The 230,686-nt window shown below is 41.3% G+C and carries 152 protein-coding genes, 4 pseudogenes and 2 CRISPR repeat arrays (2 of these 158 running past the window's edge); of the genes and pseudogenes, 137 read left to right on the top strand and 19 right to left on the bottom strand.

What is annotated here, in order from left to right; genetic code table 11:
* The 18 genes from QR40_RS07780 to cas2 all read left to right on the top strand — a co-directional run.
* Positions 1 to 1,445 carry the 3' portion of an ABC transporter ATP-binding protein gene (locus tag QR40_RS07780; protein ID WP_027293190.1) on the top strand. It extends 100 nt beyond the left edge of the window, so only the last 1,445 of its 1,545 coding nucleotides appear in the window; the start codon falls outside the window, past its left edge; it ends in the stop codon at positions 1,443 to 1,445.
* Complete coding sequence (locus QR40_RS07785) at positions 1,442 to 2,524, top strand: ABC transporter permease (protein ID WP_027293191.1); 1,083 nt, start codon at positions 1,442 to 1,444, stop codon at positions 2,522 to 2,524. Before QR40_RS07780 ends, QR40_RS07785 begins: the two co-directional genes overlap by 4 nt.
* Positions 2,521 to 3,429 (top strand): ABC transporter permease, encoded by a 909-nt coding sequence (locus QR40_RS07790; protein WP_044294232.1) that lies wholly within the window; start codon positions 2,521 to 2,523, stop codon positions 3,427 to 3,429. The genes QR40_RS07785 and QR40_RS07790 overlap by 4 nt, the downstream gene beginning before the upstream one ends.
* 18 nt (positions 3,430 to 3,447) lie before the next feature.
* A complete protein-coding gene (locus QR40_RS07795) occupies positions 3,448 to 4,062 on the top strand; it encodes a cysteine hydrolase family protein (RefSeq protein WP_330373690.1) in 615 nt (204 codons plus the stop codon).
* Between the two features lie 3 nt (positions 4,063 to 4,065).
* Entirely contained in the window at positions 4,066 to 5,016 is a 951-nt protein-coding gene (locus tag QR40_RS07800; RefSeq protein WP_044294233.1) for a carbohydrate kinase family protein, read from the top strand.
* Positions 5,017 to 5,103: 87 nt separating this feature from the next.
* The gene (locus QR40_RS07805; RefSeq protein ID WP_027293195.1) at positions 5,104 to 5,874 is read left to right on the top strand and encodes a nucleoside phosphorylase; all 771 of its coding nucleotides are present in this window, start codon (positions 5,104 to 5,106) and stop codon (positions 5,872 to 5,874) included.
* A gap of 21 nt (positions 5,875 to 5,895) precedes the next feature.
* Positions 5,896 to 6,693, top strand: coding sequence for a BtpA/SgcQ family protein (locus QR40_RS07810; RefSeq protein ID WP_027293196.1), 798 nt, complete (start codon positions 5,896 to 5,898; stop codon positions 6,691 to 6,693).
* A 126-nt stretch (positions 6,694 to 6,819) separates the two neighbouring features.
* Positions 6,820 to 7,968, top strand: coding sequence for an iron-containing alcohol dehydrogenase (locus QR40_RS07815; RefSeq protein ID WP_044294234.1), 1,149 nt, complete (start codon positions 6,820 to 6,822; stop codon positions 7,966 to 7,968).
* A 4-nt stretch (positions 7,969 to 7,972) separates the two neighbouring features.
* A complete protein-coding gene (locus tag QR40_RS07820; protein WP_044294235.1) occupies positions 7,973 to 8,686 on the top strand; it encodes a tryptophan synthase subunit alpha in 714 nt (237 codons plus the stop codon).
* A gap of 77 nt (positions 8,687 to 8,763) precedes the next feature.
* Complete coding sequence (locus tag QR40_RS30555) at positions 8,764 to 9,228, top strand: VOC family protein (protein ID WP_044289238.1); 465 nt, start codon at positions 8,764 to 8,766, stop codon at positions 9,226 to 9,228.
* A 763-nt stretch (positions 9,229 to 9,991) separates the two neighbouring features.
* A CRISPR array of direct repeats spans positions 9,992 to 11,979; the repeat unit is 30 nt; unit sequence GATTAATATCAATATAGGATATATTGAAAC.
* Between the two features lie 318 nt (positions 11,980 to 12,297).
* Positions 12,298 to 12,990 (top strand): CRISPR-associated endoribonuclease Cas6, encoded by a 693-nt coding sequence (gene cas6 / locus QR40_RS07830; protein ID WP_027293199.1) that lies wholly within the window; start codon positions 12,298 to 12,300, stop codon positions 12,988 to 12,990.
* 20 nt (positions 12,991 to 13,010) lie between these two features.
* Positions 13,011 to 14,795 (top strand): hypothetical protein, encoded by a 1,785-nt coding sequence (locus QR40_RS07835; protein ID WP_044294236.1) that lies wholly within the window; start codon positions 13,011 to 13,013, stop codon positions 14,793 to 14,795.
* On the top strand, positions 14,792 to 15,739 hold the full coding sequence (locus QR40_RS07840; RefSeq protein ID WP_330373693.1) for a type I CRISPR-associated protein Cas7: 948 nt from the start codon (positions 14,792 to 14,794) through the stop codon (positions 15,737 to 15,739). Before QR40_RS07835 ends, QR40_RS07840 begins: the two co-directional genes overlap by 4 nt.
* A 1-nt stretch (position 15,740) precedes the next feature.
* The gene (gene cas5b / locus QR40_RS07845) at positions 15,741 to 16,445 is read left to right on the top strand and encodes a type I-B CRISPR-associated protein Cas5b (RefSeq protein ID WP_044294237.1); all 705 of its coding nucleotides are present in this window, start codon (positions 15,741 to 15,743) and stop codon (positions 16,443 to 16,445) included.
* A 187-nt stretch (positions 16,446 to 16,632) separates the two neighbouring features.
* Positions 16,633 to 19,176, top strand: a complete 2,544-nt coding sequence (locus QR40_RS07850) for a CRISPR-associated helicase/endonuclease Cas3 (RefSeq protein WP_044294238.1) — start codon at positions 16,633 to 16,635, stop codon at positions 19,174 to 19,176.
* 18 nt (positions 19,177 to 19,194) lie between these two features.
* Entirely contained in the window at positions 19,195 to 19,686 is a 492-nt protein-coding gene (locus tag QR40_RS07855; RefSeq protein WP_044294239.1) for a CRISPR-associated protein Cas4, read from the top strand.
* Between the two features lie 59 nt (positions 19,687 to 19,745).
* Positions 19,746 to 20,744, top strand: a complete 999-nt coding sequence (cas1b, locus tag QR40_RS07860; RefSeq protein WP_044294240.1) for a type I-B CRISPR-associated endonuclease Cas1b — start codon at positions 19,746 to 19,748, stop codon at positions 20,742 to 20,744.
* On the top strand, positions 20,744 to 21,034 hold the full coding sequence (gene cas2, locus QR40_RS07865) for a CRISPR-associated endonuclease Cas2 (RefSeq protein WP_027293206.1): 291 nt from the start codon (positions 20,744 to 20,746) through the stop codon (positions 21,032 to 21,034). The genes cas1b and cas2 overlap by 1 nt, the downstream gene beginning before the upstream one ends.
* A gap of 176 nt (positions 21,035 to 21,210) precedes the next feature.
* Positions 21,211 to 22,150: a CRISPR direct-repeat array (repeat unit 30 nt; unit sequence GATTAATAGTAATATAGGATGTATTGAAAC).
* Positions 22,151 to 22,290: 140 nt separating this feature from the next.
* Here cas2 and QR40_RS07870 read toward each other — a convergent pair.
* The 3 genes from QR40_RS07870 to QR40_RS29640 form a co-directional block, all read right to left on the bottom strand.
* Positions 22,291 to 22,872, bottom strand: coding sequence for a 4Fe-4S binding protein (locus QR40_RS07870; protein ID WP_044294241.1), 582 nt, complete (start codon positions 22,870 to 22,872; stop codon positions 22,291 to 22,293).
* A complete protein-coding gene (locus tag QR40_RS07875) occupies positions 22,869 to 23,072 on the bottom strand; it encodes a 4Fe-4S binding protein (RefSeq protein WP_044294242.1) in 204 nt (67 codons plus the stop codon). The genes QR40_RS07870 and QR40_RS07875 overlap by 4 nt, the downstream gene beginning before the upstream one ends.
* A gap of 122 nt (positions 23,073 to 23,194) precedes the next feature.
* Positions 23,195 to 23,803 (bottom strand): response regulator, encoded by a 609-nt coding sequence (locus tag QR40_RS29640; protein ID WP_052430745.1) that lies wholly within the window; start codon positions 23,801 to 23,803, stop codon positions 23,195 to 23,197.
* 390 nt (positions 23,804 to 24,193) lie between these two features.
* Between QR40_RS29640 and QR40_RS07885 the strand changes: the two genes are divergently transcribed.
* The 14 genes from QR40_RS07885 to QR40_RS07945 all read left to right on the top strand — a co-directional run bounded on the left by QR40_RS07885 (position 24,194) and on the right by QR40_RS07945 (position 46,922).
* Positions 24,194 to 32,779, top strand: a complete 8,586-nt coding sequence (locus tag QR40_RS07885) for a GDSL-type esterase/lipase family protein (RefSeq protein WP_081998820.1) — start codon at positions 24,194 to 24,196, stop codon at positions 32,777 to 32,779.
* A 268-nt stretch (positions 32,780 to 33,047) separates the two neighbouring features.
* Entirely contained in the window at positions 33,048 to 33,656 is a 609-nt protein-coding gene (locus tag QR40_RS07890; RefSeq protein ID WP_044294244.1) for a DUF1062 domain-containing protein, read from the top strand.
* A gap of 178 nt (positions 33,657 to 33,834) precedes the next feature.
* Positions 33,835 to 34,368 (top strand): RNA polymerase sigma factor, encoded by a 534-nt coding sequence (locus QR40_RS07895; protein WP_081820182.1) that lies wholly within the window; start codon positions 33,835 to 33,837, stop codon positions 34,366 to 34,368.
* Positions 34,343 to 35,761, top strand: coding sequence for a DUF4179 domain-containing protein (locus QR40_RS07900; protein WP_044294245.1), 1,419 nt, complete (start codon positions 34,343 to 34,345; stop codon positions 35,759 to 35,761). Before QR40_RS07895 ends, QR40_RS07900 begins: the two co-directional genes overlap by 26 nt.
* A 128-nt stretch (positions 35,762 to 35,889) precedes the next feature.
* Entirely contained in the window at positions 35,890 to 37,197 is a 1,308-nt protein-coding gene (gene guaA, locus QR40_RS07905) for a glutamine-hydrolyzing GMP synthase (protein WP_044294246.1), read from the top strand.
* Positions 37,198 to 37,516: 319 nt separating this feature from the next.
* On the top strand, positions 37,517 to 38,206 hold the full coding sequence (locus QR40_RS07910) for a response regulator transcription factor (RefSeq protein ID WP_044294247.1): 690 nt from the start codon (positions 37,517 to 37,519) through the stop codon (positions 38,204 to 38,206).
* On the top strand, positions 38,203 to 39,234 hold the full coding sequence (locus QR40_RS07915) for a sensor histidine kinase (RefSeq protein ID WP_044294248.1): 1,032 nt from the start codon (positions 38,203 to 38,205) through the stop codon (positions 39,232 to 39,234). Before QR40_RS07910 ends, QR40_RS07915 begins: the two co-directional genes overlap by 4 nt.
* A 184-nt stretch (positions 39,235 to 39,418) precedes the next feature.
* Positions 39,419 to 40,084: an ABC transporter ATP-binding protein gene (locus tag QR40_RS07920; RefSeq protein ID WP_044294249.1), complete on the top strand. Its 666-nt coding sequence runs from the start codon at positions 39,419 to 39,421 to the stop codon at positions 40,082 to 40,084.
* A 13-nt stretch (positions 40,085 to 40,097) separates the two neighbouring features.
* The gene (locus QR40_RS07925) at positions 40,098 to 42,503 is read left to right on the top strand and encodes an ABC transporter permease (protein WP_044294250.1); all 2,406 of its coding nucleotides are present in this window, start codon (positions 40,098 to 40,100) and stop codon (positions 42,501 to 42,503) included.
* A gap of 272 nt (positions 42,504 to 42,775) precedes the next feature.
* A complete protein-coding gene (locus QR40_RS07930) occupies positions 42,776 to 43,342 on the top strand; it encodes a 5S rRNA E-loop-binding protein (RefSeq protein ID WP_027293227.1) in 567 nt (188 codons plus the stop codon).
* 92 nt (positions 43,343 to 43,434) lie between these two features.
* Entirely contained in the window at positions 43,435 to 44,205 is a 771-nt protein-coding gene (locus QR40_RS07935; protein WP_027293228.1) for a hypothetical protein, read from the top strand.
* Between the two features lie 2 nt (positions 44,206 to 44,207).
* Positions 44,208 to 44,327, top strand: a complete 120-nt coding sequence (locus QR40_RS33555; protein WP_394910438.1) for a DUF6783 domain-containing protein — start codon at positions 44,208 to 44,210, stop codon at positions 44,325 to 44,327.
* A gap of 205 nt (positions 44,328 to 44,532) precedes the next feature.
* Complete coding sequence (locus tag QR40_RS07940) at positions 44,533 to 45,912, top strand: MATE family efflux transporter (protein WP_044294251.1); 1,380 nt, start codon at positions 44,533 to 44,535, stop codon at positions 45,910 to 45,912.
* Between the two features lie 167 nt (positions 45,913 to 46,079).
* The gene (locus tag QR40_RS07945) at positions 46,080 to 46,922 is read left to right on the top strand and encodes a pentapeptide repeat-containing protein (RefSeq protein ID WP_044294252.1); all 843 of its coding nucleotides are present in this window, start codon (positions 46,080 to 46,082) and stop codon (positions 46,920 to 46,922) included.
* A gap of 7 nt (positions 46,923 to 46,929) precedes the next feature.
* On the opposite strand, the gene QR40_RS07950 is transcribed toward QR40_RS07945, so the two are convergent.
* Together QR40_RS07950 and QR40_RS07955 are read right to left on the bottom strand one after the other, a co-directional pair.
* Positions 46,930 to 47,880, bottom strand: coding sequence for a putative ABC transporter permease (locus QR40_RS07950; RefSeq protein WP_044294253.1), 951 nt, complete (start codon positions 47,878 to 47,880; stop codon positions 46,930 to 46,932).
* A 260-nt stretch (positions 47,881 to 48,140) separates the two neighbouring features.
* Positions 48,141 to 49,088 (bottom strand): LysR family transcriptional regulator, encoded by a 948-nt coding sequence (locus tag QR40_RS07955; protein WP_044294255.1) that lies wholly within the window; start codon positions 49,086 to 49,088, stop codon positions 48,141 to 48,143.
* Between the two features lie 164 nt (positions 49,089 to 49,252).
* Here QR40_RS07955 and QR40_RS07960 point away from each other — a divergent pair, with 164 nt between their 5' ends.
* Positions 49,253 to 50,710 (top strand): aspartate ammonia-lyase, encoded by a 1,458-nt coding sequence (locus QR40_RS07960; protein ID WP_044289245.1) that lies wholly within the window; start codon positions 49,253 to 49,255, stop codon positions 50,708 to 50,710.
* Between the two features lie 142 nt (positions 50,711 to 50,852).
* On the opposite strand, the gene QR40_RS07965 is transcribed toward QR40_RS07960, so the two are convergent.
* On the bottom strand, positions 50,853 to 51,536 hold the full coding sequence (locus QR40_RS07965; protein WP_027293233.1) for a FadR/GntR family transcriptional regulator: 684 nt from the start codon (positions 51,534 to 51,536) through the stop codon (positions 50,853 to 50,855).
* A gap of 266 nt (positions 51,537 to 51,802) precedes the next feature.
* Here QR40_RS07965 and ilvD point away from each other — a divergent pair, with 266 nt between their 5' ends.
* From ilvD to QR40_RS08020, 10 genes are all read left to right on the top strand, one after another.
* Positions 51,803 to 53,521 (top strand): dihydroxy-acid dehydratase, encoded by a 1,719-nt coding sequence (gene ilvD, locus QR40_RS07970; protein WP_044294256.1) that lies wholly within the window; start codon positions 51,803 to 51,805, stop codon positions 53,519 to 53,521.
* 200 nt (positions 53,522 to 53,721) lie between these two features.
* Positions 53,722 to 54,060 (top strand): PadR family transcriptional regulator, encoded by a 339-nt coding sequence (locus tag QR40_RS07975; RefSeq protein ID WP_027293235.1) that lies wholly within the window; start codon positions 53,722 to 53,724, stop codon positions 54,058 to 54,060.
* Positions 54,038 to 54,601 carry a DUF2812 domain-containing protein gene (locus QR40_RS07980; protein WP_027293236.1) on the top strand — a complete coding sequence of 188 codons (564 nt, stop codon included), beginning with the start codon at positions 54,038 to 54,040 and terminating at the stop codon, positions 54,599 to 54,601. The genes QR40_RS07975 and QR40_RS07980 overlap by 23 nt, the downstream gene beginning before the upstream one ends.
* A gap of 205 nt (positions 54,602 to 54,806) precedes the next feature.
* Entirely contained in the window at positions 54,807 to 55,364 is a 558-nt protein-coding gene (locus QR40_RS07985) for a DUF3877 family protein (RefSeq protein ID WP_044294257.1), read from the top strand.
* A gap of 222 nt (positions 55,365 to 55,586) precedes the next feature.
* Positions 55,587 to 56,603, top strand: coding sequence for a rhodanese-like domain-containing protein (locus tag QR40_RS32210; protein WP_242858468.1), 1,017 nt, complete (start codon positions 55,587 to 55,589; stop codon positions 56,601 to 56,603).
* Positions 56,604 to 56,637: 34 nt separating this feature from the next.
* On the top strand, positions 56,638 to 58,002 hold the full coding sequence (locus QR40_RS08000; protein ID WP_044294258.1) for an FAD-dependent oxidoreductase: 1,365 nt from the start codon (positions 56,638 to 56,640) through the stop codon (positions 58,000 to 58,002).
* A 196-nt stretch (positions 58,003 to 58,198) separates the two neighbouring features.
* A complete protein-coding gene (locus tag QR40_RS08005; protein ID WP_027293239.1) occupies positions 58,199 to 58,573 on the top strand; it encodes a GntR family transcriptional regulator in 375 nt (124 codons plus the stop codon).
* A 5-nt stretch (positions 58,574 to 58,578) separates the two neighbouring features.
* A complete protein-coding gene (locus QR40_RS08010) occupies positions 58,579 to 59,436 on the top strand; it encodes an ABC transporter ATP-binding protein (protein ID WP_044294259.1) in 858 nt (285 codons plus the stop codon).
* Positions 59,433 to 60,092, top strand: a complete 660-nt coding sequence (locus QR40_RS08015; protein ID WP_027293241.1) for an ABC-2 transporter permease — start codon at positions 59,433 to 59,435, stop codon at positions 60,090 to 60,092. The genes QR40_RS08010 and QR40_RS08015 overlap by 4 nt, the downstream gene beginning before the upstream one ends.
* A 57-nt stretch (positions 60,093 to 60,149) precedes the next feature.
* Positions 60,150 to 60,353: a hypothetical protein gene (locus QR40_RS08020; protein ID WP_027293242.1), complete on the top strand. Its 204-nt coding sequence runs from the start codon at positions 60,150 to 60,152 to the stop codon at positions 60,351 to 60,353.
* 69 nt (positions 60,354 to 60,422) lie between these two features.
* On the opposite strand, the gene QR40_RS08025 is transcribed toward QR40_RS08020, so the two are convergent.
* From QR40_RS08025 to QR40_RS08035, 3 genes are all read right to left on the bottom strand, one after another.
* Positions 60,423 to 60,977, bottom strand: coding sequence for a manganese efflux pump MntP (locus QR40_RS08025; protein WP_027293243.1), 555 nt, complete (start codon positions 60,975 to 60,977; stop codon positions 60,423 to 60,425).
* Between the two features lie 529 nt (positions 60,978 to 61,506).
* Positions 61,507 to 62,520, bottom strand: coding sequence for an IS3 family transposase (locus QR40_RS08030; RefSeq protein ID WP_044294260.1), 1,014 nt, complete (start codon positions 62,518 to 62,520; stop codon positions 61,507 to 61,509).
* Between the two features lie 11 nt (positions 62,521 to 62,531).
* Entirely contained in the window at positions 62,532 to 62,951 is a 420-nt protein-coding gene (locus QR40_RS08035; RefSeq protein WP_044294261.1) for an HTH domain-containing protein, read from the bottom strand.
* Positions 62,952 to 63,225: 274 nt separating this feature from the next.
* Here QR40_RS08035 and QR40_RS08040 point away from each other — a divergent pair, with 274 nt between their 5' ends.
* The 18 genes from QR40_RS08040 to QR40_RS08125 all read left to right on the top strand — a co-directional run bounded on the left by QR40_RS08040 (position 63,226) and on the right by QR40_RS08125 (position 92,180).
* Entirely contained in the window at positions 63,226 to 63,618 is a 393-nt protein-coding gene (locus QR40_RS08040; protein WP_044294262.1) for an MATE family efflux transporter, read from the top strand.
* A gap of 497 nt (positions 63,619 to 64,115) precedes the next feature.
* Complete coding sequence (locus QR40_RS08045; RefSeq protein WP_027292206.1) at positions 64,116 to 65,285, top strand: galactose ABC transporter substrate-binding protein; 1,170 nt, start codon at positions 64,116 to 64,118, stop codon at positions 65,283 to 65,285.
* A 78-nt stretch (positions 65,286 to 65,363) separates the two neighbouring features.
* Positions 65,364 to 66,872, top strand: coding sequence for a sugar ABC transporter ATP-binding protein (locus QR40_RS08050; protein WP_027292205.1), 1,509 nt, complete (start codon positions 65,364 to 65,366; stop codon positions 66,870 to 66,872).
* An 11-nt stretch (positions 66,873 to 66,883) separates the two neighbouring features.
* On the top strand, positions 66,884 to 67,870 hold the full coding sequence (locus QR40_RS08055) for a galactose/methyl galactoside ABC transporter permease MglC (protein WP_027292204.1): 987 nt from the start codon (positions 66,884 to 66,886) through the stop codon (positions 67,868 to 67,870).
* Between the two features lie 90 nt (positions 67,871 to 67,960).
* A complete protein-coding gene (locus QR40_RS08060; RefSeq protein ID WP_044294263.1) occupies positions 67,961 to 68,185 on the top strand; it encodes a hypothetical protein in 225 nt (74 codons plus the stop codon).
* Positions 68,186 to 68,190: 5 nt separating this feature from the next.
* Positions 68,191 to 69,786: a response regulator transcription factor gene (locus QR40_RS08065; protein ID WP_027292202.1), complete on the top strand. Its 1,596-nt coding sequence runs from the start codon at positions 68,191 to 68,193 to the stop codon at positions 69,784 to 69,786.
* Positions 69,776 to 71,566, top strand: coding sequence for a sensor histidine kinase (locus tag QR40_RS08070; protein WP_027292201.1), 1,791 nt, complete (start codon positions 69,776 to 69,778; stop codon positions 71,564 to 71,566). Before QR40_RS08065 ends, QR40_RS08070 begins: the two co-directional genes overlap by 11 nt.
* Positions 71,567 to 71,579: 13 nt before the next feature.
* Entirely contained in the window at positions 71,580 to 72,527 is a 948-nt protein-coding gene (locus QR40_RS08075; RefSeq protein ID WP_044294264.1) for a substrate-binding domain-containing protein, read from the top strand.
* A 15-nt stretch (positions 72,528 to 72,542) separates the two neighbouring features.
* Positions 72,543 to 73,613, top strand: coding sequence for a galactose ABC transporter substrate-binding protein (locus QR40_RS08080; protein WP_027292199.1), 1,071 nt, complete (start codon positions 72,543 to 72,545; stop codon positions 73,611 to 73,613).
* Between the two features lie 149 nt (positions 73,614 to 73,762).
* The gene (locus QR40_RS08085; RefSeq protein WP_027292198.1) at positions 73,763 to 74,851 is read left to right on the top strand and encodes a TRAP transporter substrate-binding protein; all 1,089 of its coding nucleotides are present in this window, start codon (positions 73,763 to 73,765) and stop codon (positions 74,849 to 74,851) included.
* Between the two features lie 94 nt (positions 74,852 to 74,945).
* Positions 74,946 to 75,482: a TRAP transporter small permease gene (locus tag QR40_RS08090; protein WP_027292197.1), complete on the top strand. Its 537-nt coding sequence runs from the start codon at positions 74,946 to 74,948 to the stop codon at positions 75,480 to 75,482.
* Positions 75,469 to 76,761 (top strand): TRAP transporter large permease, encoded by a 1,293-nt coding sequence (locus QR40_RS08095; protein WP_027292196.1) that lies wholly within the window; start codon positions 75,469 to 75,471, stop codon positions 76,759 to 76,761. Before QR40_RS08090 ends, QR40_RS08095 begins: the two co-directional genes overlap by 14 nt.
* Positions 76,762 to 76,845: 84 nt before the next feature.
* Positions 76,846 to 77,319: a YcxB family protein gene (locus QR40_RS08100; protein WP_027292195.1), complete on the top strand. Its 474-nt coding sequence runs from the start codon at positions 76,846 to 76,848 to the stop codon at positions 77,317 to 77,319.
* Positions 77,316 to 78,809 (top strand): sensor histidine kinase, encoded by a 1,494-nt coding sequence (locus QR40_RS08105; RefSeq protein ID WP_027292194.1) that lies wholly within the window; start codon positions 77,316 to 77,318, stop codon positions 78,807 to 78,809. Before QR40_RS08100 ends, QR40_RS08105 begins: the two co-directional genes overlap by 4 nt.
* Positions 78,810 to 78,822: 13 nt before the next feature.
* Positions 78,823 to 79,647 carry a response regulator transcription factor gene (locus tag QR40_RS08110; RefSeq protein WP_027292193.1) on the top strand — a complete coding sequence of 275 codons (825 nt, stop codon included), beginning with the start codon at positions 78,823 to 78,825 and terminating at the stop codon, positions 79,645 to 79,647.
* Positions 79,648 to 79,736: 89 nt separating this feature from the next.
* Positions 79,737 to 80,696, top strand: coding sequence for a TRAP transporter substrate-binding protein (locus QR40_RS08115; RefSeq protein WP_044289033.1), 960 nt, complete (start codon positions 79,737 to 79,739; stop codon positions 80,694 to 80,696).
* Between the two features lie 407 nt (positions 80,697 to 81,103).
* Positions 81,104 to 87,124 carry an NPCBM/NEW2 domain-containing protein gene (locus QR40_RS29645; RefSeq protein WP_160295783.1) on the top strand — a complete coding sequence of 2,007 codons (6,021 nt, stop codon included), beginning with the start codon at positions 81,104 to 81,106 and terminating at the stop codon, positions 87,122 to 87,124.
* A gap of 112 nt (positions 87,125 to 87,236) precedes the next feature.
* Positions 87,237 to 92,180 carry a LamG-like jellyroll fold domain-containing protein gene (locus QR40_RS08125; protein ID WP_044294266.1) on the top strand — a complete coding sequence of 1,648 codons (4,944 nt, stop codon included), beginning with the start codon at positions 87,237 to 87,239 and terminating at the stop codon, positions 92,178 to 92,180.
* A gap of 274 nt (positions 92,181 to 92,454) precedes the next feature.
* Here the strand turns inward: QR40_RS08125 and QR40_RS08130 are convergent, their stop codons facing one another.
* The gene (locus QR40_RS08130; protein WP_044294267.1) at positions 92,455 to 93,375 is read right to left on the bottom strand and encodes a LysR family transcriptional regulator; all 921 of its coding nucleotides are present in this window, start codon (positions 93,373 to 93,375) and stop codon (positions 92,455 to 92,457) included.
* Between the two features lie 262 nt (positions 93,376 to 93,637).
* On the opposite strand from QR40_RS08130, the gene QR40_RS08135 reads away from it, so the two are divergent.
* The 19 genes from QR40_RS08135 (at position 93,638) to QR40_RS08225 (ending at position 116,882) form a co-directional block, all read left to right on the top strand.
* The gene (locus QR40_RS08135; protein ID WP_044294268.1) at positions 93,638 to 95,131 is read left to right on the top strand and encodes a HAMP domain-containing sensor histidine kinase; all 1,494 of its coding nucleotides are present in this window, start codon (positions 93,638 to 93,640) and stop codon (positions 95,129 to 95,131) included.
* Complete coding sequence (locus QR40_RS08140) at positions 95,132 to 95,827, top strand: response regulator transcription factor (RefSeq protein WP_027292184.1); 696 nt, start codon at positions 95,132 to 95,134, stop codon at positions 95,825 to 95,827.
* Positions 95,828 to 95,923: 96 nt separating this feature from the next.
* Positions 95,924 to 96,331: a MerR family transcriptional regulator gene (locus QR40_RS08145; protein ID WP_044294269.1), complete on the top strand. Its 408-nt coding sequence runs from the start codon at positions 95,924 to 95,926 to the stop codon at positions 96,329 to 96,331.
* A 15-nt stretch (positions 96,332 to 96,346) separates the two neighbouring features.
* The gene (locus QR40_RS08150; protein WP_027292182.1) at positions 96,347 to 96,898 is read left to right on the top strand and encodes a flavin reductase family protein; all 552 of its coding nucleotides are present in this window, start codon (positions 96,347 to 96,349) and stop codon (positions 96,896 to 96,898) included.
* Between the two features lie 139 nt (positions 96,899 to 97,037).
* Complete coding sequence (locus QR40_RS08155; protein WP_044294270.1) at positions 97,038 to 98,210, top strand: iron-containing alcohol dehydrogenase; 1,173 nt, start codon at positions 97,038 to 97,040, stop codon at positions 98,208 to 98,210.
* Positions 98,211 to 98,542: 332 nt separating this feature from the next.
* The gene (locus tag QR40_RS08160) at positions 98,543 to 99,247 is read left to right on the top strand and encodes a LytR/AlgR family response regulator transcription factor (protein WP_044288849.1); all 705 of its coding nucleotides are present in this window, start codon (positions 98,543 to 98,545) and stop codon (positions 99,245 to 99,247) included.
* A 1-nt stretch (position 99,248) separates the two neighbouring features.
* The gene (locus QR40_RS29650; RefSeq protein WP_052430747.1) at positions 99,249 to 100,571 is read left to right on the top strand and encodes an ATP-binding protein; all 1,323 of its coding nucleotides are present in this window, start codon (positions 99,249 to 99,251) and stop codon (positions 100,569 to 100,571) included.
* A 127-nt stretch (positions 100,572 to 100,698) separates the two neighbouring features.
* Positions 100,699 to 103,731 (top strand): glycoside hydrolase family 3 N-terminal domain-containing protein, encoded by a 3,033-nt coding sequence (locus QR40_RS08170; protein WP_044294271.1) that lies wholly within the window; start codon positions 100,699 to 100,701, stop codon positions 103,729 to 103,731.
* Positions 103,732 to 103,807: 76 nt separating this feature from the next.
* Positions 103,808 to 106,246, top strand: coding sequence for a glycoside hydrolase family 3 C-terminal domain-containing protein (locus tag QR40_RS08175; protein ID WP_044294273.1), 2,439 nt, complete (start codon positions 103,808 to 103,810; stop codon positions 106,244 to 106,246).
* A complete protein-coding gene (locus QR40_RS08180; protein WP_044294274.1) occupies positions 106,243 to 106,851 on the top strand; it encodes a hypothetical protein in 609 nt (202 codons plus the stop codon). The genes QR40_RS08175 and QR40_RS08180 overlap by 4 nt, the downstream gene beginning before the upstream one ends.
* Positions 106,852 to 107,054: 203 nt before the next feature.
* On the top strand, positions 107,055 to 108,149 hold the full coding sequence (locus QR40_RS08185) for a linear amide C-N hydrolase (protein ID WP_044294275.1): 1,095 nt from the start codon (positions 107,055 to 107,057) through the stop codon (positions 108,147 to 108,149).
* 15 nt (positions 108,150 to 108,164) lie between these two features.
* Positions 108,165 to 109,550 (top strand): phenylacetate--CoA ligase family protein, encoded by a 1,386-nt coding sequence (locus QR40_RS08190; protein ID WP_044294276.1) that lies wholly within the window; start codon positions 108,165 to 108,167, stop codon positions 109,548 to 109,550.
* A complete protein-coding gene (locus QR40_RS08195) occupies positions 109,525 to 110,286 on the top strand; it encodes an ABC transporter ATP-binding protein (RefSeq protein WP_044294277.1) in 762 nt (253 codons plus the stop codon). The genes QR40_RS08190 and QR40_RS08195 overlap by 26 nt, the downstream gene beginning before the upstream one ends.
* A gap of 11 nt (positions 110,287 to 110,297) precedes the next feature.
* Positions 110,298 to 112,646: an ABC transporter permease gene (locus QR40_RS08200; RefSeq protein WP_044294278.1), complete on the top strand. Its 2,349-nt coding sequence runs from the start codon at positions 110,298 to 110,300 to the stop codon at positions 112,644 to 112,646.
* Positions 112,647 to 112,761: 115 nt separating this feature from the next.
* Entirely contained in the window at positions 112,762 to 113,394 is a 633-nt protein-coding gene (locus tag QR40_RS08205) for a cyclophilin-like fold protein (RefSeq protein WP_044294280.1), read from the top strand.
* Positions 113,395 to 113,454: 60 nt separating this feature from the next.
* Positions 113,455 to 114,321: a DUF3737 family protein gene (locus tag QR40_RS08210; RefSeq protein WP_044294283.1), complete on the top strand. Its 867-nt coding sequence runs from the start codon at positions 113,455 to 113,457 to the stop codon at positions 114,319 to 114,321.
* Between the two features lie 61 nt (positions 114,322 to 114,382).
* Positions 114,383 to 114,940 carry a cyclophilin-like fold protein gene (locus QR40_RS08215; RefSeq protein ID WP_044294284.1) on the top strand — a complete coding sequence of 186 codons (558 nt, stop codon included), beginning with the start codon at positions 114,383 to 114,385 and terminating at the stop codon, positions 114,938 to 114,940.
* Positions 114,941 to 114,985: 45 nt separating this feature from the next.
* Positions 114,986 to 115,600, top strand: a complete 615-nt coding sequence (locus QR40_RS08220) for a LysE family translocator (protein WP_027292170.1) — start codon at positions 114,986 to 114,988, stop codon at positions 115,598 to 115,600.
* A 103-nt stretch (positions 115,601 to 115,703) separates the two neighbouring features.
* On the top strand, positions 115,704 to 116,882 hold the full coding sequence (locus QR40_RS08225) for a MalY/PatB family protein (RefSeq protein WP_044294286.1): 1,179 nt from the start codon (positions 115,704 to 115,706) through the stop codon (positions 116,880 to 116,882).
* 24 nt (positions 116,883 to 116,906) lie between these two features.
* On the opposite strand, the gene QR40_RS08230 is transcribed toward QR40_RS08225, so the two are convergent.
* Both QR40_RS08230 and QR40_RS08235 read right to left on the bottom strand, forming a co-directional pair.
* Complete coding sequence (locus tag QR40_RS08230) at positions 116,907 to 118,439, bottom strand: helix-turn-helix domain-containing protein (protein ID WP_044294288.1); 1,533 nt, start codon at positions 118,437 to 118,439, stop codon at positions 116,907 to 116,909.
* Positions 118,426 to 120,219, bottom strand: coding sequence for a cache domain-containing sensor histidine kinase (locus tag QR40_RS08235; protein ID WP_160295784.1), 1,794 nt, complete (start codon positions 120,217 to 120,219; stop codon positions 118,426 to 118,428). The genes QR40_RS08230 and QR40_RS08235 overlap by 14 nt, the downstream gene beginning before the upstream one ends.
* 224 nt (positions 120,220 to 120,443) lie before the next feature.
* Between QR40_RS08235 and QR40_RS08240 the strand changes: the two genes are divergently transcribed.
* The 3 genes from QR40_RS08240 (at position 120,444) to QR40_RS08250 (ending at position 123,607) form a co-directional block, all read left to right on the top strand.
* A complete protein-coding gene (locus QR40_RS08240; protein ID WP_044294290.1) occupies positions 120,444 to 121,826 on the top strand; it encodes an ABC transporter substrate-binding protein in 1,383 nt (460 codons plus the stop codon).
* An 85-nt stretch (positions 121,827 to 121,911) separates the two neighbouring features.
* Positions 121,912 to 122,781 (top strand): carbohydrate ABC transporter permease, encoded by an 870-nt coding sequence (locus QR40_RS08245; protein ID WP_044294291.1) that lies wholly within the window; start codon positions 121,912 to 121,914, stop codon positions 122,779 to 122,781.
* Position 122,782: 1 nt separating this feature from the next.
* The gene (locus QR40_RS08250) at positions 122,783 to 123,607 is read left to right on the top strand and encodes a carbohydrate ABC transporter permease (RefSeq protein WP_044294292.1); all 825 of its coding nucleotides are present in this window, start codon (positions 122,783 to 122,785) and stop codon (positions 123,605 to 123,607) included.
* 46 nt (positions 123,608 to 123,653) lie between these two features.
* Here the strand turns inward: QR40_RS08250 and QR40_RS08255 are convergent.
* Positions 123,654 to 124,433 (bottom strand): annotated as a pseudogene (locus QR40_RS08255) (IS110 family transposase); the annotation flags it as partial.
* Positions 124,434 to 124,730: 297 nt separating this feature from the next.
* Here QR40_RS08255 and QR40_RS08260 point away from each other — a divergent pair.
* The 7 genes and pseudogenes from QR40_RS08260 (at position 124,731) to QR40_RS08285 (ending at position 143,049) form a co-directional block, all read left to right on the top strand.
* Positions 124,731 to 129,356 (top strand): discoidin domain-containing protein, encoded by a 4,626-nt coding sequence (locus QR40_RS08260; protein ID WP_160295785.1) that lies wholly within the window; start codon positions 124,731 to 124,733, stop codon positions 129,354 to 129,356.
* Between the two features lie 59 nt (positions 129,357 to 129,415).
* A complete protein-coding gene (locus QR40_RS08265; RefSeq protein ID WP_044294294.1) occupies positions 129,416 to 135,316 on the top strand; it encodes a LamG-like jellyroll fold domain-containing protein in 5,901 nt (1,966 codons plus the stop codon).
* A 312-nt stretch (positions 135,317 to 135,628) separates the two neighbouring features.
* Positions 135,629 to 137,026, top strand: a complete 1,398-nt coding sequence (locus tag QR40_RS08270) for an MFS transporter (RefSeq protein ID WP_044294295.1) — start codon at positions 135,629 to 135,631, stop codon at positions 137,024 to 137,026.
* Between the two features lie 19 nt (positions 137,027 to 137,045).
* The gene (locus tag QR40_RS08275) at positions 137,046 to 139,808 is read left to right on the top strand and encodes an alpha-L-rhamnosidase (RefSeq protein WP_044294296.1); all 2,763 of its coding nucleotides are present in this window, start codon (positions 137,046 to 137,048) and stop codon (positions 139,806 to 139,808) included.
* A 77-nt stretch (positions 139,809 to 139,885) separates the two neighbouring features.
* Positions 139,886 to 140,389: pseudogene (locus QR40_RS33050) on the top strand (MBL fold metallo-hydrolase); the annotation flags it as partial.
* Between the two features lie 252 nt (positions 140,390 to 140,641).
* Positions 140,642 to 142,069 carry a glycoside hydrolase family 1 protein gene (locus QR40_RS33055; RefSeq protein ID WP_027292160.1) on the top strand — a complete coding sequence of 476 codons (1,428 nt, stop codon included), beginning with the start codon at positions 140,642 to 140,644 and terminating at the stop codon, positions 142,067 to 142,069.
* Positions 142,066 to 143,049 carry an ROK family protein gene (locus QR40_RS08285; protein ID WP_052377617.1) on the top strand — a complete coding sequence of 328 codons (984 nt, stop codon included), beginning with the start codon at positions 142,066 to 142,068 and terminating at the stop codon, positions 143,047 to 143,049. The genes QR40_RS33055 and QR40_RS08285 overlap by 4 nt, the downstream gene beginning before the upstream one ends.
* A 164-nt stretch (positions 143,050 to 143,213) precedes the next feature.
* Here QR40_RS08285 and QR40_RS08290 read toward each other — a convergent pair whose 3' ends face one another.
* Both QR40_RS08290 and QR40_RS08295 read right to left on the bottom strand, forming a co-directional pair.
* The gene (locus QR40_RS08290; RefSeq protein WP_044294297.1) at positions 143,214 to 144,425 is read right to left on the bottom strand and encodes a helix-turn-helix domain-containing protein; all 1,212 of its coding nucleotides are present in this window, start codon (positions 144,423 to 144,425) and stop codon (positions 143,214 to 143,216) included.
* A 45-nt stretch (positions 144,426 to 144,470) separates the two neighbouring features.
* Positions 144,471 to 144,710, bottom strand: a complete 240-nt coding sequence (locus QR40_RS08295) for a hypothetical protein (RefSeq protein ID WP_044288845.1) — start codon at positions 144,708 to 144,710, stop codon at positions 144,471 to 144,473.
* A gap of 237 nt (positions 144,711 to 144,947) precedes the next feature.
* Between QR40_RS08295 and QR40_RS08300 the strand changes: the two genes are divergently transcribed.
* The 16 genes from QR40_RS08300 to QR40_RS08375 all read left to right on the top strand — a co-directional run bounded on the left by QR40_RS08300 (position 144,948) and on the right by QR40_RS08375 (position 168,618).
* Positions 144,948 to 146,264 (top strand): glycoside hydrolase family 1 protein, encoded by a 1,317-nt coding sequence (locus QR40_RS08300; RefSeq protein ID WP_330373699.1) that lies wholly within the window; start codon positions 144,948 to 144,950, stop codon positions 146,262 to 146,264.
* A gap of 25 nt (positions 146,265 to 146,289) precedes the next feature.
* Positions 146,290 to 147,765 (top strand): MFS transporter, encoded by a 1,476-nt coding sequence (locus QR40_RS08305; protein WP_044294299.1) that lies wholly within the window; start codon positions 146,290 to 146,292, stop codon positions 147,763 to 147,765.
* A 23-nt stretch (positions 147,766 to 147,788) separates the two neighbouring features.
* A complete protein-coding gene (locus QR40_RS08310) occupies positions 147,789 to 150,320 on the top strand; it encodes a family 78 glycoside hydrolase catalytic domain (RefSeq protein WP_044294300.1) in 2,532 nt (843 codons plus the stop codon).
* A 15-nt stretch (positions 150,321 to 150,335) separates the two neighbouring features.
* A complete protein-coding gene (locus QR40_RS08315; RefSeq protein WP_044294301.1) occupies positions 150,336 to 152,576 on the top strand; it encodes a glycoside hydrolase family 2 protein in 2,241 nt (746 codons plus the stop codon).
* A gap of 13 nt (positions 152,577 to 152,589) precedes the next feature.
* Positions 152,590 to 153,453, top strand: a complete 864-nt coding sequence (locus QR40_RS08320; RefSeq protein WP_044294302.1) for a sugar phosphate isomerase/epimerase family protein — start codon at positions 152,590 to 152,592, stop codon at positions 153,451 to 153,453.
* Between the two features lie 95 nt (positions 153,454 to 153,548).
* A complete protein-coding gene (locus QR40_RS08325) occupies positions 153,549 to 155,123 on the top strand; it encodes a hypothetical protein (RefSeq protein ID WP_052430748.1) in 1,575 nt (524 codons plus the stop codon).
* Positions 155,124 to 155,364: 241 nt separating this feature from the next.
* On the top strand, positions 155,365 to 156,306 hold the full coding sequence (locus QR40_RS08330; protein WP_044288843.1) for an ABC transporter permease: 942 nt from the start codon (positions 155,365 to 155,367) through the stop codon (positions 156,304 to 156,306).
* A complete protein-coding gene (locus QR40_RS08335; protein WP_044294304.1) occupies positions 156,306 to 157,199 on the top strand; it encodes a carbohydrate ABC transporter permease in 894 nt (297 codons plus the stop codon). Before QR40_RS08330 ends, QR40_RS08335 begins: the two co-directional genes overlap by 1 nt.
* Before the next feature lie 215 nt (positions 157,200 to 157,414).
* Positions 157,415 to 159,034 carry a type 2 periplasmic-binding domain-containing protein gene (locus QR40_RS08340; protein ID WP_044294305.1) on the top strand — a complete coding sequence of 540 codons (1,620 nt, stop codon included), beginning with the start codon at positions 157,415 to 157,417 and terminating at the stop codon, positions 159,032 to 159,034.
* Between the two features lie 128 nt (positions 159,035 to 159,162).
* Positions 159,163 to 160,605 carry a family 43 glycosylhydrolase gene (locus QR40_RS08345; RefSeq protein ID WP_044294307.1) on the top strand — a complete coding sequence of 481 codons (1,443 nt, stop codon included), beginning with the start codon at positions 159,163 to 159,165 and terminating at the stop codon, positions 160,603 to 160,605.
* 36 nt (positions 160,606 to 160,641) lie between these two features.
* Entirely contained in the window at positions 160,642 to 162,429 is a 1,788-nt protein-coding gene (locus tag QR40_RS08350) for a sensor histidine kinase (RefSeq protein ID WP_160295786.1), read from the top strand.
* A 16-nt stretch (positions 162,430 to 162,445) separates the two neighbouring features.
* Positions 162,446 to 163,996: a response regulator gene (locus tag QR40_RS08355; protein ID WP_044294308.1), complete on the top strand. Its 1,551-nt coding sequence runs from the start codon at positions 162,446 to 162,448 to the stop codon at positions 163,994 to 163,996.
* Between the two features lie 43 nt (positions 163,997 to 164,039).
* A complete protein-coding gene (locus QR40_RS08360; protein ID WP_081998830.1) occupies positions 164,040 to 166,742 on the top strand; it encodes a glycosyl hydrolase family 2 protein in 2,703 nt (900 codons plus the stop codon).
* A 25-nt stretch (positions 166,743 to 166,767) separates the two neighbouring features.
* Complete coding sequence (locus QR40_RS08365) at positions 166,768 to 168,105, top strand: glycoside hydrolase family 1 protein (RefSeq protein WP_044294309.1); 1,338 nt, start codon at positions 166,768 to 166,770, stop codon at positions 168,103 to 168,105.
* Complete coding sequence (locus QR40_RS08370) at positions 168,086 to 168,337, top strand: hypothetical protein (protein WP_044294310.1); 252 nt, start codon at positions 168,086 to 168,088, stop codon at positions 168,335 to 168,337. Before QR40_RS08365 ends, QR40_RS08370 begins: the two co-directional genes overlap by 20 nt.
* Before the next feature lie 35 nt (positions 168,338 to 168,372).
* The gene (locus tag QR40_RS08375) at positions 168,373 to 168,618 is read left to right on the top strand and encodes a hypothetical protein (protein WP_044294311.1); all 246 of its coding nucleotides are present in this window, start codon (positions 168,373 to 168,375) and stop codon (positions 168,616 to 168,618) included.
* Positions 168,619 to 168,773: 155 nt separating this feature from the next.
* Here QR40_RS08375 and QR40_RS08380 read toward each other — a convergent pair whose 3' ends face one another.
* Positions 168,774 to 170,315 carry a response regulator gene (locus QR40_RS08380; RefSeq protein WP_160295787.1) on the bottom strand — a complete coding sequence of 514 codons (1,542 nt, stop codon included), beginning with the start codon at positions 170,313 to 170,315 and terminating at the stop codon, positions 168,774 to 168,776.
* Entirely contained in the window at positions 170,290 to 172,032 is a 1,743-nt protein-coding gene (locus QR40_RS08385) for a sensor histidine kinase (protein ID WP_044294314.1), read from the bottom strand. The genes QR40_RS08380 and QR40_RS08385 overlap by 26 nt, the downstream gene beginning before the upstream one ends.
* A 356-nt stretch (positions 172,033 to 172,388) precedes the next feature.
* On the opposite strand from QR40_RS08385, the gene QR40_RS08390 reads away from it, so the two are divergent.
* From QR40_RS08390 to QR40_RS08440, 11 genes are all read left to right on the top strand, one after another.
* On the top strand, positions 172,389 to 173,705 hold the full coding sequence (locus QR40_RS08390; RefSeq protein ID WP_044294315.1) for an ABC transporter substrate-binding protein: 1,317 nt from the start codon (positions 172,389 to 172,391) through the stop codon (positions 173,703 to 173,705).
* Positions 173,706 to 173,768: 63 nt separating this feature from the next.
* Positions 173,769 to 174,674, top strand: a complete 906-nt coding sequence (locus tag QR40_RS08395) for a carbohydrate ABC transporter permease (RefSeq protein WP_044294316.1) — start codon at positions 173,769 to 173,771, stop codon at positions 174,672 to 174,674.
* Positions 174,655 to 175,494 carry a carbohydrate ABC transporter permease gene (locus QR40_RS08400; protein ID WP_052430750.1) on the top strand — a complete coding sequence of 280 codons (840 nt, stop codon included), beginning with the start codon at positions 174,655 to 174,657 and terminating at the stop codon, positions 175,492 to 175,494. Before QR40_RS08395 ends, QR40_RS08400 begins: the two co-directional genes overlap by 20 nt.
* Positions 175,495 to 175,504: 10 nt before the next feature.
* Entirely contained in the window at positions 175,505 to 178,039 is a 2,535-nt protein-coding gene (locus QR40_RS08405; protein WP_044294318.1) for a glycoside hydrolase family 2 protein, read from the top strand.
* The gene (locus tag QR40_RS08410; RefSeq protein WP_044294319.1) at positions 178,036 to 178,215 is read left to right on the top strand and encodes a hypothetical protein; all 180 of its coding nucleotides are present in this window, start codon (positions 178,036 to 178,038) and stop codon (positions 178,213 to 178,215) included. Before QR40_RS08405 ends, QR40_RS08410 begins: the two co-directional genes overlap by 4 nt.
* A 375-nt stretch (positions 178,216 to 178,590) precedes the next feature.
* Positions 178,591 to 179,256 carry an NUDIX hydrolase gene (locus tag QR40_RS08415; protein ID WP_044294320.1) on the top strand — a complete coding sequence of 222 codons (666 nt, stop codon included), beginning with the start codon at positions 178,591 to 178,593 and terminating at the stop codon, positions 179,254 to 179,256.
* A gap of 63 nt (positions 179,257 to 179,319) precedes the next feature.
* On the top strand, positions 179,320 to 180,327 hold the full coding sequence (locus QR40_RS08420) for a J domain-containing protein (RefSeq protein ID WP_044294321.1): 1,008 nt from the start codon (positions 179,320 to 179,322) through the stop codon (positions 180,325 to 180,327).
* Between the two features lie 22 nt (positions 180,328 to 180,349).
* Positions 180,350 to 181,267 (top strand): hypothetical protein, encoded by a 918-nt coding sequence (locus QR40_RS08425; RefSeq protein WP_044294445.1) that lies wholly within the window; start codon positions 180,350 to 180,352, stop codon positions 181,265 to 181,267.
* 21 nt (positions 181,268 to 181,288) lie between these two features.
* On the top strand, positions 181,289 to 182,473 hold the full coding sequence (locus tag QR40_RS08430; protein ID WP_052430751.1) for an adenylosuccinate synthetase: 1,185 nt from the start codon (positions 181,289 to 181,291) through the stop codon (positions 182,471 to 182,473).
* 504 nt (positions 182,474 to 182,977) lie between these two features.
* The gene (locus tag QR40_RS08435) at positions 182,978 to 191,464 is read left to right on the top strand and encodes an InlB B-repeat-containing protein (protein ID WP_152614180.1); all 8,487 of its coding nucleotides are present in this window, start codon (positions 182,978 to 182,980) and stop codon (positions 191,462 to 191,464) included.
* A 396-nt stretch (positions 191,465 to 191,860) separates the two neighbouring features.
* The gene (locus tag QR40_RS08440; protein ID WP_027292134.1) at positions 191,861 to 193,243 is read left to right on the top strand and encodes an ABC transporter substrate-binding protein; all 1,383 of its coding nucleotides are present in this window, start codon (positions 191,861 to 191,863) and stop codon (positions 193,241 to 193,243) included.
* Here the strand turns inward: QR40_RS08440 and QR40_RS33560 are convergent.
* A pseudogene (locus tag QR40_RS33560) lies at positions 193,173 to 193,334 on the bottom strand (DUF6783 domain-containing protein); the annotation flags it as partial. The gene QR40_RS08440 and the pseudogene QR40_RS33560 overlap by 71 nt on opposite strands.
* Here QR40_RS33560 and QR40_RS33565 point away from each other — a divergent pair.
* The 4 genes and pseudogenes from QR40_RS33565 to QR40_RS08455 form a co-directional block, all read left to right on the top strand.
* Positions 193,311 to 193,427 (top strand): annotated as a pseudogene (locus QR40_RS33565) (DUF6783 domain-containing protein); the annotation flags it as partial. The pseudogenes QR40_RS33560 and QR40_RS33565 sit on opposite strands and share 24 nt — an antisense overlap.
* Before the next feature lie 65 nt (positions 193,428 to 193,492).
* Positions 193,493 to 194,398 carry a carbohydrate ABC transporter permease gene (locus tag QR40_RS08445; RefSeq protein WP_052377613.1) on the top strand — a complete coding sequence of 302 codons (906 nt, stop codon included), beginning with the start codon at positions 193,493 to 193,495 and terminating at the stop codon, positions 194,396 to 194,398.
* 6 nt (positions 194,399 to 194,404) lie between these two features.
* Positions 194,405 to 195,256 carry a carbohydrate ABC transporter permease gene (locus QR40_RS08450; protein WP_027292132.1) on the top strand — a complete coding sequence of 284 codons (852 nt, stop codon included), beginning with the start codon at positions 194,405 to 194,407 and terminating at the stop codon, positions 195,254 to 195,256.
* A gap of 12 nt (positions 195,257 to 195,268) precedes the next feature.
* Positions 195,269 to 197,653: a glycoside hydrolase family 95 protein gene (locus tag QR40_RS08455; protein WP_052430752.1), complete on the top strand. Its 2,385-nt coding sequence runs from the start codon at positions 195,269 to 195,271 to the stop codon at positions 197,651 to 197,653.
* Between the two features lie 91 nt (positions 197,654 to 197,744).
* Here the strand turns inward: QR40_RS08455 and QR40_RS08460 are convergent, their stop codons facing one another.
* Positions 197,745 to 198,764 carry a LacI family DNA-binding transcriptional regulator gene (locus tag QR40_RS08460; protein ID WP_027292130.1) on the bottom strand — a complete coding sequence of 340 codons (1,020 nt, stop codon included), beginning with the start codon at positions 198,762 to 198,764 and terminating at the stop codon, positions 197,745 to 197,747.
* A 390-nt stretch (positions 198,765 to 199,154) separates the two neighbouring features.
* Between QR40_RS08460 and QR40_RS08465 the strand changes: the two genes are divergently transcribed.
* The 16 genes from QR40_RS08465 to QR40_RS08540 all read left to right on the top strand — a co-directional run.
* Positions 199,155 to 200,924: a sensor histidine kinase gene (locus QR40_RS08465; protein WP_044294324.1), complete on the top strand. Its 1,770-nt coding sequence runs from the start codon at positions 199,155 to 199,157 to the stop codon at positions 200,922 to 200,924.
* On the top strand, positions 200,921 to 202,393 hold the full coding sequence (locus tag QR40_RS08470; RefSeq protein WP_044294326.1) for a response regulator transcription factor: 1,473 nt from the start codon (positions 200,921 to 200,923) through the stop codon (positions 202,391 to 202,393). Before QR40_RS08465 ends, QR40_RS08470 begins: the two co-directional genes overlap by 4 nt.
* A 140-nt stretch (positions 202,394 to 202,533) precedes the next feature.
* Positions 202,534 to 203,922, top strand: coding sequence for an ABC transporter substrate-binding protein (locus tag QR40_RS29655; protein ID WP_052430753.1), 1,389 nt, complete (start codon positions 202,534 to 202,536; stop codon positions 203,920 to 203,922).
* Positions 203,923 to 204,018: 96 nt separating this feature from the next.
* Complete coding sequence (locus tag QR40_RS08480) at positions 204,019 to 204,903, top strand: carbohydrate ABC transporter permease (protein ID WP_027292126.1); 885 nt, start codon at positions 204,019 to 204,021, stop codon at positions 204,901 to 204,903.
* Positions 204,903 to 205,730, top strand: a complete 828-nt coding sequence (locus QR40_RS08485) for a carbohydrate ABC transporter permease (RefSeq protein WP_027292125.1) — start codon at positions 204,903 to 204,905, stop codon at positions 205,728 to 205,730. The genes QR40_RS08480 and QR40_RS08485 overlap by 1 nt, the downstream gene beginning before the upstream one ends.
* Before the next feature lie 15 nt (positions 205,731 to 205,745).
* The gene (locus QR40_RS08490; RefSeq protein WP_152614181.1) at positions 205,746 to 208,445 is read left to right on the top strand and encodes a family 78 glycoside hydrolase catalytic domain; all 2,700 of its coding nucleotides are present in this window, start codon (positions 205,746 to 205,748) and stop codon (positions 208,443 to 208,445) included.
* A 354-nt stretch (positions 208,446 to 208,799) separates the two neighbouring features.
* A complete protein-coding gene (locus QR40_RS08495; RefSeq protein WP_044294329.1) occupies positions 208,800 to 212,768 on the top strand; it encodes a diguanylate cyclase domain-containing protein in 3,969 nt (1,322 codons plus the stop codon).
* Between the two features lie 206 nt (positions 212,769 to 212,974).
* Positions 212,975 to 220,447, top strand: a complete 7,473-nt coding sequence (locus QR40_RS08500) for a LamG-like jellyroll fold domain-containing protein (RefSeq protein ID WP_044294331.1) — start codon at positions 212,975 to 212,977, stop codon at positions 220,445 to 220,447.
* Between the two features lie 224 nt (positions 220,448 to 220,671).
* A complete protein-coding gene (locus QR40_RS08505) occupies positions 220,672 to 222,117 on the top strand; it encodes an ABC transporter substrate-binding protein (protein ID WP_044294333.1) in 1,446 nt (481 codons plus the stop codon).
* A 79-nt stretch (positions 222,118 to 222,196) separates the two neighbouring features.
* Positions 222,197 to 223,069 (top strand): carbohydrate ABC transporter permease, encoded by an 873-nt coding sequence (locus tag QR40_RS08510; protein ID WP_027292121.1) that lies wholly within the window; start codon positions 222,197 to 222,199, stop codon positions 223,067 to 223,069.
* 10 nt (positions 223,070 to 223,079) lie between these two features.
* A complete protein-coding gene (locus QR40_RS08515; protein WP_027292120.1) occupies positions 223,080 to 223,910 on the top strand; it encodes a carbohydrate ABC transporter permease in 831 nt (276 codons plus the stop codon).
* 14 nt (positions 223,911 to 223,924) lie between these two features.
* Positions 223,925 to 225,190, top strand: a complete 1,266-nt coding sequence (locus tag QR40_RS08520) for a Gfo/Idh/MocA family protein (RefSeq protein ID WP_044294334.1) — start codon at positions 223,925 to 223,927, stop codon at positions 225,188 to 225,190.
* A gap of 168 nt (positions 225,191 to 225,358) precedes the next feature.
* Positions 225,359 to 227,128 (top strand): sensor histidine kinase, encoded by a 1,770-nt coding sequence (locus QR40_RS08525; protein ID WP_044294336.1) that lies wholly within the window; start codon positions 225,359 to 225,361, stop codon positions 227,126 to 227,128.
* On the top strand, positions 227,125 to 228,651 hold the full coding sequence (locus QR40_RS08530) for a response regulator transcription factor (protein ID WP_044294339.1): 1,527 nt from the start codon (positions 227,125 to 227,127) through the stop codon (positions 228,649 to 228,651). The genes QR40_RS08525 and QR40_RS08530 overlap by 4 nt, the downstream gene beginning before the upstream one ends.
* A gap of 166 nt (positions 228,652 to 228,817) precedes the next feature.
* Positions 228,818 to 230,515, top strand: coding sequence for a sensor histidine kinase (locus tag QR40_RS08535; protein WP_152614182.1), 1,698 nt, complete (start codon positions 228,818 to 228,820; stop codon positions 230,513 to 230,515).
* On the top strand, positions 230,508 to 230,686 hold the 5' end (the start) of the coding sequence (locus QR40_RS08540; RefSeq protein WP_044294341.1) for a response regulator. Its footprint extends 1,363 nt past the window's final position; the window shows 179 of its 1,542 coding nt (coding positions 1-179); its start codon is at positions 230,508 to 230,510; its stop codon lies beyond the right edge, outside the window. Before QR40_RS08535 ends, QR40_RS08540 begins: the two co-directional genes overlap by 8 nt.

Genomic DNA, 230,686 nt, shown 5'->3' on the forward strand with positions numbered 1-230,686 from the left:
TCGTAGGGGAGAATGGTGCCGGGAAATCAACCCTGATGAATATGCTCTACGGTGCACTCCGGCCTTCCAGCGGGAAGATCCTAATAGACGGACAGGATGTTAATTTTAAAAATCCCACCGATGCCATAGGTCACGGTATCGGCATGGTGCACCAGCATTTTAAGCTGGTGCCAAGCCTGACCGTCTATGAAAATATTTTGCTTGGAAGTGAAATCAATAAGAAGTGGAAAGGGAGAAAAAGCCCGTTTATTGATCGTAACACAGAGATTGCAAAAGTAAAGGAATTAATTGAGGAATATCATTTCCAGATTGACCCGCTGGAAAAGGTAGAAAATCTTTCGGTAGGACTGTGCCAGCAGGTTGAAATACTGAAGATGCTGTACAGGAATGTCCGGATACTGATTTTGGATGAGCCTACCGCTGTGCTTACTCCTCAGGAAGTAGACCGTCTGATGGAAAATTTAAAAGAGCTTCGGAAAAATGGAAAAACCATTATTGTTATTACCCATAAATTAAGAGAAGTCATGGAGCTGAGCGACAGTGTCACCGTCATCAAGCAGGGGAAAGTAATTGGGAATGTGAAAACGGCTGATACCAATGAACAGGAGCTGGCGCAGATGATGGTAGGCAGAGATGTTGTTTTAACCGTCAGCAATGAAAATGCCGCTCCCTGCAGCTGCGAAACGGCATACTGTGTCAAAGACCTGTGTACCACAAATGCAGAACAAAAAGAAATTCTTCACAATATTAATTTAGAAGTACATAAAGGGGAAATTTTAGGAATTGCCGGAGTAGAGGGAAACGGACAAAGTGAGCTGATAAAGGTTCTTACCGGGCTTATGGCGTCTACAAAAGGAAGTGTGCGTTTATGTGAAATGGATGTGACCAATGCCTGGCCGGACGAACTTCGCAAAAAGGGTCTGGGCATCATTCCGGAAGACCGTTATGCGCAGGGATTGTGCCGGGATATGAGTATCGGGGAAAACTGTATCGCCGGATACTTTGGAAACCATGGAGTCTGTAAATGCGGTGTGCTGCGTGGTAAAGAGATCACGCGCCTGACCGGAGAATATATCGAAAAGTACGATATCCGTGTAGCCGATCCGGAGGGAGAGATCTCCCAGCTTTCCGGAGGGAATGCACAAAAGGTAATCATAGCCCGGGAATTTGAGAATCATCCGAAAGTGATTATTGCCTGCCAGCCAACCAGAGGGGTGGATATTGGTTCCATTGAGTTTATTCACACCCAGCTGCTCAAATTTAGGAATGAAGGAAATTCGGTACTTCTTATTTCCAGTGAGCTTTCCGAAATTATGAGTCTCTCAGACAGGATTGCCGTTATGTACAAAGGAGAAATCATAGGAGTTGCATCACCGGATGTGCCTGTGGAGAAAATCGGTCTGCTGATGGCAGGTGCAAAACCGGATGAGGGGAGAACAGCATGAATAAAAGAGAGAAAAAAATATCTATATTTCCCAAGATTGTAAATACACTTTTACCTGTTCTGCTGGCATTTGGCATCGGCGGCGTGATCATTGCAGCAATTGGAGAAAATCCATTTGAAGTCTATGGAATCATGCTTGGAAAATCACTGTTTACAGCAAAGGGATTCAGTAATACGCTGCATTATGCTTCCCCGTTGATTCTCACGGGACTGGCAATTGCGATTACCTTTAAAGCAAATATATTTAACATGGGTGTGGAAGGACAGCTCCTTTTGGGCGGATTCTTTTCCGGAATTGCAGGTGCAATGATTTCCATAGGAAGCCCGTTTTGGCACAAAGTAATCTGTATGCTGGTGGGAATGCTTTTCGGTGTTCTATTTGCCCTGATACCCGCATTGCTAAAAGCATATTTTCATGTAGATGAAATGGTTGTAACACTGACCTTAAACTATGCGATGATTAAAATTCTGGAGTATTTGTCTTCAGGTCCATTCCGGGAAGACGGGGCTGGGTATGTTTGTACACCCACCATTAAGGAAACAGCCATGTTTTCCAGGCTTGGGGATTCCAAGATGACTCTGTTTTTCTTTATTGCTCTGGCGGTGCTGCTTGTCATGGCATTTGTCATGAAGAAAACAAAGCTTGGATACGAAGTCACGGCAATTGGAAAGAATCCGGAGTTTTCAGAAGCATCCGGTATACGTGTCCGTAAAAAAATTATTATCCTCATGTGTCTGAGCGGTGCCCTTGCCGGTCTTGCGGGTTCCGGGCAGATGATGAGTGAAGCATTTAAATATACGCTGACATTTTCCGGAACAACTGGCCTTGGCTGGGATGGTATGCTGATTGCCCTTTTGGGACGACACAATCCCTTCGGCATCCTGCTGGCGGCTATTTTCTACAGCGGATTAAAAACAGGGGCTGACAATATCAACATGTATACTGCAGTACCTAAAGAAATTGTAGGAGTGCTGCAGGGATTGATCATTTTATTCCTGGCAGTTCGGTTCTTCAATGAAAAATATGGTTTTATCGAACACTATAAAATGTGGAAAGAGAACAGGAGGGCAGCAGAATGAATTTTCTAGGAAATATTTTATACGATTCCGTATATCATGCAACGCCTATACTTCTGTGTGTTCTGGGCGGGATCTTTGCCTATAAGGCTAATGTTTTAAATATCGCACTGGAAGGTATCATGCTTGCAGGTGCATTTGTTTCCCTTCTGGTTTCCTATTTAACCGGAAACATAGTACTGGGTTATGTAACGGCTCTTGTTGTCTGCATCCTGATTGGACTGGTCTTCTCTTTTATGACGGTAACCTGGAAGGGCAATGTAATCGTTGTAGGCCTTGCCATCAACATGCTGGTTCCTGCAGTGGCAGGATTTGTACTTCAGTATATGCAGTCTGCAAACATTACGCTGACCTGGAAAAATGTAGCGGATTTTAAAGTCCACATTCCTGTCATTGATAAGATTCCGATTCTCGGGGACATTTTAAGCGGGCATACGCCTATAACTTATCTGGCATTTATCGGAATCGGGCTGATCTGGCTTTTAATGTACCGTACAAAGTTTGGTATCTATGTAAGAGTAGTCGGGGAAAATGAAGATGCAGCCAGAAATATGGGCTTAAATACGAATAAATACCGCTATCTGGCAATTCTGTTAGGAGCATTCTGCTGCTCACTTGCGGGTATAAACCTGGCATTAGAGCGTATGGTTCTATTTACCAATAATATGACAGCCGGCCGTGGATTTATTGCCATTGCAGCAATCTACTGCGGACAGGGAGATCCTGTTTCCAGTGCTCTTTACGCCATCGTATTCGGTGCAGCCAGAGCGCTTGCGGTAAATATGGGACTCTATGCGGGACCGGCAGCAGCACTGTTTGATGTAGTACCTTATGTGGTAATGAGTATCGTATTAACCATTGTTTCTATGCTGAAATACAGAAATAACAAGGTGAGGGGATTTCATTGATTTTAAGATTGCAGGTGGATGATATGGATTTTCAAATATGCCCCTAAGAGAAAGGAATATGCAGCGATGAGTGAAACGGCTTTATTGATTGTAGATATGGTGAAAGATTTTACCGATGCAAATGGATTGGTTTTCTATCCGCAGAACCGGGAGATTTTGCCCAAAATAAAGGAAGTTCTGGATAAATGCAGGGAAAAAGGAGTACTGATCGTGTTCTTACAGCATTGCAACCGGAAAGGTAAATTTGACAGAAAAGCAGCATCCATGCGCCCCAACTGCATTGAAGGCAGCGGAGGAGAGGAAATTGATCCGATGCTGGAAGTAGATGAGGAAAAGGACTATGTGATTAAAAAGCGCAGGTATAGCGGCTTCTTTGGAACTGATCTGGATCTGGTGCTTCGTGAAAATGACGTTAAGAATGTGGTTATTGTGGGAACGAAGACAAACTGCTGTATCCGTGCAACTGTTACCGATGCGTTTTATCTGGATTACAATAGCTATGTAGTTTCAGACTGTGTGGCAACCAATTCCCAGGTTGTGAATCAGGTGCACCTGGAGGATATCAATAAATATCTGGGGAAAGTAGTGGACAGGGAGACACTGTTTCAAATGCTGGACAGGGGGGAGTTGTAGAGCATGGGTGAGTTTGAAGTTTTAACCAGCGGCTATGTGAGCATGGATCACATTATTAAAATCGCTTCGCCGGCGACGATTGGCTGTACATCCCTGGTGACGAATAAAAATAATGTACAGATATATTATGGAGGCTGTTCCGTCAACATCGCCTATGGGCTGAATCGGCTGGGGATCAATACGCTGCCGGTGTTAAGAGTGGGCGGGGATTATGAAGCAAATGGATTTAAGCGTTTTCTGGAAGCGGGAAACGTTCCGCTGGATGGGATACGGGTCATTGAAGAAGAGGCAACCTCAGTGTGCTACTTATTACAGGATAATAATAATGACCATATTACTATTTTTTATCCCGGTGCTATGGACAGCAAATATGCCGGTCCAATCGATGGCAGCTTATTTGAGGGAGCCAGACTTGGCGTCATTACGGTGGCGGCAAGAGAAGACAATGAGATGTTCTATCAGCAGTGTTTAGCCCATGAAGTGCCTGTGGTATTTGGCATGAAAGACGATTTCGATGCATTTCCGGAAGTATTTTTAAAGACGCTTCTAACGGGAAGTAAAATTATTTTTACCAATGAAGTGGAACGGGAAATGATTGAAAAAATATATGGGTTTCATGATATTACGAAGCTTTTTGAAATCGGTAAGGCAGATGTGATTGTAACCACTATGGGGAAAGACGGAAGCATCTGTTATGAGAGAACCCCGGAAGGAATCCGCACCCGGAAAATCGGTATTTGTGAGGCAGAGCATATCGTAGATGCTACAGGTTCCGGGGATGCTTATATGGCGGGATTTCTCTATGGGTATTTAAGAGGGATGGAGAGTGTGGAGTGCTGCAGGCTTGGCAGCGTGCTGTCCTGGTTTGTTCTGCAGGCGGAAGGCTGCTGCACAAATCTGCCAACGCAAGAGCAGTTTCTTAAAAAGTATCGGGAGATTCGTGAGAAAGAATAATAAAAGAACTTACGCGTGAATGTAAGAAAGCAGTAACGCAAGAATATCAAAAGCATGATCAATGGAACAAGCAAAAGGAGGTAGTAAATGAGCACATTATACTTAGGAGCGGACCGTTCTAATATTGCAAAATACGTATTGTTTTCCGGGGATCCCTGGAGAGTGGATGTATTGAAGCAGTATCTTGAGGAACCGGTACATGTGGCATTCCAGAGGGAATTTAATACATATACAGGTATTTATAAGGGGGTTATGGTAACGGTAACTTCTACCGGAATTGGTGCACCATCAGCGGCAATTGCCCTGGAAGAAATGTATGAAGCAGGCATGGAAGTAGCAGTCCGAATGGGAACCGTAATGGGACTGCAGGATGATTTGCTGGGGAAATTTATTATCCCTGTTGCAGCTATGAGAAGAGAGAGCACCAGTCTGACTTATGTAGAAGAGTCTTATCCGGCAGTAGCGGATATTGAACTGGTCAATGCAATGAATGAAACTGTGACCCGGATGGGAGCAAAATATGTCAATGGCATCAACTGTACGATGGATGGATTTTACAGTCAGATGCATGACTCCAGGTTTTCTCTGGAAACAGGCAGGGATATGTCAGAAACCTTCCGGGAACTTAAGAAATTAAAGGTAACCGGTATCGACATGGAGTCCTCCTGCCTGCTGACAGTTGGAAGGCTGATGGGAGTTAAAACCTGTATTGTAACCATGACTACCGTATTAGAAAACTTAAAGGAAACATTGCAGGGACAGGCCAGAAAAGATGCGGAGGATCTGCTTTGCAGAACCGTACTGGAAGGAATATACCAGTATGACCAGAATCAGAAATGTAGTATGCAGAATGAATGATAAAGAAAGGAAGTTTGCAAAATGAATGATAAACAGATATTTACAACCAATACAAAGACAGTAATCGGTATGGTACACTGCCTGCCCCTTCCGGGGACAGCGGGATTTGGAGGCGATTATGAGCAGATTTTAAAACGAGCCGTTGAAGATGCAGTGACTTTGGAAAAAGCAGGTGTGGATGCAGTGATTGTGGAAAATATGGGTGACACTCCATTTAGTGCACTGCTGAATACTGCACAGATAGCAGCATTATCGGCAGCGGCAATGGAAGTGCGCAGAGCAGTAAACATACCAATTGGTATTGATGCAGCGTTTAATGACTGCAAGGCTTCCCTGGCAATTGCCGGAATCACAGGTGCTGATTTTGTTCGTGTTCCGGTATTTGTGGATACGGTGGTGTTTACAGATGGATACATTATGCCTTGTGCTAAAGAATGCATGGAATACAGAAAGCAGTTGAACCTGTCCCATGTTAAAATCCTGGCGGATGTTCAGGTAAAACATGCCCATATGCTGCTCCCCCATATTGCTGTGGAACAGTCGGCAAAAGAGGCAGCGGCTAACGGTGCCGATGCAATTATTGTGACCGGCAGTGAAATCGGTGTGGAAACGCCAATTGATATGATCGCCAGGGTGAAAAGAGCGGTATCACTTCCTGTTTTTGCGGGAAGCGGCGTAAATGCTTCTAATATCAGCGAACAGATGCAGACGGCAGACGGTGCCATCATAGGTTCCAGCCTGAAAAAAGAAGGGATTCTTACAAATCCCATTGATTATGAATTGGTGCGGGAAGTGATTGAAGGGTTAGGGAGTGTTTGATAAATCATTCCCGCCAGCTGCACGCCCCGCTTCCCTGGAAATCAGCAAAGCCGTCTGCGGCGAAATAATAGAAACTGACAGAGATAAAAAACAGAATTTAATAAGTATAAAGTGAGGTAATGAAAAATGATGAGACCTATGAAATTAGCCGGAAGCCAGCTCCTGTTCGGAGAGGGCTGTCTGGAACACATAAGAACACTGGCGTATAAACGAGTTGCAATTGTGCTTGGAGGCTCCAGTATGCATAAAAGTGGAATGATGGATAAGGTAAAAAGATTATTTGAGGAGAGCGGGGCGGTTGTTTCCAGTATCGAAGGTGTGGAGCCGGATCCGACTTTTGCCACAGTGTTAAGAGGCGCTAAGGAAATGCAGGCTGCAGAACCGGATCTGATTGTAGCTTTGGGAGGCGGATCCGTTATGGATGCTGCCAAAACCATGTGGATTTACTATGAAAATCCACAGCTTCAGAACCTGGAAGATGTATTGCCTCCCAATCCATTTCCACAGCTCAGGACGAAAGCACATTTCTGTTGTATTCCATCTACTGCCGGCACAGCTAGTGAGGTTTCCCGCTCTGTTGTAATCTCCGATAATGAGACGGGAATGAAACATGGAATTGGAAATATGGAAATGATGCCGGATATTGCGATCTGCGATCCAGTGGTCACTGTTTCCATGCCGCCGCGCATAACGGCAGAGACCGGTATGGATGCTCTGACCCATGCAGTTGAAGCGTTGGTTTCCACCAGGGCAAATTATATCGGTGATGTTCTGGCTACCCAGGCAGCATTAGATATTATCGAATATTTACCGCAGGCATATGAAAATGGCCAGGATTTGTCAGTCAGGGAAAAGATGTTAAATGCTTCTATGGCAGCAGGCATTGCATTTACAAATGTTTCCCTTGGTATTGTACATTCTATGGCACATACCCTGGGCGGATTCTTTCACGTCCCTCACGGATTGGGAGATGCTATGCTCTTACCTTATGTGATCCGTTTCAACAGCCAGGATGAAAGAGCTGAAAAGATTTACAACGACCTTGCTCGCAAAGCCGGAGGAGAGAATCTGGCAGATATGATTGCAGGGCTTAATGAACAGCTTCATATTCCTGTATGCTTCCGGGAAATCATAGAGGATGAGGAAAAGTATAACAGTCTGTTAGATGAAATGGCAAAGGCCGCAATGGAAGATGGCTGTACTAAAACCAATCCGGTCATTCCGGCATTAGGACAGTTTGTAGAATTATTCAAGAAGGCATATAAAGGAGAATAGAGTTATGGAGATTATTTGTTACTTATCAAACGGTTACCCAACATTGGAACACAGCTATGAAATGGCAATTGAATATGCAGATGCCGGATGCGGTATGATTGAAATTGATTTTCCCTCTAGGGATCCGTATCTGGAAGGTGAATACATAGCAGGGAGAATGGCAAAGGCTCTGGAAGTATGCGACGACTATGACAAATACATGGACAGCATTATAGCAGTGCAAAAAAGGCTTCCTGGTGTCCAGCTGCTGGTATTAGCTTATGAAAATACCGTTGAGGAAATCGGCGCCGATAAATTCATCCGTTTCTGTCTCGACAACAATTTAAAAGATATTCTGCTGGTGGGACTAAAGGATAATGCAATTAAAGACAAATTTATGGAAGCAGGACTTAGGGTATCCTGCTACGTTCAATACCACATGCTTCCGGAAGAAATTGAGATGGCGAAAAAGTCGAATGGATTTGTCTATATGCAGGCGAAACCCACCGGAAATGTCAATCCGAAATATCCATTGCTTTCTGACTGCATAGCGCACCTGCGTGCCTGCGGAATTGAGAGTCCGATCTACTGTGGTGTAGGCGTACATGCGCCGGAAGACGTGAAAATGGTAAAAGAAGCCGGGGGAGATGCGGCATTTGTGGGAAGTACAATTTTAAAACTCCATGAAGATATTCCGGCACTGAAAGAAATGATTGGTAAGTTTGCGGCACAGTGTTAACTGGTTTTGTTTCACAAGTAAAATAGATTGGAATTGCATGCTGCGGCGGCAGGTCTGGTAAAGGAAAGGAGAGAATTATGAAGCAGGCAGGAACTGCCCAGAGCATTTCGATTATTACTCTGGGAGTGGAAGATGTAGAACGTTCGATTGCATTTTATGAAACACTGGGATGGGAGCTTTCTCCGGATTCTGATCCGAAGATGTGTACCTTTATGCTGACCAGCAATATCGTATTGGGATTGGTCCCGTATGACTTCCTGGCTAAAGACGCACAACTTCCCGTGTCACCTAAGAAACCATATAATGGGTTCACACTGGCGATAAACGGTTCAGATAAAGAAGAAGTAGATGCTTTATTTGCGGCGGCCTTGAAAGCGGGAGGAAGTTCACACCAGGAACCACAGTGGAAAGATTGGGGAGGCTATGACGGATATTCCGGTTATTTCCTGGACCCTGACGGATATCCATGGGAAGTTGCTTATGCACCATTTTTGCGACTTTCGGAAGATAGAAGGCTGTTACCGAAGACAAAGGGCGAATGAAAATGATATGTGAAAGAATATAAGTAGCGAAATACAAGACCGAAAAACAGAACCGAAGAACAGGGCCGAAAAGCCATTCTGAGATGAATACCGAAAAGCAATACTGAAAAGCAATACTGAAATGCAGCTATAAAATTCATCTAATAAAAAAATTATAGATATAGCACGGAATATACGGGTTCTTATATTCCGTGCTATATTTCCTGCATTCATTTGCTATAATAAAATATTATAAAAATGGATATAAAAATATGTGGAAATTATTGTATGAAGAATATCTATCTTTATGGTCTGAGGCAGAATTCATCTGTTGGAATGAAACAATATCTTATTTGACACAGTAAGATAATATTATTTACCGGATTTTTTCACTCTATGCAAAGGAGGAAGGACCACATATGAAAATTTATACCAGGCTTTTTCAAAATATTGTGATAATATTTCTAGTCAGTTAAATTTATGCGGGCTTTCCTTAGGGGCAGTGATGGTACTAAATTATAAAAAATACACTTCAAATTGGCAGAGTAATTATAAAAAAGGGGTCAGGGATTGTGAAGCAGATAGTTTTAGAACTTCAAAGAGTAATAAATTTACCAGGCGGTGTATTTGTGTTTTAGGAATAAAGCCTTATTTTATATAGGAAAATGGGGGAGGATGCGGGGATAGTAAAAAATTTTGTCTTGCTTGGTAAAAAATGAGAAAAACCTTGATTTAGTGGGGGTTTTAGGATATAGTGGTAAGAAAGAAGGCGGGAAATGCGTTGGATTAATATCAATATAGGATATATTGAAACCAGAGCCAGACAATCTATAAAGTTATGGGCTTTACGATTAATATCAATATAGGATATATTGAAACTATTTGTATAAAAGCAACTCCAATCTATAGGATTAATGATTAATATCAATATAGGATATATTGAAACCGGACTTTTAAACTGCTTCGGAATTCTTCGAAGACCGATTAATATCAATATAGGATATATTGAAACTTTAATTTATCAATACTGTCAAAAGAGTCAACAAGATTAATATCAATATAGGATATATTGAAACTTTGATACGCACGTGTACGGTGATCTGGAGTCTTTGATTAATATCAATATAGGATATATTGAAACTAATGTCCAATCCGGGGAATCCCTCAGAGCGCAGATGATTAATATCAATATAGGATATATTGAAACGACAGTGCGTTGATTGCTATTTTTGGAAATCTGCGATTAATATCAATATAGGATATATTGAAACCAGGTCATTGAGAAAATTATTGATGATAATGGGGTGATTAATATCAATATAGGATATATTGAAACATGTACCGGGCAGGCTGCACAGCCATATATGTATCCGATTAATATCAATATAGGATATATTGAAACTCTGTTGGGTCTGAGAACTGCATCTTCGGATAGAATGATTAATATCAATATAGGATATATTGAAACGAAATATTCTCTAATATACTTAACAGTTCGTTGCAGATTAATATCAATATAGGATATATTGAAACGGCTTGGAATCCCTTGCAACGTCGATCTGTTCCTCGATTAATATCAATATAGGATATATTGAAACTACAGGACGTTTATGTTTCCTATTGTAATTCCCGCCGATTAATATCAATATAGGATATATTGAAACTGTTTTCCTTCTTTGATGATCCATTCGTCTGAATCGGATTAATATCAATATAGGATATATTGAAACGCGCTTGAACCGGCTGTGTTGAAAGTAAAAACAGTAGATTAATATCAATATAGGATATATTGAAACGAAGAAGAAGTTTTAGAACTTGCAGATGCTATCCGATTAATATCAATATAGGATATATTGAAACTTTTTGGAATTAAGTTCTTGCCAACTTTGGGAAAGATTAATATCAATATAGGATATATTGAAACTAGTCACTCACAGGAGTTGGGTAATTTGTAAAATAAGATTAATATCAATATAGGATATATTGAAACTGAAATAGAATCATAGAATTTCCCAGTCTTCCGAGATTAATATCAATATAGGATATATTGAAACTAATATCCAATCCGGGGAATCCCTCAAAGCGCAGTTCGATTAATATCAATATAGGATATATTGAAACAGAACAGGAACATAGATATAATTAAGTTCTCCCATAAGATTAATATCAATATAGGATATATTGAAACGGGGCTTGAATTCCCGTATTTAGGGTATGTAAACGATTAATATCAATATAGGATATATTGAAACAATTCCTTAAACATATCCTCCACATCTTTCTTAACGATTAATATCAATATAGGATATATTGAAACATTGTAAAATATGTACAGTTTAACTCATATCTGAAAGATTAATATCAATATAGGATATATTGAAACTCTGGTCTACCTGGCACGCATAAGTCTCCGTGTGTTGATTAATATCAATATAGGATATATTGAAACTAGATAATCGGAAGCATATGTTCATCGTGATATCCGATTAATATCAATATAGGATATATTGAAACAAAATACTCTTGGCAATCATGTTTGCTACAAAAGGATTAATATCAATATAGGATATATTGAAACCACAGATGAAATGTTATAATATTCTGACTTTCAACGATTAATATCAATATAGGATATATTGAAACATTTCTATACTTGTCTCGTTTCCATTCTCGTCTTGGATTAATATCAATATAGGATATAGTGAAACACGCGAATCATGTAAGGATTGCCCAGGCAAAATCGATTAATATCAATATAAGATATATTGAAACGATATGGAGTGAATGCAAAGCATGGATTTAGATATGATTAACACCAAATATATGACATATAAAAACAGGAGTATGCACATCCAACCTAATCCACACAGTACAAATTTAAAGAATATAAATCAACAAAAATATTATTCGATAATTTAGTATTTAATTTGACAAAATATACCATTTATAATATAATATTACTGTGAAAAATACACAAATTAACCAAAGAAATTTAAATCATATTGATCTAAAATAATAAACTATTTTTATATTAAATTATTAGATCCATATTATTTAGATTTACTTATTAATGGGAGGAGTGAGTTACAATTGTTAGTTTTTGAATACCAGCTGCGGGTACGTCTGTTAGAAAATATGGACTATGCCAAAGCTACCGGAACAATCGCCTATTTCCTGGATAGTGCGCTTGGAAAAACAGATAAATTTCTGGAATTACATAATAGAAGAGAGTTTAAATATTATGTTTATGATCTTCCATATCCATGTGAAAAAGATGGAATTTATCAACAGGGTAAGATTTATGTTATGAGGATTCGAACTGTTCGGCAGGAACTTGCAGAATATTTTTCGAATATACTGAGTCATCATTCGTCAAAAGAAATTGTGGGATTAAATGGCGAAATAAAAATTATTCAGCAGAAAGTATTAGAAAAAATTTATACTTTAACACCAGTTGTAATAAAGACAGAATATGGTTACTGGCGGGATCAGATGAACGTGCAGGAGTTTGAAAAACGTTTGAAAATTAATCTGGTTAAAAAATATAATCAGTTAATGGGTGAAAAATTAGATGAAGATTTTTCGCTTTATGATTATATTGAATTTAAAAATAAGGTGCCGGTGCGTGTGCCATATAAGGGAATTACTTTGTTAGGTGATAAGGTAAATATGATTGTATCGAAAAATCCTACGGCGCAAAAATTATGGTATATGGCGATAGGAACTGGAATAGGAGAGAATAATGCCCGAGGAGCGGGCTTTATTAATTATCGGTATTTGTAACATAGTAAAGGGGTGATCGGATGTTACAGGAAGCTATGGAAGTTTTTCAGCAAATCCTTCAACAAAAGGGGGATCGGCTGGTACTGGATGAGTATGTTCCTAAGGATGGTACCTATCGGATTATTAAATTGACGGAAGATAGTTATAATATCGAGAAGACATTAGATATCCGGTATGATAGAAAAAATGATGAAATAGTAGGAAAAACAGATTCCATTTACAATAAGATATGTTATTTGGATTATTATAGTAAACTTTTAGAAATGAATAAGCCAATTGACGCAAAGAAAATTATTCATTCTAACAATTATTTGTCTCTGTGGATGAAAAAGGATAGTGTAAAGGAAGAAAAATTAACAGAAGAGATAATAGATTCTTATTATGAACTTTTAAAATATCCGGAAATAAAGTATGGGAAGAAATTAAAAGCTAAAGTTTTATATGAAGCTACAGAGCAAGAACTGGGAAAACCCAATGTTACGCTGATAGAAAAAATTAGAAAATGTGTTGCCGAAAAAGATATTTGGGAAGATATAGATCTGGAACGAAAAGATTATTTGAAATTCTTTTTTATTGTAGAGGATTGGGAAGAAACGCAGGCTTTATATAAATGCGAGGGAAGCCGTTACTTATTTCCAAATATTTTTAATAATAATGATTTTAACGAAGTGGAGTCTGGGGAAATACTGGGGCTTCCAAATGATAATATGGGTATGAACGCAAAGAAACCTTATCTGGCTAACAGGACCAGAAAAGTGGCGGTGCCGTATCTTTTAGATAAAAATCAGGCAATTTTGCAGGCCAAATTATTTGATTATTTAATGGGTTTTGCATCGAAAGGAAAGGTTAATGTATATATTGATGCAGATCATCTGAGAATTCGCGGATATTCGAATACAGAAGAGCCTCAGGGATTGGAAAATGGCTATTTTTTACGTCTGAAAAAAGGGAAAGAAGTTGAAATTCATCAAGGTGATATTATCAGTAATTATAATACAAACTTACAACCAGTATTTTATTTGAGAAATGGTATTGGGATTCCTGATAAAACCTTGGAGAAATATGACATACAGTATAATACATCCCATGATATGCTTTGGATGCTGAAGGGACTCATAGATCAAACTTTTTTTGAAAATAAGCTTTCAAATAATTTCTTTACGGAAGCTAAGGATATTGCAATAACGGACGGAGTGTTAAAGAGGACTCTTTTGGAAAGCAGGGATCGCCTTTTTGCATGGTTTTATAAAGGATGCAGAGAAAATGTGGAAGAATTGCTTGATAAAATTTCTATGGATTTGATTATAAATGCAATTGGAAACGGAAGAGTGTTTTTGGCACGAAGGCAATTTAATTTAAGATGGTCACTGATTGATTATTTTAGCAAAGATAGGGGGATGGAGTTAAGAATGGAGAATGTCAGAAAAATATTATGGGAAAAAATGAATTTAAAAGATGATTGGGAATTCATGTCGGGAGACGAGTTTGGCTACGCAGCCGGACAGATGGTTTCTTATCTGATTTCGAAAAGTAAGGCAAATAACAAGCCATCTTCTTTAGTAAATCCTTATTTAAATGCAAAAAATCATACAGTTATAAAACGCAGATTATTACAGCTTTATAAGAAATATAATTATGATATTTCCCACTATCCGGATAATCGGGCTGAAAAAATATTTACTCATATCATGGACTATATGCCTAAGGAAAATGAGTCGCTGAACAAAGAAATGATAGCCGCAGGATTTACAGCAGAATTACTTATTTACAATAAGAAAAACCAGGAAGGTGGGGAAGAGTTATGATGAATAAAAGAGTATATGGTGTTTTGGGAATCGCATCCGTTATGGCTAACTGGAATGCTGATTTTTCCGGGTATCCGAAAACTACTTCTGATGGATCTACCTTTGGAAGTGATAAGGCACTAAAATATCCAATGAAAAAGATGTGGGATAATCAGGGCAAACCTGTGATATATATAAAATCAATGAGGTTTGAGAAAGGTAAAAAGGGAGATGTTTCCTTAATACCAAGAAGTCTGAAAGAACGTTATGAGCAGATATTTGATGTGACGGATTTAAAAGATTGTAAAGATATTGAATCTGTACTTCGAAATTTATTTCAAGCGGTAGATGTTAAAAACTTTGGTGCAACATTTGCAGAATCCGGCAATAATATTTCTATTACTGGTGCTGTTCAAATCGGACAAGGATTTAATAAATACGATGAAACCGATCCCCAGGAGCAGCCTATCCTTTCTCCATTTCGCGATGCATCCAAAGTCAAGGATGGGGAAGAGGCAAAGAACTCTACCCTTGGAACTAAAATAGTCAGTAATGAGGCTCACTATTTCTACCCATTTGTGATCAATCCCCTTGCGTACAAAGAATATGTGGAATTAGGAGTGACGGAAGGGTATACAGAAGAGGATTATCAGAATTTTAAAGAGACTTCCATCGTTTCTGCCACGGCATTTGCTACCAATGCAAAAGCCGGATGTGATAATGAATTTGCACTTTTTGTAGAAACAGAAGCAGATTTATATCTGCCATGCTTATCCGAATATATTTCATTTGAAAAAGGTGACGATGAGCAAAATATCATTCGTTTGAATTGTTCTGATTTATTAAATAAAGTGAAGGACAAGGTTAAATCTGTAGAAATATATTTTAATCCATACACAACGAAGATTGAGGCAGATGTGGAAGGAGCACGGTATTTTAATATCATCACCCGGAAAGAGGTGTGATATGGAAATTTTAAAATTCAGGTTAAGAGGTAAAAACGCCTTTTTTAAAGTGCCTGAAGTTAATACCTACTATTATTTTACGTATGGCAATATTCATAAAGTAGCGCTTTTAGGCATGTTTGGTGCAATTATGGGGTATCAGGGATATGAACACAAATATGACAGGTATCCGGAATTTTATGAAAAATTAAAGGATATTCAGATCTCGGTAATACCGGAAGGAGAACATGGCTATTTTCAAAAGAAAATTCAGTTTTACAATAATACAGTAGGATATGCTTCTCAGGAAATGGGCGGAAATCTAATTGTGAAAGAACAATGGCTGGAGCATCCGGACTGGACAGTCTGCGTCTTGATACAGGATCCGGAAAGTAAGAAATTAGCAGATTTCATGGTAAACAGGCGGTGCATTTATACACCTTATCTTGGAAGAAATAATCATCTGGCAGATATCGATGAAGTGGAAATCATAGAGGCGCAGATGATAGAATGCGAGGAAAAAAAGCTTCATAGCTTAGTGCCTGCAGATGTTGTTGAGTTTGACATGGATGAGATGTCTTTTAAATATGGAGAATATTTGCCGACAGGTTTAAAAGAAGTGACGAATCTGTATGAGGTTAAAAAATTTATTCTAACGGATGCTGAAATAGTGCAGTGCGAAAAGGATGTTTATCAGATTGGTGACAGAAATATTGTTTTTTATTAATGAACAAATATTAGTTTTTAGGACATGAAAAACGCTCTAAGTGATTTGGTTAAAGGCATAAATTTAAATTGGTTGCAGGTAAGGAGGAAACCGCAGAATATAGAAGTAACATTCTATATTCTGCGGTTTTTTGTTAGTAAAATATAGATAACTTAAAGTATAGTCAATAGTAATTAAGGAGGGAATTATGTGTTTGTTTATAAATATGGAGGATGTAATAAATACTGATTATCCGTTATATGCTCACTGGAAGGATGACAGCGATAAAGAAACTTTAGTGGAACATTTACAACGGTGTGGCAAGTATTTTCAAATGTTGGAAAAAGAGAAAGAGTTATCGATAGTGGTCAAACGTTTTGCTTTGAAACTTCTCCCCAATAATCCCGATAATATTCAAAGTTTTATTTATAAAATGTTTTATAATGTTATTTTATTTCATGATTTTGGCAAAATTAATCCCGCATTTCAAATTCAAAAAATGAAAAATAAAAAGGTGCCAATAAAGATACTCGATGGTTTGTCAGGTTCGGATCATTCCTTGTTTTCAGCAGTCATTTACCTGGATTATTTTTTAGAGGAGATTGAGAAAAGCAGTTATTCCAAAAAAGATAAAAGTTTATTAACGTTACTGGTATGGATTAATGCATATGTTATCTCCAGGCATCATAGCGATCTGGAGAAGATGATTGATTTTACTTCAAAATTTAAGGGAAAAGATGGAGAAATTGGATATCTACTGGATGTACTGACACAGTCTGGGCTTGAAGGATATGCCGGACTGCGCAGTCTGTCCAGTGATACCATTGAAAAATGTGTGAAAAAGTATTCAAATGTAAAAGATAGAATGGACCGGGGTCAGGATATCACTTGTTTCTTTTATATGCGGTATTTGTATTCAGTATTAGTCGCCTGCGATTATTATGCAACGACTGAGTACATGGAAAATGTACAAATAAAGGAGTTTGGAACGATTCAATGTGCAGACACTTTTCAGGAACCTTATGAAAGATCGGAGTTATTGCAAAGCATACGTAATTATGAAAAAGAGAGAATATTACAAGCGGAAAAGTCTTTGGAAGAATGTAATGATATTAATCGTATGAGAAGTGAAATGTTCCTGGATGCTGAGGAAGCATTGCGTAAAAATCCGGAAGATACGATTTATTTTCTGGAGGCACCTACCGGAAGCGGGAAAAGTAATACAGCTATGAATTTGGGCTTTCAATTGTTGGGCAGTGGCAAAAAGATATATTATATTTATCCATTTAATACACTTGTAGAGCAGAACCGGAAAATTTTACAGGAGATATTTACAGATAAAAAAGTACAGAATCAGATCGTGGTGGTAAATTCGTTAATGCCTATTACCGGCAGGGGAAATATAGCCGAGGATTCGCGGGAATATTACCAGAATGCACTATTGGACCGCCAGTTTCTAAACTACCCATTTATTTTGTCTACCCATGTAAGTTTTTTTGAAACACTTTTCGGATATAGAAAAGAAAACATATTTTCCTTTATGCAGTTAACGGACAGTATCGTGATCCTGGATGAAATTCAAAGCTATAAAAATACGATATGGGCAGAAATAATAATATTTTTGCAGGCTTGTTCGGAACTGCTTGGTATGAAAATAATTATAATGTCGGCAACGCTGCCTGGACTGGATATTCTTGCGGATGGAGAAGGTACCGTAACGAGGCTGATTGAGGATCGAAAAAAATATTTTAACCATCCGTTGTTTCAGAAACGGGTAACGGTATCTTATGAGTTATTAAAAGAGAAAATGACCATAGATCATTTGTTGGAGCAGGTATTAGAAAAAAGCAAGCCCGATAAAAAAGTCTTAGTTACTTTCATAAAAAAAGATTCGGCATACGAATTTTTTGATTCTTTATGTAATTACAGTGATATACAAGTTCCAGCGTATCTGATTACAGGAGATGATTCCATGTATGAACGTGAGCAGATATTAAGACCGATCAGGGAAGGGAACACAGGCGGCATGATACTGGTATCTACCCAGGTAATTGAGGCGGGGGTAGATATTGACATGGATATAGGATTTAAAGATATTTCAAAGCTGGATAGTGAAGAGCAGTTTCTTGGACGTATTAACCGTTCCTGCAAAAGAGATGGTATTGTATATTTTTTTGATATGGATCAGGCAAAGAATATTTATGGGTTGGATTTTCGGATTGATGAGTCCTTTACACTTTTGACGTCGGAAATGAGAGAGATCCTGAAAGAGAAAGAGTTTGATATATATTATAAAAAAGTACTCAATGTATTGAAACAGCAAAGAAACGAAAGTACTTCTTCGGAGGGCTTAGATGACTTTTTTTATGAACATGTAAAACATATGAATAGCCCATGTATTGCGGATCGCATGAAATTAATAGAAGAAAATAAATGGAATATGAGTCTGGTAATATGCAGAACACTTGAGATAGAAAATGGCAATGTATTGGATGGGTGGAGTCTATGGGAAAGATACGAAGAGCTGCTTCGCAACAGAACCATGGATTTTTCTGAAAAGCAGTTAAAGCTGTCGGATGTAAGAAGTAAACTAAATAATTTTATCTATCAGGTAAAATGGAATCCTGATTTAAACTACAGCGGGGTTCTTGGAGAACTTTACTGTATCCGGGACGGAGAAGAATACTTTGAAAATGGAAAATTAAATCGGAAGAAGCTAGAATCACAAGGAGTAATGTTTGTAGATTTATAGGGATGGGGGGATAGTAAAATGCAGGTAAATGGAACTTTAATTAATTATTATTTTCACTGTAAACGTCAGTGTTATCTCCATGGCAGCCGTTTAAATCTGGAAGATAACAGCGAGATTGTAAAGATTGGAAAAGCAATTCATGAAGAAAAAGCACAAGGAAAGGATACAGAAATAGCAATAGAAAATATCAGATTAGATAAATTAACGGCGGAATATCTTACAGAAGTAAAAAAATCGGATGCTGATTTGGAAGCCAGCCGGTGGCAGCTGCTGTACTACCTTAAGGTCTTAAAAGAGAAAGGGATAGTACGAAAAGGGAAGTTAGAATTTGTGGAAAAAAAGCAAAGCAGCAAAAAGATTGTAATCGTTGAACTTGGTGAGGAAGAGGAGCGGAAATTAGAAGAATATATAAAAGAAATAGTAGCAATGCTGAGTTGTGATCAGGTTCCGGAGGGGATAGGAAAGACCCAGTGCAAAAAATGTGCTTATTATGAATATTGCTATATCTAAGATGAATAAAACTGGTTCAGTATTATGCTTTGAAAAATTGTCAGGCGAAGGAGGAAAACATGGGATCTACAAAATATTTAATGTCTATGGGTGAATTGACAAGAAAAGATAATTCCCTGTGCTTTCGGAAAGATGGAAAAAATATTTATATTCCAATTGAAAATACAAAAGAAATTTATTGCTTAAATGAGGTATCATTTAACACGAAATTACTGGATTTTTTCAGTCAAAATCAGGTAATCGTCCATTTCTTTAACTACTATGAAGGATACAGTGGGACATTTTATCCGAGAAATCATTATAATAGCGGCCGACTGCTTGTAAAACAGGTTGAGGCATACCATAATACCAGAATGAAAATTGCAAAAGCTATTGTGAATGGTATTGGGGTTAATATGGGAGAAGTGCTGTACCATTATTATAAGCATGAAAAGAAAGAGGTAAAAGAAACGATAGACTGGTTAAAAAAAGAATTTCCCAGTCGGGTTCAAAGAGCAGAAACTCCTGCAGAGTTAATGTCATACGAAGGAGAAGCATGGATTAAATTTTATGGAACATTTAAATATTTTCTGCCGGAAGACTTTATTATGAATAAAAGAGTAAAGCGTCCGCCGGATAATCCCATCAATGCATTAATTTCATTTGGTAATACACTGCTATATACAAAAACGATATCAGCAATTTATCGGACACATCTGGACCAGAGGATTAGTTATCTGCATGAACCATCGGAAGGGCGATTTTCATTAAGTCTTGATATGAGCGAGGTTTTTAAACCAGTCATCGTGTATAAAACCATATTTGATTTAGTAAATAACCGCCGTTTACAGGTAGAAAAACATTTTGACAAAAAAGTAAATTACTGTCTTCTGAATGAGGAGGGAAGTAAAGTTTTTGTGGAAGCCTTTGAACAGCGTATGGAATCCGTTTTTGTCCATCCAAGATTAAAAAGAAAAGTGAGCTATCGAACTGCAATTAAATTAGATTGCTATAAATTAATCAAATTTGTGCTGGAAGATAAAGAGTTTATTCCATTCTCGCTTAAGGAGGGAATATAATGAAAAAACAGCCATCTTATAATTATGCTTTTGTATTTTATGACGTCAATGAAAAACGGGTTCAGAAGGTATTTAAAGTTTGCAAAAAATATTTATCACATTTTCAGTATTCCGTATTTCGTGGAGAAATTACACCTTCTAAGTTGATTGAACTCAGAACAGATATAAATAAGGTCATTGACAAAGAAGAAGATTTTGTATGTATTATTAAATTAATGAATGATAATGTGTTTGGAGAGGAGATTCTGGGAAAGCGTGATGTTGCGACGGGAGAGGATTTAATCTTATAATAATTTACCAGGCACCTAAATAAGGAAAGTCTGAAAACGACTGTAGATATAGGAAAAAACAGAGATGTGAAGGATAATGGATGGAAATTATTGGCGCCTGGGAAAATATGTGGAAAGGGTTGATTTTATGGGGGATGTGGGGTATAGTTAAGGGGAAGAATGGCGGAAATGCGTTGGATTAATAGTAATATAGGATGTATTGAAACCCAGTAAACCATCCTTTTATTCCTTCCCATACACCGATTAATAGTAATATAGGATGTATTGAAACTGAATTATCGTATGCTGTAAAAGAATGTGGTGTTGATTAATAGTAATATAGGATGTATTGAAACGGGTATTGCGTTGCGTTACCGATAGACATTAGTTGATTAATAGTAATATAGGATGTATTGAAACGATGCAATCCCATTAAAGGAAGTAGCAGACGGAACGATTAATAGTAATATAGGATGTATTGAAACCCGTCAATGCTTCGAAAAATGAATGCACTGGAATTAGATTAATAGTAATATAGGATGTATTGAAACGAGCACAAGCGATGCTGCGTTACAAGAGCTTATTTGATTAATAGTAATATAGGATGTATTGAAACAAAGATAATTGTGCTTTTAGCGGCTACACCAGAGGATTAATAGTAATATAGGATGTATTGAAACCACGTGGTGTGAATATTGAAACACATGCAGTTACGATTAATAGTAATATAGGATGTATTGAAACACTGTAAAGGAGACTATTTATCATGAGAAGAAAAAGATTAATAGTAATATAGGATGTATTGAAACTTCCCAACTGATACTGGGCATACTGGTTCTCCTGCTGATTAATAGTAATATAGGATGTATTGAAACTTCCCAACTGATACTGGGCATACTGGTTCTCCTGCTGATTAATAGTAATATAGGATGTATTGAAACGACCATCAAGGAAGGTCTGGACTATTATCAGAATAGATTAATAGTAATATAGGATGTATTGAAACTATGCATTTACGAGCTGGTTATGACTATATTTTTTGATTAATAGTAATATAGGATGTATTGAAACGGGCTTCCGGGATAAATACGGGGATAAATTAACGGTGATTAATAGTAATATAGAACGTATTAAAACTAACAACCGAAGTGATTAGAAGTCTAGCCGCTAACATTAATATCCATATAAGATATATTAAATCAAATATGTAAAGGTACAAGACAAGCCAAAAGCCTCAGTGCGAGCCACACTGAGGCTTTTATAAATAAGGCGCTTCTTTACTGTTCCTTATGGTTATGCGCTTTACATATCATCTGGGTCATTGTTCCCATGGGGCAAAATGAGCACCAGGTACGGGGGCGGTATAAAAGCATTACGACAATGCCGAGGATAGTTGATGTCAACATAATGCTATAGAAGCCAAATGCAAACTGGGCGATCCAGGGAGATGCAAGATTAGCGGTGTAGGCCCAATGCCAGGGTACTTTGATGGTCCATAGCAATTTAATAACTGTATTCAGGCTGGTTGCCCCTGAAAATACCAGATAGGTTGAAAATACCATCTGTATGAACATCACAAAAAAAAAGATTAGGAAACCGTAACGAAACCATTTGGAATAGATCCATTTTGGGGTGGGTTTATTTCTGGACAATTTGAATTTACTGCCTAATAGGTTCAACAGCTGCCCTCTGCCGCAAAATGAATTACAAAAGGCCTTGTTTTTGGCAAATAAGGATATTGCCAGAGGTAATACAAATTCAATCATACCAAGCCAGGCAAAAAGAATATTGAAAAAACCCAGGATAAAGAAAATGATGGACCATAGCCAAAGATAATCGTACCAGCGTTTTTGCTTCATAAGGTTACCTCCGTCTTAATGACATCGATCGCATTTGTGGGGCAGACTTTTGTGCATAGTCCACATCCAACACATAAATTCTCGTCTACCAGAGCATAGCAGCCTCTATGGATTGACAGTGCGGATTTCGGACAGACCTTCTGGCATGCCCCGCAGGCTACGCAATCATTTTGGTTGACTTGTGCTTTTCGCTTAACCATATTGTTCCTCCATTCAAGTGTTTGATAGTACTATATCATGAGTGCAGAGGAAGTTCTGTGATAAAATCACATAAAAAAAATTATTAGCGTGGAACCACATTGGTAAATGTTCAGCAATTTACTTATGTGGTTTTTCTTATTGTAAAAGGATGTGACGCAATGAGAGGGAGCGCCGGCATTTGCGGAGCAAAAGCATCTTCTGAGAGAATTGTTTTGTCATAATAAATGGAACCGTGGCTGCTGAGATTACAATTAACCAGATCATTGTAATATTGTTCCAGCAGGAGTTCCTTCTTTTCTGTTTCCAGGTCATTAATTTTACGATGTAGGGAGGTAGCATACAGAATGTCCTCTTTCAGTTCGTTTAAGGTTGTCAGCAGCAGTGTATAGTCTATGGGTTTTAGGATGTAATCAGAGACTCCCAGTCGGACTGCCTGTTGGGCATATTTAAATTCATTATAACCGGTTAAAATGATGTAGTTGCAGTCAATTCCCCGTTCCAACAGCAGGCTGATCAGTTCCAGTCCATTATATCCAGGCATATTGATGTCGATTATGGCTATATCCGGGCAAAGTGCACTTATCTCCTCCAGAGCGGTTTTTCCGTTGTTCGCCTCTCCGACAACTTGAAAACCATTGCAGAAAATATTCAGACGTTTCAGCACGATTGCAATTCCAAAGTAATTATCAATTTCCTCATCTTTAAATAAAAATATAGCATAGGAAATCAATGGAGCATGTAAAACTGCATTGGTTCCCTATGCTATTTTTATTGGAAAAACGCTTACACATACTTTTTCATACATTATTTGTCTGTAACAATCCATCTGAAATAAGGGAATACTCTAAATTTTTGTGTAGTTCTTATACAAAATAGACAAAATGGAAGAAAAATTTATCAATAAATGCATAAGAAATTGTTTACAACTACTGAAAAAGAAATATTCTTCCAAATATGTGTTTAAAAAAGAAATAATTTTTGATATAATGTATGCATCGTCCACATCCGGATTCGTAAAAGGAGATTAGGTAAGTATTGGTGAGAGGGACTTGAAAAAGATTTGCCAGGGGAGGAGGGAGCATTGAGAAATCACCGCAGCTGAGTTCGGTAGGGTTGATCAATGAAGAAAGATGAGGAATGTATGATGAAGAGAGGAAACAAGGGCGGCATGAAGAAAAGAATATCCAGATTTTTATCCATAATGTTATGTTTTTGTATGGTGTTTCAGACGGCATACCTTCCGGTTCAGGCGGGGGCTGATAACCAGAATGACATTCAGGTTCAATCGGAAGGTCAGACAGAGACAGAAGCTCAGGAACATTTAGAAGCTTTGCAGGAATCACAGCTGCAGACAAATTCTGAAGTTCAGAATGAGTCTGTAACGGAACCTTATGCAGCTGAGACAGAATCTGAGGCTCAGACGGAAGAGGCAGCAGATTCAAATGTTCAGACAGAATCGAATGTTCAGACAGAATCTGAAGTTGTAGCAGAAACAGAAGTTCAGACAGAAGCTAAAGTGTTAGCAGCCCCGTTAGAGACGACGGGAAATTTATTAGAGGATGTGAGAAAACAGGCACAGACAGATTTTGCTGAAGGAAGCAATGCAGATGCCCGTGCAGTTGATCTGAATCTGAGCGGCAGAACTTTTGACGGTACAGCGGCAGGTGCCGTTGACTATACATCTGAGGAATATGGCGGAGCAGACTCTCCTTACCTGAAGGTGTTGAATAATCTAAGAACAAATGATATCGGTGGAAGTATTATTTTTAAATTCAAGACCAACACGAGCGGTGTAATCTTCGGAGCAGGAAGTTCCGGCGCAGATGACGGCTATAATATGGTTTTTGGAGTAAATAATGCCGGAGAGCTGCGGGCTTATTTTCGAAATGACAAGAGCAATGGGCTGAAAGCAAGATTATTAACAAATTCCGTGAACTTAAAGGATAATAAATGGCATACCATCGCTGTCAGCTTCCATTCGGGACAGGCGGAGGATGCTTATATTGTTGTTGATGGAAGTGACAACTTTTACCCAAGCGCATGGTGGAGCGGCTGGAATCCCGGATTTAATAAGAATATAAATAATAACCAGCTGCCATATGTGAATTTTGGCATTGGAGGCGGAATCTATAATGCAGCTGCATTTGATTCCCTGGGAAATTTTAATGGGAAAATTGATTTTGTAACTGTAACAGATCAAAGCTTTACCGTTAATCAATTAAAGGAAATGACGCAGCAGGCTCCTGATTTGAATGATTTCAGCGTTATGCAGGCAGCTGGAACGGCAAATACATGGTTAATGACCGGATCGGATACGGCAGTTTCCAAGTTTGATGAGATTGGTCCAGTTAAGAATTATGTGGGATTCTTTGAAGATAATCTGCGTGCGGGCGGAACTTACGTAGAACGTTCCCGTTTTGTATTTAATACGGCGCAGGCAGGACTTACTATCGCGGATGTAAATGCGGATTATGAGAAGTTCATTGACCAGTATGCACCGAAAGCCGTTGGTATCATGGTAGACCGCAGTGATTATGAAAAAGGGGAAGCTGGTATAGAGGAGTTCCGGACAAATCTCAGGGCACTGCTTGACAGGCTTTATGAGGATCAGAGAATCCCATTTATCATTACCCCAGCACCCTCGCTTTCGGAGGATGACAATGCCCTGATCAGTATCTATACGGCAGCAATTAAAGAAGAAGCAGCAGTAAAAGATACCCTGGTAGCAGATATCACAGGTCTGGATGCTTCCTATCTGGATCCGGGGAATTATCTCACTGCCCTGGGACATCAGGAGATAGCAAATATAATTAAGACAACTCTTGGTATTGGGCATACAACTGCTTATACAGGATTTAACTTACCGGTTAATCCTACGTTATTAAAAGTAGATGCATCCCCTGTTGTGCAGGTAACGGCAGATCAGCTTCAGGTAAATTCACCGGAAGGATATTCAGATCTGAACTGGAATTACGAGCTGTCTTATGAAGGTCAGGTAATTTCTAAGAAACAGGTAACTGCGCCGTTCACGATTACCGGACTGAAAGCGGGAACCGAGTATGTACTTCGTATGACTTCCGATGAAGGAAACCGGAAACGCCAGTTAAAGGACATAAAGTTTACGGCTGCTCAAAATGGACAGGCTCAGGCTTTGGCTCATAAAGACGGGAATGTGAATCAAATTGAAGATATGACAAATCTTATGAACAGCCAGAGTCCTGTAACTTATCTGTTTATGGGGGATAGTATTACCCATGGAGTCCTGACAAATGGCTATGATAATGTTCCTGAACTGTTTGAAAAATATTTAAGAGAGCAGGGCAGGGCACAGGATGTAGTAATCAATACGGGTGTTTCTAATGCAACGGTATCTACGACACTGGATCAGATTGACAGAAGGCTGAATCAGTTCCAACCGGATGTGGTAATGGTGATGCTTGGAACAAATGATGCGTCTTCCAGAGGGGAAGTGGCAGGTTCTTCGGGCACCGGATTTACCGTAGAAGAATTTAAGAATAATTATAAAGAACTGGTGCGGGATATTTATCAGAAAAATCCGGACAGCTATATCGTTTTAAGAGTTCCATGTGACATGAACCCGGATGATCCCAGGAAAAATTATAAAGACTACTTTAATGCCATATATGATGTAGAACAGGATATGAAGACGGAAATAGCGGGACTTAAGATTACTGTTATTGACCATATGAAGAACTGGATTGAGTATGGAGAAAATGTCAGAAATGATTTCCTGAACACCGGAAGCAATGGATGGTTAGTAGACAATGTACATCCAAACGGACGGGGCAATATGGCAATGTTCCAGCAGATATTAAAAGAAACGGGACTTTATAAGAACGATTCAGTGATGTCTAATTATTCTTATAAATTCAGTGACTGGGCAGATAATTCTGAATTAGCTGCAGAGGTAACTTTTGACGAAACTAAGAAAGAAGTTTCTTTTGATCCGGCACCACTCGCGGCATATGAAAATGGCATCCGGGATGTAACGGTAAGCATAACAGATGTAAATGGAGTTATTGTTTCCAAAACAAGTGAATACCGTGCAGATGAGCATATAAAGATTCGTGTTCCTAAGGATTTCATACCTTATTCTGCAATGGTAACAGGCACAGATGCTATGAACAAGAAACAAATTACTTTTACGGCCAGCCTGAAAATGGAAGGTGACCCGGAGTGTTCCTGTGGGATCAGCAATCTGGTGTTTGCAGACAGAGAGCTTGTAATTCCACAGGATAAAGACAGTATTGAAATCAGCTTAGAGGCAGCTGCGGAAATTACCGGTGATTGTAAAGCAGAAGGCCACAGCAGCAAAAATATCACTTATGTATTTGAAAAAGCAGAGGATCTGCAGAATATCGGCACGATCAGACAGAATAAACTGACGGTCAGCAAGGCTGGAACAATCAAAGTACGGGTAAATGCACTGATTCCCGGAACGGTGGCATCGGCAGAAAAGACAGCCGTATACTCAGTTAAAAAAGAAGGGCAGGACCCGGCTGTTCTGTTTCAGAAATCAGAGGTAAAAATTGTAAACGGCGTTCCAGCCCGTCCGGTAGATTACACCGGAACACTTGATAAGCTGAAAGGTCTGACCCAGGGAACCATAACGGTTCGGTATAAAAAGGCCGAAACAGGTCTTATGAGTCTGTTCAGTGTATCAAATAATACGCAAAATGCCACACATACCCATGTCTATGTAAATGATGGCACGGTGGGATACGAAGTCCGCAATAACGGTACCAATGTAAATACCGCATCAGCTGGCGTAAGCAATATGACAAGAGATGAATGGCATACGGTAACTTATGCATTTTCTTCAACTGGTACATCTGTTTATTTTGACGGTGAAAGGGTAATTAATAACACAAATACAGGATTTGTCAGCAGCAGCCAGGGCGTAAATACCGTTGACCTTGGTAGAACGCAGCGTTCCGGCGGAGGCAATCAGTATCCTTTCACAGGCAGTATCAGCTATATCGAAGTGAGATCGGACCTGTTAACGGAAGAGCAGATAACAGATATCCATAAAGTGACACTGAGAGAAGAAAAAGAAGCAGAGCTTCCAGAAGATGCATTCAAATCAGAAGATCAGCCGTTGTTCTATGGTGGATACCAGGGATCTGTCTATTATCGTATCCCAAGCTTAGTGACCACAAAGAACGGAGTTGTACTGGCTGCAATTGATAAACGCCAGAGCGGCGGCGGGGATCAGGGAAATATTGATACCGCTGTGAGAAGAAGCTTTGATAATGGAAAGAACTGGACAGAAGGGCAGACAATCATAAATCTGCCTCCGGGACAGCAGCAGCATTCTTTAACCATAGATGCAGCTATGGTTGAGGACGAGGTGAACGGCAGAGTCTTCCTGATGGTAGATATGTTCCCGGAATCCAAAGCAGCAATGGATACTTCTCTTTTGGAAAAAGGATCTGGATATAAACAGGTTGGCGACAAATCATATTGTATCTTGAGAGACTATGAAAGCGTTTTAAATACAACTCATAATTATACGAAAACCTATACCATCCGTGAGCACGGGGAAGTATGGCTGGAAGGAAAAACAGAGGCTGATGCAAGACCAACGGATTACCGGGTACCGGATTTCAGTACCGGCGAATTATATAAGGATGATAAGCCTGCAGGCAACATCTTCCTCTATACCGGATCCAATGCGGGTGAATTAAAGGTAGTCCGCAATATGAGAATCTGGAGTACCTATAGCGATGATGATGGTGAAACCTGGTCAAAACCGGTGGATTTAACACCGATGATCAAAGAAGACTGGATGCTGTTCTGCGGAACAGGCCCCGGAGTTGGGATTCAGGTGAAAAAAGGAGAGCATGCGGGACGTCTGATTGTCCCCATCTATGTGGCTAACCAGAACTGGACATCTGCCCAGGCATCCACCTGTATTTACAGTGATGATTATGGTGTAACATGGAAGCGTACCGAGAAGTCACCTCTTGAGGCAGAAGGAACAGATCTTTCCACAATGAATGATGGTGGTATCATCCTGACAGAGTCACAGATCGTGGAGATGAATGACGGTACATTAATTCAGTTCTGCAGGAATAACTCAGGAAGTCTGAAATATTCCGTGAGCAATGACTCCGGAACTACCTGGGGAGCGCCCATCAGGGATACAAATGTTACAGAGGTATACTGCCAGTTAACAGCAACTCATTATCCGGAATTGATTGACGGCAAAGAAGCCATTATTTTAGCAAATCCGGATGGCCCTGCAAGAAACAATGGTACGGTAAGAATCGGACTTTATAATCCGGAGAATAAGTCATTTGAGTGGAAATACAGTCAGTTGGTTAAGAGCGGAAGTTATGCTTATTCCTGTCTGTCCGTACTTCCAAATGGAGATATCGGCTTATTTTATGAAGGTGACCAGCCATCGATGGATTTCACCAGCTTCAATGTGGAATGGATCAAAGCGGATTTGACGGTGCCGATGAAGGAGCCGGTAATTGAAAACGTAGCGATGGAAATAAGTGATAATCAGATTGATTTTACCGTGGATTTCGATTCCTATATGATTAAGTCCGGAAATCCGGTTCTGAAGTTTAATTTGGATGGAGCAGAGAAAGAGGCTGCTTATGTATCCGGAAATACTACAAAACAATTTATATTCCGGTATACAGGAGATACCCAGATTACCACAGGCCTGACGGTTACAAATGTTGGTGTAGCTGCGGCAGATGCAGAAAGTGAAATCGGGAATGCACTCTGTATGCTTCCATTAGAAAGTGAATTTAAGTTTGCACCGGATGGAACACCGGAATGTACCTGCAAAATAGAAGAGATTGGATTATCACCAAAAGAAATAATAATTCCTGCGAAAACAGAGGAATATACGGTAGATCTAACAGGCTCCATAAAAGAAAGTACCTGTGCAAAAGAAGGCCATGCTTTCCGTCCTGTTTATACCTACACCGTTGCGGATGGGGGAGAGACAGGCGCTGTTATAACCGGCAGTAAATTAAAAGTATCGGCTGAAGGAACAGTTCGAATAAACGTTGCCGTTCAGTTGAATGACAAATCAGGAAATGCGGACTGTAATATCACCGTAAAAAAAGCAGAACCGGGTGAAACGGTGAATCAGGCGCCGGCTGCAAAAGATCCCGTACCAAATCAGGAAGTGAACAGCCTGAAAGGCAGGACTTTCACTGCAGAAGATATAGCAGAAGACCAGGACGGAGATGCAATTGTTATTACAAAAATTGTATCAGAGCCGGATTCATTTATAATTGCAGAATTATCAGATGGTGTTGTTTCACTGTATGGCTCTAATAAAGGAACAAGCCGGATGATGGTGAATGTATCAGACGGGAAAAATGTTTCTACCATTGTAGTTCCGGTTTCCGTTACAGAAGAAGGCAGTTATGATAAAACGGATTATCTGTCTGACCATGATTATTTAGATAAAGTGAACTCTTCCGTCGGTTACTGGGAAGGAACCGGTGACAAGATCAAGGTAGATACCAACCAGGATGGCGGCACCATGTCTTTACTGGACGAGAATGGAAACAGAGTATCCTTTAACAAAGGATACGGAGCACATTGTACTTCCACATTGATTTTTAATCTTCCGGAAGGTCATAATTATAAGAAATTTGAAACTTATTATGGAATTGATGCAAGTAAACCGGCGATAGCAGCAGTTACCTTTAAGATAACTGTAGATGGGACGGTTATACACACCAGTGATAAAGCATTACAGTCCACATCTCCGATGGGATTTGCTTCCGTTGACATTTCCGGAGCAAAAACCTTAAAATTAGAAGCAATTGCAAAAGACGGCAATATCGGAAGCGGACATTCCCAGTGGTCAGGAGCTAAACTGGTCAGCCAGGAGGATCCCTCCCAGGTAACCGATAAATCTGTTCTTGAGAAAAAGATTGCAGAAGCGAAAGCAATCAAAGGAGATGAGTACGCTCAGGCTTCTTATAAGAAATTGTCAGATGCCATTGACCGCGCACAGGAAGTCCTGGATGCACAGGAGACAGAACAACTGGAGGTGTTCCAGCAGCTGCAGGCATTAAAATCAGCAGTAAAAGGACTGGAAAAAGCAGTTCCGGCAGATCAGGTCGTGGTAAGTCTGAAAACGCTCAGTCTGGAAGTCGGAGAGGGCAGAAGGCTGTACGCGGACGTAACTACAAATGACGGTAAGGAATCAAACGACCAGATCACCTGGTCATCCAGCCGTCCGGAAATTGCAGAAGTATCGGCAAACGGCAAGGTAACGGCAGCAGCGCCGGGGAAAGCTGTGATCACAGCAACATCCACTAGTGGAAAAACAGACAGCTGTACGGTTACGGTAAATGGATGCACCTGTGAACTTCGTACACCGGTTTTTGAAAATCAGAATGTTACGATACCTTATCCTGAATCAAGCAGACAGATCGGGCTGAAGGCAGAAGCAGTCCTTACGGGAGACTGTCAGATGCCGGGACATGCAGATCAGAGTATCACCTACACCTATGCAATTACCGAAGATAAAGAGGGTATTGGAAGCATAAAAGGGGATATACTGACAGTTTCCGGTGCAGGAACCGTGAAAGTTACGGTAACAGCCAGTGTTAATGATAAGACAAGTTCAGCGGCGGCAGCATTTTATATCAGCAGGGAAGAAGCACCAGTTCCTAAGAAGTATACGGCAGTATTTACCGGCGGTGCGGGAGCAGCAGGAACAGCTCCGGCAGCAATTCAGGCAGAAGCACAGGGGAAGATTACTTTGCCGGAGAATACATTTACAAAGGATGGATATCTGTTTATCGGATGGTCCGACGGAGCAAAGGTTTATCAGGCAAATACCCGGTATACAATGCCAGATAGAAACATCACATTTACGGCACAGTGGCAGAAAAAAGAAGAGCCGAAACCGGCAACCTATCAGCTGTCATTTGATGCACGCGGCGGAAAAGTAAGTCCGGCATCCATGACAGTCACACAGGGAACCGTTTATGGAACACTTCCGGTTCCAACAAAATCAGGCTATTCCTTTAAGGGATGGTTTACCGCAGTATCAGGCGGAACGCAGATACAGGCAGGACAGGTATGCAGCCTGAAGGCAAATACAACCGTTTATGCCCAGTGGATCAGACTCACACTGAAAAAGCCTGGAAAACCAACGGCAGTAAAAGCTTCCCGGAATAAGTCCGGCAGTATCCGGATCAGCTGGAAAAAATCATCCAATGCAACCGGTTATATTTTATACCGTTATGACAGCAAGACAAAGAAGTGGAGTAAAGTAAAAACCACAAAATCCACCAGCTATGTGAACACCGGATTAAAATCAGGCACAGATTATAAATACAAGGTAAAAGCTTACAGCCAGCTTGGAAAAGAAAAGAAGTACAGTTCCTATTCTTCTGTATTGAAGACCTCGACGGCGCCTGCAAAACCACGCCTGACCCACGCCGGGAAAGCCGGAAAAGGCAAAGCAGAAATAAAATGGAATAAAAAGTCAGGTACGGATGGATTTGTAATCTATATGAAGACAAATAACGGAGATTATAAGAAGATCGCATCAAAGTCAGCCAAGACATTATCTTACACCAAATCAGGACTGAAGAAAGGAAGAAGCTACCGGTTTAGAATAAGAGCATACCATAAGGCAGGGAATAAAAAGATCTACAGCTCTTATTCAGCAAGTAAAAGAGTAAAATTCTAAATCAACCAGGAAAAGGAGCAGGTCCAAGCGGCCTGCTCCTTGATCGTGTCCGACTCTTATATCCCGGCTCATAATCTTTTAATAAAAAAGTTTAAGGTGTTAACCCAGGGATCTGTTGTAGTAAAATCAGATCATATAATAAGAGAGGAATGATTTTATGATGGAACCCAATTACAATGCATAGCAAAAGCTATTGCATGATAAAACAAATATGATGATATAGCTTTTGCAAATCCGAAAGTAAGAAATTTACACAAAGGAGATGCATATGGGCTATTTAACAGAAAGCAATTTTCAAACATGTTCTGATATAAGAAACTGTGAATGGGAGATTATACCGGACGTCAGTCCACAGATTATAAGGAATTGTTCCAAATGCGGATGCAAGTCAAACTACATCAATACCGGCAGTTTCCGGGTTAATGCAAATGGAAACCGGGTAGATGTATGGCTGATCTATCAGTGCAGTAAATGCAAGACCACATATAACATAACAATATATGAGCGGATTTCCCCAAAGAAAATCCCAAGAGAAGAATATGAAGGATTCTTAGCAAACGATCCACAACTGGCTCTGGAATACAGTTTTAACAGTAATATCTTAAAGAGGGAAAAAGCTGAGATCTGTATGGAGGATGGGGCATATCATATCCGGGAAAGGATACTGACGGATGCTGAAGAGGCTGAAATGAGTCGGATTGTCATTCGGAATCCTTATCATATCAGAATCCGGCTGGATAAGCTGATTGCCGGAAAGCTGGATATTTCAAGAACGGCTGTCAGGCAGGCAATGAAAGAAAAAATCATTGAGGGAAGAGATGGGGAAAGTCTGGAGAAGGCATTTGCCATGGATGGAATGGTGGTAAGATGGAAGTGAATAATCAGTGAGTGGTAAAGTGCTCAAAAGAAAGCTGTTGTACCTGATGTTAGGGTATGGCAGCTTTTTTTGCAATATGATAAAATAATTTAAATTATTTGAAGGGTTTTGCTGGAGCGTTTCGTCTAATGATTGTAAGACATTAAAGATTGGCCAATCTAAGCGGGGAGGTAAGACGTTGGATGTTTTAATTAAAAAAGCACGCAGGAAGGATCCGGATGCATTTGTTGAGCTAATGGAACAGAATATGCAGAATATGTACAAAGTGGCAAAAGCATATCTGAAAAATGATGAAGATGTGGCGGATGCCATACAGGATACCATATTAAGCTGTTTTGAAAAAATAGGAGATTTGAAACAGAATAAATATTTTAAAACATGGATGACTCGTATTTTAATCAACAAATGCAAAGATATTTTACGAAAGAAAAAAGGAATGTTACTTACAGATGAGGTGCCGGAAATTCCGGTGTGGGATCAGGAGTACAGCAACATGGAGTGGAATGAACTAATCAAGGATATGGATGAAAAGTACCGGATTGTTCTTTTGCTATATTACCTGGAAGGTTTTAATACCAGAGAGATAGCAGTAATACTGGATATGAATGAAAAGACGGTACAAACGAGACTGGCAAGGGGAAGAAAATTATTTTCCACAGAGTATTTAAAACAAGGAGGTCAATTGCATGAACCGACAGGAACAAGAATTTAAGGATAAATTAAACGAAGAGATCAAGATACCCAAAGTAGTAAAAAATAAGGCAGATGACGCATTTCAGACAATAAAAAGCAGCAGTAAAAGTCAGGCAAGAGATACAAGAGGGATTCGGAAAAAGATCCTGGTGGCAGCGGGCAGTGCTGCTGCGGTATTTGCAGCATTCTTTGTATTTGGTATGGCCAACCCTGTTATGGCAAGCCAGTTGCCGATTATTGGGCATATATTTGAACAGATTCAGGAGAACTATAGTTATCCCGGAGATTTTAGCTCAGTAGCGGAAACATTAGGAGAAAAAGACCAGGAGACTCCGGATGGGACAGCTGTTTCCCCCGATGAAAATGGGGCAGCAGCGGATCAGGCAGATGCAAAGAAAGAAACAGAGCTTACCAAACCAGCCAGTTATTCACAGACGGTAGATGGAGTTACCATGACTTTATCGGAATTATACTGCAATGACCAGGCACTTTATATGACGCTTGAACTAACCAGCGAGAAAGCTTTTCCGGTTTCTGAAATCTTTACAGACAGTGAGAATAACCAGCCGAACATAGGCTTTTTAACTAGTGAAAAATATAGTTTCAATGATAAATCACAGGATCAGCTTTATTATCTGGAAGGCAAGTTTGTTGATGATTATACATATGCAGGTATCATCCGTATAGACTACAAACAGGCATCCAAGGTAGTATCGGATGAAGCACTTCAGGAATATAATACTGCATATCAGGCAGCGGAAGCAGAAGGCAGGGATCCAATGAAAGAAGACATTCAGCTGGATGTTCAGAATCTGGATGTTCCTGACAATTTCAAGTTAAATCTGGATATTCAGAAGATTATTGCATACAAGGCTAACCCGGATGTATGGGATTCCGGTTATACAGGGGATGAACTGGAAGCTATGTCGGATGAAGAGTGGAAAAATGTCATGAAGCAGCAGCCGGCTGACTGGAACCAGTTCCCTAATGATCATGAAAATATCTGGTGGAATGGCTCCTGGAATTTTGATCTGGATATTAACGTGGACAGAAGCAGAACAAAGATGATTGAAATTAATACTGAAAATGAGAATGGTGTAGGAATTGCATCCGTGGAAATTACCCCATTTGAATTAAAGGTCAATCAGTTAAATGAAGGTTCCACAAAAACTGCAGACACATTCCCGGTAGTACTGGATGCCAATGGAAAAATGCTTCCTTATGGAAACAGCGGTTATGTTACGGACTATGCAGTACGCGGAGTGGATATTTCTAAAATAGATATCTATTTATGTGATTATATAGAGTACATGGATGAGATTAAAGGGCATAAAACAGAGGATAATTTCAAACAGATTTTAGATGAAAAAGCAGTTTATCACACAACTGTAGAGACTGGAATTACCCAATAGTCATATTTCTATCAGCTCATTTTGCAGCATGAGGTTTGCAAATAACTCCGTAAACGGGAAAACGTGTATTGACACAAAATCATTTTACAGCTAAGATATTTCTATACACATACGGAGGAGGAACAATAATGAAGCAAGACATGATTGTAATTTTAGATTTAGGCAGTACGGAAAATACGGTGTTAGCCAGGGCGATTCGTGACCTTGGGGTATATAGTGAGATTTATCCCCATGATATTACTCAGGCGGAACTCAAGGCTTTGCCAAATGTAAAGGGAATTATTATAAATGGCGGACCAAACCATATTGTAGACGGCGTTCGTATTGATGTACTACCGGAAATCTATGAAGCAGGATATCCTGTTATGGCAGCAGGGCATGAATTGGCTAAATGTGAAGTGTCCCTGAATGAGTGGCCTGAGGACGAAGATCTATTAAAAGAAGGACTGAAACCATTCGTATTTGACACCTGTCATGCGGAAGCAAACTGGAATATGAAAAATTTCGTAGAAGATCAGATCGAACTGGTAAAACGCCAGGTTGGTGATAAGAAAGTACTCCTTGCATTATCCGGCGGAGTAGACAGTTCTGTAGTTGCAGCTTTATTATTAAAGGCAATCGGAGACCAGTTGGTCTGCGTACATGTAAATCATGGCCTCATGCGTAAGGGCGAATCGGAAAGTGTAGTAGAAGTATTCAAAAATCAGCTGAATGCAAATCTGGTTTATGTTGATGCCAGCGAACGTTTCCTGAAGAAGCTGGAAAATGTAAGTGATCCCGAGCAGAAAAGAAAGATTATCGGTTCAGAGTTCATCCGCGTATTTGAAGAGGAAGCACGTAAACTTAAGGGAATTGACTTCTTAGGTCAGGGAACAATTTACCCGGATATAGTGGAAAGCGGCACGAAGACAGCGAAGATGGTCAAATCCCATCACAATGTAGGCGGTCTTCCTGAAGATATGAAATTTGGTTTGGTAGAGCCGTTAAAGCAGTTATTTAAAGACGAAGTAAGAGCCTGTGGTTTGGAACTGGGACTGCCGGATGGCATGGTATTCCGTCAGCCTTTCCCGGGACCCGGATTAGGCGTAAGATGTCTTGGCGCAATTACCAGAGAGCGTCTGGAAGCGGTACGGGAATCGGATGCAATCCTGCGGGAAGAATTCGAAATAGCTGGTCTTGACAAGACTGTATGGCAGTATTTTACGGTTGTTCCTGATTTCAAATCAGTTGGTGTAAGAGATAATGCAAGATCCTTTGAATATCCGGTTATCATTCGTGCGGTTAATACCATAGATGCCATGAGTGCCACCATTGAACAGGTAGACTGGCCGGTATTACTGAAAATCACGGACAGAATATTAAAAGAAGTGAAGAATGTAAACCGTGTTTGTTATGATATGAGTCCAAAGCCTACTGCTACGATTGAATGGGAATGATGTAAGTGCTAAAGAACCCAGCGTTTAAGCGGATTCCAAACAAATTTATTTAAGCTGCGGCAAAGATTTGGCAACATTGGATCTCACTAAATGAGTAAAATTTATTTCAATATGACATAGAAAAACCTTACTGATTTTCAAAAATGATTGAAAGTTGGTAAGGTTTTTTTTGCTTGTGTCACCTGGCTTCTTTGAATTCTATAACTTGCTTTAATCCGTGTAGCAAAATATAATATTATTTATTGAATGCCAACTGTAACATTTTAAGGACATTTGCCTGTTATACTAAATACAAAATTTGAAGCGAGGAAATGACGATATGAAACAGATTTTAATTGTCGAGGACGACACACTTTTGAATAAAACGCTGGCCTACAATCTGACATCGGATGGATATGATGTTACCACAGCATTAAACGCACATACAGCCGCTGAAGAACTGAACACAAAGTCATTTGAACTGGTGCTGCTGGATATCAATCTGCCGGATGGCAACGGATATGATGTTTGTCACTTAATTAAACCGGAACATCCGGATACGATGGTCATATTTCTGACTGCCAACGATCAGGAAAGCGACCAGATACGGGGCTATGAGGTGGGAGCAGTGGACTATATTACAAAACCATTTTCCATTGGTGCCTTACAGAGAAAAATCAATGCAATGTTTGCAATGTTGGAACACCACAAACCAGCAAAAGATATTTACAATGATGGCAGATTGTTTCTTGATTTTTCGGAGTTGACTGCCAATCTGAATGGAAAAATGCTGACGATTTCTTCAATGGAATTTAAGATGTTGAACTTATTTTGTAAAAATCCCAACCAGGTACTTACCCGTGGTCAACTGCTAGAAAAGTTATGGGACGCAGAGGATAATTATGTGGACGAACACACCCTGACAACTGCTATTAGCCGCATACGAGGGAAAATCGAAGCAGAGGGAGACACCTACATTAAAACGGTTTATGGAATGGGGTATCAATGGACTGGGGGTGAACGGAAATGAAGCAGAAATGTCTTTCAGTCAAAAATATGTGTCTGCTCATTGGAGCAGGTGCAATATGCTCCATGCTAATAATTAGCGTGTTCTTTTACATACTTATTGAGAACACCCTTATGCTTTGGGCTGGTGTGATGTTGACGGTTTGTGCTCTTGTCTGGCTGTTCCTTCTGGTATATTGTTTTGGCAGACGCTTATCCATGTTTACCGGCGACCTGTGCCAAACTTTGGACCGCATGATAAGCGGCAATGATAAGCCAGAGCAGGCTATTGACAGCGAAACACTCTTTGCCTGCATTATTCACCGGATTTCCCGGCTATATGATATTATGCGGGAAAATCGACGCAAGGTGGATCAGGAACGTCAGGAACTTCAAACACTGGTATCAGACATTTCCCATCAGGTAAAAACGCCAGTTAGTAATCTTAGAATGGTAACTGACACGTTACTGACAAAGTCAGTCACAGAACAGGAGCGAATAGACTTTTTGCAAGGTATCCAAAATCAAACCGATAAATTAGATTTTCTCTTCCAGTATCTTATAAAAACCTCTCGGTTGGAAACAGGAGCTATTCATTTAGAAAAGAACGATTGCATGTTGTATACCACACTTGCGCAGGCTATGAGTGGTATTGTCTATGGCGCTGAAAAAAAGAATATTTCTGTGACAGTTAACTGTCCGGAGGATTTACACCTGTCCCATGACAGCAAATGGACGACGGAGGCTCTTTTCAATCTGCTGGACAACGCAGTAAAATATACTACCGCCGGTGGCAGGATCAGTGTTTCAGTAGAACAATGGGAAATGTATGTAAAGCTGGATATTGCTGATACTGGCAAAGGGATTCCAGAGAGTAATCAGGCATCCATTTTTCGGCGCTTTTACCGGGAGGAAGCAGTACACGATGAGCCAGGTGTTGGTATTGGGTTGTATTTGGCCCGTGAAATAATCACACGACAGGGCGGTTATATGAAAGTTACGTCGGAGGTTGGAAAAGGTTCCATCTTTTCTGTTTTTCTTCCATGCAAATGATGAAGCGGTGATCAGCCCTTTTGGGAGGATTGCCGCTTTATTTTTTTGAAATGTCCGTGATTTGTAACATTCGAGACTGATTTTTAGAAAAAGTTGTCTATACCTCGGACATTTCTGTGACATTTGAATCTTATAATAGTCCCATCAACAGTTGAAGAACATTGAAAGTGAGGAGTATTGGAATATGAGTGTTTTACAAACTTTTAATCTGAAAAAATATTACGGAGTGGAGCCAAACATTACCCGTGCCCTGGATGGTGTGAATCTCTCCGTGGAGCAGGGGGAATTTGTAGCAGTGGTTGGAACATCCGGAAGTGGAAAATCTACGCTGCTGAACATGATGGGCGGGCTTGATACACCTTCTTCTGGCAGTGTAATTGTCAGGGGGGAAGAACTTGCCAAAAAGAACGATGAAGCATTGACAATTTTTCGTCGTCGCAATATTGGATTTATTTTCCAGAACTACAATCTGGTGCCGATTTTAAACGTGTATGAAAATATTGTCCTGCCGGTAGAGCTTGATGGCAATACAGTGGATCAGAAATTCATGGATGAGGTTGTAAGGATGCTGGCATTGGAGGATAAATTAAAGAATATGCCCAATAATCTTTCAGGAGGACAACAGCAGCGGGTTGCAATTGCCCGTGCACTCATTAGCAAACCTGCCATAGTCCTTGCCGACGAACCAACCGGGAACCTTGACAGTAAAACCAGCGCCGATGTGCTAGGACTTTTGAAGCGCACCAGCGGAGAGTTTAATCAAACGATTGTAATGATTACCCATAACAATGAGATTGCCCAGCTTGCAGACCGTATTGTGCGAATCGAAGATGGCAAGAGCATAGAATAGGAGGTGGCTGGCTATGACTTGGCCTTTTGAAAATGACACAAGTGCGATTACTTATAAAATAGCTTTTGCTAAATTGAAGCATGATAAACTGAAAAAAAGAATTTCTATCTCGGCAATTACCTTAGCAACCATGCTAATGTCTACGGTATTACTTTTGATTTCAGGTATTGCAACTGTAAACAGAAATGGTGGAAATAGCATTACGGGTTCCTATCACGCACTTGTTTCAGGCATTAGTCAAAAACAGTTTGAGAAGATTCAATTAAATGAACAAGTGAGGCTGTCTGGTCTTTCCGCCGCTATGGGAAGCAGTAAGGAAAAGAACAGTCGATTGAATGTTTCTTATTCTAATTCAGATGCCCTCACGGTGAATGGCTTAGCTGTGGCAGATGGAAAGATGCCAGAATCAGAAAACGAAATACTTATCGAAAAAGATTATCTGGATAATCTGGGGATAAATGCTGGGATAGGTGATACAATTTCCATTACTATGCCCGGCACACAGGAAAAAACGGATTTTGTGATTTCCGGGTATTTGAAAACGGGAGCTGCAGGGACGGACCGAACTTTATACGCTGCCATTGTTTCTGAACAATATTATGTTGCACAGAAAGGGTGGGAAAACTTTCCTCCCTCGGTTATGATTCGGGTAAATACAAGTTCAGCTGACTCCAAAGCAGATATTGAGGAATCAGTTAAAAAAGTTATAAAAAGTGCAGGTATTGAAAAAATGCCATCTATGAATGAGGCATATATCAATCTGTCCAAACCATCTATCTTTTTAGTCGGGGCAGCAATCGCCGGACTGGCTGTTATTATTGTGGCAGGCGTTTTGGTGATATACTGTATTTTTTATATTGCCATTATCAATTCGATTAAAGAGTATGGGCAGTTACGGACAATTGGTATGACTGGAAGGCAAGTGAAGAAACTGGTGTTTCGTGAGGGATTTTCGCTATCTGTAATATCCATTCCAATCGGTCTCGTGGCGGGAGGGGTATTATCCTATTTACTAATTCCACAGGGATTTCAGCCTGGTAGTCTGTTATGGGTATGTCCATTAGTCGCTGTCCTGGTGTATATAACGGTAAGACTTTCCATTAGAAAACCTGCTATGATAGCGGCAACAGTATCGCCTATAGATGCATATCGTTATATTGGAACACAGGTGGAAAAAGAAAATCAGACATTTCGGCCAATGAAAATCTCACCTGCCATGTTAGCAAAAAAACAGATAGCGAGTAACCGAAAGAAGAATGCTCTGACGATTATGTCATTGATTATTACGGGTACATTGCTGCTGGGAGTGTCTTCGATTCTTTCCTCCATCAATGCAGAAGATATGTCTCTGTCAGGATTCCCACGAGGGCAGTTCATTATTAATATAAGCAATGAAACATTGCTGAATCAGTCGTTAGAGAAAATTCAAGAATCAAATCCGTTTACAGATGGTGTAAAGGCTACCTTATCCGGTATTTCGGGAATGGAATCTATCACTGAGTATCATTATCTTCCGGTATCTGCTGAACTTGAGGCGGAGGAATCTGATGCTGCCATTGTAAGTTTTAATCGTGAAGATATGGAGTTGATACAGTCTTGTGCTGCAGAGGGAACCATGTTGGATTATGATAAAATGGCTATGAAAAACCAGCTTATTATTGGCAGACCCGATGATTTGGAAAAGAATTTGAATATTCATTTAGAGGTTGGGCAAACTATTACGTTAAAAGTATTTGATGGATCTATTTGTCGTAATATGGATTTTGAGATTGGTATGATTCTTGATCAAAGCAAGATAGGGGATAACGGAGATAAAATAGATAGTTTCATGTTACCTTTGGATGCCATGAATAATCTTGCATCCTGCAATACAACGTATCAGTATACAATTCGTGTTTCTAATCAGTTAGAACAACAAGCCGAAATGGAAATAGACCAGATTATGACTGAGACACCAGAACTTAAAATTACAACACTGTCTGCAGCGATTGCACAAAATGAGAATTTCCTGCAGGGAATGAAACTTGCGCTTATGGTTGCAGTTGCCTTGATTGGATGCTTTGCAGTTATGAATTTAGTTAATACTATACTGACTGGTATCATAACCCGGCAAAAAGAATTTGCCCTTATGCGCTCGGTTGGAATGTCACAAAAACAGCTTGCTTCTATGGTGCGCTATGAAGGATTGATTATCATAGCAATCGGCTTGGTGTTATCTCTTTTCATAGGTGGAGGTATTGGGAATCTCCTTTGTTTATTCTTGAAAAATGGACTTATGACTTATTTGAATTATCAATTCCCGTTTGGAATTGCCGCAGTGTATTGTATCCTTGTGGTTTTATGTACAGTTATAGTGACAGGGGCTATGTTGAAGCATCAAAATAAATTATCACTAATTGAAACAATGTCAGTGAATTAACAAATTTATATGATAAATGATCATATGTGTTGAACGTAGTTTAGTAATATATTTCTGCAATTTGCTTTTTTTTTAATTCTATGTTATACTGCATTCATTACAATCAATTGAAAATAAAAAGAACCGTCTTAAAGAAGGGCTTTTGGTATTACGCTTAGCGGCGTTGTATGAAGAGCTCTTCTTTTTTTTATAGGCTTGTCAGGGGTTCACCGATTGTAATGTTTTAAGGCAACAAATAAACATAAATCACAAAATACAGGAGGAATTAAAAAATGGAAAACATTAGTGTTCAAAAGCGTGATTTTACTGTAAAGGCAAAGAAAATGAGACGTCTCGGTATGATTCCGGGTAACGTGTTTGGTAAATCCCTGCCAGAGTCACTTTCCATTCAGTTGGAAGAAACGACAGCGCGCAGATTGATTCGCCAGAAACGTGAAGGCAGCAAACTTTCACTGGATCTTGATGGAAAGATTATTCCGGTACAAATCAAGGAAAAATCTTTCAATCCATTAAATGATGAAATTTTGCACATTAGCTTTCAGGCATTAACAACAGATGAAAAAGTCAATAGTGTCATTCATATTCTTCTTGCAAATGATAAAAAACTTGGAGGGCAGTTGGAAAAATTGCTTATGGAAATTCCATATGCTTCTTTACCAGGGGATATGATTGATACAATCACGATTGATGCTGACGGACTGAAAACAGGTGTTATACTTACCGTTAAGGATATTCCAGAACTTATGAGTGATAAAATTGAATTACAGGTAGATACTGATGAGATTGTGCTGCGCATAAGTGAAAGAAAGCAGCAGACTCAGGCACAGCCGGAGGAATAACTATTTGGCGTATGTGAGAACAACAAAAAGAGCTTGGAATGTTGACACTTAAGTGTTGTGCAGGAAAGGCTCTTTTTTTAGGGAGGAATTCAATGAATATATTAGGTCAAGCAGTAAAGCATAAGAAATATGGAAAAGGTGTGATAACAGAGCTTTCTGAAAATAAAATTACTGTCTGCTTTGCAAAAAGTGAGAAATTGTTTCTGTTTCCTGAAGCATTTGAACAGTATTTAACGTTAAAGAACATCTCTATTCAAACGAAAATTGAAAAGTTAAATGAGGAACGCTTAAGGGTAATTGAAACGGGAAAGCAAAGAATGGAAAGGGATATTAAGTACCGTAACCGTATGTATACAATGAAAATTCCTTTAAAATCGCAAGTGGCATATGATATTCTGGAGGAAGAAATTACAAATTTGGATTATGTTGAAACGGGATGCTTTTTAAGCGGCGAAATGAAAGGCAGACCAAGAACACCGTCAAATGTGCAGCCGAATTCAGCAGTCATCCTGACTGATTGTGGAAATGGTGGAGAAGATGAAAGATGTATAATCGGAATAGCAATGGCAGATGAATATTTCTGGGGAAAAGAATGTAAGGATCAACAGATAAAACTCCATCATAAATATAAATTGATTCTGCCTTATGAGAATAGAATTTCATTTTGGAGATATTTTAAGCGAGAAGCGTTTCCTGATCAGTGGGGCAGAGTCCCGTTTAAGTATTTTCAAAATGAGACCATGCAGAAGATCATCTATGATATCTGTAATAATGCAGTCGGAACAGAGCAGGAAGAAGAAACAATGGAGTTATACAGTTATTTTTGTTCTGTAAATCGTATTCCCGAACAGACGATAACATAAACGTGGAATTTGTCCCGAAAATAGTCAGCGTAGCCCGCAACGCCTTCTGCTTTTGGAACAAATTCCCCACAAAGTATGATACACAGCTGTCAGAAAGCAATTATAAAACTCGCCAATTATAAAAAGAGCCAATTTTAAACCCGCACTGGCGGAATACTCGGAGCAGGCAATGAGATTTCCTTACAATAATATACCATCCAAAAAAATATCTCCATTCCTTATTGACAACTACTATAAATTATAGTAGTATCATAATCGTTACCTTATGTACTATAATTTATAGTACTGTACTTTATAACTGGTTTCGGGATAAGGAAGGAGATTGTGATGAGTAAAGAAAACAAGAAAACAGATTTATTAGGAAAGGCGCCGATTCCAAAAGCGCTGTTAGCTTTAGGTCTGCCGACCATGATCGGTATGATGGTGAATGCACTATACAATTTGGTTGATGCTTATTTTGTTGCGGGATTGGGAACTGCGCAAAATGGTGCAATAGCGGTTGCTTTTCCGCTGGGGCAAGTCATTGTAGGGCTGGGGCTTCTGTTTGGAAATGGAGCCGCATCCTATATTTCCAGGTTATTAGGGCGCGGTGATAAAGATACTGCAAATAAAGTTGCAAGTACCGCTCTGTACTGCAGCGTGATTACCGGCGCAGCAGTTATCATCTGTACGATAATTTTTCTAAACCCAATATTGAAACTATTGGGGGCAACAGAAAGTATCTTGCCTTATGCGGTGACGTATACAAGTATTTATATCATTTCATCTATATTTAATGTATTCAATGTCACTATGAATAACATTGTAACCAGCGAAGGTTCTGCTAAAACAACGATGTTTGCATTATTGGCTGGAGCTATACTGAATGTGATCTTAGACCCGGTATTTATCTATACACTGGACTTGGGCATCGCCGGAGCCGCGATTGCAACAGCTATTTCACAGGTAGTATCTACAGTTGTTTATTTGTTCTATATTTTCAGTAAAAAGAGTAATTTCAGTTTTAGATTTCAGGATTGCTATTTTGCTAAAGGAATTTTATCTGAAATATTTAAGATCGGTGTGCCAACGTTGATCTTTCAGTTATTAACAAGTATTTCCATCGCCCTCATCAGCGGAATAGCAAAAATAAACGGATATGGGGACTCTGTAATCGCAGGTATGGGCGATGTCACTAGAATTGTTTCCATGGGAAGTCTGATGGTGTTTGGTTTTATTAAAGGATTTCAACCCATAGCAGGCTATAACTATGGAGCTGGAAAATATGACCGCTTATATGAAGCGATTAAGACAACCATAATTTGGTCAACCGTATTCTGCGTGATTTTTGGTTTCATTATCTCATTATTCTCAACGCAAATCATTTCACAATTCACAAAAAATGATACGGAACTGATCAAGACCGGTAAAAAAGCATTGGCGGCTTATGGAATTTCTTTCTTCCTTTTTGGCTTCTACACCGTCTATTCCTCATTATTTCTTGCACTTGGAAAAGCAAAAGAAGGATTTATCCTTGGAGCCTGCAGACAGGGGATCTGCTTTATACCAGTCATATTGTTACTTACATTTATTTGGGGAATGAACGGAATTCTATATGCACAACCTGTTTCTGATGTTATCTCTGCCCTGATAACCGTATTTATGGCAGTTCAACTTCATAAGGAACTAAATAGTATGAGGGCTCATACGTCTGGTGCTCCAGGTTAAGCTGAACATCGTAAATTTTAAGGTGCAGCCCGCAACGGTTCCGTACACCTGGCTGCTTTTTTTGTTGCCAATGATAATTTCATGGGGTAAAATATAAATTATGCAGATTTGCGTATCTATCTATGAAATGCCAATGGTAATGGCGGTTTGCCAGGAAAGGAAGACAGATGCAAACATTACATAAATCAACGAAATATAAAGAATTAGTCCGGAGCCTGAAAATAGACTGTAGAAAATGCAGCGGGCTTTGCTGCACCGCATTATATTTTTCAAAATCAGAGGGTTTCCCAAATGATAAACCAGCCGGGAAACCCTGTACGAATCTTATGTCAGATTTTAGCTGTGCCGTGCATAAAAAACTGATGCAGTACAATCTGAAAGGATGCATGGCATTTGACTGTCTCGGTGCAGGGCAGAAAGTGACCAGTGATATTTATGGAGGCGTGTCATGGAAGCAGCGTCCGGAAGCGGCATCTGAGATTTTCCAGGTGTTTCTGGCGGTCTGGCAGCTGCATCAGATGGTGTGGTACCTGGCGGAAGCAGCTGCTGTCATTCCGGCTGAAAAGCTGGCGGAAGATATCGATGCCCTGATTACCGAATACAAGAACATGACAGCACTTCCGTCTGATCAAATATTACAGATTGATATTGAGGAATACCGTACCAGGGTTAACCTTATATTGAAAAAAGCAGGAGAACTTACAGCCAACTCCATTGCTCCCGGAAAAAACACAGTCAGAAGGTCCGATAATATGGGGAAAAATTTCAAAAAAGCTAATCTGGATGGACAGGATCTTAGCATGTCCCTGCTGATTGCGGCTAATTTGGAGGGCTGCAGTTTGTTCGGAACGAATTTCCTGGGAGCGGATATGCGGGATACAAATATTCGAAATGCAGACCTGAGCGAAAGTCTTTTTCTCACCCAGGCCCAGGTGAATGCCGCTCAGGGTAACGAGAATACTAAGCTGCCCAAAACCTTATGCAGACCAAAATCCTGGAAAGGACAATAGATTCCGGCTATTTCTTTTTCTTACGCTCTTCCGCTGCAGATTTCAATTCAATGAAAGCATCTTTAAACTTTTTGGAATTTGCAGTGGGATGGCTTTTTAACATATCTCTTTTGTAAAATCCAAGGCGTTCCCGCAGGGAATTTCTCTTTTCTCTTTCAATAATATACTTCTCTTTTAAATGTTCCAGCTCATCGCGAAACTGTGCCGTATTTTCTTTTGCACTGTCATTATTCTCAAAAGCATTTTTCGTAAGGGTATCCAGCCGTTCGCGAATTCCCTGCATTAACTCGCCAAGCTGGGTCCGCGCCGTCTGTGTGAAACTTTCTTTGGGCGTTTCCCTGTCACTAAAAGAAGTGTCCGAGAATGCAATAATGGCGTCCAGCCTGGTTTGAATTTTTAAAAGTTCGTCCTTTGCTTTTGTCATCTTTTCCAGCATATTGCGGATATCCAGTGCAGCCTTGAAGGAGAGTGCCAGGTCAGCTGCGATTATAACAGTCAGAGCGGTAGCTGTGATGGAAGCCAGAGAATCATTCAGTGAGAGCACCAGATGTTCTACCGGACCATGGATGAATTTTACCAGGGCAATTGTTAGAAATCCCCATGCGATGGATGAGCTGAGGCAGATATGACCCTGGAAATTAAAGGGCTGATCGCTGTAGTCCCAGTAACGGACTTTGAAAAGTGCTTCCATGGCAACTCCAGTGGCATATTCCAGAACTGTAGCTGCAATACAGCCTGACAGAAAGGTCATCATAAGATTATTGCGGACCGGAATGGATACATAGAGCATCAGCACAGCTCCGCTTCCGTATAGTGGTAGAAATGGCCCTCTCATGAACCCGCGGTTCACAAATTTTTTTTGTTTGACAGAAACAAAGGTGGATTCAATACACCAGCCAATAAAGCAGTAGATGTAGAAAAACAGCAGCCAGTCCACCAGGGTATAATTATAGTTCATTACAAAGTAACTCCTTTCGCTGTATTTAATGAAATAATAGTACGGAATATCCATAATAGAAACTCATATAAATGAAGCCATGAGCATAAATGAAGCCATGAGCATAAATGAAGCCATGAGCATAAATGAAGCCATAAACATAAATGAAGCCATAAGCTTATAATAAATCCATGTTATACCTTTTAAGCGAGGGTGTCAACCGGGCAGCAGCAGTTCGGCTTTTGTTCCGCTGCTATTCAGATTTTTATGTTGTCTGAAACTTACAGCTGTGACTTTCTGGATGCCAGATTCAGAAACTCCTGCATGGAGCGGGTCATATATTTATTCTGTTTACGGAAGAAATATATGTTTCGTCCGATTTTACTGTCATCCACTTTATAATACAGCACATCGGGATGAGGCTGTACACAGGCAACCAGCGTGTCGCTGATAAAAGAGATGCCCATCCCGGAACAGGTAACGTTATATGCAGTCATCAGCTGGTCCAGTTTCAGGATAATATTTGGCTTAAAACCATGGTTCTGGCAGATGGTAAGCCCCCGCTCTCCGGTATCATTTTCTGTTTTCAGGAAAACAAAAGGCTCATCCTGAAAAGAAATCAGAGGTACAGACGGGAATCCGGTATTCAGAAAACTGCCGTCACGAATGGCAGCCGGATCAATCTGGTAATCCTCAAGTGTCTGATTGATAGAAAGTGCTTTAGGTACAGCCAGAACCAGATGTTCTTCCTGATACAAATGCTTTGCGAAGATTGCTTCGTCAAACACATAGTTGTCAATAATCAGGTCAAGTGTGCCCGTTAAAAGCTGTTGTTCCAGCCTGGAAGTACTTTCTTCCAGAAGATCAACATGGATTTTCGGATAAAGCCTGGTAAATTCCGAAATCAAAGGTGGCAGCACGTAAGAGGAGAACAGATTACTGCCTCCGATGGAGAGGCTGCCCGTTTCTAATTGGTTTAAATCAGTGACATAATTGGTAAAATCGTTTTGAATACTGAGAATCTGTTCGATTGCCAGAATGTATTTTTCGCCACAGTCCGTCAGCCGTATGGGATTGCTGCTGCGGTCAAAAATAGGTGCACCAATTTGTTCCTCTGTCCGTTTTACAGTGGCACTTAAAGCGGGCTGGGAAATGTACAGATTCTTAGCCGCTTTGGAAAAGCTTTTTTCCTTATATACTTCATAAATATATTTCATTGATGAAAACATAGTCCGCCTCCAATGTGATATAACATACAGGTTATAAGTTATATAAAAAAACTTGTATTTGATTATATTATAACCCTCGTATATAATGAGGTCAATCAAAACAAAGCAAATCAAAACAAAAAAAGTATAAAATACACGGCAAAGAAGATAGGAGATCAGGTATCATGGTTGAAAAAGTAAAGCTGGATGGCGTAAAGTATCGTATGGAGAATGATTCAATAGGGACGAAAGATGTTCCGGAAAATGTATACTACGGTGTACAGTCCTTAAGAGCGGCAGAAAACTTCAAGATTACAGGGTTATTTATGCATCCGGAGATTATCAACAGCCTTGCATACATAAAAAAAGCAGCAGCTATCACAAACTGTGAAGTAGGGCAGCTGGATAAAAAAATAGCAGATGCCATTGTACAGGCATGTGATGAGATATTAGACGGACATTTGCACAAACATTTTATTGTAGATCCCATTCAGGGCGGGGCGGGAACTTCACTGAACATGAATGCCAATGAAGTAATTGCCAACAGGGCAATTGAAATATTGGGCGGCGAAAAAGGCGATTACAGTATCGTAAACCCTAATGATCATGTAAATTGCGGGCAATCCACAAATGATGTAATCCCCACTGCCGGTAAAATGACTTCCCTGAACCTGCTTAAGAATGCCCAAAAGGAATTAAAAAGACTGTATAAAGCATTCTGTGCAAAAGCCCAGGAATTTGACCATGTGATCAAAATGGGAAGAACACAGATGCAGGATGCAGTACCCATTCGTCTGGGACAGGAATTCCGCGCTTATTCGGTAGCGATACAAAGAGATATTAACCGTATGGATAAAGCAATGGAGGAAATGCTCACCCTCAACATGGGAGGAACAGCCATTGGTACCGGACTGAATGCAGACGAACAGTACTTAAAAAGAATTGTGCCAAATCTTTCTGAGATTACCGGTATTGGATTTGTTCAGGCATTTGACCTGATCGATGCAACCCAGAACCTGGACCCGTTTGTAGCCGTATCAGGAGCAATAAAAGCCTGTGCAGTTACCTTGTCTAAAATTGCGAATGACCTTCGTTTAATGTCATCCGGACCAAGGGCAGGATTTGGGGAAATCAATCTTCCGGCAAAACAAAATGGTTCCTCTATTATGCCGGGCAAAGTAAATCCGGTAATTCCGGAAGTAGTAAATCAGGTTGCGTTTAACATTATCGGAAATGATATGACTATTACCATGGCCGCAGAAGCAGGACAATTGGAATTAAATGCATTTGAGCCCATTGTATTTTACTGTCTTTTCCAGTCGATTGATACCCTGGGGTATGCTGTTCAGACTTTTGTAGACAACTGCGTAACCGGAATTACGGCTAATGAAGAAAGATGCAAGGAATTAGTAGAAAACAGCGTTGGAACGATTACAGCCATCTGTCCTCACGTAGGATATCAGAAAGCAGCGGAAGTAGCTAAAAAAGCAATTAAAAGCGGTGCACCGGTACGAAAACTGGTGGTACAGGAAGGGCTGTTAAATGAAGCAGAGATAGATACCATTCTGGAGCCGCTTAACATGACGCAGCCTGGTATTTCCGGTAAAGAATTGATTTTAAAAAGAGAATTCGAAAATAGATAAAACCGTTAAACAGATATCCATTAATGGAAAATAGCATGTTCAATCTCCCTAAGATTAGAATATAAAAGAAGCCCCGGCTGCAGATAACGTGAAGGATCTGCGGCTGGGGTTTCTGATTTTATCAGAAAATATTTACACCATGTTAATTACGGATACGACGGCGGTTATATACAAGATGAAGATACATGGCATCCTGGGCACCTACTGCATCGTGCCTGGAAATGGCATTCACTATATCACGGTGGCTTTGAAGAGTTTCTTCTATTAAAGTATTCTCGGTTAAATCAATGAATAACTCAATAGTACTGTTGATTATGGGAATCAGCCGGGGTACTACCACATTTTTACTGCTCATGGCAATGGCCGTGTGAAATTCAATGTCTTTTTGTGTATGGTTTATACCTGCACGCATCAGCGATTCGATCTCCTGGCAGAGTCCCTGTATCTGCAGGATTTCCTGCTCATTGGCATTCTGGGCAGCCATAGCCGCAATTGATGGTTCAATCATAAAACGGATTTCCATCAGATCTTTAGCGAGGCTTTCTTTATCATCTATGAAAATAAGTCCCAGAGGATCGTCGGCAACCCCTTTTTTGGCAGATACATAAGTGCCGGAACCCTGTCTGATTTCAACAATATTTCTGGATTCCAGTAATTTCATCGCTTCCCGTACGGTTCCACGTCCAATCTGCAGTGATTTAGAGAATACTGTTTCGTTCGGCAGACGGTCCCCAGGCTGTAAATGCTGTTCGTTAATATATTGAATAATAAAATCGGATGCCTGTCCGGTAAGATTCTTTTTATCTTGATTTTGTTCTGAATTCATATGATCACCTTCCTGGAAATGATTATATAGTATCACGGGTTGATTTTCAATGGTTTCTTCATATAAATAAATCCAGTAAAAGTCATCCTATGAATTTTGAGAATAATGAACAAAACAAAAGCAGAAATACATACAAAATTTACGATATTCCATCTGATACTTGACTTTTAAGAATGAAAGATTTATATTCATAGCATAAAACATCGTATGAATTGACGCGTAAAGGTGAGAATAAAAGATCGTATGTATAAAAAGGAGAATGAACTATGTATAACAGTCAAAAAATTCGTCAGCTGGCACCGGAAATGGATCCTCTTAGAATGGGAATGGGATGGTCCGTGGAAGATTTAGAGAAACCACAGATTATGGTTGAGAGTACTTATGGGGACAGCCACCCGGGAAGTGCACATCTGAATCTCTTTGTAGAAGAGTCTGTTCGGGGTATTAATGAACATGGTGGAAAAGCAGCCAGATATTATGCCACGGATATATGTGATGGAATGGCTCAGGGACATGATGGTATCAATTATTCCCTTGTCAGCCGGGATATGATCGCTAATATGATTGAGATCCATGCAAATGCCACAACTTTTGATGCCGGAGTGTTCATTGCAAGCTGTGATAAGAGTGTCCCGGCGCAGCTGATGGGTATCGGAAGAATCAATATACCAAGTATCATTGTTACCGGAGGGGTTATGGATGCCGGTCCGGATCTGCTCACTTTGGAGCAGATCGGCGCCTATAGTGCCATGTGTCAGAGAGGGGAAATATCGAATGAGAAGCTTACATTCTATAAACAGCACGCATGCCCATCCTGCGGAGCATGTTCCTTTATGGGTACCGCATCTACCATGCAGATAATGGCAGAAGCGCTGGGGCTGATGCTGCCGGGAAGTGCACTTATGCCTGCAACCTGTGAAGATTTAAAAGAAGTTGCATACAAAGCGGGGGTTCGTGCGGTACAGCTGGCAAAAGAAGGAGTTAAGGCACGGGATATTGTAACAAAGGAAAGTTTTGAAAATGCAGTAATGGTTCACGCAGCAATTTCGGGATCTACCAACAGCCTGATTCACATCCCTGCGATTGCACATGAATTTGGTATAGAATTTGATGCAGAAAGTTTCGACCGGATGCATCGGGGAGCACACTATCTGCTGGATATCCGTCCCGCTGGAAAATGGCCGGCACAGTTTTTCTATTATGCTGGCGGTGTACCCACAATTATGGAAGAAATCAGGAGTATGCTGCATCTGGATGCCATGACAGTCACCGGTAAGACATTGGGCGAAAATCTGGAGGATTTAAAAAACTCCGGATTTTATGAAAAATGCAGTGGATATTTGGAAAAATGGAATTTAAAGCGTACCGATATTATCAGAAGCTTCGATGATCCCATTGGATCCGATGGAACGGTTGCAATCCTGAAGGGAAATCTGGCACCGGATGGAGCAGTTGTCAAACATTCAGCGGTACCAAAAGAAATGTTCAAAGCGCTTCTTCGTGCACGTCCGTTTGATTGTGAAGAAGATGCGATAGCGGCAGTACTGAATCACGATGTTAAGCCGGGGGATGCAGTAATTATCCGTTATGAAGGTCCTAAAGGAAGCGGCATGCCGGAAATGTTCTACACAACGGAAGCCATTTCCTCTGATGCAGAACTGGGAAAAACGATAGCTCTTATAACCGATGGGCGTTTTTCCGGAGCATCCAAAGGACCGGCAGTCGGACACGTGTCTCCCGAGGCGGCAGAAGGAGGTCCGATTGCTCTGGTAAAAGAAGATGATCTGATTGAAATGGATATTAAAAACAGAGTTCTTCGAATCGCCGGGATAGATGGAAAAAAATGCAGTGAGGAAGAAATCCTGCAGATTCTCGATAAAAGAAAAGCAGAGTGGAAACCGGCTAAAGAAAAGTATAAGTCCGGTGTTTTAAATATATTTGCGCAACATGCGGTGTCCCCTATGAAGGGTGGATATATGAAATAGATTCAGGGGACGCTTTGCAGCTGAAATGGTTTATAATATCCTTCTGTCTGAATGGCAGAAGGGTTTTTTTTGTATTGACTTTTATATCGCAATGCGATATACTCAAAGTACGATATATAGCAGTGCGATGTATCGAGGTGAAGAATGCAATAAATATTAAGGAAAAATAAAAGTGAATGCTGAAAAGAAGGATGTAGAAAATGGATGAAAAAATTAAACGTGTATATATTCCAATGACAGAAACAGGATTTTATATTTTATTCTCTCTGCAAAATGAAATGCACGGATATAATATTATGCAGCATGTGAAGGAGATTACTTCAGACGAGATTGTAATCAGCCCGGGCACAATGTACGGCAGTTTATCTAAAATGGAAAAAGATGGACTGATCCGTTTTACAAAAGAGGAGAATAAGAGAAAGTCTTATCGCATAACACCTCTTGGAGAACAGATCCTGCAGATAGAATTAAAAAGGATACAAAGATTATATCAAAATAGTAAAGGAGAGCGGTATTATGGAAATCAAGAAAATGCATAAATTTTTTTCTATTGCTGATTTTAAAGATGAAGAGCGTTTTTTGATGGAACAGCATCGAAGAGGATGGAGGTTTCTGGGAACAGGTGGATTTACGTACCGGTTTGAAGCTTGCCGGCCGGAAGAATATATTTATCAGCTGGATTATAATGATGAAGAAAATGATGAATCCGGTTATCTTGCTATCTATGAAGATTATGGATGGGAATATCTGATGAAGCTGAACAGTTTTTACTATTTTCGCAAAAAGAAATCAGAATCAGTTGAAGAAAACCAAATCTTCAGTGATAACACTTCAAAAGCAGAGTGCTGTAAAAAGATATTGAAGCGTCAGGTTATTTTGCTTACCACTTTTTTTACCGTGCTTTTGTGCTGCTTTATTATACCTCTTATAAATAGAGGGGCAAATTGGAACAGTTTGGTATTCAGAGTCATAATGACAATTTACTGCTGTATTTATGTGCTGATATTAGTACTCCATTTACGCAACTTCAGAAAATTAAACCGGATGATCGATGCATTACGGAATCCGTTGGAGAGATAAGATGAAGTTTTTGGCATACGTTTTAATTTTGAAATACGCTGGAAGAAATCAGTAAAATTTGTTACAATAATGATTAAGCGTGTCTGAAAATCGTGTCTGAAAATCATTGTACCTGTCTGTCAAAAACCGAGCAACTGACGGGTACCAGTGTCGGATATACTAGTATTTTTAAGACCCGGAGCATATTTGAAAGTGAGGCAGTGTAATGGAAAACTATAATTTTACACATTTAGAAAAAAATATATCAGATATGATATTTGAAGGTATGGTTAAGATTGGTTATATGGAAGGAAAAAGCGTCAGTGTCTTTTATGATCCGGGGCTGATCTGTTATTTGCTGGATACCGGGGAAATGGAAGAAACGTCTTTGCAGAACTGCATGGTTGAATTTGCAGAATTTGTAAAACCGCATTTTCACGATTTGAAAGTAAAGTTCGAGGCAGGAAGATATGAGTTTAAAGTTCCAAAAGAAGGGGTAAAGTATATCTATGAGAACAATACCAGCCGTGAATTTCTGAAAAAACTAGTTCAGGTATTACAGGGACCAGCCTGCGGACTGGAGGAGATTATTGACGTTTTCCGGGAGGTTTCGGAACATATCACCGTAGAGGAAATCCAACATTCTGAATTCCAGTATGTGATTACTTTCCAGGATAAGCATATAGATGAGTTCCACTATTGCTTTACGTTTGATGAAATGGGGCATTATTACCATCGGCTTTTAGATTATGATTTTGAAAAAGTAGTTCACTGTGATTGCTAAAGAAGGGGGAGGCAAAGGTGTTGATGCGGTACACTGTGAGCGTTTGATGCGGCTGATTGAAGCCGGTAAGATACATCAGCGATAATAAAGTATAAATATCTATTTAAAGGAAATAATGTACAAAAGTACTTGACAAACCTAACTGTAACTGATAATATTACAGTATCAACTGTAACAATTTCAATAACAATTAAACAGATATGAATTGATGAGGAGGCAAAAATGAAGCATAAACGGTTAGTTATGGGAGCAATTTTGATTTCGGCAGCAGTGGTATTGAGCGCCTGTGGCAGTAACGGAGCAGAATCTTCGCCAAAAGAGACCAAAGAAAATATACAGAGTACGACAGAGGCTGGTCAAAATACATCAGAGACAGCCGGTAAGGCAGAATATCAAAAGCTTACGGCAGAGGAAGCAAAGAAAAGGATCGACAGCGGGGATAATCTGGTTATTCTGGATGTACGCACCCAGGAAGAGTATGATGAAAAACATATTGACGGAGCGGTTCTGATTCCAAATGAGGAAATCGGAGAAGAACCTTTAGCGCAGCTTCCGGATTTAAACCAGGAGATCTTGATCTATTGCAGAAGCGGCAACCGCAGCAGTCAGGCAGCCAAGAAGATGCTGAAAGCGGGATACACTAATGTATATGATTTTGGCGGCATTAACGACTGGCCTTATGATACGGTATCCGGCAGTGGGAATGCAGATTCTGAAAAAGAGACAAAGGAAACCCCGATAGCCGTTGGGGATTCAAAAATTATGGAGGCCCAGAATGACAACCCGAGCCTCAGCGCATTTACTACAACGGATATTGACGGAAATAAAGTAACCCAGGATATTTTTAAAGATCATGAGCTTACGATGGTTAATATCTGGGCAACTTTCTGCGGGCCATGTTTGCGTGAAATGCCCGAGTTGGGTGAAATTAATACGGAATATGCAGATAAAGGATTCCAGATCGTTGGAATCGTAACAGACGTTATTACAAATGACGGCACAATTTCTGCTTCCCAGATCGAGACGGCGAAGTATGCAATTGAAGAAACGGGTGCAGGTTATGCCCACTTACTCCCGTCTATGGATTTACTGATGGGACCGCTTCAGGATGCTTCGGTAGTTCCCACCACAATATTTGTAGATAAAGATGGCAAACAGGTGGGAGAAATTCAGACGGGTGCCAGAAGCAAAGCAGACTGGGAAACAATTATAAATGATTTACTGGAACAGGTAAAATAAAATTTCATGATATACGGGAAAAGGAGGATTTAAAATGAAGGAATATGATGCATTAATAATTGGTTTTGGCAAAGGTGGTAAGACACTTGCAGGAAAGCTGGCGGCACAGGGAAAATGCGTTGCACTGGTGGAAAAATCAGATCAGATGTATGGAGGTACCTGTATTAATGTAGGGTGTATTCCTTCAAAATCCCTTGTCCGTAATTCGCAGACAGCAAGAAGGAACCAGGGAACTGATTTTGCGCAAAAGGCTGACTGGTATGCCAAGGCTATCCATGAGAAAAGAAATCTGACAGCTATGCTCCGTGGGAAAAATTTTGCAAAACTGGATGATCTGCCAAACGTGACCATTTATAATGGAACAGCCAGCTTTTTATCCAATACCAGAGTAAAGGTACAAATGAAAAATGAAGTACAGGAACTGGAAGCGGGGCAGATCTTTATTAATACGGGAGGAACCCCTGTCATTCCGGAAATAAATGGGATCAAAAATAATCCCAATGTATATTTTAGTGAAACTTTAATGGACCTGGAAAGATTGCCAAAGAGGCTGGTTATTATCGGCGGCGGATATATCGGACTGGAATTTGCCTCCATTTATTCCGGTTTCGGATCAGAAGTGACGGTGCTTCAGGATGGTGAGACATTGATTAAACGTGAGGACCGTGACATTGCAGATGCGATTAAAAGTGCACTTGAGAATTCCGGTGTTACATTTCGGTTGGGTGCTCAGATTGAGCAGATTCATAATAATGGGGATCATGCATCCTTAACCGTTGTCTGGAAAGGTGAAAGGCAGGAATTAGAAGCAGATGCAATTCTGGTCGCTACCGGAAGAAAACCTAATACGGCAGAATTAAATGCAGAAGCAGCCGGCGTAGAGCTTACGTCCAGAGGTGCGGTAAAGGTAGACGAGAACCGAAAAACTACGGCACCAAATATCTGGGCTATGGGAGATGTGGTTGGCGGTCTGCAGTTTACATATGTTTCCCTGGATGATTTCCGAATCGTCTGGTCTCAGTTAAACGGAGGTCAGTATAATGAGAAGAAACGTCAGAACGTACCCTACAGTGTGTTTATAACACCCTCTTTTTCCAGGGTGGGATTAAATGAAGATGAGGCTGGAAAAGCCGGATATCATGTTAAAATTGCAAAGCTTGCTGCCGCTGCAATTCCTAAAGCACAGGTATTAAAGCAGCCGGATGGTTTATTAAAAGTTATAATAGATGAAGATACAAATAAGATTCTGGGTGCGATGCTTTTTTGCGAGGAATCGTATGAAATGATTAATTTAATCAAGCTTGCGATGGATGCAGATTTGGATTATCAGATTTTAAGAGACCAGATCTATACACATCCGACAATGAGCGAAGCCTTTAATGATTTATTTGCAGTATAATGTATCGATCAGTATATAGAAGTGAAAATGCCGCGCCGAAAGGCTGCGGTATTTTTTGCGTATACATTTCGCTATAGGGTGAATCATGGGTGAATCATTTTATTTTGGAATTTACTATTGACAAATACAAACAACTGTATATAATGATATATATACAGTATATACTATAATATCAATATTGATAAGGAGTGATCGTTTGAAAGTCATTGTTTCAAACCAGTCGGAGCTACCGATTTATGTACAAATAAAAGAGCAGATAAAAGAGCAGATTATGAATGGGACAATTCCGGAAGGAGAGACACTTCCTTCTATCCGGCAGCTGGCTAAGAATCTGGGAATCAGCGTAATCACAACAACCAGGGCTTACAGTGAATTAGAACAGGAGGGGTTTGTTGCAGCCCGGCAGGGCAAAGGCAGCGTTGTTCTGCCAAGGGATAATGAAATGGTTCGCGAGCAGTATCTGAAGAGAATTGAACAGGCATTTGAAACAGCAATTGAAAATGCACGGTATGCGCAGATTCAGAAAGAAGAGTTAGTAGGTATCTTAGAGGCATTATTACATGAGGAGTGAAATGTATGAACATATTAGAAGTAGAAGGCTTATCTAAACAGAGAGGTGGATTTCAACTGAATGATATCAGCTTTCAGATTCCGGCAGGCTATATTTGCGGATATGTAGGACAGAATGGAGCAGGAAAAACCACGACGATTAAGCTGATTATGGAACAGTTAAAACACGAAATGGGTACGATCAGGGTAAATGGCATTACCTTTGAGGAAGATGAAATAAAATATAAAGACCAGATCGGCTATATTGCGGATGAGTGTTATCTCCCGGGAGAATATACCGCTGCAAAACTTGCGGCAATACTGGCAGGATTTTATCCGTCATTCCAAAAGAAAGTATTTTATGACTATCTCACCAAATGGAATCTTCCTAAAGATCAGAAAATAAAAGAGTTTTCCAAGGGAATGAAGGTTCGGATCATGTTTGCCTGCGCATTGTCCAGGGATACGAAGATTTTGATTATGGATGAAGCTACAAGCGGGCTGGATCCGGTCATCCGCACGGAAATTCTGGAAGAACTCCAGGAATACATTGAAGATGGGGGGCGGAGTGTTCTGCTTTCCACGCATATTATGAGCGATCTGGATCAGGTTGCAGATTTTATTTTCTTTCTGAATCAGGGCAATAAAGTATTCTTTGACACCAAGGATGAAATCCTGGATAAATACGTGGTGATTAAAGGAGGTTTGGAGGATCTGACGGGAGATCTGGAAAAAAAGCTGATTGGTGCGAAGAAAACCCAGATTGGATTTGAAGGACTTTTGGAAACGGAACAGCTGGAATATATACGTAAGGATTTTCTTGTTGAAAAGCCAAGTATAGAGCAGATCATAGTGTTTTATATTCAGGGGGTGAGAAAAAGATGACAGGTAATACAATGCGTTTTTTGAAAATGGATTTTGGAACATTAGCTATGATGAATAAAATTGTGTTCTTCTATCCGGTTGTGGTATTTTTGTTCGTGATATTCCAGCGCTCCTTTGTTATGGGGGCATTTATGCTGATCTTTCTTTTTCCTACATTGGCAATGACGCCGTTTCTGGGAGAAGAAAGCCAGAAAATAAAAGTATTTTATGTATCTCTGCCTGCTACGGTAAAGAATATGGTATTGGGACGATATCTGTTTCTGCTGACAAGTGCCCTCGTACAAATGCTGGGAGGTCTGCTGGTTGCTGTTATTTCCGGCAGTTTTGGTGTACAGATTACTGGTTTGGATATGGGTCTATTTGTCTGCGGGGTACTGATGGATATTGCAGCATGTCTGATCATGTATCCTTTTGTATACAAAGTGGGAATTGTGAAAGGGAGAAGCCTGATTGGAGTCATGCCGATCTTGGCAGCCGGACTGGTTGCCCTGCTATTTTCCACCACGCAGGAAAAGATTGGTTCCTACCAGGAGATTTTTCAGTTTGTCATGAATAATGGATATTTAATTACAGCAGGCTTTTTTGTTATAGTTTGCATTATGGCTGTTATATCGTTTATGGTCAGCATCCGGATCTGCGAAAAACAGGAGATATAAATTCATTTAAGCATGCTGCATTTATATTTATTCAGCTAAGATCCTGGAGGTGGATACATGGAAAAATATGGTGTAATCAACGGAACGCTCATTGTAGTCGTTCTGACATTAAACTTTCTGAAAATGATTCCCAGTGAGTTATTTTTAGCGGTGGTGGTGATATGCGGAATAATGGGAATCATCATTAGATATGGCAATTATCACTGCTGCAGTTCTTTCAGGCAAATAGTCATACAAATCAAAAATACACTTAAGAAATAAACAGCACATCGAAAAGAGCAGAGATGATTTAATAATTCTCTGCTCTTTTCGATCCTTCACACCAGAACGTCATACAATCAATTCGATAATACCAATTGCAATTAACAGAATGGAGGAAGCAGGAGATAACATTTTAATAAACCGGAAATGAAGCAGCCGGTATCCTAAACGGTTGCTTACATGCATAGAAATACAGGAAAACAAAGCTGCGAAAAATGCAATATACAGTGGAGACATATTCATGACACCGGCACTGAAAGAAGGGGGGATGCAGTTGATTGCAAGTACAAACCCCAGAAAGACAGTTTCCTGCATACAGGGTGCGCAGAAATCTGTTTCGTTTTCCTGGTCCTGGGTATTTTTGGGAATAGAATCTTTGATCAGGCAGAAGTAACCAAAGAAAATCATAATTACAGCACCTATAAAATTTGTATATACCAGGAAGTTTCCGGTAATTAACCTGGCAGCATAGGTTGAGCCGAAAGCGCAGACTCCGGTTGTCAGACCTATTAGAAAGTTAGAAAATATGGTAAGCTTCTGACCGCGTATCCCCATATTCATTCCGATAACAAAGTTATCCAGATTGACTGCGATACCAATCAAAAGCGGAAACATGATTGACATATTAAAACTCCCATCTGCCTGCCTTTGCAGGCATTCAAATCAGGATGGTGACAGCTGTAAACGGATTATCACCTCTATATAATATATTCCCGGATATCCGTGATGTGACAAAGGGGAGTTGAGAACACGCTCCAGAGCGAACAATTTCAGCTTAAATTGGGGTTTAGCTGAGTAGGGACGCTTTGTAGATGTAGGTAGTGTACGGAAAGATGGGTGTGGGAAACTGGCATGGGCTCCGTTAGCTGGCCGCAGAACTGGTATTTTCTAACCTTTCCGAAGCGCTTTTTGGCGGCACGCGGGTATTCACCGAGAAATCCTGATGCATTTCTCGGTTCAGTACCCGCTTAGTATCCGATGGGAGCCAGTCGAATACTATCCGCCAAAAAACACTTCGAAAAGGTAAGTAAATGAACTGTACCCTTTGTCAAGGACATTTTAAAAAGTGGGGCACTTTTTTCGCACCTTTACTTCCAAAGTATCCTGCATACAGGTACACCTCTTTAAATGTCATGGTATTCTATGAAATTTTTTAACTATCCGTATTTTTCTGATATAATTGGCATCCAAGTTCTTCCGGTTTTTTGGCTATGACCGGATGCGCAGGTATTTTGGGAACATCCAGTGGATATTCTCCAGTGATGACAAATTTATAAAACTCATTGGGTGCAAGCTTCGCCAGATGCCATTGGTACCGCTGATTATTATAATAAGCCATGTAGTCATCAATGACAGACTGTACCTCTGCAAAGCTTACGCATTCAGCCAGTTTTGCCTTGATATGGTCCTTCATATGCCCAAAGAAACTCTCCTGGGGCGCATTGTCCCAGCAGTTGCCACGCCGGGACATGGACTGGCGCAGCTTCTTGTTATAAAGTATATGAAGAAAACTTTGGCTGGTGTAATGGCACCCCTGATCACTGTGGATGATTGTTTCTGCTTGAAGTGAGATCCCATGATCGGCCACCAGTTTATTGACCGTTTCAAGAACAAAATCCACTTCCAGGGAGTCACTGAGCACATAAGAAAGTATCTGCCTGGTAAAGGCATCCAGGATGGTTGACAGGTAGGCAAAGGATCCGCTATAGGACAGATAAGTGATATCCGTCAACAAGACTATTCTTGGTCCATAACATTCGAACTCACGGTTTAGCAGGTTGTCCGCTACATTGCTGGTCCTTAGTGCCTTTGCCATTCTTTTATATGGATTTGGGCCTCGGTATGGACAGGAGAGGTGGAACTTTTCCATCAGCCTGCGGATTTTTTTCAGGTTCATGATCACCGGCGGGGTCATATGGAGCAGTTCCATATAGATGCCCCTGGCCCCTTTGGCATAACCATGCAGCCTGTAAGCGGCCAGAACCAGATCAAAATCCTCACGGTCCTTCTGTTCCTGAAGCGAACGGACAGGAGCTGCCTTTATCCAGGCGTAATAACCGCTTCTGGAAACACCGGCTATGGAACAGAGTTCTTTGGCAGAAAGGGAATTCTCGCTTTGCCGGATCGTTTGCTGGATAATCTCAAATATACAGGAAGAGTCGTTCATAAGCAGAGCACCTACTTCCTTGTAGTCCTGAGTGAGGAAATTTTTTTTAAGAACTCAACTTCCTGTTTCAGATAATCAACCTCATGCCGAAGCTGTTTTAATTCATCCTTTTCGGATGSCGGCAGATCAGCAGCCGGGGAGACGGAGCTTTGCATCCTGTGAGGGGAATGTCCTTGGTGAAACCCGCCATATTTATCGTACTGTTCCCGAATGTGTCTGGCAATGCTCCATACCCTGCGGTCCCCAAGGACGGCAGGATCATAGCCATGATCTGCGAGGATCTGCCGCGGAATCTCCCCTAACTGGTATTCCGAGTAAAAGATCTCCTTGAACTCCCTGGTAAAGGTTAATTGGAATTTGGACACCTTGTAGGTGTAAGGATTTTGACGAAGCAGCAGCATTTGTTCATTGGTAAAAGGGTTTTTGGTCATGGTATTCCTCCTGTTCTTAGATAAGAATACCATAAGCCAAGAGAGGTGTCTAAGCCAAAAGAGGCCTCAGCAATCATCCAAGCCAGTTGTCCCAGAAACAGGGTATACCAGCAAGGCATGTCCACAATTGGGGTTCTGAAAGGTGAGGGGGTGTCCATTTATATGGAACTAATGGGAAGGGATGTCTAAAAAAATGGGAGCCCCGCTAAATGATGTGTCCACACTTATGGGTACATTATAATATGACCAGGCCGAAAAGTATACAAAAAAACTTATGAAAATATCTTATATCGCAACGGGAACCCTTGGTCTTGGAGTTTGTCTGCTGCTGCCGGTAATTCATGGATTTTATATAATATCGGAGGAGACGTGGAAGCTGGGCTGCATTCTGGTTGTGATGCATAATGTGATGGCATTTTTACTTCACCCCACTTCGTTTAACTTATCTAACAGCCTTCGGGCATCAGGAGATGTAAAGATAACCATGTACATTGGGATCGGATCTATGCTGGTGTTTCGGTTGGGAACGGCTGTTTTCCTTGGGATCGTTTGCAATATGGGGGTTATTGGTGTATGGATTGCCATGGGCATGGACTGGCTGGCACGTTCTGCTGCATTTTCAATCCGATATAAAAGTGGGAAGTGGAAAAAAATTCGGGTGATATAAAGTACTGATACCTATATTTAATGAAACAATAATACAATCTATTATAATTAACAGTAATAATTTTAGGGCACGGGTTTCCGTGCCCTATTTTTTTACCTGGGATAAAGGAGACCATAGAAGTAGGAACAGACACATATCGCTTCCAGTATCAGGGAGCATTACAGTAGGAATTGAATTTGCAGCTTGCTAAGAGTGTTTAAAGATTATATGGTTCTGCAGCGCAGAAAGCCGATTGCAGTCTGGTGAATAAGCTGGAAAGGATAAAACGAATAGTATAGATGGCAAAATAACTAAGAAAAAATATAAAATAATAGTAGAAATCAAAAAATGTTGTAAGAAGTAGCCTTAAATTAATGAAAAATAGTAATAATCAAGAAATTTGATATAACATAAAAGAAAATTCTCTGTGATCATATATAACCTTTTGCTATAATGTGACTTGTAAATGAGAAGGGCAAGACCCTTACGAAAAATGAAAATATAGGAGGATATTAAACATGAAAAAGAAAGTAATTAGTGCTTTGTTAGCAACAGCTATGATCGCTAGCATGATGGTGGGATGCGGTAACAACTCTGCTGAAACAACAGCAGCAACAAAAGCAACAGAAGCAGCGACAACGGAAGCGGCAGCAACAGAGGCAGCAACAACGGAGGCAGCAACAGAAGAAGCAACAGAAGCAGGAGAAACAGTAGCGACAGAATCAGAGGCCGCTAGTGCAGCAGCAAGTACAGTTGCAGATCTGGGGAATCTCGAAGGTAAAAAAATTGGAATCTGTATTTATAAATTTGATGATAACTTCATGACTCTTTACAGACAGTACTTAGAGCAGTCACTTAAAGATGCTGGTGCAGAAGTAACAATGATGGATGGAAAGAATGACCAGTCAGAGCAGGTAAATCAGATTGACAACTTTATTACACAGGGAGTTGATGCTCTTATCCTGAATCTGGTACAGTCCTCAGCAGCAGAGCAGATTGCAGACAAATGTGCAGCGGCTAACATCCCAACGGTATTTATTAACCGCGAACCAGAAAAAACGGAGCAGCAGAGATGGGCTGACGAAGGAATTCAAGCTGCTTACGTTGGAGCAGATGCAAGCCAGTCCGGGACATTCCAGGGCGAAATGATTTTGGAAACAGCTAACGGTGGCGATATCAACGGAGACGGAAAGATTGGTTACATAATGGTGCAGGGTGACCCGGAAAACATCGATGCACAGCAGAGAACAGAATTTTCTATAAAGGCACTGACAGATGCGGGTGTTGAAGTAGATGAACTTGACATTCAGCGTGGTGACTGGGATCAGACAAAAGGACAGGAAATTACAGCAAACGCTTTAACAGCAAATGGCGATGCAGTGGAAGTTGTTTTCTGTAATAATGATGCAATGGCTCTTGGAGCAGCACAGGCTATCTCAGCTGCAGGAAGAACTGTGGGAAAAGACATTTACCTGGTAGGCGTAGATGCGCTTACAGATGCTTTGGAAAAAATTGTAGCAGGCGAAATGACGGGTACCGTATTTAATGATCATATGTCTCAGGCTAACAAAGCAGCAGAAGTTGTGAACATGATGTTAGGTGGAGAAAAGACAGATGTGTATTACGGTGTGGATTATGTGAAAGTAACACAGGATAATGCACAGGACGTTTTGGACATTCTGAAATAATTTATAAGTCAAATAATTGCAATAACCGTCGGGGTGTGCGTTATGCATACCCTGTCTTTAGGGAAGGATGGTGTATGGATGAGCGAGTATATGTTAGAGATGCGCGGCATTTCAAAAAGCTTTCCAGGCGTAAAGGCACTAGATAAGGTAAGTCTCAAAGTAAGACCGGGTACGGTGCACGCACTAATGGGAGAAAACGGGGCCGGAAAATCCACACTGATGAAATGCCTCTTTGGTATTTATAAAATGGATGAAGGCGAAGTAATTTTTAATGGTGAAAAGGTAAATATAATCAATGCAAATGATGCTCTGCACAAAGGTATTGCTATGGTACATCAGGAGTTACAGCCAATACCTGAGAGAAGTATAGCAGAAAATATTTTCTGCGGACGCTATCCTATAAAAAAATATGGTGTACTTCAGGTAATTGACCATAAAATGATGTATGAAGAGGCGGATAGACTATTAAAAGAAGTACATATGGAGTACGACCCTAAAGCAAAGCTGGGAGGCCTATCTATTTCGCAGATGCAGTCGGTAGAAATTGCAAAGGCTGTATCAGTAGATGCAAAGATTGTAATAATGGATGAACCTACTTCTTCGCTGACGGAAACAGAAGTTGAGGCACTTTTTAGGATTATTAATGAATTAAAGAATAAGGGCGTATCGATTATCTATATTTCACATAAAATGGATGAAATTCTACGAATTTCGGATGAAGTATCAATTATGCGTGACGGGCAGTATGTAGGTACATGGGCAGCAAAAGATATGACTACAGATATGATTATTGCCAAAATGGTAGGACGGGAACTGACAAATATTTATCCACCGAAGGATAACAAACCAGGTGAAGTAATCTTGAAGGTAAATGGGCTGACAAGTATTTTACCAAATTCTTTTAAAGATGTAAATCTTACTTTAAGAAGAGGAGAGATTTTGGGATTAGGAGGTCTGGTAGGTGCTCAGAGAACAGAACTGATGGAAGCTATCTTTGGAATTCGTCATGTTGCTTCGGGCGAGATTACATATAAAGGAAAACCATTAAAAATAAAAAGACCTCAGGATGCGATTCGAAGTGGAATCGGCCTGATTACGGAAGATAGACGAGGGACAGGTATCTTTGGAGTGCTTTCTATTGCAGATAATGTTGCAATTGCTTCCATTGAGCAGTATTTAGATGCGGGATTTATTTTAAATAATAAAAAAGTAGAGAAACTGGTACGGGATAATGTAGCGAAGCTTAGTATTAAAACACCAAGCAGTAAAACTCAGATACAGTCACTTTCCGGTGGGAACCAACAAAAGGTAATTATCTCCAGATGGTTGGCAAATGATCCGGATATCCTGATCATGGATGAACCAACCCGTGGTATTGATGTCGGTGCAAAATACGAGATTTATCAAATTATGATTCAACTGGCAAAACAGGGAAAAGCAATTGTTATGATTTCATCAGAAATGGCAGAGTTGATTGGAATGTCTGATAGAATTGTAGTTATGTGTAATGGAAAGGTTACTGGAGAGGTGGACGATAAAGAAGCTACACAGGAAAAAATTATGCAATTTGCAACTCGATTTGAATAGGAGGATATAAAATGAATAAAGCAAAAAGTTTTAATATAAAAGAATTTATTTTCAATCATGCCATTGTATTTATTCTTTTATTGCTGGTTTTATTCGTTGGAATTACGAAGAATAATTTCTTCTCAATGAATAACTTCAATAATGTGTCTACTAACGTGGCGGTACGTTTCATTATTGCGCTTGGTGTCAGTGGTTGCCTGATCACGAAAGGTACAGACCTTTCAGCAGGTCGAATGGTAGGTTTGGGAGCATGTGTAGCTGGTACTTTGCTTCAAAAAGCCGACTATAGTGGAAAGTTTTTCCCGAATATCGGTGAAGTAAATATTTTTATTGCACTTTTAGCAGCAGTTGCAGTTTGTGCTGTATTCGGACTTTTTAATGGACTTATTATCGCATACTTTAAGGTGCCGCCGTTTATTGCCACACTGGGTATGCAGACAATTGTTTATGGTATCTGTTTGGTATACACGGGGGCAGATCCATTAGGCGGTTACTCAAAGATTTATACAAATGTAGCGACTGGAAAGATTGGAGTACCATATCTGTTCTATATAGCTTTGTTAATTGGACTTTTAATGTGGTTCTTATATAACAAGACACGCCATGGTAAATATATGTACGCAATAGGAGGTAACGAAAATGCAGCAGAGGTATCTGGCGTAAATGTAAAGAAAACACTGATTCTCATCTATGTATTAGCGGCATGTCTATATGCACTGGGCGGATTCCTGACAGGAGCAAAAGCAGCTGGGGCAACAGTAAATACAGGATTAGGATATGAGTTGGAAGCAATCGCAGCATGTACTATTGGCGGTGTATCTACCAATGGTGGAGTTGGTAAAATTTCAGGTATCTTTGTCGGTGTACTTGTATTTGAACTTCTAAAAGTATCTTTACAGTTCTTAGGAGTGGATCCATCTTACCAGTATATTGTACAGGGTCTTGTAATTGTTATTGCAGTAGCTGTTGATCTTAGAAAATATCTGGCAAAAAAATAAATAATGTATGTGTGGGGCGTCTTTGTGACGCCCTATATTACGTATAGGAATTATGCTAATTGAGTAAAATAGTAAAAGCGAGGAAATGCTATGGTTGATGACAGAATAGACAAAGAAAGCACTGAAGAATTGACGGAAAAAGAGAGGCAGAAGCTATTGGGTGATGCAGCCAGTGAGCGAAAAAATGCAAAAGAACGTTTGTATGACAAAGTGCCATTAAGTTACAGACAGGTAGATATATTGACAAAAATCCTAATAAGTATATTTGTAATCATGATATTTTATTTCATAGTTACAAGTAAAGTTTGGAGGTAGAAAAAATGGGGCTTTATAGTGTGATGCTGGTAGATGACGAAGAAGCGGTTCGACAGGCAATTGCAAAAAAGCTAGACTGGGAGCAGATTGGTTTCCAGGTGATTGCAACCGCGGAAAATGGAGAGGAAGCTCTGGAACTGGCAGAGAAGCTACGGCCAGATGTGGTGATGACCGACATTAAGATGCCTTTTATGGATGGTCTGACCTTTTGTCATCGGTTGAAGGAAGGGCAGAAAAATATAAGATTAGTTATCTTTTCTGGATTTGATGAATTTGACTATGCGAAAGAGGCTATTAAATTGGAGGTAGAGGAGTATGTTTTAAAGCCAATTGATTCAGAACAGCTAAGTAATGTATTTGCAAGAATTAGGAAAAGTCTGGACGATGAGGTAGATGCCAAAAGAAATCAGGATAAATTATTTCGATATTATCTTCAGAGCCTTCCTATAATGAAAGAGCAATTTATGGCGGGACTTCTGGAGGGAAGGATTCTGAATGAACAAATTAAGGAGATGAACCGTACCTATGAGGTGAATCTAGAGTCGGACTTTTATGCAGTTGCTGTATTTCGAACCGATGCACATCATCAAGAACTGCTAAATCTTTCTCTAAAGCAGATTGTATATGAGAATATGGATGATGAGTTCGATATACGTAGTTTTGTATATCTGGACGCAGTTGTGGTGATATTGATGCTTAAAGGTGAAAAGCATTTTGCAAAGGCTATCAGGGAACTTGATCAGATTTGCAAGAGTGCTCATAAGCTGTTGGAAGTAAATGTGACTGCAGGTATTGGACAGATGGTGAAAATTCTTGGAGATTTAATGGTTTCTTATAGAGGAGCGCAGGATGCTGTAGATTATCGGGTACTTCTGGAACCAAATCAGGCAATCTTTATTAAAGATATTCAACCCTTTATTAACCACGATTTTAGATTAGAAGAGCAGGATATTCAAGAGGTTATGAAAGCGGTAAAACTAGGGAATAAACAAGAACTAAAAGTTGCCGTGGATGCGTTGATCTATAAGCTTAAAAACTCTAATATATCGCTTCCCAGATTTCAGGTTGCAATTATGGAACTGGTTACGGGTCTTGCCAAACTTGGCAGGAGTTATGATTTGAATTTAGAGGAGGTATTTGATGGCGAAATAAATTTTTATCAGGATGTCGGAAAATTTGAATCTCTGGATGTTCTGGGAGAGAGGTTGTATCAAACCTGTTTCAAATTCCACTCCTTCATACATCAGGAACGGATAGATTCTACCAAGATGCTGACGGAGAAGGCAAAGCAGTACATTGAAGAGAATTATGCGAAGAGTACGCTATCTGTGGATGTAATTTGCGCAAATTTAGGTGTTAGTGCTGCTTATTTTTCTACAATTTTTAAAAGGGAGACAGGTCAGAATTTTGTCAAGTATCTGACAAATATTCGAATGGAAGTCGCCATAGAAATGTTAAATAACACTCAGGATCAGACATACGTTATAGCGGGAAAGGTGGGATATACGGAACCTAACTATTTTAGTTACGTTTTTAAGAAAAAATATGGAGTATCCCCATCAAAATACAGAATGAGTATAATGGAGCAAAATGAAAGCTAAAATTAAAATCAGAATAAAAAAATGTTGGAATTATATTGCATATCGTTTCCGTACAGCGGGTATCAGTACGTTAATCTCTGCATCATTTTCTATAACAGCAGTAATTTCTATGGGATTTGCAGGTATCCTGTTGTATGGAAAGTTTAGCTCCAGCACGGAAGAACTGATTATTAAAAACAGCGAACAATTGGTTAATCAGGTGAGCTTGAATCTGGAGAACTATGTTAGAGGGATGATGCGGATTTCTGATTCCATGTATTATAGTGTCATAAAAAAGGTAGATCTCTCTACGGACAACTTAGATAAGGAAATGAATCTTTTATACGAGGCCAATAAGGATGACTTGATTAGTATTGCCTGTTTTGATGATAAACAGCAGTTGGTCGGGGCTGCACCGGTGGCCAGTATGAAAGAAAATTTAGATATCACCGTACAGGATTGGTATAAAAGAGCAAATGCCATGATAGAAAATCTACATTTTTCCACACCACATGTACAAAATTTGTTTGAAGACAGTGCATACCGCTACAACTGGGTGGTATCTTTGAGTCGTATTATAGAACTGACAGATGATGGTGATATCAGAAGGGGAATTCTGCTGGTAGATATGAGCTTCAGTGGAATTGAGCAGCTTTTTTACAAGGTAAATACGGATAGTGATGGATATATCTATTTGATTGGAGGTGAGGGGGAGATTATATATCACCCTCGTCAAAAGGCTATATATTCAAAATTAAATACAGAAAATAACTTGAGGGCAGCAACTTATGATGATGGTACGCACAGAGAAACTTTTGATGGCATAGAGCGTTCGGTAACGGTGAAAACGGTAGGATATACAGGTTGGAAAATTGTCAGTGTGGTTCCTACAGCAGAACTGTATCTGAGTCTGACCCAAATTCAATTTTTTGTTATTACAATTGTAATATTTGCTATTCTGTTGATGTCTATTTTAAATATGCTGATTTCAACCAGAATTGCTACACCAATTAAAAAATTAGAAGATTCAGTAAAGGAGCTGGAAAAAGGAAATCTGAGCCTGAATATTTATGAAGGAGGATCACACGAAATACGCCATTTGGGAAGGACCATTCGATCTATGGTGGTACAGATGCAAAAACTAATGGCAGATATTGTTCAGGAGCAGGAGTCTAAAAGGAAAAGTGAATTAGATGCTTTACAGTCTCAGATTAATCCTCATTTTTTATATAATACTTTAGATTCCATTGTGTGGATGATTGAGGTAGAACAATATAAGGAAGCTATCTCCATGGTTACAGCACTAGCCAGACTTTTTCGTATTAGTTTAAGTAAAGGGAAGACAATCATAACTATTTATGATGAACTGGAACATGCCAGAAACTATATGAATATTCAGAAAACACGTTATAAGAATCGGTTTGTATTTAAAATAAATGTTGATGCAGCCATCATGGAATACAGCACAATTAAGCTGATCATTCAGCCAATTTTGGAAAATGCCATATACTATGGAATGGAGTATATGGATGGAGATGGATTAATTGAAGTAAAAGGATATGAAAAGGATGGTGATATTTTTATAGATGTTGTGGACAATGGACTTGGGATACCCAAGGAAATGGTAGACTATCTTCTCACAGATAACGGACGAATTCATAAAAAAGGTTCGGGTGTGGGGCTGGTGAATGTTCATCAACGGATACGTCTATACTTCGGAAAACCTTATGGACTTGAAATACAGAGTGAACTGGATATAGGAACTACGGTCCGTATTCACCTTCCGAAAAAACCATTGTAAAAGGAGAATGCATATGACTAAAAAAAACTGGATAGTATTTGGCTGTCTTGTGGGAATGTTAATTTTACTTATGGTTATGGTTTATTTCTATATTGTTCCGACGAAGAGTACGGAGCCCAAGGTAGATATATCAGTGGTCGTATATGGAAGCAGTACAGGAAGATGGACGGCATTTAAAGAAGGTGTTAATCAGGCAGCAAAAGATCTGGGTGCAATGGTAAACTTTGTAATAATGGAGGGAACGGATGATTGTCAAGAGCAGAAGGAACTGCTAACACGCGAGGTTGATAATGGGGCTAAGGGTCTCGTAGTGGCAGTAGCTGACAGTGAAAAAATGTCAGATTACCTAGTAAGGATCTCGAACTCGGTTTCCGTTGTATTAGTGGAAAGTGAAATTGATTTAGAGAATGTAATTCCCTGTGTGAAGGCAGATGCCTATGAGATGGGGGAGGTACTGGCGAAGCACGTATTAGCTCAGACAGATGACGAAGAACTTATAAAAATTTTACCTGTGGAGGATAACCGTATGAACCAAAAAGAACGTCTGGAGGGTTTTATGGACGAAATGTCTGAGGCATGCCGAAAGGTAGAAAGGGTGGACAGACATGAGGAAAAAGATATACGCAAAATTATAGAAAAAGAAGAATCGGTGACCTTCGTGGCTTTAAATGACAAAATATTAGAACAAATTGCGGATATACTCGGTAATCGTCAATCAAATATAAAGTTGTATGGTATGGGAAGCAGTGAACGAATCGTATATGCGCTAGATCGGGGGGTAATCAGCGAAATTGTATTTCAAAACGAATTTATTATGGGATACGAAGCAGTAGATGCGCTGATAGGGAGTATGCGTAAAGAAGATTCAAAAGATATCAAGACAATTGCCCACCATCAGGTATCTACGGAAACACTTCATTTGCAGGAAAATGAACAGTTATTATATCCAATTATACATTAGTTACAGGAGGAGATCATGAAAAAGAAATGTACATGGAGCCTTATATTGTTTTGCACCTTTACGCTTCTAATGGGATGTGGGGGAGAGCTTAGTCGTGACAATGCAGAAACACCAAATAGTTTGAAAATAGGAGTAAGTGTCTATGATCAGTATGATACTTTTGTAGCTAGTTTGACCGAGTGTATGAAAACTGTAGCAAAACAAAAAGAAAAAAAGGAACGGATTACAATTAATATTGAAGTGGTAAGCGCGGGAGGGAAGCAAAGTGTACAAAATGATCAGGTGACGAGTTTTATTGATGCGGGGTGTGATATTTTATGCATAAATCTGGTAGATCGTACGGATGCTACGATGGTCATTGAAAAAGCAAAGAATGCAAATATTCCGATTATATTTTTTAATAGAGAACTTGTCCGTGAAGATCTGGAGAGGTGGGATAAACTTTATTATGTAGGTGCCATAGCATCTGAATCCGGAGAGATAGAGGGTAAAATTGTGGCAGATCTGTGCTCTGGAGGAAATGGAATTTCCAAATGGGATAAGAATAAAGATGGAAAGCTGCAGTATGTAATACTGGAAGGTGAAGCGGGGCATCAGGATGCATTGGTGCGAACTGAATATGCTATAAAGACCATTACAGAGGCTGGTATCAGCCTGGAAAAACTGGGAGATGAAATTGCGAATTGGAACCGGGCGCAGGCAAAGACTAAAGTGAATCAGTGGCTGGAGGGAATTGGCGATGAAATTGAGCTGATATTGGCAAATAATGATGATATGGCACTTGGAGCAATTGATGCATGGAAGGATGACGGCAGACAGGACTGGCCGCTCATTGTAGGAATAGATGGTACATATCCGGCATTGAAAGCTGTACAAGAAGGATATTTGAATGGAACAGTACTAAACGATGCTATAGGACAGGCGTATACCATACTTGAATTGGCATATTCACTGGAAATGAAAACGGAGCTGCCAGATGATGTGGAACTTACGGATCAAGTATATATACGTTTACCTTATCGAATCGTTACTGTGGATAATGTAGATGAAATACTGGAGACACAGGGCAGCCGAAATTCCAAATAACATCATCCAAAGAAATAGATTTTGGTTTCATGGCGAGATGTTAAAAATATCCTAATAATGAGAAGAATATCCGCTTTAGTTTATGCAAAACAGCAACTATAATTATTATAATAACAAAGAAAGCATAAACTAAAGGAGGAAATTTATTTATGAAGAAAAAAGTTTTAGCGGCGGTAATATGCACAGCAATGGTGTTATCTCTCTCGGCGTGTTCATTAACATCTCCGACAGCGGAAACCAGCACTGAAGGAAAGTCAACGGAGGCAGTAACTGATAATAAAGAGACTGAGGCACCAAAAGAAACGGCTAAAGCGGCTGAAGCGGAGGTTACCCTTGTGTTTGCCGAAGTCAATCCGTTAGATACAATTGCAGGACAGATGGATTCAGCGTTTAAGGAAAAAGTAGAAGAACTCTCAGGTGGTACTATCAAGGTAGATATTCAGGCCAGTGGTGTATTGGGATCTGAGAACGATGTTCTCGACACAATGCTTGGTGGTGGTGAGACGATCGATATGTCTCGTATTTCAGCTTTCGCACTGACGAGCTACGGCGGTGAGAAATCAAAGCTGCTCTCCGTTCCGTTTACATTTGTAAGTCGTGAACATTTCTGGAATTTTGCAGAATCAGAACTGGCAAAGGAATTTTTAGCAGAACCTTCTGAAAATGGTAGCGGTGTTCGAGGATTATTCTATGGTGAAGAAGGTTTCCGTCATTTCTTTACTTCTAAGGAAATCACAGGACTGGAAGATCTTAAAGGCATGAAGCTTCGTGTTTCCAATGACCCGGTTATGAATGGCATGGTAGAAGGACTTGGAGCATCTCCGACGGTTGTCGACTTTGGTGAACTTTATTCAGCGTTGCAGACAGGTGTTGTAGATGGTGCGGAACAACCTATTGCTAACTATAAGTCAAACGCTTTCCAGGAAGTTGCACCTAATATGATTTTAGATGGCCATACGCTTGGCGCGGTTCAGGTAATCATTACGGATAAAGCATGGGATGCACTGACAGAAGAGCAGCAGGGAATTCTGACGGAAGCGGGTAAATACGCATCGGCTCTCAACAAAGAAGGATCAGAAGAAGCAGAGAACATAGTGTTAGAGGGATTGAAAGCGGAAGGCGTTAATATAATCGATGTTGATGATATTACACCGTGGCAGGAAGCTTGTAAAGATATCATTGAATCTTCTACAGCAGACAATAAGGATCTTTATCAGCAGATTCTTGATATGCAGTAAGGTATCTGGAAAGACATATATGTCAAAAGTTTACGGGCGCAGGAGAAAGAAGCTAAATCTTCTGTGCCCCAATTGTTTAGGAGGTTAATCAGCGATGACAAATATATTTTCAACAATCGATAAAATGAAGCCTATATATGATGCAGTATACAAATTTACACTGCTTTTATGCAAGCTGATTTTGGTCATTGATATTCTTATCACAAGTGTTACGGTATTAGGAAGATATGTTTCGTTTATACCGGATCCGGCATGGAGCGAAGAGATTGTATTGACTTGTATGGCTTATCTGGCAGTTTTATCAGCTGCACTGGCGATCAGAAACGGTTCACATATTCGTATGACCGCACTTGATAAATATATGCCCAAGAAAGTTGTGATCAGTCTTGATATAATAGCTGATATCGCAATTTTTATTCTGGCTATCGTTATGATTATAGTCGGATGGAGATACGCTGTAGAAATAGGATCAAAAGGATCCTATGTAAGCATAACCTGGCTGTCAAGATTCTGGAAGTATTTTCCCGTTCCTTTAGCCGGAGTAGCAATGGTTATATTTGAAATCGAAGTATTCTACCAGCATGCAAAAAAATTATTCACAAGGGAGGAAATAGCAGATGAATCCAGATAATATGGCTGTCTTAGTATTACTCGGTAGTTTTCTAATTATGATAATACTGCGTTTTCCGATTGCTTATGCGGTTGCGCTATCTTCTCTTTTGTGCCTGTTGAATCAGGGACTTCCGCTTACGACCATCTGTCAGCAGATGGTAAAAGGAATCAGCTCCTACAGTCTGATGGCGGTGCCGTTCTTTATTACCATGGGATGCCTGATGGGAGTGGGGGGCATCTCTGAGAAATTGATTGCATTGGCAAATGCCTGTGTTGGATGGATGCGCGGTGGTATGGCAATGGTTAATATTGTGGCTTCGTATTTCTTTGGTGGAATTTCAGGGTCAGCGGCAGCAGATACAGCTTCTATTGGTACCATCATGATTCCGATGATGGTAGAACAGGGATATGATGATGACTTTTCTACTGCAGTAACCGTTACGTCATCCTGCGAAGGGCTTTTGGTTCCTCCAAGTCACAACATGGTTATTTATGCAACGACAGCAGGAGGAATTTCAGTCGGAAGTCTGTTCCTCGCTGGTTATTTACCGGGTGCGTTACTGGCAGTTTCACTGATGGTTGGCTCTTATATTATTTCTGTTAAGAGACAATATCCGAAAGGCGATAATTTTAGTATCAGGAACCTGATCAAACAGCTTAGTGTATCTTTCTGGGCATTGGCTGCTGTACTGATTGTTGTATTTGGCGTGGTTGGCGGAATGTTTACGGCGACTGAATCGGCGGCGATTGCTGTTATTTATAGTTTGATCGTCAGTGTGTTTATCTATAAAGGACTGAATTGGAAAGGTGTATGGCGTACCCTGGGGCAATGTATTGATACCTTGTCGATTGTGTTGATCTTGATTGCAACATCCAGTATCTTTGGATATTGCCTGACACGTCTTCATGTGCCGGAATTAGCTGCAAATGCAATTATTGGATTAACGGATAATCCCATCATGTTAGCTATACTGCTGAATCTGATTCTTCTGGTTCTGGGATGCATTATGGATATGGCGCCGATCATTTTAATCGCAACTCCGATTCTTTTACCAATTGCGACTTCAATCGGAATCGATCCGGTGCAGTTTGGTATCATGGTAGTGCTAAACTGCGGCATTGGTCTTCTTACACCGCCAGTTGGCGCAGTACTATTTATTGGTTCGGCGGTCAGCAAGGTGCCGATGGAGCGTGTTGTGAAAGCAACCTTGCCGTTTTATATATGCATGATCATTACTTTATTACTAATCACTTTTATTCCGGAAATCAGCCTATGGCTTCCGACGTTGTTTGCATAAGAGTTGTAGTTTGAAAGTTTCTTGCAAACTACTTATTAATGCAGTATTGCAGGTGGGATCTGTGATATGCAGGAGGTATAAAGTATGAAATTTAAGTTCCTGTATGGAGTGTCAGCTTTGGATTTGTGGAAATTGACAATGTACAACCTGTACCGGTCAATGGCAGGAATGTGTAATATTATCTTCACAGTAGCATCGATTTTGCTGATGTACAGTTATTGGAATAGTGCTAATCTATCTGTTAAGATATTGATGTTTTTTGGATGCTGCCTGTTTCCATTGTTACAGCCCGGGATTATCTATTGGAAGGCATGGAAACAGGTGGCTGGGATGCCCCGTGTTATGGAATTAGGATTCGATGACTTCGGGCTCTATGTGACGGCAGACGGGCAGGATTCAGAAGTAAAATGGAAGCAAGTACAGGGAATGATCAAAGGACCTCGGATGATTGTAATTCGAATCCACGGTAGAGAAGGCTTTCTGCTGCCGGATCGGGTGACGGGGGAAGTTAAAGATATTTTTTTAGAATATGTAAATAGAAGATTAAGAAAAGTATGAGAAGATTAGCATTAGTAAAGAGAATTGGAGATATCTGGAGGTCCATGACAATAAAAAAGAAGATTGGATCTTTTAGCACCATGGTATTTATCATTATTTCATTGGCTGTAATTTTTAATATTTGGACAGTTAAATTCTCCTTGGTAGACTTCAGTCGGATTTTGAAAGAAAATGCGATGAGCAGTGCACTTGTAGACGCGCTGGAAGAAGAAACTCTGTTATTTGAAGACTATATTAAGAATCCGAATGAAGAAAAGCGGGCAGAGTTAGATACGGCATGTGAAAGAACCAGGATCATGATCGCTAACCTGCCCTTTGAGTATTTCCCTGGAGAAGAATACCGCTATTCTAAGACGTGGTCGATTCGAAATAGTTATCCGGTCTATGCCGGTAAGCGAGAGGAGATACTAAGTAAACACGGGAATAGCGCCGATTATATAAGTGATTTGTATAAGGTTTATGAGATGCAGGGATACCAGCAGGATTATGCGCGGACGTTGATGCGATATACAATGGAGACGGGCAATGCGTCTTATCAGAACAAAATTCCTGTTCTTCAAAAAATTCTGATAACGGCAGTGGTATTTGCAATAGTCTTATTTTTGAGTATATGTAAATTGACAAATGTTTTGAATAAGACAATTATATCACCAATTATAAAGCTTGTTGAGGTGTCGAAAAAAATTGCTGAGAATGATTACACAGTGGCGGATGTGGAGGTTGAGAGTCAGGATGAGCTGGGCGAGTTAGTACATGCGTTTAATAAAATGAAATATGCAACAGGTGAATATATTCAAGCACTGGAAGAGAAGAGAAAGACAATGGATTTACTTCATACGAGGGAAATGGAACGTGTGGATCTGGAAAGACGCTTAGAGGCGATCCGATTAGATATGCTGAAGAATCAGATCAATCCGCATTTTCTCTTTAATACGCTGAATGTGATCAGCGGGATGGCCAAACTGGAGGATGCGGAAACTACAGAGAAGATGATTAAAGCGCTTAGTACATTGTTCCGTTACAATTTAAAGACGATGGAAGCAGAGGTTTCACTTACCAAAGAACTGTGTGTGATCAGAGAATATATTTATCTGCAGAAAATACGATTTGGTAACCGAATCAAATATGAAATTGTATGCCAGGTAGACAGAGATGAGGTCATGATTCCTTCTTTTACACTTCAGCCACTGGTGGAAAATGCAATTATTCACGGAGTTTCTAAAAAGGAAGAGGGTGGGAAGATTACAATCAATATTGAGGAGTGTGACCAGATACTGTGCATTACGGTTGCAGATACCGGTAGTGGAATAAAGCCGGATATCTTGGCAGGGTTGAGGCAGCAAATGGAGCAGGAGGGTGGCAATCTGATCGGAATTGGTTTGGGAAATGCTTATAAAAGAATCAGAGGAATGTATGAAAATAGTGAGTTTGAAATAGCAAGTAAACCCGATGTAGGAACGGTTATTACAATCAGGATTCCGCAATTATAGGGAGGGAAAAGCTATGTATCGTATACTGGTTGCAGATGATGAACCGATTGAAAGAGCAGTTGCCTGTAAGACTATTCAGAAGTACTTTCGGGAAGGGCTTGAGGTAGTATTGGCGGAAAATGGCAGAGAAGCTATTGAATTATTCAAAAAAGAAAAGTGCCAGGTTATTATTCTGGATATAGAAATGCCAGGTATTAATGGCCTCGAGGCAGCTAAGGATATTCGGGCAATTGATAAAAATTGTGCGATTATTTTTCTTACGGCTTTTGATGAATTTGCTTATGCCAGGCAGGCACTTACCGTACAGGCAATGGATTATCTGTTAAAACCAACCGAAGATGAGGAACTCGTGGCTGTCATTGAAGAGGCTCTTCGTCTGTTTGAGGAAAAAACAGCAGACTCTGGGCAATTTGAAAAGTTGGATGATGATACAGGTGCGTTTTGGGAATCTGGCGAAGAGAAGTTAGGAGATATACGGATCCATGCTGTCAGAGAAGCAATTTTAAACTATATAAGGTCTCATTATACAGAAGACATCTCTTTGCAGGATATCGCAATGTCAATGAAATATTCGGATGCCTATTTCTGTAAATTGTTTAAACAGTGTTTTGAAAAAAATTTCACTGCATATCTTTCTGAATTTCGAATTGAAAAAGCCAAAAGACTGCTTCGGGATGTTCGGAATAATGTTAAAGAGATTAGCGGTCAGGTGGGGTATCAGGACTCCAACTATTTTGCCCGGGTGTTTAAGCGGATAACTGGAAATACACCGAGTGAATATCGTACCCTGGCTTTGATCGGACAATCAGAAGATCAGGAATCAGGAGAATTCAGATGAGAAATAAAAATGCGGTTATCCGATCTATAATCAGAAGAAATAAAAAAGAGGTTATCGGCTCTATATTCGTAGTAGCAGCGGCGCTTATCATGGCAGTGGTTATTTTATGTCCTGGAAGGCAGGAGAAGAAGCCCGAGTTTATATTTTCTTATGCAGAAAATCAGACTAAAGACTATCCGACAACTATGGGCGGATACAAATTTGCAGAAATGGTGGAAGAGCAGACTGACGGCAGAATCAAAATACTGGTACAGGCAGAAGGAGAATTGGGATATGAAAAGGATGTTATTCGCCAGTTACAGATAGGAGGAATTGATTTTACAAGGGTTTCGCTGGCGCATTTAGCGGAGTATATTCCTAAACTAACGGTACTGCAAATGCCATATCTTTATACCAATTCAAACCATATGTGGAGGGTTCTGGATGGCCGTATCGGAGATGATTTCCTGAAATCGATTGACCCGAATGAGGTGATCGGTCTCTCGTGGTATGATGCGGGGGCAAGAAATTTCTATAATTCCGTTCGTCCTGTCAAGTCTTTAGAGGATATTGCCGGGTTAAGGATCCGTGTGCAGGAGTCAAGCCTGATGTCAGATATTGTAGAGGCACTTGGTGCTGAAGCAATACCGCTGGATTATGCGGATGTGTATTCAGGAATTCAACGGGGGGAGGTTGATGGAGCAGAAAATAACTGGCCCTCATATGAAACGATGGGACATTATGAAGTAGCGGGGTATTACACGATCGATGAACATACCAGAGTGCCGGAAGTTCAACTGTGTTCTGAAGTGACTTGGAATAAACTTACGCCGGAGGATCAGGTAATCATCCGTTCCTGCGCAGAAGAGTCGGCTTTATATGAACGGGAGTTGTGGCGGGCGCAGGAAATAAAATCCAAACATACAGCCATAGATAATAATGTGGAGGTTAGCGAGCTTTCAGCTTCAGAAAAAGAAAGATTTCAGGAGGCAGTAAAAAGTGTATATAAGAAATACTGCGCAGATTATATGGATGTAATAGAAGCGATTATTGAAGAAGGAAAGGAATAGAAAAAAGATCTTTTCCGTCCCATGGAGTGCCCTTATATCAGAATTGCCCATTGGTGAAATCGATGAAATATGCAATGTTACAACAAAAATCATGTAGTACATATTAAAGAACGACAATATCCAAAAAATTGATGGTAGACAGGAGAAAAATGCATGTTGAATAAGTAAAAACGCTGATATAATTATATATTATCACGTAAGAAAAACGTCATTTTGTCAATTTGCCTACGATTCATAATAAAATGGAAAGATTAATTATACAAAATATACAGTAATTTATACACGTATCACGATTGGTTTAGAACTGGATGTGATCCATTCCTGCCAATTTTGATATAGATTAATGATGTGTTGTAGAATGGTATTTGTCTATGACTACATTATACCAGAGAGGAAGGATTATGAGAATGAAGCGATTTAAAAGAATTTCGACAATGGCACTTGCAGTGACAATGGCGGTCAGTGCGGTAGCTCCTCAGGTCTCGCTTGCTGCGCCTCCGTCAGTGGAAGTGCAGGCAGAAGGGGGTTACGAGGAACGTTTGACTCCCTTAATGGGTTGGTCATCATGGAACGAGTTTGCAAACAATATCAGTGAAGATCTTTTCATCAGTCAGATGGATTTGATGGAAGAGTATGGGCTGATTGATGCTGGATACGAGTACTTTAACATCGATGATGGCTATCAGGGAGGTCGTGACAAGGAGACAGGACTTGTCACGCACAACAAAGAAAAGTTTCCAAATGGAATGAAGGTTATCGCAGATTATGCCCATAAGCTTGGAATGAAGGCAGGTATCTACACAGATATTGGTGGGGATACCTGTGCTTCTGGAGCTAATGGCGAAGGAGACAAGGATCACCACAATAAACCAGGTACCGGATTCGGTCTGGGTGTTGGTCTGCTGGATCATGAAGAAGAAGATTTAAGGCAGTACTTTATTGACTGGGACTATGATTTTATTAAAGTAGACTGGTGCGGCGGTCGTAATCTTGGCTGGAACAAATTCACAACGGGCTCAGATCACTACATCATGGTTGGTGATCTCATAGAAGAACTTCGGCAAGAAAAAAAGAAGGATATCATATATAATGTTTGTTGTTGGGAATTTCCTGGGGAACCTGTGGCAAACAGTCAGGCGGATTCCTGGCGAACCGGCGGTGACCTGTGGGCAAACTGGAACTCTGTCCTAAAAGCAATTGACAACGTTAAAAGTAAAGCACAATACAGCAAACCGGGCAAATCCAATGACCTTGATATGATGCAGGTTGGTCGAGGTCTTACCTATGAAGAAGATAAATCACACTTCAGTATGTGGTGTATGGCCGGAGCACCGCTGATGATTGGTGCGGATCTCAGAATGGTAACAGAAGAGACACTGTCGATTCTGAAAAATGAAGAAATGATCGCTGTTGACCAGGATCCCGCTTGTGTTGGTGGAACGGTAGTGAAAACACTTAACAATTTTAACGATGGCGACAGCAATACAATTGAGATCTGGAAAAAAGATCTGGGAGAGGTTGACTCTGCGACTAAAGCGATTGCTGTATTTAACCGTGCTAATGTGGCGAGAGAAGTTACTGTATCCTGGAAAGAACTGGGATTCTTCGGTGATGTAGTAGTCCGTGACTTGTGGCAGCACAAATATCTGAATGTAGATGATACATATACCATCACAGTTCCTGCACATGGAACAGTTGTATGGAAAGTACAGGGTGAGGAACCTGCAATCGGAGATAATGATGATTTAGAACAGAAGCCAAACGTTACATCCTTTGAGGTAGAGGTTAACAATAAAGAAACAAGCATGGATTTGTCAAATCTGGGCAACGCAGACTGGATTTATTATGGGAAATCGAATGATGTGACATTCCGTAGCAAAGCAGATGCAAAAGAAGAGCTGAAGTACAGTGGTGACATGCCATCCACTGTAAACAGTACGGATTATTATAATGATGCATATACGGCATATTCCTGGAGTGACGGTGCTCCTCAGATAAGTGGTTCTGGTGTAAAAGGCGGTCTTACTATCGGAAAGGCAATAGGTGCATTTGGACAGTTTGATGCACCGTCAGATTCCCGGGATCATGTATTGTACGTACCTGTTACCGGTTGGCGCTCCAACATCAAGATTGAGGTGCTGGTTAATGGCGAGGTACAAGATAGCTATACCCAGACAGTGAATGAATCACCGGGCGCAGGTAATCAGCCACGTGTGAATAAACTGGTAAAAGTAAACTATTCCACAGATATTCCGGCAACTGTCTCTGTCAGATGGACCATTGTGGGACAGAGTCAGAGCAATGGTAACACAGCAGTAGAAGGCGCTGCACTGTATATCAATCCGGATCAGGAAGTATCGACAAAAGTGTATACTGCAGTCAATGATGTATTAGCGGATGAAGTTGATCTTGCAGCAGAGGGAGTCATGGACTACGTTCAGTTTGGTGGAACTGATGGTGCAATCCTCATGGAAAAAGAAGGTGTAAATCAGCTGCCAATGTATACAACAGGAAACGACGCAGTTGTGAATACGGCGGATTCCGACATAACATATAAGGCGGGTGGTGCTACATCGAACAGGGGCGCTGTACAGACAGCGTTGAACAGCAGATTTACAGTGGCGCTGCCGGCAGTCAGTGAGATGACACAGGCAAAGATTTATGTTGGAGTCATGGATGCGGAAGTGGCTTTTAGCGCTCTTGGTCATTCTGATAAGGCAATGGGAATGAGTGGTAGGAATAATAAAGTTTACTCAGTTTATTATAAGAGTGCTGTACCGATTAACGTGAATGTGAAATTGGCAGCTACCCTGGGTTCAAATCCTCAGATGCGCCTGGATGCCGTGACATTAGCGAAATGTGCAAATACAATTGTATTAACCCCCACAGTAACACAACGCGATAATACAGTGAGCATTAGTACGCGTATCATTCGTCAGGGCAACAGTGCAGCGGCAAAGACGATGGAAGTAAAGATATATGATGACAAGAACATATTGAAAGATACAAAGAATGTAGATGTGTCAGATACAGCAGATACTACTGCGAACACAGATGTAGAATTAACAACAGGATTCATAGGTAGAGCAGAGATACGTATATTGGATGCATCCAACAATACGCTGAGCGATACCTTTCAGTATTACCTTCCGCTTGCTGGTCGTGCAGATAGTGGATTTATCGGACGTTATACAGCAGAGAAGCTGGTAAGTGAAGGCGCAATCCTGGTTGATGTACGTCCGGCAGATGAAGATCCGGAGACAAGAATTGAAGGCTCCTTAAATATTCCGCTGTCAAAGATCCTGGAGCAGGCAGAAAGTATTCTGACAGCTGCAGATGCGACAAAGAGTACTAATATCATCGTATACTGCAGAACCGGTAAGAGAAGTTCACAGGCACGTGAATTATTACAGTACATGGGATATGCAAATGTATTCGACATGGGTGGATACGAGACCTGGACCACAGATCCGATTATTACTTTTACAAACTATCAGGAAGTGATTTTGAATACCACAAAACAGTACATCACCATGAGTGGTGCAGAACTTGATAATGTAGAAATGAAATATTCCATTGGCGAGGATAGTACAATCACAGATGCGAAGATTTATGACGGACCGTTTACACTAAGCAGGAGTGAAAGAGTGAAAGCTTATGTGGAATTTGAAGGTAAAGAAGTATATCAGACATACAATGATTATCTGGTATATGTCAATGAGATTCCGGATGTAGAGAGTATGGATGGTAAATATTGCTCTGATTTGACACCGAAGTCTTATGATGTTGCATGGAGTAATGTACATAACGATAAGTCTGCGGATAATAAGACTATGAAGATTGGCGGACGTACTTTTAACAAAGGAATCTCTGCACACGCTCCATCCACAGTAACTTATTCCATACCGACAGGAATGAACCGTTTTGTAGCAGCAGCCGGATGCGACGATGAAGTAGGTGATAAGACAAATGCTTTTACGATTCTCTACAGCATCTACGTAGATGGAGAACAGATGGATCGCACCGTAAGAATGACATCCGGGAGATTTTATGTATTTGATATTGCGTTACCGGAAGGTGCCAAAGAATTGCAGCTTGTTGCAAAACAGGGTAACTCTTCCCTGCATAGCAACTCTGGTATGCATTCTGAATGGGGAATTGCACGTTTTATCAATGATTCGTCAGTTGTTAATAAGTCTGTGCTGAATGATGCAATCGCATCCGCAGAAGCATTAGAAGAGGCTGATTACACAGCAGATAGCTGGGCAGCATTAGCAGAAGCTCTGACAGAAGGAAAAGCAGTAGCATCGGATGAGAATGCCACACAGCAAGAAGTGAATGATGCAGCTGCAGCAATCGAAGCAGCAGTAGAAGCGCTTGTGGAAACTTCGGGTACAAGAGCTATTCTTGAATTTGATTTTTCCAATACGTCAACAGTTGACGATGTTACAAGTGTGGTTGGGATTGCTAATGGTGAGGAGGTTACTGCCATAGCAGAAAATCTAACTTTTGAAACAGATGAAGATTCGAACCATATTGCTGTTTTCCCAGTAGAGGGAGACGATACTCTGACAGGAATTACTTATACTCCTGGTGATAATGATCCGATGAAGAGTCTTAAAGCAGGAAACGGAGCTACGATTTCCATGTGGATAAAAACCAGTCAGGATACCTTCAACAGCACTTTGTTCGCTTATGGTTCACGTCAGAACGCAGGTGCAGGTGATCTTGGTGCAAGTCTTCAGATTATTGGAAGAAATAATAAGAGTGGAGATACTGTATTCTACCGAAATGCAGCCGGAAGCACCGGTGGACACAAGGTAGCAGGTGTTGGTAGTCCATATGAAAAGGATACCTGGCAGTTGGTTACGTTTGTTGAGAATGAAAATGGTACCGGAACACTTTATATAGATGGAGTGGAACGCGGAACTTGTGGATCCAGTGATAAGACTTTGCTAGGGTTTGCCAAAGATGGAAATACACCTGATCAGTATTATTTCGGATTCTTGCCTTATGAGATAGATGGAGATACACATTTTGTAGGTGCCATGGACAACATTACAGTTTATGACAAAGCATTTACAGCGGAGCAGGTAAAAAGCCTGTATGACGAAAGGTTTAAAGGGTCGGTGGATGAGGAAGCCGCAGATGCAGTAATGAAAGCAATAGAAGCAATTGATGAAGAGATTACAGAGGAGAAAGAGGCGGAGATAACTGCGGCACGTGATTCATATCAGCAACTGACCGATGCGCAGAAGCAGCTTGTTAAGCCAGAAATCCTGAAGAAGCTTACTGATGCAGAAGTAAGACTTGAAGATCTGAAAATTGAAAAGGCGTCGCTGAATGAAACAATCGCAACTGCAGAAGCATTAGAAGAAGCAGATTACACGGTAGAAAGCTGGTCAGCATTAGCAGCGGCACTGAAAGATGCAAAAGAGGTAGCAGGAGATAAGAAAGTTACACTGCAGGAAGTAGAGGATGCAGCAGCAGCAATAGCAGAAGCATTAGATACGCTTGTGGCAGCGGAGCCGGAAGTTGTAGTTGACAGGAAGGCACTGAAAGATGCAATAGCACAAGCCAATGCTATCTCTGCTGAGGCACTGAAGCAGTATACAGACGAAAGTGTAAGRACYTTTAAAAATGCWCTGGCAGCGGCAGCTGGCCTGTCGGAAAAAGCCAGCCAGAAAGAAGTAGATGCAGCAGCAGCGGCATTGCAGGCAGCAATGAAAGGTCTTGTTAAGAAACCAGTAACACYGCCGGTTGTACAGAAAGAAATATCAAAACTGWCAATTGGCAGCATTAAGGCACAAACCCATACCGGATCTTCTTTAAAACCGATAATATCSATAAAAGATGGCAGTAAAGTACTGAAACAGGATGTGGATTACACGGTTTATTATAAGAATAACAAAAATCCAGGAACTGCTCAGATCATTATCACMGGAAAGGGTASTTATAAGGGAAGCTTGACGAARACATTTGTGATACTGGCGAAAAAAGGAAGAACTTAYACAGTAGGAAATTACAAATACAAAGTATTAAGCGCATCYACCAAGAGCGGAACGGTGTGTCTGACCAAACCAGTGAAGAATACATTAAAAACGGTTAAGGTTCCGGATACGGTAAAGATCGGTAACTACAGATATAAAGTAACCGAAATTGGCAAGAGTGCATTTAAGCGAAATAATAAGCTTAAAACAGTGAAGATCGGAAAAAATGTGAAAAAGATTGGAACAGCGGCATTTTATAACGATAAGGCACTGAAAACAATAACCGTATACTCCAAAGTGATTAAGAGTGTCGGTAAAAATGCATTGAAAGGTATTCATGCCAGAGCGGTCATCAAGGTACCGAAATCCAAACTGAAATCATACCAGAGCAGGTTTGCGAAAAAAGGTCAGAAGAGTACAGTAGTTATTAGAAAGTAAAGGAAGATGGAGCGTGTTGTATTTTACAGCACGCTCCAGCGTATGTACAGTAATGAAGAATAATAGGTGGACAATACCAGCCTATTAGAATACAGAAAAGAGGAAAAAGATTATGAAGCTAAAGAAAATGGTGAGTTTGTTAATGTCGACAGTCGTACTGTTAACAACCCCTATACCTGCTGTTCAAGCGGCGGCACCAACAAACCCGGCTCCAACAAACCCGGCTCCAACGAACCGGGTTCCGATAAACCTGGTACCAACAGAACCGGCAGCGGAAACAGCAAACTATGTCTGCACCTGGAACATCCAGGATTGGGTTGCTTGGCATGAATCAAGCGACAAACGTGATGTTGTAGACCCGGAGCATCTGTTTAATGAAAAGACAGGATGGATCTCTACCATGTATCCGGAAAGCAGAGGAGATTTAATTTTCCTTCTGGATGATGGCTGGGATTTGCCTTACGGAACCAAGAAAAATGGATATAATAAAGAATATTTTGGATGCCAGGTTCTGCCGGATGATAAATTTCCAAAAGCGGAGTGGGGAAATACTCCCCAAGAAAAACTGAAGACTCTGAACGAAGAGATTAAGAGTTATGGCTGGAAGGGTACCGGTATCTGGATATGTGCCCAGACAAGTTCTGCTTATAAAGAATATGCAGGAAAGGATGAGGAAGACTTCTGGCGCATGCGTCTTAGGTGGAGTAAATATGCAGGTATTTCTTACTGGAAAATTGACTGGGGTACCGAGCAGAAGAAGATAACATGGCGCCGTAAGATTTCTGAATGGGCGGAGGAAGAATACCCGGAACTTATTATTGAGCATGTTGTTGGCGGCCGTGGTAAGAATACAAATAATGAACGTATCGAGGAGGATCTTCTTGCTGACAATATAGAATTTGCAGCTTTTTCAGATGTATTCCGTACATATGATGTATTGGATAACCTTGCTACAGCAATTACCCTGGATCGAGTTGGTGAGCAGTTGATTGGCGGATACACAGAGACAGGTAATGCCATGGGACTTATGAATGCTGAGGATGAACTCTATATCTGCGCTTCCCTTGGTCTTAGTGCCGGTGTTATGCGTTTCACACCTTATCTGACAACAGATTCCAAAAATTCCGGTGATGGGTATTTCGGTCTGGGAACAGAAAAAGATACCTATTTTGCCGGCGGCAAGAAATTTGTCGATACAAAGGCAACGAGAAACCGCTTGGATGAAGTTGCCCGTACTGTACGTTGGCAGAGAATTGCACCGGCGTATACGGTAGGGGATTACGATACGGCTCTTTCCAATGCGTATCTGCAGGATGACTGGACCTTTTCTTCAAGTGAACCTGCATGGGATGGAACAAAAAATATGTTGAGCCAGAAAGCACCTGCATTCATGGCAAGAGGAATTGATCTTCCTACGGTTACAGTGGATAGTGGTGATGACATACCATTCCTGACGGCTAGCCGTAATCCGAATGGTGCAATTAGTATTGCTGCTTACGCAAGAACGCACACGAATACGGGATACAAGCCGGTAAAATCAGCAAAAGTTACTCTGAATGCAGGGGATCTGACTGGAAAGATTGGGGTCTTTGGTTATTATGGAAGCCTGAGTCTAACATTCAATCAGGATTTAAGCGGCAAAAAGATTTATGCACAGGATATGCTTGCTACCCAGGCGCAGGATATAACTTCTGAAGTACAGATTGACGGAAATACACTTACAATTGACGGGAAGTTACTTGAAGAAATCGGACTTTCTGCAGCAACAGAAGGAGATTCTTCCGATCCGGGTCTTGTTCTGCAAATAGGTGAGGAAACTGATTTCGCAGCTCCGGCTGAGACCAATGCCCGTATTGAAAGATGGGGCGTTAACAATGGATCTTTCGAGAATTTCCATTATGATGCCAATATGGGTCAGACTATGGAGTCTGTAACTGCGGCAGACTGGCACCGTTCAAACAATACAAATGCTTCCTATATTAGTGAAGGTGGATATTCGGGAGCGTATTCCGGCATTCATACTTCAAACAGTAACTATGAAGTATCTACTTATCAGCTAAATAAGAGTGTGGCAAATGGCGTATATAAGGCTTCCTGTTATGTCAAGGCATCAGAGCATTCACGTACGGCGCCAGGCGGTAATCACAAGACGAGTGCCGGCTTCTATGTTTCCAATTATGGGGGCAGCGAATATGTTGATATCCAGAAGATGGGTGAATTAAACGACTGGACTTATATCGAGATTCCGCAGTTTAACGTTACAAACGGACAGATCCAGGTGGAGTTTTACTCTTATGGAGCTACCGGCGAGTATTTGATGTTTGATGATGTGAGGGTTGACTATGTGGGTGAGATTTCGGAAGAGATTGACGCAAATGCTATTCTGGAATTTGATTTTTCGGAGTCAGCAACAGATGACAGCGGTACAACTGTAACTGGAACTGCTAATGGTGAAAAAGTAACTGCTACTGCTCAGAATGTAACCTTTATATCTGATGAAGATTCTAATGATATCGCAGTATTTCCGGCAGATGGAGATAATGCAGCAACAGGTATCACTTATATTCCAGGTGATAATGGTGATAACGACCCGATGAGGGAACTTGAATCAGGCAGCGGTGCTACCATTGCAATGTGGATAAAAACTGGACAGGATACTTTCAGCAGCTCATTGTTCACTTATGGATCACGAAAAGATGCAGGTACAGGTGATCTTGGTGCAAGTCTTCAGATTTTAGGAAGAAATAATATAGACGGGGATACCGTATTTTACCGCAATGCATCCGGAAGCACCGGAGGACACAAGGTGGGAAAGGTAGGAAATCCTTATGTGAAGGACACCTGGCAGTTGGTTACCTTCGTTGAAAATGGAGATGGTACCGGAACGCTTTATATTGATGGAGTGGAGCGCGGATCTTGTGGCTCCAGCGATAAAACGTTACTTGGTTTTGCCACAGACGGAAATACACCGGATAATTACTACTTTGGATTCCTGCCTAATGTGTCAAATACAGATACTCATTTTGCAGGTGCTATGGACAGTATTACTGTTTATGACAAAGCTTTCTCAGAGGGTCAGGTACAGAGACTGTACAAAGAGAGATTTGAAGAGCAAAAAGAGATTGTGCTGAATGCCGATGGAAACGGTGTAATTAGCGGTCAGGCAGCTTCCCACTTCACAGAGGGTCAGGGATATGTAGGCTGGATTGGCAAGAGCAGTGATGCAATCGATGAAGAGGAGGGTACTGTTACCTTTAATTTTAATGCGAAAGAAGCTGCTGAGTGGAACATGGATATTTATTATCTCAGTAAGGCAAGCAGCAGTGGAGGAGTAGGTGCCAATATCCGTGATTTCGTTGTTAGTGTAAATAGTGACACGGCAAATGCACAGACAGTAACTTGTCCGGAGGGCGATAGCTGGGATGACCCAAGTGCAGCTTCGGTAATCACAGTCGAAAAAGTATCCCTGAACAAGGGAAAAAATACATTGGTATTCGGAAATCCGAACGGTAATGCGCCATCCCTTGTCAAGGTCGTACTGAAAAGGGCAGATTACGCAGCGGCGGCGGAAGTAGAGGATTTGATTTTAAGTCAGCTTGGTACAGTAGATGATTTTGCGCAGCTTAGTATGGTTCAACAGATACGGGAGAAGTATGATGCTCTTACAGAAGAAGAGAAGAAGCTGGTTTCTGAGGAAGCATATAAGATGCTTCTCAGTGCAGAAGACTTTATGCAGGGATTCCTTGATCAGGAAGCTGCAGATGCAGTTGAGAAAGCAATAGTAGCGATCGGTGAAGAGATTACACTGGAGAAAGAGTCAGAGATTGTTGAGGTACGTGCTGCATATGAGGAACTGACCGATGTACAGAAGCTGCTGATTACACCAGAAACTCTGAAAAAGCTGACTGATGCCGAAGTAAAACTGGAAGAGCTGAAGAATCAGGATACGAAAGTTGATAAGGCAATGCTGAATGAAGCAATCACAACAGCAGAAGTGTTAAAAGAAGCAGATTACACGGTAGATAGCTGGAAAGCATTAGAAACAGCCGTGAAAGCAGCAAGAGAGGTAGCAGCAGATGAGAAGGCTACACAGCAGGAAGTGAATGATGCAACAGCAGCAATTGAAGCAGCATTAGAAGCTCTTGTGGCAGCGAAGCCGGAAGTTGTAGTTGATAAGAAGGCGCTGAAAGATGCAATAGTGCAAGCCAATGCTATCTCTGCTGAGGCACTGAAACAGTATACAGATGAAAGTGTAAGAACCTTTAAAAATGCACTGGCAGCGGCAGTTGGACTGTCAGAAAAAGCCAGCCAGAAAGAAGTAGCTGCAGCAGCTGCGGCATTGCAGGCAGCAATGAAAGGCCTTGTTAAGAAACCAGTAACACCGCCGGTTGTACAGAAAGAAATATCAAAACTGACAATTGGCAGCATTAAGGCACAAACCCATACCGGATCTTCTTTAAAACCGATAATATCGATAAAAGATGGCAGTAAAGTACTGAAACAGGATGTGGATTACACGGTTTATTATAAGAATAACAAAAATCCAGGAACTGCTCAGATCATTATCACAGGAAAGGGTACTTATAAGGGAAGCTTGACGAAGACATTTGTGATACTGGCGAAAAAAGGAAGAACTTATACAGTAGGAAATTACAAATACAAAGTATTAAGTGCATCCACCAAGAGCGGAACGGTGAGCCTGACCAAACCAGTGAAGATTACATTAAAAACAGTCAAGGTTCCGGATTCGGTAAAGATCGGTAACTACAGATATAAAGTGACCGAAATTGGCAAGAGTGCATTTAAGGGCAATAAGAAACTTAAGACAGTGAAGATCGGAAAGAATGTGAAAAAGATTGGAACAGCAGCATTTTATAACGATAAGGCACTGAAAACAATAACCGTATATTCCAAAGTGATTAAGAGTGTCGGTAAAAATGCATTGAAAGGTATCCATGCCAGAGCAGTCATCAAGGTACCGAAATCTAAACTGAAATCATATCAGAGCAGATTTGCGAAAAAAGGACAAAAGGAAACCGTGATTATTAAAAAATAAAATGGTCTCTTTGATTCATAAAATTTGAGTGAAAAAAGACTGTAAATACTGATCTTAAATGATAATAGCCGGGCTGGAGTCTCTCATAATGAGCTTCAGCCCTTGGTTTATTTAAATACCTGATAGCATTGTAGATGGTGGATAAGCTTTGAATCCATGGTATAGTATAAAGCAGCATTCATCTGACAAAAACAATACATACACTGGTTGGCTTGTACTTAATGAAACCAGAGAAGTAATTGCCGATTATTTGGGAGTTGCAAGGCCAGCGCTCTCAAGGGAACTTGGTCGTATGCAGTTTCAAGTCCGTATCAAGATACAGCCGCAAAACCTCTAAAAACTTTTGTGATGGTTTAGAAAACAACTGATATTTCTTCCAGATAATGCTCAGTTCATTTTCCAGCTTGGGTGCAAGCGGGCGAAAGCAGAGATTGCTGTCTCCGGAGGTATTGATGATATGAGCTAAGCCAATAACATACCCAAGACCTTCTTCGACCAGCAAAGAAGCATTAAACATAAGGTTATAAGTTGCAGTGATGTTTAATTCGGATACTTCCCGATTTAGCCACCGGATAACATCTCCGCCTCTATTTTCCTGCTGGGATAGGATTAGAGGTTTGTTCCACAAATCCTCTGGCGTAATCAATTCTTTTTCTGCTAGAGGAGAATCCTTACGCATTAATACCCCCCATATGTCTGTATCTGACATTTTTAATGCGTTGTATTTAGTTAAATCCACCGTTCCAAATACAATGCCAAAGTCAATTAGTCCTTTATCTAGTTGTTCCATGACAAAAGTGGCATTTCCACTGGAAATATGGTAATGGATTCCGGGATGAGACTCCTGAAGAGCCTTAGCGGCTTTGGCAATCAGACGCACGGCATCTGTTTCTCCCATCCCGATATAAACATCACCCAAGATAATATTGTCGGAAAGCGTGATTTCAGACTCTGTTTTCTTTACCAGTTCCAGTATCTCTTCTGCGCGTTTCCGCAAGATCATGCCTTCTTCCGTCAGGGTAACCTTCCGTGACCCCTTTGTCCCCCGTATCAGAAGCTGCTTGCCCAATTCCTCTTCCATATTTTTAATTTGTGTGGAAAGTGTGGGCTGGGAAAGATGCAGAGACTCTGCAGCCCGTACAATGCTCTGCTCTCTTGCTATTGCCAGAAAATATTGAAGTACTCTTAATTCCATTAGTAAATCTCCTTTGCAATAAGATTTACTAATACTTTAACATGAAAATGTATAGGTTTCAACTATGATAATGAATATGATATAAGTATTGGCTATTATTATTCGCTCGGACTATACTGTAATTGAAAACAGAAGTCGTTTTAAGTGAAAATAAGGAGGCGGAAAATGAAAGAATTCAAGAACCTGACCTTTGACGCAGAACGGTCAGGTAAAAATAAAATACCGGATACCTGGTTCAGTAACGATAAAGGAGAGTAAGATATTGACAATTAAGAAAAAAATCAGGATATCCAATATTATGATGGTCCTGATTCCCATTTTATTTACGGCAATCGTGATAAATGTTTGCCTGCACACGTCATTGGGAAGTTACTGGTATACTCTGGAAGCCATGTACAGCGATGAAAACAGTATTCAGTTTGCTCAGAGCATGATCTATACCTACCAGCAGGAGTTGTGGGAGAATAATTGGGGGCAGGGGAAATACCCGGATGCGATATCTGAAATTAACCGCAGTGACGAGATGAACCATCTGGAAGATAAGCTGTCAGGGATGGGATACCAGTTCATGATCACAAAAAATGAAAAGTTGATCTATACCAATCTTACGGAAGAAGATATGCAGGCGGCCCGGTCGGTAGCCGGGGATGCGATTGATACGGCAAAGACTCTTACCGCCAGCAGGCATGAGGTTTCTGTTATCAAGAATACTTTTTATCATGGTGAGAAAGTATTCTGTATTACGGCTGTTCACCGTCAGCAGACAGATCAGGGGGTTGTGAATTATCTGAAGAATTATATCCTGAAATACTTGATTGGAATACTTGCATTCTTTGTAGCACTGACTGTATTTGTGAATGGAATAACCTCCTGGTGGATATCAAGAAGCATCTTAAAACCGCTGCATCAGTTGAGTCTGGGTACAAAAGAAATCCGGGAAGGGAATCTGGATACCAGGATGGAATATCAGAAGAAAGATGAGTTTGGGGAAGTATGCAGGGACTTTGACGAGATGCGTGCTTATCTGAAAGAGTCCGTTGACCAGCGCCTGAGAGATGAAAAACGCAGACGTTCTCTCATCACCGGTATTTCCCACGACCTAAGGACGCCACTTACATCCATCAGCGGCTATCTTGACGGGCTGATGGATGGGATTGCAGATACCCGGGAAAAAAGAAGCCGTTATCTGCAGGCGATTAAGACCCGGACGGGGAATCTCGTGAGCCTTGTGGACAGTCTTTCGGAGTACAGCAGGCTGGACAATGGGTTCCGGTACCGGATGGAGAGAGCAGATTTTAAGGATTTTGTGGATCAGTACCTGGGAACCTATCGGTCTGACGCAGAACAGAACCATGTGGAAATAACTTTCTTATATGGAAAAGAGACCTATCCGGTACAGATTGACAGGGAGGAATTCAAACGGGTGTTTGACAATCTGTTTGCAAACACGGTCAAATACCGCACGTTAGAAAAATCAAACATTCAGATATCACTAAAACGCACGATGGAAGGCACGGATATCGAACTGGTATTTCAAGATGACGGACCGGGAGTGCCATGTGAGAGCCTGGAACAGATATTTGACAGTTTTTACCGGGTGGATGATGCAAGAACCCAGTCTGAAAAAGGAAGCGGCATTGGGCTGGCCGTGGTGAAAGAAATCATTCTTGGACACGGCGGTAAAGTCCGGGCGGAGAACAGGGAAGGGCTGGCTATGATCATCCATCTTCCAATAACCAGGGAGGATATAACATAGATGGAAAAAATATTGATTGTGGAAGACGATGAACTGATTGCGGAGCTGGAGCGGGATTATCTGGAAGCCAATGGGTTCGGGACTGAAATTGCTTATGATGGGCTGGAAGGAGAAAGAAAGGCAAAAACAGGAGGCTATGATGCTATTTTACTGGATGTGATGCTTCCGGGAAAAACAGGTTTTGATGTATGCCGGGAATTGAGGCGGTTTTTACATCTGCCGATTATTATGGTGACGGCAAAGAAAGAAGATATCGACAAAATCCGGGGACTTGGTCTGGGTGCAGACGATTATCTGGTGAAACCCTTCAGTCCGGCAGAACTGGTAGCCAGAGTGAAGTCCCATATCCATATCCACAGTCTGCTGCTGGAATCGCAGGATGAAAATGCAGAGACTGATATCACTTATCAGAATCTTACCATTCTTCCAAAATCCAGAATGGTGTATCTGGACAAGAAAGAGGTTATCCTGGTAAACAAAGAGTTTGAACTTCTGCTTTTTCTGGCAGAGAATCCGAATATCGTCTTTTCTAAAGACACACTTTTTGACCGCATATGGGGAATGGATTCCATAGGAGATATGGCGACAGTAACGGTACATATCAACCGCTTGCGGGATAAGCTTGGAAAAAATTCAGAAAAAGCACAGTTTATCGAGACTGTCTGGGGAGCAGGATACCGTTTCAGAATTAGCTGATGAATAGAAAAAAAAGAAAAAAGGGTATTGACCTTGAGTTAGGTTCAGGGTTTATAGTCATTACAGAATCGATTCTACAGACAGGAGGAATGAAATATGACCATTAAAGAGGCATCCGAAAAAACTGGCATATCCGTTGATAATCTCCGTTATTACGAAAGGATAGGACTTATTCCGGAAGTACCGCGCAGTGCTTCCAAAATTAGAAATTATGATGATGTCACGTTAAGCTGGATAGATTTTGTAATGCGCTTTAAACGTGGTGGCATGGCACTGGAATCCATTCGTGAGTATGTACAGCTTGCGATGGAAGGGGAAGAAACAAAACCCGCCAGAAAAGATATTTTATTGGAAACAAAAGAACAGCTGGAAATTAAATTAGTGGAAATCCAGGAAAGCCTTGATGTAATCAGTTACAAGCTGGACACTTATGACCAGAAATGCGGTCCCGTCACGATAGATATGGTAAATGACTGGAAGAAGAAAAAAGAACAGGAATCATAAATTTGGAGGTAAACCATGAAAAAAGATATTGGAAAATCATTAGCATTATATCCGACACCCTTAGTAGTTGTAGGGGCTGTTGTGGAAGGAAAACCAAACTGGCTTTTAGTCGGACATTTGGGGATTATGGGCCATGACCACATTATGGTGAGCCTGGCAAACGCACATTACACGAATAAGGGCATCAAAGAAACAAAAAAGCTTTCCGTAGCAATTGTGGACGAAGCAATGCTTACAAAAGCAGATTATGTGGGCTGTGTCAGCGGCGCGAAGGAAGATAAATCTGGAATATTTGCTTATCATATGAGCGATTCTGGGGTACCAATCATGGATGAGGCACCTGTGGTTATGGAGTGCAGCGTTGAGGATATCTATCAAACACAAGGATTTGAAAGCTTTATCTGCACCATCGACCATGTTTATGCAGAGGAACAGGTAATCAATGGACAGGGAAAACTGGATTATCATACTTTAAAACCCGTACTGTTTGAAATGCCAACCTATGAGTACCTCCGGACCGGAGATATCATTGGGAAATGTATGAAGATTGGTAAAGAGGAAGCATAACAGGCAGTTTGCTGATAATCGAGAAACAAACAGTATTTGCAGCATCGTGCATTTAGATTTCCTATTTGCAGCATATCAGATGCAGAGAAAACTGTTACATATAAAATAGAAATTAGAAGATAAAAAGGAGAATTTAAACATGTTAGGAAATTTTGCGTTTACAAACCCAACGAAACTTTATTTTGGAGAAGATTCCTTAAGCTATCTGAATGAGGAACTGCCAAAATACGGAAAGAATATACAGCTTGTATATGGCGGCGGCTCCATTAAAAAGACAGGCATTTACGATAAGGTCACAGCAATCTTAAAAGCCAATGGAAAAGCAATCTTCGAGGATGGCGGCGTTATGCCAAATCCAACGGTTGAAAAGCTCTATGAGGGCGTTCAGATTGCAAGGGAGAATAAGGTGGACTTTATTTTGGCGGTGGGCGGCGGTTCCTGCTGCGATTATGCAAAAGCAGTCTCTATATCTGTCAATTGCAAGGAGGATCCGTGGGAAAAGTATTATCTGAAATTCGAGGACGTGGATGCAGACACAAAGATTATCCCGGTAGGATGTGTGCTGACTATGGTTGGGACCGGGTCTGAGATGAATGGCGGCGCAGTGATAACAAACCATGAGAGTAAGCTGAAAATCGGACATATCTTCGGAGAACGGGTATTCCCGAAATTTGCCGTTTTAAATCCGACCTTTACCTATTCCCTGCCGAAGTACCAGATGGTATCCGGATTTTATGATATCCTGAATCATATCTGCGAACAGTATTTTTCAGGAGAGGATGATAATACATCTGATTATCTGATGGAGGGACTGATGCGGTCACTGATCCACAGCTCCAGAATTGCAATAAAGGAGCCGGAAAACTATGAGGCAAGAAGCAATATCATGTGGACTGCCACATGGGCACTGAATACCCTGGTAGCTATGGGAAAAACCACAGACTGGATGGTGCATATGCTTGGCCAGGCAGTGGGTGCTCATACAGATGCAACACACGGTATGACACTTTCTGCTGTCTCGCTGCCCTATTACCGACATATCATGCCATACGGGCTTTTGAAGTTTAAAAGATTTGCAGAGAATGTCTGGAATATTAATCCGACAGGAAAGAGTGATAAGGAAGTTGCAAAAGCTGGTTTAGATGCGATGGAAGCCTGGATGAAAGAGATTGGTGTAGTGATGAACATCAAGGAACTGGGTGTGACAGAGGAGATGCTGGATGACCTTGTTAAGAGTACCCTTGTTATGGAAGGTGGTTATAAAGTGCTGACACCTGAAGAAATTAAGGTGATTTTTAAAGAAAGTCTGTAATATGGATATATAAAAGGCCTGTTTCCAGTCTGCCATACCATTCGCTACATCTAAAGGTAGTGGTATGGGCTGAGAATTTTTATAATGTTATATATTTTCAGGGATGCACCAATCTTAAGCGGATTTGGTACATCCTTTTTTTAATTATAATTCAAACACTTTCTGTATTACTCAAAGAACTCCCATTACTATTTTGCATTATTTAAAGCTATAGAAATGCATTAAGGATACGTATTTGTTATAAATCGTAGCACATGCTAATATGGAAGTAAAGATGGAAAGTATTTCGCCGCAGAAAGCAGAACAACGCAGGAAAAAGGAGAATAAAGGATATGAGAGTAGCGGTAGTAGATGATTCAATAGAGGATGCGGATCGTATTGTATCATATTTAGAGCAGTTTGAACGAGAAAACAGCCAAAGTTTTCAGACAAAAGTCTTTTATGCCAGCTTTGACTTTTTAGAAGAATATTGTGGGGATTACGATGTTATTTTTTTGGATATCGAAATGCCCGGGAGTAATGGCTTAGAGGTGGCGCGGGAAATAAGAGGGAGAGACCAGGCAGTCGGTATCATCTTTATTACCAGTCTGGCCCAGTATGCCATTGAGGGGTATGAGGTCCAGGCAATTGATTTCATGGTAAAACCAGTCGGTTACTACAATTTTTCGATGAAACTGGAAAAAGCATTCCGTTTTATAGAAATTCATAAAGAGCAGGATATTTTAATCAGCAATAAAGATGGCATTGTCCGAATAACAGCTTCTGATATCTTTTACATAGAGAAAGACCGTGATTATCTTTTGTTTTATACAAGGCAGGGATGTTCCAAGAGCAGAGGGAGTATGAAGGAAATCAAGGATAAACTGAAATCCCTTCCTTTTGCCGAGTGCAGCTCCGGCTGTTTAATCAATCTGAATTATGTAAGGAGGGTAGAGAAAGAAAGTGTGGTATTGACTACAGATCAGAAGCTTCCGCTTTCCAGAAGGTTAAAAAAACTGTTTGCACAAGATTATATTAGATTCATGGGAGGCTTGTAAGATGATATATAACTTTTTTGAAAATCTTTGTATTCAATTTCCATTTCAGCTGCTTATTTCAGAAGGGATCTTTTTACTTGATGTACCTAGAAGAAAGCGCTTTGTACCGAGGCTGGTCATTTGCCTGGCTCTGCAAATCATTTTGGGCATTCTGTGGGAATCTGCACTAACATACTTATTACCTCAATCCTTATTCCAATACGTCCTGTTGTATTTTGGCTACGCGCTTTTAACGATGATACCCATTCTGGGCAGTTTCGATATCGGAATTCAGGAGCTGATTTTTATTCTGGCAGGTGGATATGCGACAGAACATATGACTTTTGCACTCAGCAGGATTGTTCTGCACCTGATACGTGTAAGATATCAATTATATGGCAGCCTGCTTCACCTGTTGGTCACACGATACCTTATTTATGTGTTTGGGGCAGCGGCGGTATACCTTTTAATCATCCGAACAAAGAAAAAAGAGAATAAACTGAGGGACAGTGATTTTAGGATTGCAGTGCTTGGTTTTATCATCATGGTCTTTGCCATTGGATTCAGTGTTTACTGGTCCTATCCCAAGGAATATATCGGCACCCGGATTGGGGACATCATCTGTCCTGCATACAGCTTTTTATGCTGCGTGCTTGTACTTTTGATGGAGTATTACGTGCTCCGGGAAAACAGCTTGAAACATGAACAGGAAATGATGGAGCAGCTTCTCCAAATATCAACTGCACAGCAGAAAAGCTCAAAAGAAGCCATCGATATCATCAATATGAAGTGCCATGACCTGAAACACCAGATGAAAGCATTGGCGAAGATAGAAGATGACAGTTCCAGAACAGAGTATTTACAGGAGATTCGGGATGCGGTATCCATTTATGACGCTACCTACCATACCGGGTGCAGCGCGCTGGATTATGTGCTCCGGGAAAAAACACTGATATTCAATGAACGACAGATTGAGTTCAGCTGTATGGTGGAAGGTAAAATGATCTCATACATGACCTCTGCCGATGTGTATGCTCTCTTGGGAAACGCATTAGACAATGCACTGGAACGTGTGATGAAGGAAAAGAGAGGGGAACGTATCATCAGCTTTCAGATCAAACACCATAATGATATGATGCTGATTCATCTGGAAAACAGATGCAGCAGCTCGCTTTCCTTTGAAAACGGTATGCCTGTCACAGAAAAAAAAGATAAGACGCGACACGGTTTTGGTGTAAAAAGCATGACTTATATTGTGGATAAATATCATGGTGATATTGTAATGTCTGTGCGGGACGGTAAGTTCAATCTGGATATCTTACTTCCGTCATTGGCAGAAGAATAGACCAGTTTACCGATTATCGTAAAAAAACGACCAGTTTTCGCATTTACATTTACATAGACTTTTCCCTGCTATAATAAACACAGTTAAAGAAATCAACTATAATTTTTAAAGCAAGGGAGGAAGAAACATGCTTCAATTTTTAATTGACTGGCTGACCCCTATTTTTAACAGCATGGGTGTCAGTGAAACGGATGTACAGCGGTATGTACATACTTTAGGCGGTTATATTTATGTGATTGCAGGGTTGCTGGTTGCAGCAGTTGTTATTATGATAGCAGCCCACTGGGTGGTAAAAAAAGGAACCAGACATGTTGTCCGCTGGGCCGCCGGTATTTCATGGATACTCATTGTGACAGTTCTGGCCAATATGATTTCCTTTGGCCCCATGTACAATAACTTAGCGCCGATTCTGAATGGCAAAGGTTCTGTTTCTGAGGAAACCATAGAATCATCCAGGGAGATTATCAAAGAAACCGGTGAGGAAGGACTGACACTGGTAAAAAATGAGGGAACCTTACCTCTGGAAGCCAATACCAATGTGAATGTATTTGGGTGGGCATCCACCAATCCGATTTATGGCGGTACAGGGGCAGGGGCGGCTGATAATTCCGGAAGTGTGGATATCCTTACTTCGCTGACGGATGCCGGGTTTCAAGTAAATCAGGAACTTGCAGATATGTATAAGGAATACAGTCCCACCAGAAGTGCCGGCAGTGTCTTTTATACTGACTGGTCTCTGCCGGAACCAACGCAAGAGTATTACACAGATGATCTGATGAAGGAAGCAAAAGAATTTTCTGACACGTCCATCATCGTTCTGTCAAGGTCAGGCGGAGAGGGGCAGGATGTTCCCCTTGATATGAAAGCAGTCATTGACGGAACCTACGATCCCCGTGACGAGGTGGCTAATGGAAATGACCTTTATAACTATTTTGCCTGCAAATACGATAATAACGGTGATTATGATGACTTTGATGAAGGAGAAAGCTATCTGGAGCTTTCCAATACAGAAGAGGCTATGATTCAGAAAGTATGCTCTGAATTTGACAATGTCATTGTAGTCATCAATGCAAATAATACAATGGAGCTTGGATGGGTAGACGAATACGAAAGTATTGGCTCTGTGATTCTGGCACCGGGCACCGGAGCAACCGGTATGGCCGCCTTAGGAGAAATCTTAAATGGTTCTGTGAACCCATCAGGTAAAACCGTGGACACATATGTATATGACTTGAAAAGTACCCCTACATACAACAACTATGGGAATTTCCCATTCAGCAATGTGGAGGATTTAAAAGAAGAACTCACAAAAGCAGACGAGGCATATGAGGGAGGGCTTCCCTTTGTAAACTATGTGGAGAATATCTATGTGGGATACAAATTCTATGAGACGGCTGCACAGGAAAATTTAATTAACTATGACGAAATAGTGCAGTACCCATTTGGATATGGATTGAGCTATACCACATTCACTCAGGAGCTTCAAAATCTGAAAGATAATGGGGATACTGTTTCTGTAGATGTGACGGTTACAAATACGGGAAACACAGCAGGAAAAGATGTAGTTGAGCTTTACTATACCCCTCCATATACCAATGGCGGAATTGAAAAAGCATCTGTGAACTTAATCGATTTTGGTAAAACAGCAGTGCTGGAGCCGGGAGCATCAGAAGTAGTTTCCTTTGAGATCATGAAGGAAGATATGGCTGCTTATGACTCCAGAGGCATCAAGGTAGAAAATGGCGGTTACATCCTGGAAGCCGGAGATTATAACCTTTCTGTCAGATCCGATTCCCATACGGTATTGGATGAGGAGACTTTCCATGTGGATGCAGATATCAATTATGCTGCAGATGGCCGTGTATCCGATGATACCACAGCAGTAAATCAATTCCAGGAGTATTCCGCAGGCAGAGTCACCTATCTGTCACGGGCAAATGGCTTTGCAAACTATGAGGCAGCCACAGCGGCGCCAGGCGAAGAGCTGTATGAGATGGATGAGGAAACAAAAGCGTTTGTAAGTGAGAAATCTGTTGCACATTATGATTCCACCAAATACGATAATCCGGAGGATAAGATGCCTGTAACAGAGGCAGACAATGGAGTAACCGTAGCGGATCTGACCGGAAAAGAATACGACGACCCATTGTGGGAGGAACTGCTGGATGAGCTGTCCGTGGAAGATATGATTAACATGGTCAATCTTGGAGGGTTCCAGACCGTTGCCGTGGATTCTATTGGAAAAGTCGGAACACTGGATTCCGATGGCACATCGGGTTTAAATGACTGGTATATCGGGGTATATGGTACTGCTTACCCGGTACAGCTTCTCATCGCACAGACATGGAATAAAGATCTTTCCAGCCGCATTGGTGAAGGCGTTGGCGCAGAATATGCTGACTGCCGTATTTTCGGGGCTTACGCGCCGGCCATGAACATCCACCGCTCTGCATTTACCGGACGAAACTTTGAATATTATTCCGAGGACAGCGTGCTGTCCGGTCATATGGCATCGGCCACGGTAAATGGAATGGCAACAAAAGGTGTCTATGCATATCTGAAGCATTTTGCACTGAATGAACAGGAGACAAACCGCTGCAGTCTGCTCCTGACCTATTCTGATGAACAGGCCATCCGGGAAATCTATCTGAAACCGTTTGAGATCTGTGTAAAGAACTTTGACGGAAAGTCACTGGCTGTGATGTCCTCCTTTACCTTTATTGGGGACAGATGGACTGGTGCCAATGCAAACCTCTTGAATAACGTACTTCGGGATGAATGGGGATTCCAGGGAATGGTATTATCTGACTGGAATGGTTCTTACGGATATCAGAATACGGATGACGCTGTCCGTAATGGAAACGATGCTATGCTTGGATTCTTTGCAGCAGAGTCCAACCAGATTACAAACACCTCACCCACAATGGTTCTGGCTATGCGGCAGGCGGCTAAAAACATTCTCTATACGGTTTCTAACAGCGGAAACTACACCATAGAGGATCCAAATGCAGACAAGATGCCGAATATGACAAAATTATTCATTGGAATTGATGCTGCCGTAGCAGTGGTATCACTTGGTATTATGGCACTTGTTCTTGTCAGGTACTTTAAAAAGAGAAAAAAAGTTACCATTGAAATAGTTCCAAAGACAGAAGAGTAACAGGCAGGATAACGGGGCTTCTCAGTAATGGGAAGCCCTTTCGTTCTCAACTGCCCTTTAGAAAAAGGAGAATGTAATGAAACATTTAGATATGATAGAAAAAATGACTCTTGAGGAGAAAGCAGCCTTCTTAAGCGGGAAAGGGGAATGGGATACCCGTGATATCCCCCGCCTTGGTATTCCTTCTGTGTTCTGTTCTGACGGACCTCATGGAATCCGCAAGCAGGCGGGAGCCGGTGACCATCTGGGGTTAAATGAGTCTCTGCCGGCCACCTGTTTTCCGACAGCAGCTACCATAGCAAACAGCTGGGATGTGAATCTGGGAAAAGAAATCGGAGAAGCACTGGGCAAAGAAGCCGCGGTACTGGATGTACAAGTGCTGCTGGGACCGGGACTTAATATCAAACGAAGTCCGTTTTGCGGCAGGAACTTTGAATATTTTTCGGAAGACCCTTATCTGTCCGGGAAAATGGCAGCTTCTTATATCCGGGGAATACAGAGCCAGGGAGTGTATGCCTGCCCGAAGCATTTTGCAGTGAACAGCCAGGAGCTCCGCAGGATGGCGATGAATGCAGTGCTGGATGAGCGGGCGCTTCGGGAAATCTATCTGACCGGATTTGAGATAGCTGTAAAAGAGGGTGGCGCGAAGGCTATAATGTCCAGCTATAACCAGGTGAATGGAATATATGCCAATGAAAACCAGCATCTTCTTTTAGACATTCTGCGAAAAGAGTGGGGGTTTGATGGGATTGTTATTACAGACTGGGGCGGTTCTAACGACCATGTGAAAGGCGTAAAAGCAGGTTCAACTCTGGAAATGCCTGCACCGGGACTGGACTCGGCAAGACAGATTCTATCTGCCATCGAAGATGGGGAGCTTACAATGGAAGAACTGGATGACTGTGTAGACGATCTGCTGGATGCCGTGTTCACAGTAAGTGAAATCCACAAAATAAAGAAAGCGCACTTTGACGAGGCAGCACATCACAAGCTTGCCAAAAAAGCGGCGGCTGAAAGTGCGGTGCTTCTAAAAAATGCCGATCACATACTTCCGCTGAACGCAGGCTGTAAAGTTGCAGTAATCGGGGATTTTGCGGCAGAACCGAGATATCAGGGCGCAGGCTCATCTATGGTGAAACCCACAAAAATAGAGACCATAGAGAACTCCATTACAGAGTATGACTTGCAGGTGGCTGGAGTGTCAAGGGGCTATAGACGTACCGGTGAGGCGGACGAAGTTTTGAAGAAGGAAGCATTGAATCTTGTTTCCACGGCAGATGTTATACTGTACTTTTTTGGACTGGATGAACTCAGTGAGTCGGAAGGGCTGGACCGTACACATATGCGGATCCCGCAGAACCAGATTGAACTCTTGCAGTCCATTCTGCAGGTAAATGAGAATATCGTTGGAATTATGAGCGCTGGGGCCTCTGTGGAAATGCCGTGGCAGAAGAACTGCAAAGCGATTCTGCATGGATACCTTTCTGGACAGGCGGGAGCCAGCGCCATGCTGGATATCCTGACCGGAAAAACAAACCCATCCGGAAGGCTTGCGGAGACTTATCCTATCCGGTATGAGGATACACCGGCACTAAGGCATTTTCCAAGCACAGAGAGAAATGCAGAGTACCGGGAGAGTATCTATGTGGGGTACCGCTATTATGATACCAGCAAAGTCCGGGTACAGTATCCATTCGGGTTCGGCCTGTCCTATACCGAATTTACCTATTCGGATATGAAAACTGACAGCCAGGGGGTTACCTTGAATGTGACAAACAGCGGAAACATGGATGGCGCAGAAGTGGTGCAGCTGTATGTGGGACTTCCAAATGCCATTGTGTTCCGCCCGGAAAAAGAATTGAAAGGATTTATAAAAGTATTTTTGAAAACAGGGGAAAGCCGTAAAGTGCATATTTCATTCGACGATAAAACCTTCCGTTACTGGAACATAAAAACGAACTGCTGGGAAGAAGAAATGGGAACCTACCGCATTATGGTCGGTGCAAGTGTAAATGATATCCGGCTGGAGGCAGAATGGGAAGTGGAAGGCACCACTTCTGAATATCCATATCATCCGGCAATGCTTCCCTACTATTATACAGGGATTGTACAGCAGATATCTGACCTGGAATTTGAGACACTTCTGGGGTATCCGATTCCGGAAGGAAAATGGACGGGGGAACTTACATCGAATGATGCCATTTGTCAAATGTATTATGCAAAGAGCGGACTTGCCAGATTCATTTATAACCGTCTGACCAGCATAAAAAAGAAAAGTGAGGAAAGGGGAAAACCGGATTTGAATATCCTCTTTATTTATAACATGCCGTTTCGGGCATTGGCAAAAATGACGGCAGGGGCAGTCAGCATGGATATGGTAGATGGCATTGTAGCAGTTGTGAACGGTCAGTTCTTTAGGGGAATGAAAAAGATAATAGGTGGATTCTTTGGCAATGCCAGGGCAAATAAGGCATATGAAAGAAGATTATCAGGAAAGAAGGGGAAAACAAGATGAGTCAGATAAAAGAAAAATGGATTACGAGATGGAACGGCTTTGAAGAAAAGCACCCGAAACTTTCCAAGTGGGTATATCAGATTTTTTATTTTTTTGTATTCAGCATGATGGTAACGGTATTTCAGTACCTGGTCTTTACCTTTCTGCCGGGATTTCTGGGAATGGGGCTTGCCGGAACCAGGTTTATGTGGCCGCAAAAAGAGCTGCATCTCTTCGGTGTTGACTTCACATGGAGCCTTCTTGGCTACAATGTTCTCTATGATGCCGGAGGCGCTGTGATGATAGGTGGAGGGCTTGGATACTTTATCAGTTATGAAGTTGGGTCTTTTCTTGCCCAGTGTATCAATTTCCCACTGCAGAGGAACATCACTTTTAAAAGCCACGGTAATCCCTGGTATCAGGCTGTATGGTATTTCCTTGCCTGGGTCGTGATTTCCCTGATCTGCAATGGATTCAATAACTTATGGATGCCGATTGCCTCCGTTTATGTGGCCCCGGCAGTCTATAACCTGCTGGTGACATTTATCACCGGTGGCGTATCTATGATTATTTTCTTTTTTGTATTCAAGATTATCTTTCCGGAAGGTGAAGCGCAAAAGAACTAAAAATTGATGTTGTCTAAAAAGTCATAAATGGAACAGTAGTAAACATGCTGAGACAATAGGGCTTCTGTCATTAAAAAAATGATGCATCTGGAATTATTGGTTCAATACGAAAGAATCCGTTTAGAAATTGTTTATCTTTTTGTTAGATGCATGTTATCCGTGGGAGTTACAGTAGTAGCAGATGAAGAAAGGAAATAAATGAGATGAAGAAAAAAATATACATGGCTTTCATGATGTCATTGATTCTCGGTACAGTCGTCGGCTGTGGAGAGAATACAAAAACACCTGAAAATACAGTACAGACGGAAACAGCAAAAGGAGAAGATATGGTTAAGGAAAAGGTAGAACCGGGAACAGAAATCACAGAGCTGGAAGAAGGGCTGTCATTAGTCCGCTATGAAGGAGACTATGGCTTCGGCAGTTTTCTGGAGCAGGGCGGCGCTGTCTCCGATGAAGGGGTGGTGGAGTATTTGAGCAGCCAGCTCACATCAAGCATACCAGAACTGCTATTTGGCGGGAACCCATTCGGGTGCAGCACACTTTCAGTGAAGAATACCGATGGCGGTTACCTGTTCGGCAGAAACTTTGACTGGGATGCCTGTAACGCTTTGATTATCAGTTCAAAACCGGACAATGGTTACGCATCCGTTTCAACTGTCAACATGGATTTTATTCAGGCTGGCGGGCTTGATATTTCTAAACTGCCTGACATGGCACAGGCTATAATCGGATTGTATGCGCCGCTGGATGGTATGAATGAAGAAGGATTCGCGGTATCTGTCAACATGATTGAGGATTCAGACACCATTGAACAGAATACAGATAAGCCGGACATTACAACCACGACAGTCATCCGCCTGCTTCTGGATCAGGCCGCAAATGTGGAGGAAGCACTGAATCTGCTTTCCCGGTACGACTTCCATGCTTCTATGGGAATGATGATCCATCTGGCACTTTCTGATGCAGAAGGAAACAGTGTCGTGGTGGAATATGTAAACAATCAGATGATTGTAACAGAGACCCCGGTTGTCACCAATTTTTACCTGTCGGCAGGAGAGAAATACGGGATAGGAACTTCCCAGTCCCATACGAGATATGATATTTTGAACGAGACACTGGAAAAGCAGGAAAGCATGACGGAAACGGATGTGAGAAATGCACTGGACAGCGTGAGTAAAGACAATTTCGGAGAGTTTGAATCTACGGAATGGAGCATCGTCATGAATCAGGAGACAAAGGAACTGACTTACTATCACAGGGAAAATTATAAGCAGGGATATACCATATCGGTTGATTAGAAAAGGAGGAGAACGATGAATTATTTTAAGACGCTGGTGGATCTATACCGTTTGAAAAAACAGGCAAAGCTTACCATACAACAGATGCGCACCCTGCAGAATAAAAAGTTAAGAAACATGCTGCATTACGCATGGAAACATTCTGCCTACTACAGAAGAACCTTTACGGCGGCAGGCATCACAGAGGAACAATTGGATGAACTCCCGCTATCCTGCTTCCCTACCATCGATAAGAAAGAATTTTTAGAGCATTTTGACGAGCTGATTGTTCCAATAGATCTGCGCCAGAAAGAACTCCGTGAATTTGATGCGGCAGATTCATCCGACCGAAAGCCATACAAAGGGAAATACCATGTGGTACATTCCTCCGGGAGTACCGGAAAACCGGGATATTTTGTATATGATGAAGCGGCATGGAATCATATGCTGCTTGGCATGATCCGGGCAGCGCTCTGGAACATGACCATGCCCAAGATACTGTCCCTGCTGGCAAAACGTCCCAGAATTGTATATATTGCAGCAACGGATGGACGATACGGGGGCGCAATGGCAGTTGGTGACGGAATCGACGGAGTGGGTGCGAGCCGGATGTATCTGGATATCAAGACACCGCTTGACGAGTGGATACGGCAGATCAAAGAATTCAAACCCAATATTATCATTGGATATCCATCCGCCATCAAGATATTGGCGGAACTTGTAGAAAAAGGCAGGGTAGAAGTAAATGCAGTACGGGTGATTTCCTGCGGGGAGCCTCTTGGGGCAAGCCTTCGGAACTACCTGGAAAGAAGTTTTCAGACAAAGGTGGTCAATTTCTATGGAGCCAGTGAATCACTGACTATAGGCGTGGAGTTGAACCCGGAGGAAGGTATGATACTCTTTGATGATATGAACTTTATTGAAGTGGAGAGCGGAGTGATGTATCTGACATGTCTGTATAACTTTGCACAGCCTCTGATCCGTTACCGTATTTCTGACAGTCTTGTTCTGAAAGCGGCAGAGGTCAACAGTCCCTATCCATTTACCAGGGCGGTCGGTCTTCTGGGCAGAAACGAAGATATCCTCTGGTTTGAAGACGGATCCGGAAACGAAGAGTTCCTGCATCCTCTTGCCATTGAGGGCTTTTGTATCGAAGGGCTTATGGATTACCAGTTCCGGCAGGTCGGAAAGGATGCATTTGAAATGTACGCAGAAACTTCTGTATCTGCCTCCAGAGAAAAAATAAAAGCAGAAATGCTGTATCAGATGAAAAAAATCCTTGCCGGCAAGAAGCTGGATTATGTACAGTTTTATGTGATTTTTACAAATGAAATCCTTCCGGATCCAAGGACAGGCAAAAAACCATTGATACTTCAGAAAGGGGCAGAAGGCCAGTATGAAAAAAGTGTTATTGCAGGGTAGGCAGGTGAGCAAAGTCTTTCTGCAGGGCCAGGTTAAGAATAAGATACTGGACCTGGTGGATGTAGATATCTATGAACAGGACTTTACCATTATCATGGGCTCCTCCGGTGCCGGAAAATCCACACTTTTATATGCCTTTAGCGGAATGGATGCTATTTCAGATGGGACGGTGGAATACAAAGGAATACAGATCAACCACTTAAAAGAAAAGCAGATGGCGAAGCTTCGGGCGGAGGAATTTGGATTTGTATTCCAGCAGACACATCTGGTAAGCAATCTTACACTTTTTGAAAATGTGGCGGTCGCAGGCTTCGTAAGTAAAAAAGGCAGTACGGGGGAAATCCGGAAACGTGCCAGGACGCTGCTGACCCAGATGGGTGTAGAAAAAGCAGAGAACCGTCTTCCCTCCCAGGTGTCAGGCGGCGAGGCACAGCGTGCCGCCATTGCGAGAGCCATGATTGGAAATCCCGGACTCCTGTTTGCGGATGAACCTACCGGGGCTCTGAACAAATCCCATACCGATGAGGTCTTAAACCTTCTGACGTCCTTAAACAATTCCGGACAGAGTATCCTGATGGTAACCCACGACCTTAGGGCAGCTCTAAGAGGGAACCGGATTTTATATCTGGAGGACGGAAAAGTCCTGGATGAGCTGACCATGACAAAATATCAGATGGCTGAGGAAAGGCAGAGGGAAAACAAATTAAAAGAATGGCTTTCCGAATTACAGTGGTAGGAGGATACAACATGGAAAATACAATCATATGCAGAGCCGGAATCCGAAGGCATAAAGCAAGCCTTTTCGGAATCGCAGTCCTTTTGTTTTGCGTTTCCCTGTCCCTGACCACAGTACTCACGGTGTACCTTGGCGGCGGCAGGCATATACAGCAGGAGATGCAGCGGGCTGGGTTTGGAAACCTTACCGCCTGGGTATCGGGTGTGCCGGATCTTGCGGCACTGACCAACAGCATAGGGACACAGGAGGGGATTGAAAGGACAGAAGTACAGGACCTTATCTTTTCCGATTACGAAGCAAATGGCGTGAAGTCAGACAGCGAAGGACAGCTAATCCCCTGGAATTCGGGAACAGAAACTTATCATTTCTTCCGTGACGGGCTGAACGGTTACAGGGATGCTCCAAAGGAAATCGTTCCGGGAACGGTCTATGTATCTCCTTCCATGGTCTCCGTTATGGACCTTAAAATTGGTGACACCATCACATTTCCTGTGGCTAGAAGCGGAATAACCAAAAGCTTAACGGTTTCCGGATATTATGAGGATCCGTTCATGGGCAGCTCCATGATTGGAATGAAAGGCTTCCTGGTATCAGAAGCGGATTACGCGGAGATTCAGAAGATGATTGAAGAGACTGGGATGGACAGTCTGGCCAGGAACGGTGCGATGATCCATATCTTTACGAATAATAAACAGTTCAGTGTAAACGAAATCAACCAGAGACTCAATGAAAACACCCCCATTTCCCAATACACAGAGTTTATACACAGTGCAGAGGCAATCCGGAGCTTTATGGGTATCCTGCAGAATGCCTTCTGTGGGCTGTTGGCGGCATTTGCCCTGGTTCTTCTAACGGCAGCCATGGTGGTTCTGGGGCACAGCATTTCCGGTGTGATCGAACAGGAATATAAAAATCTGGGGATATTAAAAACCATCGGGCTTACCGCAAACCGGCTGGTCCGGCTGCAGCTTGTGCAGTATGCCACAGCCATGTGCATCGGGATCCTGCCAGGAATACTGGCGGCATTTCCTGCAGTCAGCATGGCAGGAAAGATTACGCTGACGGCCACAGGAGTCCTTCTGCCCCAGAATATACCGATTCTGCCTTCTCTTATAGTTTTTGCAGTGATTTTTCTCCTGTTGGTGGGATTCGCAGTTTTTAACTTAAGGAAAATCATGTTTGTCACACCCATGAGGGCGATCCGGGGTGAAACAGCAGAACGAAAATGGAAACCGCTAAAAACAGTCCAGATGAAAAAAGAAGGGCTTCCTCTAAGGCTAGCAATGCGCCAGCTTCAGACTGGAAAAAAGCAGTACATAAGCGCCTGCCTGATTGCGGTTTTGCTGGTTTTCTTTGCCTCACTGACAGGAAGGACAAATGCATGGCTTGGACCGGAGGGCAAAGGAATGATGGATGCATTTAATCCGGCGGATCTGGATATCGGCGTGCAGGCGCTGGGAGAGCTTGAACCGGAGGTGATGGAGGACATGGTCCGCTCTTACACCGACATCACCGACAGCTACCAACTTGCCATGCCAAGTATATCCGTAAATGGAACCAATTTTACGGCAAATGTAATCACAGAGCCGGAACGGTTCCATATCAGCCAGGGTGAGACCAGCCGGAGAGAAGATGAGGTGGTACTGACAGAAACCGCCGCCTCCGACCTGGGGGTATCCATTGGAGATACGGTGGCGATCCGTGGGGACATGGGGAGCGGTACCTTTACGGTTTCCGGAATCTATCACTGTGCAAATGACATGGGGGCCAATATCGGGATGAGCCGGGAAGGATATCTCACTATCGGGCAGGATGACCCCCAATTATGGTGCCACCATTATTTCCTCTCAGACGAGTCACAGAGGGCAGCGATAACGGAGGAGCTTCAGGCAGCTTTTGGAGGTGACGTACATGTGCATGAGAATTCCTGGCCGGGGTTGTTCGGAATCATTTCGGCTATGCATGGGCTTCTGGCATTTATGTACGGGATGATCGCATTATTTGTATTGATTGTGACAATCATGACCGGAAGCAAGATTCTTACAGCGGAGCAGAAGGACATGGGTATTTATAAAGCCATTGGATGTTCCACCAGAATGCTGCGCCTGTCATTTTCGCTGCGGTTTGGCATCGCAGCAGTGACGGGCGCGGCAGTGGGGACTGTACTGGCATCCATTTTTACAGACCCGTTGGTTTCCGCAGTCATGCGGCTTGCGGGAATCAGCAACTTTGCATCTCATCCGGATATTCTCACTATGGTTCTGCCAGGTTTCATCGTTATCCTGTTGTTTTTGGGATTTTCTTATCTGGCAGCCGGCCGTATAAAGAAGTCAGATATGACAGTGTTGACGGCTGAATAGTCGTGTAACACATATCATTAGATAGGAGTCAGGACATGGTAAAGAGAAATAAGCTGAGCGCAAATGCGCAGAAAGGAGATCTTATTGAGGAAAAACATCTCAATAAGTATGGATTATGAAGAATAGACTCGTAAAAAAAGCAATGGGAGCAGCAACTTTAATTATGCTATCTGCGGCACTTCTGGCTGGCTGCGGCAAGGAGGAACGACAGGGGAGCGTAAGCACCGGACAAAGTACATCAGATACTGTGGCCGGCACCAATGCAGGAACAGAGACGGATACAGTAACAGAAACAGAGGCCAAAAGCGGCAATTCAGCTGACAGCCAGAATACAAGCGGAGTAACTGAACTGGAAGTACGGTTCGGAGATAACGGCTCCCCGTTCATGATGCAGCTGGAAGATAACGAGACCGCGGCAGCGATTGCCCGCTATGTGGGAACTTCTGACTGGAGACTTCCCATTTATGAAAGAGATGATGATGCGGACTATGACGTGATGCAGTATTACGATGTATCCGGCAGATATAATATCCCATCCAATGGGAAAACAGTAACATCGGAAAAAGCCGGGGAAGTCTATTATTCGGACCCAAACCGTATCGTATTGTTTTATCATGACGCAGAAATCACGGGAGAATATACCAAAATAGGAACCTTTGATGCAACGGATGACTTTGTGACTGCTGTAGAGGAAAACCCTGTGTTAGAAGGCTGGGGAAACAAGATCGTGCAGATTGCACATCCATAAAGATAACATAAAAATAACATAAAGATAACATAAAAACAACATATTAAAGGAGAGGTAGAAATGAAAGAAATCAGACGTGAGTTTTTAACAGGAGAACGTGCACTTTTTAAAGGAGAAAATTTAAAAATATACGACACCATATTTACGGATGGGGAATCACCGCTGAAGGAAAGTCATGATATTGAGCTTTTCGGCAGTATGTTCAAATGGAAATATCCATTGTGGTACAGCAGGAATATCATTGCCGAGGACTGCACCTGGTTTGAAATGGGTCGTGCAGGGGTGTGGTATACGGACAATATCACGGTAAAGAATGCAGTCATTGAGGCACCAAAGAATTTCCGCCGGTGTCATGGCGTGACCCTTCAGAATGTACATTTTCCAAATGCAGCAGAAACCCTGTGGAACTGTGATGAAGTCATCATGGAGCAGGTTACGGCAAAAGGAGACTACTTTGCCATGAACAGCCGGAACATGAAGCTTCAGAATTTTCAACTGATCGGGAACTATTCCTTTGACGGGGTAAAAAATATGGAAATCCATAATGCCAGACTGCTCTCCAAAGATGCTTTCTGGAACAGTGAAAACGTGACGGTATATGATTCCTTTATATCAGGGGAATATCTTGGCTGGAATGCAAAAAATCTGACACTGATTAACTGTACCGTCGAAAGCCTGCAGGGAATGTGTTATATTGACAATCTTGTTATGAAGAACTGCAGGCTGCTGAATACCACCCTTGCATTCGAGTATTCTACCGTGGATGTAGAAATTGACGGAAAGATTGACAGCGTTATGAATCCAACAGGAGGAAGTATCCGGGCAGATTACATCAAGGAACTGATTATTGAAAAAGACAAAGTGGATCCGGATAAAACAGTCATTACCTGCACAATGGACCAAAGTCCAGACAAAATGGCGGTTTAACCAATGAAACATACATAATGGATACATATGAGAACAACAGCCACAACAGGAGGTATTGCACATGAAAAAATTAACCCCCCTTTTCCTTTGTGTCGTATTGCTGTTTATCCTTTCAGCCTGCAGCAGCAGTTCCAGGCTGCATACGGAAAGTATAAATGCAGACCAGACAGAACAAACCATTCCTGTAACGGAGGCCCCGCCCCCGCCATCAGAAGAAACAGCTTCTGATACAAAGGAACCCCCCATAAAGGAATTACAAATCCGGGTAGAAGGAGAAGACGGGCAGAATATTGTTTTTCAGTTGAATAACAGCTCCGCAGCACATGCTTTGTATGACCAGCTCCCTCTTTCTGTCCCGGCAGAAGATTACAGCAATGATGAAAAAATATTTTATCCCCCCAATGAATTGGATACAAGGGACACTCCCCTGGCCAAGGGACCTGCAGGAACACTGGCTTACTATGAACCGTGGGGGGATGTGGTTCTTTACTACGGTGAGTGTGGAGGCGCAAGCGGCCTGTATGCACTTGGCGAAGCTGTGTCTGGTACGGAACAGATTGAAACTTTATCAGGAGAACTAAAGATTGAAGCAGTAAACGGTGAGTATAAGAAAAGATGAGGATTTCCGCCAGACGAACAGGCGAGAGAGGAGAGGAAGGAACAAATGGGTATTTTTATTATAAAGGGGATTCTAATCGGGCTTATCTTTGGCATGCCGGCCGGAGCAGTTGGGGCAATGACAGCACAAAGAACCATGAATTATGGCATGAAAGCAGGCCTGATAACGGGATTAGGATCCTCTGCTGCGGACTGTCTGTATGCTTGTATCGGTGCCTGTGGATTTACCTTTATCTCCGATTTTTTACTTCGGCATCAAAGTATCATTCATCTGGGGGGAGGCTGCCTGATTCTGGGCATGGGTATCAGTATGCTGACGATAAAAAATGCCAGGCCTCAAAATGTACAGAATCCTGTCAGAGGTATCCGGATGTTCGTTTCGTCCTTTGCAGTGGGAATAACAAACCCGGCAGCCATTCTTACCTTTCTGTTTGCGTTTTCCTGGTTTGGTATAGATGGAGAGACGGGAATTACATCCGGGATCGGTTTGGTGTGCGGCGTATTTATCGGGACCTATATCTGGTGGGGAACACTTTCCGGAGTGGTTACCTTACTAAAGAAAAAAGCAAAGAAGGATCATCTCGCAGCTATAAACCGGATATTCGGTATCATTTTAATCCTTTTTGGTGCAGTAGTACTACATCAAACAATTATATCTTAAATTTGGGTTTCGCTGAAAAAGGGAAGCTTAGAATGCGATGGGAGACAGTTGAATACTAAGCGGGCACTGAGCTTGAAATTAAAAGAAAATAGGAGGAAAAGGCATGAATTTTCAGTTTGATCAAATAATAGAGCGCAGGAATACGGGGGCCATGAAATGGGATGTGAATGAAAATGAACTTCCCATGTGGGTGGCTGATATGGATTTTCAGACAGCACCGGAAATAACAGAAAGCATGGTGGATAGAGCCAGACATGGAGTATTTGGATATACACTGGTGACAGATGAATGGTATGGGGCTTACCAGACCTGGTGGAAAAAACGGCATCAGTTTGAAATCAGGAAAGAGTGGCTGGTTTTTTGCACTGGTGTAGTGCCCGCTGTCTCCAGCATAGTCCGTAAGATAACTACCGTAGGGGAAAATGTTGTAGTAATGACTCCGGTATATAACATATTTTTTAACTCTATAAGTAATAATGGCAGAAATGTATTGGAAAACCCATTGAAATACGATGGCAATGAATATCAGATTGATTTTACAGATTTGCAAGAGAAACTGGCAGATGCCCAGACGACCCTACTGATCATTTGTAATCCACATAATCCGGTGGGCAAAATCTGGGACAGAGAAACGCTTAAGAGGATTGGGGATTTATGTGTCAAATACCATGTGGCTGTTTTATCGGATGAGATACACTGTGATATTACTGAGCCTGGTTCTGATTATACACCGTTTGCCTCAGTATCGGAAAACTGCCAAAACAACAGTATAACATGTGTATCCCCTACCAAGGCATTTAATCTGGCAGGGATTCAGACGGCTGCTGTGATTGTACCGGATGATAATCTGAGGAATAAAGTGGTCAGAGGTCTGAATACCGATGAAGTGGCAGAGCCAAATGTATTTGCTGCCATGGCACCGGCTGCGGCATTTGGCTGCGGCGGAAACTGGCTGGATGCCTTAAGAGAGTATCTGTGGGAGAACAGGAGGTATGCAGAAGCGTACATGGAAAAAGAAATCAGAGGAGTATCAGCGGTTTCCGGCAGGGCAACGTATCTGCTTTGGATTGACTGCCGGTCCGTCATTGGTGACTCCTCGGAACTTTGCCGCTTTATTCGCCGCCACAGTGGTTTATATCTCTCGGACGGAAATGAATACCGGAACGGAAAGGGGTTCCTGCGTATGAATCTGGCATGTCCAAGGCAGCAAGTGAAGGATGGCCTGAAACGTCTGAAGGACAGTGTGGCAGCTTATGAGTCATGGGTATGCGGCCAGTGTTAATATAGACCGCAGCAATTGTTTTATTCAAAGATTCTTATTTCGGTAATCGGAAGGAGATACACCGGTTAATTCCTTAAAAAACCGGCTGAAATAGTGCTGGTCCTCATAACCGACCAAAGTACTTATTTGCTTCACGGATAAATCGGAATGTTCCAGAAGCAGTTTTTTTGCTTCGTCTATACGCAGCCGCAGTAGGTATTTCACAGGGGATTCTCCGGTATGCTTTTTGAAAATCCGGGTCAGATAAGAGGCGTTGAAATTAAACTTCCTTGCCATGTCCTCTATGTTAATAGGGGATGCATAATTTTTCTTCATAAATAGCTCAAGTTCATTTATGATAGAAGATGCATCCGAGCATTTTCTTGATTGTATACGGAAGATCTCCTGGAATATGTTTAAGACCTCAGAAAATAATGAATTAATGGCGGCTGCATTTTGGATGCAGTCATATAACCTTTTTTCGTGCATATTATTTTCTTCATTTGTTGTTTCGAAGTCATTTTCCGTTAAACGGAGAATTTGCAGCAGCTGACTTTCAATCATATACTGGGGACATTTTAAATTTTGCCACTGACTGAACAGAGCCTCCAGAAATTGTGAAAAAGATACAAAATTCTCAGATTTCGCAGATGCGGATAATTTATTTATATCGGAAATATCAAGCTTGGTATGACCGACGGTGGATTCCGGAGTAATGACTTGGGAGAAACCGATAATCAAGCCATGGTACAAACGGTTTCGCAGCATCCTTGATGAAGTTTCAATATCCTGATATGCAATATAGTGTTCACAGACAGCGATTGATACAGGTGCATATATTTTTTCCAGAACCCCCAGCAGAGTTTTGGCATTTTGCAAGATTTCTTTTTCATTATTCTGACTGGCAGTAACTATTAAGAATTTCTGGTTCATTTCCCGTTCGTCAATCAGCCACCAGCTTTCCTGTTTAGAAAAACAAGTATTGAGCGCTTTCAGCATAGTATCCTCCGAAAATAAAGAGTCATCGTCTGCTTGAACCGTCAGACCGGGAATATGGTTTTTTAAATTACCAAAACAGATCAGGAACAGCATAAAGTGTCTGCCGGAAAAGGAAGAAGGCATAAGCGCATCCGAGGCTTGCCCCGCAAGGGCGGAAGAGAGGATGCTGCGCTCAATTGATTTCTCCTTTTGCTTTATTGTGTCCTGCATTTTTCGCAGAATACTTTCCAGATTCGCTTCTTTCACCGGCTTTAACAGATAATCTGCAACGTCGTACCGGATTGCACTCCTGGCATATTCAAAGTCATCATAACCGCTGATGATGGCAATTTGAAGGGATGTATTTTTTTCCCGTATGCGCCGGATTAATTCCAGCCCATCCATCATTGGCATTTTTATATCGGTAAATAATATCTGTGCTTTAGTTGTATCCAGAAGGTGAAGGGCATCCAATCCGTTGTAGGCACTTCCAACCACCTGAAAATCAGGGGAAATATTTTCAATTTTTTTAATGATATTTTTTAAAATCAAAGATTCGTCTTCCGCAACAATGATGCGGACAGGTCTATTTATCTCCATAATTTTTATCCTCGCTTATAATTCCACCAATAGTAACTTCCGTTCCGCCGCCAGGCAGATTTTTTATTTTGAAAACAGCATTTTCACGGTAAGCCAGCTTAAGCCGTATATAGAGGTTAATCAGCCCCATACCATCAATTTCCAGTTCCGGCAGGGATTTTTCAGGAATAATGGACGCAAGCGTGTTTTCAAGTGCCTCTAATTTTTCAGGATTAAAACCGGATCCGTTATCGGTTACTTTGATATACCAGGTATTATCTTTTGTTGTTCCTTCAATATGTATCACCCAGGGGGGGATTACATGGATTGCGTACTTGATACAGTTTTCAAGAAGGGGCTGGATGATTAGTTTTGGAATTCTTATGTGGTACATGGAATCATCAATATCTATGTGGAAGATAAGCCGATCCTCAAATTTTATTTTCATCAGGTTCATGTAGGCAATGCTCTGGTCAATTTCCTGGATTAAGATTACTTTTTGCATACTGCTGGAAGAAATATAGCGGAGAATGGAGGAAAGATCGTCACAGACATCGATAATTTCTTTCGTACAGTCTTCTTCCGCCAGTATACTGATGGTTGACAGTGTGTTATAGAGAAAATGGGGATTCATCTGGGACTGAAGGGCAAGCATTTTTGCCTGAATCTCATGGGAACGCAGGGATACTACTTCATCCAGGGAATCCTCCAGCTTCTTGTTCATGGACTGGAAGGAATGGTACAGCTGGTTTAGTTCATCATACTGGCTGCTGTAATCCGGAACGGTGTCTTTAGATATCGTCTTCAGATCCAGCCGGGTTGTGATTTCCTGCAGCTTTCGCAGCGGTATTACCAGACTTCTGGATATCTGATAGGATATCAGAAGCGTAGTCAGAAGGATTGCAACAAGTGTTAAAAAGATAATATTGCGGAACTGGTTAATGGGTTTTAACAGTACATCCCTGGAGGTTTCCACAAGGAACGTCCAGCCAAACTGGGCTGAAGTCCGGTAAGCACAGTAAGTATTGCCTGCTTCGGCAGTATTTCCCTGGAGAAGACCGTTGGCAGATTCACTGACTGTAATCGATTTCCAATATTCGCTGATACTCCCGTTATGGTTATTATGACCGGTGTTTTCATATGCATAAACAATATGGCCGTTCTCGTCCAATATGTAAAGGTTATAAGATTCTGTTTTATTGGACAGCGTCTTTTCAATGATCTTTTGAATCACAGAGAAGGGCTGCTGTAATTCCAGTATCGTATTATGGGGAAGGGTATTTTTTTCACTGAAGGAGCGGCAAAGTGAAATAACCGGTTCATTCTCAAAACCCCAGTCATCCGGGTGAGGCTCAAGCAGGATTTTATTGCCTTTTGCATCCATAACATCGGAGATCCAGGTCAGGTTTTTTACTTTTTCGGGGGGGATCGTTTTAAACGTACTGGATTTTGACATATTGATATAGTGTCCGTCAAAATCAAAAATATTAATGGATATATTATCGATTCTATAGTCCAAAGCACTAAATACCATATCTGAAAAGTCTAACTTTTTCTGGGCACTTTCACGTGTAAAACTATACATGTCTTGCTTTAACAGTGATTTGATTGGTTTGGATACAGCAATACGTTTGGAATAGTTATTGAGCCTTTCTAACTGGGTATCAATCTGGGTAGTCAGGTTGTCGCATTTGTCCACCAGCGCGTTAGAAGCATTCTCCTTTAGTGAATTAGATATGTAAGCATAGAAGAAAGTCACTAAAATAAGAATAAGGATAACAATTAGTTTTGAATAGCTCAAAAAAAGATTGGATTGAATAGACTTTTTCATATCTTCCCCCCAAAAAGTTCTTATTTTCTTAATCATATCCGTTATTTTAAGGAATTACAAGTGATTATTTGCTAAAAACAGGCAGGAAAGGAAGAAGTAGGAAAAGTCCACAATGTGAAGTAGAAAATGTGTAAATACAAATACAATTCCGGGTGCTATAGTATAAACATGTTAAACAAAAAGGAGGAAGCAAAATGAATAGCATGAAATTGAGAAAGGTTTTGGGAGTTACACTGGCAGCAACGATATCAGCAGCAGCACTTGCAGGATGCGGTGGAAGCGGGGAAAGCAAAACGGCAGTTACTGAATCAAAAGGAACGGAAGCGGTTCAGGAAACAACGGGAGATACCACGGCGAGTGACACGGAAGCGGGATCTGCGGAAACAGCAAGGAGCGATGAAGCGAAAGAAGGGGTTACGATTACGGTAGCTGCATCATCCAACTGGATCAAAGATATTGATAAGGAACTTGCTGCAAAATATGAGGAAGAGTCCGGCAATACAATCCAGTGGCAGGCAAGCCCTGATGACCAGTATACCAATGTACTGAATTCTAAATTTGCTGTGGGTGAAGGACCGGATATTTATCTCACCCAGTCAGGAGCCGGAATACAGGAATATCAGCCGTCAGAACATGCATTGGATCTGTCCGGAGAAGAATGGGTATCACGCTATCGCGACTGGGCAAAAGAAGGAACCACTTATGACGGAAAAATAGTGCAGTGCCTTACCTGGAGTGCTGACGGATGGGCGATGCTTTATAACCCGGATATTTTTGAAAAAGCGGGTATCAAAGAAGTACCTAAGACCTTTGACAGTTTTATGGAAGCCTGTGAGGCAATTAAGAATTTAGGTATTACACCGATCTATGAACCGGGAGCGGCTCAGTGGCACCAGGCAACATGGCTGGATACTCTTTCGGCTCAGGCGGAAGAAAGCAAGCCGGGACTTCGGGAATCCCTCAATCAGGACACTGCAAAGTTTGCAGAACAGGAAGGACTTTTAAAAGGTCTGGAACAGATGAAGCAAATTGAAGAAGCTGGTTATTTTGGAGAAGAATTCATGTCCAACACCTGGGAGAGCAGTGTGGATAAAATGATTACGGGAGAATATGCCATGATACTGGTATATACTACTTTCCAGAATGAGATTATGGCAAAAGATCCGTCTACTAATGCAGACAAATGGGAAATGTTCCAGGTTCCGTTAAATGACAATACGGTATTTGCCCAGTCTTCAGGTGGTGTAGGGCGCAGTATCAACAAAGATTCTAAGGTGATCGATGCAGCGAAAGATTATTTTAATTTCCTGACAAGAAAGGATAATCTGGAAACTTATTATGCAGCCAGACAGGATCTGGGACAGTGTTCATTTACGGATATTGAAGGGAATGTATCCAATGGTTATAAGACCGTAGTTTCAAATGGAACAGGAGTGGGACAGAACTTTGAAACCGGTGTAACCAACTGGAACAGCACAGAGATTGGTATTCAGGTTCAAAATATGTATCTTGGCGGAACAGCTATGGAAGTGCTGGAAGGCATTGATGCCATGAGAGAACCGTTATTTGAAAAATAGAGAAAGGTTATGGAAAAGAGGTAATGGATAAGCAAAATCATTACCTCTTAAATATTAAGATGAAATAGAGAAAAGGTAAAATATTATGAACAAAAAAAAGATATACAGTCCATTATTTTCAGTTCCGGCAATTGTATTGTATACAGTTATGTTTATGATACCTGTGGTGGCCGGAATCGGCATTTCGTTAACAGACTGGAATACGTCCTGGTCTAAAATTTCTTTTGTAGGGCTACAGAATTATAAAGATATTTTCCTGTCCCACGGCGGCCCATATCTGAAGAGTGTGGAGCATACGCTTTCGTTTACCGTAGTAACGGTTATAGGTAAAACTCTGCTTGGGCTTGGTCTGGCGCTTCTCCTGAATACAGGACTGAGAAGCAAAAATTTATTCAGAGGCCTGTATTTTCTCCCGTATACACTGGCGCCTTTGATTATCGGTATTGCATTTACTTCAATTCTGGGAATGGATGGACCGCTAAATAACATTCTTCGTCTTCTGGGGCTTGAGAGCTTGGTAAAAGGATGGCTTGCCAATCCGCATACAGCTCTGGGAAGTACCATGGTTGTTGAGATTTGGAGAATGGCAGGATGGAATATGATGATCTTGCTTGCAGGTCTCCAAATGATTCCGAAAGAGTATTATGAGGCTGCCGGAATTGACGGAGCGGGTAAATGGAAACAGTTTTTCTATGTAACGCTGCCGTTCTTAAGATCCTCGCTGACGATGGTTATGGTACTGAATACAATTCACGGGCTGAAAGTATTTGACATTATTTATTCATTGACAGGCGGCGGTCCTGGAACCTATTCAGAAGTGATCAATACACAGGTGTTCAAGGAATTTGGCAGTGGGCGTTATGGTATGGCTAATGCACTTTCTGTCATTGTATTTCTGGTAACCTTCATTATTTCAATGGTTATGAAAAAAGCTTTAGTTGGGGAGGAGGAATAAAATGAAGAAAAAACAGTTGACTGGAAAAATATTAAGACTTATAACTGCCGCCATAGGCAGCCTTACCGTCCTTCTGCCGTTATATTTCATTGTAATAAATTCCCTGAAAACCTCAAGTGAAGCCGGAGAATTGAACTTTGCATTCCCCCAGGTAATCCAATGGAGGAATTATATAGACGTAATTGAAGCAGGAAGCCTGGTGAGAGCATTTGGAAACAGTATGCTTATATCAGGAGTATCCGTAGTGATCTGCCTGATTGTTTCGGCAATGGCTGCTTTTTCTATTAGCAGAGACAGAAATAAAATGAATAAGGGCCTATACAATTATTTTTTTCTGGGACTGATTGCACCGGTAAACTATGTCGCCACTATATTTGTATTGAAGGCACTGCATATTCAGAATACATATATGGGAATTATCCTGGTGAATGCAGCATTAGGCATTCCGTTTCTGATCTTTCTCTTTGACAGTTTTATTGGAGGGATACCAAGAGAGCTGGATGAGGCGGCAGTTATTGATGGAGCCGGACCTCTCAGTCTGTTTTTTAAGGTGATTCTGCCCCTTTTGAAGCCGGTTACCATCACCGGGCTGGTGCTTAACTTTTTAGGGGCATGGAATGATTTTATTACCCCGCTGTATCTTTTAAACGATACAAAAAAGCTGGGAATGATTAATTCAATATATAATTTCTTCGGACAGCATTTTAATGAATGGAATATGATTTTTGCAGATATTCTGTTATCTGTTGCACCGATTATGATTCTCTATATATTTGGACAGAAATATATTGTCAGCGGAACTACGGCAGGAGCTGTCAAAGGATGATTATTGGCTATGGGGCCAGATGAATGAATTTGCAGAATTTTACAAAAGTCTGGGAAGCAGTATTTAGCTGTTCTATCGCCTGTTTGATGATGCGTTTGGTAAAATTATCTTTTGGAAGTACAGGAATCAGTTCCTTGGCAGTTCCATAGATTTCTTCAGCTTTTGTTTGGCTGAAGTTGTACTTCTTACGGCTGCACCACTTTTGATAGTGGTSAGTAAAAGCTTTTAAGGACATTTTACGAACACAATCGACATGCCAGTAGGTGCCAAGGAAATCTACCCATTTCTGACTGCCGTCCTCACGGGCGGGACTGTCAAAGTAGGTGTTGGCACCCGGATAAGTCTGGTCGATGAGACCAATCAGGTTGTTTTTCATTGCCGTTTTGTGTTTCATATAGAAATCAAACTGGCGGTTCATTGTTTTAAGCTGAGTGCGTATTTCATCCATAAGACTATATTGTTTCAGCTTTGCCCAACTGTCAAGTGCATATCGAGCGATTTTAACGGAATCAGCTTTATCTGTTTTTACTCTGCGAAGAGGATTATCCTGTCCCTGAAAGTTACAGATAATCTGGGGATTCACAGCACTTACAAAGAATCCTGCCTGTGACAGTGTCCGGGCAATTGGTTCATAGTAGTGTCCGGTACATTCCATGACGATACGGGTTTCACCATCAAGGGAATGTAGAAGATTAATTAGTGATTGAAATGCATCATCCAAATGTGGAATATCAAAGGGCTTTACAACGACATCACCACCTGGACGGAGAACTGCCACTGTGCTTTTTCTCTTGGAAACATCAATACCTACTGCGTTCATGTTCATAAATTGTCACTCCTTAGAAAGAATAATTGCAATGGATAAGTACCAGTTTTACTCATTGCCTATTCAATCTACTGTGGTGTGACACGAACGCACCCTGAAGGTGGATCAACCTGCATAAAACGAACGCTGCGAATGAGGAGCTGGTTAACAGACTTTTGTACGGGCGCGAAGCCCAAGGAGGAATCCGTTATACCGATTGCTCCATCATTATACAGCTTAAGCAACAAGATGGATAATTCCTTACTGGCTGTAAGGGATATTAACCATAAATATATTGTAGTAGGAGGAAATAAGAGAATGAAAAGAAGGTTTATGGCAAGAGGATTATCTGCTTTGCTGATTACATCGGTGTTTATGAATATGATGCCGGTCAGTGCAGCTGCAAATGAAGGAAGTTCCGTTGGCAACGACGCTCAATGGGAAACGCTGCGTGAGACATTGAAGAATTATACTCCTGTGTGGAATGATGCCACCTATAAAGGTGCTGTGGCGCAGAGAATGATAGAGACTGCATTGATGGGAAATGGAGATGTCGGTGTTAACTCTTCCGGTAATTCAAAAGAAAAGTCCTATTTAATATCAAAACAAGATTTTTGGAACTGTGGAAATATGAACACGGATAACATAGGCTCTGCAGATGCAGGCAGGGTATCCCCCCTGTCCGTCGGGGGCCTGACCATACGGGAGATGCAGGAGGAAGAGGAACCGGAGATAAAACCTACCGTAACAGGATGCGGGTTTATCGATGATGCGAATCCGGAATATGTTTATGATCTGGATGGCATTATTGACGGTAAGATGGATAAGGATAAAGACAGCTGGGCATGTAAGGGAACCGATCATGAGCCGGACGCACATTGGTTTGAGATTAATTTAAATCAGGTAAAATCCATCCGTGGATATGAAATTTATCACCATATGAATCCCTTAATGTATACATCAGACTTTGAAGTATCCGTTAGTTCAGACGGAATTAATTATGAAACTGTACAAACCGTTACGGACAATGACCAGCAAAAAACGAGCTTTCAGTTTGACCAGGCAAAAGAAATACAATATATCAAAGTAGATATTGCAAAACCCAACGCAGACAGAGATAACACAGCCAGAATTCTGGAAATGGAACTGCTGGAAAGTACCAAAGCAGCAGCAAAGGTAACCGGTTGTGGATATATCAGTGATGCAGACCCTGCGTATATCTATGATCTGGAAGGAATCATAGATGATAAAATGGAACAGGACAAGGACACCTGGGCATGTAATGGCAACGAGCATGCGGATGATAAAAAAAGCCATTGGTTCCAGGTCGATTTTGGGGAAGTGAACATGCTAAAAAAATATGTTCTTTACCATCAGGGATCCTATAATAATGCCCAGACGGAAATGAATACCTCTGATTTTGAAGTCCGGGTGAGTAAGGATGGTGAAATTTATGAAACAGTTCAGACCGTAACGGAAAATTTGGAAAATGCAACGGAGTTTATTCTGGATGAGGCAATAGAGGCGCAGTACGTAAAAGTCTTTATTTCAAAGGCTAATCCTGGAAGAGACAGTACCGCCCGGATTGCAGAAATGCGGTTTTATGATGAGGCCAACAAAAATCTGATCACTGGCGATATTGTGTATGATTTTAAAGAAACTCTGGATATCACAAATGGCAGACTGGATACAAATATGGAAATATCAGGGATACCTATTACCTGTTCATCCTGGATCTCTGCTACGGATAATGTAATGGTAACAGAAATAACATCCACCGGAGAGGAACCGCTTAATCTGGAAAGTGCAGTCTGGACCAAAACAGATCTTGAGGATTTCCCACTTGATTCCGGGGTTGACGGCGACATGGTTTGGGCGTCGAAGAAAACGGTTAATCTGGTTGAAAATCAGAATGAAAAATCCTGGACTTCTGAAGTTGTATTAAAATCAAAAGTTCTGGGCACTAAAGCAGCAGCTGAGAAAAATAAAGATTCCGAAGCAGTACTTAAGTTTACCATTGAACCGGGACAGACCGTGCAGATTGTAACATCTGTGGGAGGCGGCGGCCAAAATTATGATTTCACAGGTAATTTACAGGGTATGGAGCCGCAAAATGAGGCATCCGATATTCTGGCACAGTATCAGAATGCCCAGGATCTGGTATCCTTAAAAGAAAGCAATGATCAGTGGTGGAAAGATTACTGGCTGAAATCTTATATTAACATCGGAGATGAACAACTGCACAGATATTATTATGGATCTTTATACTATATGGCGTGTACCAGCAGGGAAGACAGTCTTCCACCCGGTCTCTATGGTATCTGGACCACAACGGACGGTGCTATGTGGAACGGGGATTTCCATATGAATTATAACTTTATTGCACCGTTTTATGGTATGCATTCCAGCAACCGCGGGGAATTTTCCAAATCGCTGAAGGACCCTCTTTTAGATTTTATGGAAAACGGCAGCCAGAGAGCAAAGACAGACATCGCTAATGTATACTATAATTATATCTATGGAGGAAATCAGCCGGGCGAAAATGGAACGGCCTTTAACAATGGTAAATTTGACGGAAGACCTGAACTGGTGGATGGAATTGATGACGGTATTCTGTACCCGGTTGCACTGGGACCATGGGGATCTTATGCATGGGGCGGCGAAGCAGGCGGATATCTGATGCAGGTATACAATGCGGGATTTGCAGCAATGGGTCTGACACAATATTACAATTATACGAAAGATGGTGATTATTTAAAGGAAATTTATCCGTATCTGCTGGCAAATGCTAATTTTTATGAAAAATGGTGTGAAAAAGAAGATCTTGGAGATGGTAAATACCGTTATAATATCTGGACAGGAGCACATGAGAACACCTTTGACATGAATTCCGGAACTGCAATCGGTACGGTAAAGAATATCTTAGAATGCCTGATCGATGGAACAGAGGATGGAAATATATTCCCTCCGGCAGAGAAACTGGCGGTCTGGAAGGACATGTATGAAAACTTTGCGGATTACCCGATCCAGGATTTTGTGCCTCAGAGTGATGCGAATTTTACTTATGACAAACCGTATGTTCCGTTAAGTGAGGTAGGAGCCAAATTCAGGGCTCATGAGGCAAATGTCGGGCTTGAGTTTATAGCTCCGGGACAGCAGCTGGGATATGATACCGATCCGGAACTACGGGAAGCGGCAAGAAACAGTATTGAATTAAAAGAGCTTGCAAACAAAAATATATGGTCTCAAATCAACGAAACACCGAAAGTATATCTGCATGCGGTAAGATGCGGTGTGGATCCTCAATACATTATATCGAAATTCAAGAAGCTTCTTGACAGTTCCATGTGTGAGAACTTCGTGATACAGGATGGCTACCACGGAATCGAAAAAGCGGGAGCAATTGAATTTATTAACACCATGTTATTACAGAGTGACAATGATATTATTAAGGTATTCCCGAATTGGACGGGAGCGGATGCAAGCTTTACCAGACTGCGGGAAAGAGGAGCATTCTTACTGTCTTCCAGCATGACAGGCGGACAGGTGGATTACATTGAAATCACCAGTGAAAAAGGGGAACCGGTCAAATTGGTGAATCCCTGGGAAAATTCTGTTGTAAGAGTAACCGACCAGTCAGGACAGGAAATTGATTATAAAAAAGGTTCTACAGTAAATACGGGGGAAAAGACAATTGAATTTGAAAGTACCGAAAACGCAGTTTATACCATTGAGTATGCAGGAGAAGAACCGGCTGATTACACGAATGTGGATGCGGCACTGAGTCAGGTTCCGCAGGATCTCACCATTTATACCCGGGAAAGTGCAGCTGCAGTAACAGACGCGGTTAACGCTGTTGTCAGGGATCTGACGATTGACCGGCAGGCAGATGTAGATGCAATGGCTGCAGCAATCGAAAAGGCAGTCCGGGGATTGATTACTCAGGAGTCTGTTGATCTGGAAACGGCGAAGATAGCTCTTGAAAAAGAGATATTAGTGGGAAAAGCCATGATGGAAAAAGGCCAGGGCATCTATACGGACAGCAGCTGGAAAGCATATATCAATGCAGTGAACAATGCTGTTCAGATGTCGGATAAGCAGGATGCAGTCTCATCGGAAGTCATTGGAGCAGTAAACCGGGCGAAGAATGCATTCCGGAACTTAACGGTGAAAGCAGATACTTCCTTTGTGGAAGCCAAAATAGAATTTCAGTCCATCCTGTCTGTACTGAATACGGTTCTGGGCAAAGGCCAGGGCAATTATACGGATGCAAGCTGGAAAGCTTTCAATGATACGATTGCACAAGGTTCAGCACTTGCAGCAAAACCATCCGCAGATAAGGCAGAGATGATGGCAATGTCTCAAAAACTAAGACTGGCAGCAAATGGTTTACAGCTAAAGCCAGTTACGCCTCCCGCAACGCCGGCTGTGAAACTTCCAAAGGCAGGCTCTGTACATAAGATTGGAAGCCTGAGATACAAGGTTACAAAATCTGCAGCAAAAGACGGTACAGTTGCGGTAGTGTCAGGTACGAAGAATACCATGACAAAAGTGAGTATCCCTTCCTCTGTCAAGGTGAATGGCTATACATTCCGTGTAACGGAAATCTCTGCAAAAGCATTTAAAAACTACAAAAAGCTGTCCAAGGTAACTATTGGCAAATATGTAAATTCTATAGGAAATTATGCATTCCAGAATAATACAAATCTTAAAAAAGTTACAATTGGCGAGCGGGTTACGAAAATAGGCAAATATGCTTTCTATGGAGATAAAAATTTAATAGATATCCAGATCAAGACTAAAAAATTATATTCCGTAGGTACCAGCGCATTTAAGAAAATTAATAGGAAGACAGTTATACGCGTGCCTAAAAATAAGGTTTCTTCTTATAAGAAATTATTCAGGGGGAAAGGCTTGCAAGGTAGTGTGGAAATAAAGAAATAATGTTAGTCAGATAAAGGAGAAAAGCATATTAGTAAAATTATAATGCAGGAGGGAAAAAAATGATACAAAAATGGATGAAAAAGAGTCTTGCACTGGCTGTATCAGCAAGTATGGTAATGGGGGCCGTACCGGTAAGCGCAGCTGAGTTAATCACGGAAAACACGGTACAGAAAGAAACAGCAGAACCTGAAGCCGGGAATAACGAATCCCTGACGGACCCCGTTGGCAGCCATGGAGAAGCACTTGAATTCGACGGAATTTCAAACTACATTGATACGGCTGTAAATGATGCCAAGATGAAAGATCTGGCAGCGGAAGGGAACCCGGATGAAGAGATAGAACTGCCCGAATCCTTATTCCAGTTCACAATGGATGAGGTCGTGGACGGAACCGGGGAGAATGCAGGGAAAAAGGTCGTGATCAACGAAACTGATCAGAAAGAATACGCAGTAAATGGTAACTATAGAGTGGATGATTTTGGTATTTATGGAAAGTCTCTGGAGTTTAACGGAAATAATACCTATATCAATATCGGTAATCCTGATATCCACGATGAGTATACATTTGAAGCATGGGTAAATATTGATCCCAGCGGCGGAAACAGCCTGAATAAAATTTTTGGGCGGGACCGCACCACGGTTCCACAGAATGCCTTTTATTTTTGCGTTAGAAACAACGGAAATATTGAATTTGAGAATAAAGGAACTGCAGGAGGAACCTGGATAGCAGCGGGTGAAGACTATCGTCTGGCATTTGATAACTGGAGCCATCTGGCTGTTACCTGTGATAAAAATACTTATAAAATGTATCTGAATGGAGAGCTGATAGCATCGGAAGCGGTAGCGATGCAGATAGACCAGGCATTAAATCCCAATGACCTGCTGATCGGTTCAGGATGGAATGCGGACGGATCTGCTATTTTTAACGGTCATGCTTTTAAAGGCAGAATGGATGATGTAAGGATTTTCAATGTTGCATTGACAGAACAGCAGATTCAAAAATCAACCGAAGGAATCCTTCAGAATCTGCCGCCGGAGATCAAAGGGGTATCACCATCCGATGGCAGTACCATTAGTAAACAGGGAAAGATAGCTGTTACTTATAATATGGCGGTTCAACTGAGTACGGAAGCCATTATTTTCAAAGATGAAACAACTGGTACAGAGGTTCCGGCTGCTTGTGAAGTGCTGGATTGTGATGAAAAAGTTGAAGGTGCAGAAACCCTGGAAATAACAGCGGCGGAGCCACTGGCTTCGGGACATGTGTATTCTCTTACCATTCCTGCCGGGGCATTGGAGAATCTTCAGGGAATAACCAACAGAGAATTAAAGATCTTTACCTTTAGCGTTGGCATAGAACTGGAAGGAAACAGCGCCGAAAGCACTCTGGGTGATTGGCTCAACGGTGAAGTTAAGATTCCTTCTACGATTGTACAAAAGGATGATACGGTTACTTTGAGTAATGGGATTGTGGAGAGGACATTTGATGTATCCAAAAATTTCATGACAACCGGTTATAACAATCTGTACACAGGACTGGATTTACTGGAGAATGGCAGCCTTGGGGCAGATATGGAAGTTGTGCTTAATGACCACTATACAGATGGGGACGATGGAGAAGTACGATACCGGATAGGCGGAGAAGATTCGGATTTTGAATACCTGAACTATACAACCGAAGAGAATACGGAAGAGATTTTCCACTGGGAATATGACCCGCGTATGGCGGATCCGACTATGAAGGATACACCCTGGCCCGCAAAGGGAAAGGCTTTGATAGTTAACTATGGGGCAAAAGATTCGGTTGAAGAAAAATACAGAGGTGTGAAACTTCAGGTGCGGTATGAAATTTACGATGAAATACCCGTAATATCCAAGTATGTAAAAGTTGTGAACGAGGGCGGAGAGAAAGTAGTTGTTCAGCATCTGAGGTCTGAAATACTGCCCATACAGATACCAAAAAAGGATGCACTGTATATGGAAACCAGCTATAATGGCGGAAATCCAAATCACGACAGGAATAATGGAAGACACCAGTCTGTGCAGTGGAAAGACAATGGGACATTTGGACAGCTTATCAGCCAGTATTCGTATGAACCGGATCTGGGTCAGAAAATAGAAGAATTTGGTCCCGCATATACCTTGCAGCCGGGTGAGACTTTCACAGGTTTTCGTACATATGAACTATTTCAAAGCAGCAGCTATTATGAATGGCAGCAGCTTGCGGTAAAGAAAATGTACCGGGTGCTTTTTCCACAGACAACGGATAATCCTACAATTTATCATTTGATCAGTTCGGACGAGAAAAAAATTAAAGAAGGTATTGATCAGGCAAAAGCGTCGGGATTCAACATGGTACTTCTTTCCTTTGGTTCCGGAGTCAATGTAGAGGATGTTTCGGCAGGAAATATTGAGAAGTATAAACGCATCTGCGATTATGCTCATGAAAAAGATATTTTGATCGGCTCCTATACCATGGTAGTATCCCGAGGGGATCAGGGCGCCCACGAAAGCTATAACGGATGCTGGGGGAATATGCGCTGTATGACCTCTGCTGCAGCAGAGACAAGTCTCCAAAACGCATTGAAATTTTATAAAGAAACAGGCATGGATTGTATTGAAATCGATGGTACCTACCCAAGCTGGGTTTGTAACAATAAGAAACCGGAACACATCGGACATGATGGGGAACAGGATTCCATTGCGAAACAGTGGGAGACAGCAGTCAGGGATTTCTACAAAGATTTAAGAGAAATGAATGTATATATCAATTCCCCGGACTGGCATTATATGAATGGTGCAAGTATGGGTGTAATGGGATATGAAGAGGCGGCTTTTGCAATTCCAAGAGCCCACCAGCTGATCTATGGACGAGAGATCGCTTATTATGGCACTTTTGGTAAAATGCCGTCCATGGGATGGACGCTGGTTCCATTTTCAGCCTATACCGGAGGAGACGATTCCGTTTTCTGGCCATATGATGAAAGAATCAACGATTATGATTACATTATTGCACTGAATATGATGTTTGGCGTAGGCGGCTCTTACCGCGGTGCAAATGGGCTGTATCAAGGGGCACCCTCGGAAAATGTTATGAAGACTTGGGGTGAATTCTATAATAAATACAATGATATTTTGAATGGTGATGTGATTCATATAAAACCACCGGTATATGATATCCCGGAAGGATCAAACAGCCGTACAAGTGATAAAACATTAGATATTGATGGATTTATTCATGCATCTGTGGATACAAAGCAAAAAGGGCTGGGCGCATTTTTCAACCAGACCGGAGAAAAAGTTACGCAGAAAGTGAAAGTACCGCTTTATTATACCGGCCTTACGGATTTAAAAGCGGCACCGGCACCTGTGGAAGGGTCCCATTACCGTGATGACATGAGGGTATACCCCGGTCTGGGGGATTGGTATGATCCGCCGATACCGGAAATTAATACACCGGAGGGAGTTCCTACGGATAAAAAAGCAGTATTATGTTTTGGTGATATGAATCCGCAGGAATATACCATTGACAGCAATGGAAACATTGAAATTGAATTAACTATGGAACCGGGAACCTATGCATGGTTTACAGTATATGATCCCGAGGATGCGCCGGGAACTTCCGCGGCAATACCGGTTCCCCAAAATGCAGAAGCATCTATGGAGAGCAGCCAGATCACTCTGAGCTGGGATCCTGTTACCGCAGATGGCAGAAATGTAAAAGAATATGCTGTTTACCGCAATGGCAATTATCTTGGAAAGGCATTTACCAATGCATTTACCGATAAGACAATGGAAGCGAATAACAGCTACGAATATGAAATCATACCCGTGCATAATACGGTGTCCGGAACTGGCGCAAAAGTGGCCATCAGTACAGAAGAGGACAAAGAGGCGCCTGAATTAACAGAAGCAAAAGCAGTGGACAAAAATGTAATCCAACTTCGTTTTAACGAGAAATTAGACAGAGAAACGGCGGAAAATACGGGCAGCTACCGTGTTTCTGGAAATGAAGTTTTATCCGCCGCACTGGATGCAGACGGCAAGCAAGTAACGCTGACTCTGAAAAAAGAAATGAAGGCATTTACAGAAATTGAAGTGGAAGCCGGCGGCATAAAAGATCTATCCGGAAATGTGATTGCTGAAGGCAGTGCCCGGTCAATTGTATTCGGAAATCTGAGAGCATTTGATTTTAATGAGACAGACGGAGATGAAATTCTGGATCGCATTAATGGTAAAAATGGAACCATCTATGGAAATTCAATCCGGGTAAATGGCATTCAGGGATCGGCACTTTCCTTTGACGGAGCGCAGAATTATGTAAATCTTGGTAGAGTAGTAGATCATTTTACAGAGTTCGGGATTTCTTTCTGGATGAACCCGGAGGATATACAGAAAGAACAGACATTGCTGGGACAACAGCGAGATACATTCCCGGCATGGATGTGGAATCTTGGTATCAGGGAAGGAAGCGTATTCTTTGAAATCAATAATGGTAAGGGAGGAAATGAACAGGAAGTAAAGGCAGAACTTAAAACGGATCCGGGTCTTATTAAGGAAGGAGAATGGAATCATATAACCCTTGTCAGGGAAGGAGACACTTTTGTACTGTATGTAAATGGGAAACAGGAAGCATCGGAAGAAAGTGCAGGTATCGATCAGTCAGGAAATGAGTATACCATGTGGCTGGGCGGTTACCGCAATGCTGCCGGAGGTGAGCCTGTAAGGCAGTTTAAGGGAATGATTGATGAACTGAATTTTTACAATGTCAGTCTGACCGGGGAACGCGTCAGAAGCATATGCATGGAGCATGTAGATGTGGAAGCGAAGAGTGAACTGGAAGGAACCGTTACATTTGCAAAAACTTTATCCCAGGCAGATTATACGGAAAAAAGCTATGCCAGGATGGCAGAAGTCCTGAAAAATGCAGAGAAATTATTAGAGCGTATCATGCCATCCGCACAGGAGCTGGAAAGGGTACAGAGTGAATTGAAGGAAGCGATCATGGCTCTTGAGAAGAGAGGGACTGTTGACCCGGAACAATCTTTTGATCAGCTAACAGCACAGATCCAAAAACTGAACCAGAAGGACTATACGGAAAATGCATGGAAGCAGTTCCAGGCAAAATACCAGGAAATCCTGGCGTCAGGCAAGAAGGACAGAGAAGCAGTTGCGAGGCTGCAGAATGCATTGGATAACCTGAAGACTAGCAGTGATAATGAGATACTTATGGAAAAGGCAATTCTGGAAAGCGTCATTTCCTGCTCAAAACTGTTAAAAGCAGATGCTTATACAGCAGTTTCCTGGAAAAAGTATCAGGATGCATTAGCCAATGCACAAAAAATATATGGGGATAACAATGTCTCCGCAGCAGCGATACAGGCAGCGGCACAAAGCCTCAAGACAGGAATAGCGCAGCTGGAAAAAGCGGCACCTGCCGCGAATCCGGTATCCCTTCCGAAATCCGGCACTGCTTTTAGCTATAAGGGACTGAAATACAAAGTACAGAAATCTACGGAAAAAGAAAGAACAGTGAGTGTTATAGGAGCGGTATCAAAGTCAGTTAAAAAAGTAAGCATTCCGTCAACTGTCAAATATAAAGATTATACATTTAAAGTTGTTTATATCAGAAGCAGTTCTTTCAGGAACTTTAAAAAACTTTCTAGTGTAAGTATAGGCAGCAATGTTGCTTCGATTGGCCCGCGTGCATTCCAGAACTGTAAAATGCTGAGCAGTGTAAAGATAGGAAGAGACGTAGCGAAAATAGGAAACTATGCATTCTATGGAACGGAAAAGAAACTGAAAAATGTTAAGATTTATTCTGCCAGACTGCATGAGGTAGGTAAAAAGGCATTCGATCAGAGTAGAAGCAATGCGGTAATAAAGGTACCGTCTTCTAAGTTAAGAACGTATAAAAAGTTATTGAAAGACAAAGGAATTAAAAAGGTTGTAAAATTTTAATTCACCGTTCCATCCATATTCCATATTAAAACTGACAAAAGTTCTTCCATATGCATGAGAGAGCAGTCTGATCAGGAGATGCAGCAGGAGATGTAAAAATATATCTCCTGCTGTTTTTGTACCTTCTTCTGCTGAGATTCATTTGTCAGATTTAAGCTAAACACAACTCAGATTACAGCAAAATAAAGACAAAAAGGACAAAAAAACGATATAACAATTTCTTCTTACCTGATATTATTATGACATCAAACAAGAATGTTAAAAACGCGCGTAATTAGCACAGATTTAGTATGAAAGTAAAGGAGAGAAGATATGTTAAATTTTGCAACAAAGCACGATGATCCAGAGGCAGCACTAGGCTGGGCAGAACGGCTTGGTTATGGCTCAGGCATGTTTGGTATGGGATTGATTAATGGTATTCTCGGATCGTTTTTAATGGTATATTTTACGAATGTTTCTTTTATGGATGCCGGAGTAGCCGGTACAATTGTAGCGGTCTCCAAAATATTTGACGGCATCAGCGATTTAGTTATGGGTAATATTGTTGACCGTACACAATCAAAAATGGGCAAGGCCAGGGTCTGGCTGCTGCGGATGTGCCTTCCGCTGGTATTGTCCACAATCCTGTTATTTTCTATTCCGGCTTCCATGACGGGTTTAGTAAAATGTGTTTATGTTTTTATCATGTATAATATTGTTAATGCTGTATTTTACACCTCAATGGCAGTTCCATATAATTCCATGAATTATCTTATGACCAGAAACCGTTATGAGCGTGGACTTTTAGGAAATATCAATCAGATCTTTTCAACACTTGCCAATATTGCCATGAATACCTTTTTTATTAAGCTTCTTACTGCATTTGGCGGAGGCGATATGTATTCCCAGAAGGGGTGGACAATGGCATTCATTGTTGTGGGAATAATTGTGGCTGCAGCCAGCGTTATTACTGTTATGGGAACCAAAGAGCGGATTCATGAAACCGGGAAAAAAGGGAAAGGAACCACAGATGCATCCAATCCGGCAGGTGCGGTAAAATCCCTTTTTAAAAATAAATATTGGGTTATTCTTACTATTTGTATGTTCCTGATTTTCTTTGTAATTGTCATGTATGTAGTTGCTGCGATTTATTATGCTCAATATGTATTGGGGGATGCAGGTTATTATACAGCGATTAATAATGCGATTTCCGTTGCACAATTTGGAATCATGTTCATTACCCCATTTTTTATGAAGAGATTCGGCAAACACAAGATATATCAGTTTGGATTGCTGTTTCTTATCGTTGGATTTGCTGGAACCGGGCTGAGCGGTACGAATATACCGCTATTAATCTTTTTCAATGCAGTCAAGGGTCTTGGTCTGGGGGCTGCCGGAGGCATGGCATTTGGAATGATTTCTGATACAATTGATTATGGACAGTGGAAAACAGGGATCCGTGCCGTTGGTATGGGTAATGCAGGTATTAGCACGGCACAGAAGCTGGGACTTGGTCTTGGACAGGCTGTAATGGGATGGGTTTTATCTGCCGGCGGTTTCAATGCTTTGCTGGAAACCCAGCCTGACACTGCACTGACTGCAATCAGTATATGTTATAACTGGATTCCTGTTGGATGCGTTATTTTAGCTTTTATACTGATGTTGTTCTATCGGCTGGATGAAGAAATGCCATCTATTATAACGGAACTTGAAACCCGGGAAAAAGAATAAGAACCAAAGGTGAAATTTTATGAAAATAGACAGATTAAAGATTAATGGGATGGTGAATCCCATAGGATTTTCATTTCATACGATTCGTTGTGCCTGGATTATTACAGATACACAGGCAAAAGCTGTTGAAAAGATAAAAATAGAAGTAAGCAGTGACTGGGAATTTCAGCACATTGTGTATGTAAAAGAAGGAAAGGAGCTGAATTCCGCCGGGGAAAGGCTGGATATGAAGGCTGCACCCCGAAGCAGGTACTATATCCGTGTTCAGGCTATGGGGGATAATGGTGAAAAAGCGGTAAGTACGGAAACTGCATTTTTTGAGACAGGCAAAATGAAAGAGCCATGGAAAGCACAATGGCTGAAACCCCAGTGTGGTGACCGATTTCATCCGGTATTTATAAAAGAATTCCAGACCACAAAAAAAGCAGTAAAAGCAGGTCTCTATATTTCAGGACTTGGGGTGTATCAGGCAAAGCTCAATGGAAAGAAAATAGGAGATGAGGTATTGACACCATATTTCAGTGACTATCATACGGAATGCCAGTACCAGACCTATGATATCACAGGTGAAATACATAAAAACAACAGAATCGAAGTTATGCTGGGCAATGGCTGGTATAAAGGAAAATTCGGGCTTGCCTATATGGATCAGAATTACGGAAGTGAATTTCAGATGATTGCTGAAATCCATCTGACCTACGAAGATGGCACGGAACAAGTGATTTCTTCTGATGATACATGGTTGTATAAAGGTTCAGACATTGAGGATAGCGATATTTATGACGGAGAGATAATCAATCATCTTCTATGGGAAGAAAAAGAAAATGCCTTGAAAAAACCTGCTTTGGGAGAAATAGAAGGACAACTTGTGGAACGTTACAGCGTCCCGGTTACAGAGCAGGAAGAAATGCCTGTAAAAGAGATCATTCATACGCCTGCAGGGGAGACCGTATTGGATTTTGGACAGAATTTTGCAGGATATGTTATATTTCATTCTCAGCTTCCCGCAGGAACCAGAGTTATTCTGGATTTTGGGGAAATTCTCCAGAATGGCAATTTTTATAATGAAAATTACCGCAAAGCAAAATCCCGGTTCGTCTATACAACGGATGGGCGGGATGAATGGGTAAGACCGCAGTTTACTTTTTTTGGATTTCGTTATGTCCGGGTAAGCGGCTGGACCACAGAGGTAAAAAAAGAGGATTTTGCCGGAAAGGCGCTGTATTCTAAAATGAGCACAACCGGGCATATTGTAACCGGGCATGAGGGTGTGAACCAGCTTTTTTCGAACACATTATGGGGGCAAAAGTCTAATTCCATTGATTTTCCAACAGACTGTCCCCAGAGAGATGAACGTCTGGGCTGGACTGGAGATGCCCAGGTCTTCTCAGGAACCGCCAGTTACAATATGGATACTGCAGCATTTTATCATAAATTCCTTCATGATTTGCGGACAGAACAGAAAAAATATGATGGAATTCTTCCGGGAGTGATCCCAGTATTCGATCCAAATGGTCCGATTTTCAGCAGCGTCTGGGGAGATATTGCCACCTTTCTCCCTATGGTATTATATGAACATTACGGGGATGTTGAAGCGCTGGAACAGTATTATCCTATGATGAAGGACTGGGTGGATAAGATTACCAAAGAAGACCGGCTGAGAGGGCAGAAATATCTGTTCGATTTTGGCAATCAGTTGGGCGACTGGCTGGCTATGGATGGCAGAACTTCACAGAGCATGAAAGGCGGTACGGACGAATATTTTATTGGTTCATGCTACTATGCCGAATCTCTGAAAAAAACGGCTGATGCGGCAAAAGCTCTTGGAAAGCAGGATGAAGAGATATATTACAGAGATTTGCATGAACGTGTTTACAATGCGGTTTTGAAGGAGTATTTTTCGGAAACAGGCAGGCTGTGTATAGATACCCAGACAGGATATATCGTTTCACTTTATTTTGGTATCTATAAAGATAAGCAGAGAATAATAGAAGGTCTGAGAACGCGGCTTTATAAAGATTGTTATAAACTAAAAGGAGGTTTTGCCGGTGCACCGGTGATGTGCAGGGTTCTGGCTGAAAATGGAATGGAAGATGAAGCATTTTATTTCCTGCTTCAGGAAGGATTTCCAGGATGGATGCACTGCATTAATTTAGGCGCAACTACCATATGGGAACGATGGAATTCGGTACTGGATAATGGTGTGATAAGCGGCACTTTAATGAATTCGCTGAATCATTATTCTTTTGGGGCCATAGTAGAATTTTTGTACCGGGATGTGGCGGGAATTAAGGCACTGGAACCCGGATTTAAAAAGGCAGAGATTACGCCGCTGGTCAATCAGAAACTAAAATATATGAAAGCGTCTTATGATTCTGCTTATGGGCGATACCGCAGTGAGTGGAAAATTCAGAAAGATGGACAGATCCGGGTGCTGATTGAGATTCCGTTTGGCTGTTCGGCAATAGTCTGTCTGCCATCGTATCCCGAAAAGGCAATTGGTGAACTTAACGCTGGAGTTCATCAGTTTTGTTATCAGCCAATGGAGAATTTGCGAAGCAGGTATACCAGGAAGACGCTGTTTAAAGACATGATGCAGGATGATGCCGCCCTGGAAATTATAGACCGCATTTCACCGCTGCTTCAGCACTTCCTGGGTTCCGGAGATGAGGAATTTCTGCATGAAAGTCTGGAAACGTTAAAGGGAATGTTCTTCTTAGGATTCTCCATGGAGGAGATTGAAAGTCTTACGAAGGAATTAACAAAGCTGTATGAGGAGTAGTGATTAGAATGGAATTTTATAAAGCAGAGAAAATAAATGCACATATTACTGCCATACATAGCCTGACAGGGGAGATTATGTATCTGGCGGAAGGAACAGAAAAGACAGTTTTAATAGACACATGTCTTGGTGTGGGGGATCTGAGGCATTTTGTTGAAAATATTACAGCGAAGCCGATTATGGTTTTATTGACACACGGACATATTGATCATGCCATGGGAGCACCTGAATTCAAAAATGTGTATATGAATGTTAAGGATATCCCAATTTACCGGAGGCAGTGTCATGTGAAAGAACGCAGGGGTTATCTGCAGGCGAATCTGGGAACAGTTTTTGAAAAGACGGCGAATCTTAATTATGTGGAATCAGTTCCTTTCATGGAATTTCAGCCTTTGATTGATGGTATGGAATTTGATTTGGGAGGGCTTCATATTGAGGCATACGAATTGCCGGGACATACACAGGGAAGCATGGTGTTTTTGCTACCGGAACTGAAAATATTGATTTTAGGAGATTCCTGTAATAATTCCACCTTTCTTTTTGACCAGGATACAAGCCCATTGGAAGAATACCGGGATACATTAAAACGTATTCAGCTGCGCCTGGATGGAAAGTATGAACATGTTTTTTTGTCTCACCATGTGATGGAAGTATCGGTTGATATCATTGGAAATGTAATTGAGGTCTGTGAGGATATTTTGCAGGGGAAGGCAGACGATATTCCATTTTCATTTATGGGGATGCATGCATATATTGCAAAATCATGTAATGAACGGTTCGAAAGGACAGATGGGAAAGCCGGAAATATTATTTACAGCAAAGAACATGTGAAAATGTTTCCGAAAAACTTTTTGTGGGGCGGAGCAGTTGCCGCCAACCAGTGTGAAGGTGCCTATCAGGAGGATGGCAAAGGTCTTTCTATTCAGGATGTGATGCCACACGGCATCAAAGGCCCCAGGACAGAAAAGCCTTCAGAGGACAACATGAAACTTGTGGGCATAGATTTTTATCACCGATATAAGGAAGATATTAAATTATTTGCGGAAATGGGATTTAAAGTATTCCGCACTTCGATAGCATGGAGCAGGATTTTCCCACGTGGAGATGAAGAAACACCAAATGAGGCAGGACTTCAGTTTTATGATGACCTGTTTGACGAGTGCAGGAAATATGGAATGGAACCACTGGTTACGATTTCCCATTATGAGACGCCACTTTATTTGGCGGAAACCTGGAACGGATGGCTGGATCGCAGGATGATCGGATTCTATGAGCGGTATGTCAGGACGATTTTCAAACGCTATAGAGAGAAAGTAAAATACTGGCTGACATTTAATGAAATTAATTCTATCTTAAATTCTCCGTTTATGAGCGGTGCAATTAATACACCGAAGGAAGTGCTGACTGAGTCCCAGTTATACCAGGCAATCCATCATGAATTAGTTGCCAGTGCCCTTGCAACGAAAATCGGTCATGAAATTAACCCGGATTTTCAGATTGGATGCATGATCCTCAGTATGCCGGTGTACCCTCTGACACCAGATCCCGGGGACGTCATTCGGGCGATGGAGGAGGAGCATAAACATGCCATGTTTACAGATGTTCATGTCAGGGGTGAATATCCGGGATATATGAAGCGTTACCTAAGGGAACATGGCATTCAGATTGCATTTAATAAAGGGGATGCAGAGATTCTGAAAAATACAGTGGATTTTATTTCTTTCAGCTATTATGCCAGTGTTTGTGCCACGGCAGATCAGCGCAAAGATATCAGCGGAGAGGGAAACCTCTTTGGAGGAGTTCCAAATCCTGCCCTTAAAGCCAGTGAATGGGGCTGGCAGATTGATCCAGGAGGGCTGCGCTATGTATTAAATCAGTTCTGGGATAAATACCAGAAGCCCTTGTTTATTGTGGAAAACGGACTGGGTGCAGTGGACCGTTTAGAAGAGGATGAGGAAGGGAATCTTACTGTATTTGACGATTACCGGATTGCTTACTTAAGAGATCATCTGCTGCAGGTGAAGGAAGCAATTGAGGATGGTGTAGAAGTCATGGGATATACCACTTGGGGGTGCATCGATCTGGTCAGTGCATCCACCGCTGAATTGAAGAAACGGTATGGATTCATTTACGTGGACAGGAATGATGACGGCAGTGGTACATTAGAGCGGTATAAAAAGAAAAGCTTCTACTGGTACCGGGATGTGATAGCCAGCAACGGAGCGTCATTAAAGGACGGCAGTGAGGAGGCAGATATATGAAATATTTGGCCATTGACGTAGGCGGTACCTATACAAAATATGCGGTCATGGACGAAGAGTGTAATTTTTACAATAAGAATAAAGTTGCCACCAGGCAGGAGTCTTTCGAAGATTTTATACAAATGCTGGAATGGATTTATGAACAAAATCAAGATCAGATAGAAGGCATCGCATTAAGTGCAGCAGGCATTATTGACAGTGAAACAGGATTTATGTACAACGGTGGATCTATTTTCTGCATTTCCAATATTAACATAGTGGAAATATTGGAGAACCGTTGTCATGTACCGGTAACTGTTGAAAATGATGCAAAGTGTGCAGCATTGGCTGAGGTGTGGAGAGGAAGCCTGTCTGACTGTAAAAATGCCATTGCAGTCATATGCGGCACTGCGGTGGGCGGTGCCGTGATCTGCAACCGCAAGGTCTTAAGAGGGAAGCATTTTATGGCAGGGGAATTCAGCTATATATTAACAGATGGAGAAGATGCGTTTAATCAGGATAAGACGCTGGCTATGACAAACGGTATTCCAGCATTGATACATCTGGTTTCATCAAAGAAAGGCATTCCAATAGCAGAACTGGATGGAGAAAAAATATTCTCAATGGCAAACTGCGGCGATGAAGAAACGCTTTGCTGTATCCGCAGTTTTGTTAATACGCTGGCAGTTCAGATTACAAACTGCCAGTTTATCTTTGACCCGGAACGCATAGCTATCGGCGGTGGGATCAGTGCGCAGCCGTTGTTTTTGCAAATGATCAAGGAAGAACTAAAAAAATTAAACGGAGTTTATCCTCATGAGGTACCGATTCCGGAAGTCACAGCCTGTAAATTCTTCAATGATTCCAATCTGATTGGCGCATTATATGTGCATCTGAAGTCAAAAGAGGAGAAAATCAACATGGATAAAGTAAAAGAATTCATGAGCCTTCTGCAGGATAGAAGAGAAGGACAGTATTTAAGGGAGCTTTTTATTGGATAGATGTGGCAGACGCGGTGGCTGCCTGATTTAGATAAAAGGTTTCTGTCTGCGTAGAAGCATCTCACATGTTGAGGTGCTTCTGTTGCGTATATTATTGAGGTCTTGTAGTCAGTTGTGTGAAAAATATTGTTAATAAACTGCAGATAATACGATTAGAATTCTTTCTATATTTTCATATTTTTTCGTCGATATCCCGCAGGTGTTTCTCCTGTCACCTTCTGAAAAGTATCAGAAAAAAAGCTCCGCGAACTAAACCCGAGCTCATTACTGATATCAATAATACTCATATTTGTCGTGCTAAGTAAAATCTTAGCCTTCTTTATCCGTTCCTGATGGATATACTTACTAATGCTACTTCCCATTTCCTGTTTGAATTTACGGGAAAAATAGTATTCGGTATATCCCGCACGGGATGCCAGAAACTGAGTGGTTAGCTTATCAGTGATATGCATGGTGATATAATCGCAGCAACTTAGGACAGCTCTGGAAATATTGGCATTGGTTCGTACCTGTCGAACTTTTTGAACATATTCCTCCATGATGTTTTCAACAAGAACCGAGGCTTCCGGAATAGAACCGGAGTCTTCAATTCTTTGGGTATAATAATCTTGCATAGTATAGGAAACAGCAGGAGATAGGCCTCCTTCGATGGCTGCACGAGAACAAAGTGTCAAAAGGACAATCGCATTATTCTTAGCATTGCGCAGGGGGCCTCCTGAATCAAATTTAACACCGCTGCTTAAGGTGCGGGATGCATTTAAAGCTTCTTTATAATGGAGATTTCCATCCCGAATCATCTGAATAAATGTCTGCTCTGATGCCCAGATACCCCAGTGTTCATCTGATTTGGAGGATAAGTTGTCCGTATTCTTAGAATTATCTGTTGATGTAATATGCTGTAGTTGATCAATGGCAATTTTTTCTCCAGTGATACAGTAGTGAAGCATAATTGCATACTGGTAGAGGAGATTGAGCGGTACGATTGGAACCTCTTCCAGCTGCCTTAGTACATCCATCCGGATATGGACGGACAAATCGTGCCGGTTAAGACTTTCTTTTACCTGCTGGTAAGAATTCTTTCCGGTAAAAATTGGGCCAATGACATGGACATGAGTCAAGCTGTTGCCATCCCATTCAAAGTCGGCAATCCACAGAAAATTCAAAAAGGTATCTAATATGAGCGGATAATGACCGGTCTTGGCATAGTTAAGCAGATAAGCTGACTGACTTAGTAAGGAATAATTATTACCTGCGGCAAACTCTTTGGGACAGCTCGTATGAAGCAATGTCAAATCGGCAGCATAGGTCCAGTAGTATATATTATGGCTACAACAAATCAGTTCTTGAAATAATTTTAGATTTTCTATGATACTCATTACACATTCCCCTTTCTATCATATAAACATGCGGACTTTGAACTGCTACGCTCTGCTCTCTTCTAAATAGGGGGAGAGTTTGGGAATATCCTCTTCGCTCATACAACAAATCGTTCCCTGACTCCAATCATAGGAATGGCTGGCAACAGTACAAAAGATATATTGGCTCAAAGTAGAACTAAGATTAAGTCTGTCTCCATCTGATGTTTCATAATACACTTCACCTTGGCATTTCTGAATTTCCAATAAAAACTTTGCTATATCTATATTTGATTTTAAATTCATATCCTTCGCTCCTAATCTCTTATCGTATGCTTCCATTCTAGTATATAATACAATCTGAAAAAAAACAGTTAAAAATTCGCGATTTTGTTCAAAAAATGGTTGATAAAGAATTATAGACAAATATCAAACAAAAAAGCAAAATTTTGAAAACAAAGAAATGAAATAGTATATATAATCAGATTATGGAGAAAAGAAACATGTAAGAGCAAATTTGGTTAGAGTAGAGAGGAGAAGCAAATGATGTTTTCAAAAGATTTTATGCTTGGAGCTGCGACAGCAGCACATCAGGTGGAGGGAAACAACATACACAGCGATTATTGGGTACAGGAACAGATATCACATTCTATGTTTAATGAGCCGTCCCTGGATTCAGTGGATCATTATCATCGGTATAAAGAAGATATTCATCTGATGGCAGAGGCGGGACTTAATACCTACCGTTTTTCAATTGAATGGGCGAGGATCCAACCAGAACCGGATACGTGGGATGAGGCAGAAGTACAGCATTATCGTAATGTGTTGGACTGTTGCTATGCAAATCATGTGCGACCAATCGTTACCATGCATCATTTTTCGTCACCTAAATGGCTAATCAGTCAGGGCGGATGGGAAAACCCGGAAGTGGTGGAGAAGTTTGCTGCATATTGCAAGCGTTTAGCCAATGAACTGGGTGATAAAATGGAATATGTCTGCACGATCAACGAGGCAAATATGCGTCTCCAGTTGGCGGCATTAATGAAAGAAATGGTGCTGCGAATGGGAGGACAACAGACAGATGCAGATAAAGAAATCGGTGATAAAAAGAGTGCAGCCCAAGAGAGTGATGTGCAAGTTGGTATCAATATGAATAAAGAAAACATGATGCTTAGTATGATGGAGAGTGCACAGGCCTTTGGCCTACAGAATCCCATGGATGTTCATACCTTTGTATCTCTGTGTACACCAGAGGGTGACCTATTAGTAATGAAAGCCCATGAAGCAGCAAGGGATGCAATGAAGGAAGCGTGTCCGCATCTGAAAATTGGCTTGACCTTATCGTTACATGATATGCAGCCTTATCCCGGTGGCGAGGCATTTGCTGAAAAAGAATGGGATGAGGAATTTAAGCACTACCTGCCATACATTAAGGATGATGACTATCTGGGCATACAGTGTTATACCAGAAAGCGTTTTGATGAAAACGGTGGTGCCCAGGCAAAAGATGAATGTTTGCGGACACAGATGGGATATGAGGATTATCCGTTGGCGATTGTAAACGTAACTCGTAAGGTAGCAGATGAATTTAAAGGTGATTTGATTATTACCGAAAATGGAATCGCAACGGCAGATGATAGCAGACGTTGCCAGTTTATCCGAGAAGTGACGGAAGGAATCCAAGCTTGTATAAACGATGGGATTCGGGTGAAAGGATATATGTACTGGTCACTCTTAGACAATTTTGAATGGCAGAAAGGCTATGGTATGAAATTTGGCCTAATCGGTGTTGACCGTAGCACTCAGACACGTTATCCCAAGGAAAGCCTTCAGGTGCTTGGAAGCTTAATGGAACGATAAAAGTAAAAGAAAAGGGGGGACAAAAATGAGCAGGAAAGAGAAAAACACACAAAGTGAAATCGATGGTGTACAGTACCGTCGGGCAAAAACATGGCAGATTGCCTTATCGCAGCTCAACAGTGGGGCAGCCATGTGTTTCTATATGCTAATCGGTTATGCAAGCTATGTTGGAAACGTGGGATATGGCGTTGCAACCGCATTGGTTGGAATAATTATCACCGGCACCCGTATTTTTGATGGCATTACTGATCCGCTTATTGCATTATTGATTGATAAAACGAACACACGGTTTGGAAAGCTTCGTCTTTTTATGTTTGGGGGCTGGCTGATTGAGACTCTGGCAGTTTTCATGATGTTCAATTGGTTCAGCGACAAAGGGCATGGCGTAGTTACCTTTATTCTAGTGTACATGCTGTACATTATTGGCTACACAATAAATAATATGGCTGGTCAGGTCATCGGACCGGTGCTGACCAATGATCCGAAACAAAGACCGTTAGTAGGAGTGTGGTCAACTATTTACAACTACTTCATCCCCATGTGTATATCAATGGGGATTACAGTTGGAATCTTACCTAAGTATGGAAATCAATTTACAGCCCCGATGTTAGCTGCAGCTTGTACCTTTGCAGTAACCGTTTCCTTTATACTGGAGCTTTTGGCCTGCATAGGTGTCTCACCGGCAGATAAAGCAGAAAACTTTAAGGGAATCAGTACTAAGAGCAGTCAGGAAGGGGTAAAGATCAAAGATATGATTACCATCCTTAAGACCAACCGCGCCCTTCAGACTTATATTTTTGCTGCAACATCAGATAAACTAGCCATGCAGACGGCTGGGCAGGCAGTTGTCACGACCATGTTATATGGAATCATTATCGGTAATATGCAGCTATCAACCATTGTCACTATGGTAGCCATGCTTCCTTCCATTATATTTGCCATTTACGGTGGACGCTATGCCGGAAAACATGGAAATAAAGAGTCAATTATTACGTGGACACGCCTGTGCATTATTACCACCGCTATTTTGATCGTATTTTTTGGAGTGACATCTTCCTGGACGGTCGGAAAGGTGATGCCACTGATGATAGTTTTCTTTGTCCTGACATTGTCTACAAATGGCTGTAAAATGTGTGTGACGACGGCAACCGGCGCCATGCTGGCTGATATCATCGATTATGAACTGGATCGTTCCGGTAAATATATGCCGGGCACTATGACAGGTGTTTATAGTTTTGTCGATAAGCTGGTTTCCTCCCTGGGTGCAATGATTGCTACCGGAAGTGTGGCAGTAATTGGTTATACAGCAGTAATGCCACAGCCAACCGATGAGAGAACACCTGCGATCTTTATAATGACGTTAATATTGAACTATGGTCTGCCAATTCTTGGATGGATCTGTACCTTGGTTGCACTTAAATTCTCACCATTATCCAAAGAGAAGATGGTAGAGGTGCAGCAAAATATTCAGGAGAAGAAAGCACAGGCGGAAGCAGAATAAGGTACGGGGAGGTATAAATTCAAATGAAAGCAATTAAACTCAAGACAGAACGCCTGGTGAATCCACTTGGAATAGACATCAAGCAGCCGTCTTTATCATGGATTTGCCAAGATGGAATTACTCAGACCGCATATAAAATAGAAGCGGTATCAGATGGGCGCATCGTCTGGAATAGCGGGAAAGTATCGACAAATAAAATGCAGGTGACCTTTGGCGAAGTACTGAAAAGTAAGCAACGGGTAAGCTGGAAAGTCCGTCTTTGGGATGAAGCGGATACGGTTGGAGAATGGAGTGAAGAAGCTTTTTTTGAAGCGGGTATTTTGGATGCTACGCAGTTTGTGGCAAAGTGGATAAATCCGGAATTGGTTTGTGATCCAAGTGTACATAAGCCGGCCAGCTATTTGCAGACAACTTTTAAGGCACCGCTTGGAAGTCAGGCGCGACTGTACATCACCTGCCACGGGCTGTATGAAGCATATATAAACGGTCTGAGGGTGGGAGACTTTGTGCTTGCACCGGGAAGCGATACCTATAATAAGAAACTGACCTATCAAACTTACGATGTAACTGAGCTGGTGAAAGAAGGAAAGAATAATGTCCAGGTGATCTTAGGGGATGGATGGTATCGCAGCTGCTCCGGTGTGGATGGAGAGAGAAATCTCTTTGGTGAAGATATTGCGCTGTTCTTTCAGCTGGAAGTTGATGGTGTGCCAGTTTGCATTTCAGATGAAAAATGGCAGGCAACCCAGGATGGACCAATTCGCGAAAACGATATGCAGCAAGGTGAAATATATGATGCCCGTAAGGAGAGATTGACAAGTTGGCATGAAGTGAAGGTGGAAGATTTCGAGATCACCCATTTCAAAGGTTCAAACTCAGTACCTATCGTGGAACAGGAACGTTTTGCCGGAAAGATAATGATTACGCCGAACGGTGAAACAGTGATTGATTACGGACAGAACCTGGCAGGTTATGTGGAATTTACCGTGAATGCGAAGGAAGGACAGACTCTCACCATGACCCATGGTGAATCGCTGGATGAAAATGGGAATTTTACAATTGAGAATTTTCAGGACCGTAAACGACATAAAGAAGGAGAAATAAAGCAGCGTGTGGAATTGATCTGTAGAAATGGCCGAAACCATTACAAATCTAAGTTTACTATTTGGGGGTTCCGCTACGCGAAAATAGAAACCGATATAGATTTATCCACAGCAACCTTTACTTCCATTGCCGTATATTCCAATATGGAGCAAACGGGGAGCTTCGAGTGCTCCAATGAAGACGTGAATCAGCTGGTGAGCAACAGCATCTGGAGTATGAAATCCAATTTTTGCGACATGCCAACCGATTGTCCAACCAGAGAGCGTGCAGCGTGGACAGGGGACATGGGAATCTTTATTGAAACCGGACTCTTTTTTGCTGATTGTTATCCGGTCGTACGAAAATGGCTGAGCGAGTGTCGCTTGAATCAGTATGATGATGGAAAGCTTTCGATTATCGCACCGCCAAATAACCAAACAAGTCAATACGCAGGAATGTTAGCCTCTTCGGTTGGCTGGGGTGATGCAGGCATAATTGTGCCATATACCATATATAAACGGTTTAATGATGTTCGCATTTTGGAAGAAAATTATGAAATGATGCAGGGATGGTATGGATTTTTAGAGAACCGCGCAAAGCAGATAAATGAGCATAACCCGATTGGAAAAGAAAATCCCTATGCAATGTATACCATCGACTCGGGTGTTGACTTTGGCGAGTGGTGCGAGCCGGGTGTCTCGGCGATGGCAGCTATGTCAAAGCCGCAATATAAAGTGGCTACAGCATATTTTGCCCGTTCCGGCAGAATGCTGGCAGAAATTGCCGAGGTCCTTGGACGAAGCGAAGATGCCGCACATTACCGGGATGCCGCAGAGAATGCTGCAAAGGCATTTCATTTTGTAGCGACTGATAACGGAAAGATCCATTCGGATCGCCAGGCAGAGTATGTACGCGCCATCGCGTTTGATTTGCTGAGCAAGGAAGAAGTCAAAGCGGCTGCAGCAGAATTAAATGGAAAAATCATAGAAAATGGCTATCACCTAAATACCGGTTTCCTATCGACACCGTCGCTGTGCAGTGTATTAGCGGAGTATGGCTATCAGGAAACGGCTTATCGTTTACTACTACAGGATACGATGCCGGGCTGGTTGTATGAAGTGAAAAAAGGTGCTACTTCCATTTGGGAAACCTGGGATGGCATCAATGAAAAAGGTGAAGTTAGTGCATCGCTGAATCATTATTCCTACGGTGCTGTTTGCGGGTGGCTGTTTGCCGGCGTGTGCGGTATTCAGGTGGAAAATGAAAGAATAAAGATAGCTCCACAACCACATAAGCTACTGGCATATGCAAAAGCGGTTTATCAGTCTTCGATGGGAGAAATTGTCAGCTCATGGAAATATGAGCAGGATCAGTTTTTTTATGAAATCACGGTTCCAGCCAATGCAAAGGCAGAAGTATGTTTACCGGATGGCAGACATGAGTTCGTGACAGCAGGTGTTCATCATTTTTAAAGGAAAGGAAAAATTATGCGGAATACGATTTTATTGGATAACGGCTGGCAGTTTGTAAAAACAGCTGCCAGTGCCTCTGCAGCATGGGAGACTTCAGGCGAAGCAGTAACCCTCCCCCACACATGGAATGCCTTAGACGGGCAGGACGGTGGTAATGATTATTATCGTGGACTCTGCTGGTATAGGAGAAAACTGGACATAACCGAAGTGGCAGATGGACAGTCTTTGGCAGAATTAAAGAAGGAGAAGGAGATCTGGCTGGAATTCTGCGGTGCCGCGATGACGGCTGAATTCTATTTGAATGGAGAAAAAAGGATAACTCACGAAGGCGGATACTCTACCTTTAGGGTAAATCTGACTGAATATCTGCAGGAAGAGAACCAGTTGACAGTTTCGGTGGATAATTCGGAAAATGACCGGGTATATCCGCAAAAAGCCGACTTCACCTTTTATGGTGGTCTTTACCGGGAAGTGAATCTGTTGATTGTACCAAAAGCACATTTTGCTCTTGGCTATGCCGGCGGATCGGGCATCAAGGCCACGCCGGAGGTGGTTGGAAAGGATGCAAAAGTAACCGCCGAAGCCTGGGTAGAAGGTGTGGCAGAGACAGTTACTTTTGTAATCGGTGACTTGATACAGGAAGCCCAAATCATAGACGGACACGCAGAAGCGGTATTTACCATTGAAAATGTACATCTATGGGATGGCATCGATGATCCATATCTGTACACCATTAAAGCGGAAATTTGTCAGAATGATGAAGACGGTGACAGCATTACTACTAAATTTGGTTGTCGCACCATCAAATTTGACCCACAGGAAGGATTCTTTTTAAATGGTCGTAGCTACCCGCTGCGTGGTGTTTCACGTCATCAGGACCGTCTGGGCACGGGAAATGTCCTGTCGAAAGAAATGCAGGTAGAGGATCTGGAAATCATCCGGGAAATCGGTGCAAATACCATCCGCCTGGCGCATTATCAGCATAGTCAGTATTTTTACGATCTGTGCGATGCTTACGGTATGATTCTCTGGACAGAGATTCCATACATCACCCAGCATATGCCAAACGGCAGGGAAAATACCTTAAGCCAGATGCGAGAGTTGGTGGTGCAAAATTATAATCACCCATCGATTGTCTGCTGGGGATTATCGAATGAAATTTCTGCAAGTGGAGGCGTTACCGATGATTTGATGGAAAACCACCGGTTATTAAATGATCTGTGCCATAGTCTGGACGCGACCCGGCCGACCACGATGGCCCATGTATTTATGCTGGAGACGGACAGTCCGCTATTAGAAATTCCTGATATTGCCAGTTATAATCTGTACTTTGGCTGGTATCTGGGCGAGCTGGAACAAAACAACAGCTTCTTTGATGAGTATCATGCTACTTACCCCAAACGATGTATCGGATTTTCTGAATATGGTGCAGATGCCAATCCGGCATTTCATTCATCAGATCCGGAGCGCGGTGATTATACCGAAGATTATCAGTGTATTTATCATGAGCATATCATCAGGATGATAGAGGAGCGTCCGTATCTCTGGGCGACCCATGTCTGGAACATGTTTGACTTTGCGGCAGACGGAAGAGACGAGGGTGGTAAGAACGGTCAGAATCAAAAAGGGCTGGTTACCATGGATCGAAGGCTGAAAAAGGATGCGTTCTATCTGTATAAGGCATATTGGAGCGAGGAAGCATTTGTCCATTTGTGTGGCAGCCGATATGTGGATCGGGCAGAGGGAGTAACCGAAGTAAAGGTCTATTCCAATCAGCCTGAAGTGACCTTATATGTAGATGGTGAGCCGATTGAGACACAAAAGGGGAATCGGGTATTTTGCTTTGCAGTGCCCATCAGTGGCAATCATACCGTGCAAGCTCTGGCGGGACAATGTACTGATGCAATGTCGATTCGCAAGGTAGAAAAACCGAATCAGGATTATCGGTTCGGAACAGCCGGAGACCTTGTCAACTGGTTCGACAAAGATGATTTCAAAGAGGGATATTTTTCAATAAAAGATACGCTGGCAACATTGCAGAGCCATCCCCAGACAGGAGCAATCATGGGAGCGATGATGGCACAGACATCTGCCGGCCGGGGTGATGTGGCTGAAAGTGTAAAGGATAACCCAAACCTGATAAAAATGATGGGAGCTATGACTTTGGAGAGTATGTTAAAGCAGGTCGGAGACGTCGTGAGTCAGGAGCAGGTAATGGCTTTGAATGCAGCATTGCAGCAGATTCCGAAACAATAGAGGAAGCGAAAAAATGGAATTGAAAAAAACGGTAAAAGCAGTTCAGATGATTCAGCTCGGCACAGTCATGGGAAGCGAAGAGAAGGCAAAAGAGACCATGCAGCTGATGAAAGATGCCGGATATGACGGAATCGAATTGAATGGCTTTATGATTAAAAAAATGCCCATGATAGTCCGGCTCCTGACCACACTGGCCAGAATGCCGATGGGGAAGACCGGCAAATTGGATTGGGAAAAGCTGATAGCCGAGTCTGATTTAAAGGTGGTCAGTGTACATGAAGACCTGGGAAGCTGCATGCGGGCACCGGAGGATATTATCGCCGAAGCAAAGGCCTTTGATACCAAATATATTGTTGTGACTGGGATGCACCAGTTTGATTATTCAGATAAAGCGGCGGTACTGGATTTGATTGAGAAACTGAACCATGTAGGAAAGGTTTTTGCAGAAGGAGGTATTTCCCTGTTATACCATAATCACAACTGTGAATTTCGCAAGGTAGAATCGGGCAAAACGGCCTATGACTTGATTCTAGAGAAGACGAATACGGAGTATGTCAATTTTGAATTTGATTCCTACTGGCCAGCTGAAGCAGGTGTAGATGTGCTGCCATTAATGGAGCAGCTAGGTGAACGGATGAAGCTGTACCACATCAATGACCGGGGAAGCCGTGTGAGTGGAAGGACTAGCTCGATTCTTAAGTCAGATAGCATGGAGTTGGGATATGGGAACATGAATCTTACGGTGATGGTGGAACAAGCGAAGAAAGCCGGCGTGGACGCGGTGATTCTGGAGAGCCATAAAAACTGGGTGGATAAATCGCCGATAAAATCATTTCAGATGAGTGCGGAGTTTATGAACAAATATGTGACTTTTTAACAGGCATTTAAGAGGAGGAGAACATAAGTTCAACAACAATCAACAAAAAGGTGATGTGCAGAAAGTAGAGGCTGCAAAGTAGAAAGGAAGGAATTATGTTAATCGAAAATACAGAATATGGTCGCATAGAAATCACAGACATTCCGCTGCCAGGCGGAATTGATACAAATGTAAACGGAACCTATACTTTTTCCGGGCGTGTATTAGTATCTGTGAGAGAACCTGAAAAAAATGAAAATTGGTATCGGGTGTTTACAATATCAGAGGAGGGGCGGGAACTCTGTGAACTGTTTGATGGAGTAATCCCAATGAAAAAGGGAGCTAACGGAATACGCTGGATGTGTTATTCCGATAATAAACGGATCTTGCTAGGGGACTATGTGTTAGAATGCACACCAGATCTGGATCGATGTACCTCGTCTGAGTTAGTGGAAGTGGTATTTCCAGAAGAGATCTACGAAATCCCAGGGTTATTTATGAGATGGTCCGAACCGTTGATTGCGCCTGACAATGAGCATATATGCTTCTCGTCCCTAACAGGGAACGGAGTTTTTAATTTTCTCGGAAGCCTAGTGAGAAAGGAATCCCATTATGCAATGGAAGATATGTGTATCATCAGTACTGTGAACGAAGTTGAACCAGATTTGGAAAATGAGGGATTTTTCCGTACCAAGGTAAGCAGAGGAGGGGAAGTTAAACAGTTTGTAAGGGGAGGAAGAGGTATTACGCTGGCTGGTGGGGGAACCTGCATTACGGAAAGTACGCTGCAGATGCTGGATACAGAAGAGGTTGCTCAGATTACAGAGACACTTGGCTATGAAGAAACGGCTATCTTTTCTCCTAATGAGCATTATGCTGTCTGTATGTCGCCTAGGTTTTCACCGAAGACGGACTGTGGGGTACTGGGGGTTGTGCCACTTCATAAGGATAATATCACACGAAGAAAATATTTGAATATGTTGTATCAGTATGCGATTTCAGGTGTCCGTTATGAAAAAGCCGGTAATATTGGTCCGGTACTGATTGATGTCCAGCGTTCTATGAGTGAGGGAAGAGCTCACGAAGGGATAAATTTAAGCGATCCGGAAGGAAAATGGGTGTATTATTCTCCTATGAGCTGGCATCCGGACAGTACAAAAGCAATGTGGAACGAAAGTACCCGGTTGGTAGAGGGGAAAGTAAAAAGCAGACTGCGCCAATGCAAGCTTTTGGATGTGCAGCCGTCAAAGCCAAAAATGTGGGGAGTGACTCCGGGAAAAGAAGAGATTCCTTATGCACTTCCAATGGAATATGCCAGAATGCAGACAGAGCCACCCTATCCCGTAAAAATAGAAGGTGTATGTGGCATAGTGGTAAACTCTTATATAGCGGGTGATACAGTAGAAACCAGATATGACCACTACAGTGAGGACGGAAAGACCTTTTATGATGGGTGGATTCGGGTAAAAGCGCCGGCCAACATGTTTGTGCCTGAAGAGACGGTCATTTGGAGCAATCTTCAAGTAACAGGAGAACATACGGGGCAGATGAAATTAAGGATTACATTTTTACCGGACAGTAGATTTCAAGTACATCTTGCAAAAGATATGGATGAGGATGGGGAGCCGAAATGTTACGGTTATGCAGAGTATGATGGACTTAGGAGAAACGTAGAGGATATGGCGGACTAAACTCCTCAGCCACTTTCAAAATAACATAGGCTAAAGCCGAGGCAGTATAACTCACATGAGCTATTTTGCCCCGGCTTTAGCCTATGTTACTTCCCGACAATATTTCAAATTCTTTACCATCCACACCACACGGTCATAGAATCTAAAAAATACCATGCCAAGACCTATAATATCCATATTTCAAAAAAATAGAAAAATGCTAAAATTAAATCATCAAAAAGAAAGAAGGTATGAGGGTGTTATGGTTGCAGTAAAAACAAGAAATGTTGCCGCAAAGTCTTCCGGATCGCGAAGTCATTTTAAAAAGTATTGGCCGTATTACGTGATGATGCTTCCAGGAATTATTTATCTGATTATGTTTAAATATATTCCGATGATGGGGAGTGTTATTGCATTCAAGGATTATTCGGCTTATAAAGGGATCTGGGAAAGCGCATGGTGCGGGTTGGAAAATTTCAAAAAATTATTTGTTTACCCGGATTTTTACAAGATACTTCGGAATACAATTGTACTGGGTTTACTGAAAATATGTTTGACATTTCCGATTCCAGTTATTCTGGCACTGATGCTGAACGAACTTCGGAATGCAAAGATTAAGAAAGGAATCCAAACAATTATTTGTATCCCATATTTTGTATCATGGGTTGTTGTTGGAGGTCTGGTATTTGATATTTTTGGTGTTGGTGGACTATTCAATAATGTAAGAGAATTCTTTGGAATGGATACGCTATTGGTTATGCAGAAAGAAAGCTGGTTCCGACCGATTTATGTGATTTCCACGATATGGAAAGAATCTGGCTGGGGGACAGTTGTATATCTGGCAGCAATTAGCGGTATTGACCCAAGTCTGTATGAATCGGCGGCAATTGACGGAGCGTCCAGATTTCAGAAAATACGTTATATCACATTCCCGCTTTTGATTCCAACGGTGTTGACATTGCTTCTTTTGAACATTGGAAGTTTCCTTACACTTGGTTTCGACCAGGTTTACAATCTGTATACGCCGATGACATATGCAGTTGCAGATATCTTTGATACATATGTATTTCGTGTTGGAATCCAACAGGCACAGTATAGTTTTGCAACGGCCGTTGGTCTGTTTCAGTCGGTAGTTGGATTATTTATGGTAGTTACGTTTAACAAGATTGCAAATAAGGTTTCAGAGGATGGAGGGCTGTGGTAATGAAAGTTCGTAAAAGAGCATCACATGTGCGGGAGGCTGCAAAAGACAGGGTTTTCGGGATTTTAATCACAATAATATTGGTTTTGTTTGCAGTTATTACAGCTATTCCACTTATTTCGGAACTTGCGATTTCCCTAAGTTCTAAGACTGCGTCACAGATGAATCTCATCAATCTGTTGCCGGTAGAATTCACGTTTGACTCATGGAATTATCTTCTGGGCAAGGGTGGAATTTGGAAACCGTTTTTAATCTCAGTTTCATCGACTGCAATTGGTGTGATTTTTGCTCTGATACTAAATGTGCTGATGGCATATCCCCTGTCAAAGGCGGAGTTTAAGACTTCAAAATATATTATGCTGCTTGTTGTGTTCACAATGGTATTTTCAGCACCCAAGGTGCCATACTTTCTCACGCTTCGCTCATTCGGATTGTTTAACAGCTATTGGGTTTTAATATTCCCACATATTATGACGGCATATAATCTGATTATTGTTCGGACATTCTTTAAGCAGTTCCCAAAAGAATTGGAAGAAGCTGCGATGATCGATGGATGCGGGAGGTTCCGAATCTTGTTCCAGATTGTACTGCCGGCATCCAAAGCAGTGTTAGCGACGGTTGGCTTGTTCTACGGTGTTACTATGTGGAATCAGTATGAACATCCGATGATGTTCATTCAGAATATGGATCTATTTCCGCTACAGATGAAGATCCGCTCCATCGTAGACGGGGGTAGTGAACTACGCGCGATTACAATGGCGCAGACAGCGAATTATACACCAGCAACATTGAGTGCGGTAGCAGTTGTATTTGCAATACTTCCGATTTTGATCGGTTATCCATGGATTCAGAAATACTTTGCTAAAGGTGCAATGCTTGGTTCAGTAAAAGGCTGATAAATTTTCTATATCACGGTCTACATATTAATCTCAGCTGTGATATAATCCTTGTGTGCACTGACGAGGTGCATATGATATTTCCTCGTGATTGATAGAATTGCCAGTGTAATGTAGTAAAAATCTAAAAAAGCACATAGCGATTTCTAAAATCCCCATATTTAAAAAATAAAAAAAACTGATAAAATAAAATAAAAAGAATGAGGTGGAGAGGTATGAAAAGTAAATTCGTGAAAAGACTATTAAGTGTAATGGTAGCATCAGCGATGGTATTATCCATGCTGTCAGGTTGCGGATCATCAGAAAAAAAAGATGGACAAACAGCATCAGGTGGTGAGGAAGCAGTGTCAGATGGCAAGGAAGCAGTGTCAGATAGTAAGGAAGTGGCGTCAGATGAAGACATTGAGGTTTGGGGAACTAATACCGGATATCTACCAGTGGAAGCAGGAAGTGAATTGTACAATCTATACAAAGAGATGATGGGTGTCGGTATCGTACAGCCATATGTAGAGTGGAATGGCGGTGAGACTTACCTGGAACAGTTAAACTTAAGAATTGCAGCAGGTGATATGCCGGATGTATTCAGTCCGTGGAATGGTATTGAATCAGAGTTGATTGAGAGCGGCGCACTTTTGGATTTGACAGATTTACTACAGGAGAAAGCTCCCCGTTTGTGGGAAAGCATTCCGGAAGAAATGTGGGATGCTGTAAAGGCCAATGACCCAACGGGTGAGAATCGTATTTATGTGATTCCACAGGTTCTGAATTATGGAAGAAACGGTGGTATGATTCGTCAGGACTGGCTGGATAGTCTGGGACTCAAAATGCCGACAACACAGGAGGAATTTGTTGAAGTACTACGTGCTTTTAAAAATGACGATCCGAATGGAAACGGTGTTGCAGATGAGATTGCGACTGGCGGACGTGCAGAAGTAAGATGGATGGGACAGATGTTTGGACAGTATGGAATTGCAATGTGGGAAGGATATCCGCAGTGGGATATTTATGACGGAGAACTTACATATTCCGCAGTAACTCAAAATATGAAAGATTGCCTGGAATGGATGTCAGAATTGTATGCAGAGGGTCTGCTTGATCCAGAGACGCTGTTGAATGACAAGTCCGCATGGGATGGAAAGATTAACTCAGGGGTTGTAGGGGTGTGGGAACATCTTCCACAGGAGTGCTACAACTATGCCGAGAATATTTATACTGGAACAGGTGTAAAACCACAAATCGCTATCCTACCAGCAATTTCCGCACCAGGATATGAAGGTTACTATACGCATCGTCAGATGAATGGCGGCGGATTTGTAGTAGCCAACACAGAGGATGAAGAAAAAATCGATAAGATTATGAAGGTACTGGATGCATATGGAAATCAGGACATGTGGATGGAATTTTACAACGGTGTAGAAGGTATGCACAGTGAAGTGATAGATGGAAAGGCAGTTCGACTTCCGGATGATCCGTCTACTCAACAGAACCTGGTACTTGCGCCATACAACAGCATTGCAACCATTGACTTCCAGGTAAATGTATTGTCCACACAGTTAACAGAAGACAGGGAATGGGCAGTTTCTCAGGCAGTTGAGAATGTTCAGAAAAACCAGGAGTATGTGAAGAGCTTTGCAGGTGATGGTATGCCGGATTCTATTTACTCTGATTTTCCCGATATCGGAAACAGGACATTATATGTTGAGTACGCAACCAAGATCATTGCAGGAGAATATCCAATTGATAAGTTCGATGAGTTTGTTGAAAAATGGTATGCATCGGGCGGAAAAGAAGTGACAGAACTGGCTAGAGAGTGGTATGCCAATAAAACTAAATAAGAACGGATATAGATTTTGAAAGAAACTTGCCGGAGATAAATAAGAGGGAATCTTAAGCTGCAGGAGTCCGGGGGATATATTCCTCAGGGCTCCTGTTTTCATAATATAAGAAACGGAAGGAGAAAGGCATGAAAACACAATGTTATAATCCATATTTACCATTATGGGAATATATTCCCGATGGGGAACCCCATGTATTTGCCGAACGGGTGTATGTATACGGAAGCCATGATAGATTTGGCGGAACAAAGTTCTGTATGAACGATTATGTATGCTGGTCGGCTGATGTTCAGAATCTGCATGAGTGGATATATGAAGGTGTTATCTATCGAAGCAGTCAGGATCCACGGATGCAGGACGGAAACAGGCAGATATGGGCTCCCGATGTTGTACAGGGGAAGGATGGAAGATATTACCTGTATTATTGCCCGGACGGTGACGGAGAAGCAATCGGAGTGGCTGTATGTGAAGAACCGGCCGGTCGATATGAATTCTATGGTATCGTTAAGGGTGAAGACGGAGGGCAGATCGGAAAAAGAGAGGGCGATATCTGGCAGTTTGACCCAGGTGTTTTTATAGATGATGATGGGAAGATTTATCTGTATTCAGGAAATGGTCCGAAGACAAAAGCAGATATCGGTGAGACTCCGAAAAACTCCTGCGTCATGGAACTGAGTAATGATATGCTCACGGTCAAAGAAGAACCGAGACGACTTCTTCCGATTTTGGGGGAGGCAAAAGGGACTGGATTTGAAGGGCATGAGTTCTTCGAGGCAAGCTCTATCCGGAAAATTGGAAAAAGGTACTATTTAATCTATTCTTCTACGAAATCACGTGAACTTTGTTATGCAGTTAGTGAAAAGCCGGACCAGGGCTATCATTATGGTGGTGTTGTGTCAGATAATTCTGGGATTGTGGAAGACGAGGGGCAGAACCGTGTACAAATCATGTGGGGGAATAATCATGGTGGTATTGAGCAGATCAATGGTAAATGGTATGTTTTTTATCATCGGCCAAGTAACAAGACACAGTTTTCCAGACAGGGATGTGCGGAGGAACTTACCATTCTTGAGGATGGAAGAATTCAGCAGGCTGAGATGACATCACAGGGGTTAAATGGTGGTCCATTGGAAGGGCGAGGGACTTATCCGGCATCTATTGCGTGTATCTTGCATGGAAAGGAAGAACCTGAGATTGCCAGACCATGCAGTAATGATCAGCCATATGTAACACAAGATTGTCCAGATGTGAACCCTGAAGAAGTGAAAATGTTAGAGTCAGTTCCAAGACAGTTTATTACAAAATTGAAGGATGGGGCGGTAATTGGCTACAAATATTTTCATCTCCCGAACTTACATAAAGTATCTGTAAAAATTAGAGGACGTGCCGAAGGAACAATCCGCGTTAGAATAGGTCAGAAAGAGAAACTATTGTGTCAGATTCCTGTAAAATACTCTGAAGAGTGGACAGAATTTTCAATGGATGCGGTATGTGAAGAATGGACGGGAGTCTTGTTGTTTTCCTATCAAGGGAGAGGGACTTTTGATATGCTGGAATTCTCTTTGGAATAAGACAGAAGGGGAAACTTACGTTTCGGTGTGATGGTAATGAAAAAGATATGGCATAACCTGAATATGGCTTTAAAATTGATACTTGTGTTTTCAATAGTTAGTGTAATACCGTTGCTTATCAGCAGTTTTGTGCTTTATCGCATTTCAGCGGCTAGTTTAGAAGCAGAAATGGAGGAGACAACAGCTATATTTAGTTCGCAGATTGCTTCAGATATGAATCAATTTGTAAGCGATTATGATTTATCTACAAAGTCATTGTTGGTAAATGACAGACTGTTGGATAATTTAGCTACCGATATTCCAATATCCCAGCAGGTTGAAAATAAATTGTATTATCGTCAAATGGTCATGAAACTAATGACTATGGAAAGTGAGATCCAATCGATTACAATTATGAACGAAGCCGGGGAGTACTATCAATATGATCGGAACGGAAAGACTTTAAATTATGAAGAACTGATTCAACAGAAGTGGTTTTTAGATCAGCAGCAGAATTTAGACACCTTGTTTTTGACGCCACTGCATGATTGTTCTTATTACGATAAAAATAAGGATCAGATTATAGTTACCTTTGGACGGAAAGTTTATGGTAGCAATGGTAGATATGCAGGTTTAATTCTGATTGATTTGCCACCTGCGAGCATTCTAAAGCTGAGTGATGCTTTTTTGTTAGAACGCAATCAATATAATATAAAAATCAATATTACAGATGCCAGAGGTGGTCTGATTTATGATTCGGATCTGTCCAGCGGGCGGGTGAATTATAGTGAGATTAATGAAGAAGAGCTTCTGATGTATCAGAAGGATCCAAGCAATTATCTCGTGATAGAAGATACAACGGAACAGTTAGGAATGAAGATTAATACAGTTATTCCTCGGAGCAAAATGTTACTGCGGGTCAGTTTTATTCAAAGGGTGACCCTTCTTCTCGTTATAATTTTAATAGTGGTTATTATTTCAGTTTCTATCCTATTTAGTAAAAGGATGCTTCGTCTGATCAAGAAACTGCAAAGTAGTATGGAATGTCTAGAAGGCGGGAATTATGAGCTTATTATGGATTCGGCAGGAAATGATGAGATTGGAAGTCTTGTAAAAAGCTACAACCATATGGTTGGCAAAATGGAGAAACTAATTGAAGAGGTGTACCAGGCTGGAATTCGTCAAAAAAATGCGCAGTATTTGGCACTTTGTACCCAGATTAATCCCCATTTTCTGTTTAATACACTGGAATCGATTCGTATCAAAGCGATTTTGAATGGAGACGATACAGTGGCGGATATGGTAAAGTTGCTGGCAAAGATGTTTCGAACAGTTCTGGACAGCGATAAGAAAAATTATAAAGTTCGTGATGAACTGGAAAATATTCGATCTTATATCCAACTACAGAATATTCGGTTTGATAATGTAATTACACTAAAAGAGAGTATAGATCCACAAATTTATCATGCGAAGTTCATGGCAATTTTGTTTCAGCCAGTTGTGGAGAATTGCTTTAAATATGGAAGTAACGAAAGTGGGATACCCATTGAAATATGGATTACGGGCCAATTGACAGAAGAGAAGAAAATGGTCTTTACCATTCAGGATGACGGGAAGGGAATGAGTCCGGAGAGATTGGAAGCGGTGCGACAGGGACTTTACGTGTCCCAAGATGTGGAAATACAGAAAGAAAAGGGTGTAGAAGAGAGTGATTCACATCGAATCGGACTTCGCAATATTGCTGAGAGACTCCGCCTGCGTTATGGAAGCGACGGAGAATTGCGAATTGTATCAAGCAATGAACAGGGAACGGTTGTTGAGATTCGAGTACCATATATGGACTAGATGAAGAGGTTGAGTTATGGCATATAAAGTGTTGATTGTAGAGGACGAGAAAGAAAAGGCAAGAGGAATTGCCTATTTAGTAGAAAAATACAATCCGGAATGTACACCGGTTCTATTGGCACATGATGGTAGGGAAGGTTATGAGAAGGCAACGGAGGAACAGCCGGATATTATATTGACGGATATCAAAATGCCGGTTATGGATGGATTGGAAATGATTCGGGCATTGCGGGAAGTCAGTTTTCCGACAGAGTTCATGGTGTTAAGTGGTTATGCAGAGTTCAGCTATGCCAAGAAGGCGATTGAACTTGGTGTAAGGGATTTTATTACAAAACCGGTGGATGAAGAAGAACTGAGCAACATGCTGAGTAAAGTATGTAAAGAAATCTCAGAGCGAAGAAAGACAGAGGATTCGCTTAGTAAGCTAAATGATGATATGAGAGATTATGCTCTGCGGGATTTCCTGACAGGTGGAACAGACAGTCAATATAAAGTCGGAGAATACCTGAATCAGATGGGTATATCGGAAGAATATGGACAGTATACCTGTATGGTGATTGAATGGGATGAAGCTCTGAGTGATTTCAGTATAGAAGAAGGGCTGACTTCTTCAAGTGGGATGTTTTTCTATGGAGTAAAGACGGGAAATGCACAGATGGCAGTTGTCATAGGTGCAAAGAGTATGGATATAGAAGAAAAGAAGAATCTTATCCGACAGTATGCTATGAAAGAAGAACAAGATCGATACCATATCAGTGTTGGAATAGGAAGTTCTTACGAGGATTATACAAAGCTTCCGAAAGCATATGAAGAAGCCCGTGTGGCATTGAATTACCGAATCCTGAAGGGGAGTAGTGCAGCGATTCTGTTTGAGGAACTGTATGATATGGATAACCGGACAGATTTGCTTACAGAGAAAGAGACAGAGCAACTGAAAGAACGAATTGATCGGTTTGATCAGGATGGATTTCATATTGCGGTAAAAGGAATTTTCAATAGGGTTCTTTCAGAAAACAATCTTTCACTTCCTGAACTGCAAAAATTGAGTCTGAATATTGTACTGCTTGGACTGCATAATATCCCGACGGCACAGCTGCAGTTGAATGAGTACTTTGGAAAAAACCTGTTCACGTTGAAAAGTATTGAAAAGTTTAAGACTATGGAACAGTTGGAAAACTGGATTATGAATATGGTGAGCATTATGAATGAAGTGATGCTCAAAGATAGTGTGCCGAAGAAAAAGGATTTGATTGTAGAGGCAAAAGAATATATCCGGAAGAATTATAATCAGAACATTACCTTGAATGATATTTCAAAGAAGTTTTATATCAATCCATATTATTTCAGTCAGTTGTTTAAGAAAAAGACTGGTGTGACTTATCAGAGATATTTGATGGATTATCGTGTGGATCGGGCGAAGAAGCTGCTGGCAGAAACAGAGCTGCACATCTACGAAGTATGCAGGCTGGTGGGATATAGTGATGTGAATCATTTTAATCAGATATTTGAACGAACGGAAGGTATGAAGCCCAGTGAGTATCGGCAAAAGTATGCACAGGATGATTAAATGGAATACAGTACAGCCAGCAAAGCAAAAAGAGGAGACGCAGATGAATTCAAAAATAGAAAGACTATTGAATAACGAAATGGATAATTACATTTTTCCGTTTTTTTGGCAGCATGGGGAAACAGAATCAATACTGCGTGAGTATATGCAGGTGATCTATAATGCGAATATCCGAGCTGTTTGTATTGAAAGCCGCCCCCATCCTGATTTTGTTGGAGCTAGATGGTGGCATGATATGGATATCATTCTAGATGAAGCAAGAAGGCGGAAGATGAAAGTATGGATTTTGGATGACAGTCATTTTCCGACAGGCTATTGTAATGGAAAGGTAGAAGAAAAGCCGGATTCCTGCAGAAGATGGTTTCTGACATATAAGGTGTTGGGAGAAGTAGCAGCGGGATGTGAACGGACATGGGAGGCGACAGAATATAAAAGCGTAGCGCCGTTTGAAGCTACATGGATTGAAAATTATTTTGACATGTCATTTGAAACATTTTCTGATGATCAGTGGCTGGGCGCCGTTGCTGTAAAAAAGAATGGATCGGGTGAAAAAGATCTCGTGATGCTGAAGGAAAACGAAGGGAAAATTGTCTTTACGCCTTCCGAGGGAGATTGGCAAATTTATTCTTGCCAACTGACAAGAAACAGAGGAGCGCACCGGAACTATATGAATATGCTGGATAAAGAGGCATGCCGTACATTGATTGAGACAGTATATGAACCTCATTATGCACATTATAAGGATGACTTCGGGAAAACAATTGCAGGATTTTTCTCTGATGAGCCGGAGATTGGAAACGGACATCTTTATTTGATGGATCAAAAGATCTATGAGCAGGATGACCAACCGTGGAGCATACAGCTGCAGAAGGATTTGGAGAAGCACTGGGGGGCAGATTATCTGAAATTGCTGCCGCTTCTCTGGGACAGAAAATTTGATGAAAACATGACAGCAAAGGTGCGATATGGATTTATGGATTTGGTGACACGGCGTGTGGAAGAGGACTTTTCCATGCAGATAGGGGACTGGTGCCGGGAACATGGTGTGAAGTATATTGGACACTTGATTGAGGATAATAACCAGCATGCGCGGTGTGGATCCAGCTTGGGGCATTTTTTCAGAGGCCTTGCAGGGCAAGATATGTCGGGAATTGATGATATTGGCGGACAGGTACTGCCGCAGGGAGAAGATACTCTGCATGTATCCCATCTTGGGACTAAGAGAGATGGTGTATTTTATCATTTTGCACTGGGGCGCCTGGCATCCAGTGCGGCTGCGATTGATGCAAGAAAGAAAAATCGTTCTATGTGTGAGATTTTCGGGAATTATGGTTGGAAAGAGGGTGTGCGTCTGGAAGCATATCTTGCAGATCATTTTATGGTGCGCGGTGTTAATCATTATGTGCCTCATGCTTTTTCACCAAAGGCATTTCCAGATCCTGACTGTCCGCCGCATTTTTATGCGCATGGGCATAACCCTCAGTATCGGCATTTTGGAGAATTGATGAAGTATATGAACCGAATCTGCAATCTGATCAGTGGAGGCAGACATGAGAGTGAGGCTGCGATTCTGTATCACGGAGACGCGGAATGGAGCGGTATGACATGTATGTATATACAGGAACCCGCACGAGTTCTGACAGAAGCGCAGATCGGGTTTGACTTTGTACCATCAGATATATTTACAGACAGTTGTTATCAAGTGAATTTGAACAATGGTTTGAAAGTGCATACACAAGAGTACAAAATATTTATCATCCCGGAAGCGGACTATATTACAAAGGAGACGGCAGATGCGATTGTGAAGTTGGGGGAACAGGGATTTCCATGTGTTTTTGTAAATTCTTATCCAAAGGGAATCTGCAGCCAGATAGAATCAGACAAAGAAGAGGTATTATTGGAAGAAATAAGAGAAAATGCGATGAGTGTGAAGCTTACAGAACTTGCCAATTACATGAGAGAGAGAAAGATGCCTCAGATACAACTTAGCCCGGCGGAGAAATTTATCCGTAGTTATCAGTATTACGGAGAACCTGAAATTCTCTACTTGGTGAATGAAGGTACAGAAATCTATGAAGGAAATATCCGGCTTAGAGGAACGCCAGAAATATGTTATCGATATGATGCGTGGGAAAACCGCCTGGAATTGTTAGATGTCAAAGCCTGCACGGAGCTAAGGGAAGCACTGGAAGATCGCGAAGCGGAAACCGGATTAGAAATCAAAGTTCGAATTGAGCCTGGAAAGAGCTGGATAATTGTATTTGATTGGGAAATGCCTGGAAATTTGAAGGAAAAAAGCATCTATCATATCGTACGGAAAATAAAAATTGAAACCAATTGGAAACGAACTGTCTGCAAGAGCATTGACTATCCGGCATTTGGACATAGCAGTCAGGTTTCACTGCCTGATTTTGCCGAAAGAGAACTGCCTGATTTTGCCGGAGTGCTGCGGTATGAGCAGGATGTAAATCTGGGAACAGAAGTGGAGTCGAATACGATTTTGGAGATAACAGATGCAGGGGAAACAGTGCAAGTGTTTGTTAATGGAAAAGACTGCGGAATTCAGATTGTGCCGCCTTATCGCTATGAGATTGGGAATTTCCTGCATCAGGGAGAGAATCGGATTGCGATTGAAGTGGCAACTACTTTGGAACGACAGATTTTCCCGAAGAACAAGTCGGAGAACTGGCAGCCGCAGAATCATGTGGGGTTGTGTGGCAAAGTTTATTTATGCCAGAAAAAGTAAATTTCAGAACCGTTAGGAGGATAAAATGAAAAAATTTCCAGAGAATTTTTTATGGGGAGCAGCAAGCGCGTCTTTCCAGGTGGAAGGTGCAAGAAGTGAGGATGGCAAAACAGACAGTATATGGGATGCGACAAGTAAGGGACATATCAAGCGAAATGTAAATGGAGATGTGACCTGCGATCATTATCATTGTTATAAAGAGGATGTAGCCTTGATGAAAGAGTTGGGACTGAAAAGTTATCGCTTTTCAGTTAGCTGGCCGCGTGTAATGCCCGAGCGTGGAGTGATAAATGAAAAAGGGCTTCAATTCTACCGAAATCTAGCAGATGAGTTGGTACAGGCAGGGATTGAGCCGTTTTGTACACTATATCACTGGGATTTGCCAATGTGGGCCTATAACGAAGGTGGGTGGGAGAACTCACAGATTATAAATGAATTTACAGAATATGCGAAGATTGTTATTGATGCACTTTCCGATAAAGTGCGATACTGGATGACTTTTAATGAACCTGCATGTTTCATTGGATTTGGTTACTTTGAAGGACGACAAGCGCCGTTTAAGATCAATCGTATGAGCGAAGAGCAGAAATTCCGTGATTTGGCGCAAATTAGCAAAAATGTATTGCTTTGCCATGGTCATGGTGTGCAACTGATTAGAGAACGCTCTAAACTGGCAGACCCACAGATTGGATTTGCGTTGAATGCGAGAAACTTTGTGGCTTATGATGAAACGGAAGCCGGAATCGAAAAAGCAAGAAGTGAGATGTTTGATATTGAAAAGGGATTTTCTATGGCTGCAAATTGGTGGGCGGATCCGATGGTACTTGGAAAGGCACCCAAATATCTAGATGAGATCCTTTCCGAGGAGGAATTGAAATTTATTAGCCAGCCATTGGATTACTTTGGTTATAATGTGTATTTTGCAAATAACTACAATGCAGATACAGAAGCGCCGGATTTGGGATGGCCTGGTATGCCACGTACACAAATGGGGTGGGCAATCACACCCAAAGTGCTCTACTGGTCACCGAAGTTCCTCCATGAACGTTATAACCTTCCGATTCTCATCACAGAAAATGGTATGTCCAATCTAGATTTTGTAATGAGAGATGGAAAGGTCCATGATCCACAGCGGATTGATTATATGTACCAGTATCTGAGTGCATTACACCAAGTGATGAAAGACGGGATACCGGTAATTGGCTATACGGCATGGTCTATTATGGATAACTTTGAGTGGGCAGAGGGCTGTGACCCGCGGTTTGGTCTGATCTATGTTGATTACAGAACATTGGAAAGAATACCGAAAGATTCTTTTTACTGGTATCAGAGAGTCATTCAGAATGGTGGACTGGAAGAATAAGGAAGATGAAAGGGTAGAAAATGGATTGCAAAATGCAAATGCTTATGCAGATGAAAAGGCGACAGAGCACACACTGGGAACGATCATCTTCGATAGGTTGGAGTTGGAAAAGTTTTGTCCATATGAGGATGGGGAAGTATCATTCTTACGAAGCGGATTCCCAAAATGGGGAGAACCAATTGCAATTAAAGAGCTTCGGCCGTGGAATGAGCTGGACAGAGATATATTCTAAAGCTGGGGGATGTGTGTGATACCTTTCAAGTGTGGGTGAATGATCAGAAAGCAGATTTCCCCGATCAGGTTATAAAAGAAGTAGAAGTGACAAATTTACTTGAGGAAGGTGAAAATGAACTGCGGGTTATTGTGAATAGTAATCTCTATAATCAGTTGCTTGAGGAAGGTGTGGTATGGAAGGGCAATGCAATACCATATACAGAGAAAAAGTATGGAATCTATGAGACGGAAGAGAAGCCGGCTTGTCTAGTATCGCCTCAAATATCGTTTCTTTATTAAATTAAGGTATGAGAGGGTGCAGCGTGGTAGTTTAGTCCCAAACCCGATGGTACGATTCCGGAAGATATCCGTTGCATAGATCGTTTGCAGTTGCAACACAGTCAGAAGGGTGCTGCCGCACTGGGTTTCATACCAGGGTGGGCAGCACCCTGAATTTATTGGGGAGAATGATCGCTGTAAGAATTGTCACCGCTTTTTTTTATATGCTCCATATAATAATTTTTTGCGCTGCACCCTGCAATTTTATTGAAATAAGCCGAAAAATATTTGTAATTTTTATAGCCCACTTTTTCCGCAATTTCATAATATTTATAATCTGTTTTCTCAATCAGTTCTTTTGCTTTTTCGATCCGCAGGATATGCAGGTACTCTGTAAATGAGTGAGTGGTCTCCCGCTTGAAGATGCGGCAAAGATATCCCGGTGATAAAAATACTGCATTTGCAACATCTTCCAGATGCAGGTCTTCTGTAAAGTGTTCTTTCATGTAAGAGATGGCATCCGATACTGCTCTGGTACAATTTCTGGAAGGTTCCGGAAATGCGAGGGTGCGAAGCTGTTCGATAATTTCCTGTGGTGTCTCCAGTGCCCATATGAATTCCTTCATTTTATCAAATTCCAGGTCCGTATTCTGAATAGAGGAAATTACCACCAGAATGTGCATGACGGATTCCAGAAAAACGCTTCTTAGTACCATATTTTGTTCCATATAATGATAGTAAGAGGATAGGGACGCCATAAATTGGTGTTGGTCGCGGTTAATAATACTGCGGATGATCTGCGATTCATGATTATATGGTATATTCGGGTCGTTTATTGCAATTTCCCTGGTAGGTTCGATAATCCGATATGCAGACTTGCTCCAGAAGCAATTATCCAGTGTCTGATTTAATATTTCATATGCCATGGGTAAAAATGTAAAGGACGTAATGGAATTCATGATCGTTATGAAATTTCCGAATAATATTGGCTGAATGCTGGGTAGTATCTGTTCAAACATTTGAGGGGTAAGTTCCTTTTTTGCTGTATTCAGGATCAGTATGACATTTTTTTGGTCATCAAAAAAGCAGATAGGGTTAAAGTCAGCAAAATAAAATAGTAATTGCCCAAGGATGTAATTTTCATCATCAAAATTTACCTTCATCAAACCAACGCTCAGAGAAGGCATGTCTGTATCGCCCCCTAAATCGGCATATTTTCTGCAAAAATGTGGGTATGAGATCTGTTTGCGGATAAATCGTAGCAGCAGGCTTGATTTTAACAGCGGCTGGTTTTCTGTATAGATCTGCTGTATATGATTCAGTTTTTCCGTTTGATCATTGTAAGCCGCGGTTTCATCCCGGATTCTGATGACCGTTTCCAATATTTTTTCACTGCATGCGCTTTTAATCAGAAAGGCGCTTACTTTAAAGTTGATTGCTTTTAATAAATTTTCTTCGCTGCCAAAGGCAGTCAAAATGATAATTTTGGTGTTAGGCAGAACAGAATGTAACTTTTCCGCCAGTTCAAGTCCATTCATAACAGGCATCTGAATATCTGCTAAAACAATGTCCGGACGCTGCTGCAGGGAGACTTCAAAGGCTTCCTGACCGTTTGCTGCCTCGAATACAGTAAATCCGTTATCTTCCCAGGGAATGGTATATATCATTCCTTTACGGATAAAATCCTCATCATCAACAATCAGTATTTTTGTCATCATTTTCATCTCCTTCAATTGGTTGATTTATCCGGAACACGCTAAAATCCCCATCTAAAAAGTAAGTAAGTGAATAGGGTTCGCCGTACCTAAGCTGCAGCCGCTCTATGATATTCTTTAGGGCAAACCCTTTCAGGGCGGGTTTGCCGGAATTCAGAAGAGTAGTGATTTCATCGGGATTTATGGGGGTTCCGTTATTGGCAACCTCGTAAATAAGATCATTACCTGACCGGTATATATGTACATGGATAATGCCGTTTGAATAGCTGGATAAACCATGATGAAGCGCATTTTCCACAAGGGGCTGCAGGAGAAAGCTTAAAACCTGGAAACCCTTTATATCATCATTGCATTTTACATCAAAAAGAATCTTGCCATTATGCCGTATATCCTGGATCACGATGTAGCAGGTGAGGTGTTTCAGTTCATCAAACAAAGTAACTTTATCTTTTGTTTTTGCCGAGAGCGTCATCTGCATCATCTGTGATAAATTGGATACCATTAAGCTTACTTTTTCTGTTTCCCCCAGTTTAGCCATCCAATATATGGTGTCCAGGGTGTTATAAAGAAAGTGGGGATTTATCTGTGTTTCCAGTACATCCAGCTGTGATTGTTTTAGCTTTAATTCCCCCAGATAAACTTTATTGTATAGAATTTCCAACTGTCCCGCCATATTATTAAAACGATCTGTCAGCATGGAGATTTCCTGGCAGCCTTCAATATCAGCCCGGCTGGAAAAATTCCCTGTTGTCAGATTCGTCATTTTTTCACCAAGTGTCTCCAGGGGTATCGTAATCTTTTTGGAGAAGTAAAATGACAGCATAAACGATAATAGCATTACGGCAGTGGAAGCCATTAGCATGCTTGGCCAGAATGCGTGCCTCACTTCGGAGATTATATGGGGAGCTGCAATACTGTACAGTATCAGCCCGTTTGAGAGCAGATGCTGTGAGATGATACAATTATTCTGTATCGTACTTGGCTGACCAGACTCAGCCTTTTGTTTTAGCTCTTCATATGTAAAAGAGAACTTTTGATAGAGTGTGTCAGACTGACCGGTATTAACTTCAATAAGAAGAGCGTTGTTAGGTGTGATTAAAAAATAGGAGGTCTCTTCATTCTGCAGATGATTACTCATTTTTGACGTTACATAGGATAAACTCAGCCGGAGCTTTATGTATCCTGCATACTCGGAAAAATTTGTTGGGTTTCTGAAATGCCGAAGTAAAAAGATAGATTGTTCGTCCGCTGGAAAATACCAGAAAGGAAGCAAATCATGTTTTCTGACATTCTCATAATCAGTTTCTGTGTATTTGACCGTATTGTCTGTAATTATATAGTCTCCGTCTTCCCGGTAAAGTCCAATACTTAAAATCCCTTCCCGATAACCATAAGGTATTAAATTTCGGATATTTGAGCTTTTTTGTTTCTTCCTTAAAAAATCGGGGTTTGAACTTGGTATTGTTAGATAAGTGCGCATTGAATCTTCAGTTAAAGGAAAAAGTGTCAGGTCAGTTGCGTTTGTGAACAGGGTATCAAGACTGTTAGCCATCTCCGTCACATTGCTGTTATATATAGTTTTAAGGTCATTTTGTGCATGGGTAGTAAAAATAATATCTGCAATTAACACTAAGAGTATGAATGGTATCAGCATCAGTAAAACAAAAAGTACAAGTATCTGCCTGCGCATGGTAATCGGTCTTTTAAATTGCAGTTTCATATTTTATCCCCCTGAGATAAGTTTTCTAATTATGAATTATACCATTATTTCTATAAAATAAAAACAAGATACAGAAAAAAATCAGATTAATATCTATACAATATATAACTTTCATGCAAATTAGTTTGATATGACAAAAATTGAGGATATTTAGCAATATTTAAGGATATCATATGCCAGTCAAATCAGATTAAGGGTAAAGATTGCAAATTATAAGGATATTCCCAATGAAAATACAGGTTTTAGAAGATTGAGGATAGTTGTAGAATAGTATTGTAAACAGACAGGCACCAGTCAGTAAAGAACGATTGGGATGTCAAAAACCAATACTTTTGTGGTCGAAGGAGGAAAGGAATATGAAAAAGAGAATAACAGCAGTAGTTTTAGCAGCAGCGATGTCATTCAGTTTGTGTGCCTGCGGAGGAAATAGCGGTGAGGATTCAGATAGCAGCAAAGGAATTGAGCTTACGGTAATGCACAATTTTACAGAAGAAGACCGGGCTACGAATAATCAGGGAGATGCCCATCTGACTATGTCGGAAGCATGGCAGAAGGAGCATCCGGATATTAAAGTGGTCAGCCAGGTAATGTCTCATGATGATTATTCTACCAAGATCCAGGCTCAGGCAGCAGTGAACGAACTGCCGGATATATTCATGGTGAAAGGTTCCTGGATGGATAACTTCATAGACAATGATTTATTGGCACCAGTGAATGAGTATCTGGATCAATATGAACACAAAGGCAATTATAAGCCGGGTGTTTTTGACGCGGCAACAAGGGACGGTAAGATATATGGAATGACGGGGCAGCTGGCACTTTCCTCAGTCGTTTTATACAATGAAGAGTTATGGAAATCAATCGGGTATGATACGTTTCCGGATAATTGGGATGACATCTATAAAGCCTCTGAGAAATTTCTGGAAAAAGGAATCCCTATGTTCGGTATGGGGAATCAGGACAAATGGCCGGCAGAATCCTATATCTTTTCAGGGATAGGTGATTTACATACCGGAAGTGAATGGACCGAAAGTATTATTAAGAATGATGGAAAAGCCAAATTTACAGACCAGGCATTTGTGGATGCACTGGCGCACTTCCAGAAAATGGCGGAGGATAAACTCTTCAACGAAGATTTTAATACCATTAATGATGCACAGGGATTTGAGCTGTATGGGCAGAAAAAGGTGTCTGCTGTCATTAATGCCTCATGGGGACTGGGAAATATAGCGTCCTATGATGAAGAGGTGTTAAAAAATACAAAAGTTGCCATGCTGCCGAACCTGGATGGTTCCGAACAACAGGATGTGACTGGGGGCTGCGGATGGTTTTGGTGCGTCAATAAAAAGCTAACGGGTGATAAACTGAAAATGGCAATGGATTATATTATTTATCTAAACGGGTTTGAAATGGCAGAATATGCTATGAAAGAATATGGCCTTGTAACACCGATGAATGTGGATGATTCAGGCATGTCCGGACAGTCTCAGCTGGTGAAGGACTTTGTGGCACTGACAAAGGATAAGAATATTGTTCCGATTTATGATTTGCAAATGAATGCAGCAGTTATTGAGACAATGAATTCAGGATTGCAGGAACTGCTAAACGGAACAAAGAAACCGGAGGAACTTGCACAGGAGATACAGGTGGATCAGGACAATATAAAGAAATAGTTTCTAAATGCAGAAAAACGGTTTACCCTGCTTGATAGTGAAAAGATGAATGGTGGTGGAAGAATGAGTCATGGCTTAAAATTAGTTAAACATAAAATATATTTGTATTTACTTCCAGGAGTATTATGGTATGCAGTTATACTGTTTGTTCCCATTTTACTGGCTTTATATTATGGATTTTTTGACTGGAATGGGGGTGTAAATAAGACCTTTATAGGGATTAAAAACTTTGTGGATGTTATTCAGGATAAGATCTTTATCAAATCCCTGCTGAATAATATTTACCTGGTGGCAGTATGTTTGATTTTCCAGATTGGGCTGGCATTTATATTTGCAACATTTCTGGGCAGCAGGCATGTAAAATTTAAGGGGTTTCACCGGACAATGTGCTATTTTCCATCGGTGCTTTCGGCAGTTATTGTTGGATTTATCTGGAACCTGATTTATAACTATGAGTACGGGCTGCTCAATGCCGTTCTTAAAATGGTGGGATTGGAAAGTAAAGTGCAGCCCTGGCTCAATAATCCGAAGATCATCATGCTGCTGGTTGCTATTCCAATCATATGGCAATTTATTGGATACTATATGGTGATAATGCTCTCCGGTATGTCATCCATCGATCCCCAGGTACTTGAAATGGCTGAGATAGATGGTGCAGTCGGTTGGAAAAAGGCATTATATATCACGGTTCCCCTTATAAAGAATACGCTTATAGTTTGTATTACCCTTTGTATTGCCGGAAATATGAAGGCATTCGATATTATATATGCGATGACATCCGGCGGTCCGGGATACTCCAGCAGCGTTATGGCAATGTATGCATATAATACATCATTTACGTCCTATAAAATGGGATATGGCAGCGCAATGTCCATTGTGATCCTGATTGTAAGCCTGATATTTATTTTGGGCACACAGGTTCCGCTTAACAGGCTGGCAGGAGGGAAAAATGAAGATGAAAAAAAATAAATTAAAGGTAATACATATCATTCCCAATTTCCTCTTAATCATATTTTCCCTTTCCTGTATTTATCCTTTGGTTTGGCTTGTCTACTCTTCCTTTAAAACAAAATCGGAATTTTATCAGAATCCCGTTGCGCTGCCAACACAAATCAATTTTTCCTACTATCAGGAGATTCTGACTAACAGTAAATTTCTGGTATGGGTATGGAACAGTTTGCGCTATAGCCTGCTTGCCTTGTTTTTTATACTGCTGTTTGGGTTTATGATTGGATACCTGTTATCCCGGTATAATTTTCCGGGGCGAAAATCTACCTATACATTTTTTTTACTGGGAATGCTGGTTCCCGTGCATGCAATCATGGTCCCAATGTATGTAATGTTTACGAAGTTACATCTGACAGACCATTGGTTTACATTAGTACTTCCATATACCGCAATGGGGCTTCCCCTGGCTGTGTTTCTGGTGGAAAGCTATGTCAGGACCATACCGGTAGAGGTAGAAGAAGCAGCAGCCATAGATGGATGCTCCAGGGAAAGAACCATTTTCTCAATTGTCCTCTTCATGTGTAAACCAATACTTGTGACCATAGGAATTATTCAGTTTTTTGGATCGTGGAATGAATTTACCTTTGCCCTGATCCTTACGAATTCAGAAAAATATATGACACTTCCGGTGGGAATAGCATTATTTAAAGGGCAGTTTACTACAAACTATCCAAGAATGATGACTTCTATGTTATTAGCAATTTTGCCTGCAATGGCAGCTTATTTCATTTTTTCAAAACATATTATAAAAGGCATGGTTGCCGGAGCGGTGAAAGGTTAGGTGAAAAGAGATGAATATTACAAAATTAAATAAATCATGGGTGCTTCATGAAGCTCCTTTTAGTTGGGACAGGCAATATCTTGCCGATATAAATAAAATAAATGAGGGGTGGTATAAGTGTGATTTACCGGTGGATGTCCGCATGCCTCTGATAGATGCCGGTGTCATTAAGGAACCCTTAGAAGGAGATAACAGTTATGAATCCAAATGGATGGAAGAACGCTCCTGGTGGTTTCAAAAGCATTTTTCATCCGCTGACATCGGCATGGAAAACGAAGTCATAGAGTTAGTGCTGGAAGGCCTGGATACGAACAGCGATATATTTTTAAATGATCAATATATTGGATCTCATCAAAATGTACATTATCCGTTTATTTGTGAGATAAAAAGATTTTTAGTAAATGGGGATAATAAACTGTCGGTTCGGCTCACCAGTGGGCTTGAAAATATATCTATAAAGGATCTGGCTCAAATTGATTGTGCCGTTACCGCTGAAAGCGACTTTAATGACAGTGACAGGGGTGATCACAGAAGGACAATGGTAAGGCGGCCCCAGTATAATATTGGCTGGGACTGGGGACCGCGGCTGGTTTCCGTTGGCATTACCGGACAAGCCTTTGTCCGAGCTTATAATAAGATTGCGATCCGCGAAGTTGGAATTGAAACAAAAGAGATTAAGAAGGATGGGGATGGGAAGCTGGCATTATTAAACGTGATGGTTAATGCAGAAAACTTAAATATCGTGGATACGGTTGATTGTGATCTGGAAATTGTAATTCGAAAGGACGGCAAAATTGCTGCATGCAAAACGATTCCCGATATCCTGCTCACATCCGGCACAAATTATATTAATCAGGAAATGGAAATCCAGGAAGCAGAGCTTTGGTGGCCTGCCGGTTATGGAGAACAGCCCCTTTACCAGGTGGAAATAACGGCACGATGCGCAGATACGAATGAAAGCTGGCCAGTTTTTAACTATGGTATCAGAAAAATCAGTATAGATACGCCGGTTTTGGAGGATGGGACCAGAAATTTTAAATTTATCGTGAACGGACAGGAGATATTTTGTAAGGGAGCGAACTGGATACCAAATGATTTTATATATGCAAGGGTTACAGCGGAAAAATACCGTACATTACTAGAGGAGGCAGTTGAGGCTAATTTCAATATGATCCGCATTTGGGGTGGCGGATTATACGAAAGAGAACTGTTCTATGATCTCTGTGACGAGAAAGGAATATTGGTGTGGCAGGACTTTATGCTGGCATGCGGTGCATATCCGGAACAGCAGGCGTGGTTTGAAAATGAAATACGTTCTGAATATGCCTATCAGGCAAAGCGGCTGCGGACACATTCCTGCATTGCACTTTTTTGCGGCACGAATGAGAACCACTGGATTTTTTCCAATCCCGAATTCCTGGACAGATGGAAAATAAAACCGTCTTATCAAAATCAATATGGACTTTGGATTCCAAATGTCCTTTCTAAGGAAGTGGTTTGGATGAATTGTCCCTACATACCCTATTGGAACAGCTCTCCATATGGCGGGAAGAATGCAAATGATTTAGACTGTGGTGATGCACATCTGTGGAGTCATGGATTTGTAAGTAATGATATCCGGGAAGCTTTGGATTTAAAGAGTTATGATGCTATCAAAACAAAGTTCGTAAGTGAATATGGTGTTCTCGGACCATGCTGCTTAGAGAGTATCAAGGAATATCTGGGAGACGGAGATCTGGATATGAATGGAAAGCTGTGGAAATCCCATACAAACGTGACAATGAAAGATACCTTGGGGAAAGCCATTGTACAAAACTATCTGCCTGAGAATCATGAGCTTACAGAGAGCGAATTTATTCTGTATGGCGGGCTTGTACAGGGAGATGTCTATGAATATTCCCTGGAGTCATTCCGTTTTCAGGAAGACTGCGGTGGAGCGCTTTTCTGGATGTATAATGACGCCTGGGGAGAAGTTGGATGGACAGTTATAGATTACTATTTGAGGAGAAAGATTTCTTATTACGGGGTTAAAAGGGCATTTGCCCATAAGAAATTTATTATCAGGCAGGCGGATGACTGTATTCTTATCCGGGGAATCAACGATACAAAGGAAAAACTGCGCTGCAAAGTGAAATTTGGTTATGTATCATTTGATGGGAAAATCAGTGACACCAGAGAAATGGTATTTGAAGTTCCCGCCGGGTCAAGGATGCAGGTATTAAAAGAAAAATTAGGTGACTATGACTTAGAATGCGGATCATATATGCTGTATGTATATGATGACGGCATTGATCATGCAATGCTATACACCTGCCCCAACAGCCGGCTGAAGTATGCAAAGAGTCCTGTGGAGGTTATGGAAGAAAAGGTAATCGGAAATGATAAAAAGCTTGTGTTAAGGGCCGGGGGGTATGTGTGCGGTGTGTATATAGCCGGAAACTACAAATGCAGCGATAATTATTTTAATATGCTTCCAGGGGAAGAAAGGACGATTATAGTACAAGATGCAGGTAATACTGAATTAGAAATTAAGAGTATAAGATGAAAGTAAAAAATCACTGCGGGGAAGGCAGCTTCTGGGATATTATTCCGTGGGGCAGCAGCAGGATTATCCTTCTATTTATCATCATTCCGGCAGTGAACATTTTATACGTCACGGACTGGGGGACTGGGGAATCCAACAGAATAAGGGGGAATGCCGGGAGAAACCAGCATCCATGAACAGCTTTTGTTCATGGATGCTTTTTCTATTGTGTTGGGGGTTAGGTGATTAATGACGCTTTGTAGATATAGGTAGTGTACGGAAAGGTTAGAAAATACCAGTTCTGCGGCCAGCTGACGGAGCCCATACCAGTTTTCCACACCCATCTTTCTGTACACTACCTATCATTTACAAAGCGTCTTAATCAGCGAAACCCAAATTTAAGATAAATTGTTTGATGTAGCAATAGCGTGTTCACCAATTGTTCTCGGACTGCTGTGGGCACCATGATTTAAATATATTTTCAAATAAGACTTGACTTAGTAGTAAAATTATACTAATATAAAAGTATAAAAAAGCTACTAACTATTTCAAAGAAAGGATTTAGTTTAGATATGAATGCATTCAGACATGAAAAAATTGCAGTTGCTGTGGATTTTTTAATTATGACAATTGAAGATGACAAGCTGAAAGTATTAATGGTTCGAAGAAATGAGGAGCCGTTCAAAGGGGCTCTGGCGCTGCCGGGAGTTGCGGTAGCCGAGGACGAGACGCTGTCTCACGCTGCCAGGAGATGTCTTGAGGAGGAGACAGGGATTACGGAGAATATCTATCTGGAACAATTATATACATGGGGGGATGACTGCAGACGAGACCCAAGAAACCGGGTAATTTCTGTCTCATATATGGCTCTGATTCCCAGAGAGCTGCTTGCGGAGAGCATCGGCAAGCGGGTAACGGAAGTTCTGTTTATGGATGTAACGGAAATTCTTTCCGAACAGTATAAACTGGCATTTGATCATAAAGAGATGATTGCATACGGGAGAGAACGCATACAAAATAAAACAGAATACACGACAATTGCTTTTCATTTTCTGCCCGAAGAATTTACATTGCCCGAATTACAAAAAATCTACGAGATTTTATTGGGCAAAAATTTATTCAAAGCAAATTTCCGGAAAAGTATTCAGGATATAGTAGAAGATACCGGTAAAATGAAAAAGGTGGGTGCCCATAGACCCAGTAAAATCTATAGAAGGGCGGAAGATTTTAAGGGATAAAAGATGCGTGGGAAACCATTAGGTGAGTATCAAGCTGTAAGAAACCAAGATGAGGTGAGGACTTTGAAAGCAGAACAGATTTTATCAATATCCAAAACCGGTGATTTGTTCCCTTATGGAATTGATATGATAAAGGCAAGATATAAAGAATTGGTCAAAGTCTGGCATCCGGATATCAATTGTACACCAGGAGCAGCAGAAGTATATTCCAGGATTACAGAATTGTATCGTGAGGCATTGAAACTCTCCGAGGCCGGAGCCTGGGAGAAATCCAATTATATTCTGGTAAGCAGGCGGGATGATAACGAAAAGATTGCATTAAATTATGACGCAGCATTTGATTTTGAACTGGGCACAAGATATGAAACTAAAACCAGGATTGCATATGTATTAGGTTCAGACAAGAAAAAATATTTTGAAAATGCTGTAATGAGAATCTCCGGACTGAAATTTCAGGATGAGCATATGAAAGCAGATTTAAGCAGGTTTCTTCCCCGAATTCTGAATGCCTTTCAGACAAAAGGCGGAGAATATGTAATTCTGTTGGAAAAGCCAGATCACGTTATTTCTCTTAAAAGTGTCCTTGCGTATTTTGGAGGAAAATTAGACGACAGGCATGTTGCCTGGATCATAAGCAGATTGTTTAGCTTAACATGTTTCCTCAAATACAATAAGCTTGTTCACAATGGTATCAATATCAATAACTGTTTTATCTCACCGGATAATCATTCTATTTTATTGCTTGGGGGGTGGTGGTATACGACAGGTGAGAACGAAAAGATGATCGGAACATCCAGAGATATTTTTTCCATCATGCCTGTTGCGGCGAAAGAAGATAAGAAATCTTCATCATTGACGGATTTAGAATCGGTAAAACTGATGGGCAGGCAATTGTTTGGAGAAGTAAACTGCAGAAAACTTTCTATGGATTTATCGGTGCCGGAGCCGTTTATACATTTTTTGACTGGCGGTTCCGGCAGAGACCCTTACGAAGAATTTGTGAAATGGGACCGGGCATTGAATGATTCATATGGCAGAAGAAAATTTATTCATATGGAAATTAAAAATTAATGGAAAGAAAAGGAGAATGGATATGGGATGTGGAACATTTACAAGTAAAGATTGGATTAGATATACAGCAAGCAGAGGATACACGGCAGACTCGTCGGCAAGTGACATGTATAAATCAATCTCTGTTAAAAAAGAATTTGAACCTGTTGGCATAACCTATAGAGAATCCTGTGATTCAGAAGAACACCCTGATTCTACACCAATTATTTTAGGTCTTGATGTAACGGGATCTATGAGCAGTGTTTTGGAAATTATTTCGAAAAAACTACATACGCTGATTAATGAAATTTATGATAGAGAACCAGTTAAAGACCCTCAGGTAATGGTCATGGCATTTGGGGATGTGGAGTGTGATCGTCATCCATTACAGGTAACCCAGTTCGAATCCGATATCCGGATTGCAGAACAGTTAAATAATATTTATTTTGAAAGAGGCGGCGGGGGTAACAATGGAGAATCTTACACACTACCCTGGTATTTCGCTGCAAGACATACAAAAATTGATTCATATGAAAAACATGGAAGGAAAGGTTTTTTATTTACAATGGGGGATGAACCATTCTTAAATATCATATCAAAGAATGCTATTAAAAAATTTACAGGTGATGATATTCAGGCTGATTTAACGGCAGATGAATTACTAACTGAAGTTTCCAGGCAGTACGAAATCTATCACCTGATGATTGAAGAGGGTTCCGGCATGAGAATAGGCAGGGATGATGTTGCAGCGAAATGGACGAATCTCTTAGGGCAGAGAGCAATTGCCGTATCTGACTGCTCCAAAATACCGGAAATTATTGTTTCTATTTTGGAAATAGCGGCAGGAAAAGATGTAAAAGAAGTGGAAGATTCCTGGGAGGATGAAACGGCGCTAGTTGTAAGCCGGGCAATCAGCGGTCTGGCTGTTATAAATGATAATAATGATCTGATTGAATTTTAAGAGGATAGGAGAGATGATTGTATGAAAACTGTAAAAATAGTTGTAGGAGCAAATTTTGGAGACGAGGGTAAAGGCCTTATGACAGACTATTTTGCAAAAGAAGCAAAAGATAAGAATCAATCGTGTCTTGTAATCTGCCATAATGGCGGCTCCCAGAAAGGCCATACAGTCGTTTCTCCATCCGGGTTAAGACATGTCTTTCATCATTTCGGTTCCGGGGCTGTGTGCGGGGCAGATACTTATTTATCCGCACGGTTTATAGTAAATCCAATTACTTATAACAAAGAACTGGCGGAACTAAAAAGTAAAAATATCGAACCCCAAATTTTTGTTTACGATCAGGCGCTTATTACAACACCGTTTGATATGATGATAAATCAGATTGCAGAAGAATACAGAGGAAAATCAAAGCATGGAAGCTGTGGCTTGGGCATATTTGAAACGAAAGTGAGAAATGAAGAGTACAGGATAGAGAGCACCATATCCGGGTTTTCCAATTTATCAAGGCAGCAATTGGGAAGTATTTTAAACCGTATCGTCTCAGAATATTTTCCGGTAAGATTAAAACAATTAGGAGTGGATACTGTTCCAGATAAATGGAATAAAATTCTGGAATACAAAGAATGTATTATTGAGAATTTTATAGATGATTTTCTGAAGATGAAGAAGAGTATTTCATCTGCCGGTGACAGCATCCTGGATCTTTATGATTATGTGATCTTTGAGGGGGCGCAAGGGTTATTGCTGGATCAGAATAATCTGGAATATGCCCCGCATTTAACACCCAGCAGTACAGGTATCAAAAATCCTATGGATATTATCGCAAAAAGAAATGCTGATGTGGAGGTATGTTATGTAACGAGAACGTATATGACAAGGCATGGAGCAGGCAGGTTTGATACAGAGTGTGCAAAAAAGGAGATTAATTCCCAGATTACAGACTTAACAAATATACCAAATTCATACCAGGATACCATACGTTACGGGACATTGGATCTGGTTGATTTGAAAGAGCGGATAGAAAATGACAGTAAAGGATTCCCGGTTAAAAAGTCATTGGCGGTTACTCATTGCAATGAATATGGAATAAATGAAGAGATGTTAAGAAAATTGTTTTGTGGGTATAAAATTTACAGGTCGGATGGGATGACCCATAATGATGTTAAGTGGAAGCTTCCGATCTTCAACAGTCTTGCAGAGGATTAAAAGATAAAGGGGCTGTAAAAAAACTCTCCAAACAGGAAAATGGGGCTTATTTTACAGCCCCCATATTCAGACTTTCCTGCAAAATCTTCAGAAGTTAAAAAATAGCTTCAAACAACTCCATTCTAATAAATAATCAAAAGACACAATATGTTACTTTTACAAAATAATGACGGAGATATCATGTTATAAAAACCCAATACATGAAAATGTATGTACAAAATTAATTATAAATAAGTATTTATTCAAAAATTAATATACAGAAATTACAAAAAAACATTGACGATAATAAGAATATATGATATATTAAGAAAAATGAAACGGTTCATATTTGATACCTTGTAAAACGCTTTTTTTATTTTAGAAAAAAATGAAACGGTTCACATTTATCATTAAAGGAGGGTAGGGTCTTAAAAAAATAGGATTATATTGGGATCAGGGACTTTTAAGTTTAGGAGAAAGGAAAGATATACCACAGATTACTGTGGAGATATCTGGGGTGTAAACATGAAAAAGAATGGAAAACGATTTATTGCTTTTTTAATGATAGTATTTATGTTTATAGGTATTGCGGGAGGACAGAGCTTCATTGCGGAGGCCGCCGGACAGAAGACAGCCAGGATTTCCAAAATGAATACGGACTTTGCCCAGAATGGCTTTCGCAGAATAATAGATAATGAACATCCGGTTCTTACATTTACTATGGTAATGGGGCATAATACGGAAAATGATTCTGATTTTTTAAGGGATATTAATTACAGAGGGCAGGATATTAAGCAGATGTGGGAAACCATACCCGAAGATATCAGACCTTATTGTGTACTGACACTGCATTTTGGATCTGTATATAATAAGTGGAATACAACAGAAGATGCAAGAAAATGGGTTGAGGATAACCTGGAGCAGGGACAGTCTCTGGGAATTCCCATGATGCTGATCTATGGCGGTAACAGAAGCCAGGCTATGTCAGGGAGTCAGGCAGATACTTTTGGATGGATAGAATCATTGTATCAGAGTTACGATAACTTTATTGGGACAACAAGTTCAGAACAGACGGATGCAGATGTTACAGCAGCAGTTCCGGGTCTGGTAAAACTGGCGGCACAGTATGGGGGGTATCATATACATGCAAATCAAGAGACGATAAACCAATTTTATAATGCAGTCGTTGCAGATAAAACGAAAGGGGATATCTTGAGGCAGTATCATGATTACTTTATCTACACGCCTAAGAATGTGCATTGTAATTATGATTATAATTTTTCGGAGGCATATGGCATGTGGCTTGCAGATATGTCAGCAGGATTTGGCACTTATGTGGATGCATACAACTGGTATCAGGGAGCAACCACAGGGGGTGAGAAAACCTTTGCCACCAATTATTCAGATTATGGGACAAGAGCATTCCCGGAATCCGCATATGCCACGAACATGATTGAAAATGCTTTAAATGGTGCCACAGTTTTTCAGTATGAAAATCAGATGGATATACCGACTGTAAACAGTATGTATTCTCCATTGTTCTGGAATGCAATGGTGCCGGCAATGCGTACAATCATTAATACGGTTCAGATTCCCACAAAAGAAGAATGTATTTTAAAGTCTAAAGTCGGTTTTTATGAAGACAGCACACAGACAGGTATCCTGGCAACCTGTGGGAGCAGGGGGAATTATGCTGGATCCGGCATGCTGAATGTAGGTCAGGACGGTGAATCCACTACATTTTTTGAGGGATTATATGATGGAGGCATTGATATTTATAACAGCACGGGGAACCGAAACCTGAGATATTTTTTTCGGACAAGCGGACGATACGGTATCATCCCTCAGATTCCGATCCACACGCCGGCGACAACTTTACAGGCATTTAAAGATTCCGGAATGACAATTATAGATTATCAGTATTATAATCAGAATTTTAAAAGCGTTCAGGATAAAATTGATTTCTTTAACGAAAAGTATGCTGCTGTTAATACAGGAGATGCGACAGTAAATAAAAATCAAAACAGCTGGCAGGTATACAACAACAATGTAAATGAGGACAGGGTGCAAAGTGCTTATATTCCTTTAAATGAAGGAGGAAGCTATAAAAAAATTGATTTCCTGGATTTGTCAACGCATTCAGCAGCGACACTTACGGATAATGGGGATGAACTGGTAATTGACCTGAATAACTACAGAACCAATCGGGGGGCAGATGGTGATCTGGTTGCCAATGACGGGGGAAAGAGGGTCCTGGATATTTTGGATTACTATAATGAATTTAAATATTGTATCAATCCTTCTGACCTGGAATTAAGAGAGACAAAGATGGTGATTCACACCAATTTAGATGAGAAGCCCCAAATGGTTATTGCGGGATATGACAGGAATCATTATAACTATGAAGAATCCTGGAATCAGGCCAGTAAAGAATATACAATTACAGTCCGTCATAATGGACCTGTGAATATCATTCTGAACCCAGCCCCCGATAGGTGGACCCGGGTAAGCAGCGAGTATATAAAGGAAGAAGGCAGCAGCACAACAGCAAAATTCTTTGGAACGTCTATTACATGTATGGGAGACGGGCAGGCTGTCAGCGGAGATATTTATATTGATGAAGTTTTATGGGGTTCTATAACTGCAGAGCAGGCAGAGGCAGGGGCTGTATTTTGTAAAACAGGTTTGAGCAATACATATCATTCAATCAGAATTGAAAAAACTGGTGGTGCGGCGTTAAATCTCAGATACATTAAGGCATATAATCAAATGCTTACGGATTCCTATTTACAGGACTTTACTTATGGGACAAAAGAGGAAGACCAGGATTATTTTATAGATTCTGAGCATTGGACGGTAACAAAAGAAGATATATATGAAGCAAATCCAGTTGCTGCCAATGGGTATCAGACCTATAACAAGACTGGAAAGAAGGAAAATGGAGTGATGAAGATCTTGCCGTATGTGGCACCGTTTTGGAGTGATATACCCATGTATATGACGAAAAATACATATACAGACGGCACATATGAAGCAGATTTTAACACTGCAGCGGGTACACCTGTCAGCTTTGCTTTCCGCGCCGATATGATACGCAAGCTTGGGTATTATGTTACGGTAAATCCCCTATGCCTGTCGCCTACCAATGCAGGGACAAATAATCAGTCTGTTGCAATACTGGATGGAACCTCCTGCAAGGCATCTGCGAATCCGGCATTGGATAAGAATACATGGTATACAATAAAAATCGATGTAAATGGAGCAGATGTTAAGGTATATCTGAAAAAACGGAATGCAGAAGAATATGGAGATGCTGTTCTCAGTTATTCCGGGCTTTCCGTAAAAGAAGGATACTATGGCTTAAGAACAGAGCATAATGCAGGGAAGGAAACAGGCAGTCAGATAGGTGCAGCAATGAAAGAGCAGGGAACAGGTGCACTGAATGATTTTATTTATATTGACAATGTGGTGATAAAGGATATATCAGATAAAGAAAAGGATTATATTTGTGATTTTGAAACGGACGAATCAGCAGCTGACTGGAAGGGGGAGGGGGCAGTTCTTTTCCCGGAAAGACAGGCAGATACAAATTTTCGGTATGCAGATAATTGGATAAATAACGGAGGAACCTGGAAAGTTATAAATAATCCTGATATATGGGCAAATGGAGATAACGGCATATATTATGGAAAGGCTGAAGAAAATACTGAAAACTATTCTTATTCCGGAGAAAAGGAATGGTCGGATTATCTTTACAATACGCTTGTTAAATTTGATTCGGGAAATAATAATGAGGCAGGTATTATATTTAGAGCAGTTGATGACAACAATATGTATAAGCTGTCAATCAAAAGAAATGGAACATCTGCAGCATTGCAGTTTATGAAAAAAGTGAAAGGAAACTGGGAAGGATTTGGAGATACCGTTACAGTAACGATGGAGGATCAGACCTGGTATGCCTTTAATCTAACGGTTATCGATGAATTTATGAAGCTGTCATTCGATGATGTACCTGTATTAGAAGCAATGGATGCATCTTTTTCTGAAGGACAGGCTGGTTTTTCGCTGAGCAATGGAACCAGTGCATATTTTGATAACGCCTGGGTCAGTGTGCTTCATAAAGATAAGCTGACGACAGGACCGGTAAATGCCATCCGTATAAACGGACCAGATACGGTTAGCGAGGGAGACAGTGAAGCGGTATTTACAGCAGAAGTGAATGGTGATGCTGTAGACAGCCATATTACCTGGTCTGTGTCAGATAATACGATAGCGGCTATTACAAATGAGGGACAATTTATACCCCTAAGGAAAGGTACCGTTACGGTTACGGCTGAGGCAAACGATGGCTCGTCTACTTGCGCATCATTAGAAGTAACGATTCAAAATGTAAAAGAAGGTAAAAAAATTGTGGCATTGGAAACCACATATGTTACAACTGATCGAAAAACAGTTCCCCGGCTGCCTGAAAAAATTACAGCGGTTTACAGTGATGGCTCCAAAGATATGGTTGATGTCATTTGGGATGAAATGAATAAAGACAGTTTTGCAAATGCCATTGCACCAATGTATGACTGGAATTATGGAAAAGAAATGGTTTATGGAAAGGTAAAGGATACTGCTTTGACTGCAAAGGCAGATGTAAAAGTGAAACCGGTACCCCAGAAGCTGAGTGCCTATCATATTGGGTCTGAGAATCAACCGATTGAGATTGCCCTGGGCGAGAAAATTGATCTTCCCAGAATGACATATGAATCAATGGTATATGACTGTGGTGATCAAAAATCTTTCAAAGACCCGTTCTCATTCCTGTGGTGGGAAAAATCCGATTACCTGGTGAGTGCTGATAAATATAAGGCAGGAGATTTGATTGTTGTTAAAGGACATGTGGGCAAATACGACAATGAAATTAAAGCATTCTATAAGGTTATTGGTCAAAGGGAAAATGAAAAAATTTATTTAAAAGCGTTACCGGAAGATTCGGGGAAGGTAACAGGTCCGAAAGAAATCCTGGCAGGAAAAACAGCAACTATTACAGCATTTGCAAATGAAGGTTATCAATTTGCGTATTGGACTGTTACGGATGAGAAAAATAACAAAACATCAGATATTCTGCGAGGTAAGAGTGAAATAAAAGTAACAGGAACTCCGGATGGGGAAAAAACATATATTGCTAATTTCCTACCATTGCAGGAAGACAATGGTGAAAAGGAGATCCAATCTGTTAATGGAAATTTTGATTACTTATACCCATATGCACAGGTTGCCCTGATGGTAAAAAACGGAGATGCAAATGCATATAATTGGTCTGTAACCGGAGATATAGGATTAGCCCAGGATGCAGGCGGCCTCAATCTGGATCCCAGAGCAGCCGGAATGCCTACCAATATTACCGATACTGGAATTTTAAGCTTAAGCTCCGATGCCGAAGGAATTGTTACAGTAACGGCAACGCCGATAGCGGATGACGCAGGTCTGGAGGTTCTGACTAAAGATATCCGTATAGAAAAATCTGAAAAGGTGAAGCTGGCAGATGATTATGACGGTAAAATAGAATATGCACCATCTGTTTCTGCAACAACCTGGGCAGGATGGAAAGGTGGTACGGTTTACAATCGATACGGGAATACAGAACATAAGTGGAACAGTGCGGCATCTGATGAAAACAGTTATGCACATATGGAGTTTAGCGGCACAGGAATACAGGTCATTGCTGAGTCAGGAACAAATCTAGGCGGAGCTGCTGATATATTCATAGATAATATTTATTATGGAAAATACGATGTCACTACTAAGAATGGGACGGCAAATATGTATCACTATGTGCTTTTCGCAATAGAAGGACTTGAAAAGAAACAGCACACAATCGATGTAATGCCGGCAGCAGCCAAAAATCAATATCGATTATCTCTGGATGGTTTTATCATTACAAATAAATCTGACGATGAGCCAGTGGGACAGCCGGAAAGCATTACATTAAAGGCAGAGCCTCAAGACGGTGGAGCTGCAGAGGGACCGGCACAGGTAAATGGTGGCGAAACAGCCAGTTTTACAGCTGTTCCGAATGAGGGCTATCAATTTTTATATTGGTCAGTTTTAGATGAGCTCACCGGAGAGAGTTCCATAATTCCAAGAACAAAAGATATCCTTACAGTGGTAGGTACCGAGAATGCGCAGAAAACTTACACAGCATATTTTGCAGAGAAAACAGGCGACAGTGAAGAAAGGGAAATCCGGCTCATCAATGGTATACTGGACTATCTATATCCATATGCCCAGGCTGCTTTTCACATTCCGGGTGCAGACGTATCGGAGTATGAATGGTCCGTTTCAGGAGATGTGGGTGAAAAGTATGATGCCGGGTGCAAAGATCAGGTTCCACAAGAAAATGGCTCCGCTACGAATATTACAGAAAATGCAATACTGAGCTTAAGCTCCGATGCAAAAGGAACAATTACAATTACAGCTGAGCCAAAAGATAAAGGACTCGATATCCTAACAAAAACAATACGCATAGCAGATAGAGAAACAGTTAGTCTGACAGATGATTTTGATGAAGGGATTGTGTATTCTCCAAATGTTTCAGCAAATACCTGGTCTGAATGGAAAGCTGGTTCCAAGTACAGCCGCTATGGCATGACAGAGCATAAATGGAATGCTTCCATTGCGGATTCAACAAGTTATGCAAGCTATGAATTCCAGGGGAGCGGCATTCAGGTAATCACGGAATCCGGCACTGGTTCAGGCGGATCGGCAGATATTTATATTGATCATATTTATCGGGGAAATTATAGTGTTTCCAACAAGAATGGAACGGCAAATATGTATCATTATGTATTCTATGCAATAGACGGATTAGAGACAGGAACCCATACGATTGATATTGTGCCTACTCCGACTGCCGGCCAATATCGTGTTCCACTGGATGCGCTGGTTGTCATTGACCGCTCAAAAGAAGCTCCCTTATACAAGATTGGCGTTTCTCCAAATGATGGTGCAATGGGAACAGTCAGCGGAGACGGTCAGTATGAACAGGGAGAAACCATCACCTTAAGTGCCAGGGCACTGGAAGGATTCCAGTTTGTGAATTGGAGTAAAAATGGTGAAGTTGTAAGTACAGAATCAGATTATGAGATTACCGTTACTGAAGATGCAGAATATATGGCTATGTTTGAAAAAGCATTATACGAGATAAAGGTATCGTCTAATGATGAAGCCATGGGAACAGTTCGAGGGGGAGGAACTTTTGAATCAGGAACGATGATTACCATAAGCGCAGATCCACTGGAAGGATATCTGTTTTCCCACTGGGTAAAAGACGGAATCATTGTAAGTGAAGAATCAGACTATGCCTTTACTGTGGATGGAGAAAGCGGATATATTGCTCATTTTATTCCAAAAGGGCAGGAGCCGGTTGAAAAATTTAATTTAAGTGTCAGTTCTGAAGATGAGACCATGGGACATGTCAGCGGTGGGGGCATATATGAAAAAGATTCTATCGTGCTCATAAAAGCAGTTCCGCTGGAGGGGTATTGGTTTACCAACTGGACATGTGAAGGTGAAATCGTAAGTGCAGAACCTGAATTTGAAGTCAGCGTAACTCAGGATAAGGAATTTATTGCCCATTTTGAAAAAATACTGCTTACCGCTGTGAATGAAAATGGAGAATCAGAAGATTTTAGAAGTCTGGGCGACGCTCTTGTCTGGGCGGAGCAGTTTCCAGGACAGGTGACTTTAAGACTGTGCAATGGAGTTGAGGAATTTTCTATTGAGGAGACTATCCTATTTGGTACAAACATTAATTTCCAGGTCGGCGAAAAAGTATCGGTATCAATCGCAGAAGGCGTAACCCTTTACAATGAGGGAACAATTATAAATAATGGTATCTTTACAATCAAAGGAGAAGCAGAAAATACAGGAACATTTATTAACAATGGTAATGTTCAAAATTATGGAAAGGCAATTGGAGGTACCCTGAAAGGAACAGGTGTCATAGAAGGTAATAAGGAAAAGCCTGATTTTGAGATACCAAATCAGATAAATGTAATCTATGACGCAGAACAGAAATTAGGCAAAATCGGACTTCAGGAAGGATGGAGTTGGGAAAATTCCCTTATTACACCGGAAGTTTCGAATAAAGGATATGCGGCATATTATACACCGCAAAATACCGGTAATCATGACTGGGAATCGATAACCGGATGGGATGCAGACAAAAAGTCGGTAAGACAAATACTGCCTGTAAACGTAGAGGCGAAAAAGGTAATGGCAGCTGATATCCAGGGAGTGGCTGATGCGGAATATACCGGTCAGGCAATAGAACAGAAAAACCTTACCGTAAAGGGATATGTTTTAGGTAAAGATTATACAGTGCAGTATGCAGATAATAAAAATTTTGGTACAGGCAGAATAATTATTACTTTCAAGGGTAACTACAGCGGAAGTATTATAAAGAACTTTCAGATTAAAAAGGCACCTCAGATAATCAAGGTTCCCCCGGTCTTTAATAAGACATTTGGCAATGGTAAATTTTCCATGTCTGCCCGGAGGACAAAAGGAAACGGAGCTCTAAGCTATAGATCCTCCAATAAGCGGGTAGCCGATGTTAATCAAAAGGGAAAAGTAACAATCAGAGGCTGTGGAAAAACAGTGATACGCATTACTGCAAAGGAGACATCCAATTATAAGGAAACAAATACAGCTGTAACAATTCGGGTTAAACCGAAAAAAGCAGCAGTTACTTCTCTGCAGGCATCTGGAAATTCAATGCTTACGGTAAGATGGAAAAAAGATACAAAGGCAAGCGGATATCAGATTACTTATGCATTAGACGGCAAATTTAAAAAGGGAAAGAAAAATGTAACTATTTCAAAAAACAGTACAACGATCAAGAAGATCAAAAAGCTGAAAAAAGGCAGAAAGTATTATGTTAAAATCCGAAGCTGCCGTTCTGTAAAGAACGAAAAAATTTATGGGTCCTATAGTAAAGTGAAGTCGGTGAAGATTAAATAGCAAAAAATAGTATTTAGTGCTAATTTGATAGCTAAAATCACAGTTTCCGCTGAAAGAAATTTATTTCAGCGGAAGCTCTGATTTCTATACAATGAGTTATTATGCCTAGGTGTTAGCAGAAAATATGATAAAAACATACAAAATAAACAAAAAAGTAGTTGACGAATTAAAAATATCATGATATAGTAATTAACATAAAGAACAAGATGTTGAATGAAAAGCAGTGCAGTAAGTCAGGAGTCATTAATACTCCTTATATTTTAGCAACAAAAATGAAACGGTTCATATTTGGGATTTATGATATGCAGTGAGAGACTGCATTATATATTTTAAAAAAAATGAAACGGTTCACTAATGATTCATTCAACGTACACGTTTAATTCAAGGAGGAAGAATATGAAACAAAAAAGAGCAATGGGTTATTTAGCGGCAGCAGCATTAACAATAGGATTATTAAGCGGATGTGGTTCCTCAGATTCCCAGAAAACCACAACAGACGCAAAAGATGACGCAAAACAATCAGAAACTCAGGCGGCAGACGCAGATTCAACCCAGGCTGCGGCAGCGGATGGTGAAGAGGTAACCCTGGAGTATTGGACATGGTTTCCAAGTAATGATCAGGCAGCTGAAGCGATCAGTGCATTTGAAGCAGCTAATCCCGGTATAAAGGTAAATATGACCGTTATGGAGAGTAAGGCATTTCAGGAGAAGGTGCCCCTGGCACTAAGCACAGGAGAGGAAATTGATGTTATCGGGGTACAGCCTTCTGCGTTTGCAGAACAGGTACAGGATTATCTGGCTGATCTGGAGCCGTTAATGGAAACGGCTGCCGGAGCAGACTGGAAAAACAATTATTCAGAGTCAGCTTTAAAGCAGGCAAATTCATTAACAAATGAACAAACTAAAATGCTGGTATTGGTAAACAGCGGTTCTATGATAGGATACTACAATGCAGATCTGTTAAAGGAAATTGGCTGTGAAGTTCCTGCTACGCTGGAAGAATATAAGGCAGTAGCCGAAAAGCTTCATGAAAAATATCCGGAAAAGTATGCTGGTGTATTTGCAGGTAAAGAAGCATGGATATGTGATGAAATGATGCTGACCGTTCTTGGGCAACAGGGAGATACATACAATCAGTGGAGATATAATGGTGCAGAGATAGACAGTCCGGAATATATCAGTGCATTGAACGGACTTAAGAAATTTTTTGATGAGGGAATCTTTACACAGGATATTATGGATTTAGATTATGCAAGCGCATCAGAAGAGTTTTCTAATGGAGATGCACTGGTATACTTCATGGGATCCTGGGAATCCCCTCTTTTATCTCCAAAGCTCAGAGAACAAAATGGAATCGGGCTTAGCAACGTTGGTGCAATGGCACTTCCGGTAGTTGAAGCTGGAGGAAAAGCAACAGTCAGAGGGTATCTTGATTGCTGTATCGGAATCGTTGAGGACTCTGCTAAAAAGGATGCAGCGGCTAAGTTCGTTGCTTTCATGACAGTTGGCGAAGGTGCGGATATATTGAGCAACCAGTTGCTGGGACCTTCCGGCAAGAAAGAATGTAAGACAGATGATTCACTTTTCACAAGCCAGGAAGAAAAAGCAGGATGGGAAACCGTTTGTGATTTAATTGGAAATGCTACGGCAGACAGAAACAACGTTTCCGGATATTCGGATATCGAGGGTGCTGAAGTGCAGAGTGTAATTAATGGAACAAAAACGGCGGAAGATGTTGTGAAATCACTACAGACAGAATGGACGAGTGGAAAGTACTAGAGCGTGTTTGAAAATTCATTCCTGCCATCTGCACGCCCCACTTTGCGGCATATTTGCCCCGAATTCAGGTTACGTAGCCCGCTATGTGCCCTTCATCCGGGACAAATCTCCCACAAACTGTGACGCACAGCTGCCAGAAAGCAATTTTAAAACACGCTCTAGTGTAGTAACTGGTGGTCTATAAAAGAAATTAAGCCGGCAGGCGTAATGGTCCGCCGGCTTTTATAGATATGGAGGCAGATAGAAATCATGAAAGAAATCGCAAAAAAGAAGAACAGCAGCGGTATAAATAAAAGAAATAATATGGCCGGTTTTTTATTTTTATTACCACTCATTATCATATTTGTGGGACTGTTGGGGTATAGTTTTTATTTCTTATTTAAAAATTGCTTATACAATGTAACGATTTCCTTTAAAAACCCAGAGTTTGTAGGACTGGAGAATTTTAAGATCCTTCTAAAAGATGCCTCTTTTGGAAGAGCATTAATCAATACATTTATTTTAGCAGCAGCCAATATATTATGTGGTTTAACAATCGGATTTTTTATTGCAATTATTCTAAACTTTAGAATCAGGGGAAAAAGATTTTTCCATGCACTTTTTTTTATTCCGTCGATGCTCCCGATTGCTTTAATGGCAGCGGTTTTCAGTTCTATTCTGGAATATAAAAATGGAATGGTGAATCAGATCTTACGAATCATTGGATTAGACAGCCTTGCCCAGCGCTGGCTGGCAGATCCTACTCTTGCGATGTTCTCCGTATGTACAATGTCTATATTTTTGATCGGGATTCCGATTATGTATTATACAGCGGACCTGACTACGATAAGTACCAGTGTATTAGAAGCGGCAACAGTGGATGGTGCAAAGATGAGACATCAGTTGTTTATGGTAATCTATCCAATGCTTAAGAATACACACAAGACGATTATCTTATCTATGCTATTATCAGGTTTTCGTGAAATGGAAAGAGTTTTCCTGATGACAGACGGTGGACCAGGCGGTATTACAGAGATTATAGGTACCTATATCTATCGAGCCTCCCGATCGGCAGGATCCAATATCGGAATGGTTTGTGCCGCTGCATTAGTGGTGCTTTTACTTGCTTTTCTGATATCATTTATACAGTTGAAATTAACCAGTGGAAAGGAGTAGTGGGTTATGGGTAAGAAAAAGAAAAAACAAACAGAATTGGAACAAGATTTATTTTCTATTTCAAAAGGAAATAAAGCGGTAATGGTAGTGTTTTTAATTGTTATGGTACTTATATGGGCTGTTCCAATTTATTCTTTACTAAAAGATTCGATGAAGGTAAATGGTTTTCAAAATTATATTTATGTACTTACCAATAAGGTCAACGGGGTTTCATTCTACAAATATTTTGTAAATTCTATCATCAATGCAGTTTGTGCAAGCGTTTTACTGGTATTTATTTGTTCTCTTTCAGGTTTTGCATTTTCTAAAATTAATTTTACAGGCAGTAAATTGATTTTTAATATGGTTATTATGTGCCTGGCAATTTCAGGTCCCATTTTGATTATTCCTTTATTTTACATATATAAAACAGCTCATTTATATAATTCGCATGTAGCAGTATTTTTGTCAGAGACGTTGATTACCATACCATTTGGTGTTCTGATGATGAAGAATTTTTTTGATGGATTGCCGGGAGAATTAATGGAATCAGCTAATGTAGATGGGGCTTCAATTAAGAAAACTTTTTTTGCCATATATTTTCCATTGGCTAAGCCTGCGGTAATTAATCTGGCTGTTCTTCAGATTATGTGGTCATTCCAGGATTTTCTGTTCCCTCTGATGTTCCTGACACAGGACAATAAGTATACAACTACGGTGGCTGTAAATGCTTTTAAGGGTGCATATGGTATGTCTGCCCAAAATCTGGGGCGCTATAATGCGGCGCTGGTTTTAATATCAGTTCCAACAATTATACTTTTTATATTTGCACAAAAATATATTGTAAATGGAGTTACTTCCGGCGCAGTAAAAGAATAGGAGATAGTTCCAATGAATACAGAATTATGGTATAAAAGTCCTGCCCGCTCGTTTAGTGAAGCTTTACCCATAGGAAATGGACGCCTGGGAGCAATGGTGTTTGGCGGGATACCCCGGGAAAAAATCTTACTGAATCTGGATACTTTCTGGTCTGGCTGTAAGCGCGGCGATGAAAGGGAAATTCCGGAAGAAACAATTCGTAAGATACAGACCCTTACGCTAAATGAACAGTATAAAGAGGCAGAAGAGCTGACAGAAAGCAGCTTACTGGGTGATTATAATGAGTCCTATATGCCATTAGGAATACTGCATTATGAATTGGATCATACAGACAGCGATTGCATTACCGATTATAAAAGGTGTTTGGATCTTGAAAGGGCAGTACACACCGTTTCCTACAAAATAAATAATGCAAACGTCACAAGCCAGGTTCTGGCATCTTACGAAGATAATGTGATTATGATTAAAATAAAAGTGGATCCGGTTTCCAGGATAGATATGACTCTATGGCTGGACAGTCCGTTACAACATCAGGTTACAGTTCCAGATGCGAATACAATGATTTTATCAGAGCAGGCACCATCACATGTGGTACCAAATTATATAGAATGTGACCAGCCAATCCGCTATGATGAAGATAAACCGGGAATGAAAGCAATCTGTCGGATGGAAATTTGTACCGGGGGCGGCTCGTCTTATATAAAAGACGGTAAGATCAAAATAAAAGGAGCCACAGAAATAACAATGCTTCTTGCCGCAGCCTGTGGATATAAAAGTTATTTTGAGAAAATAGAACAAAGGGAAGAGGTACTGCAGAAAGATTGTGCAAAACAATTATTCGGGTTACGTCAGTACACTGATCAACAGCTCTTGGACAGGCATACTTCGGATTATCAGAAATTGTTTCATAAAATGTATTTTACACTCAATGAAAGCAGAGATGAGCTGTCAACATCAGAAAGGTTAGAGCGGCTGAAAAGTGGTGAGGAAGACAACGGGTTATTTTGCCTGTACTTTCATTATTCCAGATATCTGATGATAGCAAGTTCCAGAACAGGCTCACAGCCTGCTAATCTGCAGGGGATATGGAGCGATAGTGTGCGTCCGGTATGGAGCTGTAACTGGACAATAAATATCAATACGCAGATGAATTACTGGATGATTGGGCCATGTAATCTGCTTGAATGCCATGAACCACTGATGAAAATGGTGAAAGAATTGAGCATAGAAGGCCAGAAATCCGCTAAATCCCAGCTTCACTGCAAGGGGTGGCTGGCGAATCACAATATAGATATCTGGAGACAAACTTCCCCTGTAGGCGGGCTGGCAAAATATGCGTTCTGGCCAATGGGCGGTGTATGGCTGACCAATCAGATTTATGATTACTACCGATTCACAAAGGATACAGACTTTCTTAGACATGAGCTATGGCCGGTTATGCTTGGTGCAGCCCGGTTTTGTGCAGACTGGTTAATAGAAGGGCGTGATGGATACTTACATACGGCGCCGTCCACTTCTCCGGAAAACACATTTTATGATAAAAATGGAACAGAGTGTGCGGTAAGCAATTCAACTACAATGGATATTTCATTAATGAAAGAACTATTTATGAATTTATTAAAGACATACGAAGTTTTAGGCGAACGGGATAGTTTCTATGACGAAATAAAAACTAAATTAGCAAAACTTCCGGAATACAAAACAGGAAAAGATGGACAGCTTCTGGAATGGATATCGGAATTCCAGGAAAAGGATTCTGGTCATCGCCACTTTTCGCCGCTGGTGGGATTCCATCCGGGTAGGGTAATTAATAAAAGGGATAACAAAGAGCTGGTAATTGCATGTCAAAAATTAATTGAGCGAAGATTAAAATCCGGTGGTGGACATATTGGGTGGAGCTGTGCATGGCTCATTAATTTATTTGCCAGACTTCAGGATGGAGAGCATGCTTTTTACTATCTGAAATGTTTATTACAAAAATCAACGTATGATAATTTATTTGATTTGCATCCTCCTTTGGGAGAGAATGATGGAGAAAGAGAAGTGTTTCAAATCGACGGTAATTTAGGAAGCGCAGCCGGAGTTGCTGCAATGTTTGTTCAGAGTTATCTGGATGAAATTGAATTATTGCCCGCTTTACCAAAAAACTGGACAGAGGGCAGCATGGAAGGAATATTGGCAGAAGGAGGATTTGAGGTTTCTATAAGATGGAAAGAAGGAAACTTAGCAGAAGCATTTATTGTTTCTAATCTGGGAGAAAAGGCAAGGGTCAGATATCGGGAACCAATTAAGGCAGAGACAGAAGCAGAAGATGAGCTTCAGGTTACTTATATTTCCTCCTGTATAATCGAATTTCCTACAAAAAAAGGAGCAAGATACACGATAACGAGAAAATAATACTCTATATGTTATGTTTTAAATGGCGGGTTCTTCGGAATCTGCTTTTTCGTTTTATATTTATAATGGGGCGTTGCCATAATTAAGTGAATTACCTGACAACGTTCCCATTTAAATTTTTTACACTTTCTTTAACGGTAAATGTTGCATTGTGCACAAGTACCTTAGGATAATCCGTATAATCACCTTTCATACGGGCATATAGAAGTTTGGCAGCGTGATAGCCCATTTTATCCATAGGTTGTTCAATGAGGGATAACGGAGGCGTAACAACCTGGGAGATAGGAAGATTGTCATATCCAATAATAGATACATCATCCGGGACTTTTAATTTCAGATAATTGATGGCCAGAAACCCTCCGATAGTCATATCATAGTTACTGATTAATATTGCTGATGGGAGATGGCTTCCCTGATACAGATCCATGATGGCTTCATAGCCGCCTGACATAGTATAATGTCCATTTTTGATATAGTAGTCATGAATCGGGAGATGATATTTATTCATTGCATTCTTATATCCGTTAATACGTCCCATTGCTGTATATAAATGTGGATCACCGGTAAGTATAGCAATTTCTGTATGCCCCATTTTAATCAAAGTTTCCACAGGTTTAAACGTAGACAATTCGTTATCTAATACAACGCAGTCTGTTGGATGAGTTGGTATGAGCTGGTCAATTAACACAAGTGGAATTTTATCTTGCTGAATCATATCAATTTGCTTTCCATCTGTGGAGAATGGAAGCAGTATTATGCCATCCACCATGCGGTCTAAGAGAAAGGCCGTTTTTTTAAGTTCCATATCAGCATCATCGTGGCATTCACTTACAATTACACAATAACCTCTGGGAAGGAGATATTTTTCAATAGAAGCGATAATTGTTGCACAATAAATGCTGGAGAGCATTGGACATAGAACGGCTACGGCAAAAGATTTGCTGGTTCTAAGGCCCTTAGCTATGTTATTAGGACGGTAGTTTAATTGTTTTATTGCATTTTCTATGCGAACCCGGTTCGCCTCTTTAACGGGAACGCCATTAATATATTTAGAAACTGTGCCGAGTGATAAGCCAGCTAACGTCGCAACATCATGAATTGTCGAAGACATAAATCATACCTCTCTTTTAATTATTTAAGAAAGAAAATAAGAAATTTCTATCCTTATATTAATATATCATAAAGTAAATCGATTATCAAATATGATAAAAGAATAAGTGAGCAAAAGAAATAATGTCATTGCAGATAAAGATTTCCTTTTGTATCAATATGTATTGTATGTTATAATTTTCTTCAGGATAGCAGGATTCGATATGAATTTGCAAATCAATCAAAGAGATTGGGCGGAATAAGATATATCAGCTGAATGAAAATGATTAGATGAAGAGCTTATTTGTTCTTCATCTTTTTTGGTCGCAATGTGAGACTGCTAAATATATGCTCTGACGAGTAACGGGTCTTATGCTTTTGTACAATATACCAACGAAAGAGGAATTCAAACGTGCTAAAAAATAAATTGGAAAAAACGGTGATTTATACGTATCTGGCAATTCTTATTGTGATCTCTGTCATGATCGTAGTCTTATATCAGTATGTCAGAAAAAGTACGCGGGAAAATGCCATAGATAACCAGAAAGAGGTTACCAGACAGATCACAGATCAGGTAGATACTTTTCTGGATAATATGGACAAGATCGCACTGCAGGTTATGGGAAACTCAATTATCCTTGAGAGCTTTCAGAATACGGATAAAAATGCACAGAATAACTATTTTGATGCCAACCCTGTTTTAAAGGCAAAACTGCAGTCCGTGTTAATGAAGATAAACGGACCAGGTGATGTGGTGGAGAAGATCTGCGTTTATAATGATAATATGGATTATTTAAGCTACGGAGTCTTGAATGAAGATAATAACAAGGTGAAAGAGAGTCTGAAACAGATTCCGGTAAATAGCATAATTGAAAAAATTGATCAGACGAAACACAGTAAGCGGCTGGTTTCCATTCATGATGATTACTGGAGAAACAGTGAAGAGGAGACGGTTTCTGTATACCGAAACTTAAAAAGTACGACAAATGGCCGTAATTATGGACTGATCGAAGTACAAAGACCAAAAAAAGAATTACAGAAGATTTTCGCATTGGAGAACAGCAGTATGAATCTGTTCCTGTTGGACAGTGAAGGTGCACTGATATATTCCAGTGGGACGAAAGCGGATACAAAGCTGCAGCTACTGAAGAATCTGAGTCTGGAGACGGTGGGAATCAGTGAGAAACAAAAAGAGGCAGAGGGAAAGGAACAGCAGTTGATCACCTGGAATACAGGAGAAAACTTTGGGTGGCGGGCAGTGGTGATGCAGTCCGAAAAGAGTCTGCTGAGTTCCCTGGGCTTATTTACGAAGTTTATGTGGGGATTTATTGTGCTTTTGACGGCTGCAAATGTAATTTTTCTATTTGTTGTAATTAAGAAACTTTTGATGCCCTTGAAATTGCTAAATAAATCGGTAAATGAGGTAAGTCTGAATAATTTGTTCCTGCAGATTGATAATGAAAGCCAGATAGATGAGGTAGAGAATATTAATAAGGCATTTCGTGCGATGTTTGAGCGCCTGAACAGTTCTATCGAAAATGAAATTAAATCTAATTTTCTGGCACTTCAGGCACAGATGAATCCTCACTTTCTCTATAATACACTTGCCATTATCAGTGCGGTTGGGATCGAGGATGACAATGAGAGGATTCCGGTATTGTGTGAAAAATTATCGACTATGATCAGATATTCCTCCTCTTATGAGGAACGTATGGCGAAGCTGCCCAGGGAAATTAAATATGTGGAAGATTATCTCTGCCTGATGCGGGAGCGTTATGATGGAAAAGTGGAGTATGAAATTGAGACAGATGGTCGGCTGGAAGATGTTCTTGTGCCTAAAATCAGCATACAGCCGCTGGCGGAGAATTGTTTTAAACATGGATTTGCAAATAATCCATTTCCCTGGCAAATAAAAATTCGCGGGGCAGCCACTGAGAGCGGATGGTATGTGGAGATCGAAGACAATGGGTGCGGGATGACCAGGGAAGAGATCGCAGCGATTGAGGACAGAATTAGTCAGATGGTCCAGAATCCGGTTGAACTGTCACGTTTGTCTATTGGAGGACTGGGACTTGTGAATACAATGGTCAGGTTTCAAATGCTTGACCCGAAAGTTTATTACAGAATTCAAAATCATGATATGGGTGGATTGGTTATCAGAATTGGAGGGGATCTAAATTGATCAAGGTATTAATCGCAGAGGATGAACCGCTTATTGCGAAAGCGTTAGCAAAGCTGATTGTAAAAAGCGGCATGGATTTTGAGGTGGCCGGCATAGCTGCAAATGGCAGGGAAGCTGTAGATCTGTATGAAAAGCATTTACCGGAGGTTGTATTTACCGATATTAAAATGCCCATTATGGATGGATTTGAATTTTTGCAGATATTGAAAGACCGGCAATACGAACCATGTACCATTATACTGTCAGGATTTGAAGATTTCAATTATGCCCGGCAGGCTATTTCTTATCAGGTACTGGACTATTTATTGAAACCCATATCCAAGCAGATGCTCACGGATATTCTGAACAGGGTACGGATTATTTCTTTGCAGAAAAAACAGGAATCAAAGAATAATCTGATTAAGAGCACGCTGGAAAATAAGGGGCGTCAGGATATCATAGACGGAGACTGCATGTTGGCGCTGATTTGTATTGGAGCTTATCCGATGTCACCGGACGACAGTATGCTGCCGGGAGTGAAGGTGTGGAATGAGATAGACCTGGAACGGGATTTGGTTCAAATGGACTGTACAGAGGCTACCAGCTGGGTTTTTAATGGAAACAGCAGCGTTGAGCGTATTTTAATTCTGGAAGCAGCGGATCCGGCACTGCAAAATATGATAATGAAGAATGTCTATAACCGTCTTAAGGAGCAGACAAATCTTCCGGTTACTTTGATGACCCACAGGCGGACAATAGATATTACATCTGTGGGACCTATGTATAATGAATTAAAGGTTACCTTGTACAGCAGATTTATTTTTGGAAAGTCAGCAATGATCTTCTTAGAGGATCAGGTTGTGGTTTATAAGGATAATGAAATCAATGCCATTGTGCAGAAGATATATAAAAAGATTTCTGCAAATGATTCCAAGGGAATAAACGCCAGTTTGAAGGAACTGTTGGAATTCTGCGATCAGAATAACCTCAGCCAGAAGCGGATTTTGAAATATCTGAATATTATACTGGCATATTATTGTGAAAAGTTTCCGTTGGCGCAAATGACGAATATTGACTTTGAATTCATGCTGTCTAATGCAGAGAGCTATGAGAATTTGTACCTGGAAATCACGGAGATGCTCAGAACATCTTTGACGCTGCCGGATGTGACGCAGACGGTTCATCCCCTCGCTTTAAAGATAAAGAGTTATCTGGAAGAGAATTTCGAGAAAAGTGTAACAAATGAAATATTGTCCCGTGAATTCGGCTTTGTGTCTTCGTATCTGAGCAAGATCTTTAAGAACCAGTTCCGTATGACTCCTGGGAATTACCTGATCAAACTGCGTATCAATAAGGCCAAGAGCCTGATTCGGGAAAATCCTGACCGCTTAATTAAAGATATTGCTGATGCAGTGGGCTATAATGATCCCTATTATTTTTCAAAGGTGTTTTATAAAGAAGAAAATATGTGGCCTTCCGATTACAAATAATGGTGATGGTCTGAAACTGTTTATTATTTTCCATCCGGTGTTTCGGATATTACATTTCGTTTAGAAGGTGCTTCAGCTATAATAATACTAAGTCAAGGGACAAACGAACTTGAGAAATTATAATTCAGGGAGGAAATACGATGAAGAACAGAGCAGTTAAAAAAGGATTGAGTATTATTTTGGCGGCAGCAATGGTAACAGGGCTAGCAGGATGTGGTGTATCAGGCGGCGAAGGAAAAGGTTCCTCAACGGAAAGCAGCACCGCTTCTAATACAGAAAGCAGTGCGGATGCAGGAACTGATAACAGTATGGCAGATGACACCGGTGAGACGCGGAAAGTTACCTACATGGTAGGCCAGTCAAACTATATTGAATCAGCCTTCACAAAAATCGCAGATAAAATGAAAGAGGAGAAAGGTATTGAGATAGAATTCCAGGTAACACCCGATTCCCAGGGGACAAATCTCACTCAGACAAAGCTGGCATCGGGCGAAGTACCGGATATTATGCAGTTTAACATACCGGAAAACTATTACATTTATGACGCAGCTAAAAACTTTATCACAATGGATGATCAGCCCTGGGTAGAACGGCTGGCATTTGATAAATCAGAGATCACTTATACAGATGGCCATATCTATGGTATGCCCATAACCGGATTTTCAGGTGTCATGGGTGTGATTTATAATAAGGAAGTATTTAAAGAGAATAATCTTGAGGTACCGAAGACTTATGATGAGTTTTTAAAGGTATGTGAAACGCTGAAGGCGAATGGTCAGATTCCGATCTACATATCCGGCAATGACAACTGGACTATTCAAATTGCACCTATGATTTTTCTTGCAAATGCGCTGAATGACAAAGCATCTGAAACCTATGATATGTTATATAACAATGAACAGTCATTTGCCGGTATCCCGGAATTTAAAGAAGCGCTGCAAAGCTATCAGGATTGGTTTACCAATGGATATACCAATACAGATTATACAGTGGGAACTTTTGAAGATTCCAAAGAAAAAGTTGCGCATAAAGAGGCAGCAATGATTATTTCCGGTGAATATGCAGTTACTGACATCATGACCAAATGGCCGGATGCCCAGATTGGGATGTTTCCCCTTCCTTACAATGATGTAGATAAATTTTTGACCTCTAAATATGTATTTGGTGAAGCAATTCCAAAAGACAGCAAAAATATTGATACTGCATTAGAGGTGCTGAATACCCTGTCCCAACCGGAATATCTGGAGATTTATCTGAGTGCCAATCCGCTTAATTCTCCTTATAAAGATGTGGAAAGTGTAAATATCAATTCTGTCTTAAAAGAAGTCTATGCAGATTATTTTGATTCTAATAAAGTATTGCCGCAGATTGCTGATATGATCGGAAAATTCGGTTCTTTAAACAACGATGTATTCTTCCCGGTATATACCCAGGTAGCCCAGGGCGGAGATATCGATGAAGCAATTGAACAGTTTGACAGCGGAATGCAGGAATATGGTAAAAATGTAGGTGTAGAAGCTTTTCAATAGTTGATTACAATAAGAAAAGTCTCTGTTTCTATCAGGGACTTTTTTTAATACCGGAAAACAGGAAATTTAAGGAGATTTCAGGAAAAGAGGATGAAAATGAAGAGAAAAAAGAAAGCAGCCATGGATATTTACAGTTTCAAGCTGGCTCTTCCGGCTATTGCAATCTATACCTTGATGTTTGCAGTGCCGGTTATACTGGGGGTGTTTACGGCCTTTACCAATTGGAGCATCCGGGATTTATATAATTTTACTTTTAATGGTATCGATAATTTTTTAAAGATTTTTAACGATAAGTATTTCTTCCTGGCAATCAAAAATACTTTTTTATTTGCAGTTGTCACGACAGTTGTAAAAGTAATATTTGCTGTGCTCTTGGCAGTTGCGCTGGTGAAGCCGCTTAAAACAAGGAGCGTGTTAAGAAGCGTTTTCTATATACCAAGTATACTAAGCGGTGTGGTAGTGGGACTTATCTTTACTTCGTTTTTTAAAGCCGATGGTATGTTTGATCAGATTCTGAGATTTTTTGGATATGGCGGCGATATTGTATGGCTTGGAAATGAAGCAACGGCTATGTGGTGTGTGATCTGGACCGATATCTGGAAAGGCACAGGATTTGCAATGATGATATTTATTGCAGGTTTACAGGGGATACCGACGGACTACTATGAAGCAGCAGCCATAGATGGAGCAACCGGATTTAAGCAGTTTTTCAGGGTAACGCTGCCCTTGCTGATTCCATCCTTTACCGTTGTAATTACATCCAGTCTGATTGCCGGATTGAAAGTTTTTGACAATGTCTATGTTCTGACAAATGGAGGACCGGGATTTGCAACGCAGGTTCTGGCAACATATGTCTACAAAAACTATTCTGCGGGATTTCTGGGCAAATCAAGTGCAATGAGTCTGATATTAACTGTGATTGTCTGCGTGTGCACCATAGGGCTGAACAAATTTTTAAGAAGTAAGGAGATCGAAGCATAATGGTAAAGAGAAAAGGAAAATTTAAATTAGCCATATTAGAAATTATGATAATCATAATTAGCCTGATCATTATAATTCCACTTCTGATCATGTTCTTCGGAAGTGTAAAGAACCAGGTGGAGGCAGCACAGTTTACCATTAGTCTGCCCAGTGAGTGGCACTTTGAAAACTTTGCATTTGTAATTGAAACAGGAAAAATTCTGGGATCATTTTTTAACAGTGTGGTTATTACAGGAAGTGCAACTGTAATCGGTGTTTGCTGTGCAGCAATGGCAGCCTTTGTAATTGCAAGAAAAAAGACAAAAGGGGGAGAAAATCTCTATAATTATTTTTTTCTGGGTATGATTGCCCCCATGCAGATTATAACCACTTATCTTATGCTGAATGTTCTGCATTTATCAGGTTCTTTTATAGGAATAATTCTCATATACGTGTCAATTAATCTGCCTTTTAATACATTTTTATTTACCAGTTTTATATCGGGAATACCAAAAGAGATCGATGAGGCGGCAAATGTAGACGGCTGTGGAATCTGGCGTTTATTTTTCACCATTATTATGCCATTGCTCAAACCGGTGATTGCCACGAGCAGTGTTATTTTTGCAATGAATGTGTGGAATGATTTTCAGCTTCCGCTGTATTTTTTAAACAGTCCGTCAAAATATACCATGCCACTTACTATTTATAATTTTTATGGAAAATATTTTAGTAATTGGAATTATGTGTTTGCTGATATGGTACTTACTGCAATCCCTATTTTGATTGTTTACCTGATTGCGCAGAAGTATATCGTAGCGGGTATGACGGCCGGTGCAGTAAAGGGTTGAGTGCATTAAGAATAAGTGATACGAAAGGATAGAAAAATGAAGGCGGTACAGGTGAAGCTGCAAAATTGTGCAGTTCAGGCAGGAATAGAAAGAATGCCTGTAATAAAGTGGGAATATAGCCAGAAAGATGCGGGGTATGAGCAGAAGGCATATCGTATGATAATCAGCGAAGGTACAAAAAAGGTATATGATTCAGGAACAGTATATAGCAGCTGGCAAAATGGATTGGAGGCAGATTTCCCGATGCATACCCATAAAAAGTACCAAATCATTATTGAAATCACAGATAACACTGGTTATAAGGAAAAAAGTGACCCGGCGTATTTTATAAGCGGAATCTGTGGCCAGTCTGACTGGCGCGGGAAATGGATATCCAATCTGACTAAGAAACCTTTTTTCACAGGGACGAGGTTCGATGTGGGAAAGGAGGTCAGTGCGGCTTACTTATCGGTGTGTGGTTTGGGGCAGTATGAAGCAGTCATAAATGAAAAAAAGGCAGGCAGTTCTGTTCTGAACGGCTCGTGGACAGATTTTCATAAGCAGGTACATTATCAGACTTATGATGTTACAGAGCATTTATGTTCCGGAGAAAACAACATTTCTATAGAGGTGGGAAATGGCTGGTATATTGCCGATACCTCAGAAGACAGACATTTTTATACCCTGAATCATCGCTATCAGCCATATGGTAAATATCTTACCTGTATGGTGCAGATGACAATCTATTTTGCAGATGGAAGTCAGCAGAATGTATGTTCAGATGGAAACTGGTGGACAGCACCAAGTCCAGCATTGCTTGCAAATGTTTATGGCTCAGAGGATTATGATGCGGGGAAATGGAGCGGATACAGTGAATTGTATCATCGGACTGGGAAAGAGAAGGCAGTGGAAATGAAGGAGGAAGATCTTCCAGGAGGACACCTCACCCCAATGTTATATCCCCCGGTAATAGTAAAAAAAATTTATGAAACACGGAAGATTACAGAACAGGGAAAAAATTGTTATGTATTTGATCTTGGTCAGAATATGTCCGGTCAGTTTGAAATTCATGTAAAGGGAAAGAAAGGTCAGAAAATAAAAATCACGCCTGTTGAGAAGATAAATGCAGAAGGAAAGTGTGAGAAAACAACAGAAACCTGGTGCAATTATATCCTGTCCGGCGGTGGAGAAACAGAGATCTGGCGTCCGAAGTTTTCGTATGCAGCCGGAAGATGGATTATGGTTGAGGGGGTAACAAGAAAAAAAGATAATGACGTCCTGCCCTGCATCATTGATGTAAAAGGTTATTTTGTAACGTCAGCGGCTGAAGATACGGGATTTTTTTCCTGCTCTGACAAACGGTATGAACAAATACATGATCTGGTAAAAAGGGCAGTGGAAAGCAATCTGAACCATATACATACAGACTGCCCCTCCATTGAAAAACTGGGCTGGCTGGAACCAAACCATCTGATGGGTCCTTCGATCATGTATCTCAAAAACGTGGATACCCTGTGGGAAAAAATTTCCGCTGACATGAGAGCGGCACAATATGAGGATGGGGAGAGAGATCGGGACACCGGCTGTTTTCCTCATGAATACTCAGCCGGGCTTATACCATCCATAGCGCCAAGATATGCGAAATTTATTACGGACTGCGGGGAAGGCAGCTTCTGGGATATTATTCCCTGGGGCAGCAGTATTCTGTTAGCGGCGGATATCCAGAATCAATTTTATGGAAATAGCAGAGTGATCAGAGAAAACTATGCGGCAGCTAAAAAATATGTTGATTACCAATATCAGAAATATCAGGATTATCCTTCTATTTATCATCATTCCGGCAGTGAACATTTTATACGTCACGGACTGGGGGACTGGGGAATCCAACAGAACAAAGGAGAATGCCGGGAGAATCTGGAGACAGCATTTTTATTTAAAGATCTCTGCCTGCTTTCCGAATTTTCCTTTATTAACGGAGACCGGGAAGCGGGAGTGGAATATCAGATAAAAGCTTCCGAAGTGAGGGATGCTTATAATAAAGCGCTTTTGAAATACGATGAAGCCAGTGACCAATGGTTCTACGATGCTTTTGATTGCAAAGATAAAAAGATAACTCAGGCAAATCAGGCAATCCCATTGTATTTTGGCATGGTGCCTGAAGATAAGAGAACCCTGGTGGAGAAAAGCTTACTGCAGGTTACCGGGAAAGGCAGATTTTGTTCAGGAGAAATCGGACTGCGCTTTATATTCAGAACTCTTGCCGGCCTTGGAAGGAATGATCTGATACAGGATATGATAATGCAGGAGGAGCATCCCAGTTACTACAGGTTTATCCAACAGGGAGAAACAACACTGCCGGAATTCTGGCGGGATGATGCCAGAAGCAGGAACCACGACATGATGGGACAGATTGTGGAATGGTTTTACAGTGAAGTGGCAGGCATTACATCAAAAGATGGTTTTGGCAGCATTCGTATTGCGCCTCAGCTTGTGAAAGATCTAAAATGGTTAAACTGTGAATATCATGCAATAACAGGAAAGATACAGGTTCGTTGTGAAAAAAGAGCAGAAACCTGTTATATGGCAGTTACGGTTCCGGTTAATACACATGCTGTGATCCATCTACCCCAAATATATGACAACATGGTTTATACCTGCAGCCAGCCGGATGTCCACGTCCAAAACGGTGTCTGCCATGTTCCGGGGGGAGTTTATGAGTTCTGGTCTCATCATTGAGACAATCTGAGCTTTGGTGCCATAAGGTGTCATAATTGAAAGAAAATGATAGCTTCGTTATTATATTTATCCAGCATCCATGAACAGCTTTTGTTCATGGATGCTTTTTCTGTTGTATTGGGGTTTAGGTGATGAATGACGCTTTGTAGATGTAGGGCTTACCGCAGAACTGGCAGTTTCTAACCTTCCTGGAGCTTTTCACGACTATGAGGGCAGCAGATGGTGTTACTTTGCTTTCTGACGCAGAACACAGATGATACAGGGGTTGTACTATTTCAGATAATTAGATATAATATGATAAAGGCGGTTTTCTTGTATACATAATAAGATAAATTATATCTACGGAGGCAAAAGATGATTAGAACAATGGAAGAAAGTAGTATGAAATCTCAGAATATCACAGATGATTTTCGGGTTGGTATTGTAAAATGCAGGAAGGATGAGTATCTTTCCATTAAAGAAGTGAATAAGGGATTTCTCAGACTATTCGGATATAAAGTTGCGGATTTGGAAGAATGCTTTGGCAGTGGGCTGGTTAACATCATTCATGCTGATGACAGGCAAAAATTACTGCTGAACATTAAAGAATCAAATCAGAATAAAGATAGAATTGTCTGCTGCTGCCGTATGGTCTGTAAAGATAGAACCTATCTGTGGGTACAGTATTTCGGACAGAGTATCAAAGATGTAAGCGGGGAAGAGATCATACTTGGAATGATCACAGAGAGGATCATGGATCAAGAGGAAGCGAAAGGATTCCTTCACACCAAATGTGGAGTCGGTCCTTTCCTGAAGGATTTAGACGTGGCTTCAGAACAGTCAGAAGTCATGATTTTTGAGTGGGACGTAGTCACGGATACCATGGCATATTCCAGTGATTTTCAAAACAGTGCGCATATAATCCGTGAAATAAGCAGTCATCTGGTGTCATCACATTATATTCATCCCGATGATAAAAAGGTATTGATGAATCTACGCGAAAGTGTAAAGCAGGGGAAATTATATTCAACTTCAGAATTTCGTATCCGGAACGAGAAAAATGAGTACATCTGGTATCGGATTCATGCGATCACACAATATGACAGTGATGAAAAACCTGCCAAGGCGGTAGGGATGATGTTCTGCATTAATGAGGAAATGCAGGTAATAGAGCAGCTGCGCGCCAGGGCAGAACGAGATGTACTGACCGGGCTTTATAACCGGGAAGAGACGGAAGAGAGGATCAAACGGCATTTGCAGGGAAAACCGGCTAATTCTTGTGCTCTGTTGATGATAGACACCGATAATTTCAAACAGATAAATGATACGAAAGGACATATGCTTGGTGATGTAGTTCTCTCAGAGCTGGCAGCCTCGATGAAGAACCGCATGAGAAAAAGCGATATCGTAGGGAGAGTCGGCGGAGATGAGTTCATCATATTTATGAAAGATATCGCATCAAGGGAAGCTGCCAGTAAAAAGACGGAAGAATTACTGCAAGGGTTCAGCCATCTGTTTAAAAATGAGAAGATGGCGGTTCAGATTACCTGCAGTATTGGAATTGCTGTATACCCGGAAGATGGGAATGAGTTCAAAACATTATACCGCCATGCTGATCAGGCATTATATCAGGCAAAAATCCAGGGTAAGAACCAATATGTGATGTACGACTATCAGCACTCATATCAGATTGAGGAAGCAGGTTATTCAAACCTTGTCACTGCTATTGATTCTGAGATAAAGTCATCAGGGCAGCAAAGTAATGTTTTATCTGATATCTTTAAAATACTCTATAGAACGGAGGATACAGAACAGGCAATTAATCTGACCCTGGAGATTGTTGGAAGGCGATTTGATGTGAGCCGCGCCTATATTTTTGAATCTACAGAGGATGGAAAATATCATTCGAATACTTATGAATGGTGCAATAAAGGAATTAATCCGGAAATGGAGAATCTTCAAAATATAGATGCCAGCGAGGCTGGAGATTACAAGACAATGTTTGACGATAATTCTATTTTCTACTGCAGGGACACCCATTTGCTGCCCACCACACAGAGGGAGCTGCTGGAAAAGCAGGGTATTTATTCTACGCTGCAATGTGCATTCTGGAAAGAAAAGGAATTTGCCGGATTTGTAGGGTTTGATGAATGCACAGGTTTACGTCTGTGGACCCGGGAGGAAGTTGACGTACTGTCTATGGTTTCCCAAATGCTGACGACCTTTCTGCAGAAAAAAAGGGTAATGGAGCGGAATGCAGAAATGGAATTACAGATGCGTACTATACTGGATTCCCAGTCTTCCTGCATTTATATCGTGGAGAAGAATACTTTTGCACTCCTATTTTTAAACTCAAAGGCAAAGGAGTTTCGACAGGGTATCCGGCAGGGAGAATGCTGTTACAGTGTATTATTTGATAAAAAGGAACCCTGTGGGTTCTGCCCGCTCCTTGAGGACCGGGTGTGGGAAGGTAAAATGGCAGAGGACAGTATACATTCAAAAATACATGCATCTTCCACGAAATGGTTTGGAAAGGAGGCATATCTTGTTTCATTCCGAATTGAATCGAATGCAGCATTACTCAATACCCGGCAGGATATGGAACATCATATTACTGCGGAAAAAAGTATCGTGGATTGTATCCAATGTCTGACTTCCTCCGAGTATCTGGAAGATGCCATTGAATACGTTCTCGAAATTGTACAGGATTATTATCAGTCGGACAGGGTATACATTATTGAGATAGATGAATCAATGGGAGTGGTAAGCAATACTTATGAGATTTGTGCAGAAGGGGTTGAGCCCCAGATTAATATGCTGCAGAACGTTCCCCTTGAGGCGATTACTTTCTGGATGGAGCAGTTTGAATTAAAAGATTACATTAACATAGAAAATGTTGATGAACTGGGAGATGAACGCCACCTGGAATTTGAGATATTAAAAGAGCAGGGAATCAATAGCCTTATGGCGATACCCCTCTATGTAAAGGGGGAGATGAAAGGCTTTTTAGGAATCGATGATCCGAAGATACACAAGGAAAACTTTTACTATCTGAAGGAACTCAGCTATTTTCTTGAAAATGAGATTTCAAAAAATTCACTGAAAAAGAAATTGGTTAAAATGAGCTATCAGGATTCTATGACGGGACTGGAGAATCGAAATAGCTATATGACATATTGTGATGATTTTTTAGAAAGCCATCCCGCTCCGGTAGGTGTGGCATTCATGGATATCAACGGATTGAAAAAGCTGAATGACTTAAAAGGACATCTTTGCGGGAATATGCTGATTAACCATATCGCAGAGAAGATGAAAGAATTTTTTCCAAAGGAGCGTTGCTTTCGGCTTAGCGGGGATGAATTTTTAATTGTTACGCAATCCATGTCTTATGATGAATTCCGAAAACAATTAACCGGTTTGACAGAAAGCCTGACGGAAGATGGACACAGTTCAATAGCTATAGGAACAACCTGGAGTGATGTGGAGGCCGACCTGATTGATTTGGTGAATAAAGCGGATCGGCTGATGTATATTAACAAACAGGATTATTATAAGGAAACAAAAGATATCTCAGTTACAAAGATCCCTTTACTTCGGGGGCTGTTGGAGTCTATCCTGAATAACGAATATCTGATTTATCTCCAGCCGAAGCTTAATGTACAAACGGGGAAAATAGACAGTGCGGAAGTCCTGGTACGTTATCGGGAAAAGGATGGCACGATCTCTTCCCCTGCTAAATTCATACCAATGCTGGAAAGTGAAGGATTAATCTCAAATATAGACTTTTTTGTGATGGAAGAAGTGTGCAGGCTGCTGACTAAGTGGAAGGCTGCGCACTTATCAGACATGAAATTAGCAATCAACTTTTCCAGAATCACCCTGTTCGATCATCATTTTCTAAAACAATTCCAGGATATCTTTGAACGATATAGCTTAAGGCCGGGGCAACTGGAGGTGGAAGTAACGGAAACCCAGGAAACTTTGAATAAGAAGCTGATGGCACGATTACTGGATGAACTTAGTAATCGGGGATTTCGTATTGCTTTAGATGATTTTGGGGTTGAGTATTCTTCTTATGAATTTTTGCTCATGGCAAATTTTAATCTTCTGAAGATAGACAAAGGCATTGTTCAAAGGTACGGAGAGACAAAGAAATGCGAAACTTTAATGAAACACATCGTTGATATGGGGCATGATCTTGGCATCAGCTGCTGTGCTGAGGGTGTGGAGACGGAAGAACAATTTCACTTTATAAAATCAATTGGCTGCGATTATATACAGGGGTACCTGATTGGGAAGCCGGTATCTATAGAGCAGTTTGAAATCAAATATTTGGAAAAATAAAAACTATGGTGTGCCAGGCTTTTCGAAGCCTGGCATTTTAAATTCCCCCGGTAAAAAAAATCCCCCTAAACAAGTAAAATACCTCCTCACAGTTTGAAGCAAATGATTGCTATAATGTGATTATATAAAGTTTCCGGAATCAGAAGTATGAAGTACCCTGAGAGATCAGTCTTAAAAAATGGAAACTTATAGAAGGAGGAACAAGGATGAAGAAAAAGATTTATGGTTTGAAACGCTGGCTCGCATTGACGCTGGCAAGCTCATTAATCTGTACCCTGGTGCCGGACATCGACACACTGGCAGCTGCTTCCGGGCCCAATGCAGAGGAGGGAGCCGTGACACAGGGGGCTGCAGAGGAACCCTGGATTGCATCACCTTATGTTAATGAGAAAGGAGAAGTGGTAGAAGGGCTTGAAAATGCAGTCAATGGAAAGCGCCATTGGCTGGAAACGGATGAATCTCTGCCGGTTACAGTGACGGAGGATAGTGGTAGCATTACAATTGGAAACAGCATTGTTGAACGCCGCTTTCAGCTTCCCGGGGAAGGCGGAACTGAATTTTACACAGACAGCTACAAAAATCTGTATATCGATAAAGAGATGATGGATGGGGAAACAGTAATGCCGGAAATTTATCTCGGATTATATGATAAACCTTACCGGGAGGTATACAGTGATGAAGGAATCAAAATACATAGGGATTCAATTGCATCTGCGGACAATACGATAGAGATACCGGACAGCTGTATCAAAGTGGATCCGGATTACTACTATGTAGGAGGAACCCAAAATAACAACACCTTTGTGTTTGACGGATATACAATCAGCGAAAGCTGTGAAAAGCCCTTTGAATGGACTTCTAACGAAATCTTCGGAGATCCGGCGGCGAAGGAGTGGCCGCCGAAAGGAAAACACCTGGAGTTTAATTTTTCAGCACCAGACTCATTTCCGGAATCCTATCAGGGAATAAAAATAAAAATTATCTACGAAATGTACGACAATATCCCCGCAATGAAAAAGCGTGTGGAGATCGTAAATGAAGGAGACAGCCAGATTATGATTGGGCGGCTGGCACCGGAAGTAATCAATGGAAATCAAAATATGGATGATCTGCTGGCTATGGAAACCACATACACCTGCGGAGATCAGAGCACACTCCCCATTAACCGCCCGCTTCCCTGCAAATGTGACCTGGAAAAAGAGGGAAGCCCATTTCTGGGACTTCAGGATATCACCCACAGCTGTTATGAAGTCGGACCGGCTTACGAACTGGCAAAGGGAGAATCCATGATCGGGTTTGATACCTATGAATTCGTACACAGCACCTACTGGTTTGAATTGAAAATGCGGGAACGTCTTGGTATCTACCGCACACTGTTTCCGTGGATCACAGATAACCCGCTGACCCACCATAATACAGGGAGATTGACAAAGGAAGTCATTGATCATGCAGCAGAAGCTGAATTTGAAATGATCATACAGTCTTACAGTGCTCCGGATGAATCCAAACAGATGCTTGCCCGGGATCAGGCAACTCTGGATAAGTACAAAGAGCTGGTGGATTATGCTCATAGCAAGGGAATTGCAATCGGAATCTACCAGGCACAGTACACGAGAGGACAGTACAGCCAGAATAAGGAGTATGGTACAAACGCAGAAGGACAGTGGGGTGCCTCCATGTGTCTGGCATCCGCAGCCTTTGATGATTATTGGGATAATTTTAAAAATTTTGTACAGTATACGGGGTTGGACTGTGTGGAGATTGACGGTACCTATCCTGGAAACTACTGTAACTGCGGGGAACAGCACGTGAACAAGGATAAGGAAACGGATCCGGCGAATCCGTTAGATGCAGATACTGGAAAAGCATCAAAATACAAATTCCACAACGGTGTCTTTGATTCCCAGGTTAAGCAGTGGGAAAACGGAGTCCGTATGATGTGTGCAGAATTCCGTGATATGGGTGTATTTGTAAAAGTGCCTGCATGGTATTACTTAAACGGTGCCAACAAATGCGGTATCGGATATGAAGAGGCAGCCTGGAGCCAGCCGAGACAGGAGCAGCTGCTGTATGGCCGTCAGCTTATGCATAATGCTTCCTATGGCAGAACAATGTCCATGAGCTGGTCTCATGTACCGTTTGCAGAATATCACGGCGGCGGCGGGGACGCAGCGTTCCAGCCTTTCAAAGAGAAGAAGGAGGACTATAACTGGGTGATCGCCCAGAATATAGGGAACGGAGTCAATTCTGATTTCCGGGGACCGGCATTATTTGACGATGGAACACAGGATGTTCTGAACAAGTGGGTAGAATTTTACAAACGTTACCGTGGGATTGTAAACTCCGATATGGTTCATATTTCCCAGGCGGCCTATGATGCTGCAGGTACCAACCGGCAGCGTGGCGTTAAAATGGATACTTTATACCATGTCAATGCAATGAATGATGGGGAAAAGGGGCTCTTATGGGTATATAACCAGACCGATGAGAAGAAAACCGAAGTAATCAGTGTACCGATGTATTATACCGGGCTTGCAAAAGAACTGAATTATCCGCCGGTGCCGCTGAAAAATTCTATGGGAAAAAATGTCCACAGATATGGCGCTTATCCGCCGAACTACAGCTGGCTTCCCCAGTCTGAACCGAATTACAGACAGCCGGATGCCCTGGCTGGTGATTATGGGCAGGCAGTCTTTATGCGTGAAGGAGTTCAGGAGAAAGTATTGTCCATTGACTCTAACGGAAATGCACAGCTGGAAGTGACTTTGCCGCCTATGAGTTTTACTTATTATAGTATTTATAATTCTGAGGAAGCGCCAAAAGTCAGCCTGGAGGTTGGAAAGGTGACCGAACTGACCGCTCAGGAGGCAACCGAAAATTCGGTAGTGCTTGACTGGGATAAAGATGTTGCCTTTAAGATGATCGAAAACGGTATTGAAATTGAAAAGCCGACAGTTACGGTTGACAGCTATATGGTATACCGGGACGGCGAGCTGATCGCACAGACTATGGAAAATACATACGAAGACACTTCCCTGGTGGAGCAGAAGAACTATGTTTATACGGTAAAGGCAGTCGCAAAAGGTGTGGAAGGCAGCTTAAGTGATCCGGTTTCCGTAGATACAAAAGCAGATAACAATGCACCCCAGGTTACAAAAGTGGAAGCGAGAAGTGATACGGTCATTGAAGTTCTATTTAATGAGGCAGTAGATACTAAGACCGCAGAAAATATCGGAAATTACAGTGTCTCAGATGGCATCAGTGTGAAGGAGGCCCGGGTTGAGGAAGCGAAGGTTACGCTGACGACAGATACGCTTTCCATGCTGCAGCCGTACACCATAAAGATAGAAAATGTCTGTGATGCTTCTGCGGCAAAGAACCAGATGGAAGTACACAAACAGAAAATCATCTACGGCTACATTGCCAAGTTTGGATTTGAAAAAGCAGGTGAAGGGCTGATTACGGATGCGTTCGGCAATTATACCGGAAAAGCCAGTAATATGGAAACACTGGAGCAGACCTACGGCTCCGCAGCAAGACTGAAAGAAGAAAAAACTTCTTATGGTAATCTGGGAAGCGGACTGCTAAAGGGGATGGACCAGTACTCTATGAGCCTTTGGTTTAAGACCGATTCAGAGAAAAAACAGATTTTACTGAGCCAGGGGCAGGAAGGAATTCCGGCAGACGATCTGACACTTACGGCGGAGTCGGGAAGCCTGAGCTTCCATGCCAGTGATGCAGACAGTAAAGAAGTTGCACTCAGCGGCGGAACCGTTCTCCCCGGAAAATGGAATCTGGCGGTGGTTGTAAGAGACGGACAAACGTTTACGCTTTATTTAAATGGGGAAGCTGTGGACACGAAGACAGCTGACATTGGTGTAAATGACACCCAGAATGCTTTACTGGCCGGTGCCATGAGGAATAATGCAGGCGGTGACCGCGTGAACTATTTCAGCGGCGATATCAGCGAAATATCATTATATAATGTATCTCTGCAACAGTCAGACGTAACACTTTTGGAGCAGTCGGGATTCGTTGCGTTCAGTGCAGCTGCGGACTCAGCTAAGTCATTGGATGAGCGCCTTTACACAGAGGAGAGCTACAAACCGCTTGGAGATATCATTCAGGAGATTGACAAAATGGATCCGGTAAGCATAATGCCGGCGGAGATTGTTGATTTGATGAAACGTATGCAGGAAGCGATGAATGGTTTAACTCTAAAAGACAGCAATAAGTCGTTAACGGCACTCTACCATATGGACGAGGCTAAGGGAGATGTTATTTCCAATGCGGTGCAGGGTTATAATGCCGGGTTCATAAATGGACAGTATATGCGTATAGCTACACCTTTCGGACGTGGTGCCTATATGTATGAAAAAAATCAGAACTATATCTCCATTCCGGATTCTCCCATTGCAGGGCTGGATACGTTTAGCGTACAGGGATGGTTTAAGCCCCAGTTATTTTTAGACAATGAGGTTACGGATACCGAAGATGATTTTACCCATGTCAGAGGAACTCCAAAACAGGTACTGCTGTCAGATCAGGGCGGAAATATGGTGCTTTCACTTCAACAGAGAAAACTGGTTCTGGAAGTTTCAGACGGCGCACAGACGCAAACTCTGAAGTCCGCAGATGAATTTGCAATGGAACAGGTAACAGGCGGAGAATCCCGTCAGGCATGGAACCATTTTGCAATTACCCGCAGCAAAGATACCTTTACCCTCTACTTGAATGGAAATAAAATGGGAGAGGTCTCCCAGCAAGGTGTTGACACAGGAAGATCCTTAACGATAGGTGCGAAGATAAATGATGAAAAGGTCAGGGAACTCCAGTACAACGGCCTGGTGGATGAATTTGCTTTCTATAGTACAGCGCTTGGACAGGATGATATAAATGCTTCAGCAGAGGCAATTCCGTTCCGGAAATCAGAGAGGGAAAACCTTGCGCTGAATAAGACACTGAACAGTGACGGAATGACAGATCCAAAAAGGCTGAATGATGGTAAAGTATTGGATTATGCAAGTAAGGATACTCCCTGGACGGCACGTTCCAATGGTACATCGGATGGTCTGAAATACCAGATTGATCTGGAGGCTTTGTATGACATTGATACGGTTTCCCTTACACAGTTCTTCCGCAATTATAATAATGAAGAATTGAGAAGATATCGGGATGTGGTAATTCAGATATCCACAGCCAAGGATTTTGCACCTGAAAATACAACAACAGTCCTCAATACCGATTCGGATAACAGTATGGGGTATGGGGCAGGTACCGATCAGACTTTCTATAGCTTTGAATTAGGCATTGATTTGATTCTTGATAAACCGGTAACGGGACGATATGTACGCCTGATAAACAGCGGATTCTATGGACTTAGCGGAAGCTATTCCGGATATGTTAATGTATCCGAGCTTGAGGTTTACGGCTCAAAGGCTGCAGCCAGACCGGAGATCAAGGTATCAGCTGATGACGTGAATCTGAAAGTTGCTGGAGACAGAGAATTTGTAAAAGTTACCACTGATCTGGATACAAACCTGGCCGATTTAACCGTTCATTCCCAAAACGAAGAAATAGCAGCAGCAAACTGGAGTAAAGCGGATGGCCTGCAGATCAACGGAGTGGGAAAAGGGAACACGGATATTATAATAACCCATCCAAAGGACAGCAGTATCACAAAGGTTATTCACGTAACCGTGGAAGGTCTTGAGCCGGATGCTGTTATAAATGATGATAACGAAGCAATTGTGTATAACGGAAGCTTTACTTATTACAGCGGCAGGGGCGGTGATCCGGATGGCGTTACAGAGTATAACAGAGACATCCACTATGGAAATCTAACAGGTGATTCGGCAGAATATACCTTTACCGGAACCGGAATTGATATTATTACAACGGTTAATACCGATGGCTGTCTTCTGGGCATTACCATAGACGGAGAGGCACAGAATGATGTCAATACCCTGATCCCAAATGAAAGATATTTTAAACGGGCAAACCAGATGTGCGTATTCAGCAAAACGGATCTGTCTTATGGGGAACATACAATACGACTGGAAAATAAAGGCGGAAATATCACAATAGATGCACTGCGCACCTATGCTGATGAGGACAAGATTGTGGATAAGACCCAGTTACAGCAGGTGCTGGAAACAGCAGAAGCTTATATTCCGGATGCTTATACAGAAGTGAGTTTTGCCGTACTGGAAGCAGCTATTGCAGAAGCAAAAGCGGTTTATGAAAATGAATATGCGGATCAGGACGCAGTAGATGAACAGATTGGAAAGCTTCAGGATGCAATTGCACAGCTGGAAAGTATATTGGCGGATCTGACGCAGTTACAGTCCTTATACAATGCAATTGAACAACTGGATACGAGTATCTATACAGAAGAAAGTGCAGCAGCATTGAAAGAAGCAATGAATAGAGCAGCCGAAGTTCTGAAAAAAGAAAATGCAACAAAGGCAGAAGCAGCCGAGGCTGAATCCGGATTGCTGGTAGCGTTGGCAGGACTGGATAAAGTGGAAACGGAGCCGGAACCGGAAACGGATAAATCACTGGCGAAAGCTTTATACAATGCATACAAAGAACTGGATCTGTCCGGTTACACAGATGACAGTGCGGCTGTATTCACAGATGCACTGGAGGCATTACAGATAATGATTGACAAAGAAGACGCAGCGCAGGAAGAGGTAGATGCTGTTATAGCAGATCTTCTGTCCGCAGCAACAGCACTTAAGGTACAGCCGGAAGATCCGGAGGTACCGGAAATCGAGACAGACTTCTCGATGCTGAACGTTCTTTACCAAGCATATGCCGGACTGGATACCGGAAAGTATACTAAAGAAAGTGCAGAGGCTTTCCTTGCAGCACTTCATCATGCAGAGGAAGTACTGAATAACCCAGATGCAGACCAGACAGCAGTGGATGAAGCRGCAGCAGCACTGGCAAAAGCAGCAGCAGAATTAACAATAGAGCCGGARACACCAGAGATCACAACAGATAAAGCRACTTTAAAAGTGCTCTATAGTGCCTATGCGGGACTGGACACAGCGAAATACACCCAGGCCAGTGCCAATGCACTGAAAGATGCCGTTGCCCGGGCGGGAGCTGTATTAAACAATGCACAAGCAACCCAGGAACAGATWRATCAGGCGGCATCCGGGCTGATGGCAGCAGCAACCGGACTGGAACTGAAACCGGTGAAACCGGAAGAGCCTCCCAAACCGGCAGCACCTGYACTGAAAAAAGGCCAGATACTTACTTATAAAGGAMTCCGGTATAAAGTGACCAAYCCAACACCGGGCAAAGCAACTGTATTAGYAGCCGGGGCTTCYAACAGRAATGTAAAGAAAGTAACTGTTCCATCAACGGTAACGTTAAAAGGAGTRAAATGCAAGGTAACCAAGATAGGGCAGAAATCCTTTAAGGGTTACAAGAAGCTGGAACAGATTACCATCGGTGCAAATGTGACTGCGATTGGACAACAGGCATTCTATGGAGACAGCAGACTGACATCTATTACCGTTAAATCAAAGGTACTGAAGAATGCATACAGCAAGTCACTGAAGGGAATTTCTTCAAAGGCAAAGATTAATGTTCCGAATTCAAAAGTGAAAGAGTATAAGAAAATATTTAAGAACAGAGGACAGAAGAGCAGCGTAGAAATTAAATAAAATCCAGCAGCACAAGCTAGTACAGCATTGCGCAATGCTGTACTAGCTTGTTCTGCGTTGCATGTTGTGAATACAGCGGTGGGCAGAAAAACGGTTTCCCGCTGAGCCTATGTAAAAAAAATCCACCCATACATGTCAAGTCTGTGTATTCCTTAAACACGGGTTGGCTGATAGAATAAAGACATACCAAAACAACACGAAAAGGTGAAGGAGGAAATATAATTATGAAAGCAAGAACAAGAAAAATAACAGCACTGTTAGCAGCAAGCTGTATGAGCGTCGGCCTACTGGCAGGATGCGGGGGTTCCGGAGAAACTGCAGCAACAAAAGGAGAAACAGGAAAAGAAACAGCAGAGGCATCCACGGAAAAAACCGAAGGAAGTACGGCTGGAAATACAGAATCAGACACCGCGGCTGCGGATGCAGGCAGTGAAGCAGGCAGCGAAGGGACAGCTGAAAGCACCGGAAAATCCATTACCCTGATGGCATCCCAGAACTGGGTAAAGGATATTGACAGAGAACTGTATAAAAAATTCCAGGATAAAACAGGAATCGAAGTAAAGGTTCTTGTGACTCCGGACAACGGTTATGATACCCTGCTTGGCACTTCACTGTCAGGAGGAAGTAATGCAGTGGACATGTTTATGTACTCAGCAGGTTCCAGTATGGTATCAGCGGGAATACAGGATGTAGCGGTAGATCTTTCCGGAGAATCCTGGACAGCAGACATGGAAGACTGGGCAAAAACCGCTAACAGTTATTCGGATAAAGTGATTGGATTTAGTACATGGGGCGTAGATTATGAAGGTATTTTATATAACAAGACCCTGTTCGAAGAAAATAAATGGGAAGTTCCTACTACATGGGATGGCTTTATGGCTCTTTGTGATCAGATTAAGGAAAAGGGAGTGATGCCGCTCTATGAAAGTATCAATGGTGTATGGCATGCACAGAGCTGGGTATATGGTCTGACACCGGCAATGTATGAAGAAAAACCAGATTTTCCGGCTTACCTGAACGAAAGCGCTGACAATAAATTTGCAGACATAGCATGCTTCAAAAAAGGTCTGGAGCAGATTGAACAGTTAATTTCCGCAAAAGACGGCGGGGAGCCTAAATACTATACCAATGATGGACAGTCAGAGGATTTCTTCGGAAGTTATCCATCTCTACAGAACCGTGAAACAGCAATGATGTTTACTTATTCCGCTTATGCGGCAGAACTTGCGGCAAACGGCAGCACAGATGAATGGGGAATGTTCCCGGTTCCATTACTGGATAACCAGACCGGTGTATCCAATGGCGGCGGTGTATCCAAATTTATCAATAAAAACAGTGACAATATTGAAGAGTGCAAAATGCTCCTGAATTTCCTGGCTGAAAAAGAAAATCTGGAAGCGTATTATGCAGCACGTACAGACCTGGTAACCGCTGCATTCAAAAATGTAGAGAGTGTAAGCACAACAACTGCTACCACAGATATGCTGGAACGCAGTAAAAAGACACCGGAAGTTATGTTCATCAAAGATGTATTATATTTTGACAGCAATGTTTACCAGTACATACAGGGGTTTGCGGAAGGCACATGTACGGTAGACCAGTTTATTGAAAACTGTGACAATTATCGTGCGGAGATGTTTGAAGTGGCAGCCAGCGAAGCTGCTCAGTAGGGACATAATGATGGAGTGAAATTGAAAAATTTCACTCCATTCTTAAAAAATCAGGAAAACAAAAAGAGAGGAATCAACAGTGTATAATAAAAAAATTTATAAGAGTTATTTCACGGTTCCTGCAGTTGTGGTTTACACCCTGCTCTTCATGGTTCCAGTGGTACTGAATTTTTACTTTTCACTAACGGATTGGAATGCATTAAAAATCAGTGGAGAAACTGCAAGATTCATCGGTTTTAAAAATTTCCAGAAAATTTTCCAGAATCCGGAACTGCTGTCAGTAATCGGCAGGACTGTACTGTTTGCGGCAGTGACGACCATATTTAAAAATGTAATTGGATTTGCTTTAGCACTTGCATTTAATGAAGGAATGAAGACAAAAAATGTATTAAGAGCAGTATTCTTTCTGCCGGCAATGTTGTCACCCTTAATTATTGGTTTGATTTTCGGATCTATATTTATGAAAGCAGGATTTGCCAATCAATTACTGAGTGCCATCGGGCTGGACAACTTAAGCAGGGCCTGGCTTACTACAAAGGAGACGGCGCTTGGTACCACGATGTTTGTAGAAATCTGGAGACAGGTCGGATTTAACATGGTAATTTACCTTGCAGGACTTCAGCTGATTGATAAAAGTTACTATGAAGCGGCTGCCGTAGATGGTGCCAATGGATTACAGAAGATGCTTTATATCACCATTCCAAGGATTATGCCATCTTTTATCATTAATCTGTTGCTGAACTTATCTCAGGGATTAAAAGCCTTTGATATTATCTTTGTACTGACAGGCGGTGGACCTGCGGGATCCACAGAACTTATCAATACATTGGTATTCAAAGAGTTTGGAAAAGGATTATATGGAATGTCGGCAGCATATGGGGTTATTGTATTTATTATAACAGCAATTTTTGGAATTGCGGTCCTGAGGATTAAGGACGGCAGTGATGATTAGGAGGGAACAAATGAATACTAAGAAGAAAGCAAATATGTTATTGATCGCAAAGGAAATATTCTTCTGGGTACTGGCACTGATTGTCATCGTTCCATTCCTGATTGTAATCTTTAACGCATTTAAAACAAAACCAGAATCAATTAATATGGAATTAACGCTTCCTGCAAAGCTTCATTGGGAAAACTTCAAAGAAGTGTGGGTGACCGGAAACATTCCGCGGTCCTATTGTAATAGTTTTATTATCAGTATCACCTCCGTAACCGTATCTGTTTTATTTTCTTCTCTGTGTGCTTTTGTATTAAGCAGGAGCAGAACCAAATGGAATAAAATTCTTTATGTATATTTTGCCATGGGATTAATGTTTCCCGTCAGCATGGTAACAATTGTGAAGGTGCTGCGGGTATTGCACTTATATAATAGTTTAGCAGGTGTTATTATATTATTCATAGCTTTGATTCTACCAATGAGTATTTTCCTGTTTTATGGATTTGTATCCGGGATACCAAAAGAATTGGATGAAGCAGCGGTCATAGATGGTGCAGGGGCTTTTCGGGTGTTCTTTCAGGTCATTTTTCCACTGCTGAAACCGGCAGCCGTAACCGTGTTCATGATTAACTTTCTGAACACCTGGAACGACTTTACCGTTCCGCTCTATGTATTACCCGATCCGGACAAAGCAGTCATTGTCCAGCAGGTATATAATTTCTATGGAACTTATACAGCCAATTGGAATTTGGTAAGTGTGACCATATTGTTTGCTATATTACCTGTCATGGTGGTTTATCTGGTTGGTCAAAAATTTATTATCTCAGGCATGGTGGCCGGAGCAGTGAAGGGTTAGGAGGAAGTGTAACAATGATAACAGCAATTTTGATTGGAGCAGGACAAAGAGGCGCTTTCGTTTACGGGGAATATGCTAAGAAGCATCCGGAAGAATTCAAAGTGGTGGCAGTTGCGGAACCACTGGAAGAAAGGCGGACAGAGTGCATTCAGACACATGGGATCAGCCCGGACAGGGCATTAACAGACTGGAGGGATCTGCTGGCACTTGGGAAAATAGCAGATTGTGCAATGGTGTGTACCCAGGACCGGTTTCATCTGGAACCAGTCAGAGAATCACTGCGCCAGGGATACCATGTGATGTGTGAAAAGCCTATGTCCCCCAATCCGGAAGAATGTGTGGCAATGGGCGAGTATGCAAAACAGTATAAAAAAACTCTGACTGTCTGTCATGTTCTGCGCTATTCTCCTTTTTACAGTGCATTGAAAAATATTATAGACAGCCAGGTAATCGGAGATATTATCAATATCCAGCATCTGGAATGTGTAGGTTACTGGCACCAGGCACACAGCTTTGTCCGGGGGAATTGGAGAAATTCCAAAAGCAGCAGCCCTATGATACTGCAGAAATCCTGTCATGATATGGACATTCTCGCATGGCTCACCGGCAAAAAATGCCGGAAAGTTTCTTCTTTCGGAGCACTGACCCACTTCAAAAAGGAAAATGCCCCAAAAGGAGCGGCCAGGTATTGTATGGGAGGATGCAAAGCAAGAAGCCAATGTCCATACGATGCAGTGAAAATATATCTGGAGCAGGAGGAATGGTATTCGGAAACCATACGGAAGGTAGTAGCACTGGAAGGTACCAATGAAGCAGTCAGCCTTGCACTTAAGGAAGGTCCTTATGGAAGATGTGTATACGACTGTGACAATGATGTAGTTGATCATCAGGTGGTCAATCTGGAATATGAAGATGGAGTGACAGCCAGTTTTACCATGTGTGCATTTACAGGAAAAGGAAGCCGTGTAATGAACATTATGGGAACCCGTGGACAGATTCTTGGAGATATGGAAGAGAATACCATTGAGGTACTGGACTTTCTCACCGGAAATTCTGTTAAGACTACCGTCAAGACCGGTAACTCCGGACACAGCGGAAGCGATGATAAGTTTATGGAGGGATTTCTGAAAACGGTGCAGACAGATGGTGCTTATTCCTTGTCAGGGGCGGAAGTATCAGTGGAAAGTCATTTGGTGGCTCTTGCAGCAGAAGAGTCCAGAGTAACCGGAAAAACTATAGAAATGGACGAATACCGGAAGAAAATAGCTGAAAGAATATAGAGTGCATATAAAAGTTATATATTTACATATCACCCCCCAAAATTAATAAGAGTGATGCTTGTAGTAATCGTAACTAAATGATAGAATAATAGAAACGGTCATAAATATATGATTTCAATATCAGAAAAGAATAGGAGGAAGGTCTATGCAAAGTATTTTGCACAGGCCTTGAATCGTATCAGAATGGAAAAAGAACCGATAGTAAAAAAATTATTCCGAACGTATATTTTCTGGATTATAATATGTATTTTTGTGATACTTTGCAGTACGGTTTTGTATGCCGGAAATGTAATTAATTCTAATATTACGGAAACTCAGAAGCAGCTTACTCTGAGTATCAATCAGAATATAGAAAATTATTTTCAGGATATGAATGATTTTTCCATGGAGCTTATAAAATCCAGTATGTTTCGTGAGACAGCTCTGGGCAGGCTGCCGGAATACTATGAAGAAGGCCGCAACACGGTAGATTTATTCTCCAATCTTTATCTGGAAGCTTATAAAATGATCCAAAAAAAATACCATGTTGGAATTATTACGGATCAGAATTACTATATCTGGATGGGGAATGAATACTTTATTGAACGTCTCCCCAAAAAGGCACCTGATACATATCAGAATCTTGTAAAGGATGGAAGTGCGGTCATAAAATATCTGGAAAAAAATGAATATCTTTTGGAGGCTATGGGAAACAGATCCATTACTGATAAAGACAATTCAAAAATAACATTGTCCAGAAGTTTTGGAGGCAGCAGCTTTTTTTATAATGGATCTGCGATTTTAGAAGTACAGATGGATGCAGATGAATTTACAGAAGATATGCGCAGGCTTTCATCCAGCAAAAATGAAGCGGGGCTGCAGATCCATATTCTCAATGATGCAGGGGACACGATATTTTCTGAGACGGAATTAGACAGCAAAAAATTTCTGGAAGAAAATGACTGGAAGCCAGGAAGCTTTCGAAAAAATGGCTATTACACCTATGTCTATAAGATTTTCAATTCTGACATTTATGTACTCTACACCATATCAATACTTAGTTATTATAATAAATTACTAACATTTTTGGGGATTACTATTATATTTTTTCTGATTATTACGGCACTTATGATTGCGGTAAGCTATCGTGTCTCCAGAGAGATTTCCAAACCGATTCATGATGTCTGCCACGAGCTGAGAAAGGTGGATCTGGCGCAGGGAATCCGGTATCAGCGGGTGGATACGGATATTCTGGAACTGGATTATCTTTCCAACTCGATAGGAGAATTGAATGAAAAATTAGAAGAATCCATGCATCACATTATAACGTTAAAGGATTTTGAAATACACTCAAAGCTTCTTGCATTGCAGGCGCAGATGCAGCCGCATTTTCTGGTAAATACACTTACCACCATGGGATCTATGGCAGAGGAAACGAAGAATCAGGATATTGCAAGAATGTGTTTGAATCTGACACAGATGTTTCGCTATATATCGGCAGAAGAGAGTGAAGGTGTACGCCTGTTTGAAGAGATGAAGCATGTGAACAGATATGTGGATATTATGAAGGAACGTTTTCCAAATGCACAGGTTGATAGCGATATTCCGCTGGAGATGATGAATATCCGGGTTCCCAAACTGATCATCCAGCCCCTGGTAGAAAATTCATTTAAATACTGCAACCGCAGCAAGCCTCATATTAAAATCGCAGGAGAATTGCGGGATGGAAGATGCTGGAGCATAAAGGTCTCTGATAATGGCGCCGGTTTTTCAGACAGCAAGGTGGAAGAAATCCTCAAAAAGTGTGAAGAAAGCATGGATGGAGTTAACAGCCTTTCCACTAAGATAGACGGCATGGGACTAGTAAATGTATATGTAAGGCTTCAGCTTTTCTATCGGGAAGAAGTAGTCTACGAGATAAATCAGGAAGGAATTGTAATTGGAGGGAAGGTTTTATGAAGGCAGATGAAAAGGGAAGTATCAAAGCGATTGTTGTAGAGGATGAACTTAAGATAGGGACTTATATTAAGCACAAAATAGAATATCTGGACCCATCCATTACCGTGGCAGCCCTGGCGGAAAATGGGAAGCGGGCGCTGGCACTAATTGAAGAACACCAGCCCCAGGTAGTATTTACGGATATCTCTATGCCGGTGATGGACGGGCTGGAATTATCCAGAATTGTTAAAAATACTTATCCGGGCATGATCGTGGTCATTATCTCGGGATACTCAGATTTTTCCTATGCCCAGAAGGCTATCAAATATGGTATTTTTAATTATATACTTAAACCTCTTGAGGATGAAAAACTATTAGATGTGCTGTTTGATATAAAGAAGAGTCTGGCTTATTCGAAAACGAAACAGGAGCGGCAGGTTCTCTATTCGGATGCCTATATGTTTCAGCAGACAGCCAGAGTCCGGTATGCAATTTTTTCCGTATGTATCGGAAATCTGTTTTACGATATTGAGGATGTGGTACTCACAGAGTACTACAGCAGGATTATACAGGAAATTCCCTGGAGAAAATTAGCGGAAGAGCTTTGCAGAGACGGACAGAACTGGTATCTGGCAGATGAACAGGTAGTTAATCAGAAGATAATCGGAATCCAGATCAGAGAAGAAGAGAACGGAGAAACAGAGAATCTGGCAAAACGATTAATGTCTTTATTAGAACTAAGAACAGGGCTTGCAATACATATCTGCCTGTCAGAACAGCTTGTGCAATATGAAGATGTATGGAACCTGACCAAGCGGTTACGCCATTTAATGCAGCAAAAATTAGTGATTGGGCAGTCACAGATTCTATTTGTAGAAAAAGAAAAAGAGGATAACCAGGGGATTCTGGATATCGTTAAAATGAAATTAAGCAGCTATATCAAAAATTATTTTCTGCATACCGATTTGAAGAACTTTACCGACGAGATTCAGATAGTATTAAAATATATGATTCAAAACAGATCGACCCAGGAGAACATAGAAAAGGTAAGCTTATACGTTCTGAAGCTGCTGGAACTATCCGGTCAGGACTGCGAGGCAGCATTTCAGGAAGATATACAGATAAGGCAGCAGCGGTGCATCGGTCTCTCAGCAACGGAAGATGAACTGATCGAAAGTCTTATGGGATGCTTTCAAAAAATAGGAAGATATGTAGAGGAGCTCTATGAAAAGAAGGTAGAGACGAGGGTACTGGAATATGTGGACAGTAATTTCCTGACCCTGGAAGGTCTGGAGCAGGTAGCCGATGTGTTTGGATATAATTACACTTATCTGTCCCGTTTGTTTAAAAAAATGTCCGGTGTATCCATGAATAAGTATATCACGGAAAAGAAAATCACTCTGTCAAAACAGATGCTACGAGAGCACCCGGAGATGGTTCTGGAAGAGGTCTGTGAATTGTGCGGATATAACGATTGCCGGTATTTCAGCAGGGTTTTTAAAGCGCAGACAGGGATAACGCCCAGTGAATACCGGTGTTTATGAATTATCATTCATCTTAGGCAGGAGGAAATAGGAGGAAAAATCTGTGCGTAAAAAACCCGGAAAAAAATCAATACAAAAGAAACTTTTTTTTTCATACCTAATACTCAGTGCTGTAACGATTTTAACATTTTTGTTCACGATATATTATTTTAATAAGAATACACTTATGAAAAAAGCTGAGGAATCCTTGTATCAGACTGCAAATGCCATAGCAACCGAAGTTGAACAGGATCTGGAGAAGGCAAATAACCTGCAAAAGAGAATACTATTTTCAAAAATTATAAAAAATCTGATTTTTACTGATGAAGAGAAGTTTACTGCACAGAGTGTGGAGCTGCAGCGTCAGTTTAATGATTATAGCAATCTGGTGTGCGGTCCGGATGACTACCGGAATTATCAGCTAAACTTTTTGAATTTTAATGGTAATTTTGCCGGCGTGGGTTATAACCCATCTATCAGAAAATTGTCACCTGAAGAAGTGGAGGCAATTCCTTACAGGGAAGAAATACTAGAACTAAATGGTAAATTATTTCTAACCAGACCATATGAGACGGTTTGGGGCAGTCAGAAAACTAAGGTAATCTCCATGTGCCGGGCCATATGTGAAGAAAATGTAATGACTCCTACGGCGATTATGGAGACCCAGATTGCATTTCAGGAGCTTGAGAGGATTATTGGAAGATATGTATCTGCTCTTGATGATATGGGGGATAGTGGTGGTCAGGTTGTGGTGTATAATGAACGGGACGAGTTGATTTACCATGAAAGTGAGTCAGAGAGTGCAGGTAATTATTATATAGAGCAGATGAAGAAAAGTACGGCAGATAAGATATCTCACACTTTAAATAATCCGCTTACGAAGAAGGATGAAGTATTGGTGAGTGCTTATGCAAAAAAGTATAATTGGACAATTCTGGCTATTCGTGAAAAGGATATATTTCTTGCACCGGTTCGAAATCTGAGGAATATAATTTTACTTATTGGGATTGTGGTTATAGGTATCACGGGATTCATTACTCATATGATGGCGAAACAGCTGTCCAGTCCCCTAATGGAATTTAATGGACTTATGAGGGAGCTGCAGTTGGAAGAAATCGCCGCATATGAACCGGCGGAGATTGAAACAGATATTTTAGAATTATCGGAGCTGAATCAGGTATTTGTAAAGATGTGCAAGAAACTGCAGGAATCTCTGAATACAATAGTATCTATACGTGCTCATGAGGTTCAGGCAAAACTGCTTGCTATGCAGGCGCAGATGAATCCCCATTTCTTATATAATATACTATCTATCATTAAGATAATGGGAAAAGAAGCAGGCAGCAAACAGATTGTAGAAATAAGTACAGATTTATCCAAAATGCTTCGCTATGTGTCGAATTCAGATATGAACATGGTTACTATAAAAGATGAAAAAGATTACACGATTCAATACTTAAATCTGATGAAAGTCCGCTATGAAGACAGACTTTACTGGGAAATTGAAATACCGGAGGAAATGGATACTGTGGTAGTTCCAAGACTTGTGCTCCAACCCTTGGTAGAAAACAGTATTAAGTATGCATCAGAAAATTATTCCCAGGGGATCATTGACATACAGGGAAGCATCACGGAAAATACCTGGAAAATCGAAGTAGAGGATAATGGCCCTGGAATGGACGAATTGCAGATAATGGAGTTGGAACAGAAACTGGCGGATTTCCTCCCCGAGAAAAATATTCCCGAGGCGCAGATTGATGGAATGGGACTTTTGAATATTTTTGCCAGATTAAAGCTGGCGTACGGAGATAAGGCAATTTTCACATTGCAGGGATCTGATTACGGTGGATTAAAGGTTACAATTGGAGGAAAAATAAATGAGTGATAAACAATATTCTGTGGTAGTAGCGGAAGATGAAACCATTATTTTGAGGGATGTGGTCAGGGAAATCGAAGGTATGGATATGGGATTTTGCGTGGTGGGAACTGCGGCTAATGGTGTGGATGCTTTGAGATTAGTGCAGACCATGAAACCGGATGTGCTGGTAACGGATAT

Origin of the sequence: Robinsoniella peoriensis, assembly GCF_000797495.1 — a bacterium.
In the GTDB taxonomy this organism is placed as follows: Bacteria; Bacillota; Clostridia; order Lachnospirales; family Lachnospiraceae; genus Robinsoniella; species Robinsoniella peoriensis.

Bases quoted from the DNA above. Each gene is read 5' to 3' on its own strand.
- QR40_RS07785 (WP_027293191.1), top strand. From the start codon at position 1,442: ATGAATAAAAGAGAGAAAAAAATATCTATATTTCCCAAGATTGTAAAT.
- QR40_RS07790 (WP_044294232.1), top strand. From the start codon at position 2,521: ATGAATTTTCTAGGAAATATTTTATACGATTCCGTATATCATGCAACG.
- QR40_RS07795 (WP_330373690.1), top strand. From the start codon at position 3,448: ATGATATGGATTTTCAAATATGCCCCTAAGAGAAAGGAATATGCAGCG.
- QR40_RS07800 (WP_044294233.1), top strand. From the start codon at position 4,066: ATGGGTGAGTTTGAAGTTTTAACCAGCGGCTATGTGAGCATGGATCAC.
- QR40_RS07805 (WP_027293195.1), top strand. From the start codon at position 5,104: ATGAGCACATTATACTTAGGAGCGGACCGTTCTAATATTGCAAAATAC.
- QR40_RS07810 (WP_027293196.1), top strand. From the start codon at position 5,896: ATGAATGATAAACAGATATTTACAACCAATACAAAGACAGTAATCGGT.
- QR40_RS07815 (WP_044294234.1), top strand. From the start codon at position 6,820: ATGATGAGACCTATGAAATTAGCCGGAAGCCAGCTCCTGTTCGGAGAG.
- QR40_RS07820 (WP_044294235.1), top strand. From the start codon at position 7,973: ATGGAGATTATTTGTTACTTATCAAACGGTTACCCAACATTGGAACAC.
- QR40_RS30555 (WP_044289238.1), top strand. From the start codon at position 8,764: ATGAAGCAGGCAGGAACTGCCCAGAGCATTTCGATTATTACTCTGGGA.
- QR40_RS07835 (WP_044294236.1), top strand. From the start codon at position 13,011: ATGTTACAGGAAGCTATGGAAGTTTTTCAGCAAATCCTTCAACAAAAG.
- QR40_RS07840 (WP_330373693.1), top strand. From the start codon at position 14,792: ATGATGAATAAAAGAGTATATGGTGTTTTGGGAATCGCATCCGTTATG.
- cas5b (WP_044294237.1), top strand. From the start codon at position 15,741: ATGGAAATTTTAAAATTCAGGTTAAGAGGTAAAAACGCCTTTTTTAAA.
- QR40_RS07850 (WP_044294238.1), top strand. From the start codon at position 16,633: ATGTGTTTGTTTATAAATATGGAGGATGTAATAAATACTGATTATCCG.
- QR40_RS07855 (WP_044294239.1), top strand. From the start codon at position 19,195: ATGCAGGTAAATGGAACTTTAATTAATTATTATTTTCACTGTAAACGT.
- cas1b (WP_044294240.1), top strand. From the start codon at position 19,746: ATGGGATCTACAAAATATTTAATGTCTATGGGTGAATTGACAAGAAAA.
- cas2 (WP_027293206.1), top strand. From the start codon at position 20,744: ATGAAAAAACAGCCATCTTATAATTATGCTTTTGTATTTTATGACGTC.
- QR40_RS07870 (WP_044294241.1), bottom strand. From the start codon at position 22,872: ATGAAGCAAAAACGCTGGTACGATTATCTTTGGCTATGGTCCATCATT.
- QR40_RS07875 (WP_044294242.1), bottom strand. From the start codon at position 23,072: ATGGTTAAGCGAAAAGCACAAGTCAACCAAAATGATTGCGTAGCCTGC.
- QR40_RS07885 (WP_081998820.1), top strand. From the start codon at position 24,194: ATGAAGAAAGATGAGGAATGTATGATGAAGAGAGGAAACAAGGGCGGC.
- QR40_RS07890 (WP_044294244.1), top strand. From the start codon at position 33,048: ATGGGCTATTTAACAGAAAGCAATTTTCAAACATGTTCTGATATAAGA.
- QR40_RS07900 (WP_044294245.1), top strand. From the start codon at position 34,343: ATGAACCGACAGGAACAAGAATTTAAGGATAAATTAAACGAAGAGATC.
- guaA (WP_044294246.1), top strand. From the start codon at position 35,890: ATGAAGCAAGACATGATTGTAATTTTAGATTTAGGCAGTACGGAAAAT.
- QR40_RS07910 (WP_044294247.1), top strand. From the start codon at position 37,517: ATGAAACAGATTTTAATTGTCGAGGACGACACACTTTTGAATAAAACG.
- QR40_RS07915 (WP_044294248.1), top strand. From the start codon at position 38,203: ATGAAGCAGAAATGTCTTTCAGTCAAAAATATGTGTCTGCTCATTGGA.
- QR40_RS07920 (WP_044294249.1), top strand. From the start codon at position 39,419: ATGAGTGTTTTACAAACTTTTAATCTGAAAAAATATTACGGAGTGGAG.
- QR40_RS07925 (WP_044294250.1), top strand. From the start codon at position 40,098: ATGACTTGGCCTTTTGAAAATGACACAAGTGCGATTACTTATAAAATA.
- QR40_RS07930 (WP_027293227.1), top strand. From the start codon at position 42,776: ATGGAAAACATTAGTGTTCAAAAGCGTGATTTTACTGTAAAGGCAAAG.
- QR40_RS07935 (WP_027293228.1), top strand. From the start codon at position 43,435: ATGAATATATTAGGTCAAGCAGTAAAGCATAAGAAATATGGAAAAGGT.
- QR40_RS07940 (WP_044294251.1), top strand. From the start codon at position 44,533: ATGAGTAAAGAAAACAAGAAAACAGATTTATTAGGAAAGGCGCCGATT.
- QR40_RS07945 (WP_044294252.1), top strand. From the start codon at position 46,080: ATGCAAACATTACATAAATCAACGAAATATAAAGAATTAGTCCGGAGC.
- QR40_RS07950 (WP_044294253.1), bottom strand. From the start codon at position 47,880: ATGAACTATAATTATACCCTGGTGGACTGGCTGCTGTTTTTCTACATC.
- QR40_RS07955 (WP_044294255.1), bottom strand. From the start codon at position 49,088: ATGTTTTCATCAATGAAATATATTTATGAAGTATATAAGGAAAAAAGC.
- QR40_RS07960 (WP_044289245.1), top strand. From the start codon at position 49,253: ATGGTTGAAAAAGTAAAGCTGGATGGCGTAAAGTATCGTATGGAGAAT.
- QR40_RS07965 (WP_027293233.1), bottom strand. From the start codon at position 51,536: ATGAATTCAGAACAAAATCAAGATAAAAAGAATCTTACCGGACAGGCA.
- ilvD (WP_044294256.1), top strand. From the start codon at position 51,803: ATGTATAACAGTCAAAAAATTCGTCAGCTGGCACCGGAAATGGATCCT.
- QR40_RS07975 (WP_027293235.1), top strand. From the start codon at position 53,722: ATGGATGAAAAAATTAAACGTGTATATATTCCAATGACAGAAACAGGA.
- QR40_RS07980 (WP_027293236.1), top strand. From the start codon at position 54,038: ATGGAAATCAAGAAAATGCATAAATTTTTTTCTATTGCTGATTTTAAA.
- QR40_RS07985 (WP_044294257.1), top strand. From the start codon at position 54,807: ATGGAAAACTATAATTTTACACATTTAGAAAAAAATATATCAGATATG.
- QR40_RS32210 (WP_242858468.1), top strand. From the start codon at position 55,587: ATGAAGCATAAACGGTTAGTTATGGGAGCAATTTTGATTTCGGCAGCA.
- QR40_RS08000 (WP_044294258.1), top strand. From the start codon at position 56,638: ATGAAGGAATATGATGCATTAATAATTGGTTTTGGCAAAGGTGGTAAG.
- QR40_RS08010 (WP_044294259.1), top strand. From the start codon at position 58,579: ATGAACATATTAGAAGTAGAAGGCTTATCTAAACAGAGAGGTGGATTT.
- QR40_RS08015 (WP_027293241.1), top strand. From the start codon at position 59,433: ATGACAGGTAATACAATGCGTTTTTTGAAAATGGATTTTGGAACATTA.
- QR40_RS08020 (WP_027293242.1), top strand. From the start codon at position 60,150: ATGGAAAAATATGGTGTAATCAACGGAACGCTCATTGTAGTCGTTCTG.
- QR40_RS08025 (WP_027293243.1), bottom strand. From the start codon at position 60,977: ATGTCAATCATGTTTCCGCTTTTGATTGGTATCGCAGTCAATCTGGAT.
- QR40_RS08030 (WP_044294260.1), bottom strand. From the start codon at position 62,520: ATGAACGACTCTTCCTGTATATTTGAGATTATCCAGCAAACGATCCGG.
- QR40_RS08040 (WP_044294262.1), top strand. From the start codon at position 63,226: ATGAAAATATCTTATATCGCAACGGGAACCCTTGGTCTTGGAGTTTGT.
- QR40_RS08045 (WP_027292206.1), top strand. From the start codon at position 64,116: ATGAAAAAGAAAGTAATTAGTGCTTTGTTAGCAACAGCTATGATCGCT.
- QR40_RS08050 (WP_027292205.1), top strand. From the start codon at position 65,364: ATGAGCGAGTATATGTTAGAGATGCGCGGCATTTCAAAAAGCTTTCCA.
- QR40_RS08055 (WP_027292204.1), top strand. From the start codon at position 66,884: ATGAATAAAGCAAAAAGTTTTAATATAAAAGAATTTATTTTCAATCAT.
- QR40_RS08060 (WP_044294263.1), top strand. From the start codon at position 67,961: ATGGTTGATGACAGAATAGACAAAGAAAGCACTGAAGAATTGACGGAA.
- QR40_RS08065 (WP_027292202.1), top strand. From the start codon at position 68,191: ATGGGGCTTTATAGTGTGATGCTGGTAGATGACGAAGAAGCGGTTCGA.
- QR40_RS08070 (WP_027292201.1), top strand. From the start codon at position 69,776: ATGAAAGCTAAAATTAAAATCAGAATAAAAAAATGTTGGAATTATATT.
- QR40_RS08075 (WP_044294264.1), top strand. From the start codon at position 71,580: ATGACTAAAAAAAACTGGATAGTATTTGGCTGTCTTGTGGGAATGTTA.
- QR40_RS08080 (WP_027292199.1), top strand. From the start codon at position 72,543: ATGAAAAAGAAATGTACATGGAGCCTTATATTGTTTTGCACCTTTACG.
- QR40_RS08085 (WP_027292198.1), top strand. From the start codon at position 73,763: ATGAAGAAAAAAGTTTTAGCGGCGGTAATATGCACAGCAATGGTGTTA.
- QR40_RS08090 (WP_027292197.1), top strand. From the start codon at position 74,946: ATGACAAATATATTTTCAACAATCGATAAAATGAAGCCTATATATGAT.
- QR40_RS08095 (WP_027292196.1), top strand. From the start codon at position 75,469: ATGAATCCAGATAATATGGCTGTCTTAGTATTACTCGGTAGTTTTCTA.
- QR40_RS08100 (WP_027292195.1), top strand. From the start codon at position 76,846: ATGAAATTTAAGTTCCTGTATGGAGTGTCAGCTTTGGATTTGTGGAAA.
- QR40_RS08105 (WP_027292194.1), top strand. From the start codon at position 77,316: ATGAGAAGATTAGCATTAGTAAAGAGAATTGGAGATATCTGGAGGTCC.
- QR40_RS08110 (WP_027292193.1), top strand. From the start codon at position 78,823: ATGTATCGTATACTGGTTGCAGATGATGAACCGATTGAAAGAGCAGTT.
- QR40_RS08115 (WP_044289033.1), top strand. From the start codon at position 79,737: ATGGCAGTGGTTATTTTATGTCCTGGAAGGCAGGAGAAGAAGCCCGAG.
- QR40_RS08125 (WP_044294266.1), top strand. From the start codon at position 87,237: ATGAAGCTAAAGAAAATGGTGAGTTTGTTAATGTCGACAGTCGTACTG.
- QR40_RS08130 (WP_044294267.1), bottom strand. From the start codon at position 93,375: ATGGAATTAAGAGTACTTCAATATTTTCTGGCAATAGCAAGAGAGCAG.
- QR40_RS08140 (WP_027292184.1), top strand. From the start codon at position 95,132: ATGGAAAAAATATTGATTGTGGAAGACGATGAACTGATTGCGGAGCTG.
- QR40_RS08145 (WP_044294269.1), top strand. From the start codon at position 95,924: ATGACCATTAAAGAGGCATCCGAAAAAACTGGCATATCCGTTGATAAT.
- QR40_RS08150 (WP_027292182.1), top strand. From the start codon at position 96,347: ATGAAAAAAGATATTGGAAAATCATTAGCATTATATCCGACACCCTTA.
- QR40_RS08155 (WP_044294270.1), top strand. From the start codon at position 97,038: ATGTTAGGAAATTTTGCGTTTACAAACCCAACGAAACTTTATTTTGGA.
- QR40_RS08160 (WP_044288849.1), top strand. From the start codon at position 98,543: ATGAGAGTAGCGGTAGTAGATGATTCAATAGAGGATGCGGATCGTATT.
- QR40_RS29650 (WP_052430747.1), top strand. From the start codon at position 99,249: ATGATATATAACTTTTTTGAAAATCTTTGTATTCAATTTCCATTTCAG.
- QR40_RS08170 (WP_044294271.1), top strand. From the start codon at position 100,699: ATGCTTCAATTTTTAATTGACTGGCTGACCCCTATTTTTAACAGCATG.
- QR40_RS08175 (WP_044294273.1), top strand. From the start codon at position 103,808: ATGAAACATTTAGATATGATAGAAAAAATGACTCTTGAGGAGAAAGCA.
- QR40_RS08180 (WP_044294274.1), top strand. From the start codon at position 106,243: ATGAGTCAGATAAAAGAAAAATGGATTACGAGATGGAACGGCTTTGAA.
- QR40_RS08185 (WP_044294275.1), top strand. From the start codon at position 107,055: ATGAAGAAAAAAATATACATGGCTTTCATGATGTCATTGATTCTCGGT.
- QR40_RS08190 (WP_044294276.1), top strand. From the start codon at position 108,165: ATGAATTATTTTAAGACGCTGGTGGATCTATACCGTTTGAAAAAACAG.
- QR40_RS08195 (WP_044294277.1), top strand. From the start codon at position 109,525: ATGAAAAAAGTGTTATTGCAGGGTAGGCAGGTGAGCAAAGTCTTTCTG.
- QR40_RS08200 (WP_044294278.1), top strand. From the start codon at position 110,298: ATGGAAAATACAATCATATGCAGAGCCGGAATCCGAAGGCATAAAGCA.
- QR40_RS08205 (WP_044294280.1), top strand. From the start codon at position 112,762: ATGAAGAATAGACTCGTAAAAAAAGCAATGGGAGCAGCAACTTTAATT.
- QR40_RS08210 (WP_044294283.1), top strand. From the start codon at position 113,455: ATGAAAGAAATCAGACGTGAGTTTTTAACAGGAGAACGTGCACTTTTT.
- QR40_RS08215 (WP_044294284.1), top strand. From the start codon at position 114,383: ATGAAAAAATTAACCCCCCTTTTCCTTTGTGTCGTATTGCTGTTTATC.
- QR40_RS08220 (WP_027292170.1), top strand. From the start codon at position 114,986: ATGGGTATTTTTATTATAAAGGGGATTCTAATCGGGCTTATCTTTGGC.
- QR40_RS08225 (WP_044294286.1), top strand. From the start codon at position 115,704: ATGAATTTTCAGTTTGATCAAATAATAGAGCGCAGGAATACGGGGGCC.
- QR40_RS08230 (WP_044294288.1), bottom strand. From the start codon at position 118,439: ATGGAGATAAATAGACCTGTCCGCATCATTGTTGCGGAAGACGAATCT.
- QR40_RS08240 (WP_044294290.1), top strand. From the start codon at position 120,444: ATGAATAGCATGAAATTGAGAAAGGTTTTGGGAGTTACACTGGCAGCA.
- QR40_RS08245 (WP_044294291.1), top strand. From the start codon at position 121,912: ATGAACAAAAAAAAGATATACAGTCCATTATTTTCAGTTCCGGCAATT.
- QR40_RS08250 (WP_044294292.1), top strand. From the start codon at position 122,783: ATGAAGAAAAAACAGTTGACTGGAAAAATATTAAGACTTATAACTGCC.
- QR40_RS08260 (WP_160295785.1), top strand. From the start codon at position 124,731: ATGAAAAGAAGGTTTATGGCAAGAGGATTATCTGCTTTGCTGATTACA.
- QR40_RS08265 (WP_044294294.1), top strand. From the start codon at position 129,416: ATGATACAAAAATGGATGAAAAAGAGTCTTGCACTGGCTGTATCAGCA.
- QR40_RS08270 (WP_044294295.1), top strand. From the start codon at position 135,629: ATGTTAAATTTTGCAACAAAGCACGATGATCCAGAGGCAGCACTAGGC.
- QR40_RS08275 (WP_044294296.1), top strand. From the start codon at position 137,046: ATGAAAATAGACAGATTAAAGATTAATGGGATGGTGAATCCCATAGGA.
- QR40_RS33055 (WP_027292160.1), top strand. From the start codon at position 140,642: ATGTTTCCGAAAAACTTTTTGTGGGGCGGAGCAGTTGCCGCCAACCAG.
- QR40_RS08285 (WP_052377617.1), top strand. From the start codon at position 142,066: ATGAAATATTTGGCCATTGACGTAGGCGGTACCTATACAAAATATGCG.
- QR40_RS08290 (WP_044294297.1), bottom strand. From the start codon at position 144,425: ATGAGTATCATAGAAAATCTAAAATTATTTCAAGAACTGATTTGTTGT.
- QR40_RS08295 (WP_044288845.1), bottom strand. From the start codon at position 144,710: ATGAATTTAAAATCAAATATAGATATAGCAAAGTTTTTATTGGAAATT.
- QR40_RS08300 (WP_330373699.1), top strand. From the start codon at position 144,948: ATGATGTTTTCAAAAGATTTTATGCTTGGAGCTGCGACAGCAGCACAT.
- QR40_RS08305 (WP_044294299.1), top strand. From the start codon at position 146,290: ATGAGCAGGAAAGAGAAAAACACACAAAGTGAAATCGATGGTGTACAG.
- QR40_RS08310 (WP_044294300.1), top strand. From the start codon at position 147,789: ATGAAAGCAATTAAACTCAAGACAGAACGCCTGGTGAATCCACTTGGA.
- QR40_RS08315 (WP_044294301.1), top strand. From the start codon at position 150,336: ATGCGGAATACGATTTTATTGGATAACGGCTGGCAGTTTGTAAAAACA.
- QR40_RS08320 (WP_044294302.1), top strand. From the start codon at position 152,590: ATGGAATTGAAAAAAACGGTAAAAGCAGTTCAGATGATTCAGCTCGGC.
- QR40_RS08325 (WP_052430748.1), top strand. From the start codon at position 153,549: ATGTTAATCGAAAATACAGAATATGGTCGCATAGAAATCACAGACATT.
- QR40_RS08330 (WP_044288843.1), top strand. From the start codon at position 155,365: ATGGTTGCAGTAAAAACAAGAAATGTTGCCGCAAAGTCTTCCGGATCG.
- QR40_RS08335 (WP_044294304.1), top strand. From the start codon at position 156,306: ATGAAAGTTCGTAAAAGAGCATCACATGTGCGGGAGGCTGCAAAAGAC.
- QR40_RS08340 (WP_044294305.1), top strand. From the start codon at position 157,415: ATGAAAAGTAAATTCGTGAAAAGACTATTAAGTGTAATGGTAGCATCA.
- QR40_RS08345 (WP_044294307.1), top strand. From the start codon at position 159,163: ATGAAAACACAATGTTATAATCCATATTTACCATTATGGGAATATATT.
- QR40_RS08350 (WP_160295786.1), top strand. From the start codon at position 160,642: ATGAAAAAGATATGGCATAACCTGAATATGGCTTTAAAATTGATACTT.
- QR40_RS08355 (WP_044294308.1), top strand. From the start codon at position 162,446: ATGGCATATAAAGTGTTGATTGTAGAGGACGAGAAAGAAAAGGCAAGA.
- QR40_RS08360 (WP_081998830.1), top strand. From the start codon at position 164,040: ATGAATTCAAAAATAGAAAGACTATTGAATAACGAAATGGATAATTAC.
- QR40_RS08365 (WP_044294309.1), top strand. From the start codon at position 166,768: ATGAAAAAATTTCCAGAGAATTTTTTATGGGGAGCAGCAAGCGCGTCT.
- QR40_RS08370 (WP_044294310.1), top strand. From the start codon at position 168,086: ATGGTGGACTGGAAGAATAAGGAAGATGAAAGGGTAGAAAATGGATTG.
- QR40_RS08380 (WP_160295787.1), bottom strand. From the start codon at position 170,315: ATGATGACAAAAATACTGATTGTTGATGATGAGGATTTTATCCGTAAA.
- QR40_RS08385 (WP_044294314.1), bottom strand. From the start codon at position 172,032: ATGAAACTGCAATTTAAAAGACCGATTACCATGCGCAGGCAGATACTT.
- QR40_RS08390 (WP_044294315.1), top strand. From the start codon at position 172,389: ATGAAAAAGAGAATAACAGCAGTAGTTTTAGCAGCAGCGATGTCATTC.
- QR40_RS08395 (WP_044294316.1), top strand. From the start codon at position 173,769: ATGAGTCATGGCTTAAAATTAGTTAAACATAAAATATATTTGTATTTA.
- QR40_RS08400 (WP_052430750.1), top strand. From the start codon at position 174,655: ATGAAGATGAAAAAAAATAAATTAAAGGTAATACATATCATTCCCAAT.
- QR40_RS08405 (WP_044294318.1), top strand. From the start codon at position 175,505: ATGAATATTACAAAATTAAATAAATCATGGGTGCTTCATGAAGCTCCT.
- QR40_RS08410 (WP_044294319.1), top strand. From the start codon at position 178,036: ATGAAAGTAAAAAATCACTGCGGGGAAGGCAGCTTCTGGGATATTATT.
- QR40_RS08415 (WP_044294320.1), top strand. From the start codon at position 178,591: ATGAATGCATTCAGACATGAAAAAATTGCAGTTGCTGTGGATTTTTTA.
- QR40_RS08425 (WP_044294445.1), top strand. From the start codon at position 180,350: ATGGGATGTGGAACATTTACAAGTAAAGATTGGATTAGATATACAGCA.
- QR40_RS08430 (WP_052430751.1), top strand. From the start codon at position 181,289: ATGAAAACTGTAAAAATAGTTGTAGGAGCAAATTTTGGAGACGAGGGT.
- QR40_RS08435 (WP_152614180.1), top strand. From the start codon at position 182,978: ATGAAAAAGAATGGAAAACGATTTATTGCTTTTTTAATGATAGTATTT.
- QR40_RS08440 (WP_027292134.1), top strand. From the start codon at position 191,861: ATGAAACAAAAAAGAGCAATGGGTTATTTAGCGGCAGCAGCATTAACA.
- QR40_RS08445 (WP_052377613.1), top strand. From the start codon at position 193,493: ATGAAAGAAATCGCAAAAAAGAAGAACAGCAGCGGTATAAATAAAAGA.
- QR40_RS08450 (WP_027292132.1), top strand. From the start codon at position 194,405: ATGGGTAAGAAAAAGAAAAAACAAACAGAATTGGAACAAGATTTATTT.
- QR40_RS08455 (WP_052430752.1), top strand. From the start codon at position 195,269: ATGAATACAGAATTATGGTATAAAAGTCCTGCCCGCTCGTTTAGTGAA.
- QR40_RS08460 (WP_027292130.1), bottom strand. From the start codon at position 198,764: ATGTCTTCGACAATTCATGATGTTGCGACGTTAGCTGGCTTATCACTC.
- QR40_RS29655 (WP_052430753.1), top strand. From the start codon at position 202,534: ATGAAGAACAGAGCAGTTAAAAAAGGATTGAGTATTATTTTGGCGGCA.
- QR40_RS08480 (WP_027292126.1), top strand. From the start codon at position 204,019: ATGAAGAGAAAAAAGAAAGCAGCCATGGATATTTACAGTTTCAAGCTG.
- QR40_RS08485 (WP_027292125.1), top strand. From the start codon at position 204,903: ATGGTAAAGAGAAAAGGAAAATTTAAATTAGCCATATTAGAAATTATG.
- QR40_RS08495 (WP_044294329.1), top strand. From the start codon at position 208,800: ATGATTAGAACAATGGAAGAAAGTAGTATGAAATCTCAGAATATCACA.
- QR40_RS08505 (WP_044294333.1), top strand. From the start codon at position 220,672: ATGAAAGCAAGAACAAGAAAAATAACAGCACTGTTAGCAGCAAGCTGT.
- QR40_RS08515 (WP_027292120.1), top strand. From the start codon at position 223,080: ATGAATACTAAGAAGAAAGCAAATATGTTATTGATCGCAAAGGAAATA.
- QR40_RS08520 (WP_044294334.1), top strand. From the start codon at position 223,925: ATGATAACAGCAATTTTGATTGGAGCAGGACAAAGAGGCGCTTTCGTT.
- QR40_RS08530 (WP_044294339.1), top strand. From the start codon at position 227,125: ATGAAGGCAGATGAAAAGGGAAGTATCAAAGCGATTGTTGTAGAGGAT.
- QR40_RS08535 (WP_152614182.1), top strand. From the start codon at position 228,818: ATGAAAAAAGCTGAGGAATCCTTGTATCAGACTGCAAATGCCATAGCA.